The sequence below is a fragment of the Propioniciclava soli genome, from assembly GCF_014858005.1.
GTDB lineage: Bacteria > Actinomycetota > Actinomycetes > Propionibacteriales > Propionibacteriaceae > Propioniciclava > Propioniciclava soli.
On sequence record NZ_JACYOT010000001.1, the window covers coordinates 1 to 228,443 of the forward strand.

The following is a 228,443-nucleotide window of genomic DNA, read 5'->3' on the forward strand; positions in this document are numbered from 1 at the left end:
ATCACATGAGCGCACCGCCGGCGGCATGTCAGGGCTTGGCCAGCTACCGCGACGCCATCGCCTGTCGCGCACTGCGTCGGCTGGGCTGTCCGGGGATGTCGTCTTCTCCGGAAACCGGCGGGGCAGTCTCACGCTTCGCTGGGTCCTCCTCCACGTCTTGCGTGAGCTGGCCCAGCATTGCGGACACGCGGACATCTTGCGCGAGCAGCTGCTGGCCCGCCGCAACCAGTGAGGCGGGTCGCCGGGCCGGCGGGCCTCACTGGTCGAGCGCTATCAGGCGCCTGCCCGCGTCGCCGCACGCCAGACGGCGTCCGGGACGAGTTGGTCGAAGGTGTCGATGATGTGGTCGGGACGCTGCTCGGGCGGGGCGGCCTCCGCTTCTTCGGGCGTGCTGTCGCCGGTCAGCACCAGCACGGATGCCATGCCGGCGGCCCGGCCCATCGCCACGTCCGTGGCCAGGCGGTCTCCCACCATGAGGACGTCGGCGGGCTCGACTCCCAAGCCGGCCACCGCCTCTGCGACCATGATCGCCCCCGGCTTGCCCAGGTTCACTGAGCAGCGGACGCCGGTGCACGCCTCGATGGCGGCCGTGATCGCGGCGCAGTCCGGCTCGCCGCGTCCGCCGGGGAAGGGGCAGTAGCGGTCGGGGTTGGTCTGGACGAGGATCGCCCGCTTGTGGAACCACAGGGCGTCGAACGCGATCTGCAGCTTCCGGTAGTCGAACGTGCGGTCGTAGGACGCCACCACGATGTCGATCTCGGCCGGGTCCTCACTCAGGCGGACGCCCGCCTCCCGCAGGGCCCGGATGAGGGGCTCCTCCGCGATCGGGAACACCACGGCGTCCGGGTGGTGGGAACGCAACCATCGCACGGTGGTGACAACGGTGTTGGCGATGTCGTCCACTGGGGTGGGCAGGCCGAGGCGTGCGAGTTTGGCTGCGTACTGCTCGGGGTCCTTGGTGGGGTTGTTGGACAGGAACCGCAGGGGGATGCCGCGCTCCCGCAGGAACGCGAGGGTTTCCCGCACCCCCGGGAGGACCTCGTCGCCGAGGTAGATCGTGCCGTCCATGTCGAAGACGTAGGCGCCGTACAGGCGTTCGGGACGCATGGCTGTCGCTTCCTCGATCCGTGCCGCGCTCAGGTCCACAGCCCGCCGGGGGCGAAGACCTCGTCCACCAACTCGTCGAACCAGCCGATCTCGCGGGTCACGTCGAGGACGGTGTAGCGCGAGCGGTAGTACATCGCCTTGGGGAACGTGTCCTTGAGCTCGGCGAGGGTGAGGCCGATGTCCTCCGGGCGTGTCGGCGTGCCGGCCGCGGCGAGCATGCGCTGCAGGTCACGCGCCGGCATCAACTGGTCGACGAGGCGGGGACGCAGCGACGGCCAGCCGTCGACCAGGGTCTGCACGCGCGTCCGCAACCCGGCGGCGTCCACGTACTTTTCGCGCGTCTCCCGGACGCCCTTCTCGGCGAGCGGGCCGGTGAGCTTGCTGCGGATGTCGGCCTCGACGGCGTCCCAGGTCGGCCAGGCCGCCACCACGGCGTCCACGTCGATCGCCGCGAGGTCTCGGGCCATGAACCGCTCGTAGAACGCCGTCATGGCGAGTGTGCCGATGGCCACCTTGTAGCCGTGGGAGAGTGGCGGGTCGAGGTCTGCCCCCAGGTGGTCGAGCTCCCAGAGGTGGCTGAAGTAGTGCTCGGCCCCGGACGCCGGGCGGGTGCCCTTGTAGACCTGCATGGCCAGCCCCGAGAGGAGCAGCCCCTCGACGAGACCCTCGTAGGCGTCCGCGTCGCCGGCGGCGAGGGCGTCCGGCCGGGAGAGCGCCTCCGCAACCCCTCCCTGCACGAGGTCCCACGCGAGGGGGTCGATCGGGTCGAGGCCGATGGCGTCGGACAGGATCCAGTCGGCTCCGGCCGGGATCTTGGCCGCGAGGTCGCCGTAACCGGAGGCGACCATGGCCTTGGGAGCGGCGGCGGCGACGTCGAGGTCGAACAGGACGACGGCGGGGGCGGGACAGGGCATCGTGATCTTGACCCCGCCCTGGCTCATGGGTGCCCCGAACCCGGAGTACCCGTCCATGGATGCCGCCGTACCGACCACCGCGTAGGGCTGGTCCAGCTCGCCGGAGGCCAGCTTGACGAGGTCGTTCAGGGTGCCGGCACCCACGGCGACCCCGAGCGCGTTGGTCTCCCGCAGGCGCTCGCGGATCGTCTCGCAGTGCTCGTAGGCGGCGTACAGGGTCGGCGTCCCAGGGAAGACGAGGGGCTCGGTCTGGGTGAGGCCCGCCGCCTGAAGGGATGCGGCCACCGCCTCACCCGCGGCGACCCAGGTGCGCTCGTCAGCGACGATCAACAGCGGCCGGCCCGGCTGGGCGAGGGAGCGGGCGAGGATCTCGCCGGTTCGGGAGAGGATGGCGCGACCGACCTCGATCACGCGGGTGTCGCTCGCGTGCCGCAGTCCGTCGGCGATGGCTTGGTTGGTCATGGTGCTTCCTTCGGTGGGTGGCGGCGGGCCGGGTGATCGGTGGGCCGCGTGGTCAGGGGGAGGACTGGAGGATGTCGGCGGTGGCCTCGAGGGCCTCGGACTCGTCGAGTCCGTCTGCCCAGATCGAGACCCGGTCACCGTGGCGCAGGCCCAGGGCGAGCACGTCCACGACGTTGCGCAGGCTCGCGCTCCGGCCCCCGGTGCGGAGGAACAGGCTGCTGTCGAAGTGGGCGGCCTGTTCGGCGAGGTCGTGGGCCACGAGGGCGTGGACGCCCAGTTCGTGACCCACGACCACCTCGCGGTGGATCACGCCTCGATGGCGATCGTGCTGCCGACGTCGAGCTGGGGCATCTGCTCTCCGCGGACGTGGATCGCGCCGTGCATCTTGGCCTTGTCGGCACCGTCCACGTTCACCGTGACATGCCCGAGGGCGTCGAGGTTCTGGCGGGCCACGTCGCCGACGGCCGTGATGGGGTAGCTCGTGCCGTCGAGCACGAGTACCTGGCCCACCTCGATGTCCTGCGTCGTCCGCGCCGAGGCGTCGATGATGAAGCAGAACTCCTTCAAGGCGTCGGGGGCGTCCTCGCCGAAGGTGACGAACATGCCCTGGCCGATGAAGGCGGTGGCCTCCGGTCCGGCCGCGGTGACGGTGGTGCGGTACGTCTCGGTCATGAGGGTGATCCTTTCGTGGTCAGGAGGAGTAGAGGCCGATGCTGGCGAGCCATGCGACGGCGACGCGGGGGACGCCGGTCAGGAACCGGGAGTAGAGGACCGACGGGACGCCGACCTCGACCGTCTCGGTCTCCGCCTCGGCCAGGCCCAGTCCGACGGGGATGAAGTCGGCGGCGTTCTGGGTGTTGATGGCGAACAGCGCGGGCAGGGCGAGGCTCGGGTGGATGGTGCCCTTGCCGATCTCCACGCCGATGAGGGTGCCGATGATCTGGCCGATGACGGCGCCGGGGCCAAGCAGCGGCGACAGGAACGGCAGCGAGCAGATGAAGCCGAGCACGATCAGTCCGATACCCGAGCCCGCGAGCGGCGTCAACATGTTGGAGAACCAGGTGCCGAAGCCCGAGGCCTGGATGATGCCGATCAGCATGGCGACGAAGCCCATGAATGGGATGACGGTGCTGAGCATCGTCTGCACGGCGTCGCGGGCCGCCTGGTAGAAGATGGACACAACGCGGCCGGCGCCGAGGCCGATCTTCTCGAGGATCGACTTGTTCTTCTTCGCGGCGATCGTCTGGCTGATCTTCTTGTCGGTGGTCCACTCGCCTTGGACCGCGAACTTGGCTCCGCCGCCGGCAGCCTGCCCGGACGCCGAGGCGTCGGTGGCCGCCGCCGCCCCTGCGGCTGCTGCCGGAGCTGCCGCAGAGGCCTCAGAGGCCGCCACGGCCTCCGACTCGTCGGCCAGTCGCACCTGGACGTTGCCCACCGCGGACACGTAGATGTCCTCGTTGATGAACTGCGCCAGAGGGCCCGTCTTGCCGGTCGGCATGACGTTGATCGTCGGGATGCCCTTCTTGGGGTACAGGCCACAGCGGAGGGTGCCGCCGCAGTCGATCACCGCGGCGAAGACCTCGTCGTCGGGGATGCTGGTGCTGAAGCCGTTGACTGCCTCCGCCCCGGAGAGCTCGCAGATGCGGTCCACCACGTCGGGGCGCATGCCGCCGCCGACGATGTAGAGCACCTTGTTCTTCTGCTCGGTGGGCGTCAGGGTCAGCGGGCCACCGAAGCCGCCACTGCCCCGCTCGATCACGATGGTGCGGTACTGGGACATGTGCGTCACCCTTCCACGTGGGGTTCGGCGCTCAGCACGACACCCTGCTGCTTGCTGACATAGGCGGTGGTGAAGTCGGTCACCCAACCAGCCACGAAGTTCATGACGAGACCCACCAGGAGGTACCGGATGGCCAGGGGGCCCGTGCTCAGGCCGAGCGTGGTGACTCCCTGGGCGATGCCGAGCCAGATGAACAGCTCGGCAGGGTTGATGTGCGGGAATACGCCGTTGCTGGTGTGGCAGAACTGGGCGGCGCTCGCGAAGTAGCTGGGCTTGTAACGCTCAGGCAGGAAGCGGCCGAGCGAGTGGACCATCGGGTTGGCCAGCATGAAGGCGCCGACGAAGGGCAGCAGCATGTAGCGGCTGACCGGGTTGTGGGCGGCCTTGCCGGCGAACCGGTTGATCTTGTCCTCACCGATCAACTGGATCAGCGAGTTCATGGCGATCAGCAGCATGAGCACGAGGGGAACGATGCTGCCCATCCAGCTGATGAAGACGGTGGCACCGGCCTGGAAGAGGCCGACGAACCATTCAGCGGCGTGAACGAGGATGTCCATGATTCAACTCCTTTCGATAATGCGGGTGGTACGGGTGGGCGTTGGGGGGTCAGGCCGCGGTGGCGGGGCGGCGTCCGAAGAGGCGTCCGAGCCGGAGGCCGACCTGGGCGAAGGGTCCGGGTGGGTCCAGCGGCTTCCCGCCGGCCAGGACGGTGCGGTAGTTGTCGCGGGCGTTGGCGACGGCGCCACGGAGCGGCTTGCTGAAGCGGCGGTCGCCCTCGGGGGCGAGGTCGGCCAACTGCAGGCCGTTGTAGACGTCGAACGTCTTGAACCGCGAGAGCACGGTGACGCCGGAGAGCTTGCGGCCCTCGACGATGTGGCCGGCGTCGTCGAGCAGGAACAGCACCAGCGCGCCGGCCACGAGCAGGCCCTGCTTCTTGCCGAGAGCGACCTTGCCGCGGCGGCGCATCGCGGTGAACGTGTCGGCGAAGTTCTTCGACTGCCTCAGCCCCAGCACCGTTTGGGTGAGGTAGAGCACGGCGAAGCCGATCAGGAAGGTCCAGAACATGTTGCTCCTCAGGTGGTGGGACCGGTGGCGAGGTTCTCCATGAAGTAGAAGAACTGCTCGTAGCTGGTGAGTCTCGAGAGCTTGGCGAGGGCCGGCCGGTTGGCGCCCAGGCGGATCACTTCGTCGTAGACACGGATCAGCAGGGTGTCGTCGTAGGCGAGCTTCGCGGGAACGGCGAGGCACACGATGACCCGGACACCGGCCTCCCCGTCGGACCGTGGGACCACCCCGAGGGCACACACGGGCCTGGCGATCGTCGGGTCGGTGGCGTGGGGGAATCCGATCTGGTCATCGAGCCGCATGGTGGCGCGGTCCTCGCGGGCGGCGATCGCGGCGGCGAACTCCGCACCCACCAGGCCTCGCTCGGTCAGGCGCGCGACCAGGCGCTGGGTGCCCTCCCGGTAGTCGCAGCCCGCGGGCAACCGCACGAACCGGCCCTCATCCAGCAGGGCCGCCAGGAACGACCCGGCCGACGCCCCGTGGGACAGCGGTCCGTGCGTCGGCACGCGGAGCGCGTGCAGCCGGCGGAGGACGGCCTGACGGTCGAAGACCTCGCCCAGTTCCAGCGTCGGCCGCCGCGTCGCGGCGCGGGTCCCCGGGGTGGTGACGACGAGGTCGCTGGCGTCCAGGTCGCCGGGGGCGGCGTCCGGCACGATGCTGTAGCGGGTGCCCGCCGGCAGGACCGACTCCAGGTTGGCCCGCACCAGGCGGGCCGTCGCCGGGCCCCGCCCCGACACGATCGTGACGACCAGGTCGCGGCTGCCCTTGGACGCATGCTCGGCCAGGAACACCTGAAAGTAGGTGGTGAGCAGCGAGAGTTCGCCGGCCTCGACGGCCAGCCCGGTCTCGCGCTCGATCACGTCCCCGGCGATCGTCGCCATCCGCGATGCCGCGGGGTACTCGTCCCGGAGGCGTCCGCCCTGCGTGTCGGGTGCGAGGCGCAGCCCGAAACGCATCCGGTTGAGCAGGAAGGTGAGGTGCTGGCTGAACTCCTGGGTGAGTTCCGACGGCGCCAGGCGCACGTCCATCTCGTCGGTGATGCGCTCCAGGATGCGCCCCACGAGTTCGCCCGCGGCCGCCGCCGTCGGCCAGACACCGGTGGGTCCGTCGTCCACGACCATCCGCAGACCCGCGGCGGAAAGGGCCAGGAACAACACCTCCTCGTCGGGGAGCCGTTCGCCGAGCAGTGGTTCGAGGCGGGCGGCCAGGGCGCGGGCCAGGTCGTGGGCGGGCGTGTCGAGCAGGTCGTGGTAGGTGGCGGGCAGGGCGCCGAGGTCGTGGCCGGTGAGGTGCCGGTCGAGCACGACGGTGACCCAGCGCAGCACGAGCGCACGGCCCTCGCTGCCCAGCCGGTACGCCGCGAGGACCTCCTCGACCGCAGCCTGCAGGTCGTCGCCGAGCGGGTAGTCCCGGTAGGCCGCCTCGTAGGCGTGGTCGAGGACCGCCAGCCGGATGCCCGCCTCGGGCCCGGCCAGCTGCAGGCCGACGCGGGTGCGTCCTTCGATGGTCACCCCGAAGGGGGCGAGCAGCGTGCGGACGTCCGCGACGTCGGCCACCACGCTGGTGCGGCCGAGCCGCATCTCGAGGGCGAGGTCCTCCGTGCGGACCGGCACCTCGCTGCGCAGCAGGCGGGCGAGGATCCACGCCGCCCGCCACTGCGGATCGTTGAACGACTCGCGCACCGTCGCCAGGCGCTCACGTCCGCGTCCGTAGGCCCCGGCGTCCACGATGAGCAGGCGGTAACGTCCATCGGCCAGGCGGATGGAGGCGGCACCCTCGAGGGCCTTGTTGAGGTGGGCGATGTCGGACGCGATGGTGCGGACCCCGACGCCGCAGCGCCGCGCCAGCTCCTCCCGCGTGGTGGAGTCGGACGACTCCAACTGGCTCAGGATGGTGACCGCTCGATTCATCTCTCCTCCTTCCGGCTCGGTCCGCTGTGGGTGACATGAACGTAACCCGGTGGGGGCTTGGGGGGGAGCCTTGAATAGGCCGGGGATCGGGGCACCGTGCGCCGCAGGAGCGACCGAATTCCGGTTGCCCACCGGATCCGGGCAGGGACAGGGTGGGGGGCAGCAAGCAACCCAGGAGGAACACCGTGAAACGTCTTGAGACGGACGTCGTCGTGATCGGCGGCGGATCGACCGGGCTGGGCGTCGTGCGCGACGCCGCGCTGCGTGGCTACCGCGCGGTTCTCGTGGAGCGGGTGGACCTGGGACAGGGCACCACCGGCAGATTCCACGGACTGCTGCACTCCGGTGGCCGCTACGTGGTGAGCGATCCCCAGTCGGCGACCGAGTGCGCCGAGGAGAACGCGATCCTGCGTCGCATCCAGTCTGCGGCGGTCGAGGACACCGGTGGCTTCTTCGTGACGCTGCCCGGGGACGACCCGTCCTACGCCGACCAGTTCCTGGCCGGCGCTGCGAAGACCGGCGTCCCCGCGACAGAGATCAGCGTGGCCGAGGCGCTCCGCCGCGAGCCGCGGCTCCATCCGGGCATCCAGCGGGCCATCGAGGTGGCTGACGGTTCGGTCGACGGCTGGCAGCTGGTCTGGGGGGCGGCGCGTTCGGCCATGTCCCACGGGGCCAAGGTGCTCACCTACCACCGCGTCACCCACATCGAGCGCGAGGGCGGCCGGGTGTCGGCCGTGCTGTGCCGCGACGAGAAGGGCGGCGAGGACGTCCGCATCGAGTGCTCGTTCGTGCTGAACTGCGCCGGTCCGTGGGCGGGCCAGATCGCGGCGATGGCCGGCGCCCGTGAGGTGGAGGTGGTGGCGGGCCGCGGGATCATGATCGCGATGAACCACCGGATCGTGAACACGGTCATCAATCGCTGCGTCTACCCCACGGACGGAGACATCCTCGTACCGGTGCACACGGTGTCGATCATCGGCACCACCGACATCCACGAGTCCGACCCGGACCACCTGCCGATCCCACGCGACGAGGTCCAGCAGATGCTGGACGCCGGCGAGGCGATGATCCCCGGCTTCCGGACGGCGCGTGCGCTGCACGCCTGGTCGGGCTCGCGGCCCCTGATAAAGGACGACCGAGTCGCCGCCCACGACACCCGGAACATGAGCCGCGGCATGGCGGTCATCGACCATTCCGAGCGCGACGGGCTGTCGGGCATGCTCACCATCGGCGGCGGCAAGCTGACGACGTACCGGCTCATGGCGGAACACATCGTCGATGCCATGGGCGACCAGCTCGGCGAGAACCGCCCCTGCCGGACCGCCGACGAGGTGATCCCGGGTAGCGAGGACCGGCGACTGTACGCCGTGACCCACCGGCTCGAGGAGCGTGAGGCGGACCGGCTCGACGACCCGATCGTCTGCGAGTGCGAGCTGATGAGCCGCTCGATGCTCGTCGACGCCCTGCACGCGCAACCCAACGCGACCCTGGACGACCTGCGTCGCCAGCTCCGTCTCGGGATGGGCCCGTGCCAGGGCGGTTTCTGCGCCGCGCGGGCGGCCGGGATCGCCTGCTCCGAGCAGGTCGCGGACGCCGAACGCGCGACCGGGCTGCTGCGACTCTTCCTCAAACACCGGTGGATCGGGCTGTGGCCCATCCTCTACGGGCCACAGGTGCGGCAGACCGCGCTGGACCACTGGATCTTCGCAGGCACCCTCGACGTCGAGCACCTGCCCCACCCCGAACAGGAGGTCGTGCGATGAGCGACGTCGTCGTCATCGGCGCCGGGCTCGCCGGCCTGACCGCAGCCCTGCGGCTCGCCCGCAGCGGCCGGTCGGTCATGCTCGTCACCAAGGGCCCCGGCGGCCTGCAGCTGTCCCAGGGCACCCTCGACATCCTCGGCTACACGCCCGAGCGGGTCGAGCGACCCCTGGAAGCCGTCGCCGCCGTGGCGTCCGACCACCCGTACGCGTCGATCGGTGCGGACGCCGTCGGTGCGGCCGTCGCATGGCTGGCCGGGGCCCTCGGCCCCGAACTGCTCGTGGGTGACCCCGCCCGCAACCTCCACCTGCCCACGGCGGTCGGCGCCCTGCGGCCCACAGCCCTGGCGCAGCCGTCGATGGTGGCCGGGGATGCGATCGGGGGCCGCAGCTACGCGGTCGTCGGCGTCCGGCAGCTGAAGGACTTCCCCGCCGACCTGGTGGCCGGCAACCTGGCCCGCAGCACCGCCCCCGACGGCGGAGCGCTCGCGGCGAGTGCGGCGTGGGTCGACCTGCCCGCCCGCCCGGGGGAGGCCGACCCCAGCCCCCTCACCTACGCCCGCGCCCTCGACGAGGAGGCCTTCGCGGCCCGGTTCGCCCGCGCGGTCGCCGCCGCTGCCGGTCCCGGCGACGTCGTGGCCCTGCCCGCCGTGCTGGGCGTGCGCCGCAGCGGGGTGTGGCGCCAGGTCGCCGAGGTGGTCGGACGCGACGTGTGCGAGATTCCACTCCCGCCCCCCTCCGTGCCGGGACTGAGGCTGTACGAGGCGCTGCTCGCGCTGGTGCGCGCCGCCGGCGTCCGGATCGTCACCGGCAGCCGGATCGTCGGCCGCACCCTGGAGGCGGACGCCGTGGCGTCCGTCACCCTGGCCGCCGCCGGCGGCCCGCGCCAGCTGCGGGCCGACGCGTTCGTGTACGCCCCGGGCGGGTTCGAGAGCGGTGCACTGGAGGTGGATTCCTTCGGTGCGATCTCGGAACCGGTGTTCGGACTGCCCCTGACCGCCACCGACGCGGGGCCGCTGATCCCGGCCACCTACTGGGGGCCCCACCCCCTCTTCGCCGTCGGCGTCCGCACCGACGCCGCCGGCCGACCCGTGGACGCCGCCGGTGCGGCCGTCCACCCCAACCTATACGTGGCCGGCGGCCTCATCGCCGGCGCCGAGCGCTGGCGCGAGAAGTCGGGAGACGGGATCGCCGTCGCCACGGCCGTCCGGGCCGCCGACCACATCACCGGAGGAACACGATGAGCGAGAAGTCCAGGGCCGAGCGGGCCCAGCACCTGCGCGAGCGGCTCAACAACGAGCTCAACCGCATGAGCCTCGACCAGTGCGTCAAGTGCACGATCTGCGAGACCAGCTGCCCGGTGGCGGCGGTGACACCGCTGTTCTCGGGGCCGAAGTTCGTCGGCCCCCAGGCCGAACGGTTCCGCGACGGGGACTCCGTCGACCACTCCGTCGACTACTGCTCCAGCTGCGGCACCTGCAGCGTCGTCTGCCCCCAAGGCGTCAACGTGGCCGAGCTCAACTCGCTGGCCCGGGCCGTCATGAAGGCCGAACACGGCGTCCCGATCCGGGACCGGATCATCACCCAGACCGTCCTCATGGGCCAGGCGATGACGCCGGTCGCCCCCCTCGCCAACGCCGTGCTCGACAACAAGCTGGCCCGCTTCGCCATGGAGAAAGTCGTCGGCGTCCACCGCGGCGCCCCCATGCCCACCGCGCGCACCCAGTCGTTGCACACCTGGCTGAAGAAGCGGCCCGGCCCGGCCAAGGCACCCACCCGCGGAGCGTTGGTCTACTTCCACGGCTGCGCCGGCGGCTACTTCGAGGTGGACGCCGCGAAGAAGGCCATCGAGGTGCTCGAACACCTTGGCTACGAGGTGCTCGTGCCCCCCCAGGGTTGCTGCGGCCTCGCCGAGCAGAGCAACGGCCTGTTCGAACAGGCGACGAAGTCGGTGCGCGCACTGGTGAAGGCGCTGCGCTCCGCCGGAACCGACCTCACCATCGTCAGCACCGCCGGCAGCTGCACCGGCATGCTCAAGCACGAGGCCCACGAGATCCTCGGCCTACACGACACCGAACTGGCCGACGTCGGCACGCGGATCCGGGAGATCTCGGAGTTCCTCATGGAGCTGCACGAGGCGGGCGAGCTGCCCACCGACTTCGAGCCGATCAAGCAGCGGCTGCCCTACCACGCCCCCTGCCAGCTGAAGAGCCAGGGCATGGGGACGCCTGCGTTCGACCTGCTGCGGCTGATCCCCGGCCTCGAGGTGGTCGACAGCAACGCCACCTGCTGCGGCATCGCGGGTACCTACGGCCTCAAGAAGGAGAAGTACGACATCGCCCAAGCCGTCGGCAAGCCACTGTTCGACATGGTGAAACAGACCGAGCAGGGCCTCGCGGCCTGCGACACCGAGACCTGCCGCTGGCAGATCGAGAACTCCACCGGTGTGCGCACTGTGCATCCCATCGTGCTCGTACACCAGGCTTACGGGCTGGGCGCGGTGACGCCATGACCCGCCCCGCGCGAACCCCGCACGACATCGAGTGCTGGCTCACGGACATGGACGGAGTGCTGGTCCACGAGGACCGCGCCCTGCCCGGAGCCGTCGAGCTGATCGACAGCTGGATCGCGACGTCGCGGCGATTCCTGGTGCTCACCAACAACTCCACGTGGACGCCGCGAGACCTGGCGGCACGGCTCGAGCGCGCGGGATTGCACGTCCCGGAGGAAAACCTGTGGACCTCCGCGATGGCGACCGCTGCCTTCCTGGCCGGCCAACCCGGCAAGAAGACCGCCTACGTCATCGGGGAGGCCGGACTCACCACCGCCCTCCACGACGCCGGCTTCGTCCTCACCGACGTCGACCCCGACTACGTCGTACTCGGAGAGACACGCAACTACTCGTTCGAGGCGATCACCAGAGCCATCCGACTGGTGATGGCGGGAGCGCGCTACATCGTCACCAACCCCGACGCCACGGGGCCGTCGGCCGACGGCGTAGTCGCCGCAACCGGAGCCGTGGCAGCCATGATCACCGAGGCCACGAAACGCAAGCCCTACGTGGTCGGCAAGCCCAACCCCATGATGTTCCGGTCCGCAATGAACCGCATCGCCGCCCACTCTGAAACCACCGCGATGATCGGAGACCGCATGGACACCGACATCGTGGCCGGCATGGAGGCCGGGCTGCACACGGTGCTGGTGCTCAGCGGCCTGACGACCATGGCTGACGTGGAGACGTATCCCTTCCGCCCGGACCAGGTCGTCTCGTCAGTGGCCGAGTTGCTCGACCAGCTCTGAGTCACTCGAAGAGACGCCGAGGTGTCCATGGCTGTCCACCGGTTGCAGTCGCCACCCGTTATGGCGGTGACTGGCTTGTCTGGGCCCATGACGGGAGGCCGCGATGCAGTGCGAGAAACGCCGCTCGGGTGTTCTGCGGCCCGACCATCGACTGGGTGGCAGGCCTGCAATCAACCAAACTCGCGGCGGTGACGTCTGGATGCCGCTGAGGCACAGCCTTGGACGCGAGCCCCGCGCGGGTCTCGGGTGCTGAGCTATTCCCCACGCATTCCCCACGACAAAGGGGTGACGACATGGCGAAGGCCCGTCAAAAGACCTTGTCAGGGGGCCATTAATTTCCGCGGCCATCTTCCTCAGTTGATCTTCCCTGGTCCACCCCGGTGCCGGCCACCACGGCCCAGCAACCGGGGATGGATCAAGGCCGGGAACCGGTTTGGGTGATGCGGTTCAGTGTGCCGGGTGGTTCAGGGTCCGAGGAGTGCGAGGGGGACGACGGCGATGCCGTCGGGGCGGCGGTAGGCGTGTTTGCCGGTGTAGATGATCATGCGGTCGCCGAGGCGGTCGCCGAGTTGTTCGCCAAGCCAGTTCAGGTGCTCGACGTCGGCGGGTCTGATGGTGTCGGTGAGTTTGACCTCGATCCCAACGGTGGAGCGGTCGGCCGTTTCGACGATGAGGTCGATTTCGTGGTCGGTGTTCTTGGTGCGTAGGTGTCCGACGTGGGCGTCGGCTGCTTCGGCGTAGACGCGAACCGATTGGGCGGCCAATGACTCGAACAGTGCCCCGAGCCAGGTGCCGGTGGCTGCGTGGACGCGGTTTCCTTGTCCTCGGAGGAGTCCTGTCTTGCCGACGCCGACGAGGCGGGCGGCCAGGGCGGGGTCAACCAGGTGGTGCTTGGGGGAGTGGGTGAGTCGCTTCAGCGGGGCGAACGCCGGCGTCCACGCCTCGATCGGGTCGAGCAGGAAGATCCGTTGTAGGTGCTGGCGGTAGATGTCGGCGGTCTGCCGGGCCGGCTTGTCGCCCTCGCATTCTCTTCTTGCGCGCCATAGCCCTTCCCACGCTCCAATCTTCGCACTCGCCGAGAACGCGAGTCGCGCGAGGTTGACGCGCGGACGGCCCGTGGGTCCCCATCGACCAGGCCGGAGCGAGGATGGTGCGAGGCCCGGCGTCCGTGAGTCGCCAAGCCCCGATCTGGCGATGGGCCGGAACGTTCGATTGACCGCGAGGTGCCGCCTATCGGGACGGGGGGCGTCCACAATCGGTCTGTTCGCAATCCGCCGCCAACGCAGACGTCCGACTCTGGGCATGTCCGCGAGATTGCGCGCAGTAAGCTGGGCCGAACGATGAACCCTCGAACACCTTGGCGCCGCGAAGAGCTTGCGCTGCTGGAGTCGTGGTCCGGCACGGACGCCTCCTTCCAGGCCACCCTCCCGGGCAAGCCAGATCAGATGTCACCTACTGTTGCAGCAGTCCCGGCTGGAACATCAAGAGGATCGTCCGCGCACTGCGCCCCCTGCAACACGTCACCATCACTCTGGCCGGCCAACAACTCCAAGCCGAACCCATAATCCCCGACGACATCGCCGAAATGCTCGCCCGCGTGGGTCACTAAAGAGGTCCAACTCAGGTTAGAGCAAGCGCTGCAGCCATGTGGTGGAACGGGACACCGGGGACGTTGCCTGCGGCGATGTCCGGATGTCCGATCGAACTCCGATGAAGTCCCCTTGGTTGCAGGCCATTGTCCCCGATGGTGAAAAGCAGCTTTTCGCGACCTCTGCTTGTCCGCAACATCTGCATCGCGCTGGGGCATGGGGAGGTGAAACCCCTCGGTTTCCTGGGCGTCCAGCCTGACTTGGGGGACAAGGGGGGACATCGCAGGGACATCCTCTGACAAGGGGGAACAACTCTCCGCGTCAAGGGGGGCAGCCCGATTCTGTGGATAGAAATGCCGGTAGTGCCGGTTCTGGGGACAACTCGTGGTACATCGATTTGATCCTTTTTTGTTGTGTTCATCCGCAACGGAAAGGTCTGATCATGAGCGTCGAATCCGAATTGGGTCTCGCCAGCAACCTGGAATCAACGATCGTCGCAGCGTGGTCGTCGTGGTCAATCGCCCAGCCCATCCTCAACTTGGTGGACGATCCCCGCCGGCTGCGGGAGTGGCTGCAGGAAGCTGACCCCGCAGACGCCGACGACGTGGTGTATGGGATCGCGTGGTTGGCATCGACCGAGGGTGGTCACGACCGCGAGGCCGCGCAGACGTTGGCCTGGCTGCTGGTGCCCGGATCCGCTTTCCTTGCCAGCCGACTGCGGACCCTGTCGGTCGACATCGACCACGTGGTCGCCGCCGAACTGTGGCTGCTGGTGTGCACGTTCCCGCTTCAACGCCGCAAGGTCATCAGCAACCTGATGTGGGACCTGCGCGCCAACGTGCTGGCCGCTTGCGAAGCCCCCGCGACCCTGCAACGCAAGGACCCCACCTGGTACGCCACCGTCGCCTTCGCCGACAGCGACCTGATGGCCGCGATCCCCGACGAGCCCGACCCGTCCGCGTTCGACGAGTTGGTGGGCGTCCTGGACTGGGCGTGCGACCACCACGTCATCGCGGCCGCCGACCGGCAGCCGTGCTGATGCTGGTGGAGGTCTCCCAGCAACTGCGGCTGCGGCAGACCTCCAGTCATGGCCTGCTCGGCAATGACGCGACTACCACCGTCGCCGCCTTGCTCGGTGTGTGCGACCGCACCGTGCGTCGCCGCTTCCGGCGCACCATTCGCGCCCTGACCGAGGCGGCACCCGCCTTCTCCCGTGCCGCCTGAACTCCTCCGCCGGATTCCCTGCAACCAGGTGTCCGTGGACGGGGTCCCTTCTCACTTCTGGAGGGTGAGGTGAATGTGCACATGACCAAGGACCTGAGGGCGACAGCGCGGCTGTTCGACGTCGCCAACACCGACGACGAGGTGATCGACAGCCTGGAGCGGCTGCTCGACACGCTGAAGCGAGCGCGACAGGCGAAGGCCGAGCTGGCCGGGCTGCCGCCGGCCGAACTACGCGCGACGATGATGTTCCGCGCCAACCGGCGGGCGTCCCGATGACCGCCCAGACGAGCCGGCCGGTCGCGGTGGAGGAACTCCTTCGCGCTTGGCACGCCGTTCAGGACGGTGCCTTCCGCCACCCAGCCCGGCCACAGCCCGTCGCCTCGGTGACTCCGCCACTCGCCACGGTGGGGACGCCGAAGCCCGCTGAGCGGTGGACGCCGGCGTCCGGCGAGCTGGTCGTGCCGGTCGTGGGCGCGGCGGGATCGTGCGGCGCGACCACGGTGGCGCTTGCACTGGCGACAGTGGTCGAAGGGCGAGCGCGGGTGGTGGAGTGCGCGTCGGCGTCCATGAGTGGGCTCGCCGCCGCCAGCATGACTGAACTCGGTGCCGACGACCACGGCTGGGTGCACGGCACCCGCGACCAAGTCCGTCTCGACCGGGCGCCCGGCGTCCGCACACACCCGGACGCCGTCCCGACTCCCTCACCGATCGACACCCGGGAGGTCACGGTCATCGACGTCGGCTTCCGAGTCGAGCAGGTCTTGGATGGACACGCCTGGCTGTCCAGCCTGCTGACCAATGCAGGTTCGGTCGTGGTCGTGGCGCGGGCCACGATCCCGGGCTTGCGGCGCCTCGAGTCGACCCTGCACCTTCTGGACGCCGAGCGCACGATCGCGGCAGTCCTGGGCCAGCCGCGCCGCCGCTGGCCCCGCGCGGCGACCCACGGTGTCGGCGGTCTGACCGCGGCGTTGGTCGCCGACGGTCGCCTCGTCGAGATCCCTGAGGACCGAATCCTCGCCCTCCACGGCCTCACCCCGGCCCCGCTGCCCGCGAGGTTGCTCACCGCCGCCGGCGCGCTCCTCTCACTGATCGAAGGGACCCCCCACCATGCCCACTGACTTCACCTTGCTGCTGCCGCTCCAGGTGTGCCCGGTCGCCCCCGGCGACGCCCAGAAGTACATCGACCAGATCACCGGCTACGTCCTGTGGGGCGTCGGCGTCCTGTTCCTGCTCGCCATCGTCGTCGGGGTCGGCGCCATCGTGGCCGGCCGGTTGTTCTCAATGCCACACGCTTCCCGGGTCGGGGTCATCTCCGTGGTCGTGGTGTTCGTCGCTGCGATCGCCTACCTCATCCTGCCGGGCATGCTCACCGGCCTCCTTGGCGTGGGGTGCATCTGACATGGCGTACCACGAGACAGGCACGTGGCCCCGCTGGAAGCTTTACCTCTTCGTCGTCGCTGCCCTCATCACCGTGATGGCCTTGTTCTTCGGGCTCGGCCTCGCCCTGTGGGCGATGATCCTCCCCACCCGGGGCGCCTCCACACCGGTGACCCCGATGCCGGCCTCCGGCGAAGTCCGCGGCGATGCCTGGCGCGACGAACTCGCCGCCCAACCGATGCTGCAGGTCCCGGCCGCCGCGGCGTCCACCCCCGGCGTCTCGGCCGAGCTCCCGCCGGTCCTGCTGGTCCCGGCCGCGGACGCCGTCGGCCCGGCCGGCGTGCCCACTGGGTTCCCGCACACCCCCGAGGGCGCGGTCGCCCAACTCGCCGCGATCGAGGTGACGGTCCTCGAGGCGATGAGCATCCCCACCGCCCATGATGTTCACGCCGCCTGGTCCTTGCCCGGCGGGGTGAGCCCCGCGGAGTGGGCGATGACACGCAACGTGCAGTCGTTCCTCACCACCCTCGGCGATCAGGGCAACGCGAAGGACGACAGCGTCCTGGTCACCGCCACCCCGGCCGCCGGACAGGTCAAGGGCACCGACGGGCCCGACTGGGTACTCGCCTGCGTCCTGCTGGACGTCCGCGCCGCGGTCGCCGCCACCGCCCGGATCGGCTACGGCCACTGCGAACGCATGGCCTGGCACGACGGTCGTTGGCAGATCGCCCCCGGCACACCACCGGCCAAGGCTCCCTCTACCTGGCCCGGCTCCGACCTCGCACTCCAAGCCGGGTGGCGCACCTGGCAGACCTCCTAAGGCATAGCCGTGGATGACCTGTTGAACCCCTTCGCAGCACTTGCCTCCGCCGCCGGCAAGGTCGTCGCCGACGCGTGGACCGCCGCGATGCTCGGCCTGTGGAACGCCGGCCTGTGGCTGCTCCGACTCGCCCTCACCTTCCTGGACTTCCTGCTCACCCCGGACCTGAGCGAGGACGGGCCCGGCGCCTGGCTGTACCAAGTCATGTTCTGGATCGCCGCCGCCCTGCTCGTGATCATGCTGCTGGTCCAACTTGGGGTCGCCGTCGCCAAGCGCGACGGCCAAGGCCTCGCCCGGGTCGCGCTCGGCTTGGGCCAGTTCGTGGTCGTCTGGGCCGGCTGGATCGTCTACGGCGTCACCATCGTCACTGCCGCCGGCGGCCTCACCCGCGCCCTCATGCAAGGACTGCTCAACGTCACCAGCTGGACCGCCTGGCAACCTTGGGAACCCTTCACCCCCGCCGACATCACTGACGGCACCGTCGCCACCGTCCTCGGCCTCATGGGCCTGCTGCTCTGGCTGGCCGCCATCGGCCACTTCCTGATCATGCTGGTCCGCTCCGCCGCGCTGATGGTGTTGGTGGCCACCACCCCGATCGCCGCGGCCGGCCTGGTCTCCGAAGCAGGCAGGTCCTGGTTCTGGAAGAGCCTGCGCTGGTTCCACGCGGCCGCCCTCTCCCCGGTGTTGATGGTCCTGGTGCTCGGCGTCGGCGTCCAATACACCACCGGCGTCGCCAACGGCCTCACCGGCGTCCAGGGCGCCATCGGCACCGCCATCCCCGGCGTCCTGCTCATCTGCATCGCCACCATCTCACCGCTCGCCCTGTTCAAACTGCTCGCCTTCGTCGACCCCGCCACCACCTCGGGAGCCTCCCTGCGGACATCCATGACCGCGGTCGGCGGACTCCAAGGGCTCCTCACCGGCAGCGCCGGCAGCGGTGGTGGCGGGAGGGCGGCCGCCACTGACGAGCAAGGGCGCAGTGCCGGGGAAGACAGCGCGGGGGACGCCACCACCGGACGCTTCAACACCGCTGTCGCGGGTGGGCTCAGTCAACTGGGACCGATCGGCCAACTCGCGTCCACCGGCTTGGGCCTGATCGCTGGCCTGGGCGCCGCCGGTGCCTCCCTCGGAGCCGACCTCACCAACCAGATGGGTGTCGGCCACAACACCTACCCGCCCGACTTCAGCCGCGCCGGACGCCGCGCCACCCACGACCGCCAGCAGTCCAGCGACCCCGGCGGGGACCAAACCCCGAACAACAACGGAGACCCGAACGACTCGGGACGAACACCGGACGCCGACCCGCCCGTCGGCGGCGGTTCGGACGCCGCCCAGTTCGCGCCCCCGTCCATCAACGGCGGCACCGGCCAGCCCCCCGCCTCACCCGCGCCCGCGGCTCCCGCCGCTGGCACCGGAGCTGCACCAGCAGGCGCCGGTGTTGCGGCCGGTCAGGTCAGCGCCAGCGAAGCCGCCGTCCTCGTCGTCTGACCCCCTCCTCGAAGGAGCACCCCTGTGGCTGTCTACTCCGACTACGCCAAGGACCGCATCGGCTGGTTCTTCGGCCTCACCGGCTCGCAACTCGGCACCCTCGCCCTGACGAGCCTGCCTGTGTTCTGGGCGATCAACGCTCAACAATGGCCGCTGGTTGGCACCCTCGCGCTCGTCTGGGCGCTCCTCGCCGTCCTTGTGGTCGTTCCGGTTCGCGGCCGTTCCGCCACCGGCTGGCTGCTGGCCACCGGCAAGTACGCGGTCGGCACCCTGAGCGGCTGGACCCGGTTCCGCTCCCACGCCGCGGTCGGTCGCGCCGAGGACCTCGCCCAGGCTGACCTGCCCGGCGTCCTCGCCGGCATCACCATCCACGACGGCCCACCGCAGGGACCCACCCTCGCCCGCGCCGCCATCATCCAGGACAAGGCGGCCCGCACCTGGGCGGTCACCTGCTCGATCACCCACCCCGGCATCGGACTCGCCGACGCTGCCACCCGGGTCCGGCAGGGCGCCGGGCTCGCCGACCTCCTCGACGTGTGCGCCCGTACCGAACTCATCGATGAACTCCTGATCCTCGTTCGAACCGTCCCCGACGATGGCGCCGAACGCGACCTGTGGATCCGCCAGCACCGGCGTCCCACCAGCCCAGCGCTGGCCACCCAGGTGAACGACGACCTGGCCGCCACCCTGGCCCGCGCGTCGGTCCGCACCGAGTCTTTCGCCACGATCGTGGTCCCCGAAACTCGACTCGGTCGGGAGGCCCGGGAGGCCGGCGGTGGCCTCGAGGGCCGAGCCCGCGTTCTCTACCTGCTGATGGGCGAGGTTGAGGCCCAACTCCGAGGCGGGCTGAATGCGACCGACGTCACCTGGCTCACCAGCCCGCAGCTCGCGCTCGCGGTCCGTACCGGGTTCGCCCCCGGTGACCGCGCCGGCATCATCGAGGCCCTCAACGAACGCGAGACGAACCCGGCGGTGAACGCCGACGTCCCCTGGGCGCACGCCGGACCCTCCGGCGCCGATGTGGCCCCCCGTCACTACTCCCACGACGCGTGGAACTCGGTCTCAGCCACGGTGAAGCTGCCCGACAAAGGAGCAGCCCTCGGGGCCCTCGCCCCCGTCCTTGTGCCCAGCGAACCCGGCGAACGCCGCAGCCTCGTGGTCGCGTTCCCGCTGCTGCGCCAGACCACCGCCGACCGGCAGTCCGCCAACGCAGAGTGGGCCGCCGACATGGGCGCCAGCCTCCGCGCCAAAGCCGGCGTCAAGATGCGCGCACGGCAGCGGGCGGACGCCGCCAAGACCTACCACCTCGACGACAAGCTCGCCCGCGGCCACGCCCTCACCCGCCCCTACGCCGTCGCCACCGTCACCGTCGCCAAGACCACCCGTATCAGCGAGTACGGCCGCAAACTCGACGCCGCCATCCGCCGCGCCGGCTACGCCCCGCTCCGCCTGGACCTCGCCCAAGACGCCGCCTTCGCGGCCTCCACCCTCCCCCTCGGAGTCAGCCTCACCCGCCGGAGCGACGCATGAACGCCTCCCGCGGTCGTGACACCGCCCGCCTGCTCGCCGACTTCGGCCACCAACTCCCCACCCTCGACAAGCCCGCGCCGCCGGTGAGGGAGGCACGGTTCTTTCCGCCCACCCCGCGCCGTGGCGTCCGACAGCGTGGACGCGGCTGGGCGCCGGCGTCCGCGCCCGTGTCGGTGTGGCGGATGACCTCCGACCAGGCACCGGTGTTGTGGCCGCTGATCGCCGCCCCCGGCCTGCCACCCACCGGCGCCCAGATGGGCATCGACCACCTCTCCGGGGGCTCGTTCTACGCCGACCCCAACGGGTGGGTCCTCGACGACGCGATCCCCGTCACCAACCCGAACATCTTCGCGTTCGGGAAACCCGGACGCGGCAAGTCCGGCACGGTGAAGGCCTTCTGCCTGCGGATGATGGACTTCGGCTACCGCACCCTGATCCTCGGCGACCCCAAGGACGAGTACGAGAAGCTCTGCCGCGCGTTGGGCGTCCAGCCTTTCGCGATCGGCCACGGGCTCGGCGCCCGCATCAACCCCCTCGCCTTCGGACCGCTGGCCCAAGGCTGGGCCGACCTCCCGACCGCCGAAGCCCAACGCCGCGCGGCGATCGTGTTCGGACGCTGGCTCACCCTCGTCCGCGGCCTCGTCGGCTCCCAACGCCTCGGCGATGCCCACGTTCCCTTCGGCCCCACCGACGAAGTCGTCGTCAAGACCGCCCTCGCGCACCTCACCGGCTACACCGCCGGCAACACCCGGCTGACCGAGACCACCATCCCGCAGCTGTGGCGCCTCCTCGACCAACCCACCGCGGAACTCGTCACGGAATGCCGTTATGCCACCGAACGCCAGTTCCTCGACGAGACCCGTCTGCTGCGGGACGCCCTGGGCCAGCTCGTGTCCGGGGCGCTGGCCGGGCTGTTCGACGACCACACCACCATCGCCGTCGACTGGACCGCCCCGATCCAGTCGCTGTCGCTGTCCCGGCTTGAAGCCTTGGGGGACGAGGCCGTCGGGATCGCCCTCACGTGCCTCAACAGCTGGGGACGCGGCATGCGCGAGCTCGCCGCCCCCGGCGACCTGCGCATCGTGGTCCGAGACGAGTCGTGGAAGCAACTCAGGCTCGGTCCGGACGCCGTGAAGAGCTTCGACGCGGACCTGCGGCTCTCCCGGCGGGACGGCGACATCCAGTTCGCCGTCGCCCACAAACCCTCCGACCTGCTCTCGGCCGGGGACGCAGACTCCCAAGCCACCGCGATCGCGAAAGACCTGCTGCACCTGGCCGATATCAAGATCCTCCACGGCCAAGACCAAGCCGTCGGCGAAGAACTCGAACGGCTCCTCGGCCTGGGACCCATCGCCCAGGACCTCGTCACCGGCTGGGCCATGCACGGCAAAGGACGCGCCCTGTGGTGCGTCGGCGACCGCCAGTACAAGGTCGCAACCATCCTCCATCCGGCCGAGGCCGCCCTCGCCTACACCAACGATGCGCTGGACTCAGCACGATGAGGAACGAACATGAACCCGCTTGCCTGGCTGCTCGCCCCCGTCCTGGCCTTCCTGCTCGGCGTCCCCCTCGGCTCCGCCCTGATCATCGCCACCGTCGCCACCCCCGCCGCAGGCTCCCTCAACGCCAACCCATGCTCCACCGTCGGCGCAGACGGGACCCTCGACATTCTCGAGCCGCTACCAACCCCGGGCGACGAGCGCCGCGCCAGCCTCACCAACCCACCCGCCGACATCCCCGCGACGATCCTGACGCTCTACCAAGAGGCGGCCTCCGCCCACGGGCTGCCGTGGCCGCTCCTCGCGGGCGTCGGCATGGCGGAAACCAACCACGGACGCCTCACCGCCACCTCCTCGGCCGGAGCCAGAGGACTTATGCAGTTCCTGCCCGCCACCTTCGCGGCCTACGGTATCGACGGAAACGGCGACGGCCGCGCCGACATCCTCAACGACGCCGACAGCATCCACTCCGCCGCCAACTACCTCGCCGCCCTCGGCGCGGCGGACGGGGACGACGGTGTCCGACGGGCCCTGTTCGGCTACAACCGAGCGATCTGGTACGTCAACGACGTGCTGGCCTACGCGCAGCACTACGCCACCCAAGCCTGCACAACCGAAGCGGGTGAGCTGCCTGACGGCCCTGACGGCCTCTGTCCACCCTCCGGCAGCGCCGCCGAACGTGGCCTCCAACCGGCAGCCCTTCGAGGTCTGCGCTGCGTCAAAGCAGCCTTCCCGTGGATTCAGTCCATCGGCGGAGTCGGCTCGCGACCCAACCATTCCGACCACCCGGCCGGACGGGCCGTCGACTTCATGATCCCCGCCTGGAACACCCCCGAAGGGCGAGCCCACGGCTGGCAAGTCGCCCACTGGCTGCAGGCCCACGCTGCCGAACTCGACGTGACCTACCTCATCTACGACGACCACGTCTGGCGTGCTTACCGAGCCTCACATGGCTGGACGCCCTACACCCACCCCAACGGATCGACCAGCAACCCGACGCTGCGACACCTCGACCACGTCCACCTCAGCGTCAACGGCTGACCGTCGCCGAAGCTCCGCATCGGTCGGGTCGGGGAGTCTGTCAGGCCCAGCTGCCACTTCCCTCCGCCTCGGGCCGAGCTCACGTCGAAGTTTGTCGGCGGTCCGTGTCCCTGGAGGGCCCTTTTCGTCACTTCTGGAGGGTGAAGGACTACGAGAAGGAGCACCGACCATGGAAGAAACCCGGCACGACTTCGAGGACGTGCGGGGCCCGCTCACGGACGTGCCGCTGATCCTGGAGGACCTGCTCTGTCAGATCGAGGAACTCCGCGCCACCGACGGTGACGAGGACGTGATCGCTGACCTGCTTGCCCAGGTCGAGCTACTCCAGGGCCGGTGAGCCCGATGGCAACGCGTGGTCGAAGGACTTCCGGCTACGACCGGGAGGATGCGGACGCCGCCCGTCAGGCGACCCTGGAGACGATGCACACCCAACTGGCCGAGAAGGTCGCGGCGTTGGCGTCTGGTGAGGGCTGGGCGTCCTGGCTGCGGTTCGCGAACAGCTTCCACCGGTACAGCTTCAACAACACGCTCCTGATCTGGGCGCAGAAACCGCAGGCGACGATGGTCGCCGGCTACCGCGCGTGGCAGACCCGCGGTCGGCAGGTCCGCCGCGGCGAGCAGTCGATCAAGGTGTACGGACCCGTGACCCGCCGCGAGCCCAAGCTCGACCCGCAGGGACGGCCCATACGGGACGCCGACGGCAAGAGGGCCATGGAGGTCCGCGTGGTCGGGGTGAAGCCGGTGAGCGTGTTCGACGTGTCCCAGACCGACGGCGACCCGCTGCCCGAACCGCCCGAGGCGAAGCTGCTGACCGGGCAAGCACCACCGGGCTTGTGGGACGCCCTGCAAGCCTTCGTGGAGGCCCAGAGCTACAGCGTGTCCCGTGGTGACTGCGGCGAGGCGAACGGGGTCACGATCTTCGACACCCGGCAAGTCCGGGTCCGCGCCGATGTCGATGACGCCCAAGCGGTCAAGACCCTCGCCCACGAAGCCGGACACGTCCTGCTGCACGCGCCCGAACGGCGGGACAACTTCTCGTGCCGAGGTGTCGCGGAGGTCGAAGCCGAGAGCGTCGCGTTCCTGGTCACTCAGGCCCACGGCCTGGATGCCTCCCAATACACGTTCAACTACGTGGCCGGTTGGGCCCACCAGGCCTCCACCCCTGACGGGCCGACCGTCGAAGAGGTCGTGAAGGCCACGGGCCAGCGCGTGATCGGGGCCACCGACCGGATTCTTCAAGCCACCCAACCCGCCCCCACCCTCGTCGAGGAGGCCCTGGCCGACCTGTCCGTCCAGGTCGGCCGTCCCGTGGACGCCGTCGCTTCCACCCCGCAACTCGCCGTGGACGCCGACGCGAGCGCTGCGCGGCCGACGATGGCGTCCACCCCGGACATCCCCGGGTTGCGGGCGGCGTCCGTGCCCGTGCCCGTGTGGGAACGCGTCACGACTCCCGCCTTGGACGGTGCCGCGCGGGACCGGCAGGCCTTACCGCGGCAGTCCGTGGGCCCGGCGCCGGCGCTGCACCGCTGACGATCGACGAGAGGGAAGGAAGTCGATGGACTCGAACGAGACGCCCAGCCGGTACCCCTACCTGATCAGTGTGCGGGGCGGCCGCCCGGTCCCGGCACGCAAGGAGGGTCACTACTTCGTGTGTGCCTACCAGGTGTTCCTCGGCTTGTGGTGGTCGCCGCGGGAGGTGCGCGTCCTCGAGTACGACCCCCACCGCGACTTCTACCGTGAACAGCGTCAAGCGAAGGAAGCCGCCCAACGGGACGCCCCGCCCGGCGCCGGACCTTCGGCGCCCGAGGCCACCACCGCCAGAGGGGACGCCGCCACCGACGAAGCCCCGGTGTGGGAGCGCGTGGACAGCCCAGGCCCGCGGCGCCCGAGCCCACCCGCGGGTTCCACACGGTATGCGCCGCGGCGAGCGTGGGGGCGATGAGCATGGACGCCGACACCCCCGACACCGACCGGGGCCACCCGTGGTTCCTCAACGCGGAGGAGCTGGCTGCCACCCGCGCCAAGATCGCCAAGCTCCAGCAACGCGCCGAAAGGAAGGGGTTCACCGGGACGATCGACGTGGCTGCGGTCCCGGCGACGCGTTCCTCCACTTCGGCGGGTGGACTGCCGGTCACCGTGCACGGCTTCGACGTGACGATCACCGGCGACCCGCCCCGCTACCAAGGGTGGCGGTTCGTCGCCGCCGTGGACGCCGTCGAGGGCGGCACGATCCTGCGCTACCCGCCCGGCTCCACCGCCGAGGTGCCGAACGATCAGATTCGGCCGGGTGAGTGTGACCACTGCCACACCACTCGCGCCCGCCGCTCCACGGTGCTGGTCTCCCACGACGACACCGGCCAGCTGCTTCAGGTGGGCCGCTCCTGCCTGAGGGACTTCCTCGGCCACAACACCCTGCCGGTGTTCCTCACCCACGACGAGATCGCCAACACCCTCGGCGGCAGCCTGGCCGGCACGCCGTCCGCCTGGGACGTCCACAGCGTCCTCATCTACGCCGCCGCCGCGGTCGAGGCGTTCGGGTGGACGCCCGCGTCGGCGTCCGAGCATGGCCGCGTTCCGACCCGCGACCAAGTCCGCTTGGCGCTGGTGGGTGGACGAGGCGCCGACCAGCTCCGGGGGCAGCTCGCCCCCCATCTGGCCGACGCCATCGCCCGGGCCCCCCATCTCCGTGACGACTTGCTGAACGGGCTGAAGGGCAGCTCCGGGTACGAGGCCAACCTGGTGGCGGTGCTGAGCGGTGCCGCAGTCGACGCCCGGCACCTCGGGTTGGCGGTCAGCGCGATCCCCGCCCACCAACGCCTGCAGGAGGATCGGCGGCGCGAGGTGGCCCGGCAGGACGCCGCCAGGACGGTCGACTACGCCGGGACCGTCGGGGAGAAGGTCACCTTGTCCGGCGTCGTCCGCACCGCGCTGCGGGTCGACGGGTACACCTACCGCTCACCCGACCAGGTCATGCTCGTGGTGGACTGCGGCACCGCGGTGGCGAAGATGACCACCTCCGCCGCGTGGGCCTACCAGGTCAAGGTCGGCGACCCCCTGACGGTCACCGGCACCGTCAAGGCCCACACCGAGTGGAACGGGATCAAGCAGACCGTCCTCACCCGCCCCAAGCAGCTCGACACCATCGCCGAGGGTGCCCAGACGTCCCTCGCGGGCGCCGCCCCGCCGGCCCTTTGGGAGACGGTCGCCAGTGCGCGTCTCGACGGCGTGCAGGCCGCCCAACGCTGGACCACCACCCGGACGCCGTCCCGCGGCGTCGCCGTGTCCTACTGACCGCCAAGGAGCCCCGCCATGCAGCGCGCCCGCCGCCACAACCCCTACCCGCTCACCTGGGAGATCCCACTTGGGATCGCCTGCGCGGTTCTGCTCACCCTCGCCGTCGGCGTCCACCTCGGCGACGCCCTCGCCCACCTCGCCGCCGGCCAGCCGTGGGCTTGGCCTCAGCCCCGCGACGTGTTCGGCAGCATCCCCGCCGTCTTGGCCGCCGAACCGGCCTCGGCGGCGGTCGATCCGCGGGTGTGGATCGTCACCGTCGAACTCCTGCTGACCGGCAGCCTCGGCTGGGGCGCCTACAGCACTTGGCAACGCTGGGGACCGTCGCGGCTCAAGGGCATGGCCACCAGCGAACAGGCAGAACAGGTCCTCGGCGTCCGCCGGCTCCGCAAGGTCGCCGCCATCGTCCGCCCCGACCTCCACGCACGCTCCCCGAGGGAGGCCCGGCGATGAGGACCCGGTTCGATCCCACCCAGGTCGGTTGGCGGATCGGGAGGGCGTGGGAGCCCCGCGCGCGTGATCTGTGGTGCCCGTGGGACCGCACCGCCGGCGTCATCGGCCCCCAAGGCTCCGGCAAGACCCTCGACCTGCTCACCCCCGCCCTCCTCGCCGCCCCTGGCGCCGCCCTCGTCACCCTCACCAAGGTCGACGACCTGCTCCTCACCATCACCGACCGCAGCACCGAGGACCGGCCGTGCGTGGTGCTCGATCCGTTCGGCCTCGCCCCTGGCCTGCCCGAACTCGTGTGGGATCCCGTGCAGGGGTGCGTCGACCCCATGGTCGCCGAACGCCGAGCCAAAGCGTTCACCGCCGGCACCATCCGCGGCGCCATCCACACCGGCTCTGGTGACAGTGCCGCCCGCTTCTACGCCTCCGAAGCCGCCAAAGTCCTCCAGGGCTACCTTCACGCAGCGGCCCTCACCGGCCGCACCCTCGACGACGTCCTCGATTGGGTGTCCAGGCCCTTGTCGACCACCGAACCCGGCGAGATCCTCCGCGAGCACCCCCACGCCGCCCCCTACTGGCACGGCCTCCTCCACGGCGCCCTGCACGGCGACGACCGGACCTCCAGCAACACCGTCACCACCGTCCACCAAGCCCTCAACCTGTTCTTCCAAGCCGACATCCGCCGCCGCTGCGTCCCCAGCGCGGTCCGGGCCGCAACTGACATTGCGGACGTCATCCGCCGCCGGGGCACCATCTACCTGCTCGGCCGGGAGGACCCGTACGCGTCGGCGTCCCCGCTGATGACCGCCCTGGCCGAACACGTCCTCGACACCGCCCTGGCGTTGGCCAACACCTCGCCGTGGGGACGACTGTGCCCACCGATGCTCGCCTCCCTCGACGAACTCCCTTCCACCGCACCCCTGCCGACCCTGCGGACCCGGATGGCGAACGAGCGCGCCCTGGGGATCTCGTTCATCTACGCGGCGCAGACGTGGCGGCAGCTCGCGGCGATCTTCGGCGACCAGGAAGCCAAGGCGCTGTTCGGGCTCACCAACGTGCTCGTCATGTTCGGCGGCAGCAAGGACGTCGCGTTCAACCAAGAAGTCTCCGACCTCGTCGGCACCGTCCGCGTCCCGCGCACCACCTGGCAAACCGGACGCGGCGGCCGCTCCATCTCGGGGGAAGACATCCCCATCCTGCGTGGCGAGGAGATCCGTCAACTCCCCGAACGCCGAGCCCTCGTCATCGCCGAGAACAGCAAACCCATCATCGCCAAACTCACCCGCTGCCTCGACGGCAAACCAGGCCAAGCACTCCTCGCCGCCCAGAAGGCCGCCCGCCAACATCTCGCTAACGCCCGCCGGGGTCAGATACCGACGGACGCGCGCGCCACCGCCGCAGTCGTCGCCGCCCAACGCCAAGGCCTCACCAACGCAGGACCGCTCCGATGAGCGGCCCCGAGCCCGACGAGTTGGTGCGCGCCTTCCCGACCCCCGGGCCGCTGCTCGGCACCGCGTACCGCGACCTCTACCTCGCCACCGAAGGCAGCGACAACCAGAAGGCCGCGATCGGGGACCCCAGCCTCCTCCCGAAGCCCTGGGACCCGCCCACCTGCCGCAACCCGCAACTCCGGGCCGAACTCTGGGGCTGGCTCGACGCCGTCGCCATCTGGATCAACCACGAGTACGTGTGGGACCCCGACAGCACTATCCCGCCCTGCTGGCCCCAGCACCCTCACATCGTCCACGAACTCGCGGTGATGGCCGACCAGCGCCGGCGCGCGGGCATCACCCTGGACTCCAATGCGCTCGAGGAATGGCACCGCTACACGCTGCCCGGCTTCCTCGAACGCCTGCGCGGACGCCTCAAAGCCCACTGCGAGACCGACCACCAACCCTGGCCCGCACGCGGACGCGGTGCCCGCTACACAGACACCCGCAACACCGAACGCCGGCGAGACGCCTTCAACGGCGACCTCCGCCAACTTCAGCCAGCCGCACCGGTCGTCCCCGCCCGGCCGAGGCTCTCGATCCTCAACACCGAGACCGGCAAGATCACCAAACCGTGATCCGCCACGGCGTGAGCTTTGCGCGCGACGTCAGTCCCAGATGTCATCAGAGGCGCAACACTCGGACATGCCGACGGTCGTGACATGCACAGGACATGGTTGACTGGCGTCAGGTCTCCCGGATAGCCCGGGAATACTGCAACTGACGATAGATTGCGGAACCGCGCGCGTCTCTCGGGATGGGGGTGCTATGAGTCAGGGAAATGGCACGGACCTGATGGTTCGCCCAACTCCCAGCATCATGCAGCACGCCATCCGCATGCTCGTCATCCTTGACGGCTGCGGCGAACCCGTCGCGCAGGGCGACCCGGTCGGCTGTGTCGCGGTCATCCGTGCCGAGCTTCGCCTCCAAGCCTTGGACTTCTGGCTCCGGAATCCCGACTACCTGGCCGGCGAACTCCTCACGATGGTCGAAGATGGGTCTCTGCCACGTGGCGAGTTCCTGAAGGTCGTCGAGGAACTGCTTGAGAACCGCGAGCCTGATTTGCACTGGTACCCGATGCCTCGGTGGCACCACGGCGCGTACGAGGCCATAGACGACGCCTTCTCGGTGCTCTCCGCCTACGGGCTCGCACAGGTGCGACGCCTTGGCGGAATCCAGAAGACCGCAAGGAGTCAGTTCTTCCTCACCGACGCAGGTCGGGCCGCGGTTGCTGGGCTCCGAAGGGAGCCCGTCCTGTCCTGGTACACCGAACAGGTCAAGCTGGTTGCCCTGGTCGCCGGTTGCGACGTTGGCAGCAAACTGAAGAAGCGGCAGTATCAGCAGGCTGAGTACGCACGCACCAAGCTCGGGACCAACATCACACCAATTCACGCAGGAGTGCGTGACCGCTTGGAAGTGGTGAAGGAAGCGAGCGACGCGAGCGCCAGCGCAGAGGGAGAGTCATGACCATTCTGGGCGAAGCAGTCAGGGCAGAGCTCCAGCGCCGCGGTGTCGATATCGACCAGGCCGAGATCGAGAGGATCCTGCTCAATGCGGACATCGCCTCGACCGCGTCCCGCGGTGTACCTGCGCGGCTGCGTGTCCACCGGCTCCATGTAACCGGCACCAAGCGCTACTCGGAGAACCCCGGCACCGAGATCGATGCCACCGAGATGAAGACCGCACCCATCAACCTGGATTGGACGCCGAGGATCGGCGTGAATGGCGTCGGCAGCGAAGCGAACCTGCGCGGCAAGTCATCAGTGCTGCACCTGACGATGTGGGCGCTCACCGGCCGCAGCCACCTCCAAGCCGACGTGGTCTCGTGGGTAGACCACGTGAGCGCCGAGTTCCGCGTCGACGACGTGCCCTTCTACGTCGAGTTCGACGTCACTGACGGCGCTCCGAGCGGAACGGTCGCGCAGAAGATCGCCTCCGGCCGGGCCGTCCTCGGCACCTTCTCTGGCGCCGCCGAGTTCGAGTCCGTCATGGGCTCGGTCATGCTTGACCGGCTTCGGCTCGACGCCATCTCGGTCTATTCCAAAGGTGTCGAGACCGAGCACACATGGCCTTCCTACGCTGCGGCGCTGACCGTGCACGCGGACAGGCTCGACCCGATCATCGGCAATGAGAACACGCTGAAGACCCGCATACTGCAGATGTTCATCGGCACCAGCTGGGCAGCCATCGACGCCCAGGTCGCCACTGCACTGAACTCGCTGACTTTCGAGCGCGACGAGATCAAGGCTAAACGGCAAGCAGCGGCATCGGTCACCGCAACCGTCCTGGGGCAGGCCGAGGACCGAGTGGCGGCGGCGAAGAAGTTCCTGAAGGAATTCGACCCCGACGAGCCGGACGTCGACACGGTGTTCGCTCTCGCTTCCGCCGCTTCCGAGCGCGCCCGCAAAGCGCATCACCTATCGGTGCAGCTGATGGCCGCCGACACGGCGGCATCAGGAGCCCGCGCACAACTGCGCGCGGAGGAACTACGCCAGCGGGCCTCCGCAGAGACCGCCGTAGCACGACGCCTGTTTAACGGCATGACCCCCACCGTCTGCCCGCGCTGCTCCACCAAGGTTGACCCCGAGCGCTACGCTGCCGAGCCGACGACCCACGAGTGCTCGCTGTGCCTACATGACCTGGACCTCGAGGAGCTGGCCGTGCCCGCGGCCGGCCAGTCGATCAGCGCCGGCGGGGCCGAAGTTGCTGGCGAGCTCGACGAGAGCGTGGACCCCGTTGAAGCTCTTCGCGAGGCGGTAGCCGAAGCCGAAAGGGGTGTTGCGGACCTCCGTACCAAACACCGCCAGGCAGAAGCCGCGCGGCGTGAAGCCGAAGAAGCCGCGGTGAAGGGCCGCGAGAAGCTCGACTCTGCCCGCGGCCGACTGAAGGCCGAACTCGAGTTGGCCCGCGCCCAAAGTGCGCTCGACACATTGCGCGATGCCACGAGAGACCAGCCACCGAAACTGGCAGACCTAGAGATCAAAGTCCTCACGGCCGCGTCGGACCTGACGAAGAAATGGGTCAGGGACGAGCAAGGGCCCCTCTTGGAGTCTGTATCGGGTGCGATCGCGGTCCTCGCCCGCCGATTCGGGTCCACCAACATCACCTCGGTCAAGCTCAAGGGTAACGGCAATATGGACGTGCTCAAGGGCGGAGCCCCCACCACCTACAGCAACCTGACCAACGGAGAGAAACTTAGAATCAAGCTCGCCGCAGTCATCGCGCTCATCGAACTCGGCGACCGTGAGGGCGTTGGCCGCCACCCAGGCTTGCTGTTCGTCGACTCGCCAGCCGCTGAGGAGATCCCCGAGGCAGACCTCAGGGCCATGCTCCAAGCCATGACCGCCATCGCCGAGGAGACGGACCTGCAGATCGTGGTCGCCACAACCCACGGGCCGATGCTCAGCGATGTCCTCCCGAAGGGCAATCTGCTCGTTGCTGCCGGCACCGACTTCGTATGGTGACACCCCATCAGATGACTGCCCACCGCCTGTCGGCCCGCACACTTAGGTGATCACACAGTAGAACAGCCCAATAGCCTGCAGACGCAGCCGAACAGGAGGGGAATTGCCGGACCAGCAAGATGCCAACGAGATCGCCGCCAACCTCCGCGCTGCTCTGACCGGTGCAGAGCCTCCAGCGGACCTGCTGGACCAACTCGGCGGCGAGCAGGGGCTGGCAACTCTGGCTCCTACGCTGGTCGACGACCCGCTGCTCACCCCTGCGCTTTCTCTGCTCGCGCGCGAGGCGGGTCGCGCCACCGAGGCCGGCGGAGACCTGACGTCCATCCGGTCCGCTGCGGCTGCGCTTGCCGCCGCGGCGCTGGATTCGAAAGACCCCGCGCAGTTCGCCTCGAACATCGAGATCCTATGCGCGGACGCGGTGCTTCCCGCACTGGTCGGTGACCAAGTCGCGGCGAGTTGCCTCAAGCTAGCCACGCCTCCACGAGCCGCCGCCGGAGGTGAGGAAATGCCCGAGGCTCAAGTTCTGCGTCAGGCGATCGCGTTGGAGTCTGTGGGGCGGCTTGTCGTCCGCGGACACGGGTCGAAGTACAAGCTGCTGGCACTACTGGAGGATGTCAAGGAACCGCAACCTCGCCGATACGCCCAGGCAGTCGCCCGCATCGTCACCCTCGCCTTCGATCATTGGGAGACGGACGACGACGTGGCCGACGTCCTCGACATCCTCACCGGCGTCGTCGCGCCGGCCAACGACGCCGCGAAGGATCCCGGCCTACAGAAGCGCAACGACGAGTTGCGCAGAGACATCGCTCCAGATGCCCTCTGGGCCAAGTCGAACGTGGCCTTGGCCCAAGCTCTGCGCAGCACCACGAAGCAGGGTCTCTGCAACCGTCTTGACGACGCTCTTGAGCACCTCCAGGGCGTCACGCAGTTGGATGACCGCTCCGATGCCGAACTCCTCCGCGCCGCGCTCAAGCTACTGCGGGGGCTGCTCGGCTCGCTCGACGACTCAACAGGCTCGCAGGACGCAGCGACCTGGGAAGCGTCACTCACCGACGCCGCATCGATGGCAGCACGCGCCGACCAGTTCACCTTCGACACCCACGGCCTGAATCACTGGAGCGGCGACAGGAAACTCGCCGTCCTGCTAGGTTGGCGTCGGCTAGCCAACGACTTGGCCTTCCTTAAAGACCAACTCAGCCGAGACAGCATCTACGAAGCGGCCTTGGTCCTCGACGATATCTTGGCAATCTACGCCTCATCGCGTTCCTATGATGTCACCAGCAGGGCCCACGGCGCTGAGAACGTACTCGCAACAATTCGGCCGTCGATCGCAAGCGGCTTCGCCGCCCGCGCCGGACTGCTCCGAAACTTGATCGACCACACGGAAGTAATCCGTCACCGCATCGAGGCGGCACAAACGACCGACGATATTGAGGGGTTGCGTCGGCGTCTGACCACAGCGGAGACCGTCCTTCAAGCTGCCCGGGCCAGCCTTGCGGCCGGCGCGGAGCCGCCGGGAAAACAGCATGAGCGGGCGGCGGACCTCCCGCCCCTGCTAGCTGACCTCCTCGGACCCACGCCCACCGTCATCGAGTGCCTCCAGGGCGCCGATCCTGCTGAACTCGAGCAGTTGGCCGCCGCCGTGGCCGACCTGCAGGCCGCTACCGACCTCGACCCGGACATAATGGTCACCTCGACCCGCAAACGGATTCTCGCCGCGCTTTCATCCTCCGAGGACTTCCGTGACGACGTAGTCCCAGCGGTCACAGTCGTGCTCGACCAGCTCATCAAGTTCGTGCGTCAACGGGTAAATAATCAGTCCTCCTGGAAATCATACCAATTCGATCCCGAAGCGGATGAACATGCTCTTCATGTCGACCTGTACGAGTGGCTCTGCCAGGGACAGTTCGGCAGCTTCACCAACGTCGAAGTTCAGGAGGTCGGCGCGGGCCGCGTCGACATCCAAATCCAGTTCTCCGGATTCCACCTCTACCTAGAGTTAAAGGCCGACGATACAGCGGTGCCGGTGAGCGCGAAAGCCGCATACATCAAACAGACCGTTTCCTACCAAGCCTCCGATGTCCGAATCGGGTTCCTCGTCGTGCTGCGGATGACGCATCCGAAGAACAGATCACCCTCGGCACACCTGACCGAGTTCGTCTCACACACCACGGTTGCCATCGATGGCAGCGACACTGAGCGGCATGTCGTGATGCTCGAAATCCCTGGCAATCAGACGAAACCATCCGCGGTTCGCTGATGAGGGTGGTCAAGCGGTGGGTTGCTTGGCGTGTCTGTGCGGAGATAGGTCTCGCTGTACGGGTGCTGGCCATTGTTGACCACTGGCACCCCGATGGTTGCCAGTGAACGGAAGATCAAGCCGGGTTCCGCGCGTGTGTTGTTCGGCCACGCTGGCCGCGCTGAGATCGCCCCGCATCCTGCGTTGGGCCTAGATGCCGATGCGGGGTCGAAGGATTGGACGACGAGGGGCGAACTCCTCGGGCTTCCTTGCCTCCCTGCCAGTTGCGCGTAACGACGCGCCTTCGTTGGCCGACTGGTCGTGGCGCGCGAGGCGAGTCTTGACCCGGTTCAGGTCGTGGAGGGCGGCCTGGGCAGAGGAGCGGGGGTTGTCGTTCCACGTGGCGGCGAGGCCAGTCAAGGCGGAACGGACTACGGCCGCCGGCAGACGGAGCCGATCGGCCACCTCTTGAACGCCGGCCTCCCAATGTCGGGAGGGTTGGGCTGCGACGACGCTGAGAGCTTCGAGGGCGGCTTCTCCTGTGGGCAGGTGGGCGAAGCGCTCGTCGACGAGTTGGTTCGCGAGCGGCCTCGCTTGCTCGAGGGCGGTAGTCAAGACGATGGCGCGTCCGGTGGCAAGGAGTTCGGCGGGGTCGGTGCGGTCGGGCAGGGCGGCGTAGCGGGGGTCGTGGCCGTAGGGGGCGAGGATCCAGTAGTCGCGTTCAGCGGCGACACGGCCGGCCAGGTCTGCGTCAGTGGCGACGATGGGCGTCCGATGCCCAACCTGGCGCAGTTGTGCGGCTTGTTCGTAGGTGAGTGACGTTCCTAGGGGTGCGACGCCGATGTACCGGCCGTTCGTGGCGACGGTGACCGCGATGGCGTCCATCGGGCCTTCGACGATGACGGGGGTGACGTCGGGGTCGAGTGGTCCGGTGGTGAAGAGCTGGTCGCCCTTGTGGAACAGGGGCGTTTCGCTGGTGTTGAGGTACTTGGGTCCGCTCTTGTCGCTGTCGGTGCGGGCAGGGTGGCGGCGTCCGACGAACCCCAGAACGATGCCGTCGTGGCGAATCGGGAAGACCGCCCGGTCGCGGAACCGGTCGATGAGGCTTCCGGTCGAGGCTTGAGTGGCGACGCCGGCGGTGAGCATCTCGGCGTCGGTGACACCGAGGGCGTGGAGGTGGTGGACAAGCGTGGTCCACCCTGCGGGGGCGTAGCCCGGTTCCAGGTCGGGGTGGCCGGTGAGGTCGACGCCGAACCGTGACTCGAGGTAGGGCTGGGCCCACGAGCCGGGGAGGCGGTCGGCGTAGAAGTCCGCGGTGAGCCGGTTGATCTCGGCGACTCTTCCGGGGGTGGAGGGGCAGTCGCGCCAGGCGTCGGCGCGCTCGAACATCTTGCGGGTGTCCTGGTCGGTGGGCTCGGGCAGGCCGAGGCTGTCGCGGATCATCGCCTGAAGCCACAGGTTGGCACCGCCATCGTCCTCCTCTTCGGCGGCGACCGGAGCCTCGCCAGTGGGATCGACTGCCAGTGGTTCGTCGTGTTCAGCGGGGTCGCCGATGAGGATCGGATGGGCGAGTTCGAAGCCTTCCCACAGGTCGGCGGGCGGCTCGTCGTCGGGGTGCGGTGGTTCGGGCACGTCGTCGCGCGCGCGAGTGAGGTCGGTGAGGGTCGAGATCCGCCACACCAGGGCGAGACAGTCGTCCACCTGTCGGTCGCCGTTGGTGCTTGCTGACAGGAGGTCGGTGGCGGTCCAGCCTTGGCGGATGCCGTGGTCGACGGCGGTGACGAGGGCGGGCCACCAGCGGCTGGCTTGGAGTTCGGCGGCTTGATCGGCGCCCACGGTGTCGGCGAGGGATCCGGTCCACGCGGGGGTGAGGGGTTGGTCGGTGTCGAGGGCGCCGGTGACGGCGGGGGTGAGGTGGCGGGCGATCCGCCACCACAGGGCTGCGGCCGGGTGGTCGTCGGGCAGGTTCCCTTCGCTCGCCGCGGTGAGCAGCAGGCGGCGGGCGTCCAGGCCGGACGCCGAGAGTTGCGCGAGGCGTTGGGCGAGCATGGGGGTGAAAGCATCGCCGGTGGTGTGGGGGGCCAGCTGGTGGAGGAGGGGTCCCCATTCGGTCATGGCGGGCTGGTGGTCGCCGGTGAGCCGGTGGTCGAGGTGGCGTTGCCAGCGGGCGGCTGCGGTGGGGAATTGCCGTTCGCCGGTGGGTCGGAGGTCGGTGTCCGGCACGTTCATGGCGGCCCGCCACACGGTGAGGTCGGCGATCGTCTGCCCGGTCGGCTGCCCGAGGCAGGACGCCAGCCACGCTGGCATCCGGGTGGGGGCGAGTCCTTGCTGGTGGACGGTGTCGGCGAGGTCAGCGACCAGGCGGGCGCGCGCTCCGAGGTAGGTGCCCCATTCGGGGTGTTCGCGGAGCCGGCTGGGAACGCTGGGCAGCCACGGCAGGGGGCCTGGGGTGGTGTTTCGGAGTCCGGTGGGGTCGAGCCGCCAGCCGAGGACGGCCGCGGGATCGGCGGCGCCGGTGAGGTCAGTTCTGGCGGCGACGGTGCGGAGTTCGGTGAGGGGGTCGTGGCCGTCGGCGGCGATCAGCAGCAGGTGGGCGCGGAGTGCGGGCCAGGCGTCACACCACGGGACGCCGGGCAGGAGCTGGTCGACCTGACGCTCGAGGGCGCGGACGGCAAGGTCGCCGGCGAGGTCTTCGGCGGCCACCGTGAGGGCGTCGGTGTAGCGGGCGACGGCCTGTCCGAGCCGGAGCCGCGGGTCTTCAAGTTGCTGTTGTAGCGACGTCGCGGAGGTGGGTGCGGTGTCGCGGGCGAGGATCTGTTCGAGCATGTCGGTGGCGGTCGGCGGCCGGACGGTGTCGGGCTGGATGAGGGTGTGGGGGTCGCCGTCGCCGACGACTTGCAGGTAGACGTGGTTGGCGTGCCGGCCGCGGGTGAGCATCGTGTACAGCTGCTGGCGGCCTTCGGTACCGGTGGCCACGCCGTGCATCGTGTCGACGGAGACGCCTTGGGCGGTGTGCACGGTGGACGCGTAGCCCAGTTCCACCGACGCGGCCACATAGTCAGCGGGCAACACGACGCTGAGGTGGCTGCTGGTGTGGAGGGCGCGGACGCTGCCGTTGGGGGTGATGGCGGTGATGGTCCAACGGTCGCCGTTCTTCACCCAGTCGGTGGGGCTGACGCGGAGGCGGCGGTCGTTGGTGCGGGTGATGATCGTGTCGCCGACCGAGGCGGACAGCCCGTCGGCGAGCTCCACCTCCCGCGTGACGAGCTCGCCGGTGAGGCGGTGGGTGCGGGCGCGGGTGTTGAGTTCGGCGACCAGATCGCGGGTGGGGGCCAGCATGATCGTGTCCAACCCGGCGGTGCGGTCGGCCTGCCAGGCGTCGAACACCTGGTTGGTAATCGTTGCGAGGTCGCCGACATGGACCCGCTGGCGGTCGAGGTAGAAGCCCAGCGCTTCGGTCTGTCCCTCGCGCAGGGCGAGGCTGGCGCCGCCTTCGGCGGGGTCGGCGAAGCGGACGAGTTCGTTCAACCGGGCGGCACCATGTTGGGTGGCGATGTCACGCAGGACGCCGCCGGCCCCGATCGCGGCCAGCTGTTGGTCGTCGCCGACCAAGCGGACGCTGCCCCCACGAGCCAGGATGTGGCCGACCGCGGCATCCAGGGAGAGGGTGTCGGCCATGCCTGCCTCGTCGATCACCACCAGGGTTTGGGGGCCGATCTGGGCAGCCCAGTCGGGCAGGTCATGGTGGTCGATCGACCAGGTGAGTTTGGCGAGCGTGTCGGTGTGCGTGTCGATCTGCGCGCCGAGCGCGGCCGCCGCCGCGGCGGACGGCGCGAGGCCCAACACGGTGCCGCCGGCTTCGGTCCACGCCGTGGCGAGGGCGCGCATCGCGGTGGTCTTCCCCGACCCCGCCGGTGCGATCGCGACCTGAACCCGGGCACCGGAGCCGGCCATCGCCCGGACGAGGGCGACCTGCCCGGAGTTCAACTCGACCCCGTTCGCAGTGCTTTCCAGGAGGGCGACGGCGATGGTGGCCGCGTCGACGACCATCCCATCGCGACGGGCGGCGGCATCCACCAGGCGTTGCTCGGCGGCGAGGATCCGCGGCGACGTGAACAACTCCGCGCCGGCGACCGTGTACACCGACTGCCCATCCACCCGCCGCAGGGCTGCAGGCTCGCGGACGCCGTCGTCCGGCACCGCCAACCGCACTGAATGCTGGGCGAGTGACACGGCGACGAGACGATCCACGGTCGCCTCCAACAGGGTGGTGGGGACGTTCGCGGTCCGCGCGCGGCGTTGGGCTTCGGCGCGCACGTGCCAGGACTGCCACGTCGCCCGCGACCCCTCGACCGTCGCGACGATGGACGCCGCCGTGCTCGTGAACCACGCGTCGTCCAACGCCGCTCCGAGGGTGCGCTTGGGGTGGAGGGCGCTGTCGATCATCCGACGGACGCCCTCCGGCCCGCCGAGGACCTGCTCGGCCTGGGCCCGCCAGCTGGCGCGTTGCTCGGCGAGCGTGCGGGGCGGGTGCTTGTCCTGCCTGGTTTCGAGGTTGGCCTGCTGCGCCAGGGCGAGGGTCTCGATCGCGGTCGGCGGACGACCATGCGCCGCCTGGAAGTCGGTGGCCAACTCCGCTTGTCGCTGCTCGATGGAGCGGCGCCGTGCGGACCAACGCCGGTTCAGGGCCGGGTCGACACCATCGATCTCCCGGACGGGCCGGCGTCCAGCACTGGTGGTCCGGTTGACGAACTGGACGCCCAGCGCGTCCGCCAAATGCCGTTCCAGGGCGGTGTTGTAGGTCTCCGACGCGGTGACCTTCGCCTTGAACAACACCCGGCCATCGATCGACAACCAGCGTCCATCCAGGGTCTGCACCTTGTTCGCGACCGCGACATGGGTGTGCAGGTCGGGGTCCCCGGCGCGGGGATCACGGTGGGTGAACGCCGCGGCGACCAGCCCTCGGACGTTGACCTGGCGGACGCCTTTCGCGCCGGTCCGGGTGAACAGGCCGTGGTCCTCGATCAGCTTGAGGGCGTCGGCGATCGCGGCGTGGTGAGCGCGTTCGATGACCGCCGCCGTGTGCGGGTCGGCGAGCGCCCACAGGGTCGACACGCTCTTGACCGGCGAGAAGGTGAGGTCGAACCCAGCGATCGCGGTCGTCTGCGGGCGGGACAGCTTCGCGATCAACCCGGCCAGTTCGCGGGAGTCCGCGGGTTCGCGGCCGTACTCGGCGCGGAAGAACTCCCGGCCCACCTCGGTACGGATCCTGGCGCGCTGGTCGGCGGCGACCGCCGAGCGGGCGGGGACGCCGTCGAGCAGGTTCAGGGCGGCGAGGCGTTTGGCGACCTCAACGCGGAACGGCGACACGTCGTTCGCGTGGATCTTGAACGGCGACCCCAGCCGGGACACCACCAGGTAGTCGGCCTCGGTGAGGCCCGGCCCATGCAAGGCGTCCATCCGCTGCTGCGCCAACGGGTGCAAGCCAGCGCCGAACAGGTTCTGCATCTGCTCGGCGGTCACCACATCGCCGGCGTCCAAACCGTCGATACCGGCCATGCCGGCGCCCACCCACTGGCCGGGGGTTTCGCCGCGTTCGGTGTAGTAGGAGGCCAGTCCGAGGTGGCCCTTCTCGGTGGAGTCCTGCACGGCGACCTGCCGGGTCAGGTAGTCGTACCCCGATCCGGCGGTGATCTTGTGCAGACTCATCACACCCTCCAGAAGTGATTTCTGAGCCTCTCCGGGGACACTTTCGGCGAGATTGGTCCGACGAGTTTCGTGCTGGTTCCGACCTGGGTGCACTAGGTGTGTGCCACATGAAGACGTCGGGACAATCGGGAGGGACATTGGCCGCCGTTGGGTCGGTCGTGACTGAGGGCCGGGTCGGGGTCGCTGCCGCGCGGGAAGGCTGCGGTTCATTGCGTGGTTGCTGGGGCGTGACGACGATCGGTTTCATCGGTTCCGGACACATCGGCTCGCAACTGGCTCGGCTCGCGGTGGGCCAGGCCACGACGTGGTGATGAGCAACTCCCGGGGCCCGGAATCGCTCGCGGCGTTGGTCGCCGAGTTCGGCCCCCACGCATGGGCCGCGACCCCGGCTGAGGCAGCTGAGGTCGCCGAGCTCGACTCCGAGGCGGAGTGGACGCCCCCGCCTGTCAATGGCCCTCCCGGACTGCGCTACCGGGACGCACCCCACGACACCGAACGCGCAGTGTCGTAGCGAGGTCGGTCAGCGCCACAGGTGAAGGAACGTCAGACTGCGCGGATACCTTGAGCCATGTGTCGTCCAGGATCGGTTCGGAGTTCGGGACGCTCGGCAAACGCTTGGCGGCCATGAAGCCCAAGCCCCCCGAGCGCCCGGTGGATCCGGCCCGTCACGTGTGGGTGCAGACCCCGTCGGGACGCCAGGCCGGACTACTGGTCGCCTGGGTCACCGGCGTCGATGGCACGTGGTGGGGCAGGGTCGCCGTCTCAGACGCCCCCGGCGAGGCCAGCCTCCAACTCCTGGCCGGCCGGCTTCTGAGTCCCGTCCAGCAGGAAGCCGAGGGACCAGAGGTCAGGGCAGACCAGCCCGGGTGAACTCCTGCTGCAACCGCGGACGCCGGGGGTGGGCCTCCCGCAGGTCGGCGACCAGCGCGTCGACGCCGTCGGCCACCTCGGTGCCGCGGGTGAGCGCGCGCAGATGGACGAGCTTCCGCGCCGCGGCCCGGTAGTGCTGGGCATCGGCGTGCTCAAGATGATCGAGCACCTGCCGGGTGTGGATCGGCACGACGGCGAGCGGATCGACCTTCTCGTACCGGTCAGCCAAGGTTCCCCACAGGCCGGGCTCGTCCAGACCGAGCGAGTGGGCCAGCTCCCACGCCAACTCGACGTCGTCCAGGGAGTGCAAGGCGAACGACACGGCCTCGGCCGGCCGCCGGCGCAGCGCGTCCATCACGCGCTGTCGGTGGTCGGGCCACGCCTGGCCGGCGGCAGCCCGGACGCCGTCGGCGTGGGTCGCGGTCGGCCACCGGTCGAACACCGCCAGCCGGGCGGTGAGTTCCTCGGCCGGCCGGTGCTCGGCCAGCAGCCGGCACCAGAGGCGGGCGGCGTGGACCGATTGGTGGCCCCGGTCGAAGAAGGTCGCCTGGCGTGCCCAGTCGATCGCCAAGTCGGTCTCGCCGATCTCGGCGAACGCCTTGGCGGTGTCCTCCAGCCAGGCGGCGACCTTCCGGTCGCGTGCGTGGGTGGCGATGATCGCGTCGACGTCCCGGTCCCAGACCGCCAGCCGCTGGGCGTTCCACTCCAGCACGAACCGGGCATGCCGTAGCCCCGCCTGCTGCTCCCACCCGGTCGGGTCGGCCGTCCGCTGCAGCCACAACGCGTGTTCTTCCGCTTCGGTCGGGGCGGGACCCACCGACGCGGCGATTTCGGCGAGCTTGGTCTTGTACAGCGCCATTCCTCGGTCGCCGAGCGCGGGCCCGTAGGCGGCGGGGTCGAGGGTGAAGTAGTCGACGACGCCGTCGAACTGGAAGTCGATCATCCACGCGACCAGCCGGGCCGGTGGGGGAGGGGCGGCTTTGGTGAGGTCGGCGTGCAGGGCGAGGAGGTCCTTGATCGCGTCGCCGATGATGCCACTGGAGTCGTCGGCGCGGGCGATCGCCTTCAACGCGCTCGCCAGCGCACGCTGGGTCACCGGCAACACCTCGGCCGCCGGCTGCGTGTGTGCGGCAGCGCGCAGCAGGGCGACCGCCTGGTGGACGCCGTGGCCGTAGCTGTTGGCGGCACTCCAGCGGTGCAAGTCGGTCCGGGTGCGGACCAGGGGCAGCACGGCGTCGGCCAACGATCCCACGTGAACCCCTCCCGGTCGGATTGGATGACGGTCAGTCTGCCACGACCCGGTTCGCGAGAAGTCGGCGGAATTCGTGGCCGCCGGGTGTCCGCGGAGGGCCCTCCAGCTCACTTCTGGATGGTGAGAGGACTCACACCCAGGAGCGAAACCATGACCGAGACGAAGACCGGAGATCAGTCGATCCGGCGCGCAGCACGGCAGGCGGCGGTCGCCGCCCAGGCTCGCCGGCGCGCGAAGACCGCCGAGCGGGACAAGCGATTGGACGCCGCCGCCCTCACCCTGATCGTCACCCTCGCCGAACGCGACGCCCTGGAACGTCGAGCCGGCGCCGCCATCCGAGCGATGCTCACCGACGGGCTCACCCTCACCGACGTCGTCACTTGGATCGACGGCGAAGCCACCCTCAAGGAAGCCACCCGCCTCGCCGGACTGGCACCCACCGGGGAGCCCCAGCCATGACCACCACCATCCACGTCGAGGCCCTGCTCTACGGCGGCCGCACCCTGGTCGGCCACACCGAGGAAGGCGAACGCATCGCCGGCTGGCCCGAGGTCGCCTACGAGGCGATCCGCGCCATCAACCACCTCACCAGCCACGGACCGATCCCCGCGCCGACCGCCTACCGGATCCTCGGCGACCTCAAGGGCGTCGGTCACCTGCTCCCGCAGGCGCTCGAGCAACTGTGCCGCGGCCTGCAGGCGTCCCTGGAGGCGTTCGACGTGTACGACCAGCGCCGTGACCCCGGGGCGTCCGTGTCGGACGCCATCGCGCTGCTCGCCCGGGCCGGACGCAAGGCCGCCGACCTCGGCCAACTCCTCGAGGACGCCCAGGCCGCCATCAGCGAACAGGGGTACCACGCCGACCCCGAGGCCGACAGTTCACCGCGACTCCCCGGGACCCGGTGAACCGATCATGGACGCCGCGCCGACTGCTCGAACCTTGCCGGATCTTCGGCTCCGGCTCCTCAAGGCCGCCGTGGTGATCCCCGACCTGATCATCAGCAGCCTCATCACCTTCGTGCCCCTCGCCGCCCTGCCAACCGACGTCGCCGCCGGCTTCATCGCGGGCATGCTCGTAGCGTCGATCATCGTGGGCTCGGTCCGCGCCGAGGGGTTTGCCGTCCGGATCCTCCACGCCGCCCGGCGACCAGCCCCACCTGAGGAGCGGCAGATCGCTGGGCCACTGCGGCTGGTCATCGCCGGGAGCGGCCAGGAGGACCTCCGGGTGCTGGTCGGACGGGGCGACAAGACAGTGCTCGCTGCCGGACGCCGGCACGTCATCCTGCACCGTGGCGTCGTGGACGCTCACCGCGCTGGCCGGATCACCGACGCGGAGGTCGCCGCCCTCCTCGCACACGGGGTCGGACGCCTCCGCTGCGGCCAGCCTCGCCTCGACCTGCTCGTCGCCCTCTGGACGCTGCCGTGGGACTTCCTGCGCAGCCTCGCGCGGGGCATCGGTCGCCGCCTCACCTGGATCCCTTTGGTCCAGTTCGCATGGCGAACCCGATTCGTCGTTGGCACCATCGCGGTGGCCATCGAGACGCAGGAGGGACGGGTCATGTCCGCCATCATTATTGCGACATTCATCTTGTTGACGTACGTCATGCCTCTCGCTCAACGCGCCTGGGAGATTCGGCTGGCCGAGCAGACTGAGTGCGTCCCGGCGGCGCTTGGTGTGTCGGGGGGGGCGACACGGGTGACCGCTTTGTTCACTAGCCTGAGGTCATGCGCCGGCCCGGACCTCAGGAACGCGACACCTGTCGTGACTTCGTGGTGCCGGCCCTTGAGGCGTCCGGGTGGCAGCCCGAACAGGTGGCCGAGCAGTTCCCCGTCGCCGCGCAACGCGTGGCGACCCTTGGCGGCGTGACACGGGAACTCGGGTCCGGCTTTGTCGACTACGTTCTTGAGGGGTCCCCGGGTCTCATGACGGCTGCCGTCGAGGCCAAGCGTGAGTATCGGACCGCGGAGGATGGTCTCCAACAGGCACTGCGCTACGCCCAGCAGTTGGACGCCCCCCTCGCCTACGCAACCAACGGCGTCGACATCATCGAACACAACCTTCGCACCGGCCGCGAGCGCCGGGTCTCCGAGTTCGCTTCGCCGGTCGTGGCGTGGGACGAGTACCAGCAGCTGCACGGGCTGGAGCCCGCGAACTCCTCGCTGGTCCGGCAGCCCCTCAACCGTGGACGCCGCAACGCTGCGGGCGATGTGATCACGCCGCGCTACTACCAGGCCGTCGCCATCAACCGGGTCCTCGCGGCCATCGCGCGCGGCGAGCGTCGCGTCCTGCTGCTCATGGCTACTGGCACCGGCAAGACCTTCACGGCCATGCAGATCGTCGCCAAGCTGCGCGCGTACGAGGCCGCCGTTCGGCCCCAGCGGAACTACCGCGTGCTCTACCTCGCAGACCGGGACCAACTCCTGTCGCAACCCATGCGCAAGGACTTCACGCCGGCGTTCGGCGCAGACCTCCTCAACCGCGTCCGGGGCGGCGTCGACACCAGCCGCGAGATCTACTTCGCGACCTATCAGGCGCTCGCGGCCGGCGGCGATCGGGATTCGCTGTTCGAGGCTTTCCGCCCGGACTTCTTCGATCTGGTGATCATCGACGAGTGCCACCGCGGCAGCGCTGAGGAGAACTCGGCTTGGCGCGCCGTCCTCGACTACTTCACCGACGCGGTCCAACTCGGGCTCACGGCGACGCCCCGCAGTGGCCGCGTCAACAGCTACGAGTACTTCGGGAACCCCGTCTTCCGGTACACGCTGCGTCAGGGCATCGAGGACGGCTTCCTCGCGCCCTACCGGGTACGTCGGGTGATGCTCTCGCCGGACGCCGAGGGCTGGGAGCCAACCCCCGGCCTGCTCGACCGCCTGGGACGGGAAGTGCCCGAGGGGGTCTACTCCACGCGCGACTTCGAGCGCGTCGTCTCACTCCTAGCCCGGACGCAGTTGGCGGCGAGGCACCTCTCGGGGATTCTCCGGCGCGACCCGACCGCCCGCTGCATCGTGTTCTGCGTCGACACCGAACACGCGGACGAGATGCGCCGTGCGCTCGTCGACGAGAACCCCGATCTGATCGCCGCCGACCCCGAGTGGGTGGTACGCATCGTGGGGATCGAGGGCGAGAAGGAGCGATTGCTGGGCGACTTCACCGACCCGGACAGGGTGAGCCCCGTGGTGGCGACCACGTCCCGTCTGTTGTCGACGGGCGTGGACGTCGAGGACCTGAAGTTCGTCGTCCTCTTCCGTCCGGTCGGCTCGATGGTGGAGTTCAAGCAGATCATCGGTCGGGGCACGCGACTCTTCCCCGACAAGGGGAAGACAAGCTTCGAGATCATCGACTACGTCGGAGCCACGGCGCTGTTCGAAGACCCGGCCTTCGACGGCTACCCCACCGACATCATCCGCGAAGTCGTGGACGCCGACGGCGCGGTCGTCGGCGCCGAGCCGGTGGCCCCGAACGCCGAGACTCCGGACACCGGCGAGCAGGTCAACGACCCTTGGGTGGAAGAGCCCGTCCCTGGATTCGAGGTGCATGACCCGCCCGAGGCCGTGCCCGGACGTCCGGCCGGACGCAAGCTCTACGTGGACGACGGCGACTTCCGCGTTGTCGGTGAGGCGCGCCTGGTGCCGGACGTGGGCTCGGGTCGGCTGCTGCTGACCGAGTACGGCGCGTGGGTGCGCGAGCGGATTGCAGCTGAGGGCGATGAGGACACGCTGCGGGAACGGTGGTCGCAGGCGCCGTCCCGGCACGCCTTGGCGTCCTCCCTGGAGGTTCAGGGCATTGACGTGGCCGGCCTCGTCGAGTCCGCCGGGTTGACCGACAGCGACCCCTTGGACGCCCTCCTGCAGGTGGCGTGGAATCGGCCGGCCCGCACCCGCTCCGAGCGGGTCCGCGAGGTGCGCGAGCAACACGCGGCCGAACTCGCCGCTCAGACGGCCGGGGCACGGGCCGTGCTGGAAGGGCTGCTCGCCCGGTACGAGGAGTTCGGCGTCGCCGACCTGGAGACGACCGAGGTGTTCCGTCTCGCGCCGCTGGGCGACTTGGGATCACCCATCGACCTGGCCCGCGTCTTCGGTGGTGGCGACGGCCTCCGTGCGCAACTCGAACGGGTCCAATCGTGGCTCTACGCCGCTTAGAATACCTTTAGTTTCCCGAGGGTTATTCCAGCTAAACTAAAGATTCTATTGAGTTCGCATCCTGATAGGCTGATGCTATGCCAACACCCCGCCAGGATCTTCGCCGGGCGCTCCACGCTGTGGCGTTTCAGCAGGCGGGCTACTTCACGGCGGCACAGGCGCTCGAGATCGGCTACTCCTACCAAGCGCAGAAGTACCACGTCGACGCCGGCAACTGGCTTCGGGTCGACCGTGCGCTCTTCCGGCTGCCCGAATGGCCGGCCGACGCGGATGATCTCTACGTCCGATGGACCCTGTGGAGCGACGGGCGGGGCGTCGTGTCCTACGAGTCCGCCCTGTCGGTTCACGGCTTGTCGGACGTCGATCCCGTCAGACTGCACCTCACGGTTCCGCCGGGGTTCGGTGCTGTCGACGACATGGTTGTCACCCACGTGGCCGTGCTGTCGGACGAGGACCGCGAGGGGCGTCGCGGGTGGGCCGTCACTACCCCGGTGCGCACCCTCGTGGACGCTGCCGCGTCCGAGTTGTCACACGAGCACGTCGACCGAGCGGTGGCGGACGCCCTGCGGCTCGGCCTCACGACGCGCCGCCGGCTCGTGCGGGCGTCCGCGGATGCCCCCGACCGTGCAGCCCTCCGCCTCGAGCGTGCGCTCGCTCGGCTTGCTGCTGATGAGTGACCCGCGTTCGGTTCGGCGGGCGCCGTTCGCGGTCATGGCCGCCGAGATCGGCCTGAACGAGACCACGCTCGACGCCGCCGCCGCGCTCGTGCGCCGCTTCTACATGTCCGCCTTCGATGACGAGGAACCCCAGTGAGCCCTGCAAAGAACTCCGTCCAGACAACCCAGGCGCGCCTGCAGTCGGTGATCAACCAATCGCGGCAGATCATGCGCAAGGACGCCGGCCTCAACGGCGAGCTGGACCGTCTGCCGCAGTTGGCGTGGCTCCTATTTCTGAAAGCGTTCGACGACTTGGAGGAGGAGCGGGAGGCCATGGAGGCGGGCTATCGACCGGTACTCGCCGAGGAGTTCCGCTGGCGCACCTGGGCGTCCGGCAGCGACGTCACCGGCGATCCGCTGTTGGTCTTTGTCAACGGCAAGTTACTGCCCAGGCTGCGCGGCCTGCAAGGGTCGGGCCATCCGGGCGACCCCCGCGACACGCTCGCGCGCGTGTTCCAGGACACGACGAACAGGATGCTGTCGGGGCACCTCCTGCGCCAGCTTGTCGAACAGGTCAACAAGGTTGAGTTCTCCCACCGCGACGAGATGCACGCCATGGCGGTCTTCTACGAGACCATGCTCCGCGAGATGCGGGACGCAGCCGGCGACTCGGGTGAGTTCTACACGCCGCGTCCGTTGATCCGGTTCATCGTCGAGCAGGTCGACCCGCGTCCAGGCGAGACGGTCCTCGACCCGGCGGCCGGCACCGGCGGCTTCCTCATCGAGGCCTTCACTCACATGACCTCCGGGAACGTGTCGGCGTCCGAGGTCGAGCAGGTGAAGGCCGGGCTGCGCGGCATCGAGAAGAAGCCCATGCCCTTCCTGCTGGGCCAGATGAACCTGCTGCTGCACGGAATCGACCGGCCGAGCTTCACCGAGCAGAACTCCTTGAACGTGTCGCTGGCGGAGGTCAAGCGCGCGGGCGTGGATGTCGTGCTCACCAACCCGCCCTTCGGCGGCGAGGAGGAAAGGCTCGTCCAGGACAACTTCCCCGTGCAGTACCGGACGGCCGAGACCGCCTGGTTGTTCCTGCAGTCGGTGATGGCGCGGATCGAACGCAGCCCCGCCGGACGCTGCGGCATCGTCGTGCCCAACTCCGTCCTGTTCGACACCGGGGTGGGCGGCAAGATCAAGGCCGACCTGATGAGCCGGTTCAACCTGCACACCGTACTGAGGCTCCCCAACGGCGTCTTCGCGCCTTACACGATCATTCCCAGCAACGCGCTCTTCTTCGAGAAGGGCAAGCAGGGGCCGGTGTGGTTCTACGAGATCCCCGCCCCCGAGGGACGCAAGAACTACACCAAGACCAAGCCGATGCGCTCCGAGGAGTTCGCCGACTGCGCGTCCTGGTGGGGGGGGCGCGGCCGCGAGGGCCGCGCAGAGAACGAGCGCGCCTGGCGGGTGGACGCCGCCACAATCAGGGAGTCCGGGTACAACCTCGACCTGCACAACCCTCACCGCCGGGACGACCTCGAACACCGGTCGCCCAAAGAGCTGGTCGCCGAGTTGATCGAGACCGAACGCGAGCTGCTGCGCCTCTACGAGGACCTGCAGCGCGAGATCGACGGGTTCGTGCTGTGAAGGTCGAGTGGGTGCCGCTGGGCGAGGTTCTGGAGATCAGGCGGACCCCGATTGACCTTGCGGCCGGGGAGAGCTACAAGCGGATCGGCATATTTTCGTGGGGAAAGGGAATGCTTCGACGCGATCCAGCGGCCTTTGCCGAGATGGGCAGCATGAAGTACTTCCGCTTCCCGATACCCTCCCTGATCTTCAGCAACATTCAAGCGTGGGAGGGAGCCGTCGCTTTGGCGGGCGACGAGGACACGGACTTCGTGTGTTCCAGCCGCTTCTACCCGTACATCCCCCGGGAGGGTGCAGACGTCAATCTCGGGTACCTCCTCGAGTTTTTCCGCAGCGAGGAGGGTCTCGCGCTCATGCGACGAGCGAGCCCCGGCACGCAGGTTCGCAACAAGGTTCTGAGCCGAACGGCGCTCGAGGCAGCCCGAGTCCCCCTTCCCTCCTGCCTCGACCAAGAACACATCGCCGCCCATCTGACGGCTGTCGCGGATCGGGCCGCGCATTCGGGTGCGCGTGCGCACGGCTCCGTCGACAGGGTCGTCAGTTCTTGGCTCGACTCGCTTCCGCAGCGACTTCTTGGCGAACTGGTTGAAGTGGGCCCTCGTCCCTTTAGGCTGGCACCCGAGGTTCCCATCGACTTCGTTCCTATGGAGGCGGTCGACGCCGTCACTGGATCGATCACCGGGGCCATGCCGCGAACGCGGGGCGAATTGCCGTCCGGCTATCGGCAGTTCCTACCCGGCGACGTGATCTTCGCTCGGATCACCCCGAGCATGCAGAACGGGAAATGCGCGATCTACCACGGAGTGAGAGCCGATGTGGGGTATGGCTCGACTGAGTTCCATGTGCTCCGGCCACGTGACCCTCGCTACAGGCAGTGGATCTGGGCTCTCCTGCGTACGCAGTGGTTCATCCGCCGGGCCATGGCAGCGTTCACTGGCACGGCTGGGCAGCAGCGCGTCCCGGCGTCATTCCTTCAACAGGTGAGCGTTCCAACGCCCGCGCCGCCTCAGCTTGAGGGTGCAATCCGGCGGCTCCTGGAGGTAAGAGTGCGGGTGAACGTTGCCAATGAAGTCGCACGCTGGCGGGATGAACTGGCCAAGTCGCTGCTCCCCGCGGCCCGCAATGAGATCTTCAGCGCGATGCGGTGACGCTGCGCCACGCGGCGTCCGTAACCACCACGTGGTCGAGGAACCGCAGGCCCACGTGACCAGCGGCGTCCGCGACCTGTGCCGTCGCGGCGCGGTCGGCGTCCGACGGGGCCGGGTCACCGCCGGGGTGGTTGTGGGCCAGGGCGAACGCGACGCCGTCGTGGCGCAGCACCGCAGCGAGCACCTCCCGCACGGGAAGGCCGCAGCCACTCGCCCCGCCCTGAGCCACCTCCTCCAGGTGACGCAGCCGCAATCCCGATTCTGCCACCAGCACGAGCAGGCGTTCCACCCGGGCGCCGGCGAGGCGAGCGTGGGCGACGGCCGCGATCGTGCCGGACTCCGTCAGGCGGGGGTGCTCCTCGGGTGACCCGACGCGTCCGGCCAACGCCAGGGCGGCGACCAGCCGGGACGCCTTCGCGGGGCCCACGGCGTCCAGGCGTGCGAGCTCGGGGACGCCCCACCGCGCCAGCCCGGCGACCCCACCGCAGCGGGCGAGAACGTCCTGCGCGAGGGCCACGGCGTTGCGGCCACGTCCACCAGTGCCGAGCAAGATGGCCACCAGTTCGGCGTCGCTCAGCGCGTGTGATCCCTCGCGCAGGAGGCGCTCCCGCGGACGGTCGTGGGCGGGCAACGTCAGGAGGGGTGGGGAGGTCATGGTGGCAGTCTCGCGGACGGGCCCGACATCGGTCCTCGGCGAGTGAGCGCCTGTGGATAACCCGTTTCACCAACCGTCCTGCTCGCCGGCCCAAGCCACCGCGGCACCGATCGCTGACCGGACTCGGAGAGTGGGTCCGTGCGCCAGCCCTCTCCGCACGGCAGGATGAACGAAGATCCCGGAGGAGTGGCATGGTGAAGGCGAACGAGACCAACCTCGAGGGCATCCTCGAGGGCAAGCGGCAGTACCAGGTGCCGCTCTACCAGCGCGTCTACTCATGGGGTCCCAAGCAGATCGACCAGTTGTGGGATGACCTGATCGAGATCGCCGAGGTTCGCCGTGCGGGTGGCACGCCCACCCACTTCATCGGCTCGCTGGTGCTGGCGGCGAGTCCCGACAACGGGGCGGTCGGCGTCCAAAAGTTCCTCGTGGTGGACGGTCAGCAGCGGCTGACGACCCTGTCGATCCTGTTGGCCGCGATCCGCGACCACTTGGCCGACTCCAACGGTCAGGAGCACCGCGACCGGATCGATGCCCAGTACCTCGTCAACAAGTACGAGGCCGGCAAGCCTCCCAAGCTGGTGCCGACCCAGGCCGACCGGTCGGCGTACCTGGCGATCGTCCGTTCGAGCGCGGAGGCGGGCGGCGAGGACGCCGTGGGTGCGGCGTACCGGCGGTTCCGGGTGAAGCTGGCCGAGATCGATGATCCCGAGGATCCCCACGACATCGCGGCCATCGAGAACGCGGTCCTCCGTGGGCTCGCCCTGGTCGCGGTCACAGCCGAGGCGGGCGACAACGCGCACCGGATCTTCGAGTCGCTCAACAACACCGGCCTGCGGCTGACCCAGTCGGATCTGCTCAAGAACCACTTGTTCATGCGTCTGGGGGATCGTGCGGAGGAGGTGTACGAGGCGCTGTGGCGTCCGTTGGAGGACAAGCTCGGCGCGGAGAACCTGGAGTTGTTGTTCTGGCTGGACCTCGTGCAGAACGACGAGAAGGCCAAGCAGTCCGACACCTACCTGGGGCAGCAACGCCGCTTCGACACGCTGACCACCGCGGCCCAGGTTGAGGCGGAGATCCGTCGGATCGCCCAGCTCGGCGACGTGCTGGCGACCATCCTCAAACCCGAACGCGAGCAGAACCCGGCCCTACGCAAGCGGCTCGAACGGATCCGGGCCTGGGGCTCCACGACGGCGTACCCGATCGTGATGCAGGTGCTGGCGCAGCAAGCAGCAGGACGCGCTTCCGACGACAAGGCCATCGCAGCCCTCCTCTGCCTGGAGTCGTACTTCGTTCGCAGGATTGTGATCGGGAGGGCGACCGCAGGCTTGAACCGGACGCTCTTGCAGGCGGTCGGCGCCATCACCGAGGCGTCCGACGTCGAGGCGGCGTTGCGGGATTACCTGTCGGAGGGGCGCAAGCACTTCGCGACGGATGCCCAGGTGCGCGAGGCCGTCACGACCGTGCCGTTCTACTGGCAGGGGAGGGCGTCGCAGAAGAAGCTCATCCTGCTGTGGCTCGAGGAACCCCTGCGTCCGAAGGAGCCGGTGGACGCCAAGCAGCTCACCATCGAGCATGTGCTGCCCCAGACGTTGACGGATGCCGTACGCGCCGAGTTTGCTGCCAGTCTGCCGCCGGAGGCGGAGGTGGCGTTCGAGCACGAACGCCTCGTCCACACGTTGGGGAATCTCACGCTGTCCGGGTACAACAGCGAGCTGAGCAATCGGCCGTTCTCGCAGAAGCGCACAACGCTCGCCGAGAGCGGTGTGCGCATGAACCAAACGATCGCCGAGCACCCGACGTGGGGTGCCAGCGAGATCACCGACCGCGGGCAGGCACTGGCCGAGCGCATCATCGAACTGTGGCCCGGCCCCAACGAGAAACTCGTCGGGGTCCGTGACCGGGAATCCGAACTACGTCTGGACGTCGCCACCGTCCTCGCGGGGATCCCGTCCGGGCGATGGACCACCTACGGCGAGGTAGCAGTCGTGGTCGGGAGTCATCCCGTCCCGGTGGGTCAGGCGATCGCGAACCATGCGATGCCAAACCCGTGGCGCGTGCTGAACGCCGGCGGAACCGTGTCTGCCCAGTTCCGCTGGATCGACCAACACCGGACAGACGACCCACGTGAGCTGCTCCGTGCGGAGGGGGTCCACGTCGACGAGGCGGGTCGTGCCGACCCGGAGCGGTTCATGGACGCCGTCGAACTGGCGGCCGGGATGGGGCTGGACATCGAGGCGTCCACCTTGAGGAAGCGCCGGCGCCGGCAGGCACGGAAGACAACCACAGATCCTGGAGCCTTGGGTGTCCAGCAGGCGACGTTCTGGGAGTCGGTGCAGGAGTGGGGGCGGCAGCATGCCAGACATGCTTCGTTCCATCGCAGTCCTGGTCGCCGGCATTGGTTCTCGGTGGAGCCTGCGGGCTTCCCCCTGCTGGTGAACCTCAACGTGAACACCATGAAGCCACGGGTCTACGTGGAGATGTACCTCGAGGGGGGCAAGGAGCAGTTCCACGCGCTGCACAACCAGAGGCAGGAAATCGAGGGCGCCCTCGGCTATGCCTTGGAGTGGCGGGAGCAACCGGACAAGAAGGCGAGCCGCATCATCCGCGAGCGACCCGGCGACTTCAGGGACCCGGCCCAGTCCAAGGAACTCGTCACGTGGCTGGTCGAGACCGCCGACGACTTCGTTCGAGTCCTTCAGGCAACCCACTCGTGAAAGAGGGGCGAGCGACACGCTTGCCCCCGGGGGTGGTGTGACCACCGGCCTCTCCACCCTTCGCCGACCGGCGCCACTGCCGGTCCGCCTCGTTGCCTCGGCGGTGCACCAGCGAGTCAACGGGGCACTGCGCACCCTCCCTGGACTCGACGCAGGCTTGAGTCATGAATTGGAACGGCGGGCGGAAGAGGTAACGACCTGCGAAACGGGCGGTACGGATTTCGCGCGGAGTGTCCGTGGAGGGCCGTCTTGGTCACTTCTGGAGGGTGAAGGACGACACCGGCGTCCGTCGATCACTGAGGAGATGACATGACCGCCCTGACGATGACCCGTTCGAGGAAGACCACCCAGCAGCCGACATCCGATCGCACGTCGAAGTGGTTGTCCTACCCAGAGGCGGCCGAGCTCTCCACGCTGTCGGTGCGGTCGCTGAAGCGGCTGACTGCGGCGGGGAAGCTGCCGTGCTACGTGGTGGGGGGCAAGGTGCTGCGGCTCAAGGCGTCGGATGTGGAGGCCCTGTTCGTGCCCGCGGACGAGTGCCGAGGGCGGTGACCGTCCACGCATCTGGATCCCTGGAGTGCGCGCCCCCATGGGGGCGCGCACTTCGAGTTTATGCCGCGGGTCCGGCGCCGACAGGCGCGTCGGGTCTCAGGCGTCGTCGGGAGGATGGGCCAGGGCGGTCATGCGCTGGGCGAGGTCCTTCTTCCGGTCGTTGACGGCTTCTTGGTAGCGCATGGCGACGTGGATGTCGCTGTGGCCGGCGAACTGCATGAGTTCCTTGGTGGTGGCGCCGCTGATGGCGGCCATGGTGGCGGCGAAGTGGCGCAGGTCGTGGAAGCGGAAGTCGGGGCGTCCGATCTGGTGCCGAGCCTTGTAGAACCCGTTCCCGGGGTGGGTCTGCTTGCCGGTGCGCTTGTTGAACCGGGGTGCGTGGCCGTAGACCTGCCCCGGGGTGAGGGGGAGGCCCTCGTTTCCGGGGAAGACGAGTGCGTCGGCGTCCGACGCGGTGAAGGTGGCGAGGTGCAGGTGGACGTCTTCGATCAGGTGGGGCGGCAGGTAGACGGTCCGGCGTCCGGCGACGGACTTGGGGGTGGTGATGAGTCGCTGACCCGACACGGTCACGGCTGCTTGCCGGACGGTGATCGTGCCTTCGGCGAGGTCGAGGTCGCGGCGGCGGAGGGCTGTGAGTTCGCCGAACCGGAGACCGCACCACGCGGCCAGGAGCACCAGGAGCTGGTGGCGTGGGGGCATCGCTCGGGCGAGGTCCTGGACCTGGGCGACGGTGAGCAGCGTCACGTCCTTGGGGGTGGATCGTGCTGTGGCTCCCTCGACGGCGACGGGGGACTCTGTGACCAGTCGGCGGGCGACGGCTGTGCGGAAGATCGACTTGAGCAGGGAGTAGGCGTGTGAGCGCATGGTCGGGGCGTCGGGGAGGGTGCGGTACCAGGCGTTGATGTCCTGATGGGCGATGGACGCCAACGCCCGATCATGGAGCGGGGCGAACCATCGTTCGTGGATGTCCAGGTAGTGCTCGCGGGTTCGGTCCTTCAAAGGGCGTCCCTTGACCAAGCGGTTGTCGATCCAGTCGCGGGCGAACTCGTCGAAGGTGGTGGACGCAACCTCGACTTGCCGACGACGCTCGGCGGGAGGTGTCCACTCCCCGAACTCAATGAGCTTCAACTCGCTGGCGAGCCAGCCCTGTGCGCGCTCGCGGTTGGTGAAGGTCATGCCTGCCCGGTGGAGCTTGCGGTCCGGCCCGGTGTAGCGGACCTTGAACCGACCCCTTGTCTCTATGATGGTGCCGAAGCTTCGGTGCTCCGGTTTAGTTTCTCGCCGTCGAGTCGCCAACCGTCCAGAGAGTTCCCCGCGGGGAACTTGTGGGGAACTTTGACTGGTCAAAATGGCCCTTTCTGCTCGGCCCGTCATGCGATGTTGAAAGGGTATCTTGTGGGTGTCCCTCCTAGTCAATGGTCACTTAGCTCGCTCTGTCATGCGTTGGCCGACAGAGGCTGATTTGGTCCATTCACTAATTCAAGTCCAGTTAGGCCCACCCGTTCAAACCCCCTCCCACTAGGGCAGGGGGTTTTACCATTGCGCGGCCGGGGTGACTTATGGACAACTCAACGATCCGGCCCCCCTCGAGCGACACTGTTCTCGACTGCCCTGCGGCCCGCCTGTGTCGATCTGGTCGTACTGATCCCCAGAGAGTTGGCGATCTCGCGCTGGCTGGACCCGTCTGCGACCAGGGCGCGCAATGCCAGCGCCCGTCGCAGCCGGGCGACCTCCTCCTGATGTAGGGCGCTTCGGTACTTCACAACCAAGCTCATAAGGCCAACTTATGTACCGGATGAAGACGTTTCCTGATGGACTGTGCGAACGCACTGTTACATGTAACACTGGATGCATGGCGGTGAGAGAGCGGGTGAGCGAATACCGGCGGCGGATGCGGGAGCGCGGGTACCGACCGGTGCAGGTCTGGGTACCCGATGTGCGCACGCAACAGTTCGCCGCTGAGGCCCGTCGGCAGGCCACGCTGGTGGCCCAGGTCGATCGAACCGGTGACGACCAAGCGTTCATCGAGGCCGTGTCGGCGCCGTGGGAGGATGCGTGATCCGCGGTGAACTCTGGACGGTCGCCGGTGGTGTCTACGCTTCAAAGCCCCGCCCGGCGCTGATCGTCCAGGACGATCTGTTCACCGCAACCGACTCGGTGACCGTGGCGCCCCTGACCACCACCCTGACGGACGCGCCGCTCCTTCGCGTGCGTATCACACGCAGCGAACTGGCAGGCCTGGCCCATGACAGCGACGTGATGGTCGACAAGCTCACCACCGTCCGCCGCAGCAATGTTCAGACCAGAGTCGGCCGGCTCACCGCTGAGCAGCTGGCAGAGTTCGAGCGCTCCTTGATGACGTTTCTCGGCCTCGCCCGATAGGCACGTCCGACGTCTGCTGCGGGCAGCCTCACCCTGACACTCCCTCAACGCCACGCGGCTGGACGCGCCCGCGTCCGCGCTTGAGCCTCCTCCGGGCGTTTGGACCCGAGGAAATGGCGCCATGGCGCCACAATCTCGGGTCCACATGGGGAGCAGGGGGTCCCTTCACGCCTTGCCGGGGGAGCCTGGGGCAACTCGTCAGGGGAGACCGGCCCGGGTGAACTCTTGCTGCAGCCGCGGGCGCCGCCGGTGAGTTTCGCGCAGTTCGCGGATGAGCGCTTCAATGTTCTCGGCCTCGTTGGTGCCGCGGGTGAGGGTGCGCAGGTGGGCCAAGCCGCGTGCGGCGGCACGGTAGTGCTGCGCGTCTGCGTATTCCAGGTGCGCCAAGATCTGACGCGTCTGAACGGGGACGACGGCGACCGGATCGAGTTTCTCGTAGCGATGGGCCAAGGTGTGCCACACACCGGTCTCGCTGTAGTCGAGGTCGAGGTCGTGGGCGAGGTCCCAGGCCAGCTGGGCGTCGTCCAGAGTGTGCAGGGCGAACGCTACGGCTTCTCCCGGCCGCTGTCGCAGCGTATCCATGACGCAGTCGCGGTGGTCAGGCCACGCGTCTCGGGCGGCATGGCGGACGTCGTCGGCGTGGGTCGCGGTGGGCCAGCGTTCGACCACCGCCAGCCGGGCTGCGAGTTCCTCGCCCGGCCGGTGGTCGGCCAGAAGACGGCACCAGAGCTGGGCGGCCTTCACGGACTGGTGGCCGCGGTCGAAGAAGGTTGCCTGTCGGGCCCAGTCGATGGCCAGGTCGATCTCGCCGATCTCGTCGAATGCCGTGGCGGTGTCCTCGAACCAGGCGGCGACCCTCCGGTCACGGGCGTGGGTGGCGATGATCGCCTCGATGTCACGATCCCAAACGGCCAAGCGGCGGACGTTCCATTCCAGGACGAAGCCTGTGTGCCGATCCTGCACCTGCTGTTCCCAGCCCGAGGGGTCGGTCGCACGCTCCAGCATGGAGGCCTGCTCCTCCTCAGGTGTGGGTGGTGGACCGAGCGCTGTTGCGATCTCGGCGAGGTTGGCGCGGTACAAGGCCATTCCGCGATCCCCCAGCGCAGGCCCGTAGGCCGCAGGGTCGAGGGTGAAGAAGTCGACGACACCGTCGAACTGGAAGGCGATCATCCAGGCCACGAGACGGGCTGCCGGGGGAGGAGCAGTGGTGGCGAGAGCGGCGTGGAGGGCCAGGAGGTCGTAGATCGCGGCGCCAATGATGCCGCTGGAGTCGTCTGCGCGAGCGCTGGCTTTCAAGGCGCTTGCCAGGGCGCGCTGGGTGACGGCCAAGACCTCGGCAGCTGGCTGGGTCTGGGCTGCTTCGCTCAGGCGAGCGACCGCTTCATGGGCGCTGTAGCCGTAGCTGTTGGCTGCGCCCCAACGGTGCAATCCGGCCCTCGTCCGCACCAGGGGGAGGACCTCATCAGCCAACGACCCCATGCGTCGCCGCCTTTCGTCTGATCGTGCCCACGGCGAGTGTGCCATCACTGGCGCCTCTTGTAGACGGATACATCTACAAGTACCGTGCGGCCCTGGCCGAGTCGACAGCCATCCGCATCAGTCGAGACACACATGCGCGCGTGACCACCTTGTCGGCTGAGCGCAACGAGATGATCTACGGCGCCTACACGCGGAACGTCACGCCCCCGTCGTGCACCGTCGCGCTCATGCCGGGGTGACGCGAAGGTTCGGGGGGCACCGGTTCAGCGTAGGCTCCCCGGCGAGCGCCGACGCACCTGAGGAGTCTCGTGAGAATCGACCTGAAGAATGAGCGCAAGGACCTCTACGCTCCGCCTACCGCCGACTTCGTTGAGGTGGATGTGCCGAGTGTCACCTATCTGGCTATTGACGGTCACGGCGACCCGAACACCTCCTCCACGTACGCGGACGCCGTCGGCGCGCTCTACACCGCGGGGTACGGCGTCCGGGCCGCGTTCAAGGAGCGCACGGGGGACGACTTCGTCGTCGGTCCGCTGGAGGCGCTGTGGACGAGCTCGGACCCGGAAACGTTCGTCCGCCAGGAGAAGAGCGCCTGGGACTGGACCCTGCTGATTGCCCTGCCTGACGCGGTGAGCAGCGTGGACGCCAACGCCGGGATCACGCACGCAGCCCAGCGAAAGTCCGAGCTACCGGTGGGGGAGGTGGAGCCGCGGGTCATCGCCGAGGGACGCAGCCTGCAGATCATGCACGTGGGCAGCTACGACGACGAGGGGCCGACCCTGGCGCGGCTGCATCACGAGGTCATGCCGGCGCTGGGCGTCACCTGGAACGGGCCGCACCACGAGATCTACCTCTCCGACCCCCGCCGCGTCGCGCCCGAGAAGCTGCGCACCGTCCTGAGGCAACCAGTCATCGATGCGGTGGCGCCAGAGTGACGCAAGCGCTGTCGGTGCCGGGTGATCACGCCTCAGTTACGGGATGACACCGCGGGGTGGTGAGGGTCGGGGAGGGCGACGTAGACCTCCTCGGTGAACTCATCCAGACCGTGATCGCCTCCTTCGCGGCCGAGACCGGAGTGCTTCACACCGCCGAACGGCGCGGCGGCATTCGAGATGAGCCCCGTGTTGGCGCCAATCATGCCGACCTCGAGACTTTCGCTGAGCCGCAGGATCCGGTCGAGGTCGCGGGTGAACACGTAGCCGGCGAGGCCGATGGGGGTGTCGTTGGCCAGCTCGATGGCCTCCGCCTCGGTCGTGAACGTCGTGATCGGTGCGACGGGGCCGAAGATTTCCTCGCTCAAGATCTCGGCGTCGTGGGAGACCCCGGTGAGCACGGTGGGTGGGTAGAACCAGCCCGGCCCCTCCAGCGGTTCGCCGCCGGTGACCACCCGGGCGCCGTCCGCGACCGCGCGCGTCACGAGCGCGTGCACCCCGTCGCTAGCGGTTTCCGTGATCAGGGGCCCCACGTCCACGCCGGCGTCCAACCCGTCACCCAGGCGCTGGTTCGAGAATCGTTCGGCGAGGCCGGCGGCGAAGGCGTCCGCGACGTCCGCGTGCACGATGAACCGGTTGGCCGCGGTGCAGGCCTCACCCATGTTGCGGAGCTTGGCGGCCAGGGCTCCCTCGACGGCGACGTCCAGGTCCGCGTCCTCGAACACCAGCAGCGGTGCGTTACCGCCGAGCTCCATTGAGCACTTCAGCACGTTGTCAGCGGCCTGTCGGAGCAGTTGCTGGCCCACCGCAGTCGAGCCGGTGAACGACAGTTTGCGCAGCCGCGGGTCGGCGATGATCGCGTCGGTCACGTCGTGGCGGGAGCTGGTGATGACGTTGACCACGCCGTCCGGGACGCCGGCGTCGCTCAGGATCTTCACGAACAGCAGCGAGGTCAGCGGGGTGAGGGACGCCGGCCGCAGCACCACGGTGCACCCGGACGCCAGGGCCGGGGCCACCTTGCGCGTCGCCATGGCGAGCGGGAAGTTCCATGGGGTGATGAGCAGGCAGGGCCCCACCGGACGCCTGACCACCAGCTGGCGCAACGACCCCTCGGGCGAGGGCCGATAGGACCCGCTGATGTGCGCCGCCTGCTCGGAGAACCAGCGCAGGAATTCAGCGCCGTATGTGACCTCCCCTTTGGCTTGGGCGAGCGGTTTGCCCATCTCCAGCGTCATGACGGTGGCGAGGTCGTCGGCGCGGGCGGTCACCAGGTCGAACGCACGCCTCAGTATCTCGGCCCGCTCGCGCGGCGGCGTCCGGGCCCATGCGGATGCTGCCGCGGCGGCCGCCTCCAGGGCGGCGAGGCCGTCGTCGACGCCGCCATCCGCGACGTGGGCGATGGTCTCGCCCGTGGCCGGGTTGTCGACGGCGATGGTGCCGCGCGCGCCGTCGCGCCACGTGCCGCCGATGAAGAGGCCCGAGGGCAGGTCGGCGGGCAGCACGGGCGGACGCGGGCTCATGCGGCGCCGTCCCGATGGTCGAGGGCGATCTCGATCCACCCATGGAGGTCGGCGTCCCGGGCCACACCGTCGGCATCAATCCGCAGCCAGCCCGGCCCCATGGGCTGTTCGGACGCCCCCATCACCGCCGGGTGCGCACCGGGCCGGGTGAGGAGTTCCTCGTGCCGCTCGGGATCAATGCGGACGAGCAGGTCCCCGTCGCTCCCGACCGAGACGACCATGGCCTCGTCGACCATGAAGGCGCGGCCGCCGAACATGGACACCTCCCGGACGCTGCGCTCCGCCGGCAGCGCGGCGCGCACCCGGGCGCAGAGATCATCGCGTGGGCTCATGGCTCAACGCTAGGGCGTCACGGGCAGTGAGCGGGGGTAATCGGCGGCTGTGCCGAGAGCACAGGGGGAGGCGTCTGACCTCCATCAGTGCCCTGCGCCCACTAGGGTCAGCGGGCGGCGTCCGGCACCGAGAGGGGCACCTCGGCGTCCGGCTCGTGGGTGAACCGGTTGCGCAGGTCGCGGCGGCACAGCTCCATGATCCAGAGCCACACGACGTGGCCGAACAGCTCGGAGAAGTGCTCCTCAAAGGGCTGGTCCCAGGGCGCGGGCACCGTCCCGAAGGCAGGCATGATCACGATGTGGAAGGCGACGTAGACGACGAAACCGAACACGGCGCCCTGCCACAGCTTGATCTGCGGCCACTTCTCGGCGACGACCGCGTAGAACACCATCACGCCGATCGAGAAGGCGAAGTGCACGATGAAGCTGATGATCGGCAGCTCGTTGCCGGAGTAGGTGTAGGTGAGGTGCGTGATGTCGAAGGGGACGCCGAGCTGCTCGAGCAACTGCTGGGGAGGATTGGTGGCGTTGCGCTCGGGGGTGCGCGGCGGGAACGGGACTTCCCAGCCGAACTTCACGATCGCGCCGATCGCACCGGCGATGACGCCGACGAGGGCTGCGGTCGCGTAGCGGCGGCGGGCGGGATCGGTGACCTGCAGAGCCATGGGAACCTCTTCCGAAGCTGGGTGGGGTGCGAGGGCAGTCCATCTGTAGCGAGCCCCTGGAGCGCACGTCAATGGCCCTGGACGTCCGTGCTTGTGGCGCGATGGTTGAGTGTCGAGGGTTGGGACGCGGTGCCCTGAGGCCACGGTACGGGATCGCGACCAGCTCGCGACCTGCTCGCGAGCCGCGAAAAACCAGCGCTGAGTGACCACGCCGCCATCTAGGCGCGCTTGTCGCCCACGGCTCTCAGCAGGGCTTCCACGTCTTGCCGCCGGGTGCGTAACAGCGAGGCCCGGTGTAACCCAGGTACGGGTTCGAGCTCTCCTTCTTCGACGTGGCTGTTGTCTTGTTCGAGGACGCCTTGGTGGTCGTGCGCTTGGTGGAGGGCTTTGCTGCGGCCGCACGCTGCTGACGGGCCACCTCGGCCTGACGGGCTTCCTCGGCGAGGCGTGCTTCCTCCGCGAGGCGGGCTTCCTCGGCGAGGCGGGCTTCCTCCGCGAGGCGTGCTTCCTCGGCCAGACGTGCCTCCTCGGCGAGGCGCACCTCCTCGGCCTTGCGCAGCTCGCTCTCCTTGAGGCGGGTGAAGTCTTGCTCGCGCCTCTCCTTGCGCTTCTCGGCATCGGTCAGGGCGCTGGCCAGCTTCTCCCGGTGCGCGGCGGTCTCACTCGCATAGATCGCGTGCAGCAGTGCATGCTTGCCCGTCTCGACGCCGATCAGCCGCTGCTCCAGCGCTTCACCCGCGAGGATGCCGCTGGTGAGCGCGGAGATGTTCGCCGTGGCGGCAGCGGAATCGGTGGGGGTCTGCGTGCCCAGCTGGGCCAACGTCTCGACCGCCTGCTGCACCTGGGCCGGAAGCGTGCACGTGACCCCGTCGTCATAGAGACCGAAATTGTCGCGTTGGGCGGCGCGCTGGGCTTCCGCGACCTCGTCGTAGTACCGCGCGTTGGGCTCGTAGAGCACCGCGGCCCCGAGGCCGCGTCGCGCGATCTCTGCGTTGACCAGGCTTTCCGATTCGAAGACTGCTGCCAGGGTTCGCCCGTAGCGATCGGTGCGCTCCTCGTCGTACTTCAGGCGAACGCGGGTGCCCGGTGGGAGCCTGTCGGTCAGGAACGCGGACGCCTCCGGCCCCAGGCATTCAACGGGTCGCTGGGGATCCTTGGTCTCGGGGGCGTCGACGTTCAGCAGCCGGATCGTCTGGTCGTGGCCGGCGACCGTGGCCACGAGGGTGTCTCCGTCGATGACCCGGACGACTGTCGCAAACGACTCTGCCTGGGCCAGGAGCAGGCTGGGAAGGGCGACGGTGGTCACCACCAGCCCCCCCACCACGGCCATTGTGGTCTTGCTCACAGGTCTCCTTCGTCTCAACCGGGTTGTCGCGGTCAGCGCAGTATTCGAGATGAGCAGATGAGTGCGTCACCCTGCACGCCGGGCCCGGACAACACCATGCCGACGCCGCTGATCAGCGGCTCGGTGATGATATCTATCACAGACCGTGGTGGGTTCGCTGAGCACGGCGGTCCCCCCGAGTCTTCGTAACGCGATGAATTGCAGACTGCAAGACGGCGATCACACCAGGAGGGGCTTGCCTCGCGCTGGGGCCGATCATCCCCGCTCCGTGAGGATCAGGTGTGCATGGATGGGCGTCCCGCTCCAGGGAGATCTCAGGACGTCACGCGCTCGATGATCGCGGACGCGACGGCGTCCGGCTCGTTCTGGGGCAGCCAGTGGGTGGCGTCCAACTCGACGAACCGGTAGTCAGCGGCGACGAAGTCGCGGGTCTTCTCTGCGGCGACACGGTCCAGGTAGGGGTCTCCGTTGCCCCACACGTACGTGGTGGGGACGCGGACGATCAGGTCGGTGGCGGGCTGCGACAGGGGGATCGCCCGGTACCAGTTCATCGGTCCGGTCAGGCGCCCGGGGTCGGCGTAGCGCTCGGCGTACCGGCGGGCGTCCTCGGCGTTGAGCCCGGACGCGGTCAGCGTCCGCTCCAGGGCGGGCGCACCCGCGCGCTCCGGCAGCCAGGGGAGCTGGAAGAACCCCATGTACCAACTCCGCAGCGCCTGCTTCGAGTGAGGAATCGCCCACATCGCGGCCGAGGGGTGCGGCGTGGCCAGCACCACCAGCGACGCGACGCGCTGCGGGTGGCGGGTGGCGAGATCCCAGGCGACGCCGCCGCCCCAGTCGTGCCCGACGACGTGGGCGCGCTCGATGCCGGCGGCGTCCAGCAGGGCCAGCACATCGCCGGAGAGCTTGTCGAGGGTGTAGTCGCCGCGACGTTTCGGCATGGCCCCGGGGGAGTAACCGCGCTGCTCGGGCGCGAGCGTGCGCAGCCCGGCATCGTGGAGCAACGGCGCGACGCGCTGCCAGCTCTGGGCGTCCTCGGGGAAGCCGTGCAGCAGCACGACCGGGTCGCCGGCGCCGGCGTCCGTGTAGTCGAAGGTGAGTCCGTCATGGGTGTAGGTCGGCACGACCCCACGCTAACCGACGCGGCGAGGCGCGGATACTCCATGGAATATCGGCGGCAGCGTGGGTGCTGAGGGCGCATGAAGAACATCGGCTTCCTGTCGTTCGGGCACTGGTCGCCCTCGCCGCACTCGGCGGTGCGATCGGCGTCCGACGTGCTGCTCCAGTCGATCGACCTGGCCGTCGCCGCTGAGGAGATCGGAGCGGACGGAGCGTACTTCCGCGTGCACCACTTCGCGCGGCAGCTGGCCTCGCCGTTCCCGCTGCTGGCGGCGATCGGCGCGAAGACGAGCCGCATCGAGATCGGCACCGGCGTGATCGACATGCGTTACGAGAACCCGCTCTACATGGCCGAGGACGCCGGCGCGGCCGACCTGATCGCCGGCGGACGCCTCCAGCTCGGCGTGAGCCGTGGTTCGCCCGAGCAGGTCGTCGACGGGTACTCGTACTTTGGGCACACGCCCGAGGACGGCGACCACGCCCGCATGGCCCGCGAGCACACCCAGGTGCTGCTCGACGTGCTCAAGGGTGAGGGGTTCGCCGAGCCGAACCCGCGTCCGATGTTCCCCAACCCGCCCGGGTTGCTGCGCATCGAGCCGCACTCGCCGGGCCTGCGCGACCGCATCTGGTGGGGTGCCGGCTCGCGCGCCACCGCCGAGTGGGCGGCCGAGCAGGGCATGAACCTGATGAGTTCGACCCTGCTCACCGAGGACACCGGCGTGCCCTTCCACGAACTGCAGGCCGAGCAGATTCAGCGGTTCCGCGACGCGTGGGCCGCGGCGGGTCACACCAGGACGCCGCGTGTCTCGGTGAGCCGGAGCATCTTCCCGATCGTCAACGAGACCGATCGGGCGTACTTCGGCCTGGAATCGCGCAGCCAGGACCAGGTGGGACGCCTCGAGGGCGGCCTTGCCCGCTTCGGCAAGACGTACGCGGACGAGCCTGATCGCCTCGCGGCCGCGCTGGCGCAGGACACCGCGATCGCCGCCGCAGACACCCTGCTGTTGACCGTGCCCAACCAGTTGGGCGTCGACTACTGCGCGCACGTGATCGAGTCGCTGCTCACCCATGTCGCTCCCGAGCTGGGGTGGCGCTGAGCTAGGTTCGTGTGCTCATCCTGAAGCCAGCCACGACGCGGTGCCGCGCAGGCTTGCGTACCTGAGCGACCGGGGGGTAGGGGTCAGCAGCGCGTAAGTGACACGTAAGCCAGCAAACATCGCGGATACGAGATGTTAAGGTCCACCATGGTCAAGCGCCCCACTCCGTTCGCCACCAAGCGCGCCGGCGACAGCGTCGGTGCCAACCTCGCTGTTTGGCGCCGCCTGCTGGGCCTGCCAGCGTCGGTGGTCGCCGAGCGCGCGGGGCATCTCCGTCTCCACCCTCAGTCGCCTGGAGAACGGGGACACCGGCGTCGGTCTCGCGACGTTCCTCAACGTCGCCGGCGCGCTGGGAATCCGTGATGCCGTCGTCCAAGCCACCGACCCCTTCGAGACCGATTTCGGCCGTGCCCGCGCCGAGCTGGCCCTACCCAAGCTCGTCCGCCGATGAGTGAACGCATCGAGGTCGCGGTCGATGTCGGTGGCCGAACCATCGCGGCAGGGACGCTCCATGTCACCGTGGGGCGGACGCTCACGAGCAGCTTCCAGTACGGGTCCGAGTATCTGCGCGACACGGACGCCTACGCGCTCGCCCCGCAGATGTCCTTGCTGGACAGACTTGTGGCAGCAGGTGAAGACGGGGCAGGTCGAGTGAAACATCCGCGTGATCACCACCAAGAGCGCCAAAACCAGGACCGAAGAGCCGTTCACGCTCACCGAACAGGTCCTGAGCGCCCTCCAGTCAGCCATCGACACTAGGCTCGCGGCCAAGTAGAGGAGACCTCATGGTCGAGTTTCGCACGGTGCCCATCGACGCCGGAGTCCGCGCTGTGCGTGCGTGGGCCGAGATGGACTGGCCTGTCACCAGCGAGCAGGCCGCAGCGATGAGGAATCGGCTCGGGTGGTCGGAGTCGTCAGAGGACGCCCGCGCGTTCACCACCGATTTCGGACTCGATTCCCATGACGGGAGCCTGGGCGTTGACCATGGGCTGCTGGCCGAGGTGGCCTTCCGGCTGTCGACATTGGCGCCGAGGGGAACCGAAGGGGAGGTGGCGGAGCGGTCGTGGGCGGCGTTCGCGGCCTATGAGGCGGCGTTCACGGCACTGTGGGGCCGACCGAAGCAACACTCCCATCGCGGGGTGAAGAGCGATGACTGGGTACTGCCGAACGGGGCTCAGGTGATGTTGGCGGGGTTGGACCGAATGATCAAGGTCGAGGTCGAGTCGCCAGCGTTGCGCGAGATGCTGGAGGCGACCGACGACGAGTGACGTGCTGCGGTGGTGGCACGGGGAGAGCGTGTCCTTGGCCTTCTGAGGGGTCTCTACTCGTGATCGGCCACACCTCGATCAAGCACTCCCCAGGTAGTGCCCAAGCGCACGTGCTGAAGACACGTCGGAGAACGCCGGACTGACGAACGGCTGGGCGGACGGGACCTTCCGGCCCTACGCCCACACCCACCGCGACGCCACGGCCGCGTTCTTCCAACGCTTCACCCAGGACAACGGCTTCTCCCACAACAGCGAGGCCAACCGCTGAGGCGCGGGCCTCAGCCGAGGTCCACCACCTCGTAGCTCCACAGCTCGGCGCTGAGACCGACGGGGCGTGGGGTGGGGGACGCGGTCGGGTGCTCGCCGAACGCCGTGGGGGTCGATTCCGCGGCCGGGGAGACCCCACCGTGCTGGCGGGACAGCTCGGTGTCGCGTCCGCCGTGGGCGCCGCGGAAGTTCGAGGAGTTCATCCAGCCCTGGAACGACTCCTCGTCGCGCCAGCGCGTGAGGACGAGCCAGACGTGACGATCGGCGTCCAGCGGCTTGAGGAGCTCGAACCCCTCGAACCCGTCCTGGCCGTCGACCGCTCCGGCGCGCTGGGCGAACCTGTGGGCGAGTTCGTCTCCGCTGTCGGCCGGGACGGTGATGGCGTTGATCTTTGCGATGGTCATGGTTGCCAGCGTGGCTCGATACTCTGCTCCGTTCAACCGCCCCCCACGGATTCTGGCTCTCAGACCAGCTTCGAGGCGGAAGTTGATTAGTTCAATTCGGTGACTCTCAGGAAGGGTGTCGGTGACCCGTTAGCGGTTGGCTTCGCTGTTGTGGCTGTAGCCGTTGTCCTGGGTGAAGCGTTGGAAGAACGCGGCCGTGGCGTCGCGGTGGGTGTGGGCGTAGGGCCGGAAGGTGCCGTCGGGCCAGCCGGTGGTGATGTCGTGCTCAGCCGCCCAAGAGATCTCGGCGTAGAACGGATCGGTGGGCGCCAGATCGCGGAACGGTGACACCGTCGGTGGGGCGTACTCGGGCGAGCCGGAGTAGCGGTAGAGGAACGCCATCATCGCGTTGCGGTCGATGGGCGCGGTGGGTCGGAACGTCCCGTCGGGCCAGCCGGTGGTGACGCCCTCGTTGGCGGCCCACACGATCGCGGCGTAGTGCTCGGTCGCGGGGGTCACATCAGCAAAGGGTTCGGTCAGCCCGGCCACGGACGGCGACCCGGCCGCCCGGTACAGGAACGCGGCCATGGCGTCGCGGTTCACCGCGGTGGCGGGCCGGAACGTGCCATCGGGCCAGCCGGTCGTGAGGCCGGCGTTCTTCATCCACACGATCGCGTCGAAGTGCTCCGTCCCGACCGGCACATCGCCGAACGGCGGCACTGCGTCCGCGCAGGGCAGCGCGCCCGCCCGCAGCGCGCCCGGCTGCTCGCCATCGGCGAACCACCACGCGGGGCGGACGCCGTCGGTGCAGAGGTCGGCCGTGGCGGTCGCGAAGCCCTCGTTGTTGAGGTTCGGCATGGACGCCGGCCGCTCGACGTGGACCAAGCCGGGGGCGTCCGTGCCGTTGAACGTGATCTGCGTCGCCAGACCGTTGCAGCCGTTGTCGCACACGGCCCACAGCACGCCGAGGTCGGTGTCCCAGTCGAGCGCCATGACGCCCCCCAGGGAGGGGATCGTCTCGCTCACCCGGGCGAACGTGCCGTCGGCGTTCAGCGCGTAGCCGTACACGTGGCCGTTGGTCTCGAGCGCCACGAAGAACAGGCCGTCACCGTGGCCGGGGTGATCGGCCGGGTCGTACGGCTTGCCGAGCGCGTCGTCCCACAGGACGCCGGCGAGGTCGGCGTCCGCCACCCACTCGACGGCCTCGAGGCCGGTGTTGGCGGACACGTCCGGCAGGTCGGCGGTGAGATCCCACTCCTGGGACGCCACGATCGTCGCGCCCGCGGCGTCCGGGTCGATCTGCAGCACCTTGTTCAGGTTCACGCCCTTGGCGTTGTTGACGCGCTCGACGGCCACGTACAGGGACCCGTCGCCCGACACCGTGATGCCCTCGGCGTCCGGACCCGCGGGGCCGGTGCCGGCCTGGAAGCGAATGTTCTTGCCGTTCTCCCAGCCCTGGGCCAGCGCGAAGGAACCGTCGGCGGCCACGTGGGACTTGAAGATCGTGCCGGCGTCGTTGTCGACGCCCCACAACACCGAGCCGTCGTCGGTGTGCTCGACGTCGAGGCCGGAGGAGTCGGCCAGGAAGGTGGCGGTGGTGTCGAGGACGGTCACGTCCGGCGAGCCGGGCCAGGTGATCGTGTTGATGGGCGTCTCGGGCTCCGGATCTTCCGGGATGACGCCGTCGCACGCGTTCGGAAGGCCCTTGGTGGAAGCGATCTGGTCGACCATCGGGCCGGTGGTGTCGGGGCAGCGGCCGATCGAGACGGCGGCGTGGGCCGCCCAGGCGGACTCGGCCACGACCGTCCCGTTGGCGTCCCGGACGCTCGCCACGTCATTGGCGCCGAGGCCGAACGAGAAGTGGGTGCCCTGGTCGAAGACGAAGTACGCACCTGCCCCGAGCACGGTGCCGGACGGCAGCGGTGCGGTCTGCCCGGCGTGGCCGAAGGGGTCGTCATCCATGACCGTCCAGCCAGAGAGGTCGATCGGCGCGTCGGAGGCGTTCACCACCTCGACCCAGTCGGTGGCATCGCCGTCGGACTCGATCTCGTTGATGACGATGCCGCCGGGGCAGTCGTTGAAGCCACCGGAGGTGGTGTACGTGACGACCCACTCCTCACCAGTGACGTTCGGGCAGCGGGAGAAACCGGCGACGGCTTCGTCGCCACCGATGGCGGGGTGCGCCGTCCAGCTGAACGACTGGAGCGCGCTGGCCGGGTCGAAGGCCGTCTCGCCGGGGCCGAAGAGGTGCACGGAATCTGCGCCGCCGAGACCGAAGGTGAACGTCCCGCCGTCCACGACGAGGTAGCCGCGCGCCGGGACGGTGGTGCCGGCCGGGAACGCGTAGCGGTGCGTCTCGTCGTTGGGGGCATTGTCGGTGAGCACGTAGCCGCCGATGTCGAGGGGCTGGGTGCCGGTGTTGAAGAACTCCACCCAGTCGAGCGGGCCGGAGTCGACCTCGTTGAGCACGAGGTTGCTGGGGCCGACCTGTTCGACGTCGCAGTCGTTCGGCGCGCCGAGGGTGACGCTGTTGGCCTGGAGGAAGTCGCCGGTGCCGTCCGGACAGCGCGACCAGCTGGGCAGGGAGTGGGAGGCGAACGTGTGGGCGTCCACCACGGTGGTGCCGTCGGGGAGGTAGAGCCGAGCGGCATCGCCGTTGCCCAGGCCGAAGGTGAACCCCGGCGTGCCGTTCTGTGTCAAGACGAGATAATCCCCGGCACCGATCACGGTGCCCTCGGGCAGGGCGTCGATGCGGGTGTCGTCGTCGTCCTTGATGAGCCACCCGGAGACGTCCACGGGATCCGTGCCGGTGTTCGTCAGCTCGATCGCGTCGGCCAGGACGGGATCGTTGGTGACGATCTCGTTGATGCGGATGCTCGTCTCCGCCGCGTGGGCGTCCGGCTGGCCGGTGGGTGACAGCAGGGTTCCGGCGGCCAGGAGTGCCGCCGCCCCGGCCAGGGCAGTGAACCTGCGGGACGTGGACGGCTTCCGCTCAGACAGCATGGCTGTCATCAAAGCTTGGGCGGGTGAGGGGCCGGTGTCGCGCGGGTGAACAGCCGGCCAACCGGAGTGATGGCTCGATGGGGTGGGAGCTCCGGACGCCTCTGGACGCGGCGACGCGCCCGGCTCAGGTGAGCGGGCGCGTCGGGTCGGTCGGGGGCGGGGATGGCCCCGGTGGTCAGCGGTGGTCGACGGGGGCGTCGACGGTGCGCGCCGCACCGGGCTTGCGGAACGCCAGGGTGGCGAGCGCAATGATGCCGATGAGGTAGATCACCCCGAAGATCTGGTGCACGAGCGTGAGGTGCAGGTGCCCGAGCACGATCTGGAGGACGCCGAACAAGGTCATCCCGAGCGCGTGCCACAACAGGCCCCGGTTGCCACTCTGCCGCGACCAGATGAACGCGGCGATGGCTCCGATGGCGGCGAACGTGGTGGTCGCCTCACCCATGCGGGGGTGCAGCGGCCACGGGCCGGCCCAGCCGAAGCCGGTGAACAGCTGGTAGAGGGCGATGAGGGCGGCCAGGACGGCCGCGATGCGGAGCAGGACGAGAGACCAGTGTGACTTCATAGGTTTCAGTGTGGTTGATGCGAAGGGTGGGCCCAAGTCGGTGGCAATCGGGCGGTCGATCCGCCGGGTGGCGACGAAAAGACCGCAGTGAGTGCGCGCTCACTCGGGGTCGCCCGCTCAGCGCGAAGCTGGATGAGAATCGAGTGTCGGCTTTTCGTCGCTGCGGCCCGGTCACTGCCGGTGCTGCCGGGGCTGCCTGCGCTGCCGGGACGAGCGGCCACAGGCCGCCAGAGACCAGGCACCCACGGCACGCGAGCCACGACCCGGAGGGTACCGACTCGAATGCCTGCTCTCGGGTGGGAGACGCGGGCCGCCCGGATGACTACGGTGGGAAGGGCACCGGGGCGCCTTTTGCGCACCGGTTCGGCGAACGAAGGAGTCGACATGAGTGAGCAGAAGTCCGAGGTCCAGAACCTGACGGCGCCCGCGGAGGGCACCGAGACCCTCGATGCCGCACCCCCCGCGGTGGACGCCGGGCAGGTCGCTGACGGCGAGCCGAAGGACTACGGCCGCGACACCACGGGCGTCGACCAGGCGGTGGGCGCCGAGACCCAGGCCGGCGAGGAGCGCAACGACTCCCGCGGCGAGGTCATTCCCTGACGGTCAGCCGAACGCGCTGATACGCGCGCTCAGCCCAGGCGTTCCAGCGTCAGGGTGAATCCCTGGGCGCGCAGACGGCCGACCAGCGCCTCGCCCATCGCGGACGCGGGGGTCAGGACGCCGGCGCGCTCGGGGAGGTCGTCACGCGCCAGGCTGAGCGCACTCTCCCCGAGCATGATGGCGGTGCCGTCGTAGCCCGGGTCGTGGTCGGCGGCGACGACGGCGCGGTAGCGGGCGCCGGTGGTGGTCGTGGTCGTGATGTCGAGGCGGAAGCGTCCGGTGGCGCGGCTTTCGGCGTCCGGCCCCTCACCCGGGGCGGGCAGCAGGCGGTCCAGCAGCGTGCGGGTCGGCTTCCACGCCAACCCGGCGAACAGCACCCCCATCCCCACCGACAGGCCCCCGGCGCGCAGCACGCCGCGCGGCCCCGTGCCAAGCTCGATGAGCTCCCGATAGCGCAGCCCCCGGCCGTAGGACCAGTCGGTCAGCGTGTTCGAGAGCCGCACCACGCGGGCGTTGTGCGCGGCCATGACGAACGGCCCGAGCCACCGGCCGGTCCCCGGCTCGCGCTCGGCGGGCAGCAGCGAGCCCTTCTCCTGGGCGCCCTCCGGCTCCTCGTCGCGCCGCGGGCTGAGCAGGTGGGGGTCGGCGAGCAGCCGGCGGGCGGCCGGATCCTTGCGCCACGTGATGGCCATCTGGCGCGCCGAGTCGAGTGTGCCGCCCGAGATGCCGCCCCGCAGCGAACGGACGACGAGGGTGGTGTCGGTGAGCGTGCCCTCGCCGTCGGCGTCCGCCCGGTCGGCCAACAGCAGCACGCCGAGATCGGACGGCACGGAGTCGAACCCGCACGAGTGCACGATCTTGGCCCCGGTCTGGCGGGCGCGGGCGGTCGCCGTGTCCACCGACCAGTGCACGAACAACGGCTCGCCGGTGAGATCGGCGTAGTGGGTGCCCTCCTCGGCGCAGGCGCGGACGACGAGTCGGCCGTCGCGCGCGTAGGGCCCGACGGTGGTGACCACGACCCGCGTGCGGGACGCCATCGCCCGCAGCCCCGCGGCGTCCGAGGCGTCCACCTCGATCAGCGGCCAGTCGGAGGCAGCCTCGCCCAGGTCGTCGCGCAGCCGGGCCAGCCGGGACGCCGACCGGCCCGCCAGCCCGATCCGGACGCCCTCGCCGGCGTGTTCGGCCAGATGGCCTGCGGTCAGGGATCCGACGAAACCGGTGGCACCGAGCAGGACGATGTCGAGTTCACGATCAGTCATCGCTCCACTCTGCCATGGCCGCCACGGGTGACGGCGCAGCCCGAGGTCGACGCCGCCCGGGGATCGCTCCGCTACCGTGGACGCGTGGCGCCACGACCCCGGATCCGCCTCCTCGCGGCCGACGACGACCCCCAGGTGCGGGCCGCCTACCGCGACCTGTTCGCCCACCACCCCGAGGTGGAGCTGGTCGGCGAGGCGAGCGACGGGGCCGAGGCCGTCGAGGCGTACGCCCGGCTGCGGCCCGACGTGGTGCTCATGGATCTCCAGATGCCCCGGGTCTCCGGCATCGACGCCATCGGCCAGATCCACCAGCGGTGGCCGGACGCCATCGTCGTCGCGATGACGACGTTCGGCACCCAGGAGTACGTCGTGGCCGCGATCCGGGCCGGGGCGGCGGGGTATCTCATCAAGGGGGTCGGCGGCAGCGGCCTCACCACCGCGCTGCGCCAGGCCGTGGCCGGCGACATGCCGCTCAGCTCCACGGTGCGGCGCGAGCTGGCGGCCGTCCTCAAGGGGGACGCCGCGAGCCCGCCCCCGCAGCACGACCTCACCCCCCGCGAGACCGAGCTCCTGCGCTGGCTGGGGCACGGCTTCACCAATGCGCAGATCGGGGCCCGGATGCACCTGTCGGAGGGGTCGGTGAAGCAGTACGTGGCGCGCATCGGCGACAAGCTGGGCGTCACCTCGCGCACGCAGATCCTGGTCCGGGCGATCCAGCTGAGGGTGGTCGACCCCAGCGACCTGCCCCCCATCCACGATTGACGGCAGGGTCGGCGAGGACGCCCCGCGTCAGCCGCAGCGCTCGACGGCGGCGGTGAGCTCGTCATCCTTGAGCACCGTCGAGAACCCGGCGGGCACCGCCGCGCACACCGCGGCCGCGTCGCCGGCGTACTCGATGTGGAACACCGCCTTGCCGTCCGCCAGCATCGGGGCGTACGCGTCACACTCGGCGTACGCGACGCACTCCTCGTTCACCGCGAAGTCGACGACGCCGCCGAGTTCGGGCAGCACCTCCACGGCGTTCTTCAGCCCGAGCGAAAGGCCCCGGGCATGAGCGGCCTCGGCGAGGGCCCGCACATAGGCCACCGTGTCGCCCCGCGTCAGGTCGAACCCCGTCTCGGCGCCGTACCCGTCGACGTTGTCGGGGTCGACCGCGTCGAATCCCTTGGCTGCGCAGGCGTCCAGGCGCGCGGTCATGATCGGGAGCAGCACGTCGAGCTGGCGGGTGTCGAGCCAGCGCTCGCCCTCCCAGTCGTCGAGGGGTTCGCCCAGCACGGGGGCGGGAAAGGCGTCGGCGTCGGAGCGCCAGTCCTCCCAGCCGCCGGCGTTCACGTAACAGATCGTCCGTGCCCCGGACGCCTCCGCCGCGGCCACCCAGTCGGCCGGGGCGTCCTCACCGTCGACGTCGTAGACGCCGACCCCCGGCTCCAGCGCGGGCATCTCGGCGTAAGCGATCTGCCAGGGGGCGCCCTGCTCGGGAGCCCAGACCTCCGGCGTCGCCCCGGCCGTCTCCGCTGCGGGCGAGGCCGACGGCCCGCCCGAGGCTGCGACCGGTGCTGCGGTGTCGGCCGGGGTGGGCGCGGCAGGGGATGTCGGGTGGGCACGGCGGGCGTCCGGGGACGCCGGTCCGGCGCTCGCGGCCGCGCAGCCCGTCACCCCGCAGCCCGCGATCGCGAACCCCGCGATCGCGACGAGCGCGACGACGAGCCGGGTGGGGGTGGAGCCGGCGCGCCGGGGGTGGGTCACGGCCACGCCTCCGGCAGCCGTGCATAGGGGTTGGGGAGGGTCGCATCGGTGACCCACACGAACGCCGCCCCGCGGCGCGCCGCGACGTCGCGTGCCGCCGTGATGTCGGCGAGGGGCACGCCGTGCACGAGGTGCCACGTGGGCCCGGCGGCAGGGCGGTCCGGCCAGGCCAGACCGGCGTAGGTGCTCCACGCGCACTCCGACACGCAGGTGACGTCGGCTGCCGCCACGACCTCCGGCGCGCACGGTGCCCCGGGATTCAGCGCCACCTTCGTCGCCCCGTCGGCGCGCAGGGCGCCGATGAGCTCCAGCGTGGTGCTGGGCGCGTCGGTGCTCACGCAGTCCAACATCACGCCGCTCACCCCGTACCGCTCGCGCCACGTGGCGGCGTCGCGACGGACGGCGTCGGCGTCCCGCTGCCCGTACCCGGTGTTCACGTACCCGAGCAGCGGCGTCCGGATGCCGGGGCGCAGGGCCTCCGTGTAGTAGGGGTCGCCCTCCGGGCCCGGCCCGCTGGCCACGTTGACCACGGCGAATGCGAGGCCGAGCGGACCCTGCCGGAGGAACTCCCAGGCCGTGGGGTGCTCGGCCGGGTGCAGGTAGAACGGCGCCGCCAGCTGGGGCCCGTCCGGTGTCAGGGTCACCATGCGCTCGGGGAGGCGTGGCGCGACGCGCCGACCGCGGTGGTGAGAACGAGACTGGCCGCCATCCAGGCACCGTAGCGCACGGCGTCGGTCGAGCCGTCGGCCAGCCAGACCGCGGCCGCGAGGGTGGCCATGCCGGCCAGGCACATGAGGGCGGAGGTGGGCGCGTGCCCCGAGCGCAGCAGGATGGACGCCGCCGCCGTCAGTGCCGAGACGGCGATGGCCGCGGTGGCCAGGGGCACCGTCCACGGCAGGCCGAGCACGGCGGCCGTGGCCCAGCCCGTGAGCTCGCCGACCCCCGTGACCGCCCAGACCGCGAGCACCCCCACGGTGCCGCTGGCCCACAGGGCGATGCGCCAGGTCGTCGACACCGAGGCCACGCTGCGCGCCGAGCGGGCGCAGAACTCGTGCAGGGGGTCGGCGGCGGCCGACGCCAGCAGGCCGGCGGTGGCGATCACGATGAACGCGGGCCCGAGCCGGCCGAACAGCAGGGCCAGGATGCCGAGCAGGGCCGCGACCTGCAGGGTCGTCCAGCCGACCGAACGGGTCAGGGCGGGCGTCCAGGCGGGAGCGGCACCCCCGGCCCGGCGGGCGAGCACGAGCAGTGCCCAGCCGGTGGCGCCGGCGATGACGGCGTAGGCCACCGCACCGTCGAACCGGGTGCCCGGCAGGGCGAGCCCGGTCAGCGACAGTGCGGCCCCCGCGGCGACGATGCCGGTGAACCGCCAGCCGGCGAGCAGGCAGGTGCCCACCGCCCCGACGACCCCCCACGCCGCCCAGGCGACGATCGCCGGCTGGGCCCAGGCGAGAGCGACCACCGCGCAGCACACGACCACCGCGATCGCGAGCCGCAGGGCGGTGGCGGACGCCGCGGCGAGCCGCCCCTGCCCCAGCCCCCACCACAGGACCGCGCCGAGGATCTGCCCGCCCAGCCAGGACGCCGCCCCGGCGGCGAAGACGGCGGGCGGATGGTCGCCGTTGGCGAGGGTCATGACGCAGAGCACCACGCCACCCAGCAACGCCAGCGCGCGGGCGATGGCGGGCGCGAGGCCCGCCGCGGGTCGGGGCGTCACCACGGCGCCGTGCCCCTGGTCGGCCAGCAGATGCGCCGCGTGGTCGAACGCGTCGTGGTAGCCGGCGCGGATGGCGTGGGCGTCCCCGAACCCCTGGGACTCGAGCCGCGCCGTGGCGTCGAACACGTCGACCGACCCCGCCACGGTGGCCGGAATGCTCGCCCACGCCTCCCCCGGCGTGCCGGTGTAGCCGCTGGCGCTCATGCCGGCTCCAAAACGGTGGCGGCGGCCCGGACGCCCCCCGCCCGGTCGGGCACGAGGGTTGCCACGCGCGCCGAGACGGCCCGGGCCGCAGCATCGTCGTACACCGCGCGGTAGGTGTCGGCGAACACCTGCAGCGAGAAGACCTCGAGGGCCCGCTCCCGCGCTGCCAGCCCCATGGCATGGCGGGCGTCGGCGTCGGTCAAGAGGGTGACGAGGGCGTCCGCCATCGCTGCGGGCTCGCGCGGCGGCACGATGAGCCCGGCGGCGCCGTCGCGGCCCGTGCACTCGGCGACGCCACCGACGTCGGTGCTCACGGTCGGGCGGCCCTGCATCATCGCCTCCAGCACGGTGAAGGGCAGCCCCTCCGAGATGGACGACAACGCCACGACCTGCCCGGCCTCGATGGCCGGACGCGCCGAGGGCGCCGGCCCCTCGAAGGTCACCACCTCGCCCAGCCCCAGCAGCGCCACCTGCTCCACGAGCGTGGCGTGGTAGGCCTCGTTGCCCGCCGGTACGGGGCCGAAGAGGCGCAGCCGGGCGTCCGGCACCCGCGCCATGACGAGGGCGAACGCGTCAATCAGGGTTGCCAGGTCCTTCAGCGGGTCGATGCGGCCGACGAAGCTGACGACCGGATCGGCGGGCTCGCTCTCCAACATCGGGAACAGGGAGGGGTCGACGCCGTTGTACACCGGTTGGATGCGCTCGGGGTCGGCGCCGAGGCGGGTCTCCCAGCGGCCGTTGAAGAAGTTCACGGGCGCGATGATCTCGGCGTCGGTGTAGGCCAGCGTGCACACCGAGCGGAGGAAGGCCAACAGCACGTACCGGACGTTCCACGGCCACCCGGCCGCGTGCAGGGCCAGGTAGCGCTCGCGCAGGAACACGCCGTGCTCGGTGAGCAGCAGCGGCGTCCCGGTGCGCCAGTGGCGGGCCAGCGCCATGAGCGCGGCCGGGCCGTTCGAGGTGGCGTGGATGACGTCCACCTCGGGCCAGTCGGCGTCCATGAGGGCGAGAGCCCGGTCGGCGTGCACGGCCGCGGCGGCGGCGTCCGACGCCGTGAGCGCCGGTGTGCCGGGCACGTGGACGCGGTGGGCCTGCCAGGCCTCCAGGATCGGACGGGTGGAGCCGGTCTGGGTGAGCAGCCAGTCCAGCGCCTGGTAGCTCGGCACGGCCAGCCGGCCCAGCGCGTCGCGGAGCCGGTCGATGTTCTCCGGGTCGGCGGGGTTGCTGGGCAGGACGGCCGCCCACAGGTCCCGCAGTGCCTCGCGGGTGCGGCGGAGCTCGCGGCCGGTCGTCCGGGGTCGCCAGGGGCGGGTGCCGACGTGTGCGTCCCACATCGGCACGCACGTCGTCGAGGCCACGTTGGCCGGGGCGTCCCACACCGGGGTGCGCTCCAGCCCGACGATCGTCACCACGTCGAAGGTGTGTTCGGGCAGGTGGGTGAGCAGCTGGTCACACCAGGTGCTCACCCCTCCCTTCGCCACGGGGTAGGTGCCCTCGTTCAGCAGTGCGATGCGCATGGTCAGCGCCCCGCTGCGACCTTCGGCGCGGTTGCCGGTTCGTGTGCCGACTCCCCCGCCATCGGCTCCTCGGGGGCCAGCGGCGCCTCGGTGAGGACGGGGAGCTCGACGGTCGGCTCCTGCGCCTCGACCGCCGGGTTCGGCGTGGCGACGGGCACGTCGGGCACGACCGGCCAGACGACCGACGTGGCGTACCCGCTCGCCGCGGGCAGCGTCAGCGTGAGCGTCTGGCCCGCGGGGACGCTGCGGGCGCCGGACGCCTGCCCGCCGTAGCTGGGCATCGTCCAGGCCGTGCGTCCCACCGCCGCCTTCGTGCCCGCGGGGGCGGTGGCGGGCACCGTCACGGCGCTACCGGCACGGTTCGTCACCGTCACCTGCTGACCGGAGAGCGTCGCCGAGATGCTCGCCTGCTGGGTGGGCCAGGTGCTCTGGCGCAGCAGCTCCGTCCCGGCCTCGACCATCGTGGGGTTCACCACCGGTGCGTTCGTCGCGAACAGCGCCTGGTACCGGGTGAGGATCTGGTCCACCACCGGGTAGAGGATGCGCTCCCCGGCCAAGTTGGACTGGTGCGCATAGTGCGGCCGGGGGTCGTTGGCGAGCACGTGGCCGAGGTCGATGCGCGCCTCGAGCGGCGCGATGTAGCTGTCGTACCCGGTGGCGAGGTCGAGCGGGGCGATGCACGTCGTCGTCTCCGGGTGCGCCTCGCAGTAGCCCGAACCGCCGTCGGCCGCCGCCGTGTACATCCAGTTGTACTCGTCGGCCATCTGCTGCTTCGTGGCGGCGTTGTAGAACACGGCCATCGGGTAGCGCGGCACCGTGGTGGCCGGCCCGATCGTCCGCACCGTCGATTCGCGGGAGTTGTCCGTGGCGATCCAGGCGATCTTCTGCTGGGCCAGCGCCGTCGCGAGGTTGGGGTTGTCGTTCGGCATCTGCGGCAACGCGCGGATGCCCGAGTGCTCGCCGGTGACGAGCGCCTTGGCGTCGTAGTTGGGCAGCAGGTTCCACTGCGCGTAGCTCTTGTTCTTGCCGATCTCGGAGTTCAGGGTCGCCAGCGACGTCCACGCCACGGCGCCGGTGGCGTCCGTGCCGCACTGCCACGTGCCGAGGGCGGTGTAGTTCTGCGTGCAGCCCAACCACGGGTGCGACCAGGTGTGGTTGATCCAGCGGAGCTGGTACTTGTTGAGCAGCAGTGCCATCTCGAGCGGGTCGATCAACGTCTTGTGGTCGTTCTTGTACTCGGTGGCCCCGAACCCGTTGTAGACCATGTCGAGCTTCACGCCGGTCCGCTTCTGCCAGGCCAGTAGCGCCGTCACGTCGGCCTTCGTCATGCGGACGGTCGCGCCCGGCCCCTCGGGCGGATACACGGCCGGGTCGCAGTCGTCACCGATGGTGCAGTTGCCCTCGACGCTCCACAGGCTGTCGGGCAGCAGGACGTCGTCGATGTGAACGCTGAGGTAGTTGCGCGACGTGCCCAGGGTGACACCGCGGGTGAGCCACGCCACGATGCCGTGCGCGAGCACCTGGAAGTGCGCCTGGTGGCGGTTGGACGCGAACGTCGTGACCAACTGCTCGCGGCCGTCGTGGGTGAAGACGCCGAGCAGCGAGCCGGCCTCGGCCGAGCCCGGGATCGGCGCGGTCACGAGCGGCGTGAATGAGGTGGTGGCCGTCGGGGCCAGCGGTGTGGCCAGATAGCCCCAGGACTCGTCCACGCGCGGGTCGAGGTCGTCGAGGGTGAACGTGCCCTTCAGGTAGCGGAAGTCGGCGGCGAGCGCGGCCGGCGTCACGGTGGCGGTCAGCCCGTCGACGGCCCCGACGTAGCCGGGGTTGGCGGCGTAGTTCAGGCCCACCTCGGGGTGCGCCCACGTGTAGGCCGCCACCTCGCGGACGCCGAACGTGCGCTCGTACTGGGCCAACACCTGCCGCTCGGCCTCGCTGAGCTGGCTGGGCGCCTCGTTCGGCGCGACGACGCCCGAGAACTGGCCGTGCGCACCGGCGGCGTCCGTCGTCGCGAGGAAGTCGGCGGTGAGCGTCGGCCGGTCGGCCGCGTTCAGGTCGACCACCGTGGTCGGCTGCCCCTCGGACGCCAGCCGCGCCGCCAGGGCGGCGACCATGGGCTGGCCGTCGTCGAGCACGAGCACGTTGAGCCGAATGTCGGCGCGGACGGCCGTCGCGGCCGTGGCCGGCGCAGCCGCACCGGCGAGAAGAATGATGATCGAACCGACCAGTCCGCCCCAGACGCGGACGCATGACATTGGAACCACAGTGCTCCCCCCAGCACCCGTGGGGGAAACACCACAATCGGTGCCGGGAGGCCCCCCAACCGCACCGGCCCTCTCATGGTGAAACTCCCGTTCGGCCGCCGTCAAGACCCCCTCAGGGGGGCCGGATGCCCGGCGGCGGCGCCCTTGGACGGCCTTCACAGGAGAGTCACAGGGGCCGCCGCGGCATCCCCAGTAGTGGCAGGGGGTGCCGCGCCCGGTTGGTCGCGTCCGGCCGGGCGAGCCGGCACGGCCGCTCGGCCGATGATCGCCCCCGAAAGTCCCCCACGGGGGTGACATGCCCACCCCGCTACCGTGGACCCGTGAACCAGCCAGCCGTCGTCGTGTGCGCCCACGGCACCGACGACCCCGACGGCCGCGCGACGGTGCTCGGCATCGCCGCCGCGGTGGCGGCGCGACTGCCCGGCGTCGTGGTGCGGGACGCCTACGTCGACGTCCAGAGCCCCACCCTGGGCGAGGTGGTGGACGAGCTCGTTGCGGCAGGCCTGTCCGTCGTCGTGGTGCCCGTGCTGCTCACCCTCGGGTTCCACACCGAGGTCGACGTGGCGAGGGCGGTGGGCCGCCACCCCGGGCGCGTCGTCTCGACCGGCCCGCTCGGCCCGCACGAGGCCCTCGTGGACGCCCTGCTCGGCCGGCTCGCGGAGGCGTCCGTTGCGCCCGGCACGCCGCTGGTGGTCGCGGTCGCCGGCTCGTCGCGTCCCGCGGCCATCGCCGTCGGCCACGGGGTGGGGGACGCGGTGGCCGCTCGGTGGGACGGCCCGGTCACGGTCGGCTTCCTCTCGGCGGCCTCCCCGACCGTGCCGGACGCCGTCGCGGCGGCCCGGGCGCAGACCGACGGGCCGGTGGCGGCGGCGTCCTATCTGGTGGGTCGGGGGTTCTTCCAGCGCAAGCTCGAGCGCGCGGGTGCGGACGCGGTCAGCGCACCGCTCGGCGTCCACCCGCGGCTGATCGACGTGGTGGTGGAGCGCTACCGGGCCGGAGCGTCCGAGCTGGTTCCGGACGGCCTCACGCCGCGGCCGGACGCCTGACCCCCGAGTCCTCGGGCGGGCGCGGGCTCGGATCCACGTGCAAGCGCGTCGGTAGCATGGCGCGCACCTGCCAGCTCTGACCCACCGGTCCCGCGGTGAGGGTGCCGCCGGTGAGCCGAACCCGCTCGTCCAGGCCCAGGAGGCCGAACCCGGTGGAGTGGTCGGAGCGCAAGGGCGTCGCGGGCAGGGCGTTGGTGATCGTGAGTTCCAGGTGGGCGTCGTCGCGGGTCGCGCGGAGCGAGCAGGACGCCCCGGCGGCGGAGTAGCGCAGGATGTTGGTCGCGGCCTCACGGATGATGCGGGTGAGGGTCTTCTGGGTGCTCGGATCGGTCAGATCGACCGCCGGATCGACGTCCACGCTCACCTGGCGGCCGGCGTCGCGCAGCGTGGCGGCCGCGGCGTGCGCGGCCCGGGTGGGGGTGAGCCACGCCGCATCGGCATCCGCGGGCGCGGCGTCCGCCGAGGCCGGTTCGGCGCGCATGACGTGCAGCAGCAGGGCCAGGTCGGCCTGGGCGGAGCGGTTGATGGTGGCGACACGCTCGAGGGTGTTCCGCACGGCGGACGGATCGCTTTCGCGGGCGTGGGCGCCGACCTGCATGGTGATCAGCGAGAGCTGGTGCGCGACGATGTCGTGCAATTCCCCGGCCAGCTCCTTGCGGACGCTGTCTCGAGCCTCGTCGTGGCGCAGGGTCTCGTCGCGCAGCTGGCCCAACTGGTGCGTGCGGAGGCGGAGGAAGTACTGCATGACGAGGCCGATGATCACACCCAGCCCGGGATCGACCAGGGAGAGGGTCATGAGGCGCGGGTCGACCCCGCCGAACCAGGCCGCGGTGTAGAGCAGCCAGCCGCCCGCCATCACCCACCCCCACCGGGTGTCGCGGATCACGGCCAGCGCGGTCAACACCACCAGGGATGCCTGCGCCGGTTGGCCGGCCAGCACGTCCGCGCGCGCCCAGAGGAGCGAGAGCACGAGGACGGCGACCTGCACGCCGATGCCGAGCCACCAGCGCCACACCGACGCGGTGGTGCCGAGCAGCACGAGCGCCCACAGGGCGGTGGTGTGCCACGGAGCGTGCTGCTGGTGAAGCGTGATGGCCTCGGCGGCCACCAGGACCGTCGCCGCGGTGAGGGGCAGTAGGGCGCCCCACTGGAGCACCTCGTCGAGCTTCCGGCGCCGCAACAGGTGGCGCAGTGAGTCACGGGGGGCGGCGGACGCTGCCACGGGCCGGGTCGGCAGGGTCACGCGGAGGCGCCAGAGGCCCCCGTCGGTGGTCAGGTCCATGGCGCCACCCGTCGCCTCCACGCGCTGCTGGACCGAGCGCAGCGGGGTGGTGAGCGGGGCCGGTTCGTCGAGGCTCGGGTGGGAGATCTCGAGGACGGCGGCGTCCGGGGTGTGGGCAAGGCGCAGGGTGCACTCCACGCCGGCCGGTGCGTGGGACGCCACGAGCGGGACGGCGGCGCGGAGGGCGTTGGCGAGGAGGTCGCTGCTGAAGTCGCCGGCGCCCTCGGGCGGACGCGCGATCTCCAGGGCGACCGGGTGACCATGCCCGACCAGGAGGTCCTCGGCCTCCTCGGCCACCATCACCAGATCGGTCGGTTCACCTCCGCCGTCCGCCGGGTCGTCGGAGGGACGCCCCCGCAGGGTGGACACGAGCCCCCGGAGTTGCGCCAGCGCCTCGCGGGAGGAGGCCTCGATGCCGGCGAGGGCGCCGTGCATCCCGGCGGCGTCCGGCGCGGCGAGGCTGCGGCCCAGCACGCGCTGTTGGTCGGCGAGCCCGTCGGTCAGGAGCGTCGAGAGTTCGTCGGCCAGCGCTGCCCGTTCGTCGCGGGCGATCCGCTCGGTCTCGCGCTGCAGCCGCGCGATGTCGTCCTGGACGCGGTGGCTCCGGGCAATCAGGGCGCGGGTGACGAGGCCCACGGCCACGACCCCGAGCACGAGGGCGATGCTGAGCCCGAAGGTCGAGGGCTGGGTGCGCAGGCCGACCGCCACCGTGTGGGCGAGGTACGCCGTGAGCGTCAGGAGCACCGCCCGGCGGGAACCGACCGCGGTCATGACGAGGATGCCGACCAGCAGCGGGAGAACGCCCTGGCCGAGGATGACCACGAACGTGGAGGCCAGGGGGATGGCGGACAGGAGCACGCCGAGCTTGGGTCGGAACACCGTGGTCACCACGGCAAGGGTTGAGGAGAGCGCGATGGGGACGGCCACCGGGGCGCCGACGCCCGAGGCCGCATGCGTCGAGAGGGTGGAGGTCAGATCGACGAGGGCCACCGCGATCAGCACCCAGCGCATCGCCCGCAGCGGTCGCGGCAGGGCGGCACGCCCGCGGCGGGCCGCGGCGTCCTTCCGGTCGATCCCCGCATCGCTCCGATCGCGAGGGTGCAGGTCAGGTTGACGGGCGGGCGAATTCCACATCTGTGTGCATCCTGTGGGTGGCGATTCCGTCCTCAGCGTAGACGACCCCTGACGCGGGGTCAGGGGCGTCCCACGGCGGACCCGCGTGGGGGTGAACGCGGTCATTCGTGGGGAATGGTCGCCGCGACGATCCACTCCTCGCCGACGGGCCCGGCGCTGAAGGTTCCGCCCGTGAGGCTGATCCGCTCGCGGAGGCCGCGCAGGCCCCAGCCCCACGCCGGGTCGGCGGGGGCGTCCGAAGCCCGTGGGTTGCGGCCGTGGAACGAGACCTGGTGGTCACTGACCTGCACCTCGATCGTGCACCGCGACCCGGGCAGGGCGTGGTGCTGTTGGTTGCGGACCGTCTCGTTGATCAGCCGGGCCAGCGTCCGCTGGACGGTCATGTCGAGCCCGTCTGCCGCGGCCGGCACGCGCACGGCCGGCTCGAACCCCGCCTGGATGAGCAGCAGCTGACCGTCGGCACCCGCCTGGGTGGGCGACTCGCGTTCGGCCAGCTCGCGGATCTCGGTGCCGGACGCGCCCGTGGCCGGGTCGTCGCGGAGCACCCGGACAAGGAGGCGGAGCTCACTCAGCGCGGCCGCGTTGGACCGCTCCACCGCGGTCAGGGCCCGGCGCAGCACTGCTGGTTCGCCGCTGCCGTGGGCCGCCATCAGGTGCAGGGAGGCGGTGGAGAGGTGGTGGACGACCACGTCGTGCAGGTCCGCCGAGAGGGCGCGACGTTCATCGGCTCGGATGCGGGCGTTCTCGGTGGCCATCCGGAAGGCTGAGCGTTCCGTCCGCTCGCCGCGTTCGCGGACGACGTGTCCCACCCATCCGGCCACCAGCCCAACCGCCAGGCTGAGACCGAGCACGAGCAGGGTGAAGAGGCGCGGCTCCGCGCCGGGAACCACGGCGACACGCAGGGCCACGTAGCCGGCGAGGCCGGCGCTCACCAGCAGCGCCGGTCGCCGCGCGAGCTGGAGGACGGCCAGCGCGGTCACCACGGTGAGAAGCACCGCGTCCATGCTGGTCGAGGGCCAGAACAGCGCGGTGGCCAGGGGGGCGGCCGCCAGCGCCAGCCCCAACCGGGGCCGCCACAGAGCGCAGATGATCGCGACGTAGGCCGTCACGTCCATGGTGGTGACGAGCGCTCGGGTCTCGAACTCGGTGGGTGAGGTGACGCTGAGCCGGACCAGGTCGATGAGCAGGAACAGGATGACCGCCGCCAGCAGGACGCGGACGAGGTCGGTGGTCGCGAGACTGCGCAGGCGCCGAACCAGCGCGAAGGCCGTCGCCTCGGAGGTGTTCATCGAGAGGGCGCTCATGGGGGTGTGTCACCGGGGGCAGGCCGGAAACCACGGGAACCAGAGGCAGGAGTCGGGCCGATCCCCGCCGACGGACGGCGCGACGGGCCCCAGGGCCACCAGCGGCCAGATCATGAGCGTGGAGAGGAACTTCTTCATCGGGGTGCCTTTCACGAGGGTGTGGTCACGGTGGGTGACCTCCGCCAGCCTCCGCTTCGACGGCGGGCGGGCACCATTCACCAATGGACACAGTGGTCGTCACGACTCGTCCGGCGCGGTCATCTCAGGGGACACGCCGAGACGTTGGCCGGAAGTGAACTGTCAGGCGGCCAGCACGCTGCCGTTGGATGGGGGCCATGAGTACCGCACCCAGCACCCGAGCGGTCCGGGTCCTCGTCGCCGACGACGACGCCCTGGTCCGCGAAGCGTACCGGTCGTTCTTCAGGACGACCCCGACCTACACCCTCGTCGGTGAGGCTCGCAACGGCAACGAGGCCCACGACACCTACGCCACCCTGCTCCCCGACGTCGTCCTCATGGACCTGCAGATGCCGACCTGTTCCGGCATTGAGGCCACCTCGCGCATCTGTGCCCGCTGGAGCAACGCCTGCGTGGTGGCCCTCACCACGTTCGGCACCCGCGAGTACATCGTCGCGGCGCTGCGGGCGGGGGCGTCCGGCTACCTCTTGAAGGACACCGGCGCGCACAACCTCGTGGCCGGCATCGAACAGGCGATGCGTGGGGACATGCCGATGTCGGCGTCCGTGCGACGGCAGCTCGTGGACTCCGTCACCTCGGACAACCCGGTGGGCCGCCAGCCCGTCGACATCGGCCTCACCCCGCGGGAGACCGAGTTGCTGGGATGGCTGACCCAGGGGCTGACCAATGTCCAGATCGGCCGGCAGATGTACGTCTCGGAGGGGTCGGTGAAGCAGTACCTGGCCCACGTCGGCGACAAGATGGGCGTCAAGTCCCGCACCCAGATCCTCGTCCGGGCCATCCAGCTCAACATCGTCGATCCTCATTCCCTGCCCGCCGTCAGCGAGCACATGGCTGCCCGCTGAGAAGTTCGCCGGTCGCGTGCGGCCCCACCCTCTCGGCCCCGGAGTTGCCCGCTCCGGGGCCGTCTGTCATAGCAGTGCCGACGTTGGGGCGGACCGATCGGGCAGGCCCCCTAACCAACGGGCAGCCTTCACTGCAATTGATTGACCCCTCCCGACCGGGGCAGTTGACTGGCGGCAGAAACACACACACATGCCGCGTGTGAAGGTCACACCGGACAGCACAAGGAGGTGAGTTCCATGGCCGAGATCATCGACATGCAGAACAACGATCCCGACGTCCCCGACGAGGAGAAGGACTCCTACGTCTCCTACTTCGCCTGCCGCAATTCCCACCAGAGCCAAGCCCTGTGCTGGCGCTACTGAATCCGTCACCCCGAGGAGGCACACCGTGAGCGACGTGCTCAGGCTTCAGAATCGCTCCGACGACACCCCGGCGGTTCCGTCGGAGGAAAAGGTGTCGATGGTCAGCGTCTTCCAGTGCTACAACAGCGCCGTCAGCGTCGTGATGTGCCAGGCGTTCGGGCGGCTTTGACCCATCGCGCCACGGACGCATCAGGGAGCCCGTGCCGGTCGGCGCCTATCCGACCGGAGCGAACTCCCTGAACCCCCACCATCGTGCCACCCCGGTGGCCGAAAGTACATCCCCTTTTCACCCCCGCCGGGGGTGAGCCCACCACAGAAAGGTGATCGCTGATGCCTTCGCACGTCTCCAGCGCCGAGCGCATCGGCGACCTCCTGACCGACCCGCCGACCCACCCGCTGCGGCGGCTCCTGCTCATTCTGCGCTCCGACCCCCGCGCCATGGTGGTCGCGTTCCTGGGCACGGTGGTCGCCTCGCTCGCGTCCCTCGTCCAGCCCGCCCTCACCGGCTCCCTCGTCGGGGCGCTGCAGTCCCTGGACATGCCGCAGCTGATCACCATGGGGAGTCTGCTGGTCGGGGCCGCGCTGTTCGCGTCCCTCGTGACCGCCGGCGTCAACCTCGTGGTCGCCTATGCGGGCAACCGGCTGGTGCGCACCTTCCGCGACCAGTCGGCGGCCATCGCGTTGCGCGTCCCGGCCGAAAAACTCGTCGAGCATCCCACGGCCGATCTCGTGGCCCGGTGCTCGATCGATTCGGACAAGATGGGCGAGGTCTTCACCCGCGGGCCGATCCAGGCGCTCGGCAGCATGGTGCTCGTCGTCGGCTCGCTCGTGCAGATGGTGGTGCTCGACCCGATTCTCACCGTCTCCGCGGTCGGGCTGTGCGTGCTGGCCCTGGTCGTCATCATCGTCTCCTCCAGCCGCCTGACCGGCGTGGCGTTCGAGCGCCAGGAGGCGCAGGGCGCCTACGTCGCCGAGATGACGCGGGCCCTGGACTCGGTGCTGACCATCCGGGCGTTCGTCGCGAACGCGTTCGCCATCGGACGCCTCTCCGGCACCTCGCAGCGGCTGCAGGACGCGTCCAACAAGTCGGCCCGGGCCCAGGCATTCATGGAGCCGATGGTGTCCGCCCTCGTGCAGGGCACCATGCTCGTCATCATCCTCATCGCGTTCGCGCGGGTGCAGACCGGCGCCCTGGCGGTGGATTCCCTGGTCGCGTTCTTCATGTACACGATGATGTTGATCGGCCCCATCGCCGGGTCGACGGACACGGTCATGCTGATGGCCGAGACCCTCGGGGCCCTCAAGCGGCTCGTCGAGTTGAAGGCCGTCACGGAACGACTGCCGCGCGACACGCAGCTCATCCGCGCCGAGCTCGACGCGATGTCGCTCGAGGAGTACGGAAACCGGCCCCGCGCGAACCCCGACGTCATCGAGGGCGACATCAGCTTCCGCAACGTCTCGGTGCGGTACGCCACGGGCGGCTCCACCGACCGCGAACACGCGATCGCGGACGTCTCCTTCGACGTGCGGGCCGGCTCGTGGGTGGTGCTCACCGGCACGTCCGGCTCGGGCAAGTCGACGATCCTCTCGCTCATGGAGCGGTTCCTGGTGCCGAGCCAGGGGTTGATCCTGGTGGACGGCGTCCCCATCGAGGATCGCGACGAGGACGTCTACCGCAGCCAGATCGGTTACATCGAACAGGCCTGCCCGTTGTTCGCCGGCACCGTGCGCGACAACCTCCTGCTGGGGCGCACCGACATCTCCGATGAGGCCTGCTGGGAGATGGTCGACCACGTCGGGCTGCTGGGCACGATCCGGGACCGCGACGAGGGTCTGGACGCCCCCGTCGGCGAGTCGGCCTACGCCTTCTCGGGGGGCGAGCGGCAGCGCCTCGCCATCGCGCGCACGCTGCTCCGCTCGCCGCGGATGCTTCTGCTGGACGAGATCACCTCCGGTCTCGACGTGCTCAACCGGATGCAGATCATGGAGCTGATCCGCACCACGATGGGCGACATCACGGTGCTCGCCGCCGGCCACGGCCGGTTCGGCACCGACTGGGCCGACCAGGTGCTCGTCATGGACCGGGGCCGGCTCGTCGAGAACGGCCATCCCACCGAGGTGGCGGCGCGATCGTCGCTGTTCCGTTCCCTCATCGCCCAGTGACCCCGTCGCCCCGTAGAGGAGATCCCGTGCTCGACCTGCCCGACCTGTCCTGGGTCGACGACCTCGACGCCGAGCAGCTGCTCGCCGCGTTGGCCACCCACGGTTGCGAGGTCGACGGGGATCCCAGCCATGCGACCCCGGGCGGTGCCGAGTCCGATGGGCCCAGCTACCAGCTCATCCCCCTGGGCGACGCCTGGCTGCGCCTCGAACCCGACAGCGGTGGTCGGCTGTGGGGGGCCATGATTCCGGACGCCCGCCACCCCGATGTCACCAACGGTGAGCCGCCGATGCGCTTCGACGACGACGCGGAGGATCTGTTGGGCTGGATGATGGCCCGCGCCGACATCGACGGGTCGGGGCAGCGGTGGGTGACCGTCATGCGGCGTCCGGAACGGGAGGCCTACGTCGCGCTGTTGTACGACGCGGGTACGATCCGTCCCGTGCGCCAGCTGCTGGTGAGGGGGGTCTACCCCGACATCAGCCTCATCGACGACGGCCATCACCTGGCGTTCGTGGAGCCCGACCGGGAGGTCACCGGCGGGCAGCGGGCGATCGTGGCTCGGGCCGACCCCGACCTCTTCGAGGAGTCGCGGCAGGTGATCGCCTACTCGGCCACCGGGGGCATCGGCATCAAGCCCTGCTCGGTGCGACGCTTCTTCAAGATGAGTCACGGCATCCGCTCGGAGCGGGTGTGGGACGTGGTGGACGTGCGCCAGGACCCCCCGCAACCCATCGCCGTCCCGGGCGCACCGAAGGACCCGAGCCTGTTCGACATGGCGTTGCTGGACGGCCTCCCCGTCCTCGTCCAGCTCTACAACGGTGACGGTTCCTGGACCCTGATGGCCAGCCTGCTCGACGACGGCCAGGTCATGCGGTCCTGGGCGTGCGCGTCCGGCGTGGGTGCGGCCCGCGAGATCACCTCGGGGGTGGGGTACGCCGTCGTCCGGGTGAGCCGCGACGGCGAGGAGTCCCTGCACCGCGTCGACATCGACGGCTTCTCCACGGGCCGCTCCCCCCTGCTGGTCGCACCCGGGCTGCTCGACCTGCGCTACAACCAGGTGACACCGTCCATCGGCTTCGCGGCGACCGAGATGAGCGGCGGCATCCCGCCCTTCGTCTGGTACTTCAACCGCGCCGGGGAGTGCCGCAACGACCCGGCCGACATCGCCCAGCGGGCCGCCGGGCTCGCCCGCGCCCGCCGGGAGCGCGTCACGTCCGACGACGGGTACGCCTTCGATCTCGACCTCCGGTGGCCGGCCTCGGCGGGGGACCGCTTCGTGGGCCCGGTGGTCGTCATGCTGTACGGCGCCTACGGGCTCGATCTCGACCTGGATTCCGACCCCGACCTCAAGCAGTGGCTTGACCGGGGCTTCGCCGTGGCCACCCCCCACGTGCGGGGCGGGGGTCCGGAGCTGCGCCACCTCGCCGGCACGCGGGCGAAGCGCGGCCGCTCCCTGATGGACGCCGCCGCCGCGATCCGCCACCTGCGCGCCGGCGTGGGCGTCGTCGAGGCCACGGACATCGTGACGCTCGGGGCGTCCGCCGGGGGGTTCCTCTCCGCGACGATGGTGAACGTGTGCCCCGGTGAGGTGGACGTGTGCGTGGTCGTGAACGGGTTCGTCGACCCGCTGACCAGCCTGGTGCGACGCGACACCTTGACCTCGGCCAGCGACGAGGACGAATGGGGTGACCCGACCAACCCGAACGACGTGGCGGTGCTGCACGCGATCTCCCCGGTGGAGAACCTGACGCCGTCGGCGGCCGAAGCGCTCGTGGTGGTGGCCGGCTGCGACGTGCGGGTCAACCCCCGCCAGGGCCTGAAGTGGGCGCTCGGCTACCGGGCCCTGGGGGGCTCGGTCGAGCTCTGGTACGACCCGAACGGCGCCCACGACTGCTGGGGCGCCGGCATGCCGCGCACGGCGTTGGTCGACTGGGTCAGCGCCGCGGTCGCGCGCCGACGGGCCAAGGTGGCAGCCTGAGCCGCGCGTCGGCCCGGCCCACCGGTCCGCCCCCACGTCACGTGGCGCACTGCCGCCTCACGTGGCGAGGCTTGAACCCACCTGGCGCACCCCAGCTCACGTGGCGGCCCGTGCGCGGCCCGCCACGTGGGCCCCACTGCGCCACGTGGGGTTGGGGCCCGCCACGTGAGGCGGAAGTGCGCCACGTGGGGTCATCCCGGGGGTGGCTCGGGGCGGGAGTGCTCACCGGCCGAACGGCTGGTGGGCGTCGTCGCAGGTCGTGCCGGGGGCCGGCAGGACGCCGTCGAGGAGGTAGGCGTCCACGTGCGCGGTGGCGCAGGGAGAGATGCCGTAGGCGGTGTGGCCCCAGTTGGTGCTCGTCAACAGCCGGCTGCGGGGGAGCAGCCGGGCGGTCGAACGGGCCGCCTCGTAGCTGGTGGCCGGGTCGTACAGGTTGCCGACGACCAGCAGCGGGTGGGCCGTCACGGTGTTGAACGGGCCGGCGTAGGCGTCCTCGTCGTGGGCACCCCACAGCTGACCGGCGCAGTAGACGGAGTTCCAGAGCCAGTACCGGCCGACGTGGGGGGCACGGGTGTCCTCAGTGTTGGCCAGGGCGTCCCAGGCCGCGGGACTGCGCGGGTTGCGGCTGTCGGTGCACATGATCGCCGGAACCTGCTCGAGGGTGTTCTCGTAGCCGGCCGCCCGGCGGAGCGAGGCCGCGGCCGTCCGGGAGTAGCGCCGGGAGAGGTCGACGCGGGCGTCCCGGGTGAGGTCGCTGGACTGCAGCTCGTCGAGCATCGCTGCCAGGGCGGGCACGGATTCGGCGCCGACGTCGGAGTACAACGAGAAGATCACCGTGGTGATGAACATCTGGTAGGTCACGTCGTAGGCGCCCTCAGGGTCGGCCACGGTCACGGGCCCCGCCAGCAGCCGTTGCGCCACGCGGTCGAAGGTGGCTTGCGGATCGGGGACGCCGCAGGCTTCGGACGCCGCCGCGCAGCGCCGCAGCACTTCGGTGAGGGCCTTGCTCGTGGCTGTTGCCGAGTCCATCCGGACGCTCATCGGCGTCTGCGCGGTGGCGTCGGTGCCGACCCAGGCGGTCGGGTCGACGACGCCGTCGAGGGCGATGGCCCGCACCCGGTCGGGGAACAGGTTGGCGTACACCTGCCCGAGGTACGTGCCATAGGAGAAGCCGAGGTAGGTGAGCTGCTCGTCACCGACGGCGCGCCGCAGCACGTCCATGTCGCGGGCCACCTGGGCCGTCGAGATGGCCGAGGCCACTTCCCTGCCGAAGCCGGCGCAGCTCTTCGCGAGCCTGCGGGCGGCATGGACGAAGCTCTTCTCCTCGGCCTCGGTGACGGGGAACGACATGCCGACCAGCGTGCCGGTCACCCGGTCGAGCCTCGCCACCGTGGGGAAGCACTGGGTGTTCGTGCTGCCGTTGGTGCCGCGGGGATCCATGCCGATGAGGTCGAACCGGTCGAGCACCTCCTCACCCAGCCACTCCGTGGCCCGCAGCGGAAACGCAGCACCCGACGCCCCCGGCCCGCCGGGGTTGAGGAACAGGCTGCCGAGGCGGCGGCTCTGGTCGCGGGCGGGGATCCGCGTCACGGCGATGTCGACGCTCGCGCCCCCGGGCTCGTCGTAGTCGAGCGGCAGCCGGACCGTGGCGCACTCGCCGAGCTCGCACGGCTCCCACGCCAGGGTGGGGGTGGGGACGGTGTCGACGCGGGCGCGTTCGCGCGCGGAGGTGGTGGGGGCGGCGTCCGCCGCCAGGGGTGGCACGGTCACCGTCGCCAGGCAGGTGAGCGCCAGCAGGGCGGACGCGAGCGTGCGGCGTCCGCGGGGGGTGCGAGGGCTGCGGGGGCGGGCGCGTCGGGCGCGAGGGAGCGGGGTCATGGCGGGTCCTCCGGGTCGTGGGGCGGTCACCTCCACTCCACGCCCCGCGCCGACGCCCACGCCATGGGCTTTCGGGCAGAGTCGTCGCCCGCTCACGGGGGGGTGGCCGCGTGGTGTGAAGCGGCGGTGACACAGGCGTTACCGGCGGCGTCATTGCCTGCAATGCGCGCTGTCTACCGTCAGGGCAGGAGCAGCGTCGCTCACGGCCCCCGACCCGAAGGAGCGACCATGACCAGCACCGCGTCGCGCTCGACCGCCACCACGACCCTCGATCACGGCCTGCGCCGCAACCCCGGCCGTTGGATCGATGGCTGGGATCCGGAGAACCGCGACCAGTGGGAGGGCGTGGGCCGCCCCATGGCGCGCCGCAACCTGTACTGGTCGATCTTCGCCGAATTCCTCGGCTTCGCCGTCTGGGCGCTGTGGAGCATCGTCGTGCCCCGCCTCAACACGGTCGGCTTCGACCTGAGCGTGGACCAGATGTTCTGGCTCGTCAGCACGCCGGCCCTGGTGGGAGCCACCCTCCGCATTCCCTACACCTTCGCGGTGCCGACGTTCGGTGGCCGCACGTGGACGATGGTCTCCGCGCTGCTCCTGCTGATCCCGACCGGGGCGCTCGCCTGGGCCGTCCACCACCCCGAGCTGCCGTTCGGCGCCCTCGTCGCGATCGCGGCGCTCGCCGGGTTCGGCGGCGGCAACTTCGCCTCCTCGATGGCGAACATCTCCTTCTTCTTTCCGGCCCGGGAGAAGGGCGCCGCGCTCGGCCTCAACGCCGCGGGCGGGAACATCGGCACCGCGGCCGTCCAGTTCGCGGTGCCGATCGTCGTCGTGATCGGCGGCGGCATGGCGCTCGACCGGGCGGGCCTCATGTTCATCCCGCTCGCGTTGCTCGCCGCCTTCGGCGCCTGGAAGTACATGGACAACCTGTCCCACGCCAAGGCCGACCCCCGCGCCTACGCGGCCGCGCTGAAGCACCCCCACACGTGGATCATCGCGTTCATCTACATCGGCACCTTCGGCAGCTTCATCGGGTACTCCGGCTCCTTCCCGACGCTGCTCGTCAACCTGTTCCCGCAGGTGACGCTCTCACTCGCCTTCCTGGGTGCGCTGGTCGGCTCGGTCACCCGGCCGCTGGGCGGCTCGCTCTCGGACCGGTGGGGCGGCGGCATCGTCACCGTCATCTCCTTCGGCGCCATGGCCCTGGGCGCGGTGGGCGCGATCTTCGGTTTGCAGCAGCAGTCGTTCGTGCTGTTCTTCTGCTCCTTCCTGTGGCTGTTCGTGTTCACCGGCATCGGCAACGGCTCGATCTACCGGATGATCCCGGCCGTCTTCGCGGGCACGGCCGGCACGCAGACCGACGCCCTGCTGCACGCCAGCCGGTCCGCGGCGGGTTGCATCGGCATCGCGGGGGCCATCGGGGCGTTCGGCGGCTTCCTCATCCCCCGCGGGTTCGCGATGTCGACGACCGCCACCGGCGGCATCCAGGCCGCGCTGTGGGTGCTGATCGGCGCGTACGTGCTGATGGGCGTCCTCACCTGGGCGGTCTACCTGCGCCCGGGTTCGAAGCTCGCCGCCCTCAAGGTCTGACACCGGACGCCGCCCCATGGTCGCCACCCACTGCCCCTACTGCGCGCTGCAGTGCGCGATGGACGTCGCGCCCACCCCGGACGGGCCGACCGTCACGCCGCTGGAGTTCCCCACCAACCGCGGCCGGTTGTGCCAGAAGGGCTGGACGGCGGCCGACGTCCTCACCGCGTCCGGCCGGCTCACCGCGCCGATGGTGCGGGGGGCGGACGGCACCCTCGCCCCGGTGTCGTGGGAGGAGGCGCTCGACCGGGTCGCGGGTGAATTGCGGCGCCTGCGTGCCGCGCACGGCCCGGAGTCGGTGGCCGTGTTCGGCGGCGGCGGGCTCACCAACGAGGAGGCCTACCAGCTCGGCAAGTTCGCCCGCGTGGCGCTGGCCACGCCCAACATCGACTACAACGGCCGCTTCTGCATGGCCTCGGCCGCGGCGGGCGGACGCCGCGCGTTCGGCCTCGACCGGGGCCTGCCCTTCCCCCTCACCGACCTCGACGGGGCCGAGGCGATCCTGCTCGTCGGCTCCAACCCCGCCGAGACGATGCCACCCTTCGTCACCCACCTGGCCGGCGCCCGCGAGGCCGGTGGGCTGGTCATCATCGATCCCCGGCGGACGCCGACGGCCGACCTGACCCAGGACGGCGGCGGCCTGCACCTCGCCCCGCTGCCCGGCACGGACCTCGTCCTACTGCTCGGCATCACGCAGATCCTGTGGGCCGAGGGGCTTGTGGACCGCGGCTACCTCGCCGAGCGGGCCAGCGGGGTGGACGCCCTGCGCGCCAGCCTGGCCGCCTGGTGGCCCGAGCGGGTGGAGCGCGTCACCGGCGTCCCCGTGGTGCAGCAGCGGGCGGCCGCGCGGTTGCTCGCGGCGGCCAGCCCGGCCCGGGGTGGGCGCGGCGGGTACGTGCTCACCGGGCGCGGGGCCGAGCAGCACGCGCACGGCACGGACACGGTGACCGCGGCGGTCAACCTCGCGCTGTGCCTCGGCCTGCCCGGCCGGGAGGGCTCGGGGTACGGCTGCCTCACCGGGCAGGGCAACGGGCAGGGTGGGCGCGAGCACGGCCTCAAGGCCGACCAGCTGCCCGGTTACCGGACGATCACCGACCCGGACGCCCGCGCCCACGTCGCCGGCGTGTGGGGCGTGGACGCGGATTCACTGCCCGGGGCGGGGCCGCCCGCGGTGGCGCTGCTCGCGTCGCTGGCGACACCGGGCGGGCCGCGGGCGCTGCTCGTCCACGGCGCGAACCCCGTCGTCAGCGCGCCGGACGTGGGGCCGCTGACCGAGCGGTTACGTGCCCTGGAGCTCCTGGTGGTGTGCGACTTCGTGCTGTCGGAGACCGCGGCGCTGGCCGACGTCGTGCTACCCGTCACCCAGTGGGCCGAGGAGACCGGCACGATGACCAATCTGGAGGGCCGTCTACTGCTGCGCGACGAGGCGGTGCCGCCGCCCGAGGGCGTCCGGACCGAACTGTGGGTCTGGCGCGAGCTGGCCCGGCGGCTGGACGCGCCGATCGACTTCTCCGAGGACGCCGCCGAGGTCTTCGCCGAGCTGGCCCGGGCGAGCTCGGGCGGCGTGGCCGACTACACCGGCTTCTCCCACAAACGCCTGCGCGCCGGGGAAGCCCTGTACTGGCCCTGCCCCGAGCCCGGCCACCCGGGGACGCCGCGGACGTTCCTCGACCGCTTCGCCACCCCCGACGGCCGCGCCGTGCTGCATCCGGTCGACGAGACCCCGCCCGACGACCTGCTGGACGCCGAGTACCCCCTGTATCTCGTGACCGGCCGCGTCCTGCAGCACTACCAATCCGGGGCGCAGACGCGGCGGGTGGCCGCCCTGAACTCCGTCGAACCCGAGAGCTACGTCGAGCTGCACCCGTTGCTGGCCCAGCGGCTCGGCGTCGAGGCGGGCGAGCGCGTGGGCGTTCACTCGCGGCGCGGGTCGTGCGAGGCGGTGGCCCGGCTCAGCGAGGGCATGCGGCTCGACACGGTGTTCATGCCGTTCCACTACCCCGGACGCGGCGCGGTCAACCGGGTGACGAACCCGGCCGTCGATCCGGTCTCCGGCATGCCGGAGCTGAAGGTCGCGACCGTCCGGCTGGAACGGCTCGTGGACGCGCCGCATTCGTTCGCACCCGCGCCGGGAGACGCCGCATGAGCCACCGCATCGTCGTCGTCGGCCACGGGATGGTCGCGCACCGCTTCGTCGCGGAGCTCCTCGCCCACGGGCTGCCGGACGTGACGCTCACCGTTCTGGGTGATGAACCCGAGGCGGCCTACAACCGCATCCTGCTGCCCGACGTGCTCCCCGGGCACCTCGACCTGGCCGGCCTCACCCTGCCCGCCCACCCCGGCGTGGACGCGCGCGCCGGCGTCCGGGCCACCGCCATCGACCGGGGACGCCGGGTCGTCACGGACGATGCCGGGGGCGAGCACCCCTTCGACACGCTCGTGCTCGCGACGGGGGCGGCCCCGGTGTTCCCGACGATCGAGGGGCTGCGGGATTCGGCGGGGCAACCGATGCCGGACGTCACGGCGCTGCGGAGCTGGGCGGACGCCCAGCACATCCGCGCGGCGGCGGCCGAGGGTGCGCGGGTGGTCGTGCTCGGGGGCGGGCTGCTGGGCATTGAGGCGGCGGTGGCGCTGCGGCGGGCGGGCTGCGCGGTGACGGTGATCCACCGGGGCGGGGCGCCGCTGGATCGGCAGTTCGACGCGCTCAGCGGCCGGGTGGTGGCCGCGAGCCTGGCCGACCACGGCGTCGCGGTGCTCACCGACTGCCGCATCGCCGGCATCGAGCGCCGCTGGAACCACGCGCTGAAGAGCATCCGGCTCACCGACGACCGGCGTATCGAGGCCGATCTCATCGTCGTCGCGATCGGCGTGGAGCCCCGCATCGAGCTGGCGGCGCGCGCCGAGCTGGCCGTGCGCCGCGGCGTCCTCGTGGACGACCTGTGCCGCACCGACGACCCCGACATCCACGCCATCGGCGATTGCGCCCAGACCGGTCGCGGCTGCCAGGGCCTCGTCGGCCCGGGCTGGGAGCAGGCGCGGGTCGTGGCGCACCACCTGGCCGAGAAGATCGGCGGGCGGGCGCGGCCCCGGCCGACGCTGGGGTTCGACGCCGGCGTGGTGCGGCTCAAGGCCGACGGGGTGGACGCCGTGACCATGGGCGCGTTCCCCGCCGATGAATTCGGCCTGGGGGCGCCCCGGGTGCTCGGCTTCGTCGATGCGGCCGGACGCCGCCGCGTCCGCATCGCCGTCGCCGACGGCGTACTGGTGGGGGCGACCTGCGTCGGCGACCCGCAGATCGCCGCCGACCTGACCGTGGCCTTCGACAGCCGGATGCCGGTGCCGGCCGATCCGGCCGCGCTGCTGGCCCGGCCGCTCGCCGGGGCCGCGCCGGCGGCGTCCGTGCTGGACCTGCCGGACGAAGCGGTCATCTGCCGCTGCAACGCGGTGCCCAAGCAGGCGATCGCCGCGGCGGTGGGCGGCGGGGCGGCGTCCGTGCCGGAGGTGGCCGAGGTCACGCGGGCCACCACCGGGTGCGGGAGCTGCACGAACGACGTGTGCCGGCTGGTGGAGGCGCTGGGGGCGGCACCGTCGGCCCTTGTGACCGAGAAGGAGGGCGCGTTCGCGGTGGCCTGACCGGGCGGGTCGGGCTGGGAGGTGTGAGCGGCCCGTCACACGGCCGAAACACGGGCGTCGCCGGGCTGTCGCGCCGACGCCGTAGATTTCGGGACGCCCCCGTGCCCGCCCCCACCCAGGAGGTCCGATGGAACAGCCGACGACGCCCCCGGTGCCGCCCGGTGTGCCCGACCCTGCAGCGGTGGGTCCGGACCAGGCGTTGGCCGGGTGCCGGGTGCTGCTCACCGCGAAGCGGCGCGCCACGGAACTGGGGACGGCGCTGCAGCGGCGGGGGGCCGAGATCGTCCACGCGCCGGTGCTGTCGATCGTGCCGCACGCCGACGACGAGCAGCTGCTCGCCCAGACGCGGGCGCTCATCGCCGATCCACCCGATGTGGTGGTGGCGACGACCGGCGTCGGGTTCCGGGGCTGGCTGGAGGCGGCGGACGCGGCCGGCGTCCACGCGGAGTTGCTGGCGGTGTTGCGGGGGGCGCGCCTCATCGCGCGGGGCCCCAAGGCGCAGGGGGCCATCCACGGCGCCGGGTTGGTGGCCGACTGGGTGGCCCAGTCGGAGACCGCCGCCGAGATCAAGGAGCTCTTCGAGGCCGAGGGGGTGGCGGGCCTGCACGTCGGCGTCCAGCACCACGGGTCGGGAGCCGACGGCATCGACGAATTGCTCCTGGCGCTCGGCGCGCGGGTGACGCCGCTGGTGGTGTACCGCTGGGGGCCACCGCCTGATCCGGAGGCCGTGCGGCGCGGCGTGCGGCTGGTGGCGGACGCCGCCGTGGACGCGGTGGTGTTCACGGCCGCCCCGGGGGCGGTGGAATTCCTGGCTGCAGCCGAACGCGCGGGGTTGCGGGACGCGGTGATCGCCGCCCTGGCCGGGCCGGTGTTGCCGGCGACGGTGGGCCCGGTGACGGCCGCTCCCCTGGTGGAGGCGGGGTTGACCCCGCTGATCCCAGACCGGTTCCGGATGGGCGCGCTCGTGCGGGAGCTGACGGCGGCGTTGACCGGGCGCGGGGTGGTGGAGGTGGGGACGCCGGGGGGCGTCCTGCGGTTGAAGCGGAGCTGGGCCAGCCTCGACGGCCGGGTGTTGCCGCTGAGCCGGGTGCAGTTCGACGTGCTGGCCGCCCTGGTGGGGGCGGCAGGTCGGGTGGTCACGCGCGAGGACATCTTGGCGCTGTTGCCGGGAACCTCCGCCGATCCCCACGCCGCCGAGGTCGCCATCGCGCGCCTGCGGGACAGCCTGGGGAACCGGGCCGTGGTGACCACGGTCCCGCGGCGCGGGTACCGGCTGGATCTGGCGTCCTGACTCCGCGCGCCGCGTCCGGGGAGCGCGTCAGGCGGCGGGGGAGGCCCGGATCGTGCGGCCGGGCCTCAGAGGCTGGTGAGGGCGAAGGCGATGCCGCCCAGCAGGGCCCCGGCGAGGGCGACCATGACGGCGAGCGCCGGGACGTTCTTGTCCCGCTCGGCGACGGTGAGGGCCGCCAGCGCGAGCAGGAAGCTGCCAGGCAGCAGGTACCACCCGGCGGTTGCGGTCGCCGGAACGAGCGCGAGCAGGGAGCCGACGAGAGCCAGCGTCAGGGCGACGATGCCCGGAAGGTTGCGCGGGTGGCGGGGTGCGACCCACGGGTCCGCGATCGGCGCGGTGGCGGCCGGAATGATCGAGATGGTGCTCATCGGATTTCCCCCCAGACAGTTAAGTGAACATTCAACCAACGCCCACAGGTGAAGATTCAACCATCCGGAGGTGTCTTGTCAAATTTCCTCACTGGGTGGTTGTTGAAGGGGCAGGAGGACGGGGCTGCGACGCCCGAACCGCCGCGGGCTCCGCGGCCCGCGAGGGTGACCCCAACGTCGGACACCTCAGGGTCGAGACGGTGGGTTAAGGTGCCCCCAGCACGCGACCGCGGCGGACGGCACACCGGTCAGTCGTCGCGCGACGCGTGTTCTGGACGCACAGCCCGAACCGACGAGGAGCGCCCGTGGAGTGGCTCGCCATGCTCGCAGCCCTGGTCGACGTCACGATCTGGACGGTGCTCTTCTTCGGCCTCACGTGGCTGGTGGCCCAGACCGTCCGGCGCGTCCTGGGTGTGCGCGTCGGCTGGCCCCGCACCATCGCGGTGTGCGGCATCGCCATCCTCGTGCTGGTCGGAGTGATGGGTGACGTCATCACCAGTCAGCCGCGGGAGGGGGCGGTCGGCGCCGGCACGCTGGCCCACCTCGGCGTCCTCGTGCTGTGGGCGTTCGCAGCGTCGGCCGCCGTGCTCCTGATGGCGGAGATCGTCGTGCCGACCGGGGCGATCCCACCCGTGCGCGCCTGGCTGCTGGGGTGGCGGCGCCGGACGGCGCGGGCCCGCCGGTACCACCAGATCACGATGATCGCGGCGCGCCACGGCCTGGGCGCGCCCTTGCGCGGGCTGCGGCCCGCGCGGCGCGACGACGAACTCGCGGCCTCGCTCCGCCGCGCTCTGCAGGAGGGTGGGGTGACGTTCGTGAAACTCGGCCAGATGCTCTCCACGCGCTCCGACCTGCTGCCCGAGCCCTTCGTCCGGGAGCTCAGCCATCTCACCAATCGCGCCGAGCCGGAGCCGTGGGACGTCCGCGCCGTCGTGGCCGATGAGCTCGGCCGACCGATCCAAGAAGTCTTCAGCAGCGTCGAAACCGAGCCGCTCGCGTCGGCGTCCGTGGCCCAGGTGCACGCCGCGACGCTGGCCGACGGCCGCCCCGTCGTCGTCAAGGTGCAGCGGCCCGGCGCGATCGCCCAGGTTGCGGCCGACCTGGATCTGCTCGACCAGGTGACGCGCTCCCTCGACCGGAACGCCGGCTGGGCGCGCGCCATCGGACTGAACGACCTGGCGCGCGGGTTCGCCGCCTCGCTCACCGAGGAGCTCGACTACCGCGTCGAGGTCGACAACATGGCGGCGGTGCGCGCGTCGCTCGCCGCGCGGGGCGTCCGGGTGCCGTGGGTGGCAGACGCCTTCTGCTCCTCCCGTTTGATCGTCATGGAGCGTTTCGACGGTACGCCGGTCGCGCAGGCGTCCAACCTGATCGCGGGGCTGGACGCCGGCGTCCGCACCGCCGCCGCCCAACGGTTGCTGGACGCCGTGCTCGGCCAGATCGTCGGGGACGGGGTGTTCCACGCCGACCTGCATGCCGGCAACGTCGTGATCTGGCCGGACGGCAGCGTGGGCCTGTTGGACTTCGGGTCCGTCGGACGCCTCGACGCCGTCTCGCGCCGGACGCTGGGCATGCTGCTGTGGGCCATCGACGCCGACGACCCGGTGAGCGCCACCGATGCCCTGCTGGAGCTGCTCGACCGCCCCGACGGGCTCGACGAGCGGGCCCTCCAGCGGGAGATCGGCACCCTGATGACGCGAGTGCGCGGCGGCCTGGGCTCCGGCGGATCGCTCAAGGTGTTCGGCGACCTGCTGTCTCTCGTGGTGCGCCACGGCTTTCGCGTGCCGCCCGCGATCGCCGCCGCGCTGCGCTCCCTGGGCGCGCTCGAGGGCACGCTGCGCCTGATCGACCCCCACCTCGACCTCGTCGCCGCCGCCCGCGAGGCCGGCCGCGACGTGCTGGGGGATCTGTCGGCCGAGCGCGTCCGCGCCGAGCTCACCCAACGCGCCCTGCACCTGCTGCCGCTGCTCGACCACCTGCCCCGCCGGGTCGCCAAGATCACCGAGGACCTCGAGCGGGGCCGGCTCACCACCCACGTCCGCGTGCTGAGCGACCCCGACGACCGCGGCTTCCTGCTCGGACTGGCACAGCAGGTCGTGGCCGCGGTGCTGGCGGCGGCGGCCGTGCTGGGTGGCATCCTGCTCGCGACCGCTCCGGGCGGGGTCCAACTCGGCTCCGGCGTTGGCCTGTACCCCGTGCTGGGCTCCCTCCTCGCCTTCGCCGGCTTCGTCCTGGCGCTGCGCTGCGTCGCGCTGGTGTTCGGCCCGCGTCACTGACGAAGTCCCTCGGGCGAGCGGGTGCGGGTTTAGCATCGGGCCCATGGGCGATCCCTGCGTAGTGCTCCCGCTGGCTGACGTCGGACGCGAGGACATCCGCCTCGCCGGTGGCAAGGGCGCGAATCTGGGGGAGCTGCTGCGGGCGGGGTTCCCCGTGCCCGACGGGTTCGTGGTCACGACGGCTGCGTTCGATGACTCTTCAGCTGGGTCGGGGTCAGGTGGGTCGGGGTCAGGTGGGTCGGGATCAGTGCGGCCGGTGTCGGACGCCCTCGCCGGCGTGGTGGCCGCCGCCTACGCGTCGCTGGGGGGCGGCCCGGTGGCCGTCCGCTCCTCGGCCACCGCGGAGGACCTGCCCACGGCGAGCTTCGCGGGGCAGCAGGACACCTATCTGGGCGTCGTCGGCACGGACGCGGTGGTGGACGCCGTCGCCCGCTGCTGGGCGTCGCTGTTCACCGAGCGGGCCGTGGCCTATCGCGCTGCGGCCGAGCGCGCCGGACGAGATGCCCCCGGGCACCTCAGCATGGCGGTGGTCGTGCAGCTTCTCGTGGAGGCCGAGGTGGCGGGCGTCCTGTTCACCGCGCACCCGGTCACCGGGCGCCGCGACGAGAGCGTCATCACCGCCGCGTGGGGCCTGGGTGAGAGCGTGGTGGGCGGCACGGTCGAACCCGACGAGTTCGTGGTGGGGGCGGACAGGATCCGCGTCACGATGGGGAGCAAGCAGTCCATGACGGTCGCCACCGATGGCGGGGTGACGCAGCGGCCCACACCGGACGACCGGCGTCGCGCCCGGACGCTGACCGACGACCAGGCGCGCGCGCTGGCGTCACTGGGCGCGCGCATCGCTGCTCACTTCGGGTCGCCCCAGGACATCGAGTGGGTGTTGGCCGGCGGGGAGTTCCAGATCGTGCAGGCGCGTCCGATCACCGCGTTGCCGGAGCCCTCCGGCCCGGTGCCGACCACGTGGCCCGTGCCCCGCCCGGGCAGCCTGTACTTCCGGGCCAGCATCGTTGAGCACCTCCCCGACCCGCTCAGCCCCCTGTTCGCCGACATGGCGGCCACCGCGGTGCCGGCGGGGCTGCAGGGCCTCGTCGCGGAGCTGAGCCCGCGCACCGCCACGCTCGATGTGGAGTTTCCGACCATCAATGGGTACGCGTTCTACGACTACAGCCGCCGCGCGTGGAACCAGATGTGGTCGTTCACGCCCGCGGGCCTGGCGCACCTGTCGCGGAGCGGGTTCGTCCACGACCGGTGGTGCGACCGAGAGCTGCCCCGCTTCCGGCGGACGGTCGCTGCCTGGGACGCGAAGGAGGCGGCCGCGCTGGCGTCCGTGGAGCTGCTGACCGGTGCGCAGGAACTGGTCGACGCGACCTGCCTGTACTACACGACGGTGCAGTCGATCATCCCGGTCGCCGCGATGGCGGAGATCGCCTGGACGACGCTGCACTCCCGCGTGCTGGCCAGGCCCCACGGGCCGGACGCCGCAGCGTTCCTGGTGGGCTTCGACTCCGAGCCGATCCGGGCGGAGAAGTCGCTGTTCGACCTCGCCGCCTGGTGCCGGGAGCATTCCGAGCTGGCCTCGTCGCTGACGACTCCGGCCCTCCAGATCGGCGACGCCGCGCCCGAGGGGGTGGCCGCGGAGGTGTGGGCCGAATTCCGCCGGCAGTGGGATGCCCACCTCGCCGCCCACGGCCACCTGCTGTTCAACCTCGACCTGATGAATCCGGTGCCGGCCGACGACCCCGAGCCCGTGCTCGTCGGCCTGCGGTACGCGCTGGAAGGTCAGTCGGGCGACCCGCATGCGCGGCAGCGCGCCCAGGCCGTGCTGCGGGAGAGGATCACCGCCGAGCTGATGGGCTGCCTCGACCCCGTGCTGCGCCGCCTCGCGCGGCGCTCGCTCGCGTTGGCGCAGCGGTGGGCGCCGATCCGCGAGGACGCTTTGGCCGCGCTCGGCCTGGCCTGGCCCACGGCCCGGCGCCTACTGCGCGAGCTGGGTGGCCGGTTGGTCGGCGCCGGCGCGCTGGCGTCCGCCGAGGACGTGTACTGGCTCACGCGCGCGGAGGCCGAGGGGTTGGCGTCCGACCTCGACCGGGGCGCGCCGGTCGCGCCGCACTCCGAGATCGTCGAGGCACGGCAGGTCGCGTGGCGGGGGCAGCGCCGGGCGACGCCGCCGCAGTACCTGCCCCAGGGCGGTGGCCTGCGGTGGCTGGAGTCGATGATGCCGGCGCGGGAGTCCGGCGACGGCCCGGTGCTGAGCGGCACGACGGGCAGCGGCGGCACCGTCACGGGCCGGGCGCGGGTGGTGGCCGGGCCGGAGGACTTCGCTGCCTTCGCACCCGGTGAGATCCTCGTCGCCGCGATCACGACCCCGGCCTACACGCCCCTGTTCGCGCGGGCCGCGGGCGTGGTGACCGACATCGGCGGCGTCCTGAGCCACGGGTCGATCGTGGCGCGCGAGTACGGCATTCCGGCGGTGCTGGGCACGGGTGCGGCCACCCGCCGGATCGCGACGGGCGACGAGATCACCGTGGACGGCGTCGGGGCACGGGTGGTGCTGGATGAGGCCGAGGCTACGCCGGCCACAGCGGACGCCGCTGGGCGGGTCGCTGCGGCCCTGGCGACGGCCGTCGCCCTGGGCGCCGTCGGTGCTCTGTCGGCATCAGTCTGGAGACGACGTCACTGACGCCGGCGCGACCCGGGGGAGGTTGGCGGACAGTGGCCGGGCGTGAAGTTGTACAATCTTGTCCATGTCAGTACCGATCAGTGTGGCTCGCGCCCAGTTGGCCCACCTCGTGGAACAGGTGGAGGCCGGTGACGAGGTGGTGCTGACGCGGCACGGCCGGCCGGTCGCGGTGATGGTCCATCCGTCCGCCATCGCGGTCCGGCGAGCGGACGCCGCGCTGGCGGAGGCTCGCTCCCTGAGGGACACCCTCGCCAGCGCCCGGGCGGCCGGGGTGCTCCAACCGCGGCTGTCGGAGGCGGACGCCCAGGCCTTGGTGGTCGATGTCCGACGCGGCCGCGACGGGTGACATGGACGCCTTTGACGCCGACGTCCTGATCTACGCGGCAGTGCCCGACCATGTGCTGGGCCGCCGAGTTCTGCCCCTGCTGCGAAGCGACGCGCCACGCGTCGGCTCGACCGTGCTCCTGCCCGAACTCCTGAGCAAACCGCTGCGCGAGGGAGCTCATGACCAGGCCGGCGTTCTCGCGGAGGTGCTCGGCCGCCTCACCTTGCTTCCCTGCACCGAGGTCGTCGGGGAGCTCGCATCGGTTCTGGGGGCGAAGTACAAGCTGAAGGCCGCGGACGCGATCCACCTCGCGACGGCGGTCAACGCCGGTGCCGAGCGCTTCATCACCAACAATGCCCGTGACTTCGGCACGTCGATCGCGGAGATTGACATCGTGCGCCCGGCAGCGCTGCCTGATGCGGACGCGCCCCCCGGCCCGGGTGGGATCTGACGCGACGCGTTCGACCAGGCGCACTTCAGCCGCGACTTCCGCCGGGTCACCGGCCTCACCCCGGCGGCCTACGCGAGCCGGCACGGGGCGGCGTCCGCCACCGGCTGACGGGCCCCCTCAGAGGTCGATGCTGACCACGGCTCGGCGCTTCGAGGGCCGGTGCACCACGGTGAACCCGGCGTCGAGGTAGACCTGCAGCGGGCCGGGATGCTCCTCGCCCCACGTCGCCTGGGCCACGGTGATGGGGTAGGCCTCGAGCCGCCGGGCGCCGCGCTCGCGGGCGAAGCCGACCGACGCGGCGGCGAGCGCCCGGGCCACGCCCCGGCCGCGCATCCCCACCCGGGTCAGCAGGCACGTCACGGCCCACACCGATGCGTCGTCCCGGTCCTCGCTCCGGCCGCGCCACGCGGTCTGGTTGGCGTTGCGCACGAGCCCGCCGTACGCCGGCCGCGGGGCGACCGCACACCAGCCACACGGTTCGTCGTCCAGGTAGGCGACCAGCCCGCTGGTGGTGGACGCCGAGGCGTCCCCGCACGCCGTCTGCTCGCGCAGCCGCTGGGCGCGTTCCTCGACCGGGGTGTTCCCGAAGGCCTCGCCGCGCGCCAGCCGGTACCGCTGGCACTGGCACTCCGCAGCCGCACCGCGCGTCCCGAACACCGCCGCTATGTCCTCACATGCCGCTTCATTGGCGGGGACGATCAGCATGGCGCCGCTACCCTCCGTCCCTCTCCCGGTGGCTGCAACCGGGCCAGCAACACGGACGCCGCTGCCCCTCCTCCAGCTCCTCCCGGGTGCGGCGGACGCGCCGCGCGCGCGTCTGTTCCTTCTTGGCGTCCTCGACCCAGCAGATGAATTCGTTGCGGGCCAGCGGGGTGATGTCGTGCCACGCTGCCAGCGCCTCGTCGTGCGCGGACAGCTCGGTGCGCAGGTCGGCGGGCAACGCATGGACCGTCCCGCCGGGGAGCTTCGTCGTCACGCGCTCAGGTTAGTCAGCCGAGGTGCGACGAGGAAGGGGGCCGCAACGGGAGGCCATCGGCCTGGCCCCCTCCGGGCCCAGGCCGATGGCCGACCCCGCCCGTTCATCCAATGCTCATCTCAGGTGAGTCCCGCGGAGCGCCCGGGTGGCCCTAGCGTCCGACCATGCGCATCCTCCACCGTGCCGCCGCCGGGTTCCTCTCCGCGGCCGTGTGCCTCTCGCTGGCCGCGACCTCGGCCCCGTCCGCCGCCGCCGCCCCGGCGAAGCAGAAGAACGTCCGCGTCGTCGTTCCCACCCTCGCCGCCCGGGCGACGCTCTCGGCCGACCACCTCGAGGAGGGGCCGCCATCGGGGGCGCTCGCGTCCCCGGGCAACGGCCGCCAGGGCCCGTGGCCGGGCCAGGTGATCCCGGGTTTCTCGGCGATGATCGAGAACGCCGACGGCACGTTCTGGGGGATGCCCGACAACGGGTTCGGCACCCGCGCCAACTCCGCCGACTTCCTGCTGCGGCTGTACCTGGTGCAGCCGCACTGGCAGGTCGCCTCGGGCGGCAGCGGCGAGATCGAGGTGCTCTCCCACATCTCGTTGCGCGACCCGCAGCGCCGCGCCGGCTTCCCGCTCGTGAACGACGCCACGCCCGAGCGGCTGCTCACGGGAGCGGACTTCGACATCGAGTCGGTCGTGCGCGCCGACGACGGCACGTTCTGGATCGGTGAGGAGTTCGGCCCGTTCCTGCTGCACTTCTCCGCCGACGGCGTCCTGCTCGCGGCGCCGGTGGCGCTGCCGGGCGGGCTGAAGTCCCCGTCCAGCCCCTTCCTGGCGCCTGGCGAGACCCCGACCGTCCGCGGGTCCAAGGGGTTCGAGGCACTGGTGGCCCAGGGCCGCTACCTCTACCCGATCCTCGAGGGCTACCTGCCGAACGACACCGACAAGCGCCGCCGGATGATCTACCAGTTCGACACCCGCACGGGCACCTACACGCAAAAGACATGGGAGTACCGCGCCGACACCGACGACGCGCTCGTCGGTGACGCCTTCGCGTTGCGCGGCAACCAGCTGCTCGTGCTCGAGCGCGACGACTTCTGGGGGCCCGAGGCCGTGACCAAGCGCGTCTACCGCGTCAACCTGGCGAAGACCGAGGCGGGCGGCCACCTGGCCAAGGAACTCGTGGTCGATCTGCTGAAGATCGACAACCCCGATCGCATCGGGATGGAGAACAACGCGGACGCCTACGGCGTCGGGGAGACGTTCGCGTTCCCGCAGCAGTCGGTGGAGACCGTCGTCCAGTTGCGGGACGGGCGCCTGCTCATCGCCAACGACAACAACTACCCCGGCAACGACGCCCGCTACCCGGGCGTCCCGGACGACACGGAGATGATCATCGTCGACCTGCCCACCGTGAAGCGGAAGGCGGACCACACGGTGCCGGTCGTCGCACACCGGGGGGCGTCCGGCTATCGCCCGGAGCACACGCTGGCCGCCTACCAGCTCGCCATCGAGCAGTGCGCGGACGCGATCGAGCCCGACCTGGTGATGACGGCCGACGGCGTGCTCGTCGACCGGCACGAGAACGAGATCGGCGGCACCACCGACGTGGCGACGCGGGCCGAGTTCGCCGGACGGCGGACGACGAAGACCATCGACGGCACCGCGGTGACTGGGTGGTTCACCGAGGACTTCACGCTGGCCGAGCTGCGGACGCTGCGGGCGAAGGAGCGGCTGCCGCAGCTGCGCCCGGGCAGTGCGGAGTTCGACGGGCTGTACGTGGTGCCGACGTTCTCCGAGGTGGTCGACCTGGCCCGTCACTCCCGCACGTGCGACGGCCAGCAGGTGGCCGTGGTGCCGGAGATCAAGCACCCCTCCTACTTCGGGTCCATCGGCTTGGCGATGGAGGACGCCGTCGTCGACACCCTGCGCGCGGCGGGCCTCAACCGGCGCTCGGCACCCGTGGCGATTCAGAGCTTCGAGGTGAACAACCTCGTGTACCTGAGCCAGCGCTCGCCGGTCACCCTGGTGCAGCTCGTCAACTGCTCCGGCGGCCCGGCCGACCGGCCCGAGCTGACGTACGCCCAGATGGTGACGCGGCAGGGGATGCGGAACGTCGCGAGCTACGCCGACAAGATCGGCTTCTGCAAGGACGTGATGATCCCGCGCCTGGCCGACGGCACCCTCGGACGCCCCACCGCGGCGATCCGCAACGCCCACCGGGCCGGGCTGTCGGTGGTGGGGTGGACGTTCCGCGCCGAGAACCAGTTCCTGCCGGTGGAGTACCGCTCGAGCGCCAACCCGGCCGACCACGGCGACCTGGCCGCGGAGATCCAAGACTTCTTGGCGGCGGGCATGGACGAGTTCTTCACCGATCAGCCCGACCTGGGGGTCGCGGCGGTGCGGTGAGGCCCAGGTGGCCCAGACCGCGCATACCTGGCGCGGGCGGAGTCCACGTGGCGCGGTCTGGCATCACGTGGCGCGCTCGGACTTCACGTGGCGCAGTGGAACCCACCTGGCGGCCTGTCCAAGGCCCGCCGGGTGAGCTCCGCTGCGCCACGTGGGGTTGAGGCGCGCCACGTAGCCGCCGCGGGCGTCAGGCACCGCGACCGCACCGCCCCGGGCCCTCGAGCTCTCCCTCGTTTTCCACGCGGGCGCACCGTGGGGACGGCCCCCCACTCAGGATTGTCAGAGCCGCGGGCTAGGCTCGCGGGTGCCATGACGACCTATCCGGACTGGGTGCGCACCCTCGACGAGAACACCCTGCAGCGCCGCTTCGGGCACGACACGCTGGAGCGCGGCCGGCGGTATGCCGACGAAGGCCGCCTGCAGCGCATCCGGCGGGCGGACAATCTGGTGATGGCCGCGGTGCGCGGCTCGCAGTTCCAGACCTACCAGACCTCGGTGGTCTGCCAGGCGGGGCCGGCGTCGCTGGTCGCGACCTGCACGTGCCCGGTGCGCCGTGACTGCAAGCACGCGGCGGCGCTCATCGTCCACATGCGCGAGGCCCAACCGCGGCGTGAGGTGTCCGGCTGGCAGCAGGTGCTCGATCCGCTGCTGACGCGGGCGGCGTCCGCCCGGGGTGGCACCCCGTTGGCGTTGCAGGTCGACGACGACGTCCAGGGCATCAGCCTGCGCCCGCTGCGCCTCGGGGCGCGGAACACGTGGGTGAAGTCAGGCGCGACGTGGGCCGACCTGCGCGGGCCGGAGGCTGCCTCGTTCGACCAGGCGCAGCTCGCGGCGCTGGTGGGGCTGCTGGAATCGCGCCGCCGCAACGACTTCTACTACGGCCACCGCGTGGACGCCCTGCCCCTGGCCGAGCTACGGCCCGACGCGTGGGGCGTCCTGGAGCGGGCCGTCACCGCCGGCGTCCGGCTGCTGGGTGGGGAGGACCGGATGCGCCGCCGCATGCCCGACCCACTGCTGGCGAGTGAGCCGTTCGTGCCCGCGATGCGGGTCGACAGGGCCGACGAGGGCCTGCGGGTCACGCCCGCGTTGGCAGGCAATGAGGAGATCGGCCCGCTCGACGGGGTGTCGTTCATCGGACGCCCCCCGCACGGTGTCAGTGCCAAGACGCCTGAGGGACGCCTCGTGCTCAGCCGGTTGAGTCGCCCGCTCGACCAGGCCGAGGCGCGGTTGTTCGAGGGGGGAGCGATGGCGATCCCCGCCGCGGACATCCCCCTGTTCGCCGCCGGTTTCCTGCCCCAGTTGCAGGATCGGCTGGCCGTCCGGGTCGACCCGGAGCTGGACCTGCCCACCGCGCAGCCGCCGCGGTTGCTCTGTCGGGTCACGTTCTCCGATCGGCGCGCCCAGGTGGCGTGGGGGTTCGCCTACCGGGTCGGCACCGAGGTCCACGAGCTGGGGGTGCGACCGGCGGCGTCCGACCCGCCGTTGCGCGACGCCGGAGCCGAGGCCGCGCTCGCGGCGTCCGTGCCGCAGGGGCCGTGGCGCACCGGGGGTGCGCTGCCGGAGCTGCACGAGACCACGGTGATCGGCCGCGGGCTCATCGCGTTCACCACCGATGTGCTGCCGGGGTTGCTGGAGCGCGACGACGTCGACGTCACGCTCACCGGCGAGCCGCCGACCTTCACCGAAGCCGAGGAGGCGCCGCGCGTCGAGCTCACCGTGACCGACTCCGAGGTGGGGGACTGGTTCGACCTCGGCGTCGAGGTGTGGGTCGGGGACGAGCGGGTGCCGTTCGGGATGCTGTTCGCCGCGCTGTCGGTGGGTCAGGACCACCTGATTCTGGAATCGGGCACCTGGTTCGACCTGGCGATCCCGGAGCTGGAGGAGCTGCGGGCGCTCATCGATGAGGCCCGCGAGCTCGTCGACCACGACGGCGACACCTTCCACCTACGGCCCGAGCACGCCGGGTTGTGGGAGGAGCTGGTCGGGCTGGGCGTCGTGGGGGAGCAGTCCGCGGCGTGGCAGGAGGCCGTGACCGCGCTGCTCGACGTCGAATCGCTGCCGGAGGTGGCACCGCCGGTGGGGTTGCGTGCTGAGTTGCGCCCTTACCAGTTGACGGGATTCCGCTGGCTGTCGCTGCTGTGGCGCTCCCGGTTGGGCGGCATCTTGGCCGACGAGATGGGGCTCGGCAAGACCCTGCAGGCCTTGGCGATGGCGCAGTCGGCGTTCGAGGCCGGTGAGCTGGAGCGGCCGATGCTGGTGGTGGCACCCACCTCGGTGATCGGCACGTGGGCGTCCGAGGCCGCCCGGTTCACGCCCGACCTGCGGGTGGTGGCGGTCGACGGCACGGTCAAGCGGCGCGGGCACACGCTGGCCGAGGCGATCGAGGGGGCGCACGTCGTCGTGACGTCCTACACACTGTTGCGGCTGGAGGCGGACGCCTACGCCGAGCAGCCCTGGTCGGCGGTGATGCTGGACGAGGCGCAGTTCGTGAAGAACCACAGCTCGCAGGCGTACAAGGCGGTCCGGCGGCTGCGGGCGCGCATGAAGGTGGCGCTGACCGGCACCCCGCTGGAGAACAACCTGATGGACCTGTGGTCGCTGCTGTCGATCACCGCGCCGGGGCTGTTTGTCGACCCGAAGACGTTCACCGACACCTATCGCAAGCCGATCGAGAACGGTGACGCTGAGGTGTTGGCCCGGTTGCACCGTCGGATTCGGCCGCTGATCCTGCGGCGCACGAAGGCGGCCGTGGCGAAGGAGTTGCCCGACAAGCAGGAGCAGGTGCTGCCCATCGAGCTGAGCCCGGCGCACCGCAAGCTCTACGACAAGCACCTGGCGCGCGAGCGGCAGAAGGTGCTGGGCCTGGTGGGGGATCTGGCGCGCAACCGGATCACGATCCTGCGGTCGCTGACGCTGCTGCGGCAGCTGGCGCTGGCACCCGTGTTGGTGGACGAGAGCTATCCGGAGGCCTCGGCCAAGGTCGACGCCCTGGTCGAGCGGCTGGGCGAGGTCATCTCGGAGGGTCACCGGGCGCTGGTGTTCAGCCAGTTCACCGGGTTCCTGGGGTTGGTGCGGCGGCGGCTGGAGGCGGAGGGCATCGCGTTGGAGTACCTGGACGGCCGGACGCGTGACCGCGCGGCGCGGATCGCATCATTCCGGGAGGGCGAGGCGCCGGTGTTCCTGATCTCGCTGAAGGCCGGGGGGTTCGGGCTCACGTTGACCGAGGCCGACTACGTGTTCATCCTCGACCCGTGGTGGAACCCGGCCGCGGAGTCGCAGGCCGTCGACCGTACCCACCGCATCGGGCAGGACAAGCCGGTCAACGTCTACCGCCTCGTCGCGGCCGACACCATCGAGGAGAAGGTCGTCGCCCTGCAGGAGACCAAGCGCCACCTGTTCGACCAGGTGGTCGGGCAGGCGTCCGACATTGCGGCTCCGTTGAGCGCCGCCGACATCCGGGGGTTGCTGGACGCCTGAGGCGGTCCCCCTCAGCCCGGGAGGATCAGCGCGGGACGCTCACGCCCCGCGCGGTCGTGCGTTCCAGATGCCCACCTGCGAAGTCCCAGCGCTGCGGGATGTGTCGCGGACGCGGCCAGATCGGCCTGCTCCAGCGGAGCGGTCTCGGCGACGGGGATGGTGGCTTGGCGGCGAGGTCGCACGGTGATGGCCAGCTTGCTCCACCAGTGCTCGACAGCTGTGCCGGCCCACGTGGCGCACCTCAGGCCCACGTGTCGCACCTCAGCCCCACGTGGCGCAGTGCAACTGACGTGGCGGCCCGTGCAAGGCCCTCCACGTGAGCGGCGCTGTGCCACGTGAAGCGTGGGTGCGCCAGGTGACGCGGAGAGGCGCCACGTGGAGGGGTCATGGCCGCCGCGGGCGTCCCACCCCCGGGGCTTGCCCAATTGGACCCGAGCACATGGCGCCATGGCACCGTTTCCTCGGGGCCAAATGCCCCGTGGGGCAGGAGACCAGCCCGGTCAGAGCATGGCGCCGATCATGCCGGTGAAGTACGGGATCAGCCAGATGGCCCACACGATCACCGACAACCGGTGGAAGGTGCGCAGCTCGGCGTCCCGGTTGCGGACGAGCACGACCACGGCCCACAGGAAGTGCACGGCCATCAGCACGAGTGCGATGAGCCCGGTCACGGCCATGACGTTCATCAGGACGCCGCCGGTCGCGGTCGCGCTGTCGTGCGTGCCGGCCTGCGCGATGAGGGACATGAGCCACGTGCCGGAGGCGTCGAAGGCCAGCCCGGCTCCAAACAGCACGACGTGGAAGGGGCGCAGGCGTCCGGCGATGCGCTCGGCCCACACGCCGGCGGTGTAGGCGACCAACGCCAGGGAGATGAGAATGATGGCAGCAACAAGCATGCCTCCACCCTCGCCTGAGCAGGGGTTTCACCGACACCGCCGGGCATCCATCCTTCGATGGACCCCCGGATGCCGGGGTCAGGAGACGGTGATCTCGAAGTCCCGCAGCGCGTACCCGGCGACGATCTCGTCCCATTCCAGGCGCGGTTCACGCACGAGCGCCACCTTGTGGGAGAACAGCCGGGTGAGAAACAGATCGGTCTCGCGCAGGGCGAGCGCGTTGCCCGGGCACTTGTGGGCGCCGTCGCCGAAGCTGATCATCTCCTCGCTGTACCCGCGCGGCAGCTCCCGGCCGGGGCACAGCGCGTCCGGCTGCTCGCCGACGATCCGTTCGTCGGCGTTGGTCCGGCGCAGGGAGAGATCGATCAGGGCGCCCTCGTGGATGACGTGGGTGACGTCGCCGTCGGTCACCTCGATGGCGCGCTGCGCGCGGCGGTACAGGTGGCCCACCACCGGTTCGAGGCGCAGCACCTCGCCGAGCATGGCGAGGCGCTCGGCCTCCCCGGCCACCACGAAGCGCTCGCGAAGGGCGTCGTTGCGCAGGAAGTGCAGCGTGGCCATGGAGATGAACTCGCGCGTCGTCACCATGCCGGCCGCGCCGTAGGTGATGCACTCCATCACGATGCCCATGTCGGAGTAGCCCTCGTCGATCAGGTGGCTGATGACGTCCTCGCGGCGCTCGGCCTTGCGGGCGCGGATCGCCGGGCGCACGTCGCGCAAGTAGAACACGAGCACCGGCAGGTTGCCGGTCAGCACCGCGCGCAGCGACTCGAAGCGGGAGCGGCCAAGACCCGGCTCGGCGAGGTCGAAGGGGGGCTGGTCGAAGAACTTCTCCAGCCGGTTCGCCATCGCATCGGTGTCGGAGTTCGTCAAGCCGATCACCTGGGCGGCCACGTCGACCGAGAGGCGCAGGGTCACATGGTCGAGTTGCACGGTGTCGGCCGCGACCATGGCGTCCACGAGGGCGTCCACCCGCTGGGTGATCAGCTCGGAGTAGCGCGTCGAGACGACCTTCGGGGCGAAGTAGCGGGCCACCTTGGCCCGCTGCTGGCGGTGCGCCTCGCCGTCCATGAACAGAATCGGGGTGTCCGTCATCCGCCCCTTCATCGACTCCGCGGTGAAGCCGGCCTGCGTGGTGGCGTCGCGCTCGCGCAGAACCTGGCGCGCCACCTCTGCGGAGCGGACGTGCCAGACGTCGCCCACCTTCTCCACGCGCGGCGTGGTGCGCTCGCCCTCGCGCTGGGAGACGCGGTCACAGGGACCAGTCATGCACCCATTCAACCCTGTATCCGGCCGCGTGCGCAGCCCCGCCGCCCCGGGGGCGGGGGTTTTGCCCGTTCGGGTGGGCTCAGCCGGCGGCTGCGGCGTCCAGTGCCTCGCTGTCGGCCCACTCCCAGAGCGTGCCCGGACGCCCCCGCCCCAGCACGACGCGCTTGTGCGCCACGCGCAGCTCCGGGATGGACGCCAGTCGACGGTTCAGGTTGCCGCGGTCGGGCTCGACGCCGTGGAGCGATCGAGTGACCGCGACCGCGGCCGAGACCGGGAACTGCGGGCCGGTCAGCGCGCGGGTGAAGGCGAGGTTGCGCCACAGCCGGTCGATGAGCAGCGGACGGCCCACCGTGACCATCTGGTCGTGGTCGAACGCCAGGTGGGGCACGGCGTCGAGGCGGTGCCACGTGACGTCGGGGTGCGGTTCGGCGTCGTCCGCCACGGCCCACATGACCACCGACAGCGTGAAGCCGCGCGGGTCACGGTGCGGTTCGTCGAACACGGTGAGCTGCCCCAGGTCGCGGACGCCGACGCCCAGCTTGGTCGCCACGGCGCGCCGCGAGGCGTCCACCAGACGCTCGCCCTCCAGCAGGGTCACCCCCGGCAGGGCCAGCTGCCCGATGTAGGGCTCGGTGGCCCGCGGGTAGACGGCGATCTCGACCTCGCGGCCGGCCTCGTCGTAGCGCAGGGTCAGCACGTCGACCGAGACGTTCGACGTGGGGCGGGGATCCATCGTGTCGTCCTCGTGCAGTTCCGGCGGGTGGGCGGGGCCCATGCTAGTCGCCGAGCCCGGCGGGGGGCGGCGCGGTCGTCAGCCGGTCAGATCGTCCGTGGGCAGGCCATCCGTGGGCAGGGGCGCCCAGCCGCGCTGGACGACGACACCGCCGGCGTCCAGTTGCGCGAGCACCGCCCGCTGCAGGGAGGTGGCGCGGGGCAGGGAGGCGAGGTCGACGTGCTGCCCCGAGCGGGTCTCGCGGTGGAAACCGAAGTACAGGGCGTCGCGCCGCCCGTCGCGCGGGGTGCCGTACCGGGTGAAACGGCCAGCGAAGCGGGCCATGTTGGACGCCGGGTCGAGCCGGGCGACCATGCTCGGGTCGAGTAACCACGATTCGCAGGTGATGCGGCTGATGGGGAAATCGGCGAACGCGGTGTCCGCCAGGTGGCGGGCCTGGCGGAAGGAATCGTCGACGGCGGCGGGCGTCAAGGAGCCCGTCTCGGGGATGTGGCAGCCGAGCACCCAGCCGAACACCTCGTCGCGCTCCAACGTGTACTGCAAACGCCCCAACCAGACGAGGCCGCCGGCGAAATTGGGCGCATTCCACCCGGTGGTGCCGAAGCCGAAGCGGCCGTGGACGCGGCGATGGACGGCGACCTGCTGGCCGAGGTCGGCCACCGAGCGCCAGGCGACGTCGGGGGTGACACCGCGGCGCACCAGCTCGTGCTGCACCTGCGGAGCGGCCGCGACGAGGGCGGCCAGGCCGAGCAACTCGGGGGCAAGCGGATGGTCGATCGGCTCGCCGTGGAGGGGGTTCGGCCGGTCCTCCAGGAGGCCGACACGGGCGGCGAGCAGGCCGTGGAGGCGCTCCACGGTGGCCCAGTCGGCGTCGGTGAACGCACGCAGGCAGTCGGTGAACGCCGCGGCGTCCTCGGGGCGGAACGCGAGGCGTCCGAGGAGTTCGGGCAGCGCGGTGCCGTCGGGATTCAGGGTCGTGCGTGCTGACACGGTGCTCCTCGCGCTCGGTCGGGAGGCCGGCTCCGGACGGTGGTGACCCAACGTACCCATGCGGACGCGGTGCCGGGCCAGCGGCCGGCGGATCGGCTCCGCGGAGCGGTGAAAAGAAACGTGCCAAGTTATCCACACCACATCCCGGACAGGTGGATTTCCCCCCGCGTGTCCGCTTACCGTGGCCCTCACGTTGTTGTTTCGACCACGCGGAGATCAATGTCCACCGTCGCACCGGATGCCCGTCGTCCTCGTCTGCGCCTGCGGCGCAACCCCTTGTGGCTGCTCGCCGGCATCTTGGCCGTCGCCCTCGGGGGGCTCGCCTCGGCCTACCTCTACACGAGCGTGGCCTCGACCGAAGAGGTGTTGCGTGCGACACGGACGATCCATCGTGGCGAGCCCATCGTTGCCGGGGACCTGACGGTGGTGTCGGTGGGCACCGGGTCGGGCGTGGACACCGTGCCGGCCGACGACCTGGCCAGCGTCGTCGGGCAGCGGGCGACCCTCGACATCGCGAACGGCTCGTTGCTCGTCGGCGGCACCTACGGCGACGGTGCGCTGCCGGACGGGATGGCGCGTGTGGGCGTCCGGCTCGAGGCGGGCCGCTTCCCGACAGGCCTGACGGCGGGCACGAACGTGCTGGTCGTGGCGCTGCCCGACGCCAACGCGCAGAGTGCCTCGACCGAGCAGGCGGCGCTGCCGGCGAGCGTGCCAGCGACCCTCACGAGTGCGCCGGCGACGCAGAACGACGGAGCGGTGGTCATCGACCTGACGCTCTCGGCGACCCAGGCCGAGTCGGTGACCCGGCTGGCCTCGGCCAACCGGGTGTCCCTGGTGGAGCAGGACGCGGGCGCATGAGCACCGTGGTGCTGGCGAGCGCGTCGGGTGCGCCGGGCGTGACCACGACGGCGCTCGGGCTCACGTTGGCGTGGCCCAGGGACGTGCTGCTCCTGGACGCCGACCGCAGCGCGGCGCACACGGTGCTCGCCGGGTACCTGCGGGGCCAGGCGCCGCACGCGCTGGGCGTCCAAGGATTGCTGCAGGCCTATCGGGAGCGCCTGCCGATGGGCGAGGCGCTGCTGGCCAACGCGGTGGCGCTGCCGGACGCCCCGGCCTCCCGGGCCGCCGAGGACCCATCGGTGCCGGATCGCCGCTTCGTCCCGGGTTTCACGCACCTGGGTTCGGTCGGTCTGTTCGACGGGGTCTGGGGGTCGTTGCTGGAGGCCGGCAGGGGGAGCGAGCGTGATCTCGTGGTGGACGCCGGTCGCCTCGGCCCCGCAGGACTGGCTGGCGAGCTCGCCGGCGGTGCCGACGTGATCGGTCTGGTCTGCCGCACCACGCTGGTCTCGCTGGCGGCCCTGCGGTTGCACCTGCCGCCGCTGGTGGACTCCGGCCCGCCCGGCCGCGTGGGTCTGGTGCTGGTGGGCCCCGGGCGTCCCTACGGGGCGCGGGAGGTGGCCGACCAGTTCGGCGTCCGCGTGTTGGCCGAAATTCCGTGGGAGCCCAAGGCTGCCGCCGACCTCATCGAGGCCGGGTCGCTGCCGCGCAACTGGTCGCGTCAGGGGTTGGCGCGGTCGTATGCGCGGACGGCCGAGCAGCTGCGCGCCGCCATGATCGAGGGGCTCACCCTGCCCCAAGCCGCGGCAGCGACGACCGTTGGGGCGGGGGGTGCGGCATGAACCCGGCTGCGCGGCCGCTGGCGGAGGTTCCGCTGCTCCAAGGGGCGGACTATGCGCTGTCGGCTCCCGAGATTCGGCGGGCCGAGGCCGTGGTGCCCCACGACACGGCCATCGACTGGGGGCTCGTCGTCATCCTGCGGCGGAAGGCGAGCGAGGAGATCACCCGCGAGACCGAACTCCAGGCCCAGGCGTCCGGGGGCGTGGTGGCGGAGGCCGACCGCCGGCTGCTGGGGCGATCGGTCTGCCGACGGATCGTGCGTCAGCATGCCGAGGGCCAGAGCCACCTCGGGGAGCTGTGGCCGCTGGAGCGCGAGCGCGCCTACGCGGTGGCGCTGGAGGACGCGATCTTCGGCTACGGCCGGCTGCAGCCCCTGTTCGCGCTGCCCGACGCCGAGAACATCGAGATTCACGGCTGCGACTCGGTGATGGTGCAGTACGGCGACGGTCACCGCGTCGCCCACCCGCCGGTGGCCGACTCCGACGAGGAGCTCGTCGAGGCGATCCGATTCTTGGGTGAGTCGGTCACCCCGCCGCGTCCATTCGACGACGCTCACCCCACGATGACCCTGGCGCTCGGCAACCGGCACCGCCTGCACGCCATCGGTTTCGGCCTGAGCTACCGGCCCAGTGTGACGATCAGGCAGCACATCCTCACCGCGATCGACCTGCCCGAGTTGGTCGACCGCGGCATGTTGCCCGACGACGTGGGCCGCCTGCTGCACGCGGCGATCCTGGCGCGCATGTCCATCGTGATCGCCGGTGACCAGGGCGCGGGCAAGACGACGTTGTTGCGCGCGCTGATCGCGTCCATCCCGCCCAACGAGCGCTTCGGCACCCTGGAGACGGACTATGAGCTCCTCACCCACCTCCAGCCCGGACGCCGCAACATGCTGGCGCTGCAGGCACGGGTGGGGCTCGGTGAGATCTCCGACGGCCGCTCGGTGGGCGAGTTCTCGGTGGCGGACCTGATTCCCGAGGCGCTGCGTCAGAACCTGTCCCGATTGGTCGTGGGCGAGGTGCGTGGTGTCGAGGCCGGTGCGATGTTCGAGGCGATGCAGGCCGGCGCGGGCACGTTGAGCACGACGCACTCCCACTCCGCCGCCTCCACGATGGACCGATTGGCCGCGCGCGTGGCGCAGGGTGGCGTCCTCACCATGGACGAGGCCTACCGGCAGATCGCACTCCACATCGGCCTGATCGTGCACGTGCAGCTCGACGACGACACGTGGCGCGGGGGCGTCCGCAACCGGTATGTCTCCGAGGTGCGCGCGCTGACCGGAGCGGTGGAGGGCAACCGGCCGGTGACGCACCTCGTGTACACCGCGGGCGGCCCGGCAACGGCGTCGGCGTACCACCCCGAGGCCGCGCTGCTGGAGCAGCTCGAGCCGTTCTGGGGCACTTGGAGGCAGTCATGACGACGGCCGCGGTGGTGCTCGCCAGCATGCTGACGATCAGCGGGATCGTGCTGATCCTGGCCTGGTCGTTCGGGGTGATCGGTGCGCCGTCGGCCACGGCGTCCTCCACAGGGCTGTGGACGAAGGCTGTGGACAAGTACCAGCGCATCCCGCGCCGGACCCTCGTGCTGACGGGGGTGTCCACCGTCGCGGCGGTGCTCGTGACCGTGTGGACGGGCTGGCCCCTGATGCTCGTCGTCGTGCCCCTGGCCGTGCTGGGCCTGCCCCACCTGCTCTCGGCGCCGCGCAACGTCGAGATCGAGTTGCTCGGTGCCCTCGACCGCTGGGTGCGCGGCATGACGGCCACCATGGCGACCGGCAAGTCCATCACGGACGCCCTGCGCCTCAGCGCCCGCCAGGCCCCGCCGGAACTCAGCGATGCGATGGTGCTGCTCGTGCGGCGGCTCGACGACCGCTGGACGCCCTCGGACGCACTGCGGGCGCTGGCCGACGAGCTGGACAGCGCGGACGCCGACACGGTCATCGCCAGCCTGATTCTGGCCGTGCAGCGCGGCGGGAGCGGTGCCATCGTGACCCTCGCGGCGCTCGCCGACTCGGTGCAGGAGCGGCTGCGCGCGCTGCGCGAGGTCGAGGCCGAGCGCGCCAAGCCGCGGGCGGTCGTCCGCCAGGTGACGCTCATCACGCTCGTGGTACTGACGGGCGCCTTCCTGTTCGGGCGCGGCTTCTTCGCTCCCTACGGCACCCCGCTCGGCCAAGTGCTGCTGGCCGTGTTGCTGACCCTGTACGTCGGCTCGCTGGTGATGCTGCGGCGGATGACGCTGCCCCGCCGCCGCGAGCGCATCCTGCGGGCACGCGCATGAACGCCCTGCTGGTCGTCGGCCCCGGGCTGTTGCTCGCGCTGGGGCTCGTGCTCATCGTCGGGGCGTTCCTGCCCCAGCACGTGCGGCTGGCGGACGCCCTCGGTGTGCTCGGCGACACGGCCCCGCCCGAGCCTGAGACGGACCTGGAACAGACCCGGCTCGAGTCGGTGGGCAGCTGGTGGCTCGACCGGCGTCCAACCGTGGTTCCCGCCGAGCTGACACGGCAGTTGCAGCTCCGCGGGCGGAGCCTCGCGCGGCATGTCGGCATCAAGCTCGTCTGCGCGCTGGCCGGCTTCCTGCTGCCCGTCGTCGGCGCGGTGACCTACTGGGTCGTGACGGGTCAGCTGGCGCTCGTGCCGGTGCTGGCGAGCCTGCTCGGTGGGCTGATCGGGTTCATCGCGCCCGACCTGCTGCTGCGCGCCGCGGACCAGACCACGAGCTCGGACGCCACGGAGGCGCTGCTCGTGTACTTCGACCTGGTCACCCTCGAGCGGTTGGCCAACCAGTCCGCCACCCAGGCCCTGCACGCGGCGGCGTCCCTGTCCGACATCGCGATCTTCGCCACCATCCGCTCCGCCCTGGACCGGGCGCGCCTGCAGCAGCGCATGCCGTACGCGGAGCTGCGGGAGGTCGGCGCCCAGCTTGAGTTGCCGGCGCTCGTGGACCTGGCCGACGTGATGCGGCTCGACGAGTCGGGGGCGTCGCTGTCGGGCACCCTGCGGGCCCGCGTCAAGGAGCTCCGCGACGCGCACCTCACCACCGTCAAGATGGCCGCCGCCGAGACCTCCGAACGGATGACGCTCTTCATGGTCATCCCGAGCCTCGTCTTCGGTTTGTTCTTTCTCGTGCCCCCGCTCCTGACCCTGCTGAGCAGTTGAAACACCACCAATGAAAGGAAACACCATGGAAACCGTCCACCGACTCATCGGTTCCGCCCTCGTGCTGAAGAACAGCATGACGGAGGCCGCACGCGATCAGCGGGGCCTCTCCCAGTCGACCGAGCAGGCGATCCTGCTGGCCGGCGTCGTCGCGATCGCGATCGGCATCGTGACCCTCATCACGGGCTTCGTGAACGGCAAGCTCGCGGGGATCGGCTGACCGACGTGACCCGCCACGACGAGCGGGGCATGACGGATTCGGTCCAGTGGGCCATCCTGACGCCCCTGCTCCTGCTCACCGTGCTCGGCATCATCCAGGCCGGGCTGTGGCTCCACGGGCGCACCATCGCGTCCAGTGCCGCCATCGCGGGCGCCGAGGAGGCCGCCGTCCTGGGCGCCACCGACAGCGCCGCGGTCGCCATGGCCGAGCGCCTGGCCGATGGGGGTGGGCTCGCGGACGTCACCGTGTCCGTCGAGCGGAGCACCGAGCGGGTTCGCGTCGTCGTCAGCGGGCAGATGCCCACGTTCGTCGACCTGGGGCAGACCCGGGTCAGCGAGCAGGCGACCCGGCCCGTGGAGCGGGTGACCCGGCCATGACGCACCCGCAGCGGGAGACGCGCCGGGGGGAGCGCGGCGCGGCCTCGGTCGAGTTCGTCGTGATCGTCCCGGCGTTGCTCCTGATCATCAGCCTGGTGCTGGCGGGCGGACGGCTGGCCCTCGCCCGATCGGCCGTGCAGCAGATGGCCGACTCCGCAGCCCGGTCCGCCTCGCTGGCTCGGGACGCCTCCACGGCGCGGCAGCACGCGCTCGAGGTCATCGGGGCGGACGCCGCTGCGGCCGGGCTGCGGTGTTCCGGCGGTCTGGATCATGTGATCGGCACCTCGGGGTTCTTTGTGTCGGTGGGCCAGGAGGCGCGGGTCGAGGTGCAGGTGCGCTGCGCCGTGACGCTGGGTGACCTCCTCGTTGCAGGCCTGCCAGGCACGTGGGTGATCGAAGGGCAGGCCAGTTCCGCCATTGACCGCTACCGGGGGAGACGATGATCAGACGTTCGGCGGCGTTCGCCGCACTGGTCGGCCTCGTGGTCGCACCGCCGTTGGTGTTGCTCGCCATCGGTTTCCGCGACTGGGCCACGCTCAGCCTCACCGGCGTCACCGACATCCGGCTCCTGCTCGCCCTCCTGACCGTCGTCGGCTGGGTGGCGTGGGTGGGGTGGGTGGTGGCTGTCATCTGGGAGCTCGTCACGCTCCTGGCCCAGGGGGGTGCCGTCCCGCGCCGCGCCGCCACCGAGCGGGGGGGGTGGGCGGTCATCACCGGGCCCCGGGCCCTGGCGGCAGCCCTGTTGGCCGCCGCATTCGTCGCCCAGGTGACGCCCGTGGCGTCCGGTACGCCCGGGGACGCCGCTGGTGCCGCCACAGCGGGTGGAGGTCGGCTGCACCTGACCTGCGCCGGTGCGGACGCCGGGCCGGTTGCCGGGGAGCATGGCGGCGGTGACCGTGGACGCCAGACCGCGGGGGAGCCGGACGGATCGATCGAGACCGTGGGGGGTGCCGGATCAGACGCGACCCGTGCCGGGGCGCTGGCCGCCCGAGGGCAGTCCGGTGCCACGGCGTTACGAGCCACCGTCCACACGGTGCGTCCAGGTGATGACCTGTGGAGCCTGAGCGCGCGCTACTACGGCGATGGTGCGCAGTGGCGCCAGATCGTCGCCGCGAACCCGAGCCTGGGGGCCGACCCTCTGGCAGATCTCGCGCCCGGCGCCCAACTCACGATCGCCGAGCCCGTCATGCTCGTCACCGTGCGGGCCGGGGACACGCTGAGCAAGCTCGCCCTGCGTCACCTCGGTGAGGCGGATCGTTGGCCCGAGATCCACGCCCTCAACCGCGACCGTGTCACGGATCCCGACATGATCGACATCGGCTGGGTCCTGCGCGTGCCGCTCCTGCTCGCGGCCGACACCGCTCCTGAGGCACCGGCGCCCGTGCCCGCCGAGCAATCGACCGACGCCCAGGCCGACGGGTCGGCGGACGCGCCTGGTGACGGTGTCCAGGAGGCCGCGTCCAGTGCGTCCGACGATGGCGCTCCGACGGATGCCGCTCCGGAGGGGGACGCGACGGACGCGACCTCGGCGGGCCAGGAGCCGGGCGGTCCGGCGTCCACCGACGGGGCGGGGTCCACCAACGGGGTGGGGACTCCCCCCGCGAGCGCCCCCTCCGCCCCCGCGGCGCCGCCGACGGCTCCGGTGCAGCCTCCAGCCCCGGTGCAGCCCACAGCCCCGATGCAGAGCACCGTGCCCACGGCGGACAGCCTCGCGCCCGAGCACGACCAGCGGGCCGTCGCTCGCCTCGTGGGTGGGCTGACGACGCTCACGGCGTCAGCGGTGCTGGGGGGTCTGGCGCTGCGGCGTCGCTGGCAGGAGGCATCGCGGCCACTGGGCCGGCGGATCGCCCCGCCGGAGGCGGAACTGACGCGTTTCGAGTCGGCGCTGGGGCTGGTGCCGAACCACCATGAGCCGGATCGCGAGGATCTCATCGAGCGGGCCATGCGCCACCTGGCGCGGCACTGGTGGCAGCAGGGTTTGCTGGCGCCGGTGCTGGCCGAGGTGGTCGTGGGGCCGGACGACGGTGAGTTCCGCTTCGTGGCCGACCCGGGTTCCGCGCCGCCCGGATTCCAGAAGGTCGGTGACCGGCTGGCCGTCACGTGGGCGGCGCTGCGCGAACTCGACGACCCCCCGCACCCCGTCGCCTACCCGGCGTTGGTCACCCTCGGTGAGGACGTCGGTGAGAACCTCGTCATGGTCGATCTGGTGGCCTCCGGAACACTCGGCGTCCGCAGCGAGGGGGCCACGCTGGCGTCCGAGGCGCTCTCGGCGATGCTGGTGGAACTCGCGTGTGCCCCGTGGTCGGCCGAGTTGCAGCTGCTGGTGGTCACCGACGACGAGGCGTTCACCCACGTCGCCGGCACCCATCGCGTCCGCACCACCACGGACGCCGAGGCCGCAGTCGCGGAGGTGGAGCGGATGGCGCACGCCCGCCAGGGCCTGCTGGGCCAGGAGGCCTGGGATCGCGTGCGCCTCGATCCCGACCGCGCGGATGCCTGGGCCCCGTGGGTCGTGCTGTTCGAAGTGCGGCCGTCGCCGGCACACGTCGCCCGCATCCAGGCGGCCACGGAGGGCACGGCGGTGGGTCTCGCCGCCGCACTTCCGGTGGGCGCCGAGGCCGGGCAGGCCACCTGGGAGCTCACCGAGAACGAGGAAGGTCGCGGTGTGCTGGCCGGCGAGCGCTCCCTCGTGCCCCAAACCCTCCCGTCGGCGACGCGCGCCGCGATCAGCAACCTGTACGCGCTCGCCGATTCCACCCTCACCCACCCAGCCCCCTGGTGGTCGTCCGACGACCCGGAGGAACCCGTGAACATCGTCCAACTCCACCCCCGCCCCGCCGACACGCACGCCCCCCGCGTGCTCCTGCTCGGCCCGCTCGACCTGGTGGGTGCCACCGGGGAGGCGCCCGCCCGCTCGACCCGGGCCTGCGTCGAGTACTGCGCGTGGCTCGTCGAGCACCCCGGCGCCACCCCGTCCCACATGTCGACGGACCTCTTCGTCACCGATGGGACGCGGCGCTCCAACCTCAGCCGGCTGCGGGCCTGGCTGGGCTCCGATCCCGACGGGCGGCCCTACCTTCCCGAGGCCTACTCCGGCCACATGCGGCTGCACCCCGAGGTGACCTCGGACTGGCGTGACATGCTGACCCTGACGCGGGGCGGCGTGAACACGATGTCGCTGGAGCGGCTCAAAGCCGCGCTGACCCTGGTGCGCGGAGCGCCCCTGGCCGATGCCGCCCCGGGGCAGTGGGGTTGGGCGGAGCACCTGCGTTCCGAGATGGCGGCGCTGATTCGCGACCTGGGGGTCGTCACGGCGCGCCTGGCGCGGGAGAAGGGCGATCTGGACGCCGCCCGCTGGGCCGCGAATCGCGCCCTCATGGCGGCGCCGGACGACGAGTTGTTGCTCGGCGAACGGATTCGCGCCGAACAGGCCGCCGGCCGTTACGACGAGGTGGAACGGCTCGTCGGACGCCTCCACCGGCAGTCGCGGCTGCTCGGGGTGGACCTGTTGGACGAGACGGTCGACCTCATCCAGGAGACGGTCGAGGGGCGGCTGCGGGCGCGCGAGGCCTGAGCCGGGGCGTCCGGCGTCCGGAGGGGTCAGTCGGTGAGCAGGTGGGCGGGTACGAACTCGACGCCGGCCACGCCGGCCAGCAGCCGCGGGTCGACCTTCTCGCCGCGCCGGATGACCGTGACGCCGCCCCGGGGCTCCAGCACCACGACACCGGCGTCCTCGAGATGGCGGACGCCGGCCGAGCGGAGCCGGGCCATGAGGTCGGCCTCGGAGACCAGCAGCTCCCGCGCCGGACGCGACACGAACCGGCCGTTGACCATGACCACGCGGGGCTGGTGGCGGCGGGAGACGGCGGCGATGCGCCGCAGCCTGCCGAGCAGCGCTTCGAGAACGAGCAGGGTGGTCGATGCGACGAGCGCCCCGGCCAGGGTGGGGGTCGGCCCCAACATCCCGCGGGCGATGAGGCTGCCCAGAACGGTCAGCAGGGCGAGGCTGAGGGTCGATGAGCTGGAGAACAGCCGGGGGCCCGACCACGCGAGCACCAGCGAATAGGCCAGGTAGAGCACCGTGGCGGCGATCACGACTCCCAGCGCGTCCCACGGTGTCATGCCGATGTGCGTCCAGAGCTCACCCATGGCTCCATTGAACCGCAGCCTCGGGGGGCCGGGAGGTGGCTCGGTGCGGAGCGCAGCGTGCCTGGGCCGGGGGCGGGTGCGGAGCCACCTCACCCACGCCGTAGCCTTGTCGCATGGGGGAAGCCGCATTCTGTTACGTCGTCATGGCCCACAACCCGGACGGGGTGGACCGGCTGGTGCGCCGTATCCGGAGCCTCAGCCCCAGCGCGAACGTGCTGGTGCGGTTCGAGCCCCACCAGGGGTTCGACGCCGAGGCGCTCCGTGTGGCGGGCGCACACCCGCTGGCGTCGGCGATCCACGTCCGCTGGGGGTCCTGGGAACTGACCGCGGCGATGATCGAGGCGCTGGCGACCGCCGAGGCGGAGTTCCACGCCGAGCACTACGTGCTGGTCTCGGGCACGGACTATCCCATTCGCTCCCTGGCGGCCTGGGAGCGGGAATGGGTCGACCAGGGTGCCGATGCGCTCGTCGAACAGACGCCCGACCAGCCCGACAACTGGCGCTTCCGGTGGTTTCTGCCCGAGGTGCGCTTCCCGAGCCAGCCGTCGCTGTACCGCGCGGTCCGTCACGTCGGCTGGCGCATCGGCACGCTGACCCGACCGGTCCTGCAGGTGTTGCCCCGGTTCGTCGAGGGCGACCGCCGCTGGTTTGTGGGCGTGCGGCGTCCGGGCGTGAGGCCGCCGGTACCGATCGTGAAGGCGAGCCAGTGGATGACGCTGTCGGCGCGCGCGCTGCGCCGCGTCCTGGATCGGGACGCGCGCGAGTCGCAGCTGCGCCGCTGGTTCCGCACCGTGCGGATCACCGACGAGATCTACCTCCAGTCGCTGGTGCACGACGACCCGGAACTCCGCGTCGTCCAGGGGCCCACCACGCTGAAGGAGTTCGGTGAGGATCCCTCCAGCCCGCTGTGGTTGGACGCCGACCGCCTCCGCCGCCTGACCGACGGCGCGCGGGCCCCCTTCGCCAGGAAGTTCGCCCCGGACGCCCCCGCGGAGCTTTTCGCCGCCGCCGACGCCTTGGCCGACGCAGAACGATCCTGAGAGGCACCGTGGCTGACATCGTCCGGCACTGGAACTCCCCGGCTTGGTTCGCCGAGGCCTCGACGTGGATCCTGGCCACCTGCGCCCGACTCGGGCTGCGGGTGGTGGCACCGGTGGCACACCATCGGGTGCGGTTCTGGTCGGTGCTGCTCACGGTGGAGACGGCCGAGGGCCGGGTGTGGTTCAAGGAGAACAATCCGGGGCAGCGGTTCGAGGCCGCCCTCACCATGGAGTTGGTCGGCATCGCCCCCGGTCAGATCCTGCCGCCGCTCGCGGTCGATCGGGACCACGGCTGGATCCTCACCGCCGACGCCGGCCCAGTGCTCCGCGAGCGCGGGCCGCTGACCGAACCGGTGCTGCTCGACTTGGTGCACACCTGCGCCAACGTCCAGCGCCGCGCAGCCGAGCACGGGACCCGGTTGCGTGCCGCAGGGTTGCCGGCGCGACCCAGCGGCGACGCCGTCGGATACGTGCGCAGGCAGGTCGAGTGGCTGGCGCGGTTGGATGCGACCCACCCACTGCACCTGGATGCCGCCGCGGCGTCCGAGCTGCTGGCAGGGCTGCCCCGGTTGGACGACGCGGTCGCGCAGGTGGCAGCGCTGGGGCTGCCGGACAGCGTGGAGCACAACGATCTCCACACCGGCAACGTGTTCGTGGCTCCTGACGGGCGGCTCCTGCTGTTCGACTGGGGTGACGCCGTGTGGGCCAACCCTGTGGGTTCCCTCCTGGCACCGCACCGGATTCTCACCGTGCACGGTGATCTCGGGGGCGATCCACCCTTGGCGCGCACGGTGGACGCCTACCTCGAACACTGGAGCGATCTCGCGCCGATGGGTGAGCTGCGCGCGGCGGTTCCGGCGGCCCTGCGCGTGGCGGGAGCGCAGCGTTTCGAGACCTTTCGTCGCCTCATGGACGCGATGGACCCGGAGCATCTCGTCGGCTGGCGCGACCCGATCCTGTCGTGGCTGCGGTCCACGGTCGCGTAACGGCGTGATCCTGCCAAGGCATCTCAGACCCGGTCGCCACCCCCGCCAGCTCAGGACACACCCATCACCAGACCCCACCACTCCCAGGGACTCACCTCCTCTCTCGCACCCGGTTGACTCACGTCCGAGTGGGGGTGAGGTAGCGGGTGTGCTGGCGCGGCCGACCCGTCGGGTCGATCCGACGCGGTGGGATGACCTGCGCTGGCCCGTGGGCCGGGAGGTAGATACGCCAGCGGTCGGCGAGGGGGTCGTGGCTGGGCTCAACCACACCGTGGTGATGCGGGCAGAGGAGAACCAGGTTCGCCAGGGCGGTGCGTCCCCCGGCCCACCAGGGGGTGATGTGGTGGGCGTGACAGTTCTCGGGTGGTTGTTCGCACCCGGGGAACACGCAACCCCGGTCACGCACGGCCAGCGCCGTGCGTTGGGCGTCCGTGACGAGGCGGCGCTGCCGGCCCTGGTCGAGCACCTCCGAGTGCCCGCCCAGCACGATGGGGAGCACCTCGCAGTCGCAGAGCCATTGGCGCAGCGTGCCGGCGTCGATGGGCCTGTCGCTGCCGACCACCCGGCCGTGGAGCCGTGGTGGCGCGTCGCAGGCTGCTTGGTTCAGCTGGTCGAGCGTCATCGTGATGACGACGCGAGGCCGGTCGCCGCCGTGTCGCGGGGACAGGGTGGTGCGCGACAGCGCGTCGACGAGCGCGACGAGGCCGTCCGCTCGGCGCATCGCCGGCGTCAGGAGCGGCGCGGCGGGGTCGAGGGCGTCCAGCGCGCGCCGCTGCCCCTCGGCCCAGGCGTTCACGGTCTTCACCACGAGCTCGGCCTGGGCCACCGGCAGCGACCCCTTGATCAGGATCGAGCCGCAGTGGTCGGGAGTGAACGTCAGGTGTCGGGCCCGGGTGGCCTGGGCGCGTTCCCGCTCCAGGCGGGCAGCCTCGTGGGCCTCGGCGACCTCCGGAGCGAGCAATTCGACCAGCCGATGGGTGAGCCGGCGAAGCTCGGTGGAGGTGTGTGTGGCGGCAAACCCGACCATCATGTGCTGGGCCTCCTCGACGACCGCCTCCTGCAGGTCGGCGGGCAGCTGGTCGAGCACTGCGGTGATGGCGTCGCTCTGGGCGGGCATCACGTCGCCGGCGCGCGCGGCATCGCGGACGACGGCGAACCGATCGAGGCGCTGCCCGTGGCCGATCAGCCGGTGGGCCTCGGTGCGCGTGTGGCGGGTCGCGTCGGTCAACCAGGTCGAAGCCGAGGTGCCGTGAGCCCGCCACGCCACGTCGTCGTGGTCGATCGCCGCAGCCAGCCCCGCCTGCCACGCGTGCAGCCGTCCGGTGACCCGCACCGCCTCGGCGAGCAGCGCCAACCGGTCGGCGTCGGAAGGCAGGCGGAGTCGGTCGTCGGTCAACGCATCGAGAGCGCGACCGATCAACGCCACCAGGGCGGCGTCATCGAGGTGCTCCAAGCCTTCCGTCATGACCACCACGCTACGATCCGCCTCTGACATTTTTGGCCCGGACAGCCCATCGGGAAGCGATGTCAAGTAACGAATAGATCACAGATTCTATTGAAGGGCTCGGCGGGGAGGGGTGAGCCTATCCTCGGGTGATGGACACCACACTCGCCCGGACGCTGCTCCGTGACGTCTTCGACCGGTTCGCCGACGCCCTGACCGATTCACTCACCGATCTCGACGCCGACGCCCTGCGCTGGCGTCCGGCGCCCGATGCCAACCCGATCGGCTGGATTGCCTGGCACGTCCTGCGCGTGCAGGACGACCACCTGGCCGAGCTGGGCGGCGTCGACCAGGCCTGGTTCGCGCAGGGCTGGCAGGAGCGGTTTGCGCTGCCCTACGCCAAGGACGCCCACGGCTACGGCCAGTCCGCGGACGAGGTGGCGGCCTGGCGCGGCACGGCCGGCGACCTCACGGGCTATGCGGCTGACGTCCATGCGCTGACGCGGCGCGTCCTGGCGGAGTTGGGCGACTACGAGCGGGTCGTCGACGAGAGCTACGACCCGCCGGTGACGGCAGCGTCGCGCCTCGTGAGCGTCGTCAACGAGGTCAACCAGCACCTGGGCCAGATCGCCTACCTCCGCGGGCTCTTGCCGGACGCGCCGGCGTGACGGCGCGCGGGGGGTCCTGACCCGAGAGCAGTGCGGTCGGACGCCCCCACGCGCGTGGGTGCCAGCCGGGAGACGCCGGTGCAAACTCACTGCCCCAGGGACGGTGACCCCGCGCCGCCCCGCAGCTCCGCCGCCTCCCCGAGCGCGGTGAGGACGGCGTCCCGGGTGGCCTCGGCGTGGCTGCGGCCGTCGTCGGTGCGGGAGTCGGCGTCGAAGTAGCCGCCGTCGCCGTGGTGGCCGAACGGCCCGAGATCGACGACCGTGACGCGCCCCTGGCGCCGGGCGCTGTGGAACGTCGAGAACGTGTTGATCGGCCAGCGCCCCGGGCACCACAGCGGCCCCATGAGCCGGATGCGGTCGCGGGAGCCGCGGATGTCCCAGAAGTGCTCGACATGGGCGAAGCCACGGTCGTCGGAGTAGACCCCGCCGAGCGAGATCACCGAGCACCGCACGTGGTGCAGGGTCAACAGCCACGAGACGCCCAGCGCCATCTGTGCGCCGCCCGAGTAGCCAAGGAACGTCACGGGCACCCCACAGCCGCGGCGATAGCCCTGCTCGGTGAGCTGCGCCCACACCTGGCGGGCGAGGTCGGCGTAGTAGGTCGGGCCGTACCGGGGGTCGGCCGCGATGAGGGCCTGGACGACGTTGCGCACCTGCAGCAGCAGCGCGGTGACGACGCGTCCGACCCCCTCGCCGGCCTGCTCGGCGAGCTCGGCCGAGCCGCCGGTCGCCCGCCCCAGAGCGCGGTGGTTCGTCACCGCGTAGGGAAACACCTCCCGGATCACGGTCGTGTCGGGCCGGGCCCGCTCGATCTCCCCGAGGATCCACTCCTCGTCCTCGTGCGGCTCGGCCTCCGGATCGATGTCGCCCACCCCCGACAGGTAGACCACGAACCGTTCGGGCAGCCCGTCGACCGGGCACGCCGGCTCGGGCCCCACCAAGAGCTCGCGGGTGCGGGCGTGCCCCTCGCGGGGCCACCAGCGGGCGGTCTGCAGCGGTGACAGGCACGCCAGCACGAGCACGGCCGCCACGGCGACGCCCACGATCCACCCCATGGTTCAGGCCACCTCCGTCCGGGCGTCCACGGGGACGATCGGCGTCCCGCTGAGGAAGTCCTGCGCGGTGAGGAGGGTGGGATGGCCGTACGCACGCGACCACCAGCGGCTTCCCCCGTTGCGGATCGGCTCGGCCAGCAGCCGCGAGGCGACCTGCACCACCAGCCAGGCGACTCCCGCGACCGCGAGCGAGACCCAGCGCGACACGTCGTACAGCTCGCCCACCAGCGTCACCATGACGAGCAGGCTCCAGGCCTCCAGCAGCCGCCCGAGGAACAGCCCCACGTGCGGGAGCGCGATGATGACGGCGAGCACCTGCGGCGCCAGCGAGAGCACCATCAACATGACGATGGTCAGCACGGGAACGACCTGCCCCGTGACCAGGGTGGCCAGCCCCCAGACCAGCAACGCCTCCAGCGCGCGCAGCACCATGAGCGCCACCGCGCCGGCACCCAACGCCACCGGCCAGCGGGAGGCGGGCACCTTGTTCGCCAGCAGCACGGTCGCATGCCCGAGCGTGACCGAAAGCAGCGCGATCACCGCGATGGCCACGATCTCGGGCACGGGGGGCCGGCTCGGCAAGGCATGCGCGAGGGCCGGGTCGAGGAGCAGGTCGTCCTGCAACACGCCGTAGACGCGCACGATGTTCTGCCACACCTCGGTCACGGGGGTTGCCTCCTTCCGGTGTCCCCACCCTAGTGACTGGGCAGTGTCGTCCGGCACCGCGTCCTGGCAGGAGCCCCCGACGGATCGCCGGTCAGCGGCCGGCCGCGGGCCGGCGGCGCTGGACCCTCCGGACGCCCCACCCGACCGCCAGGCCGAGGGCGGCGAACACCGCGTAGAGCAACCCGTAGACCAGCGCGGAGTCGTTGTACACCAGGTACGCGGCCGGCACGAACAGCACCGGCACGGCGAGCAGCAGCGGCCAGGCGAACCCGTGGCGGTACCCCGCCAGGCCGGCGACGACGAAGCTGGCCGCCGGGTTGAGGCCGAGCAGGCTGAAGAAGACTGCGGCCTTCCAGGCGCCGGGGTCCGGCGCGGCGTTCGCCACCGCCGTCAGGGCCGCCGGAATGACGAGGTAGACCACCAGCAGCGCGAGCGCATGGGGCCAGAGGTTGAGCAGTCGCGTGAGCACGAGCATCTCCGATCGGTGAAGGTGGGGCAGGGCGGACGCCCGGGGGCGGGGACGTGCCGGGCCGTCAGCCCGGACCCGCCATCACGGCAAAGGCCAGGAAGAGTGCCCCCCAGATCAGGACGAGAACCGCCACGCCGCCGAGCACCAGGCCCACCACCACGCCCGGACGCCAACGCGGCCGGTGGGCCTCGCCGATGGAGCCCGCGAGATCGGAGGCGTCCCCCATGGCGCGCAGGGCATCGGCCTCGGCTGCGGCCCCGGGCACGCCGCTCTCCCGGGCCGCGGCGTACCGATCCAAGAGGTGGGCGGTGAGTTCCTCCTCGGCGGCGAGGCGGTCACGGCGGTCGTCGATGTCGGCCGTCGCGCGGCGGGCATAGCGGCGGAAGCTGTCAGGCACGTCCACGGGGTTCTCCGTCCACGATGGCCTCCACCGCACGGGTGAAGGCATGCCACTGGTCCAGGCGGTCGGCCAGGTCGGCGCGTCCGGCCGGGCTGATGCGGTAGTACTTGCGGCGCCGTCCGCCGCCGGAGGCGTCCCATCGGCTGGTCACCAGGCCGTCGCGCTCCAGGGAGTGCAGCACCGGGTAGAGCGTGCCCTCCGAGAAGGTGAACGCGGCCGCCGAGCGCTCCTCGAGGGCGCGGATCAGCTCGTAGCCGTAGGTGTCGGCCTCCGAGACCAGCTGCAGGACGAGCAGGGGCAGCGTGCCCTTCACGAGCTCCCGATCGGGGGCTGCCCTCGGTGGCGGATGCATTGGCATGCAATGCATCGTAATCCGAGGCATGCCGGTGCGCGTCCACCCGTGGGTGGACCCGGGGTCACCGGTGCCGAGCCTCGCGGAGCTCGCGCAGGAGCCAGGGCAGTTCGGTCTGCACCGCGTCCACGCCGAGGTCGAGCAGGTGCGACCACGCGGCGGTGGGGCTCTCCAACACCGCCTTCTCGTCGTCGAAACCACCGAACAACGGGACGCCGGTGGTGAGGGTCTCCGAGTTGATCCAGACGAGCAGGTCGTCGCGGTGGATCGAGTCGAGGACGTCCGGGTCGAACCACGGGTGGTCGGCGTCGTGGGCGATGAGCTCCACCCCGACCAGGTTGACCGCCTCGTCACCCAGGGGCAGGGCGGCCAATTCCTCGGGGGTCGAGCAGATGGCCAGCACCGGGTACCGGGTGCGGTGCTGGCGCAGGGCGCCGAGCGCGGAGGTCTCCCAGCCGGGCACCTTGAGCAGCAGCTGATCGGCCATCTGCAGCCCGTCGAGCACCCGCAGCAGGGTGGGCCAGCGCCACCACGAGCGGTCGAGGGCGAAGATCACCGGCTTGCCGCGGAACTCGCCGAGCAACGAGGCCAGGCGCTCGACCTGGGCTCGGTGCCCGGGCCGGTTCTTCCAGCGGTAGCTCAACTGGGCGATCTCGGCCGCGGTCAGCGACTGGATGTTGCGTTCCTCGCCCAGCAGCTCGTCCTCGAATCCGTCGTGGAAGGCGTAGAAGATGTGATCGACGGACGCCGACACATCGATCTTCACCCCGTCCGCCCCGGACTGCAGCGCGCATCGCACCGCCGCCGTCGTGTTGGACGGGAATGGCCCCACGGCCACCCCGGCGTGCGACACCACCAGCGGTCGTCCGGCGCCGGCGAGGCTGTTTACCAGCCCGTTCACCTGCGCGTGTGTGGCATGTCCGAACACGTGACCTCCTTGTCAGCGCGGCATGGTCGGGTGGGGGAGCCCTGCCGGACCAGCATAGTCGGCGCCCTTCCGGCTCCCGGGAGCGGGGCGGTGCCCTGCGTTTCAGGGGCACCCGTCAGGCAGCGCACAGGTCGGTCACAGCCACCGGGTCGACCCTCGGAAGCATGACTTCGACCCTGCCAACCGGCACCGAAGCCGGGCCGGCCGGCGCGTCCGCCCCTGCGCCGATGCCCGCATTCCCGGCGCCCGCCCTCCCGGCGCCCGCCCTCCCGGCACCCGCGCAGCCGACAACCGCGCCCTCGGGGGCCCGGGAGCAGCTCGCTGCCCGCTACGCCGCCCAGCATCGCCGTCGGACGTGGGCCGCCGACACCCTGCAGGTGCTCGCCTGGATGGTGGTGGTGCTGCCCATCGGCCTGTGGCTCCACGACGGCGGCTGGAGCGCCCTGACCGCCTCGGCCGCCGGCCTGATGCGCGGCGTCGGCATCCTCACCGGCCTGGTGGCGACCTCCGCGATGGTCCTCATGCTGTGGCTCGCGGCGCGGGTGCCGTTCATCGACCGCACCCTCGGCCACGACCGCGCCCTGGCCCTCCACAAGGCGCTCGGCCAGTGGACCTTCGGCGGTCTGGTGCTGCACGGCGTCTACCTCGTCACCGGGTACGCGATGGCCGACCAGCTGAGCTGGTCCGCCGAGTTCGCCACCCTGTGGGGGGTGGGCGACTTCGTCCTCGCCGTGGTCGCAACGGGCCTCCTCGCCGTGGTGGCGGTCACGTCCGTCGCCGCCGCCCGCCGCCGGCTGGGCCACGAGGTGTGGCAGGGGATCCACCTGGTCACCTACGCCGCCATCCTCCTCGCATTGCCCCATCAGTTCTCGATGGGTGGGCTCTTCGCCGAGGGGCCGGCGCTCTGGTTCTGGCTGGCGCTGTGGGGGGCGACCTTCTTCGTGCTACTGACCCACCGCGTCCTCGTACCGCTCTTCGCGTCCGCCGAGCACCGCCTGCGCGTGTCGGCCGTGACGTGGGAGACCCCCGACACCGTGGCCATCGAGATGACCGGACGCCGCATCGCCCAGCTGGGCATCCGGCCGGGGCACTTCGCTCACTTCCGCTTCCTGCAGGGCGGGCTGTGGTGGCACCAGCACCCCTTCTCGCTGTCGGCCGCGCCGCACAAGGACACCATCCGCATCACCGTTCGCATGCTCGGTGAGGGCACCCGTCGTCTCGCCAGCACCCTGCGCCCGGGCACGCCCGTGCTCATCGAGGGGCCGTACGGCGTGTTCACCGACGCCGCCCGCACGGCCCCCGACGTGGTGCTCGTGGGGTTCGGGATCGGCGTCGCCCCGATCCGCGCCCTGCTGGAGGGCACCGACGTCGTGCCGGGCCACGCCACGGTCATCGTCCGGGCCTCCAGCGAGGTCGAGGTGGCCCACCGGGCCGAGCTGGAGGCGTGGTGCCGGGCCCGCGGCGTCCGCCTGCACGTGCTGACCGGCCACCGCGGCGTCCTGGCCGACGGCTCGACATCCTGGCTGCCCGCCTCCCATCTGCACTGGCGCCTGACCGACCTCACCGGCCCGCTGGACGAGGCCGACGTGTACGTCTGCGGGCCGGCGGGCGCGACCGAGCTGGTGGCCGCCGAGGCGCTCGCCGCGGGCCTGCCCCCCGAGCGGCTGCATCGGGAGGAGTTCGCCTGGTGAGCCAGGGCTGGACGCCGTGACCGAACGCGCGCGAGGGCTCACAGCGCGAGCACCGCGACGATCGTGAGCGTGGCACTGGCGGCCAGCGCTGCGTCGCGCCACCCCCAGCGCACGGGACGCCACACGGTGCGCGGGGAGCGCCCCAAGCCGCGGGCCTCCAGCGCCTCCGCCAACTGCTGCCCACGCCGCAGCGCCACGACCAGCAGGCTGAAGGCGGCCCGCCGGAACGCGTCGAGGGTGAGCCTGTCCCGGCCGGCGCCCCGCGCCCGGACGCGGTGCGCGGCCCGCAGCGTCCACCACTCCTCGGGCAGCATCTCCATCAGCCGGTAGCCCGCCATCAGCGCGTACGCGTGGCGCGCAGGCACGCGCGCCTGCTGATGGGCGGCGTTGAGGAAGGCGATGGCGTCGGTGGTCAGGGCGAACAGCGCGGCCAGGGCGCCGATCGCCAGGGAGCGTGCGCCCAGCGCGAGCCCCCACGTCAGGCCGTCGTCGGTGATCGTCAGGGGCCCCCACCGTGCCACCGGGACGCCGCCGCTGCGGCTGAGCATGTTGACCAGGAACGCCGACAGCGCGAACCACGCCACGGGCACCTGGAACAGCAGCAGCCGGCGCAGGGGGACCCGGCCGAGCGTCAGCGCCGCCGCGGCGGCCAGCGCCCAGAGACCCAGCACGGGCGTGACGTCGAGGGTGAACAGCAGCGTGATGCTGACGGCGAACACGAGCGCGAAGGTGGTGACCGGAGAGCAGCGGGCCAGGAAGGAGTCCGGCACGCCCGACCGCGCCGGCCGCGAGCGTCCGGCAGGCTGGGCGCTGAGCTGCACCTCGGCGTCCGCGAGCCGCTCCACCAGGCCCCTGTCGTGGGTCGCGACGAGCAGGGCCACCCCGTCGGCGCGCAGGCCGGCGAGGACGCCCTCGACCGCGGTGACCCCGGCGTCGTCGAGCCCGAACGTCGGCTCGTCGAGCAGCAGCACGGGTGGGCTCTGGGCCGCGGCGGCCACCAGCGAGAGCCGGCGTTGCTGGCCCAGGGAGAGCTGGTGGGGGCTCAGTTCCTCCAGCCCGGCGAGCCCCACCCGCTCGAGCAACACCGCGGCGCGGCGGGCATCGGCGTTCCAACTGATCTCCTCGCGCACGGTGTGGGTGACGAACTGGTTCTCGGGGCGCTGGAACACCAGGCCCACGCGGGGGGCACCCGACGCGGCGCGGTGCGCGGGCAGCAGGCCGGCGATCGCCAGGAGCAGCGTCGACTTGCCCGAGCCGTTGGGCCCGGTGAGCGCCGTGAGGGTGCCCGGCCGCAGCGCGATGTCGACGCCGGGCAGCACGACCGGCCCGTCCGGCGCGCGGCGCACATCGGTGAGGTGCCAGCGGAATGGCGCGGCCGCCGTGGGAGCGGGGCGCAGCGCCGGGCCGGGTGCCCCCACGGGCCGTGCCGGCGCGGCGCAGCCTCGCCCGAGCGCGACCGTGTGGCTGGCACGGACGCCGGCGCGCGCCAGTTCCGCCCGGCGGTGCTCGACGATGACCGCCGCGGGGGCCCTGCCGCTCCGCGAGGCACCCTCCGCGACGCCCAGCTCCGTGCCCCGCGCCGTGCCCAGCTCCGTGCGCAGCAGCGCGGCGACGTCGGCGGCGGCGTCCGGGTCGAGCATCGAGAGGGGCTCGTCGAGCAGCACGACCTCGGGCCCGCCCACCAGGGTCGCCGCCAGCGCGACGCGCTGGGCCTCCCCGCCGGAGAGTTGCCCGGTCTGGCGTCCGAGCAGGTGGGTGATGCCGCAGCGCTCGGCGATGGCGGCCACACGCGGGCCGATCTCGGCGCGGGGCACGCCGGCGTTCTCCAGGGGTAGGGCCAGCTCGTCGCGGACGTTGGCCAGGCACAGCGACGAGGCCGGGTCCTGCGCCAGGAACCCCAGCCAGGCCGCCCGCTGCCAGGGCGGCTGATCGGTGACGTCCGCGCCGTGGTGCAGCACCCGGCCGTCGAGGTCGCCGGCCCGCGTGTGGGGGATCAACCCGGCCAGCACCGCCAGCACGGTCGACTTGCCCGACCCCGACGGACCGGTCAGCGCCACCACGTCCCCCGCGGCGAGCGCCAGGTCGAGGCCCCGGACGACCGGCTCGTCGGTGTGGGTGACGGTGATGCCCTCGGCCCGCAGCGGCTCGGCTGCGTCCCCCGTCATTCCTGGCCGGCCGGCGCCAGGGCCCCGCGAGCGCGCTCCGCCCGCTCCGCGCGGCCGGCCGGCAGGTCCCGCAGCACGCCGCTGCGCAGCAGGGCTCGGGCCACCGCCCAAGCCAAGAGCCCGCACAGCACCACGCCCGAGGTCAGGTGCAGGCCCAGGCGCAGCGCGAACAGGTCTTGGCCCCACCAGCCGAAGCGAATCGTCGCGTAGACGAAGCTGAGGGCCGCGCCGGTCAGTCCCGAGGCCAGGAAAACACCGAGCCCATAGCGGCGGTACCCGGTGAGCAGGAACGCCACCTCGGCGCCCAGCCCCTGGATGAACGCGCTCAGCAACAGGATGGGCCCGACGGGGCTGCCGAGGAACACCACCTCGACGACGGACGCCGCCACCTCCGCCAGGATGCCGGTGCCCGGGCGCCGCGTGATGAAGACGGCCAGGGGAGCCACGACGATCCAGCCCCCGATGAGCACGTTCTGGGCGAGATCGCCGAAGGGGCCCATCAGCACCCCGAGGGCGCGCCAGCCCAGCACCAGCGCGTAGTAGAGAAAGCCGAACACGACGCCGAGCACGACGACCGAGACGATCTCGGCCAGCGTCAGGGGGTGGGTGCCGGGGGTGCGTGGCGATGTGGTCACGATCAGACCCCCTGGGTCGGTGAATTGATGGACAGCGACAGGTGGGTGACCACGTGCTGGACGCCGGCCCCCGTGCGCAGCCACGCGGTTGCCACCAGCGCCAGGATGGCGCCGACGTCGCCGGCCAGGCGGGTCACGAAGTGATCCGACGAGTGGAACAACCCGGACGCCCTGGCCGTGGCGATGGCGTCCATGATCGGGGTCATGTGGGCCCCGCCCCCCTGCCCGTCGAGCAGGGGGTAGAGCGACCATTCGGCCCAGGCGCGGACGCCGGCGTCCGGCACCGCGACCGCCTCGCCGTCGGCCCAGGGCCCGTGCCGCAGCGTGCAGGTCACCTCGCCCGGGCAGCCCCGGGAGAGGAGGACCTGCGCCGCCAGGTGGGCGCCGTCGGCGCGGTGGGCCGCAGCGGCCACCAGGTCGGCGCAATACCTGACCACAGCGGCATCGGGGCCGCCGATGAACGTGCTGACGGGCGAGGTGGTGAGCTCGAGCTCCGGCGGCCGCGGGGTGGCGGCGAGAGCTGTGGTGATGATGTCGACGTACCGGTCGGTCATGGGGTGGAGGGCGATCCGGGCCCCGATGCCGTAGGTGGACGCCGAGGGTGCGGACGGTGTGGGTGCTGCCATGCCTGCCTTTCCGCCCCTGAGGGTGGTGGCCGGCAACGACGGGTGCGGCGCGACGCCCCACCCAGCCCGACTCCCTCCGCTGGTATGAACCAGTTCAGGTTCCACGGGTCAGTCAGGATGACTTTCTCAGCGCGTCGCGCTCCCCGGGGGCTTGCTGGCATCAGGCTAACCCATGGGCCCCCCTCCTGCGGCCGGCGTGGGGATTCCGGTGGTCCGGGTGGCCCGGCGAGTGTCCTCCCTGGGGGGACTGGTGAATTGATAGTGAAGGTGTCTAGCGTGGGAACTGTCTACGAACGGCCACTCCGGTCCCCCGAACAACAGGAGATGCCATGCCCCGCAGTCGCGCCAACCGTTCCCGCAGTGCCGTCTTCACCGTCGTGGGGCCCTGCCGGGTCCAGGGGCTGCAGGTGCCGTCCTGGTTGGCGTGGGTGACCCGACTGTCCTTGCTCACCCTCGCCGCGATCCCGGTGCATCAGCTCTTCTACGCGATCCTCGGGCCCCACTACGTCACGCCCTTCGGTGTCATGGGCATCAGCGAGGCGACGTTCGCCGCGTGGTGCGTGGCGATGGTCATCCTGCCCGGCTACCTGTGGATCACCTTCGCCGGCTGGCTGCAGCAGCGCAGCTAGTGGCGCGCCTTCCTCACCCAGGCCCGCACCCTGGGCGCCGACGTCATCCGGGTCGAGTGCGTCGAGGACGTCTCGGGCACCGCATCCACGGTCAACGCCCGCTCGGTGACTGCCCAGGGTGACACCGCGGACGCCCACCGCGTCGTGGTGTGGGACTCCGCCCGTGACGTCCGACCCGACACCTGGGTGGCGCTCAGCGAGAGCCGCCGCGTCCTGGCCACGGCCACCTCCGCCGAGCGTGACGCCGATCTGAAGCTGAAGCGCTGGGGTTTCCGCGACCTCGCCCCCGCGCCGGTGCCCGCCGTCGCCCTGCGCTGAGCGGACGCACGCTCGGGTTCGCACCCGTCCGACAGGCCGCCCACAGGACCGCCACAGGTGCGGCGCCGAGGCTGATGCCTGTCCGACGAAAGGAATCAGGATGAGCAGCAGGGCCAGGGCCGCCGCGGCGTTGGCGTCCCTCGGAATCCTCGGGCTTGGCTGGGGCACGGCGACCGCCCAGGGGCAGGTCGCCCTGGCACTCAACCCGCCCACGACCGACACCACGACGCCCTCCGACACCGCGTCTTCCGACACAACGGCCTCCGACACCGCGTCTTCCGACACCGCGTCTTCCGGCTCTGCGGCGACGAGTGGTTCCGGGGCGTCCTCGTCCAGCGGCGGCACGACCTCCTCCAGCAGCACGGGCTCGTGGGCCGACGGCACCTACACCGGCTCGACGGCGCGGCACCGCTACGGGTCGGTCACGGTGACCGTGATTGTGGCGAACGGCACGATCACCGGGGTGTCGGAGTCCGTCGTGAGCGATGGCGACCGCAAGTCCAACCAAATCAACGCCCGGGCCGTTCCGGCCATGCGCAGCGCGGTGCTGAAGGCCCAGGGCGACGACGTGGCGACCATCTCCGGAGCGACCTACACGACGGAGGCCTACCTCACCTCGCTGCAGTCCGCGCTCGACCAGGCGGCCGCGTGATGGGCGCCCCGTTCGTCTTCGCCGCCATGGGCACCGTGATCAGTCTGCACAGCGCCCGGCCCGTCCCCCGCGCCACCCAGGACGCCGTGCTCACCGCCTTCGCCACCCTGGAGGATCGCTTCAGCCTGTGGCGTCCCGACACCGAGGCCGCCCGGTTCGCCCGCGGCGAGCTGGCCCTGCCCGAGACCACCGAGGCGTTCCGGCAGGTGTACGACGAGGCGGTCACCTGGCGGCTGGCCACCGGCGGCGCGTTCACCCCGCACCGGCCCGACGGTGTCGTCGACCTCTCCGGCATCGTCAAGGCCATCGCCCTCCGCGACGCCGGCGCGGTGCTGCGGGCCGAGGGCCTCACCGACTGGTGCCTCAACGCCGGGGGTGACGTGGTGGCGTCCGGGCACCGGGCCTCCGGGGAGCCGTGGGTGGTCGGCATCGTCGACCCGCTCGACCGGTCCCAGCTGTTCACCGAGTTCCAGATGGGCCCCGAGCGGTGGGCCGTCGCGACGTCGGGCACCGCGGAGCGTGGCGAGCACGTGTGGCGGCTGGGCGCCGACGACACTTTCGTGCAGGTGACCGTGTGCGCCCGTGACATCGTGACGGCCGACGTGCTGGCCACCGCGATCCTCGCCGGCGGGCCCGAGGCGCTGGCCCGGGCCCAGGAGCTCGACGACATCGACGTGCTCGCCTGCAGCGCGGGGGAGCGCGTCTGGGCCAGCGCGGTGTTCCTCGCGGCCTGACGCTGCGGGGTCGTCCCAAGGAACGACTCCTTTGGTGCGACCCGGTGGCAGGGTGCGTCCTCCCAAGGAATGAATTTCACCACGGATCGGGTGTTGGGGGTGCGCGACGGGTCTGAGGATTCTTAGGGTGTTCTCATGCGTGACCCCAGTGCGCTCGACGCGGTGCTGCGTCGACTGGTCCTCACCGTCGCCGGTGCGGCCCTCTTGGTGCTGTTCCCCTCCGGGGCCTTCGGCGGTGCGGGGTGGCTGCCGGTCACCCCGGTCGCCGACCTCACGGTCGCCCAACTCGCCGGGCTGCTCGTCATCGCGCTGGCCTGGGCCAGCCAGATCGCCCAACTGGGTGCGCTGCCCGCCGCCCGGCTCGCGGAGCCGGGCACACTCGCGCTGGCGGCGGCAGCGGCAGGATCACTGGCGGCGGTGGTGCTCGCCGTCATCCATGCCGAGGCGCTGGCCGTCGTGGCCGCGCTGGTGCTGCTCGTCGGCGCGCAGCTGGGCCTGGCCCTGCGCATCGACCGGGTGCGGCGCCGGACGCCCGCGGCGTCCGGCCCCGTGGCGCCGGTGGCTCAGAGGTAGTCCTCGAGGGCGCGAATCAGCGACGCCTTCGTCTTGCCGCCGGTCATCGAGGTGACGACCGTGCCGTCCACGAACAACTGGAGCGTCGGCAGGCCCATGATGCCCTGTTGGGCGGGAACCTGTGGGTTGCTGTTGGTGTCGAGCTTCACGAACGTGACCTTCTCGCCGTACTCGGCGGCGAGCTCGTCGATGATGGGGGCAATCTGCTTGCAGGGCGAGCACCAGTCGGCCCAGTAGTCCACCAGGACCGGCTTGGACGACTGCAACACGACCTCATCGAACGTGGAATCGGTGACCTCGGCGACGGAACCCATGCTTGCTTCTCCTTCGTGTGGGTACCCGTCCAACACTATCGGGTGGCGCGGCATTCCTCGTCCCGGCCGGGTCCGGGGGCTCAGGCGCTACGGTGGCGCGATGGAGGAGTGGCTGCGCATCGGTGAGGTGGCCCGCCGCACCGGGCTCACGGTGCGGACCCTGCGCCACTACGACGACCTGGGCCTGCTCGTGCCCAGCGGCCGCTCCGGGGGTGACTACCGGCTCTACTCCGCCGACGACCTGCGCCGGCTCCTGGCGATCCAGCACCTGAAGAGTCTCGGACTGGCGCTGCCCGAGATCGCCGCGGCCCTCGACGACCCGGCCTTCGACGCCGCGGACGCCCTCGCCCGCCACATCGCCGTCGTGGAGGAGCGCCTGGCGGCCGAGCGGGCGCTGCTCGCCCGGCTGCGCGGCCTCGTGGGCGTGGCCGACGCGGGCTGGGGCGACGTGGTCGACGCCATCGCCCTCACCGAGCGGCTGCGCCACCCCGAGGCGCACGTGCGGTTCCGGGCGGCGCTCGACGCGCCGGCGTCCGCCCCGCTCGCCACGCTGCTGGCGCAGCTGCGCACCGAGCCCGAGCCGGGCGTCCGCGAGAACCTCACGTGGGCGATCGTGCGGCACCCGGACGCGCTCGCTGCCGTGGTGCCGCAGCTGGCGGACCGGGACGCCGGCGTCCGGCTGCGCATGACGCACGTGCTGTCCAAACTCGCCGACCCGGCGGCCGTCCCGGCCCTCGTGCCCCGGCTGGCGGACGCCGACGCCGCGGTCCGCGCCAAGGCGGCCTTCGCACTCGGGCAGGTGGGCGGCCCGGACGCCTTGCTCGCCCTCGTCGGGGCGCTCGGCTCCGACGACCCGCTGTTGGCCGACGCGGTGGTCTCCGCGCTCGACCGGTTCGGGTCGCGGGCCGTCCCGCTGTTGGAGGCGGCCCTCGCGAGCGGCGGCCCGGCGGTGCGCGAGCAGGCCGCCGAGGCGCTCGGCTTCGTGGCCGACCCGGCCGCCACGGACGCCCTCGCCGCCGCCCTGGACGACCCCGAGGGCAGCGTCCGATTCGCTGCGCTCACGGCGCTCGGCGCCCTCGGCACGCCCGAGGCCCGTGCGGCAGCCGGGCAGCGGGCCGACGACGCCGACCCGCACACCCGGCTGCTCGCCCGGCGGATCGCGGTCAGCTGACCAGCGCCGCTTTCAGGCCCGCGCCGCCAGTCGCTCCCGACGCGCGGCGAGCGCACCGGCCACGCTGGCGAGCACGCCGTCGTCACCGGCGGCCAGCGCGGCCAGGGCCTCGTCGGCCACCGGGCCGAGCTGACCGAGCGCCGTGGCGGCCATGACGCGCACCTCCGCGTCGGCGTCCGCCGTGGCACCGGTGAGGGCATCCACGGCCGCGTCGGCGTCCGGGCCGAGGTGGCCCAGCGTCTCGGCGGCGTGACGCCGCACCGCCACACGCTCGGAGGTCAGCGCCTCGACTAGGGCGGGCACGCCCGCCTCGCCGAGAGTCACGAAGGCGTTGGTGAGCGCATCGGTCTGGTGCGCGTCGCCGTCGCCGAGACGAGCGGCGAGCAGCGGCACGACCGAGGCGTCGCCGGTGTTGGCGGCCGCGCGGTAGGCCTTGATGGCCACCTGGGCGTCGGCGTCCGCGACGAGCGGGGCGAGGTGCGCGGCGAACTCCGGGCGCGCGGCCTTGCTCAGCACGTGGGCTGCCTGCATGCGGGCCTCGGCGTCCGGGGAGTCCAGCAGGGCCAGGACGGCGGGCAGCGCGGCGTCGATCACCTGGACGGTGGCCCAGGTGACGCGCTCGCGCACCTGGCAATCGGTCTCGGCGCCGAGGCGCGCGGCGAGGGCGTCCGCGGCGTCGGTCACGCGGTCGATCCCGATGAGGGACGCCGCGTCAAAGCGCGTCGCGCTGTCGTCGCTGTGGAGCTGCGTCACGAGCAGCTCGGTGGTGTACGTGGGGTTGTTGGTCATGGTTCCCACCTCCTGGTCGTGAACCTAGAGCCTCACGCAGCGTGAGGGTCAAGCGGTGGTCGCCTGGGGCCGATAGCCTGCGCCCATGACCCCGCGGATCCGGTCCACCAACCTCGCCCGGCCCAAGCCCGACCCGGGCACGCCCCGCCTGACGGGGATCGACAAGCGGTCGGCGCCGGCGATCGAGGTGTTCGCCCCAGGGTCGGCCGACGGCGACGGGCCTCATTACGGGGACGGCCCCGGCGTGGCGGGGGATCTGGTGGGCGACAGCCAGCACCACGGGGGTGCCCACAAGGCGGTCTACGCGTTCAGCCGCGAGGAGCTCGACTGGTGGGGCAGCGAGCTCGGCCGCGACCTGCCCGACGGCTGGTTCGGGGAGAACCTCACCACCGAGGGCCTCGACCTCGACCGGTTGCTCGTCAACCAGCGGGTGCGGGTCGGGGACGCCGTCGAGCTCGAGGTGTCGATCTCGCGGCAACCGTGCGCCACGTTCGCCCGCCACATGGGCGAGCGGGGCTGGGTGAAGCGGTTCGCCGCGCACGGCCGGTGCGGGGCGTACTTCAGGGTGGTCGGGCCCGGCACGGTCCGCCCCGGTGACGCCGTGACCCCGCTCGAGGCCCCCGAGCACGACATCGATCTGGTCACCCTGTTCGCCGCCGAGATGGGCGACGACGACGCCGCCCGCCGGGTGGTGGCGGCCGGCGTCGTGCCGCCCCATTGGCACGACCGGCTGGCCCGGCGCGTCAGGCGCGGGCGATCGCCTTCTCGGTGAGCACCGCGTCGGCCAGCGCCTGCAGGTAGCGTTCGGCGTCCAGCGCCGCCTGGCAGCCGGTGCCGGCGGCGGTGATCGCCTGGCGGTAGGTGTGGTCGACCAGGTCGCCCGCGGCGAACACGCCGGCCAGGTTCGTCTCGGTCGACTGGGGCTTGGTGAGCACGTAGCCCTCGGCGTCGAGGTCGACCTGGCCCTTGACCAACTCCGAACGCGGGTCGTGGCCGATGGCGATGAAGACGCCCTGCACGGGCAGGTCGCGGGTCGCGCCGGTCTCGGTGTCGCGCAGGGTGATGGATTCCACCGAGCCCTCGCCGTTGATCGACTCCACGACGGAGTTCCATTCGAACGCGACCTTCGGGTCGGCCTCGGCGCGGGCCGCCATGATCTTGGACGCCCGCAGCTCGCCCCGGCGGTGCACGAGCGCGACGGAGGAGCCGAACCGGGAGAGGAAGGTGGCCTCCTCGACCGCGGAGTCGCCGCCGCCGATGACGGCGATCGGCTTGTCGCGGAAGAAGAAGCCGTCGCAGGTGGCGCACCACGAGACGCCGCGGCCCGACAGTTCATCCTCACCGGGCACGCCCAGCCGGCGGTAGCCGGAACCCATGGCGAGGATCACGGCCTTGGCGCTGTGGGTGGTGCCGGCGGCGTCCGTCACCGTCTTGACCGGGCCGGTCAGGTCGACTGCCACCACGTCGTCGGCCACCAGCTCGGCCCCGAAGCGCTCCGCCTGGGCCTGCATGTTCATCATCAGATCCGGACCCATGATGCCCTCGGGGAAGCCCGGGAAATTCTCCACCTCGGTGGTGTTCATCAGGGCGCCGCCCGCGTCCACCGCACCGGTGAACACCAGCGGCGCGAGGTTGGCGCGCGCCGCGTACAGCGCTGCGGTGTAGCCGGACGGACCCGACCCGATGACGATGACTTCGCGGACGTCGCTCATGAGTTCCCTTGCTCGGTGCGTGTGCGTTGCGTGTGCGTTGCGTGGACCAATCTAGTGCCGCAACGCGACACCCCCCGCCGCTATTCCGGCCCCGGGTGGGCTCACGGGCCGACGCTGACCTCGAAGATCGAGCCCTGGTGGTTCGGCTCCACGCGCGGCAGCTCGGTGAGGTAGACCAGCACGAAGCGCGTGGCCTCGGCCGCATCCAGCGGCAGCTGGACCTCACCGCCGGCGCCGTCGAACCGCGCCACGGTGCGCCAGTCCCGCTCCGAGCCGAGCGGCGGCACCACCGCCGTCGGATCGTTGGGCACCCGGATCTCCCCGCTGGTGGGGCCACTGCCCAGCAGCACCGACACCCGACCGACCTCCCTGACCTCCCCGAGGTCGACGATGACACCGGCCCCCGGCTTGCGGTCATTGAATGTCGCCGTGCGCCCGTAGCGCTCGGTGGTCCAGGCCGTGGTCGGGTCCCCGTCGACGGCGAGCGAGGCCTGGTCGGGATTCTCGGTGTCGTCACCCCCGTCGCCGGCCGGGTCGAAGTCGCGGGCGGACGCCACCGCGTACGTCGCCGGCTCCTGGGGCGTCCGTGCCGTCTGCGACAGCCCGTTGCCCACCATCACGAGGCTGACGACCAGCGTGACCGCGAACAGGCCGAGCAGGGCCCCGTACCACCGGCGGGGCGGATCGGGCGGCAGCGAGCGGGCGTCCGGGCCCCCCGGCCGCGCCGCCTCGAATGCCCGCGCGGACGACGCCGAGCGTTCTGACGACGCCGAGCGTGCCGACGACGCCGATGTCGCCGTGCCGCCACCCGTCCGTCCCCCGCGGGGCGGCGGGACGGGCGTGATCCGGTCGGTGTTTTCCGGCTCGTCATCGTGCTCGGCGGCGGGCCGACGGTCACGCGTCGGGCGTCGGGCGTCGCCGTCCTCCGCGTCGAACCAGTAGGACTGCGTGGAGTCCCCGTCCCCGGCGCCGGGGGCCCACCGCTGCGTGCCGTCCTCGTCGTCGTCCTCGCCTCCGGCGTTCGGAACCACCCGCGGCGGCGGAAGAGCAGGGCGTTCGCTCGGGCCCCGCACGCCGAGCGGCGTCGCACCCGGGGTGCCCGGCACCTCCGGCGGGAGCGGCACGGCGGGCACGTCGAGGGGGGCGGGGGTGTCGAGGGGGGCAGGGGCGTCCAGGCGTGCGAGGGGGTCGCCGAGGGCGAGCGGGGTGGCGAGCAGGTTGGTCGGCGGCGGCTTGGGCACGGTGAGCTGCACGGTCGAGACGGGGAAGCGCAACCGCCGGTCGAGCACGTGCGACTGGTCCTGCCCACGCAGGAGGTGGGTGAGCGCGTGGTCGATGTCTTGGGCGCTGGTCAGGCGCGAGGCGCGCCCGCGCGGCGTCCGGGACACGATGCGGTCGACCACGTCGGACAGTTCCGGAGAGACGCGGGCCGTCACCTGGCGCGGCAGGAGCAGCCGCCCGCCCGCGTCCGTCGGCGCCGCCGCCAGCCCGTAACGGGCGCCACCCGGCCAGCGGCCCACCGTGGCGGCGTACAGCAGGTGGCCGAGGGCGAGGACGTCGGCGCGCTCGCCGTCCGCGTCGTCGGACGTCTCCGGGTGCAGGGCGTTCTCGACGAGGAAGCCTACGATCTTCACGTTGCCGCTGGCGGTGATGATGATCGTGTCCGGGTTGAGCTGCCGGTGGTAGAGCCCCTGAGCATGCATCGCGACCAGGCCGGAGGCGACCTCGCGCACCACCCAGGCGGCCTCGAGGTCGCTGAAGTGGCCCTGCCGGAGCGCCAGCTCCAGCGACTGCCCGGGGGCGTACTCGCACACGATGTAGCTGCCGTGCGCCTCCTCCTCGACGAGCACCGCGTCCCACACCCGCAGGAAGCGCGAGTCCACCGCCGGGGCGGCGCGCCGGGCCTGGTCGAGGATCTCCAGGGCGCGCGGGTCACCGGGTGCCATGACGTGAACGAGCACGGGCCGGGAGAGCTTCACGTCGAACCCGCGCCACGTCGAGGTGCCGCCGCGGCGGTGCAGCGGCTCGTCCAACCGGTAGCGGGCGTTCAGGATCTGGCCGGGTACCACGTGGCCCACCGGGACGTCGGAGGCCGGGAAGGAGGTGGCCGGCGTCCGGTGGGGGTCGTGCGGATCGGGGTAGGAGAGCAGGGGGGCCTCCCCGGTGGGGACCTCCGGGGCCTCGGCGCGCCCGCCCGCGCCCGGCCCTGCCACCGACCCTGCACCCGGGTCGCCGACCGGCGACGGGCCGCCGGTGACCGGGTCTGCCTCACGGCCGCCCCCGGCCGGGGCGGGGCCGTCGGCGTGCTCGGCGCCATCGCGTCGGCGGCGCAGCACGGCGAGCAGCTCGCCGGGCTCGGCGATCCGGAGGTGCCGGGCCGTGACGAAGAACGCCACGAGCACGACGGCGACCGCCCCCAGGAAGCCGGCCACCACGACCGGGAGGGACCCGTCACGCAGCACCCACCAACCGATGACGAGGGCTGCGATGCCCCCCGGGGCGGCGGCCAGCAGCAGCCGGGCGAGGTGTTGGACGAGGGTGCCCCCCGAGAGCCCGGGGAGGCGGCGACGCAACGCGGCGTGGGTCACGAGGGCGCCGACCGCGTAGGCGACGCCGTACGCCAAGGCCAGCCGGGGGGCGACGGTGGCCGGCGAGCCGCCCAGCCCCACCAGGAGCAGGCCGACCCCGAGGTTGACCACGGCGATCGCGATCTGGAGCAGGAACGGGGTCCGGGTGTCCTCGAGCGCGTAGTAGGCGCGCAGGTACACGTACTGCACGGTGAACGGCACGAGCGCCGGGGCGAACGCCACGAGCGTCCAGCCGATGGCGTCCCAGCCCGTGGCGCCGGCGCCGTGGCCGAAGGCGATCCGCGCGAACGGCAACCCCAGCGCCAGGAAGCCGACGGAGGCGGGCACCAGGAACGCACAGGCGAGCCGCATCGTGCGGGTCGTCTCGGCGGCGACGCCCTGCAGGTCGCCCGATGCCGCGAGCCGGGACGCCGACGGCAGCATCGCCGTGGCCAGCGAGACGGTCAGCAGCGAGTGCGGCAGGATCCACACCAGGTAGGCGGTGCTGTAGGCCGCCAGTCCGGCACCCTGACCGTCCGGCGAGCCCGTCGCGGAGGAGGCCAGCCGGCTCACGACCGCCTGCACAACGGTGGTGAGCAGCACGTAGCCGAGCATCCAGGACGCCAACCGGAACGTCTCGCCGAGCCCCTGGCCCGCCAGGTCCCACCGCAGGCGGTACCGCAGCCCGATCGACCGCAGGGCCGGCAGCAACGCGAGCGTCTGCACGATGATCCCGAGCGTCGAGCCGAGGCCCAGCAGGTACACCTGCTCGTCGGTGAACGGCACCGAGCCCGCCTGGTTGGTGCCCCACAGCGCGACGTAGAGGCCGAGCACGCCGATGCCGACCACGTTGTTGAGGATCGGTGCCCACATCATCGGCCCGAACCGGTCGCGGGCGTTGAGCACCTGGCCGACGAGGAAGAAGGCGCCGAAGAAGAACAGCTGCGGCATGGTGAGCAGCGCCAGCAGCACCAGCTGGTGCCAGTGGCCGGCCATGGCAGGGGCGCGCCAGCTCGCGTCCGTCCACAGGCTCATGAGTGGGCCGGCCAGCGCGGTGGCGAGCACGGCGAGCACCGCCAGCACCACGCCGAAGGCCGTCATGATGCGTTGCACGAACGCCTCGCCGCCGTCGGCGTCGCTGCGCACGTGGCGCACGATCTGCGGTACGAGCACCGTGTTGAGGGCGCCGCCGGCGAAGATCATGTAGAGGCTGTTCGGCACCAGCGTGGCCACCGCATAGGAGTCGGCGAGGGGGTTGTTGGCGCCGAGCACGATCACGAGCAGCGTCGCCTTCACGAAGCCCAGCACGCGGCTGATCGCGGTGCCGGACGCCATCACGGCGGTCGCGTTGACCAGGCGCCGGGACGCCGCGCCGGCCTCCGGTGCCGCCTCAGCCATGCTCGCCCGCCTTCTGTGCTCGTGTGGCCGCCCGGACGCGGTGGATGCGCAGCGCGGTCGTCGTGACCAGCACGACGGCCGAACCAATCACCAGCACCCACCCGATGAGACCGAAGTTGGTGGTCTCCACCACGATCGCCTCGTCGGCGGTCAGCCTACGGCCCGCGAGCGACTCGACGTGGATCCGAGCCTCCACCACGCCGCCGCCCGACGCCTCCGCCCGCAGCAACAGCGCGGTGCTGCTGCCCGGTTCCACCCGCGTCGCCTCCGCCGGGACGAACCGAATCCGCTGCGGGTTGTCGGTGGTGGCCACCACCCGCACCACCACCGGGTCGACGAGGTGGTTCGTCACGGTGACGGGGTAGTCGCCCGAGGAGCCGGCGAGCGAGAAGCGGGCGGACGCCGACAGCTCCAGCCCCGCATCGAGCGCCCAGAAGCCCGCCCGGGTGTCGACGGCGTCGAGGTAGGCGTCGCGCCCGGCGGGGTCGTCGGCAAACCAGCGGGACGCCGCCCGCGCGAGCACGTCCTCGGGCAGACCCGCCAGGTCTGCCTCCGGGGCCGCCTCGGCATAGGCCTGGATGCCCGCCATGAGGTCCTCGACGCGCAGCAGGGTCGCCTCGTCGAGCCCCGTGGTGGGGTCGGCCGCACCCAGCGTCTGGTCGGGCGGGGTGGTGGCGAGCAGCGTCGCGAGGTCGGTGCGCCTCACCCAGTCGGGGGTTGCCGCGTCGATCGCCACGTCCTCGGCGCTGCGCAGCACCCGCACCTGCCGGCCGTCGGCGCGGGCCAGCGCCGTCAACACGGCGGTGCGCGCCAGGGGTTCGTCGGCGAGCGAGGCCGGCAGGGTCAGGTCGGTGGGGGCGAGCGCCGGCACCACCGTGGTGCCGCCCACGTCGACGGGGGCGGCGTCCGCGTCGAGCCCGGTGGCGAGCACCGGCCGGCCCTGGTCGCTGAGCGCGGCCAGGGTGGTGGCGGCCGGGGCGTCCAGCACGGCGGCGACAGGCAGGTCGACGTCGGGGACGGCCTCCCCGGCCGCCGTCGCGGCGGCGACGACCTCGGCGCGGGCGGCGTCCGGTGTGGCGAACAGGCCCGCGTGACCGCGGTCGGGGTCCAGCTGGTCGTAGTCGCCCAGCCAGGCCTGGGCCAGGTCGGCGTGGGTTCCCTCCTCGGAGACGCCTGGTGCGGTGCGGACGCGGTAGCCGTCGGCCATGTCGCGCACCTCGGCCAGCAGGGCCGGGTCGACCACCCAGTCGCGGCTGCGCGCCGCGTCGAGGAGGACGCGCAGGCGGCCCTCGAGATCGTCGGCGAGACCGTCATCGACGAACAGATCGCCCTTCACCTGCCGGGGCGGCGCCGAGAGGTCGACGACGGAGGTCAGCGACACCTCCGCCCCGGCGTCCGGCACCGTGACGAGGGTGCGGGCGATGGCCACCTCGCCGCTGGGGGCGTCCGGTGCGGCGCGGGCGGTGACGCGGACGCCGACCCAGTAGGAGGCCCCCGTGCGGGTCAGGCCCAGGCCGCCCAGCGTGCCACTGACCGACCCGGAGACCTCGGTGCCGAACGGCAGGGACGCGTCGGGAGCGGTCAGCGCGGCGGTGTTGCTGGGCTCGACCGCCTGGCTGGTGCCGCTGGGCGGCTCCTCGGCCGCGAGGGTGCGGGTGAGCGCCGCGGCCGACCGCAGCACGGCGGTGGAGCGCCACAGCTGGAGTTGGACGTCGTGCAGCGGATCGCCGGTGGTGTTGGCGACGGTGGCGGTGAGCACCAGCACGGCGTCCGGCCCGGACCCGATGAGGCTGGCGGCGGTGAGCGCGACGGCGGGCCCCTCGGCGGCGGCCGCGCGGGGCGGTGCCAGCGGCCACAGCAGCGCCAGGACGATCGCGACCAGCGCCCCGAGCGCGGGCGCGCGGCGTGGCTGCGGTCGACTCACCGCTCCATCGTAGGCTCGCCCCCGGTGGGCGCCGACACGCACACTCCGGTCTCGAACTCCGGTTCCGGAGCCGGAGTTTGAGCACCAAACCGGAGTGTGAGCGTCCCTCGCGCAGAGCCGGACGCCGCACGCCCGGCCGTCGTGCCGGCCGCGTAAGCTGACTGACCGTGCCCAGCCTGACTCCTGAACAGCGCCGCGCCCTTGAGGGCGTCGTGCTGGCCGAGCCCGTCATCGGCCGGGTCGCCGCCGCCTTCGCGGACGCCGGTCACGACCTCCACCTGGTTGGCGGCCCCGTGCGCGATGCGCTGATGGGCCGCGCCGTCCACGACCTGGATTTCACCACCGGCGCCCGGCCCGCGGAGATCGAGACGATCCTGCGGTCTCTCACGCGCAGCACCTGGGACATCGGCCGCGCCTTCGGCACCATCGGGGCCTCGTTCGCCGCGCAGGGCGGCGAGCTCGTCGTCGAGGTCACCACCCACCGCGCCGACTCCTACGACCCGTCCTCCCGCAAGCCCACCGTTGAATTCGGCGACACCCTTTCTGGCGATCTCGCCCGGCGAGACTTCACGGTCAACGCGATGGCCCTCTCGGTCGTGACCGGCGCGTTCACGGACCCCCACGGTGGCCTGGGCGACCTGGCCGCCGGGGTGTTGCGGACGCCGTCAGCGCCGGAGGTCTCGTTCAGCGACGACCCGCTCCGGATGATGCGCGCCGCACGCTTCACCGCGCAGCTCGGCTTCATGGCCGCTCCCGACGTGGTCGAAGCCATGACCGCCATGGCTGAGCGCATCGACATCATCTCCGCCGAGCGCGTCCGCGACGAGCTGAGCCGCCTCCTGCTCACCGACGCCCCCCGCCCCGGCCTCGACCTGCTCGTGCGCACCGGTCTGGCCGCCCGCGTCGTCCCCGAACTCGCCGCGCTCGAGGCCGAGGTCGACGAACACGGCCGCCACAAGGACATCTACGCCCACACCCTGACCGTGCTGGAGCAGTCGATCGACCTCGAACGCGCCCGCGGCCACGCCCCCGACCTCGTCGGACGCCTCGCCGCGGTGTTCCACGACGTCGGCAAGCCGCCCACCAAGCGCTTCGAGGGCGGCGGCAAGGTGTCGTTCCACCACCACGACGTGGTCGGGGCCAAGATGACCGCCAAGCGCCTCACCGCCCTGCGGTTCAGCACCGACGACGTCAAGGCCGTCGCCCGGCTCGTCGAGCTGCACCTGAGGTTCCACGGCTACGCCGACGCCGACTGGACCGACGCCGCCGTCCGGCGTTACGTCCGCGACGCCGGCGACCAGCTCGAGCGTCTCCACATCCTCACCCGCGCCGACTGCACCACCCGCAACGCCCGCAAGGCCAACCGGTTGCGCACGGCGTACGAGCAGCTTGAGTGGCGCATCGACGAACTCGCGGCCGCTGAGGAATTGGACGCCCTGCGCCCCGATCTCGACGGCACGCAGATCATGGCCATCTTGGGCATCAAGCCCGGCCGCGAGGTCGGCGAGGCCTACCGCTTCCTGCTGGAGCGTCGCATCGACGCCGGCCCCCTCGGCGAGGAGCGGGCCCGCGAGGAGCTGCTCGCCTGGTGGGCCGAGCGGTGACGTGGACGCGCCCCTGACCGACCCGGGCCACCCGGTGACGGGAGGACGCGCCCGGTTCGCGGCCTCACCGGTCGTCCTTGTGCTGATCGCGATCGCCACCGTCCAGATCGGGTCGTCCGCCGCGAAGGACCTCTTCGCCGTCACCGGACCGCTGGCCGTCACGTGGCTGCGCCTGCTGGCCGGGGCCGTCGTGCTCGGGCTCGTGGCGCGCCCGCGGCTGGCCGGGCGGCCGGCGTCCGACTGGGCGTGGGTCGTGGGGTACGGGCTGGTGATGGCCGCGATGAACCTCTCGTTCTACGCCGCGATCGCCCGCATCCCCATCGGCATGGCAGTCACCCTCGAGTTCATCGGACCGCTCGGTGTGGCGGTGGCCACCTCGCGTCGGCTGCGCGACCTCGGGTGGGTGGGCCTGGCCGGTCTCGGAATCGTGCTGCTCGGCTTCACCCCGGGAGAGCTCGATCCGGTCGGCGTCCTGCTGGCCCTGGTCGCCGGCGCCTGCTGGGCCGGCTACATCCTGCTCGCGCGGCCGGTCGGCCGGAGCTGGGAGGGCGTCACGGGCGTGACGATCGCGCTGTGGACGGGGCTGGCCGCCATCTCGGTGCCGGTGATCGCGCTCGGCGCCTGGCCCCCCGCGGCCGCGACCCCCTGGCTGCAGGGCCTGCTCGTGGGGATCCTGGCGTCGGTCATCCCCTACGGGCTCGAAATGATCGCCCTCCGTCGGATCGAACCGCGGGTGTTCGGCGTCCTCATGAGCCTCGAACCCGCGGCGGCCGCCCTGGCCGCCCTCGTGCTGCTCGGGGAGGAGTTGCGGCCGGTGGAGGTCGCCGCCCTGGCCTGCGTGGTCGCCGCGTCCATCGGCGTGGTCCACGCGCCCGGACGCCCCCGGCGCGACGCCGCCTAACGTTCGGCCAGTTCCCGCCCCCGCCCGTTGCCCGGCCGTGGGGCGTGTGTTTGGCTCGGGAGCGAACAGGCCGAAGGGGCGTCCCCCGTCCCTCCGGGCTCGGGATCACCCACCCACCCCACCCCGGGGTGCCCACACCAGAGCCGGGTCGGCCGGCCGCACAAGGAGCAACGAGATGACCAACCAGATCGAAGCCGCGGCGCCCACCGCGACCCGAGGGGCACCGGCCCCTCTCATCGCCGCCCACGACGTCCGCAAGTCCTACCAGGTCGGACGCGACTCCGTCGAGATCCTGCACGGGGTCAGCCTGGGCGTCCACGAACAGGAGATGGTCGCGGTCATGGGCCCCTCGGGTTCGGGCAAGTCGACCCTGCTGTACTGCCTCGCCGGGCTCGAGGCGCCCACCTCCGGCGGCATCATCCTGGCCGGCAAGCCCCTCGATGCCCTGTCCCGCGCCGACCTGGCAAGGATGCGTCGCTCGCAGGTGGGCTTCGTGTTCCAGTCCTACAACCTCATCCCCACCCTGACCGCCACCGAGAACGTGGCGCTGCCCTACCTGCTCGACAAGGCCAAGCCGCCGCAGGATCTCATCGCCTCGACGTTGGCCACGGTGGGTCTCGCCGAGCGCGCGGACGCGCGTCCGCCGTCGATGTCGGGCGGCGAGCAGCAGCGCGTGGCGCTGGCGCGGGTGCTGGCCCAGCAGCCCCAGGTGATCTTCGCCGACGAGCCCACCGGCGCGCTCGACACCCGGACCGGTGAGCTGGTGCTGGCCGAGCTGGTGCGCATCGCGCACACGCCCGGCCGCTGCGTCCTGGTCGTCACGCACGATCCGAAGGTGGCGGCGTCATGTGACCGGATCCTGTTCATGCGCGACGGCCTCCTGGTGCGTGAGCTCCACGACGCGTCGGTCGACACGGTCGCCGCGACGCTCGCCGGTCTCGGCTCGCGGGAGGTGTGAGCGATGCGCAAGGTCTACGCGGCGGAGCTGCGTGACTCGTGGCCCGCCTGGCTGGGTGTCTCGCTCGCCTTCGTCATCACCAACCTCTCGTTCGTCAATTCCGCGCTCGTGCTGCGCTCGGGTTGGGCCGCCGTGGCCGCCGGAAAGATCGACATGATGGACAGCGCCGACTTCACGCTCACCCCGGTGTCCAACTTCGTCTTCTCCGGCATCGTGGGCCTGACGGTCATCGCGACCAGCACGTCCATGGTGGTCGACTCGCGGCGCGGCAGCTTGGCGCGCCTGGGCGTGGCCGGCGCCGCGCCGGGCCAGATCGTCAGCTCGATCATGACGCAGCTGGTGGCGGTCTCCGTCCTGAGCGCCCTGATCGCCAACATCATCGCGGCCGCAACCCTGGACCCGTTCCTCCACTTCCTGACGGTCGGCGTCGAGTCCGGCCTTGTCCTCGAGCAGCCCGCCCCCGTCTACGACGTCGGGGTCATGGTGCTCGCCAATGCGGTGTGCATCGGGGTGGCCCTGCTCGGTGGCTACGGCCAGGCGCGGCGGGCAGCGACCATCCCGCCGGTGGAGGCGCTCCGTCAGGCCGTCGCCGCCCCCGGGGAGCGGATGACCGTGCTGCGCTGGATCGGTGCGACGCTGTGCGTGCTGGTGCTCGTGGCGCTCTTCGCCGGCATCTTCGTGATGATGCAGTTCCGCACCAGCGAGACGGTCAGCACGCTGATGCAGATGGCCCTGGCGGCGCTGCTGGTCTTCACGGTGCTCGTGGCCATGGTGGCGCCCCTGCTCATCGGGCCGTTAGCCCGCGGCTGGACGGCGCTCGTGCCTTTCCGCGGCCCGACGTGGCAGATCGCGAGGAAGAACGTCTACGTCCGCGGTTCACGATTCTCCCGCTCGGTCGTCCCCATCGTGTTCACCATCGCCCTGATGCTGGGCTTGTTGAGCCTGGGGCCAACCATTTTCGCGACCTCGGCGGCGAGCGGTTTCGAGGGTGGGCCCATCACCCTCGACAAAGCGGGAATGGGTGCATTCTTGAGTCTGCTCGGGCCTGCGCTGGCCATCGCTCTCGCGGGTGGGGTGGGAAACCTCTTCATGATGAGCAAGCAGCGCGACGCCGAGCTGGCCCTGTTCGGCATCACGGGGGCGACCCCGACCCAGCGCAGGGTGTTGCCCATCCTGGAGGCGATCATCCTCACCGTGACGGCGACCATTCCCGCCGTCCTCGCCCTGGCGCTGATGCTGACGTACCTGTACATCTCGTTCACCGGCGCGGGCCTGGTGGCGGTGTTGTCCGTACCCCTGTCCGCCTGGGTGGTCGGCGTCGGAGCCACCGGCCTGATCATGGTGGCCGCCACGTTCCTGCCCACGCTCTCGGCGCTCCGGTTGCCCGAGCCCCGGGTGGTGGCCCGGCTCGCCGCGGAGTGAGCCCCGACCCACCACGCCATTTCCCCAGCAAGGGCCTCGGTCATCGTGACCGGGGCCCTTGTTGGCGTCCGCCTTGATCGTTTTGGCCACATGGTCAGCCCCAGGCTGTCGAACGGCCACCGGTGCCGGTATTTCATTGACGAGGTGGGGCGCGCGGAGTTGAATGGGGTCATCGGCAGGAAAAAAGAAATGTTCTCACTTGAAATTCCTGCCGGCGAAAGCACCCCCATCCATTCCCACCAGGAGGCCACCATGGGCGTTCGTCCCGAGTACTTCATGGCAGCGCAGCACGGATCGCCGTACTACGGCCGTCCGCGGCGCGTCGACGAGCTGATCGGGCCCGGCGAGAGCCTCCAGGGCGAGGAACTGCCCGCCGGTTGGCTGCGGCAGACCTGGGGCGTCTGGGAGGGCTGGACGCCCCGCGACTGGACGCCGCGCCTCCAGGGCTGGAAGATCCACGTGTCGGCCTCCCTGGGCTGCGCGCGGGAGACGCTGGCCCGCACCACGCGGGTGTGCGCCGCCCGCGGCGTCGCCTTCAAGTTCCTCCCCGTCGAGGGCATGCTGGCCGACAGCAACGGCAAGCAGAACGACCGCGGTGCATCGGGCAAGTTCATCACCATCTACCCCGACGACGACGCCCAGCTGGGCGAGCTGCTCGACGAGCTCGACGAGACCCTGACGGGTCAGGAGGGCCCCTACATCCTCAGCGACCTCCGCTTCCGCGACGCCCCCGTGTACGTCCGCTACGGCGCCATCATGGCCCTCAACTTCCCCGACCCCACGGACCGGCCCGTTGCCGCCATCGTCACCGGAGACGCGCTGACCCTCACCGAGGACCACCGCCAGCCGCGGTTCAGCCTCCCCGACGGCGTCCAGCTGCCGGCCTGCCTGGAGGAGTCGTATGCCCGGTCGCGCCAGAGCAGCCCGAGCCGGTTGCGCGAGTTCAAGGCCATCTCGGCCCTCCACTTCAGCAACGCCGGTGGCGTCTACAAGGCGACCCTGCCCGACGGCGCGCGCCACGTCCTGCGCGAGGCGCGGCCCCACACCGGGCTCGACGGACGCGGCCGGGACGCCATCGCGCGGCAGCGTGACGAGGAGATCACCCTCACCGAGCTGGCTGACGTGCCCGGCGTCCAGCGGCTGCTGGGCAGCTTCAGCGCCTGGGAGCACCGCTACCTCGAGCTCGAGTACGTCGACGGCCGCACCCTCACCGCGTGGATGGTGCAGAACAGTGCCTGCGACGTGCGCGACGGCGGCGAGAAGAAGCGCGCCTACGTGCAGCGTGCCCACCACGTTGTGCGGCAGCTCATCGACACGGTTCAGCGGATCCACGAGCGCGGCTGGTGCATCGGGGACCTCCACCCCGGCAACATCATGGTCACCGAGTCCGACGAGGTGGTGATTCTCGACTTCGAGGACGCCACGCGACGAGGCGAGGACCGGGCCGTCGGCTTCCGCGTCTTCGAGTTCTGCGCCCCCGAGGAGTTCAGCGCCGAGCAGGCCGACTGGTACGCGGTGTCGCGCTCGATCATGCTGCTCTACTTCGCCGACTGGGAGCTGGAGGTGATCGCCCCCGCGTTCTGGGACCGCGCGCGGAGCCGGCTCGCCTCCGAGTTCGGGGCCGAGTCCGCAGCCCAGCTGGACGAGGTGATGGCGCTCTTCCCGGCGACCGAACGTCACCTGCTCTCACCGCGCGAGCCGGTGGGCCTGTGGGACGAGCGGCCCCACCCGGACGCCGCGATCGTCGCCCTCGACGAGGGCATCACCTGGTCGCGCCAGTTTTCCCCCCGGAACTCCTACCCCGGGGACTGCTCCCAGCCGGGAGACGTCAGCGAGACCTGGGGCTACGGGCGGGCCGGTGTGGCCTGGGCCCGGGCCCGGATCGGACGGCCCGTGCCGGACGACGACATCGCGGCGCTGGAGCGCGCCGCCGAGGGCTGGACGGCGGAGGACGCCCCCGGCCTGGTCGACGGACTCGCGGGCATCGCCCTGGCCCTCGGCGAGGTGGGGCGACCCGAGCAGGCCGTCGCCGCCGCGCGAACCGCCCTCGCGGGTGCGGAGGCGCGCCGCCGACTGGACCTCCAGGCCGGGTTGACCGGCGTCCTGCTCGCCGGCTTCGAGCTGGCCGGCGCGACCCGGGACGACGACCTCCTCGAGCGGTGCCGCACCAGCTACGAACGGCTCCACCGGGCCGTGGCGGCGGGGGGCAGCAGCCTGGCTGCACTCACGCACCGCCGTGGGCTCCACTTCGGCCTCAGCGGGCTCGCGCTGGTGGACCTCTCCGCCCACCGCGCCACCGGCGAGGCCCCGCTGCTCGATCGCGCCATCGACCGGATCACCGACGAGGTGGCAGCGTGCTTCGTCACGGCGGACGGCGACATGATGGTCCGCGACGTCGACAACAACCGCGCCCTGCCCTACCTCGAGTGGGGGAGCGCCGGCGTCTGGGTGGTCGTGATGATCGCGGAGCGGCTGGCCAAGCAGCAGCTCCTGACCGACGAACAGCGCGCCGCTTTCGCCCGGGCCTGCTCCTCGGACTTCTACGTCTACCCGAGCCTGCTCCACGGTCGGGCCGGGACGCTCGCGGCCCTCGCGGCGGACGGGACGGACCACGCGGAGATCCAGCGGCAACAGGACTTCGTGCTCGACACCCTGTTGCATCGCGAGGGCATGGCCTTCACCGCCGGCGACGGGTTCCTCAGGCTGAGTTCCGATCTGGCCACCGGCGCCGCCGGGGTCGCGCTCGGGCTGCACAGCGTCCGGCGTGGGCGCCCCTTCGACTGGCTGCCGCTCGCCAAGGGCACGGCGGACGCCCTCGCCGGGCTCCCCACCCCGCAGCCGGTGCCCGGATTTGTCCCGGCCAGCCTGGCCGGCGCGATGGTCGGCCACGGCTGACCCGTGGCTCGGGGCAGCACGCCCCGACCGCACCCCCTGACCCCCTGACCCTTCGACACCCGAGAGGAGGTGTATCGCACATGGCCGAGATCATCGATCTCCAGGACGACAGCCCCGAGGTTCCCGACGAGCAGAAGGCGTCCAACCGCAGCTGGGGCTTCTGCCACAACAGCTACCAGTCCTACGTGTTCTGCCTCGTCAAGTGACGCGAGCAGGCACGTGAACCTATCGAGCACCATGTGAGGAGGTGAATTCAATGGCCGATGTCATCGATCTCCAGGAAGCCTGGGACAACACTCCCCAGGAGGAGAAGGCGTCCAACTACTCCCTCGCGCTCTGCCACAAGAGCTACAAGTCGTGGGTCGCGTGCTGGGTGAAGTGAAGCGCCGACCACGTCGATCCCCATCCACCACCCGAAGGAGGTGACACCCATGGCCGAGATCCTCGATCTCCAGGATGGTGCGGAGGACGCACCGCAGGAGGAGAAGGCGTCGCGCCTGAGCCTGCGGTTCTGCCGCAACTCCTACATCTCGCTCGCGCTCTGCTTCGTCAAGTGAGCAGCGCGCACCACCCGATTCACACACCGAGGAGGTGACAACACCATGGCCGACATCATCGATCTGCAGGATTCCGACGAGGTTCCCGCCGAGGAGAAGGGCTCGTTCGTCTCGTACGCGTTCTGCCGCAACTCCTACCGCAGCGAGAAGTTCTGCTGGAAGTGGTGACAACCGAGCCGGATCACCCGGGGTCCACGCGGGCAGCGCCTATCTGCCCGACCTCGACCCCGCGGTCCGAGTGACAAACGCCGCCGCCACCCGTGAGACACGGGTGGCGGCGGTGGTCGTTCGCCGCTCGCGCGGCGGTCGGGCTCAGATGACGGGCTGGGTGTGCCAGATCCGCTTGAGGTAGTCGCGCATCGAGCGGTCGGAGCTGAAGAAGCCGCTGCGGGCGACGTTCAGCACGGCCGAGCGCGTCCAGGAGTCGACGTCGGCGTACTTCTCCTCGACCTTCGCCTGGGTGGCGAGGTAGGAGTCGAAGTCGGCCAGCACCATGAAACGATCGTTGTGCACCAGGTTGGTCACGACCGAGTCGAACAGGTAACGGTCGCCGTCGGAGAAGTGACCCGACCAGATCAGGTCCAGCGCCGCCTTCAGGCGGGGGTTGCTCTCGTAGTACGTCCCCGGGTGGTAGCCCTGCGCGCCCAGCTGCGCGACCTCCGGCTCGCTCATGCCGAACAGGAAGAAGTGCTTGTCACCCACCAGTTCGCGGATCTCGACGTTCGCGCCGTCGTCGGTGCCGATCGTCAGGGCGCCGTTGAGCGCGAACTTCATGTTGCCCGTGCCGGACGCCTCCATGCCGGCCAACGAGATCTGCTCGCTCAGGTCGGCGGCGGGGATCAGCTTCTCGGCCAGCGTCACGTTGTAGTTGGCGGGGAAGGCGACCTTGAGGCGTCCCTCGAGAACGGGATCGTCGTTGACGATCGCGGCCACCTTGTTGATGAGGTGGATCGTGTCCTTCGCCATCTTGTAACCGGGCGCCGCCTTGGCGCCGAACACGACGGTGCGCGGCGTCAGGTCGGACGCGGCGATCGCGCCGGAGTGCACCTGCTCGTACAGCGACACGATGTGCAGCAGCTTGAGCGACTGGCGCTTGTACTCGTGCAGGCGCTTGACCATCACGTCCAGCAGGTGCCCGTCGGGCAGCTCGATGCCGTCGCGCTGGGCCAGCAGGTCGGTGAGCCGCGTCTTGTTCCAGGCCTTGGCCGCGCGGAACCGCTCGCGGAAGTCCGGGTCGTCGGCGTAGGGCTCCAGCTCACGCAGCCGCTCGAGGTCGGTGACCCAGCCCGAGCCGATGGTGTCGGTGATGAGCTCGGAGAGCTTCGGGTTCGCCATGCGCACGAAGCGCCGTGGCGTGACGCCGTTGGTCACGTTGGTGAACTTGTCGGGGTAGAGCTCGGAGAAGTCCGGCAGCACCTTGTCGCGCAGCAGCTGGCTGTGCAGTTCCGCCACACCGTTCACCTTCGTGCCCGCCACGGTGGCCAGGTAGGCCATCCGGACGCCGCGCGAGGGGTACTCCGCGATGATCGACATGCGACGCGCGCGCAGCTCGTCACCGGGGAAGGCCTCCCGCACGCGGGCGAGGAACTCGTCGTTGATCTGGTAGATGATCTCGAGGTGGCGCGGCAGCAGCCGGCCGAGCAGCTCGGTCGACCAGATCTCCAGCGCCTCGGGCAGCAGCGTGTGGCAGGTGTACGCGAAGCACTGCTGGGTGACCTCCCACGCCTCGTCCCAGTCGAAGCCGTGGTCGTCGACCAGGATGCGCATGAGCTCCGGCACCGCGATCACCGGGTGGGTGTCGTTGAGCTGGAAGTGGATCCGCTCGGGCAGCCGGTGGAGGTCGAAGCCCTCCTCGAGCTCGTTGTCGATGAAGTCGCGCAGCGAGCAGGCCACGAAGAAGTACTGCTGCTGCAGGCGCAGCTCCTTGCCCTGCGGCGTGGAGTCCTCGGGGTAGAGCACCTTCGAGATGTTCTCGGCGAACGTCTGTGCCCGCACGGCGTCCGCGTAGTCGCCGGAGTTGAAGATCTGGAGGTCGAACGCCTGCGTGGCCTGGGCGCTCCACAGCCGCAGCGTGTTGACGCGGCCGTTCAGGTAGCCCGGCACCATGTAGTTGTAGGGGACGCCGAGCACGTTCCACTCCGGCACCCACCGGGTGCGCGCGGTGCCCGCGGCGTCGGTGTACTTCTCGGTGTGACCGCCGAAGTGCACCGTCACGGACGCCTCCGGGTGCGGGAACTCCCACGGCGAGCCGAGCGCCAGCCACGTGTCCGGCTGCTCGACCTGGCGTCCGTCGACGAAGGTCTGGCGGAAGATGCCGTACTCGTAGCGGATGCCGTACCCGATGCACGGCACGTTCATCGTGGCGAGGGAGTCGATGAAGCACGCAGCGAGCCGGCCGAGGCCGCCGTTGCCGAGGCCGGGCTCGACCTCCTGGGCGCGGAGCGTCGCGAGATCGAGGCCGCAGAGCTCGAGGCCGCGCTGGGCGATGTCGCCGAGGTCGGTGGCCAGCAGCGCGTTGCCGAGCTGGCGGCCGAGCAGGTACTCCGCCGAGAGGTAGCCGACCGTCTTGGCCTGCGACTCGCGGGTCTTGCGCCCGGTCTCGAGCCAGCGGGCCATCAGGTAGTTCTTCACCGTGCTGGCGAGCGCGAGGTACTGGTCGTTGATCGAGCTGCGGGACAGCGCCACACCCTGGTTGGTGTTGAGCTCGTGCAGGAACTCCTTGACGAACCCGTCCACCGAGAAGGGCGGCGGGGAGACGGGCGCCGTCGCCAGCGGGTGGCTCGGCGTGCTGCTGGGGCCGTACACGCGGTGATCGGTCGACGGGGACTCGTCCGCAGTGGGAGCCGGCCCGGACGTCTGGATGTAATCAGGCATGTCCTCAAGCCTAGGGGTGTTGTGTGACGGCGAAGTCACGCGAACGCCCCCCGACTGCCGACGTCGGTGTGGGTTTCCATCTGTTTCCTCCGGAGAGCGGTTGCCACCGGGGGTGAGGACGCCGCGCGCGCCGGCCCGGCGTCCCCCAGGCCCGCGACTCAGCCCTGCGCCGGTGCCCCCAGGACGTCCGGCAGCGTTGGCGTCCGGCCGTGGACGTGCTCGCCGACGAACCCCAGCACCACCTCGTACCAGACCTTTGCGTGCTGGGGCTGCAGGATCCAGTGGTTCTCGTCGGGGAAGTACAGGAAGCGGTGCGGGCTCTGGCCGTGGGCGTCGGCCGGCAGGCCGGACGCCGACAGCAGCTCCCACCACAGCCGCAGCCCCTCGCCGATGGGCACCCGGTAGTCCTTGTCGCCGTGGATCACCAGCATCGGCGTGGTGATCTGCCCGACGAAGCGGTGCGGCGAGTGCGCCTCGGCGAGGCCGCCCATCTCGCGCGACCAGTAGAAGGGGGCATCGGTGGTGGGGCCGAACTGGTCCAACGCCCACAGGCTGGCGTGGGTCACGATGGCCGCGAACCGGTCGGTGTGCCCGGCGATCCAGTTGGCCATGTAGCCGCCGAACGAGCCGCCCATCGCCACCGTCCTCGACCCGTCGATGTCGTCGCGCGCCTCGGTGGCGTCCGTGATCGCCAGCAGGTCGGTGTACGGCGCGTCACCCCACGCGCCCCAGCCGCGCTGGAGGAAGTCGTACCCGTACCCCGTGCTCAGCGCCGGGTCGGGCAGCAGCACGGCGTAGCCCTGGGCAACGGCGTTCCACGGCGTCCACCGCCAGCTCCAGGCGTTCCACGAGCCCACCGGGCCGCCGTGGATCCACAGCAGCAACGGGGCGGGGGCGTCCGCCGAGGCCCCCTCGGGCAGGCAAAGCCAGGCCCGCACCCGGACGCCGTCCGCGGCGGTCGTCTCCACCTCGGTCAGCGTGCCGGGCAGGTCGGGCCGCTCGACGGGGTTGGGCAGCCGCGTCGCGCCGGCGGCGTCCAGCCGCACGACCTCGCTGGGGTAGGCATAGCTCGACCGGACGCCGACGACCGTCCCGTCGGGCCCAATCGCGGCCGCCGAGTAGGCCGCCTCGTCGGTGAGCCGGGTGACCTCACCGGAGCCGGCGTCGACGCGGAACAGCGGGCCCCGGCCGTCCTCGTCGGCCTGCACCAGCACCGCGGAACCGTCGGGGTACCAGGCCAGCGGGTGGGGCCACTGGTCCCAGGTCTCGGCGAGCGGCGTCACGGCGCCCGAGGCCACGTCCAGCAGGGCGAGGTGCACCGTGGTGGCCGTGTCGCGGGTGCCGCGGCGTCCGGTGGTGATGACGGCGCGGGCGCCGCCTCGGCCAATGGGCCCCGGTGCGTGGTGGACGTCGTCGTCGCCGGCCACGATCTCCCGCGTCGTGCCCGCCGCGACGTCGATCAGCACGATGCCGTCGTTGCGCGCGCCCTGCGCGACGGCGGTCGTGACACCGGCCAGCGCGAACGACCCGTCGGGCGCGACGTGCAGCCCGCCGCCGCGCAACCGCGCCCCCAGGCCCCGGGTCAGCAGGCGCAGCCGCTTGCGCGGCCCCGCGTCGACCGTGCCCGGCAGGTCGGGGTCGGTCGGGGGATCGTCCGCGTCGGTGTCGTCTGCGGCCGGCTGGGGCTCGTCGGCGGGGGCGTCCTCCACCGCGAACACGTGCGGGGCGTCCGGGCCGAGGTCGGCGTCCCAGTACCGCACCTGCGCGTCGGTGTGCAGGATGGCCGCGACCTTCTTCTCCTTGCGCAGCGCGCGCGCCTGCGCGTCCGTCTTCTCCGGGTCGTCCGACGCCTCGGCGACCGGCAGCAGGCCGGCGACCACCAGGACGCCACCCTCGCGCCCGGTGTGCACGGACTGGACGCCGCCCGGCCGCGACACCACCAGGCGGGCCTCGCCGCCCGCGGCGGGAATCATCCACAGGGCGGGCACCGGGTCGTCACCGTCGGCGTCCGGGTCGGGCCGCGCGCTGATGAAGTACAGGTTGCCGTCGGCGTCGTACGCGGCGCCGGACTCGCCCTTGGCCGAGCGCGTCACCCGGCGCGCGGGCTGCTCCCCGGTGGGGTCCAGCTCCCAGATGGCGTTGGCGTACCGGGTCTTCTTCGCGTCCAGCGTCGAGACGATGGTGGCGATGCGACGCCCGTCGGGGCTGAGGGCCAGCCCGTTCACCCGCGGGTGGGCGATGAAGTGGTCGAGGTCGTGGAACGGCGTCTGCGGCCGGCGGTGGCTCATGGGCACCATCTTGGCCGCCGCGGCCCCACAGGCAAGTCGCGAGGCGGGCGAACCGGTCCGCTCGGTCAGGGACGGTGGGTCGGTCAGGCCGGCGGGGCGGGGGGGCGCAACGCCGGTGCGCGGACGCCGGCGCGCCGCAGCGCCTCGGTCGAGCGCTCCAGCAGGTCGCGCTGCACGCCCCACTGCTGGTTCGGTGCCGTCTTGGCGAAGATGCGGAGGGTGGCGGCCCCGTCGGCGACGGCGTCCACCCCTGCGACCGTGGGCTTCTCCAGCAGGACGCCCTGCCAGCGCGGGTCGGCGTAGACGGCGTCCACCACCTCCTGCAGGACGTCGATGGCCCGCGCCGCATCCTCGTCCCAGGCGATGGGGACGCCGACGCTGCCGGTCGACCAGCCCTGGGACTGGTTGCCGATGCGCACGATTTCGCCGTTGCGGACGTACCAGACCTGGCCGGTGGAGTCGCGCAGCCGCGTGACGCGCAGGCCGACCTCCTCGACCGTGCCGGTCACCTCCCCGGTGTCGATCAGATCGCCGACGCCGAACTGGTCCTCCAAGATCATCAGGATGCCGGTGATGTAGTCCTTCACCAGCGACTGGGCGCCGAACGCGATGGCCACGCCACCGATGCCGGCCGACGCGAGCAGCGGGCCGAGCGGGATGCCCAGGATGCTCAGGATCGTCAGCACGATGAGCACGAACACCACCACGTCGAGGGCGTTGCGCAGCACCGAGCCGATCGTTTTCACCCGGGCGACGTGGCGCGCGTCGTTCGCGCCGCTGACCTCGCGCAGGATCTGCTCGGCCCGCCCCGTGACGCCCTCGCGGCGCCGGTCGGCCGTGTGCAGGGACGCCGCGACCCCCAGTTTGATCGCTCGGGCCACGACCAGCCGGCCGATCCCGGCGACGACGAGCACGGTGAGGATCTCGAGGGCGGTTTCCGGCCAGGTGAACGTGATGAGCGGCGTCATGCCCCCATTGTCGGGCCGGCCAGGCACCCTGCCTGCCGGCGACCGACGCCAAATCGTGATCCGGACGAAACCTCGAGTGTCGGACGCCGCGGCTAGGGTGCCACGCATCCGATTCCCCGATCCTGAGGTGAACCCCATGAGCACCCTGCACCGCCGGACCCTGTTCGGCATCTCCGCCGTCGCCGCCGCCGGCACCCTCGCCGGGTGCGCCCAGAGCCAGCGCACCCCGGACTCCGCCAGCACCAGCGCCGGCCAGCCGGGCAGCACCGGCACCACGGCCGAGACGTTCATCTTCGCCGGGTCCTCCGACCCGGTCATGCTCGACCCGGCGATGGCGTCGGACGGCGAGACGTTCCGCATCGCCCGCCAGATCTTCGAGGGCCTGGTGACCGTCGAGCCCGGCTCCACCGAGCTGGCGCCCCTGCTCGCGACGGAGTGGACGAGCTCCGACGACGGCCTGGCGCACACGTTCACCCTCAAGGAGGGCGTGACGTTCCACGACGGCACCCCGTTCAACGCGGACGCCGTGGTCGCCAACTTCGAGCGCTGGGCCAACTGGAGCGGCATCAACCAGAACGAGAACATCACCTACTACTACGGCAAGCTCTTCCGTGGTTACCGCAACCCCGAGGACGGCGCCGAGCCCGGCATCTACGACCGCTGCGAGACCAACGGCGACAACGAGGTGACGGTGCACCTCACCGCGCCGTTCGCGTCCTTCGTGGACGCGATGACGCTGCCCGCGTTCTCCATGCAGTCCCCGTCGGCGATGGAGCAGTACAACGCCGACAACACCCAGGGCACCGTCGACGACCCGCGCTTCTCCGAGTACGCGACGGCCCACCCGACCGGCACCGGCCCCTTCACGTTCGAGAGCTGGGACCGCGGCCAGCAGGTGACGCTCGTGCGCAACGACGACTACCACGGCGAGGCCGCGCAGGTCAGCCGCGTCGTCGTCCGCATCATCTCCGACGCCCGCGCCCGCACCCAGGAGCTCCAGGCCGGCAACATCGACGGGTACGACCTCGTGGCCCCCGCCGACATCCAGGTGTTGAAGGACGCCGGCTTCCAGGTGCTCAACCGGCCCGCCTTCAACATCTTGTACCTCGGCATCAACCAGAACGTGAACCCGGCGATGCAGGACATCCGCGTCCGCCAGGCGATCAACCACGCGATCGACAAGGACGCGGTGATCAGCCAGTCGCTGCCCGAGGGGTCCATCGCGGCCATCGAGTACATGCCGGACTCGGTGAACGGCTACAACCCCGACGTCACGCAGTACGCCTACGACCCCGACCGGGCGCGCGAACTCCTCGCCGAGGCCGGTCAGGCCGACCTCACGCTGCGGTTCGCCTACCCGACCGGCGTCTCGCGGCCCTACATGCCCACGCCGGAGGACACGTTCGTCGCGATCCGCGCCCAGCTCGAGGCCGTGGGCATCACGGTGGAGCCGGTGACGGCCCGCTGGAGCCCCGACTACCTGGACATGGTGCAGTCGGATGCCGGCATCGACCAGCGCGACGTGCACTTCCTCGGCTGGACGGGTGACTACAACGACCCGGACAACTTCATCGGCGTGTTCTTCGGCCAGCACAGCAACGAGTGGGGCTTCGACAACACCGAGCTGTTCACCGCGCTCGCCGAGGCCCGCCAGCTCGCGACCGCCGACGAGCAGGAGGCCCGCTACGCCGAAATCAACCAGATGATCGCCGACTTCGTGCCGGGCGTGCCGATCGCGCACCCGGCCCCGTCGCTGGCGTTGGGCCCCGGTGTCGAGGGCTACGAGCCGAGCCCGGTGCAGGACGAGGTCTGGAACACGATCACCATCACGCGTTGACGCATGCTGCGCTTCGTCGTCCGGCGGCTGCTGCTGCTGGTTCCGGTGCTCTTCGGGCTGAGCCTGCTGCTGTTCGCCTGGCTGCGCGCGCTGCCGGGTGACCCGGCGCGCGCGCTGCTGGGGGACCGGGCCACGCCCCAGGGCATCGAGCGCCTCAACGCGCAGTACGGGTTCGACCAGCCGCTGCCCGTGCAGTACGTGCGTTACATGGGCCAGCTGCTGCAGGGGAACTTCGGCAACAGCCCGCGCACCGGCCAACCGGTGCTGGCCACGTTCGTGGAGCGCTTCCCCGCCACGGTGGAGCTCTCGGTGGCGGCGCTGCTGTTCGCGGTGGTGGTCGGCATCCCGCTCGGGTATTTCGCGGCCAAGCGAGCGGGCGGCGTCCTCGACCTGGTGGCCGTCGGCAGCTCGCTCGCGGGCGTCGTCATCCCGGTGTTCGTGCTCGCCTACCTGCTGAAGGTGGTGTTCGCGATCGGGCTGCCGGGCCTGGACTGGCTGGCGGTGCTGCCGCCGTCGGGGCGTCAGGACGTGCGGATCAACGCCACCCACATCACCAACTTCTACGTGCTCGACGGGTTGATGACACGGGAGTGGGACGCGGCGTGGGACGCCGTCCGCCACCTCATCCTGCCCGCGCTGGCGCTGGGGTCGATCCCCCTGGCGGCCATCACCCGCATGACGCGGGCGTCGGTGCTCGAGGTGCTGGGCGAGGACTACGTCCGCACCGCCCGCGCCAAGGGCCTGGCCCGGGGTCTCATCACCCGCCGCCACGTCCTCAAGAACGCCATGCTGCCGGTCATCACGATGATCGGCCTGCTCACCGGGCAGTTGCTCTCCGGGGCAGTGCTCACCGAGAGCGTGTTCGCGTTCAACGGCATCGGCAGCTACCTGTTCGACGCCATCGCGACGCTCGACTACGCCGTGCTGCAGGGCTTCATCCTGTTCATCGCGCTGATCTACGCGCTGGTGAACCTGGTGGTCGACATCGTGTACGGCCTCTTCGACCCGAGGATGCGTGTGCGATGACCTCCGTGACCCCCGCCTCGTTCACGCCCGACGAGGGCCTGCCCCGGCCGCAGTCGCTGGTGGACGCCATGGGTCCGGCCCTGGACGCCCAGGAGACCGGCACCAGCCTGTGGGCCGGCGCGTTCCGGCGGCTGCGCCGCGACCCCTCGGCCATCGTGGGGGCCGTGATCGTGACGATCTTCGTGCTCGTCGCGGTGTTCGCACCCGTGCTCGCGCCCTACGAGCCGGCCCGCACCCAGTGGGCCAACCAGATCACCCCGACCACGCTGCCGCCGTTCTCGGCCGAGCACCCGCTGGGGCTCGACTCGTTCGGCTCGGACTTCCTCACCCAGCTCATCCACGGCGCCCGGCAGTCGCTCATCATCGGCATCGTCTCGACGCTGCTCGGCCTCGCCGGTGGCGCGCTGCTGGGTGGCCTCGCCGGCGCTTTCGGCGGGTGGGTGGACACGCTGGTGATGCGGATCGTCGACATCCTGTTGTCCATCCCCGCCCTGCTGCTGGCCGTCAGCGTGGCGGCCATCGTGGGGCGGCGTCCCGAGGCGCTGATGATCGCGATCGCAGCCGCCCAGGTGCCGATCTTCGCGCGGCTGCTGCGCGGCTCGATGCTGCGCCAGCGGGGGCAGGACTACGTGCTGGCCTCCACGTCGCTCGGGCTGCGGCGGCGCACGATCGTGATGGCGCACGTGCTGCCGAACTCGCTGGGGCCGGTGATCGTGCAGGCCACGCTGGTGCTGGCCACCGCGATCATCGAGGTGGCCGCGCTGAGCTACCTGGGCATGGGCTCGCCCGACCCGACGGTCGCCGAGTGGGGTCGCATGCTGGTGCGCGGCCAGGAGCGGCTGCAGTCCTACCCGCACCTGACCCTGTTGCCGGGCCTGTGCATCGCCGTGACCGCGCTGGGGTTCACCCTGCTCGGGGAGGCCCTGCGCGAGGCCCTCGACCCGAAGTCGCGGAGGTGAGGCCGTGAGCACCGTGGTGGGTGGGGCGGCGGCGTCCGGTTCGGTCGGTGGCGGGCCCCTGTTGAGCGTGCGTGACCTGAGCGTGGTGTTCGGACGCCGCGGCCAGCCGGGGTTCACGGCGGTCCACCACGTGTCGTTCGACGTGGCGGGCGGCGAGGTCGTGGGCATCGTGGGGGAGTCGGGCTCGGGCAAGTCGGTGACGTCGATGGCCGTGATGGGGCTGCTCCCGGCGCGCGGCGTCCGGATCAGCGGCGAGGCGCGTTACCGCGGCCGCGACCTGCTGACGATGCCCGACCGCGAGCGCGCCCGGTACCGCGGCGCCGAGCTCGCCATGGTGTTCCAGGACCCGATGACCTCGCTCAACCCCGTCGTCACCGTGGGGACCCAGGTGACCGAGGTGCTGCACGCCCACGAGCGGCTCTCGCGGGCGGACGCCCGCGACCAGGCCGTCGACCTGCTGCGGCGGTGCGGCATCCCCGACCCGGCGCGCCGGCTGGGGGAGTACCCGCACCAGCTGTCGGGCGGCATGCGCCAGCGGGCGCTGATCGCGACGGCGCTGGCGTGCAAGCCGAAGCTCCTGATCTGCGACGAGCCGACCACCGCGCTCGACGTGACGATCCAGGCCCAGGTGCTTGAACTGCTGGTCGAGCTGGTCAGGGATCTGGGGACGGCGATGGTCATGATCACGCACGACCTGGGGGTCGTCGCCGGGCTGTGCGACCAGGTGAACGTCATGTACGCCGGCCGCATCGTCGAGCGGGCGGGCTGTCACGAGCTGTTCGCGCGCCCCCGGCACCGCTACACGGAGGGGCTGCTGGCCTCGATCCCACGGCTGGACGGCGACCGGTCGCTGCCGCTCACGCCGATCCCGGGGACGCCGCGCGACGTGGTGGCGTGGGATCGGGCCTGCGCGTTTGCGCCCCGCTGCCGGTTCGTGACGGACGCCTGCGTGCGCGGCGACCTGGCCCTCGCCCCCCTGGGGCCGGGCCACGACGTCCGCTGCGTCCACCCCGCGGGCGGCGCCGCGCCCGGTGCCGTCACCGCCACGATCCAGGAGGCCCCGTGACCGATCACCTCGTCGAGGCCCAGGATCTCAAGGTGCACTACCCGATCCGCCGGGGGCTGGTGTTCGACCGCACAGTCGGCCACGTGCGCGCGGTGGACGGCGTCAGCCTGGCCGTGCCGCGCGGCAGCACCTACGGGCTCGTCGGCGAATCGGGCTGCGGCAAGTCGACGCTCGGCCGGGCGCTGCTGCGCCTGGAGGAGACCGCGGGCGGGCAGATCGTCTTCGACGGCGACGACATCACCCAGCTCCGCGGCGAGCCGCTGCGGGTGCTGCGCCGACGGATGCAGATGGTGTTCCAGGATCCGATGGCGAGCCTCGACCCCCGCCAGTCGATCCAGTCGCTGCTCACCGAGCCGTTGCGCGTCCACGGCTTGGCGGAGGCCGATCGGGAGGAGTTCGGGGCCGACTCGTCGGCGTCCCACCTCGCCAAGGCGGTGCGCATGCTCGAGCTGGTGGGCCTGCCCCGCGCGACGCTCGAGAAGTACCCCCACGAGTTCTCCGGCGGGCAGCGGCAGCGGATCGGCATCGCGCGCGCGGTGATCCTGAACCCCGAGCTGGTGATCGCCGACGAGCCCGTCTCGGCGCTCGACGTCTCGGTGCAGGCCCAGGTCATCAACCTGCTCGAGGATCTGCAGGACGCCCTCGGCCTCACCTACGTCGTGGTCGCCCACGACCTGGCGGTCGTCCGGCACATCAGCGACCGCATCGGGGTGATGTATCTCGGCGTCATCGTCGAGGAGGCACCGGCCGACGACCTCTACGCCGAGCCGCTGCACCCCTACACGATCACGCTGCTCTCGGCGATCCCGGTGCCGGATCCGGTCGCCGAGGCGTCCCGCGAGCGCATCCTGCTCTCCGGCGACCTGCCCAGCCCGGCGAACCCGCCGACCGGATGCCGCTTCCACACCCGGTGCCCCTGGGTGCGCGACGAGCTGTGCCGCACCGAGGTGCCCGCGCTGCGCGAGATCGCGCCGGGGCGGCGCGTGGCGTGCCACTGGGCGGAGTCCATCGCGGCGGGCCGGCTGGCCCCGGACGCCGACGCCGTGGTTCCGCCCCGCGGCGACTGACCCCGGCGATTCACGGGAACACCCGGCGTCGGCCAACAGACGGTCCACGTGGCGCACCCGGCATTCACGTGGCGCACCCGAGAATGACGTGGCGCAGTGCCGCTCACGTGGCGGCCCGTCCAAGGCCCTCCAGGTGAGCGGCGCTGCGCCACGTGGAACTGAGGTCTGCCCAGTGGTGTTGAGCTGCGCCGGGTGGAGCTGCGGTGCGCCGGGTGGGCTCAGGCCGAGGCCACGGCTTCGGTGAACCAGCCCGTGAGGGTCGTCGGGTGGGTGATGGCGGTGCCGACCACGACGGCCCATGCGCCGTGCCGGATCGCGCGTGCAGCCTGAGCCGGCGTGTGGATCCGGCCCTCGACGAACACCGGCACGGACGCCAGCGCCACGACCTCGTCGATGCACTCCCAATCGGGGCCGTCCGTCTTGGGTCGCTCACCGGTGTAGCCGGCCAGGGTGGTCCCGAGGATGTCCGCGCCGGCGTCCTGCGCGGCGGCCGCGTCGTCGGCCGACCCGCAGTCGGCCATCACCAGCACGTCAGGGAAACGGTTCTTCAGCTCGGTGACGGTGCGGGCGAACGACAGCCCGTCCGGACGCGGCCGCCGCGTCCCGTCCAGGGCCACCACCTCGACGCCGGTGTCGGCGACGGCGAGGCAGTCGTCGAGGGTCGGGGTGATGTAGACCCCGGAGTCCCCCACCTTCACCAGCCCGATCAGCGGCACGGACAGCACGGGGCGCATGGCCCGCAGGTCGTCCAGTCCCTTGCCGCGGATGCCCACCGCTCCACCGGCCACCGCCGCCTGGGCGACCTGCGCCATCGTCCGCGGGTCGAGCATCGGCTCGCCGGGGTAGGCCTGGCACGACACGACCACGCCACCGCGCAGGGCCTCGAGATCCACCGTCATGACGCCACCCCCCGCGGCGACGCCACGAGGCCCACCTCGGCAAGGAGGACGTCGATGCGGGCGAGCGCCGCGTCCGGCAGCGGCGTGAGCGGTGCGGGCATGGCTCCGGACGCGATCACACCCAGCCGCGCCAGAGCCGCCTTGAACGCCCCGATGCCCGCGGCGTCACCACCGAGACCCACCGGGGTGAACGCGATCTCGAACAGGTGGGCCAGGCGATCCTGCTCGGCCCGGGCAGCACCCCAGTCGCCCAGGAGGGCGGCGTCCCAGAGGCGCCGGTACCCGGCCGGATCGACGTTCGCCAGGCCGGGGACCACGCCGTCGGCCCCCAGCAGCGCCATGCCGTCGACCATCACCTCGTGACCGGTCGAGATCGACAGGGGGGAGCCGGCGTCCGCGTTGGCCCGCACCAGGCGGCGGAAGGAGACGTCATCGCCGGAGGAGTCCTTGACCCCGGCCAACACCCCCTCGCGCCCCAGCTCCACCACGAGGTCGACGCCCAACTTCGCGTTCACCCGCACCGGCACGTCGTACGCGATCACCGGGACGTCGACGGCGCGCGCGATCATCCGGAAGTGCTGGGCGACCTCCGCCGCCGACGCGAGCGCGTAGAAGGGCGCGGTCGCCACGACGGCGTCCGCACCCCAGTCGACAACGCGGCGCGCCAGCTCCGCGACCCGGCGGGCCGTCAGGTCGGGCGTCCCGACGAACACGGGCACTCGGCCCGCAGCACGATCCACCACCCGGCGGACCACCGCCTCGCGCTCCGCGTCGGTCAGGTAGGCCACCTGGCCGGATGAGCCGAGCACGAACAAGCCGTCCATGCCGCCGGCCACCAAGTGGTCGACCAGACGGTCCAGGCTCGGCAGGTCAAGCTCGCCGTCGACCGTGAAGGGCGTCAGGACGGGGGGGATGATGCCGGACAACAACGACATGGGTCACCTCTCCAGGAGGGTCGGGGCGGCACCGAGCAGGGTGCGCGTGTACGGGTGCTGCGGGTGGGTGAAGAGCGCGTCGGACGGCCCGGTCTCGACGATCTGCCCGGCGTTCATCACGGCCATCCGGTCGGAGACGTAGCGGACCGTCGCGATGTCGTGGCTGATGAACACCATGCCCAGGCCGAGGCCGTCCTTGAGGTCGGTGAGGAGGTTGAGCACCTGGGCGCGCACCGACACGTCGAGGGCAGAGGTGGGTTCGTCGGCGACGATGACGTCCGGCTCGAGCGACAGCGCCCGGGCGATCGCGACCCGCTGCCGCTGCCCGCCGGAGATCTGGCGGGGCAGCACGTCCAGCGCCGAGGCGGGCAGGCCGACCAGTTCGAGCAGCCGGCGCACCCGCGCCTCCCGCTCGTCCTCCGTCCCGATGCGGTGGACGACGGGCGGGTCGAGCAGCTGGTCGCGCACGGGCATCCGCGGGTTGAGGGCGGTCGCAGGATCCTGGAACACCACGGAGACCGCGCGACCCAGCTCGCGCCGGAACCCCGCGCCGTAGCGCAACGGACGGCCCCGGAACAGCACCTCGCCCTGCGTCGGGCGTTGCAGACCCACGAGCACCCGGGCGAGCGTGGACTTCCCGCAGCCCGACTCGCCCACGATGCCCACCGTCTCGCCGCGGCGCACGGTGAAGTCGACGTCGTTCACGGCATGGACGGTGCCGGGGCGGAAGAGCCCGCCGGTCCGCGTCCGGTGGATCACGTGGACGCCGCGCAGCTCCAGTGCCGGAGAGTCGTCGGCAGGGCCGGCAGGGCCGGCGGTGGTGGCAGCGTGGCTCATCGGAGGGCCTCCAGTTCGGGGTGGGCCGCATACACGTGGTCGGTGCCCGGCACGGTGACCATCGGCGGCCGGACGTCGCGCCCGATCTCCGGGTGGGAGGAGCGGGGCGCGAAGCGGTCACCGGTGACGAACTCCCGCGGGCTGGGCACCACGCCCGGCACCTGGTGCAGCCGGCCCGCCCCGGACACGATGGAGAGCACCGATCCGAGCAACCCCCGGGTGTACTCGTGGCGCGGGTCGCGCAGCAGGTCGGCCGTCGCGCCCGACTCGACGACCTGCCCGGCGTACATCACGGTGACGCGGTGGGCGACGGACGCGACGAGCGCCAGATCGTGGCTGACGAAGACCATGGCGAAGCCGAGCTTCTCCCGCAGGTCGTTGAGCAGGTCGATGACCTGCTTCTGCACCGTCACGTCGAGCGCCGTGGTCGGCTCGTCGGCGATGACCAGGCGCGGGTTGCGCGTCAGCGCCATCGCGATGAGGACCCGCTGCCGCTGCCCACCCGAGAGTTCGTGCGGGTAGGACGCCAGCGTGCGGGCCGGGTCGAGGCCCACCAGGTCGAGCAAGTCCTCGGCCGACCGCTGCCCCCCGCGCGACGTGAGCTGCTTCAGCTGGGTGCGCACCAACATCGACGGGTTCAGGGAGCTGAGGGCGTCCTGGTAGATCATGGCGATCTCGTGGCCGCGCAGGGCGTTGTGCCGGGCCGGGCTGAGCGTGAGCAGGTCGGTGCCGTCGAAGCGGATCGATCCCGACAGCCGCGCCGAGGGCGGCAACAGCCCCATGATCGCCATCGACGTGATCGACTTGCCGCAGCCGGACTCGCCGACCAGGCCCATCGTCTCGCCGGGGCGCACGGCGAAGCTCACGTGGTCGACCACCGCGACGTCCCCATGCTGCTCGGGGAAGCGGATCGACAGGTTGTCGACCTCCAGCAGGGGCGTGGCGTCCTCGGTGTAGACGAGCCGGTCGTTCCGCTCGGCCTCCACCACGGCGAGCGCGGCCAGGCGCTCCTCCAGCGGCACGGCGGGCTCCCCGGCGGCGGCGAGCTCGGCCGCCACGGCGTCCGCCCCCGCCTCGTCGGCGGCGTCGCGGATCCTGACCGGACGCCGCGCCTTCGGCGCGACCATCGCGTCGGTCATCCCCTCGGAGAGGATGTTGAGGCACAACGTGGTGACGAGGATGGCGAGGCCGGGGAAGAACGTGGCCCACCAGCCGCCGATGAGGAGCAACTGCTTGCCGTCGGCCAGCACGTTGCCCCAGGACGGGTTCGGCGGGCGGACCCCAGCGTTGATGAACGACAGGGACGCCTCGAACACGATGGCGTCCGCGACCAGCACGGTGGCGAACACCAGGATGGGCGCGATGCAGTTGCGGGCGACGTGCTTGGCGAGGATCCACCACGTCGCGGCGCCCATGACGCGGGACGCGGCCACGTAGTCCTCCCCGAACTGGGCGAGCACATTGGCGCGCACCACCCGGGTGAGCTGCGGGGTGTAGAGGAACGCGATGGCGAACACGAGCACCGGCAGGGACGCCCCCCACACGGCGACGAACACCGCGGCGAGCGCGATGCCGGGGAAGCTCATGATGATGTCGAGGATGCGCATGAGCACCTCGGAGACCCACTTGTGGCTCGTGGCGGCGACCGAGCCGAGGACGGCCGCGGCCACCAGGGCCACCGCGGTCGCAGCCAGGCCGATCACGAGCGAGCTGCGCGCACCGTGCACGACCCGGCTGAAGATGTCGCGTCCGATCTGGTCGGTGCCGAAGAAGTGCTCGGCGCTCGGCGGCTGGGCGGGGGTGCCGGTGGCCAGCGGGCTCTGCGTGGCGACGAGCGGCGCGAAGATCGCCATGAGGGCGACCACGGCGAGCAGCACGAGCGCGATGCGGGACCCCCACGGCAGGGCGCGCAGGCGCAGGCCGGGCTCGGAGAGGCGTTCGGTGAGGCGGCGGCGCATGGCAGACCGTCCTGATCCTGGGGTTCACGAGGACGTAGAGCACGTCCACGATGATGTTGATGACGATGAACGCGATCGCCACCGTCAAGGTGACGCCCTGGACGAGATAGACATCGTTCCGTGTCACCCCGTCGAGGATGAGCTGGCCCATGGCGCGGATGTTGAAGATGATCTCGATGATGACGGCACCGCCCATCAGGTAGCCGACGCGCAGGCCGAGCACGGTGATGGGGGTGATCAGCGCGTTGCGCAGCACGTTGCGGGCGATCACGACCGGCCGGGGGATGCCGGCGCCGATCGCGGTGCGGACGTAGTCGCGGTCGAGCTCCTCCACCATCGAGGTGCGCACCACGCGCGTCAGGGAGCCGGCCACGGGCACCGCGAGCGCGATGGCGGGCAGCGAGATGTTGTTCACCCAGATGCCCGGATCCTGGGTGAACGGCACCCAGCGGGCGATGACGGCCGGGTAGAGCCCGGCGCCCCCGGGCACCGTCGAGAGCCACTGGATCAGCAGGATCGCCAGCCAGAAGGACGGCGTCGCCAGCGCCGCGATCGACAGGACGCGAATGATCTGGTCGGGCCAGCGGTCGCGGTACAGCGCGGCGGTGATGCCCAGCACGAGCGACAAGACGACGGCCAGCACCAGACCCACCAAGGTGAGCTGCAGCGTGATGGGGAATGCCGCGGCGACGTACTCCGTCACCGGCACGTTGCCGGCGCTCATCCCCAGGTCACCGCGTAGCAGACCGCCGAGGAAAGAGACGTAGCGCACGAGCAGGGGGTCGTTGAGGCCGTGGGTCTCCCGGTAGGCCTCGATGGCCTCCTGGGACGCCGCCTCACCGAGGGCGAGACGGGCCGGGTCGGCCGGGGAGAAGGACATCACCAGGAACACCAGCAGCGTCACGCCCAGCACCATGACGGGGAACGCGACGAGGCGGCGTCCGATGAGTTGGAGCAAGGTGGTCACAGGTGACTCCAAGGAGATGACGAAAACGGGACCGGCCCCCAGCGGGGTGGGTCGGGGGACGGGTGGCCGGCCCGGAGGGAGGGGCCGGCCACCCGCGTCAGGGGGTCAGGCCTGCGTGGTGCCGACGTCGATGAACGACAGACCCGTCAGGGCGATGGGCTGGAAGTCGACCAGCGTGTCGGCGTCGTAGCCCGTCGTCGTCTTGCGGTGGAACAGCGGGTACAGCGGCACCTCGTCGCTGAGGAGGTTGAAGATCTCGCTCCACGTCGCCTCCTGCTCGGCACCGGTCTGCCGGGCGCCCTCGTCGAGCAGCGTCTGCACCTGCGTGTACGACTCCGTGCCCTTCCAGTGCATCCGGGCCTCGGTCCAGGTGTCCCCGGCGTACCACCAGCGCATGAGCAGGTCGGCGTCCGAGCCGAACACCGACGGGTCGCCGGGGGCGACGAGCACGTCATAGGCGTTCACGTTCTCGGGCCCGGTGATGGCGTTGTAGGCCTCCGAGCTCTGCCGCTCGTCGAACTCCACGGTCAGGCCGACCGCCTCCAGCGACTCCCTGATGATGGGGGTGGCGAGCTGCACCCAGCCGTGGTTGGTGCACATCATGCGGAACGAGGTCAGACCGGTCTCGGCGAGCAGTGCGCGGGCGCGGTCGGCGTCCAGCGCGTACACCGTCGACGCCCGCTCGTACGAGGGGTGCGTCTCCTGGAGGAACGAGGTGGCCGGGGTGGCGTTGCCCTGGTAGGCGGTCTGGACGACCTTCTCCATGTCGATCGCGTAGAGGAACGCCTGCCGGTTGCGCACGTCGTCGAACGGCGCCTTGCCCTGGTTGAACATGGCGAACAGCAGACCGAAGCCCTGCTCGGACGCCACCGTGGCGTTCTGCTCCAGGGTGGCGATCGAGAGCTCCGGGACGAGGTCCATGGGCCCGTGGCGCATGACCGACAACTCGGCCACGTCGCGCGAGATCGTCTTCGAGCGGTTCGACGACTACACCGGTTCGCGGCCAGCGTGAGGGCAGCGGTCGTGGTCAGCGGGTCGTAGCCGTTGGTGCCGAGCTCGTAGCTGATGCCGGCGGTGATGGTGCCGTCCTCGGCGGCCGTGCCTGCGCCGGGGGTGGTGCCGGCGTCGGTGCCGGTCGTTTCGCGCTGGGCGGGGGTGGTGCCGCAGGCCGAGAGGGTGCCGGTGAGAGCCGCAGCGGCGCCCATGGCCCCGGCCAGCCCCAGGAAGCGCCGGCGCGTGGTGCCGGGGAAGAGTTCGTTGCTCGTGGACGCTCCTAATGTCGGACGTCCGATGTCTGACGTTTGTGCCAGTATAGAGGGACGCAGGGCGAAGGAGCAATCACGAATGGATCACGATCCGCTGCCGGGGGGGCGCTGGCACACCACCACGGCGATCAAGGAGCTGATGCTCGCGCGAGGCCTCAAGCCCGGCGACCCGATGCCGACGGAGTCCGAGCTCGTGGAGACGACGGGCGTGTCGCGCTCCAAGCTGCGCGAGGCCGTCCGGACGCTGACCGCCCTCGACATCCTGCAAGTGCGCCACGGCACCGGCACGTTCGTCGGGCAGCTGTCGATGCGCCCCCTGGTGGAGGGCATGGTCTTCCGGGGGGTGTTGGCACCCGGGGACGACACGACGATGCTCACCCAGGTGGTCGAGGTGCGCACGGGGCTCGACCTGGGGCTCGCCCCGCGCATCGTGGAGCGGCTCGCGGGGCGCGACGACCCCGAACTGAGGGCCTGCGTTCGGGCCATGGCGGACGCCGCGGGCCGCGGCGAGAGCTTCAGCTCCGAGGACCGGACGTTCCACCTCACCCTCGCCGAGCGGCTCGGCAACGATCTCTACGGGGAGATTGTCGCCGCGTTCTGGGACATTCACATGACGGTCGCCCCCCGGCTCGGTCTGGCTGGGCCGCGTGACCTGACCGACACCGCGTTGGCGCACGAGCGGATGCTCGATGCCGCGATCGCCGGCGACATCGACGCCTACCGGGCGGCGGTGGTCGACCACTACACACCCATCCTCCGGATGCTGGGCCAGCACGGGCCCAGCCCCCGGGATCCCTGAACAGGAGTTGTCATGGAAGTCATCATCTGTCCGGACGCCGAGGCGGTCGCCCAGCTGGCTGCCGCCAAGGTCGAGCGCGTCGCGCGCGACCGGGGGCCGCAGCCAGTCATCGGCGTGGCCACCGGGTCGTCGCCCGTCGCGCTCTACGACGCGCTGGCCGCGCGGGTGGCGTCCGGAGAATTGGACCTCTCCGACGCCCACGCCTTCGCCCTCGATGAGTACGTCGGCCTGCCGCCGGGGCACCCCGAGTCCTACGAAGAGGTGATCCGCCGCACCGTGACCGAGCCGCTGGGCCTCGATCCGGCTCGCGTCCACGTGCCCGACGGCCGTGCGCAGGATCTCGAGGCCGCCGCGGCGGCGTACGAGGACGCCATCGCGGCCGCTGGCGGCGTCGACGTCCAGATCCTGGGCATCGGCTCGAACGGCCACGTCGGGTTCAACGAGCCCACCAGCTCGCTGGCGTCCCGCACGCGCATCAAGACGCTCACGGCTCGCACCCGCTTCGACAACGCGCGCTTCTTCGCGTCCGCCGACGAGGTGCCCACGCACTGCCTCACCCAGGGGCTCGGCACGATCATGGCCGCGCACGAGGTGGTGCTGGTCGCGCAGGGCGACGGCAAGGCGGACGCCGTCGCCGGGCTGGTCGAGGGGCCGATCACGGCCATGGTGCCCGGGTCGGTGCTGCAGTTGCACCGGCGTGCGACCGTGGTGGTGGACGAGGCGGCCGCCGCCAAGCTGCAGCTGGCCGAGTACTACCGTGAAACCTATGAGCGCAAGCCCGACTGGCAGCGGTTCCGCACCGGCCTGTGACACCCGCCTCCGGGCGGGGCGGGTCTTCACGGGCCACGAGGTGGTGGCGCCCGGCGTCCTGGACATCGCGGCGGGGCGGGTCGTCGGGGTCTCAGGTGAGCCGCACGGTGCCGCGGCGCAGGAGGTCGATCTCGGCGACGTGACGCTGGCGCCAGGGTTGGTGGACGTCCACACCCACGGCGGTGCGGGCGCGGAATTCGCCAACGATCCGGTCACGGCCGCCGCCCACCACCTGCGGCACGGCACCACGAGCGCGGTCGCCTCCTTCGTCACCATGCCGGTGGCCTCCCTGGCCGAACGCGTCGCTGCTTTGGTGCCGCACGTCGCGGCGAGGACGATCGCGGGCGTCCATCTCGAGGGGCCCTGGATCGCCGAGGAATTCCACGGCGCGCACCCCGTCGACCTGCTGTGCGACCCCGACCCGGCCGACGTCGCCCACATCGTCGAGGCGGGCGAGGGGATCGTTCGCATGGTCACCATCGCGGTGGAACGCCCGGGGGCGATGGACGCCGTCCGCTTTCTTGCCGACCGGGGGGTGGTCGCCGCCATCGGGCACACGGCGGCCACGTTCGACCAGACGCGGGACGCCCTGGTGGCGGGGGTGAGTGGGGTCACGCACCTGTTCAACGCCATGCCGGGCCTCCACCACCGCCGGCCCGGGCCCATCCTGGCGCTGCTGCAGGACGCCGACGCGTGGCTGGAGGTCATCGCCGACGGCGTCCACCTAAACCCCGAGCTGGTGCGCTGGGTATTCGGCCAGGCGCCCGGACGCGTCGTGCTGATCACGGACGCGCTCGCCGCCGCCGGCATGCCGGACGGGCACTTCACCTCGGGTTCGCTCGACGTGGACGTCCGGGACGGCAAGGCGCTGGTCGCCGGCACCGAGACGATCGCCGGCAGCACGCTCGTGCTCGGCGACGCGGTGCGCAACGTCATCGGCTGGGGGGTGCCGTGGGCCGACGCCGTGCGCGCTGCCACCCTGCACCCCGCGCGCTACCTCGGCCTGGACGGCGTCGGCGAGCTCGTTCCCGGGGCCCGTGCGGACGTGGTGGCGCTGGCGTCCGACTGGAGCGTGCGCGGGGTGTGGAAGGACGGGGCCGCCGTGGCCTGACCCGGCTCAGGCCACCAGGGCGGGAAGCGCCTCCTCGATGCGGTGCCGGACGACGGCGTCCGCCTGCGGATCGTACGGTGTGGGCTCGGCGTTGACGATGACGAGCAGGGCGCCGCGACCGACCGCGTGGGGCACCAGCCCGGCCACGGGGTGCACCTGCAGGGAGGTGCCGACGGCGAGCACAAGATCGCACCGCTCGGCGAGCGCCACCGCGGCGTCCAGCACCGCCGGGTCGAGCATCTCGCCGAACAGCACCACGGTCGCCCGGGTGATCCCCCCACAGCGGGGGCAGCGGGGGTCGGGGTCACCCGCCTCGACCAGGGCGAGCATCTCGGCGAGCGGGCCGGTGGCGTCGCACCCCTCGCAGCGCCACGAGCGGGCGTTGCCGTGGATCTCGTGGACGAGTTCGGGCGACGAACCCGCCGCCAGGTGCAGGCCGTCGGTGTTCTGCGTGACGATGCCGGCCAGGCGGTGCTGACGCTCGAGGGTGACGAGGGCGTGGTGGCCCGGGTTGGGCTGCGCCGTGCGAGCCGGGGACGTGGCGCGGATCTGCCAGGCGCGGCGGCGGATCTCGACGTCGCGGCGGTACCAGCTCAGCGTGGAGATGCGCTCGGCGTCCGGGTCGAGGGTCCAGCGGCCGCGGGGGCCACGAAAGTCCGGGATGCCCGAGGCCGTCGACAGCCCCGCCCCAGTGAGGGCGAGCACGGCGGACGCCCCCGCGACGAGTGCGCGGGCCTGCTCGAACTGCTGATCGGTCATGCCACCCCCTGGCGGTCCGGCGGCGTCGCCGGTGGGGAACACCGTACCCAGTCCGCTCCGTCTCTGGCCTGTCGGACGCCCTCGCCGGGCAGACTGCGCCGCGCGGGGCGGGCTGGGGGGCGGCGGCTCGCGTAGGGCGGCTCCAGGCACGCCGCTTGCCTGCGGCGGGGGCTCGAGGCACGTCGCTCCCCGCCCATCGCCGTGCTCACGTTGCAGCGAGAGCGGCGCTACGGCCAGGGAGGGGAGTGGCCCGGAAGGGGCCCGCAAGGAGAGCACTCCGGCGCCGGGGGAGCAGCGCTGCGTCCGGGGAGCGAGGTTGGCCGCGGGGGCCTGTGGACCCCGGTGGCCGTGGGCCCCGGTGATGGTGAGCCCCCGGTGATGGTGAGCCCCCGGTGATGGTGCGGCCCGAGCCTGCCCCGGTGCCCCCCGACGGGCTAGGCTCCCCACCATGACCGACCCCTCGCAGGAGCGGCGCGCCGACGCGCAGCGCATGGCCGAGCTGGCGGTGTCCGCGCGCGCCGGGGAGTCGCGGGCAGCGCAACGGATCGTCGATCGGTTCGTGGAGCAGGCGACCGCGCGGGGCATCGCGCCGGTTCCGCTGGAGGCGACCCAGTTGGACGGCCGCCGCGTGCGCACCGACCGAATCGGGTGGTACGTCAACAAGAAGCAGACCCTCGCCATCGGCACCGGGGGAGAGTGGTTCGTCCTCCAGGTGCCGACCTCGTGGATGAGCCGTTTCACCGGCGTGAAGCTGCAGCCGTCGCCGCCGGAGCTGGTGGTGGCCCGCGGTGGACGCGACGGCGAAAGTGGTGACCTGCAGGAGTTTCTCGACCGTGTTCTCGCCGGCCGGTGAGCGTCACAGCCCTGACGTGAGGCACCGAGAGGCTGCGGCACCCCAACCAGCAGCCCCCCGGGCAGTAAAAGGGTAAGCCAGCCCCGGGTTCAGAGCAATCATCGCCGCCCCTGCTCTCGCTGCTCGGCCCGGTGGGGGCGCCTGCACCACGCCAACGATGAATCCCCCCACCCCAGGGTGATCCGGCGGACAACACCGGGGGTGGTTCGGGCAACACTCCTGCCAACACCCGGACGCGAATCTTGCGGCCATGACAGCAGAGCACTGGCAGGCGACGGCGCGGGCGTGGGATGCGGAGTGGGAGCGCCTCGCGCCCCCGGGGCGGACCGTCCCGACGGCGTGGCTGCTCGCGTGCCCGGTGTTGACGCCGGCCACGTGGGTGTGTGAGGTTGCGGACGTCGTCCGCACCGATCCGGACGCCGTGCTGCTCGCCCTGCTGCGGCTCCACCGCACCGGGGACACCTTGGCCGGGCAGGCCGTCCTGCGGGCGATGACACCGAAGGCGGTGCGGATGGCCGCTCGCGACGCCGAGGCGGGCCTGGCCGACTACCTGGCCGCGTTGTGGGAGCGGATCGCCACCTATCCGGTGGAGCGCCGCCCCACCCGGGTGGCGGCCAACCTCGCACTGGATGCACTGAAAACGGTGAAATCTGCCCGGGCGTGTCGCCCGACCCACGCGTGGGCGCCCGTGGCCGAGCAGCACGACCCGTTGGTGGGCGACGCCGTGCTGGACGCAGGCCTGCGGCTCGGTGTCATCGACGCCCAGACGCGCCGCACCCTGGCCTGCGTGTACGTCGAGGGACACAGCAGCGCGGACGCCGCGCGCGAACTCGGCACCAGCAGCGACGCGGTGCGGTGGCGGTGCAGCAAGGGGGTGCGCGCCCTACGCGCCCACGCCGGCGACCTCGTCGCCGAGCTCGTGGGGTGAGGGCGGCCGCCGGCGGGTCAGCGCCCGGCGAGCCCGTTCTCGTAGGCGAAGAGAACCAGGCCCACCCGGTCGCGGGCCTGCAGCTTGGTCAGCAGACGGCCGATGTGGGTCTTGACGGTGCCCTCGGCCATGAAGAGCCGCGCGGCGATCTCGGCGTTGGTGGCGCCGGCCGCGACCTCCCCCAGCACCTCCCGTTCGCGGTCGGTGAGCAGGGCCAATCGGGGATCCTGCGCGTGGGGACTGGTGTCGAGGGTGGGCACGACGTGGTCCAGCAGGCGGCGGGTCGTGGAGGGGGCCATGACGGCGTCGCCGGCGGCCACGTTGCGGATGGCGTTCAGCAGGTCGGCCGGGCGGGCGTCCTTGAGGAGGAAGCCGCTAGCTCCGGCCTTGAGGGCGGCGAACGCGTACTCGTCGAGGTCGAAGGTGGTGAGCACCAGCACGCGCGAGGGCAGGCCCGCCTCGGTGATGCGCCGGGTCGCCTCCACGCCGTCGAGCACGGGCATGCGGACGTCCATGAGCACGACGTCGGCGGGGTGAGCGGTGAGGGCCCGCAGCGCCTCGGCGCCGTCGGACGCCTCCCCGACCACCTTGAGGTCCTCGGAGGAGTCGATCAGCATGCGGAAGCCGCTGCGCACCAGGGACTGGTCGTCGGCCAGGAAGACGCGAATGGGGGGCACGGGTCAGCTCCTTCGGTGGGTGGGATGGGGGCTCGGTGGTGGCGCGGGCAGCGTGGCCAGCACGCGGAACCCGGGGGAGGAGGTGCGGGGGCCGGCCCGCAACGACCCGCCCATGGACGCCACGCGTTCGTACATGCCGCGCAGGCCGTTGCCGCCACCGTCGGTCGGATCCTCGACGCCCTCGCCGTCGTCCTGCACATCGATCGTGATGTGCTGCGGGCCGTACGACAGCGAGACCGTCGCGTGGGCGGACGCCCCGGCGTGCTTGAGGAAGTTGGTGAGGGCCTCCTGCACCACGCGGTAGATGGTGAGGGCCAGGGCCGGAGGCACGTTGCCGGGCTCGCCGTGCACGACGAGGCGCGCCCGGTCGCTCGTCCGCGCCACCAGTTCGGGGATGTCCTCGAGGGTGGGCGTCGGTGCGTACGTGGGCCGCTCCCCGGCCTCGGGGCCCGCCCGCAGGACGCCGACGATGCGGCGCATCTCGTGGAGCGCCTCGCGGCCCGTCTCGGCGATCGTGTCGAGCGCCTCGGCGGCCACGTCGGGGTTCCGCGCGGCCGCGGCCCGCCCGCCCTCGGCCTGCACGATCATGACCGACAGCGAGTGCGCGACGATGTCGTGCAACTCGCGCGCGATCACGGCACGGGCGGACGCCTCCGCCAGCCTGCCCTGCTGTTCCCGCTCCGCGAGCAGCAGGCGATACCGCTCCTCGGCGATGCGGACCTCGGCGCCCCGAGACTCGGCGACCTCGCGCGCGCGGCGTCCGATGGCATAGGGGGTCAGCACCGCGCCGAGACAGGCGCCCCAGGAGAGCACGTCGACACTCGGGTTGCCGGACGTCGTGTTCTCGAACCAGCGCATGGGACCCAACAGGGAGGCAAAGGTGCCGATGACCAGCACGGAGCGCGACGCGTGGCCGGGCACCCAGCGCGCCACGCTGTACGCGACGATCGGGACGGCGATCAGCGACGGCGACGGCACATCGAGGAGCACCAGGTGCAGCGCCCCGGCGACGCTGACGAGCGCGAGCATGAGAAGAGGGGCATGCCGGCGCAGGGTCAGGGGCAGCAACATGGCGAGCGACACGCCCACGACGCGGGGGTCGGGCTCTTGGGTGCCGCCGAGCCAGACGAACGGCACCGCGATCACGACCAGGGACAGGGACACGGCGAGGATCCCGTCGGCCATCCAGTCACGTCGGGTGGCGCCGGGCGGGAACACCAGTTCGCTCGCACTCATCGGGCCCCAGCGTACGAGGCGGGACGAATCCGCAGTCGCTCGCGCGTGGGACAGCCTGGGGGACCCTTCCTTCCTAAGATGGGGCTGTGAAGAAGTTGGGTCTGCTCGCCGTGGTGACCGCCGCCGTCTGCGCGGCGTGGGCGCTCCGCACGCGACGCGTCCGCCGGGACGCCGCGGTGTGGGCGAACGTCACCGACACGGTGTGAGCGACCCGGCGTCCGTGCCGGAGACGGCACCCGTGAAAACCGGCACGGTGACTCCCGGTGAGGCTCCCACCACCTCCCCCGACATGAATGGTGAAGTATTCGCTACGGTGACCACCTGGGGCGCCGGCGACCCGCGTCCCGCCTCACCGGGGCGCCCGGGCACGGAAGGGGGTGAAGGGGTCATGGAGCTGTCGCGCTCTCGTGGCCGCAGCATCCTCATTTCCCCATGGCTGGGGGTGATCGTCCTCTTCGGGGCCCTCTCGTCGGTCGTCTTCATTGTGGCGGCCGTCCAGGCCGAGGATGTGCTGGCGAGGATCGTCGCGGCGGCGGCGATCGTGACGCTGTTCGGCGTCTTCTGCAATCTGACCGGCGACGCCATCCTGCTGCTCGACCGGCGGGGATTCCGCACCCTGTTCCAACGGCGCACGCCGTGGGAGGCCGTCACCGCCATCCGCGTGGCCGAGGTGCCCGAGTGGGGCATCGAGACCACCGCCGTGGTGCTCGACGTGGTGCGGGGGGACCATCTGCAGCAGCGGGTGCTCAAGGGTTTCGGGCGCCTCGGGCACCTGGTCGACCTCGAGGGCCTGCGTGACCGGCTCGAGGCCGCCCGCGCGGAGGCCCTGGGCGGGGCGTCCGGCACCGCGACGCACTGACCCGCCCCGGCGCCACCGACCTCAGCCCACCAGGGGCCTGCGCGTCCGCATCCGCGCCACGAGCGTTGCGACCACCACGACGACCGCGGCGACCGCCGCCGCCACCCCGACCGGCGTGGAGAGCGGGTCGCCGGCGAGCCGGGCCACCGCGATCCAGGCCAACCCCCAGGCGAGGGCGGCCGTGATGGCGAAGCGCCCGCCCAGGCGAAACGCGAGGAAGACGCCCACCGCCGCGACCACCACCAGCAGCGCCACCCCGGCCCAGTCGGCCGCCGCGCCGAGGTCGACGCCGGCGTCGACGAACGCGGCGGTGACGTTCGCGCACACCGCCACCGCCACCCAGCCGAGGTAGAGGCCGAACGTCACGTCGACGGCGAGCAGTTCGAACCAACCGCGCGGCTGCTCGCGGTGGATCACCACCATGAGACGGGCCAGGACGGCCAGCAGCGCCACGATGACCAGCACGCTCACCCAGATCCACCCCACCTGCGTCACACCCAGCCAGGCGCCGTTGAGCAGCATGGACGCCGCCGCGAGCCCCCCGGTCGCGCGGGCGCGGGAGTCGCTCGCCACGGACGGGAGCCACTGCCAGATCGTGTAGAGCAGCAGGCCGACGTAGATCACCGACCAGATCGAGAAGGCGGGGCCATCGGGGGCGATGAGCGTCGCGGTGTCCGACAGGGCGCCACCGGCCGACTCCGCGACCCGGTCGCCGACCAGGCCGGTGCCGAAGGCGGTGCCGATGTAGCAGACGATGAGGGAGACGGTGACGAGGATGCGGCGCGTGAGGTCAGACACGTGTCGGCCTTTCGGTCCAGATGGGATGCTGGCCTCCAACCTAGGTGACCGCCGAAGGGCCGGCCGCGGGCCGCCGGCAGCGGCGTCCGTGTGTGTCGTTTCAACAGTAGGATGGGCGACTCACAGCGAGAAGGGGGCGTGATGGAGCGCAGTCGTGAGCCGCGCCTGGGTGACGTCGCCGCACGCGCCGGGGTCTCGGTCGCCACCGTCTCCCGGGTGCTCAACAACCGCGGCTACCTCAGTCAGGCGACGCGCGAGCGGGTGTCCCAGGCGATCGAGGAACTGGACTACCGCCCCAACCAGGTGGCCCGATCGCTGCTGAGCCGGCGCACCGGCACCGTCGGCCTCATCCTCCCCACGGTCGCCCTCCCGTTCTTCGGCGAGGTGGCCGTCGCGGTGGAGAACGAGCTGGCCGAGCGCGGCCTGCGCCTGCTGTTGTGCAACAGCTTCGGACGCGCCGATCGCGAGCGCGAGCACCTCGACCTGCTCGTCCGCAACCGCGTGGACGGCATCATCTCCGGAGCCCACAACGATCCGTTGGCCGAGTACGACACGATCCGTCAGCCCGCGGTCACGATCGACCGCGAGCTGGCCCCGCACATCCCCAATGTGCGCGCCGACAACGAGGCCGGCGGTCGCCTCGCGACGCAGCACCTGCTGGAGCGCGGTGCGCGGCGTCCGGTGTTCCTCACCTCGCGTTCGCACGAACGCAACCTGCGCGAGCGCGGGTACTGCGCGGTGCTGGCCGCCGCCGGCATCGAGCCGATCGTCGTGACTGCGGAGTTCCACACCCCTGAGCCGGAGCGCAGCCAGCGCGTCCATGGCGCGCTGGATGCGCTCGCCGAGGTGGTGGACGCCGTCTTCGCCACCGACGACCTGCTCGCCGCGACCGCCCTGGAGTGGGCCGCCCTGCGCGGCCGGCGCGTCCCCGACGAGCTGCGGGTCATCGGCTTCGACGGCACGGCCACCATGCGGAGCGCCCTGCCCGGGTTGACCACCATTCAGCAGCCGATCGCCGAGATCTGCCGCACCGCGGTGGCCGTGCTCGCCGAGCGGATCGGCACCCCGGACGCCGCGGCGGCCAGCTCGGACGCCGTCGCCGCGGTCGAGCTGCCGGTCACCCTCGTGGCCGGCCGCACCACCTGACCCAGCACCACCTCATTCAACGCCACTCCACCGCGGCGGCCTCGGCCTCCCGCTCGGCCTGCTCGATCGACTCCCCGACGGCGGCGCTGGCCAGCGAAACCTTGCCGCGGGTCGAGCCGTAGACCATCGCGGAGGTGAACGCCAGCACGACGGTGATGCCCTGGACGACCAGGAACAGGGGGATGTCCTGGGGCCGGATCGACAGGAAGCCGACCAGCCCGGCGGCGCCGAGCGCAATGCCGTTGATCTGGAACAGGGCCACCAGCGCGCCGCCGATCGCGGCGCAGCCGAGGCCGATGAAGAACGGCCACCGCAAGCGCAGGTTCACACCGAAGATGGCGGGCTCGGTGATGCCGAACAGGGCGGACGCCGCCGAGGCACCCGAGATGCCCTTGAGCTTCGCGTCCCGCGCCAGGATGAAGACGGCCAGACACACGGCACCCTGGGCGACGTTGGCCATGGCGGCGATGGGGAAGATGAACGAACCGCCCTGCGCGATGAGCGGCAACTCGACGGCGGGGAACGACTGGTGCAGGCCGGTCACCACGATCGGGGAGTACACCAGGCCGAACAGCAGGCCACCGAAGACGCCCGTGTTCGCGTACGTCCAGGCCAGGCCGTCGGTGATGCCGGTGGACAGGATGCGGGTCAGGGGGCCGACGACCACGAAGGCCAGGAAACCCGTGAGCAGCAGGGTGAACAAGGGGGTGAGCAGGAAGTCGGCGGTGCCCCGGAAGATCGTGTGGAAACGCTTCTCGATCCACGCCAGCATGAACGAGACGAACAGCACGGGGATGACCTGGGCCTGGTAGCCGACCTGCTCCACCGACAGGCCGAACAGCTGCCATGTCGGGATCGTCTCGCCGGCTTCCAGCATCGCGCCGTAGTCGTAAGCGTTGACGAGGCCGCTGCTCACCATCGCGGCGCCCATGGCCGCACCGAGGTACACGTTGCCGCCGAAGCGTTTCACGGCGGAGAAGCCGATGAGGACGGGAAGGAAGGCGAACGCGGCGGCGGAGATGAGGTTGATCAGCGCCGCGTAGTCGGCGATCGCGGGGAACATCTCGACGACGGACTGGTCGCCGAACAGGCCCTGGGCCGTCAGCACGTTGTTGAGCGCCATCATCAGGCCGCCGGCGATGAGGGCGGGCAGGATCGGCACGAAGATGTCGGCGATCGTCTTGATCAGGCGCATCACGGGAGGGTCCTTCGCGGCCGCGACCTGTTTGGCCTCGTCCTTGCTGACCTCGCGGAGGCGCCCGGTGCCCACCAGGAAGTCGTGGACGATGTCGACGTCGCCGGGGCCGATGATGATCTGGTACATGCCGCCGGCCAGGAAGGTGCCCTTGACATCGGGGTCGTTGTCGAGGGACGCCTGGTCGACCTTGTCCTCGTCGGCCAGCACGAGGCGCAGGCGGGTGGCGCAGTGGGCGGCGGCGTTGATGTTGCCCGGGCCGCCGACGGCGGCCAGGACCCGGCGTGCGACGTCGGAATGATCCATGCGAAAACCGGTCTCCTCTGATCCGGGTGCGTGCGCCCCCGCCGCCAGGCGGAGGCGCCGGTCCATCAACCGAGGAGCACACTAGGGGGCCGAGGCGCCGGTGTGAAGCTGCTCACCCGGGGCTTGCGCCGGTGTCGTCCGTGCGCTCACCCCGGGTGCCGTCGATCACCGGCTGACCACCCGCCGCAGCACGACCTTCTCGATCTCCACGGCCACCATGACGGCCAGTCCGATCGCGCCGCACAACGCCCAGGCCTCCCAGCCCAGCGGCGTCGAGCCGAACCAGGCGTGCATGAAGGGGGCGTAGACGAACACCAGCTGGAGCGGGACGAGCAACGCGATGCAGATCCACACCACCCGGTTGTTGAACAGCACCGAGGGCTTGAGGCTGGAGCCGGTGAGCGACTTCACGTTGATGAGGTAGAACACCTGGGCCAGCACGATGACGTTGACGGTCAGGGTGCGGGCTTCCTCGAGCGGCACGCCGGCGTCCATCTGTGTGAGGAACACCGTCAGCGCCGCGCCGCCGATCAGGGCGGAGACGAAGATCACCCGCCACAGGAAGACGCCGTCGAGGATGGGGCGTCCGGGTTCGCGGGGGGCGCGGGCCATGATGCCCTCCTCCGCGGGCTCGTAGGCCAGCGCGAACGCCAGCGTCACCGAGATGACCATGTTGACCCACAGGATCTGCAGCGGCGACATGGGCAGCGCGAAGCCCGCCAGGATCGCGGCGACGATGACGAGCGCCTCGCCGCCGTTGGTGGGCAGCATGAACAGGATCGACTTGCGGAGGTTGTCGTAGATCGTGCGGCCCTGCTCGACGGCCCGCTCGATGGAGGAGAAGTTGTCGTCGGCCAGGACGACGTCGGCCGCCTCCTTGGTGACCTCGGTGCCCTTGATGCCCATGGCGACGCCGACGTCGGCGCAGGGCGGGGGCGTCGTTCACGCCGTCGCCGGTCATGGCGACCACCTGGTCGCGGCTCTGCAGGGCCTTCACCAGGCGGAGCTTGTGCTCCGGCGAGACCCGGGCGAACACGTTGTGCTTCTCGGCGACGTCGGGCAGTTCCTCATCCGACAGCTCCTCCAGCTCGGCGCCGGTGATCGTGGAGATCTCGTCGGCCAGGGCCAGCTCGCGGCCGATGGCCTCGGCGGTGCCCGCGTGGTCGCCGGTGATCATCTTGACGTCGATGCCGGCGCTGCGGCACAGCTTGATGGCCTCGATGGCTTCGGGACGCGGCGGGTCGACGATGCCGACGATGCCCTGGAAGGTGAAGCCCTCGCCCGGATCGTCGCCGAGATTGCCGTCCGCGGCGCGGCGGGCGGCGGCCAGGACGCGCAGGCCGTCGGCGGAGAGCTCGTCGATGACGCCCTCCCAGTGGGCGCGGTCGAGGTCGGCGGTGGCGTCCGGGTTGTCGGCGTCCGCCTGGTCGGCGCACAGGTCGAGGATCCGGTCGGGCGCGCCCTTGAGGAACACGATGTCGTCACCGTCCGGCGTCGTGGCCTGGACGGCCATGTATTTGTTGTCGGAGTTGAACGGGATGTCGTCGGTGCGCCGGTGGCCGTCGGCGTCGAAGTCGACCTTGGCGGCCAGCGTCACCAGGGCGCCCTCGGTGGGCTCGCCGCTGATGGTCCAGCGCTGGTCCTCACGCCTCAGCTCGGTGTCGTTGGCCACGGCCATGGTGGTCACGAAGGCGCGGAGATCGGCGTGGTCGTCGAGGCGGATCTCGGCGCCGTCGAGCGTGACCTTGCCGTCGGGGGCATAGCCCTCGCCCGCCACCTCGTAGCGGTGGGTGGGCGTGACGACCGTGCGGGCGGTCATCTCGTTGGCGGTGAGCGTGCCCGTCTTGTCGGAGCAGATCGTGGTCACCGAACCAAGGGTCTCGATCGAGGTCATGGTGCGCGTGATGGCGTTGCGGTTCGCCATCGCCGAGACGCCGCGGGCCAGCGTGATCGTCAGGATCGCGGGCAGACCTTCGGGGATCGCGCCGACCGCGAAGCCGATGGAGGCCTGGAACAGCTCCTCCAGATCGGAACCGTGGAGCAGCCAGCCGAGCCCGAACAGGGCGGCGGCGGCCAACACGATGATGAGGCTCAGCACCTTGCCGAACGAATTCATCTGCTTGGTCAGCGGCGTCTCGAGGGTCTCGACCTCGCTCAGCATGTCGCTGATCCGGCCGATCTCGGTGTCCTGGCCGGTTGCGACGACGACGCAGCGGCCCGAGCCGCCGGCGACCATCGAGGAGGAGAACGCCATCGAGCGCCGGTCGCCGACGCCGGCGCCCGCGTCCACCGCATCGGTGGACTTCTCGGCGGCCTCGGACTCGCCGGTGAGCGCCGACTCCTCGATGCGCAAGCTGCTGGACTGCACGAGGCGCAGGTCGGCCGGCACCCGATCGCCGCTGCGGAGCCGGACGATGTCACCCGGCACGATCTCCTCGGCCTCGACCTCCGTCCACGACCCGTCGCGGCGCACCGTGGCGCTGGGGGAGAGCATGTCGCGGATGCCCTCGAGCGCCTTCTCCGCGCGGCCCCCCTGCACAAAGCCGATGACCGCATTGATCACCGCGACCGCCGCGATGACGATGGTGTCCACCCAGTGACCCATGAACGCCGTGATCACCGCCGCGACGAGGAGCACGTAGATGAGCACGTCGTTGAAGTGGTGCAGGAAGCGCAGCACCGGGTTCTGCTTCGGCGGCTCCGGCAGCGCGTTGCGCCCGTGCTCGTCGAGCCGCCGGGACGCCTCGTCTGCGGTCAGCCCGGCGTCCGCGTCGGTCTGCAGGGCGGCGAGGACGGCGTCCGGGGCTTCACTGTGGGCGCGTTCGAGTTCAGTGGAGGGCATGGGATGCCTTTCACGACGATGGGGTTTCGCCCCCCATTCTAATGGCTGCGACAAGCCCTGTTGCTGCTCGGAGGGGTTTGCTGACCGTGCCGAGCTGCGTGATCGAGGCCCGCGGCGGGAGCGGTGCCCGGGGCCGCGTCGGCAGGGTTGTGCGAGTGAGGACGCGGCGGCGCGCTGCGGGTGGGTGGGGACCATCACGTGGCGCCCCGGGGCGCACGTGGCGCGTCTGATGGTCACGTGGCGCAGCGGGGCTCACGTGGCGGGCCTTGCACGGGCCTCCAGGTGAGCTGCGGTGCGCCAGGTGACGTGGGCTGCGCCACGTGGGGTGGGGATGCGCCACGTGGGGATGGAGGGTGCGCCACGTGGGGATGGAGGGTGCGCCGCGGTGGGGATGGGGGTGCGCCAGGTGACGTTGGGCTGCGCCGGGTGGGCTCTCCGGACGCCCCGCGCGGCGCGGGCGACGCCCTGACGCCTCGGATGTGCAGGGGTGGGAAGACAACGACCAAGCGGGGCCTCGACGTTGACACCGGCGGGCCCTTTGCTCACACCGGCAGGGCTCATCCCGACGCAGACGGGGCCGTCTTCTCGGAGAATCGCCCGTCTGCTGCCGCCGACGCGATCACTCCCCTGCTGAACCGACCGCCTCCCTGGCCGAGTGTTCGCCTCCCTGCCGGAGTGCCCACCACCCCACCCCTTTCGCACCTCCCTGCTGGTGCAACAGCAGGGGGGTGGACTGGGGATGGGGTGGCGACGGCAACGCTAGGGAGGCGGGCCTTCGGGCAGGGTGGCGCGGTGAACGGCAGGGTGGCGCGGTGAACGGCAGGGTGGCGGTGGTGTTTGAGGGCAGGGTGGTGTCGGCAACGCCAGGGAGGCGGGCTCACCGGCAGGCTGTCGGCGTCGACGGCAGGGTCGCTGCGTTGATTGGGCCGGGTGGCGGCGTCAACGGCACGGATGAGGAGCTGGCGTCCGGCCCCGCGGCCGAAGCGCTGCCCGGTGCCGAGGACGTCACACTCACCACCTCCGACGGGCTCGAACTCAGTGCGTGATGGGTGCCGCCGACGGCAGCGGACCGGGAGGTCGCCGTGCTCGTCGCGCCCGGGAACGGCGGCAATCGCGGCGGTCGGGCCCCGCTGGCCCGGGTGTTGGCCGAGCGAGGGTTCAGCGTCCTGCTCATGGATGACCGCGGCTACGGCGGCAACCCCGGCCGCCCTCGGAGACCGGCATCACGCGGGACGCCCGCGCTGCGGCCGCGCTCGTCACCAGCCGCGGGTTCACCCCCGAGCGGACTCTCCATCTCGGCGAGTCACTCGGCACCGGCGTGGTCGCCCAGCTCGCGGCGTCCGGCCCGCCCGCGGGCGTCGTCCTGCGCTCGCCGTACACGTCGTTCGCCGATGTGGCGAAGGTGCCGTCGTCGCCTGAGACCGTGCGCGGGCCGCAGGGAGGTAATGACGGACCCTCCCGCGGCGGCGGCGTCCGGCCTACCGTGGAGACATGACTGATGAACTGGTGCTGAACAATGGTGTGACGATGCCGTCGGTGGGGCTGGGGGTGTTCCAGAGCCCGCCGGAGGAGACGACCGCGGCCGTCGCCGAGGCGCTCAAGGTGGGCTAAGGGCACATCGACACCGCGGCGGCCTACGGCAACGAGCGCGAGGTGGGTGAGGGCATCCGCACGTCGGGGGTGGATCGCGACGAGGTGTTCATCGAGACGAAGGTCTGGGTGAGCGACTACGGCTTCGAGTCAACGCTGCACGCGTTCGAGAAGGCGAGCGCGAAGCTGGGGGTGCCGACGCTGGACCTGCTGATCCTGCACCAGCCCGGCACGGGCCGGTTCGCCGAGACGATCGAGGCGTACCGGGGCCTGGAGAAGCTGCTGGCCGACGGCAAGGTGCGCGCCATCGGTGTGAGCAACTTCATGCGCAGCCAGCTCGAGGAGCTGCTCGCGGCCACTGAGGTGGTGCCGGCGGTGAACCAGATCGAGCTGCACCCGTACTTCACCCAGCCCGATGTGCAGGCCGCCAACGCCGAGCACGGCATCCTCACGCAGGCGTGGTCGCCGATTGGCGGCATCACGTTCTACCCGGGCTTCGGGGACGACGATGGCGAGCGTCGCTCGGTCATGGACGACCCGTCGATCAAGGCGATCGCGGACGCCCACGGCAAGTCGGCGGCCCAGGTGATGATCCGGTGGCACATTCAAGAGGGCCGTTCGGCGATCCCGAAGTCGACGAACCCGAAGCGCATCGCGCAGAACTTCGACGTGTTCGACTTCCAGCTCACCGACGACGAGCTGGCGAAGCTGGACGGGCTCGACACGGGCGTCCGCGGCGGGCCCGACCCGCTGGAGTCGCAGGCGGCGTACTTCGAGCGGGAGATCCCGGAGGCCTGAGGTCCGGCGACGGCGTCCCGCGGTTCAGTTCTCGGACAGCGGGATGCCGTCGCGGCCGGAGTAGGTGACGACGATCTCGGCCGGGAGATCGCCGGTGTAACCGCGATGCACGGTGCCGACCGGTTCGCCGAACGCCTCGCCGCCACGCACGTGCAGCGTGCGCCCGCTGTCGCGCTCCTCAAGGGTGAACTCGCCCTCGATGACGTAGGCGGCGTTCGGGATCGGGTGCGTGTGCCACGGCAGGGAGCTGTGCGGGGGCACGCTGAACCGCATCACGGTGAGCTGCGGCACACCTTCGGGATAGCCGCTGTACGCGACGCCGTTCCAGGATTCGGTGGTCTGCAGCACCTGATCGGTGCGGACGCCCCCGCCGTCGGTGGAGGTGGTGGACGCCCCTTGGCTGAGGAAGGCCAGCAGGTGGCGGTTGAACGCCTGGGGCTCGTTCCAGTGTGGGGTGTGCCCGCTGTGGGCGTAGACGGTGAGGTGCGCGTCCGGGAGGTTGTCTACCAGCCACTGCATGGTCTGCGGGGGGTAGGCGAACGAGGACGCCCCCGTCGCCACCCAGGTCGGTACCGCCACCTGCGGCACCAGGTCGCGCCAGTCGGCCACGAAGTGATCGGCGACCAGGGCCGCGTGCGGACCGGCCATGAGGTCGGTGAGCGGGTACTGGTCGAGTAGCTCGCGGACGTGACTCGGCTTGGCCGGCTCCCGGCTGGCGTCTCCCAACGAGTGGCCTCCCGCGACATGATCTTCAACGCGATCCCACGTCATGCCCCAGAGCCCGAGCTGCCAGTTCGCGTCGTTGACGATGCGCGGCGACTGGTCGATCAGCACGATGCGCGCGATCGAGGCGGTGCCGCGCAGTGAGAGCAGCGCGAAGACGACCGAGACGCCCATCGAGTGACCGACCAGCACCACGTCATCAAGCCGCTCGTGCTGCAACAGCTCGTGCAGGTCGGCGCCGAGGCGGCTGATGCGGTGCCCGGTCGGGGTCGCTGAGGACGCGCCATGGAAGCGCAGGTCGACGGCGATCACGCGGTAACCGGCCTCCAGCAGGGCCGGGCGTTGTAACGACCAGTGGTCCCCGCGGGAACCGAGCCCGTGCACCAGCACCACGGGTTGGCCGGACCCTTGGTCGTCATAGCTGATCGATGCCCCGTCGGCAGTGGTGAACGTTTTCGTGGCCATGGGCGTCCTCTCGGGGTGAAAGCTGACGAACCGGTGCGGGGGTGCCGGCGACGAGGTGGTCCGCCGTCGATGGTCCCGCTCCTTGCTGCGCCAACGCTAGCGCGAATCTACGCGGACGATGGGAGCGCGGGTGCGATCAGAATCGCGGGGGACAAGTCCGTGGTGGGGGAGGTGATGCAGGCCCTCGCCCGGACGCAGCAGGCCCGGTCAGATCCATGCCAAAGATGGGTGAGGGGATGCTGCGGCGGGTCGAGGTGCGCGCTGTTGACCTCCACGGTGCTCTGCATGAGGTGGTGTAGGGGATGCATGAGGTGGTGAAGGGTCTGCATGGGGTGGTGAAGTGCGACCTGAACGTCTGCATCGGGTGGACCTGCGTAGAGAGTTTGAGAACCCCTGCCCAACCCTGAAAACCCCTATCTTTGCGCAGGTCACGCGGCTTCTACAAGCAGGACCGCCGTTCGTCGGGGGCCGACAGTGGCGGACTCGCGCGGTCGGATGGTGCGGTCAGTTGAGATGGCTCAAACCCTTCTGCTCCCCGAACAGGTCGACGATCTGGTGTCGGAGTATCGGTCGGGAGCGACGCTTGTGGAGCTGGCGGCGCAGTTCCGCGTGAACCGCCGAACTGTGGCCGCCCACTTGGTTCGTCGGGAGGTTCCGATCCGACGCGGGAGCTTCGACCCTTCCCGCATCCATGAAGCAGCCGACCTCTACCTCAGCGGACTGACGCTGGCAGAGGTCGGCGTAAAGGGGCTCTTCGGACATTCGGTGGGGATCACTGGGTGAGTCCGCCGGCGGCCAGGAGCATCCGGAGTCGGTAGTTCTCGAAGTTGCGGTAGCCGCGGGCCAGGCGGCGGTGGAGCTCGATGATGCCGTTGACGGCCTCGGTGCCACCGTTGGATGCCCGGGCGGTGGTGAAGTAGGCCAGGAACGCGTCCTTCCACTTGCGTAGCGTGCGGCCCAGGCGCGCGACCTCGGGGATCGGGCAGGTGTGGAAGACCTCGACGATCTTGGTCGCCGCTGCCAGCGCCTTCTTCGGGTTGGGCTGCTTGTAGGCGGCGCGCAGGTCCTGGGCGCAGCGCCAGGCGATGTAGACCTCCTCGTGGCGTTCGTCGGCGTTGATCGCCTCTTGCAGGCGTTGCAGCTGACGGTCGGTGAGGTTCTCCGCGCCGGCCCGCAGCATCGTCTGGATACCGAACAGTGGGTCGCCCTTGCGGCCCCGGTGACCGGTGGTGTCCTGCTGGACGCGGCGGCGTACCTCATCGACCACCGCGGTGCCGAGCTTGACGACATGGAAGCCGTCCAGGACTGCGACTGCGTCGGCGAACTGGTCATCGATCGCGGACTTGTAGCCGCCGAAGGGGTCCAGGGCCGCGACCCGATGCCCTCACGGAAGGCTGGCCCGCGTTCGGCGAGCCAGTCGGCGTAGGCCTTCTTCGAGCGTCCCGGCACCAGGTCCAGCAGCCTGGCGCGCACCACCCAGCGGCCACTCTTGTTGCGGTGGCGGGTCAGGTCGACCATCCCGGTCAGCTCCTTCGGGCCACGCTTCCTGGGGTCGACGTGGTGCCACAGGTGCTCATCGACGCCCAGGCTGAGCACGCCCTCGAAGCGTGTCTGGTCGGCGGCCAGGCCCTGCAGTCGGGGCTTGGTCGGGCGCCACAGCGTCTTCCAGGACGTCCCTAGCTGGCGGGCCAGACCGGCGAGGGTAGCGTGCTCACCACGGAGCTGCCCAATCGCCCAGGACACCGCCCGGACGGTGATCGAGCCGCGGGCGGCGACCAGGTCCGGGGCCTGCTCGGTGAACGTGGCGACACCGCAGTCGGGATCGGGGCAGCGCCAGCGGCGTTGCCGCCACCGCAGCCGCACCAGGGTCTGCCCATGCGGGACATCGCGCAGCACCCGAACCCTGCGGCCCCGGCTGAGCGCGACCACCCCACACCCCGGGCATCCCATCAGCTGCCGTGGCGTCGAGACCGTCACAACGAGCAGATCAGCAGATCGCTCGACCGCCTCCACGTGCACGACGCCCAGGCCTAGCATCACGTCGCAGCGCGGGCACGGGTCAGAAGTAGTGGGTGCGGCAGCGCACCCCGTAACGTCAGGCACGTTGAGGTCCTCGAGACTGGATCAGTGGTTGGCGCTTCTGATCCTCGGGGACCTCGACCCCTACCCGCGCGCTACCGCGCCGTCAGCCCCGCTCCCCACCGGATGTCCCTAGAGCCGGATATCCGAGTTGATCGAGGGCGCTCTCAATGACCAGGTCGTACTTCGTGGTGAAGACTTGCGGCCTTGGCAGATTGACGCGACGACTACGGATGATTCGGGAGAGGAACGTGCGGTGCGCAAGCAGTGGGTCGGAATCGAAGGGTGCGTCCAACGGCTTGCCGGGTTTCGGCAGGCGGCATGCTTCAGCGAGCGCCCGGTTGATCTGTTGTCGCAAGGCATCGACTTGCTTCTTCGGGTAGGACTTGGCATCCGCCCCCGAACCGAGCGTCACTGAGTCCTGGCCGGCTTGCGTCGCAAGCGATGCGGCAAGCTGGAGTCCGTTCAGGAGCTTTTCTAGATCACCGCTGTCGGTGGGATTGATCGTGGCAAGGAGCGATTGGTGTTCCTCCGTTGGCTCACCGCCAGCCTCCCTGATGAGCCCAAGTACCTGCTCATTGGTCAGGTCTCGCGTCTTTGGAGAGCCCAAGTGGAACGACGCGCCAGAGCCAAGAAGGACGACGAGGTTCTTCACTTGCAACAGCGAACCCAGATGCTCCCGGACCAATTTCGGCTCGGATGTCGTGATGATCTCTTTCACCGTGCCACCGATAACGAGGAGGCCCTTGGCGTCATCCTCCGACTCCGTTTCGGCGTTCGTTGTTGTCATCGGGCCCCCTCTTGCTCGTTGATGTAGGTGATGCCGAACGCGAAGACCTGACGGAACTCCTGGCGGCGGGAGCCGAGGTCGAACTGGCTACCGGAACCCTTCTGGAAGATGTCGAGACCACGCCCGAGGAGGAGCTTCCAGCCGTGGTCGGTGCGGATCGACCGGTCGTGGATGGTTTCATCCCAGTTGACGGTGAACTGGATACCGACCGTAGCGGCGCTGTCCTGGATGTCCTTGAGCATGAGGAGGTGCTGCTGGGCATACTCGCCGCGGTCTTCCTTGGTCACCAGTGTCACCGCGATCTCGTCGGCGGGGTCCTTGGCCGCCGCTAGCAGGGCCAGCAGATCGACGAGGTTGCGTCCCTGGTGCGGGAGCCGGATGTAGGGATCGACGATGGTGATGTCCGTGGCGCCGTGCAAATAGGGCATGAGCAGCGTCTCGTACGAGACTCCACGCTGGTTCTCCTGGAACTCCCGGTGCCCTTCGAACAGGGGCGCCGCCACCTCGGGAGCAACTGGAGCCGCAACTGCGACCTCTGCTTGCGCGGACCCACGCTCCTCCGCCGACGCCTCTACTTCGCCCTCGGCCTCGGGGCGGCGAGCCTGGTAGTAGTCGGGGTACTCGTCCTCCTCAAGCGTGGTGACGCCACGCCAGGTGCCCGACTTGTCGGAGTAGCCGAAGTTGACGGCGGCCATTGTGGTGTCGATCCGAAGAATCTGGTCCTTGACGCGCTTGCGTCCTTCGACGGCGAAGCGCAGCAGTTCCTCGATCTCCTCTTGCGTGGCCTCGCCGCCCGGGTAGATGAGCTTCATCAGGCCAGAGAAGGTCTTGTGGATGCCGTCGCGGTCCCGAGTGGAGATGTCGGAGCCGAGCGTGAAGTGCTGCTGGTAGCGGTCGGAGTAGTCGATGTTGCGCAGTGGCCTACATCGCTGCCTTCGACGCGTCTCGGATGCATCCTGACGGTACCGGGCTATCGGGGTGTGGCGACGTGTTCGAGTGCATCAATGTCGAGGATGGAGACGTCTCGGCGTCCGTGGAGTTCGATGATGCCGGAGGTGGAGAGCGCGGCGAGGCGTCGGCTCAGGGTTTCGGGCGTGGTTCCGAGGTAGGCGGCGATGTCTTGTTTCGCCATCGGCAGCCTCACCGTGGGTACGCCTGCTCGCATGCTGCCGGGCAGATCTAGCAGGTAGGCCGCCACGCGGGCGTTGACGTCGCTGGAGGTGACGGCGCCCAGCAGTCGCTCGACTGAGGAGAGCCGGTCGGAGAGTGTCCGCAGCATCCGCTGACTGATGTCGGGGTAGTCGCGGAGCAGGGCCGAGAGGTCGGCGTGGTCGAAGACGCACATCCGACTGTCTTCTAGCGCGACGACGAGGTCGACCGGGCGGTGGCCCGTCAGGAAGGCCCGTTCTCCCACGACATCACCGTCTGTCACCGTTCGCAGAATCTGTTCCTGACCATTGGCCGCCGTGTGGCTGACCTTGAGCTGTCCGCTGTGCATCACCAGCAGACGCGACACCGACTGTCCGGGGGAACAAACAATATCCCCCTTGTGGACGCACACCGGGCGAACGAAGTCGGCGACGTGCAGCTGCTCCTGGCGCGTCAGTCCTTGGAAGATCGGTACGCGAGCTACGCACAGGTCATCCTCAGACATGCCTCAAGCCTACCGGAATCGGCGCGGGCGCCACCGTCCCAGATGCCCCAGGGGGCGCCTCGTACGGTGCCGTCCGGACTTGACCTGGGTCAAGGAGTTCGCAGTGGCGCGAACCTATCGTGAAGGTGTCAATACGGAACACCACCAAGAAAAGGATTCTCACAATGACTACCTCCACCGCCACCCACACCCTTTTGAGGGCCGAGGGATTCTCCTGCCCGTCCTGCGTGGCGAAGATCGAAAAGCAGGTCGGCCGCCTCAAGGGTGTCGAGAACGTGAAGGTCCATTTCGCCTCATCCCGCATCGAGATCGACCACGACGCCGAGCGCGTCTCCGTGGATGACCTCGTGACTGCCGTGGCGAAGGCCGGCTATAAGGCCACTCCTTCAGCCTTCTGAGGCACGCGGGCCCCTGTGGGGTCGCACATTTTTCGCTCATACCCGATCTGCCGGTCCGCTGGCACTCATCGCAGAAAGGTCGTACCCGAAAGTGAACAGGCTCCAGAAATGGGTCTATGGGAACTGGTCGGTCCCCGTCGTGTCCGGCGTACTCATCATCATCTCCTTCGCCGTTCAACGGCTGGCCGAGGGTGCGGCCAACCTCACCATCAGCCCCCAGTGGTGGCTCGATGCCGGCGCCCACGCCACCCATGCCACCGCGGTCTTCACCCTCGCGGATGCCTTCATGGTCGCCGCCGCCGTGGTCGCCGGCTACGGGATCGTGATCAAGGCGGTTCGCGCGCTGATCGCCAAGGTCATCGGCATCGACCTGCTGGTGTCGGTGGCGGCCATCGGCGCGGTCATCATCGGCAACTTCTGGGAGGCCGCGGCGGTCACGTTCCTATTCGCCATCGGACACGCTCTGGAAGCGGCGACCCTGAACAGGACCCGCTCGGCCCTGGCCGAGCTGGTCGCCGTCGCCCCGGATTCCGCCGTCGTTGTGCGCGATGGTGAACAACAGGAGATCCCTGCCGGACAGGTGAGAATGGGCGAGATCGTCCTGGTCAAGAACGGCTCGAAGGTCCCCGTGGACGGCCAGGTCGTCTCCGGCTCCGGCGCCATCAATGAGGCCTCCATCACCGGCGAATCGATCCCGGTGGAGAAATCCAAAGGTGACCAGGTGTTCGCCGGCACTGTCTCCCGCGGCGGCTTCCTGCAAGTGCTGGCTACCGGCATCGGCGCGGATACCACCCTGGCCCGCATCATCCACCGGGTGGAGGAGGCCCAGGACGCCAAGGCCCGCACCCAGGCCTTCATGGACCGCTTCTCCCGCTGGTACACCCCCGCCGTCATGGTGCTGGCACTGGCGGCCGGACTGATCGCTGGTGATGTGGTCCTGGCGTTGACCCTGCTGGTCATCGGCTGCCCCGGCGCCCTGGTGATCTCCATTCCGGTCGCGATCGTGGCAGGCATCGGCCAGGCTGCCCGTAATGGCATCCTGATCAAGGGCGGCGAGTTCCTGGAGACCTCGGCCAAGATCTCGGCGGTCGCCGTGGACAAGACCGGCACCCTCACCGAGGGCCAACCTGTCCTCACCGATGTCGTGGTCCTGGATTCGGCACGGGACCGTGCCGACGTGCTGCGCTGGGCCGCGGCCGCCGAGGCTGGTTCGGAGCACCCGCTGGCCCGTCCCATCCTTCAGACGGCGCGCGATGAGGGGGTGGCCCCCGAGGGGGTCCCCGGCACCGTCACCCCGGTCCCCGGTAAGGGCATCGTGTCCGACGTTGCCGGCCAACGGGTGCTCATCGGCAACCCGCCGCTGCTGGACCAGTACGGCGTTCCCGACGACGGCAGCGCCGCTCGGGCGGCGGAAACGCTGGCCTCCGATGGAAAGACGCCGATGATCGTGGCCGTCGACGACCAGGTGATCGGCGTCGTCGCCGTGGCCGATCAGATCCGGCAGGACGCCGCCGAGATGGTCGCCCGGCTCCACCGAGCCGGGGTCGAGGAGGTGGTCATGCTCACCGGTGACACCCGACTGGTGGCCGAAGCCGTCGGGAAGGCCACCGGGATCGACGAGATCCACGCCTCCCTGCTCCCCGAAGACAAGCTGGACGTGGTCGCACAGTTGCAACGCCAGGGCCACACGATTGCCATGGTCGGGGACGGTGTCAACGACGCCCCCGCTTTGGCCACCGCGAACATCGGCGTGGCAATGGGCGCGGCCGGTTCAGCCGTGGCCGTGGAGACCGCGGACATCGCCCTGATGGGCGACAACCTGCTCAAACTGCCCGAAGCCATCGGTCTGGCCAAGCGGACCGTGTCCGTGATGCGGCAGAACATCGCGATCGCCCTGATCACCGTGGTGCTGCTGCTGGCCGGTGTTTTCGCCGGCGGGGTGACCATGTCCGTCGGCATGCTCGTCCACGAAGCCTCCGTACTGGTCGTCATCATCAACGCAATGCGACTGCTACGGAAGAGCCGCGGTTCGACCACGACGCCACCGGCCGAGAGGACCACGGAGAAGGGGGCACAGCAGGTAACCGCCTGACATCCAAATCCGCACCGGGGCCCTGGGGCCCGCACGCCTCCGGATCATCCCGAGGACGGATAAGCACGAAAACTCAGACAGCGACATAGAGACAGCCATACAGGAAGCAGAGGAGATCAGCCATGACCGAGAAGAACTTCACCCTTGGAGACAACGTCGAGCACTTTACTATTGCGGACGTCGCCCGGGACAATCCGGACTTCCGGAAGGTGCTGTGGACCGGCGAACACGCCCAGATCGTCGTCATGACGATTCCGCCCGGTGGTGAGATCGGGGACGAGGTCCACGAACACACCGACCAGATCCTGACCTTTGTCTCCGGTATCGGCGAGGCGGACCTCAACGGTCACACCCACCCCATCGAGGCAGGCGACCAGTGCGCGGTTCCTGCCGGCGCCCAGCATAACTTCCGCAACACCGGCGAGGAGTCGCTGGTGCTCTACACCGTCTACAGCCCGCCGGAACACGCCGCCGGTGTCGCCTTCGCCACAAAGGGCGAAGCCGACGCTGCCGAGGCCGCCGGCCGAGACGAACCGCCGCGGCACTGAACAACGCCGTTCTGGCGAACCCACTGGGACGCCGAATCGAAACCACTGAGAAGGAGATCCCATGTCCAAGGTCTATGTGTTCAACGACTACGGCGGGCCCGAGACCCAGCAGCTGATCGACCGGCCTGTTCCCGTGCCCGGGCCCGCAGAGCTGGCCATCGAGGTACGGGCCGCCGGAGTGAACCCAGCCGACTGGAAGATCCGCGAGGGCCAGCTGGGCCATCACTGGAGCCTGCCGGCACCGATGGGACGCGAGGCCGCCGGCGTGATCACCCAGCTCGGCGACGGGATCGAGGAATTCACCGTGGGCGACGAAGTGCTCGGTCTGGTGGCACCCGGACACGGTGGGCTGGCCGAACACACACTGTTGCGCGCCGCCACGACCGTGGCCAAGCCCGAGGAGATCTCCTTCACCGACGCCGCCACCATCCCGGTGGCCGCGGCCACGGCCTATGACGCCACACACCAGATCGAACTCGAACCGGGCCAGACAATGCTGCTGCTGGGCGCGGGCGGTGGGGTGGGACTGATGGCCGCACAGATCGGCCGGGTGCACGAGTTCAGGGTCATCGGTGTGGCCAGCTCAGCTAAGCGGAGCCTGGTCGAGTCCACCGGTGCCATCTTCGTCGAATCCGGTCCGAACCTGCCCGAACGGGTGCGTCAGATCGCCCCCGACGGGGCAGATCTGATTGTCGACCTCGTCGGTGGGGATGCGCTGCGCGCCGTCGCGGACCTGGTGCCCGACCGGACCCGGATCATCTCAGCGGCTGATCCGGACACCGCCGCCGAGCTGGGCGGCCTGGCCCTGGCACGCACGAGTGAGGCCATGGGGAAGATCACCGAGGTGATCCAATACGGGCTGGTCGATCCGCACGTGGACGCCCAGTTCGGCCTGGATGAAGCAGGTCAGGCGATTGCCGCAGTCGAGACCAGACATGCGGCCGGAAAGATCGTCGTGGTGCCCTGAGGCGAGCCCACCGAGGCCGGACGGGGCGCGGTGAGCATGCGTTTTTCATTCGGGGCGGGCACGCTCCACTGCATTGCTCCTGAACAGGGGCTCAGCTCGACGTGCCCGGATGAGCCGAGAGGGTGGGGAGGGTCCCGATGTCGATCGTACCGCGATATGTGCTGGAGACGCGCGCTCCGCAGCCGCGTGCGGGTGCATGTGTCGGCATCAGTGCGGTCACCGCTGGCGGCGTTGCTTCCATCACCTTCGGCACGGTCGTACTCGCTGCTGTACTGCTCTGTGGATGCAGCCAGCAAGGCGCACGTCTGCTGGACGTGCATGGACCGGGCGACGCCTCGGCTCCGGGTCATCCACAGACCGTCGCAACGACGGGCGACGGCGACCCGGACGGTGCGGGCGCGTGACGGCATGCCCGTCGGACGTTTCTCCCCGGTGCTTGCCCGCACACGCTCCATCCATGCTCCGATTTCCCCCATCGCCTACGACTGCGTCAAGTTGATCTTTGTGCGTTCGGGCTCCGCGGTCCTGCTCAGCGAGTTCGGTGAGAAGCCGGTCGCCGTCGGCGATGTCGTGGCGTTGGGGGCAAACACTCTGTGCGGGAGCGAGCCCGAGGGCTGGGTCACGGTCACCACGCTGTACCTGGATCGTGACTACGTCATTGATCAGGTGTTCTGGCAGCACGCAGCGTTGCTGGCCGATCGGTGGGATGCCCAGGGCTTCGCCGACGAGCTGTACTCCGAGCCTGCACAAATATTGCTCCTGGGTGAGGACCGCGTGGGGATGCTGATGCCCTGGCTGGACGAGATGGTCGCGCTCAGTATCGACGGACCCGCAGCGGAGAGTTTCTACCGGCTCCAGGCGCTGCTGTTCGCGGTGCTGGATGTGATCGCCCCTTTCGTCAAGACGACTCCGGTACGACGGACACACTCCCAACGGTTGGCAACGTGGCCCGGCTTGCCCCACCACCGCCGGTTCGCGCCCTTGCGCGCCGAAGCCCGCGAGGCCGCTGGACTCCTTCGCACCGCGACAGCACGTCGATGGACACTGCCCGAGCTTGCCAAGGCAGTGCATCTCTCGCCGTCCCAGCTGGGCCGGGTCTTCGTCGACGCCTACGGGAAAACACCGATGACGTACCTGGCGACATTGCGCGCCCAGGAGTTGGCGCGTCTGCTGCGTGAGACCAATCTGCCGATCGAGGTCGCGATGCGTGAGGTCGGGTGGCACAGCCGCGGTCACGCCGCGCGACTATTCCGCCAGTGTGTCGGAGCAAGCCCGACGCGCTACCGCCAGCTCGTCCGGCAGAAGGCCGCCAGCTGACGACTCGGTGCACATAGGAGCATCTGCGATACGGGAATCCGCATCATCACCCGATCCGGCGCGTTCTTCGCCTGACGGGCTGGTAGTCCGGTAGATCTCGTCGGTTCCACCGCCGCTCCCGACCGGTCGCATCCTCGTCCGTTTCGTGGCATTGGTGCTCCCGGCGCACCTGATGGTCACCGAGCTCGATCGGCCCGGTGCTCAGGGTATCGGGAGGAGACAGCGACGATGGCCACGACACGAGAGGAAGTCCTCCTCCTCACGGACTCCCTCGTTAATGAGGCTTCGTATCTTCGCGCGGCCCGCCCGGCTGAATGGCTGGCAGGGTGGCCCTCCCGCGACAAGATCAATCCCAAGCGGCTGGAGCCTCTCGATGAGAGCCGCCACTTGGTCTTGGTCGGACATGTCCACATCGAGGGCAAGCCCGCGGAACCGTCGCGGTGGTGCCGCCGTTCTGGCACCACCACCCGGAGATGGTCTGGGAGCTGTCGGCGCTGCACCTGCATTGGCTGGGGGCCTACGACCCCGAGCAGAACGCATCCGCGCCGCTCGGCTGGCACCGCGACTTCGCCGACGCACGAGAGCGCCTTCGCTACTGGGTCACCGCCTGCGGCACGCGTGGCGATCGTGACCGCCCGACCCGGCAAGCTTCTTGGCCCGGTGAGGACCCGGCACCCGCGATCCAGGACTTCACCTTCACCGACCGGGACACCGAGTTCGCCGAGTTCGTCATCGCCCAAGTCCGCAAGCGCCAGGAGGCCGAAGACGAGTTCTACGCCAGCCTGGCTGACGACGAAGCGCAGTAGACCGATGAGCCGCTACGCCAAGAAGACCGACCGTCGCCCGTACGAGGAGCGGTCGTTCTCCGTCCGGGCCGTCCACCGCGAACGTGCCGACCTGCACAAGCTCGCCGAGGTTCTCATCCGGCTGACATTGCAGGAGACCGGCGAGAACCGCGCGGCCCGCGCGGCCACTCTGGTACCCGACACCTACCGGGCGGCGACGGTTGACCTGGCCGCCTCTGAAGCCGCCCGGTAGAATGAACCGTGCAAGCCTCGCGATGCGGGGTGTTGTGGCCTAAACCTCGCCGCTCGGCGGGCAACACGCACCGAGACCATCGGGTCTCGCCCTACAGCCTTTACTGGCTGCTCTCACGATCAACACCCCTCCCACGAACAGTTGGAGCGCGAGGGTGGAACCGCATGAGAGTGAGACCCCGATGACCACCATTGCCGATGATCCGGCTGCCAGCATCATCGACCCGCCCAAGACAATGGCTGCCGCCGTGTCGTACCTGCGAGTCTCGACCCGCGAGCAGGCAGAGAAGGGCGGCACGGACGAGGGCTTCTCGATCCCGGCCCAGCGCGAGGCGACCCGGCGCAAGGCCGAACAGCTCGGCGCCAGTATCGTCGAGGAGTTCGTCGACGCGGGAGCCTCGGCCAAGTCGTCCGACCGGCCCGAGCTGATGCGGATGATCCAGTACGTCAAGGCCAACAAGGTCGCATACTGCATCGTCCACAAGGTCGACCGGCTCGCCAGAAACCGCGCCGACGACGTGAGCATCCACCTCGCACTCCAACAGTGCGGGGTCATGCTCGTATCCGCGTCGGAGAACATCGACGAGACGCCCTCCGGGATGCTGTTGCACGGCATCATGTCCACGATCGCCGAGTTCTACTCCCGCAACCTCGCCACCGAGGTCGCCAAGGGCATGACCCAGAAGGCCATCGGCGGTGGCACGAACGGGCGCGCGCCCATCGGGTACTTGAACGTACGCAAGCGCGACGAGCTCGGCCGCGAAGTCCGCACCATCGAGCTCGATCCCGAGCGAGCACCGATGATCGAGTGGGCGTTCAAGGCCTACGCCTCGGGCAACTGGAGCGTCAGCCAACTGCACGATGAACTCACCTCGCGCGGGCTGCGCAGTCTGCCCACACCGAAGCGGCCGGCGAAATCGCTGGCGGTATCCACCATCCATCGGCTCCTGACAAACCCGTACTACAAGGGCGATGTCATCTACCGAGGCACCCGCTACAAGGGCAACCACCCAGCGCTCGTGCCTGCCGAGGTCTGGTATCAGGTCCAGTCCGTGCTCACCGCGCACCAGTGCGCCGTCGAGGCAACCCAAGTCCACGGCCACTACCTCAAAGGCACAATCCACTGCGGCCAGTGCGGCTCCCGGCTCATCGTGTCCAACGCGAAGAACCGCCACGGGAACGTGTACTGCTACTTCGTGTGCTCCGGTCGGCACTCCAAGCGCACCGACTGCACGCGCCAGGCGATGCTCATCGAGGACGTCGAGAAGCTCGTCGAGGACTACTACACCCGTGTCCAGATCACGCCCGCCCAACAGGACGCACTAGCAGGGATGCTGCACCACGAGTTCGACCGGCTGATGGCCGCCGAAACCGAGGAACTGGAACGTCTCACCACCAACCGCGATCGGCTCGAAGGCGAGCAGGACCGGCTCATGCAGGCGCATTACGCCGACGCGATCCCGCTCTCAGTGCTCAAGCGCGAGCAGGACCGCATCGTCGCCGAGCTCGACCAAGTGACCCGCCGCATACACGCCCACTTCGGTGACTACGCCGACGCCCGCGCCCACCTCGACGACGCCTTGGGCCTGCTCGCGAACTGCGCCGACATCTACGCCCGCTGCGACGACACCAACCGGCGGCTGTGCAACCAGGCGTTCTTCACCAAGGTCTTCATCGACGAGGACAACGAGCTACGAGTCGAACACAACCGGCCCTTCGAGATGCTCCTCGATCCGCAGGTCAACGCCAACGCTCTGACCTGGGCCGCAGACGCGAACAAGGCCCGAACCTCGACCAACGTTTCCGTTGGCAAGGGTTCGAGCCTTGTGCGTTGGGTGGACCCAAGGGGACTCGAACCCCTAACCCCCTGCTTGCAAAGCAGGTGCGCTACCAATTGCGCCATGGGCCCCGGCAACGGCCCAGTCTAGCGGCCCCGACGGGCTGCTCGCGCCACGCCTCACCCCGGTTAGGTGACCCTTCAACCAAAACCACGGCAACCCGCTTCGGTGCCACAGGAGCCACCCGTACCATGGATCCCGATGTGGTCCAAGCGCCAGGAGGTCGACTACGCCCTGCAGCGCCGGAGTGTGCTCCGCGCCGTGCAGGGACGCCAGCGCGCGCTCGCGAGGTTGGACGCGTGTGACGCGGACCCGCTGCTCGTGCGCACCGCCCGCCACCACGGCGAACCCCATCCCGAGGCCTGCCCGGTCTGCTCCAGTGATGAGATGGTCCTGCTGCACTACGTGTTCGGCGACCAGCTTGGCCAGTACGCCGGACGCGTGAAGTCGCGCGCCGAGCTGGACGCGATGCAGAGCGAGTTCGGAGAATTCATGGTGCGCGTGGTGGAGGTCTGCCCCGCGTGCCGCTGGAACCACATGATCGCGGCGTACCTGCTCGGAGACGGCGTCACCCGCAAACCGCCCCGCCGGCAGAAGACTGTTGAGGACATCTATGGCTGACGAGCCCACCCGCGCCCCCGGCGCCGACGACGACCTTCCGGGCGGTCACACCCAGCCGGACGCCGACGCGCCCCCCGCCGCCGACGCGTCTCCCTACGCGGCCGCTGACGCGGATTTCGCCGCCCAGCAGGACGCCGACACCCCCGACGACATCTTCCGCGAGCCCGCCCCGGAGCCCGCGGCCCCCACTACTGAGGAGACCTCCGTGCCCCCTGCTTCGGGCGCCCCCGGCCGCGCCGCCGCCTCGGGCCGCGGCGGCTCCACCGCAGCCACCGGACGCGCCCTGCGGCGCAACGGCAAGCCGAAGCGACCGCTCGGCGTCCGCATTCTGGCGTGGGTCGTGGGCATCGTCGCCGCCCTCGCCGTGGCCGGTGCCATCGCGTTCGGCATCTTCTACGCGATGACGCCGATCCCCAACCCGAACGCCGACTTCCAGACCAACAACAGCCACGTCTACTACGCCGACGGCACGACCGAGTTGGGCACCTTCGCGATCCAGAACCGCGAGACGGTCGCCTTTGACCAGATCTCCCAGCACGCCAAGGACGCCGTGGTGGCGTCGGAGAACGCGACGTTCTGGGAGGACTCCGGCATCTCGATCCCCGGCATGCTGCGCGCGGTGCAGACGGCGTTGACGCCCGGTGAGGCCACGGTCGGCGGGTCGACGATCACCCAGCAGTACGTCAAGGTGCTCTACCTAACGCAGGACCGGACGATCGCCCGCAAGCTCAACGAGATCGTGATCGCGCTCAAGGTGAGCCAGGAGGTCAGCAAGGAGGACATCCTGGCCGGCTACCTCAACACCGTGTACTTCGGACGCGGCGCCTACGGCATCGAGGCCGCCTCCCAGTCCTACTTCGGCGTCTCGGCGGCGGACCTCTCGCTGCCCCAGGCCATCGCGCTCACCGCCATCATCAATTCGCCGAACAACCTCGACCCCCACCGCGGCGAGCAGGCGGCGTCCGACCTGCTCGAGCGCTACCAGTACACGATCAACCAGATGGTGGTCGAGGGTCACATGACCGAGGCCGAGCGCGACGAGATCTACACGACGCTGCCCGAGTTCCCCGATCTGCCCTCGGACTCCCGTTTCGGCGGCCCGAACGGCTTCCTGCTCAAGATGGTGCAGGACGAGCTCACCGCCGCCGGCCTGGAGGACTCCCAGATCAGCGGCGGCGGCCTGCGCATCGTCACCACGGTGAACCCGGCCGCCCAGGCCGCGGCGATCGAGGCCGCGCAGAACCAGGCGCGACGCATCGCGTCCGCCCAGGGGCAGCAGCAGGACTACTACCACCCGGCCATCGCCTCCCTCGACACCGCCACCGGCGGCATCGTGGCGCTCTACGCCGGCCCGGACTACACGTCCACCACCGACAGCCGCAACTGGGCCACCACCGCCCGCCCCACGGGCTCGACCTTCAAGCCTTGGGCCCTCGTCGCCGGCCTGCGGGACGGGGCGACGCTCCAGACCCGCCTCAACGGCAACGAGTTCACCCTCCCCGGTGAGAAGCAGCCCATCTCGAACGCCGGTGGGCGCAACTACGGCCCCGTGACACTGCAGCAGGCGACGACGTCGTCGATCAACTCCGCCTACATCGACCTCGTCGTGCAGATGGAGGACGGCCCCCAGAAGGTCATCCAGGCGGCCGAGGACGTCGGCATCCGCAACCCCGGCTGGCAGCCCTACCCCTCGATCGCGCTGGGCGTCGGCGAGGTGTCCCCCGTGGACGCCGCCCGCGGGCTGGCCACCCTCGTCAACGAGGGCCAGCGGACGACCCCACACATCGTCGCCGAGGTGACCGACCCGACCGGAGACGTCATCCACCGCGCCACGATCGCGCCGGAGCAGACCGTCGAGACCGAGGTGGCCCGCAACGCCGTCGCCGCGCTGACCGGGGTGGTCAACGACGGCACGGCACGTTCGGTCCGCGCCCTGGGCTACGAGGTCGCCGGCAAGACGGGCACGTACTACATCTCGGCGCTGCAGGAGACGCGTGCCACGTGGTTCATCGGTTCCACCAAGCAGATCTCCACCGCCTTCGTGCTCACCGCCGGGCCGGAGGGGCAGTCGAACCTGGGCCGCAACACCTACGGCTCGACGTACGCCGCCCAGGGCTGGCTGGAGTACATGCGCACCGCGATGGAGGGCCAGGAGCGTCTGACGTTCCCCGACGCCACCCGCACGCGCGCGAGCGGGAACTTCTCGGCGATCCCGGTGCCGCAGCCGACCCGGACGACGTCCGCGCCCGCCCCGGCTCCGACCACCGCCACTGCCACCGCCGAGCCGACACCGGAGGCCACCGATCCCACGACGGCCCCCACCGACGCGCCGCCTGCCGACGCCCCGCCCACCGCGGCGCCGACGACGCCGCCCACCGAGGCGCCCGACGCCGGCACGGACGAGGGCACCGACGACGACACCGGCGGGAACGGCTGAACCGCGCACCGGGGCGGCGCCCCGGCCCGGCGCCCGCGTAGGCTGACGCCATGCGTGGACCCGGGCTGACCGCCGTGCTCGGCGGCCCGTTGGGGCGTCATGCGGAGCCCGCCGGCTGGACGCCCCGGGCCGGGTGGGTCCTGGCCCTGGCCACGCTCACCTGGGCGGTGCTGGTCGCGCGGCACACCCCCTGCGTCGAGGACGGCTCGGCGCAGTACCGGGCGCTGTGCTACTCCGACATCGCGGCCCTCTGGGGCCCGCGCGGCATTGACCGGGGCCTGCTGCCCTACCTGCAGACCGATCTGGAGTACCCCGTCCTCACCGGCGGCCTCATCGCAGCGACGCGGGCCCTGGCCGGGTGGCTGCCCTCCACTGGCCTGGCCACGAACTTCTTCGGCCTCACGGCGTTGGCGCTGTTCGCCTGCTTCCTCGGCCTCGTCGCGGTGCACCTGCGGCTGGACGCCCGCGGCGCGGCCCTGCTGGCCGGCAGCCCGCTGGTGCTGGCCGCCGGGCTGATCAACTGGGATCTCCTCGCCGTCCTCCTCACGTCGGCCGCCCTGCTCGCCTGGACGCGGAACCGGCCGGGGCTCGCCGGCGTCCTCCTGGGCCTGGGGCTCTCGGCCAAGTTTTACCCCGCTTTGCTGCTCGTGCCGCTGGCCGCGCTGTGCCTGCGCGACCGCTCCTGGCCGGCCCTGGCCCGTCTCGGGGCGGGCGCGGCCGGGGCGTTCGTGACCGTGAACCTCCCGGTGTACCTGCTGGCGCCCGAGGGCTGGCTGCACCAGTGGACGTTTCATGCCGGCCGCGGCGCCGACCTCGGTTCGCTGTGGTACGTGCTGGAGCTGGCGGGGTGGACGCTGCCGGCCGCGGCCCTCTCCCGGACGCTGCTGCTGCTCGGCCTCGCGGGGGTGGCGGCGATCGCGCTCGCCGCGCCCCGGCGCCCCCCGGCCGCTGGCCTCGCCTTCCTCGTCGTGGTGCTGTTCTGCGGAGTGAACGTGGTGTACAGCCCCCAGTACGTGCTGTGGTTGCTGCCCCTGCTGCTGCTCACGCGGCCGGGGTGGCTGCGATTGGCGGCCTTCACGGGCGCCGAGCTGCTCTACTGGTGGGCCGTGTGGGCCTACCTCGATGGGCAGCTCTATGCCGGGGACGGCTCGGCCCGCCCCTACGCGGCAGCCGTCCTGCTCCGCCTGGGCGTCCAGGCCTGGCTCGCGGCGTCCGTGGTGGTGGACGCCCTGCGCCCGGCCCCCGCGACACCGCCGGCGCGCCCATGACCCGGGCCCGGTCGTCCACGCGGGCCCAGCGCGGGGACGCCCTGCTCGTTATGCAGGTGTGGCTCGCGACGCGGCTGATCTTCGCGCTGCTCGCGGTGTGGCTGGCCGTGCAGGGGCGGCGCTCGATCGAGTCGGTGGTGGTGCAGTGGGACGTCGCGCACTTCCTCCTCATCGCCAACGAGGGGTACGCCAACCCCCAGGAGATGGCGTTCTTCCCCGGGTTGCCGCTGTTGCTGCGCGGGGCCACCGCGCTCGGGCTCTCCCCGGTGCTGGTCGGGTGCACGCTGGCGTTGGTCTGCTCCCTGGCGGCCGCCTTCGCGTTGCGACGCCTGTACGGCCCATGGGCCGCGATCGCCTGGCTGTTGGCCCCCACCGCCGTCTTCACCGCCGTGCCGTACACGGAGGCGCCGTTCTGCGCGGCGGCCTTCTGGGCCTGGGAGCGCGCCACCCAGCGCCGGTGGGGTGCCGCGGCCGCGCTGGCCGCGCTGGCCTGCACGTTGCGCGTCTCGGGGTTGTTCCTCATCGGCGCGTTGGTGATTCTCGCGCTTGCCCAGGCCTGGGACGCCCGGCGCGCCACCTCGGCGCGCGCGCGCCGCGAGGGCGGGCTCGGCGTCCGCCTGGCGTGGCTCGTGCTGCCGGCGGCCGTCATCGCCGCCTACATCACCTACCTCTACGGCCTGACCGGGTCGTGGACGGCGTGGTTCTCCGCGCAGGAGGCCGGCTGGCAGCGCGGGTTCCACTGGCCGTGGGAGGCGTTGGCCAACCACTGGGAGGTGCTGTGGCGCCCGACGCCCGACCACCCCGAGTGGGTGTGGGTGTTCCGCGCCGAGATGGTCGCGTGGCTGGTCGGCCTCGCCGTGACGGTGGTCTGCCTCGCGCGCCGGCGGGTCGCCGAGGCCGCCTGGGTGGGCGTCCAGGTGCTCGCCTTCGCGCTGTCGTACTGGCTGATGAGCGTCACCCGGGCGCTGCTGCTGTGGTTCCCGCTGTGGGGGCTGCTGGGCGACGCCCTCAGCCAGCGGCGTCCCGGCCGTGTCGGCGTCGCCGCCGCGTGGATCGCCGGGCTGGTCGCCTGGGCCGCGCAGATCGTCTGGGCGTGGCTCTACCTCACCGGCCGGTGGAGCAGCTGACGCGGCTCACCGGACGCACCAACGAGCGCACGACCTGGGTCAGCCGTTCGGTGCGCTGGGCGTTGTCGAGATGGTCGCCGTCGATCAGGGCCGTCACCTCGCCGTGGGTGAACACCGCGAACAGGATTCCCATGGCCTGGGTGGGGGAGGTGCTCAGCTCGTGTGCGAGCCCGGCGAGCGCGTCGGTCAGCACCCGGGCCACCGTGTCCAGCCCCCGGCGGTGCATCGCGGAGTACGCCGGCGCGAACTCCGGCTCGCGGGCGGCGTAGAGCTGCAGCTCCTGGCTGACCAACACCGAGGTGCGATCGGACGGCTGGGTGGCGAGGAAGGTGCGCACCGCCCCGTCGACCAGCTCGTCGGTGGTCGTCGCCCCGGCGGCCAGGGCCACCGTGCCGGCCAGCGCCGCGAGGTTGCGCTGCAGCTGGCGCTCCATGATCGCCACGCACAATTCATCGCGGGAGGAAAAGTTGGAGTAGAACGCACCCCGGGTGAAGCCGGCGGCGTCGCAGATCGCCTCCACGCTGGCGCCCAGCACCCCCTTCTCGGCGATCACCTCCATCGCGGCGACGCACAGCTTCTCGCGCGTGACGGCGCGACGGGGGCTCACCGCCTCGGTACTCATGGCCCTCCTGGGGGAAAGTCTTCATCTGTGGCCCGCGGCCGCATCATGCCCCACCACCCTAGCCGTCCGGACCCCCACCCGCGCGGGGGATCCGCCGACGGCAACCGGCGAGCGGTTGGCCTGTGGGGTTGGGTGTGCCTGACGCTTCGAATACACTCGTGCATCGAATACACATCTGTAGCGGAGGCGCGGTGTCCACGTTCATCCATCGGTTGGCCCTGGCGTCTTGGGCCGCGCGCAAGCGCGTCATCGGGGCCTGGCTGGCCGTGCTGGTCGTCCTCGGCGGCCTGGTGGCCTTGAGTGGCGCGCGGTTCGACAACGAGTTCCGCATCCCGGGGGCCGCGTCGCAGGAGGCCCTCGACCAGCTCCGCATGACGTTCCCCGAGGCGGCGATGAGCTCGGCCACGGTGGTGGTGCTCGCGCCGGAGGGCCAGCGAATCACCGACCCCGACGTCCGTGCCGAGCTCGAGGCGGCGGCGTCCGACATCGAGCAGGTCGCCTGGGTGGACACGGTGCAGCTGCCTTACAGCGAGTACGTCGAGGGCCTATTGAGCGAGGACGGGACGGCCGGCCTCATCACCGTCCGGGCCACCCCCGGGATCACGGGCTCCACCATCACCGACGCCGACCGGGAGGAGCTCGTGGCCGCCGCGGACGCGCTGGCGGCGGCGGTGCCGGGCAGCGAGGTCCACGTCGGCGGCGACTTGTTCTCCGCGTCCCTGCCGCACCTGTCGGTCGTCGAGGTCATCGGCGTGGCCGTCGCGATCCTCGTGCTGTTCCTCACCCTGGGGTCGTTCGTGGCGGCGCTCATGCCGCTGGCCAGCGCGCTCGTGGGCGCCGGGCTGTCGACCCTGCTGATCATGGCGGCCTCGCACGTGTTCACCATCAACTCGACCACGCTGATGCTCGCCCTCATGCTCGCGCTGGCCGTGGGCATCGACTACAGCCTGCTCATCGTCTCGCGCCATCGCGACCAGCTGGCCACGGGCATGGACGCCCGGGAGTCGGCCGCCCGGGCCACGGCCACCGCGGGCTCGGCGGTGCTGTTCGCGGGCGTCACCGTGATCATCGCGTTGATCGGGCTCGGCATCGCCGGCATCCCCTTCCTGACCACGATGGGCATCTTCGCCGCCCTGGCCGTGGCCCTCGAGGTCGCGCTCGCCGTCACGCTGCTGCCGGCCATGCTCGGTTTCGCGGGCGAGCGCCTGCGTCCGGCCGCACCCCGCGCGCGTCGGGGCTGGCTCGCCCGCCTGCCGCGGTTCAACGCCTCGGCGTGGTGGGTGGGGGTGGTCACCAAGGTGCCCGCCCTCACGATCGCCGTCGTCGTGCTCGGGCTCGGGGCGCTGACCCTGCCGGCGCAGCACCTGCACCTGGCGCTGCCGAACTCCGGGCGTAACGACCCGGCGGCGGCCGACCGCGTCACGTTCGACGTCATCGCCGAGCGGTTCGGCGTGGGATTCAACGGGCCGCTCGTCGTCACCGGCTCGATCGTGGAGTCCGACGACCCGATGGGCGTCATCGGCACGATCCGCGACGACATCGAGGCGCTGCCCGGTGTCGAACTCGTCGCCGCCGCCGTGCCCAACCCGAACGTCGACACGATGATGATCCAGGTCATCCCCACCACCGGGCCGGACGACCCGGCCACCACCGAACTCGTCCAGCAACTTCGCGCGCTGGCGCCGCAGTGGGAGGCCGATCTCGGCGTCGCCACGGCGGTGACCGGTTACACCGCCGTCGCCATCGACGTGTCCGATCAGTTGGGGGCCGCGCTGCTGCCGTTCGGCGTCTTCGTCATGGGGCTCTCGCTGATCCTGCTGACGCTCGTCTTCCGCTCGGTGTGGGTGCCGGTGAAGGCGGCGCTGGGCTATCTGCTCAGCGTGGGCGCGGCGTTCGGCATCACGACGCTGGTGTTCAACGACGGCGTCGGACGCCAACTCATCAACCTGGCCGAGCCGCAGCCGATCATCTCGTTCCTCCCCATCATCCTCATGGGCATCCTGTTCGGCCTGGCGATGGACTACGAGGTGTTCCTCACCATGCGCATGCGCGAGGAGTACGTGCACGGCAACCACACCGACGCCGTCGAGCAGGGCTTCGTGCACTCGGCCAAGGTCGTCGTGGCGGCCGCGCTCATCATGGTGAGCGTCTTCGCGTTCTTCATTCCCGAGGGCGACGTCACGCTCAAGCCCATCGCGTTCGGCCTGGCCCTCGGCGTCGCGATCGACGCGTTCGTCGTCCGTATGACGCTCGGCCCCGCCGTGATGAAGCTGCTGGGCAACCACGCCTGGTGGCTGCCGCGCTGGCTCGACCGGCGGCTGCCCGTGCTGGACGCCGAGGGTGAGGGCATCACCCACGCCCTGGCCCTGGCCGACTGGCCGGAAGGGTCGACCGCGGTGATCCACGGGGAGGGCCTGGGTGCGGCCACGCCGCGCGCGACCCTGTTCGACGGGGTCGACCTCGACGTGCAGCCCGGCCACAGCCTCGTCCTGACCGGCGAGCCCCGCGCCCGACGGGCCCTGCTGCTCGCCCTGGCCGGACGCCTCACCCTCACCAGCGGCGATCTCAAGGTGCTCGGCCACGTGCTGCCCCAGCAGGCCGGGGCCCTGCGTCGCGACGCCACGTTCGTGGACGGCGCGGACGACGACGCCGCCCGCGCGCTCACCGATCCGGTCGGCGAGCTCGTCGTGATCGACGACGCCGACCGGCTCTCCTCGCCCGCTCGCGAGGCCCTCGCCGCGCTGCTGGCGCGTCCCGGCGACGCCGGCGATCCCGCCCCCACCCTCGTCCTCGGGGCGGCGGACGCCGACGGCGTCCGCGCCCTGCTCCCCACCCGCGTCCGCAGCACCGCGGACGCCGTCACCCTCGGAGGTGCCGCATGACCATCCGTTCCTTCCTCAGCGCCGGACGCTGGCGCACCGTGCTCGTGCTGCTGCTCGTGCCCGCCCTCGTCGCCGGCGGCGTCCTGTGGGGCACCTGGCACTCCGATGCCCGCCTCCGGCAGGTGCAGGCCGCCGTCGTCAACAACGACGAGATGGTCGAGATCGACGGCCAGCCCACGCCGCTCGGCCGCCAGCTCGCGGCCGAGATCGTCGATTCCGACCGCGCCCAGAACGTCACCTGGGTGCTCGCCGACACCGAGCACGCCCGCGCGGGCCTGGCCACCGGGGAATACGCCGCGGTGGTCACGATTCCGGAGGAGTTCTCGGCGGCGGCGACGTCGTTCGCCAAGCCGGTCGACGAGGCCGTCCAGGCGACGATCACGGTCGACACCTCGCCCGTGGCGACGCTGAGCGAAACCGCCGTCGGTCAGGCCGTCGCCTACGCCGCGGTGAACGCGCTCAACAACGTCCTCACCCGCGAGTACCTGACCAACGTGTACCTCGGCTTCGGCGAGCAGCGCACCCAGATGCTCGAGCTGGCCGACGGCACCCGGCAGCTCGCCGACGGCGCCGCCCAGCTCGCCGACGGCACGGACGCCTCCGCCGACGGCGCGCGCCAGTTGGCCGATGGGATGTCGTTGTCGGCCGACGGCGCGGCCCAGTTGGCCGCGGGGCTGGAGCAGGCGTCCGCCGCCTCCGGCGCGTTGCGCGATGGGGCCGGGCAGTCGGCCGCGGGTGCGGCGCAGCTGGCCACCGGCGCGGGCACGCTCGCCGACGGCACGCAGACCTGGGCCGCCGGCGCGCGGGCCTACGCCGACGGCGTCGGGCAGTACACCGGGGGCGTGGCGTCCTTGTCGGACGGGCTGGCGACGTACGCGGACGGCGTGGACACCTACGCCGACGGGGTCGCCGCCTATGCCGGGGGGATCAACCAGGTGCTCTCTCCCGCCCGATCGGCGCTGCAGGCCCTGCCCGAGTGGGGCGGCTGGCTCACCGCCGCGGACGCCTGGGTCGCCCGGGCGCCGCAGGAGGCCGCGGCGCTCACCGGCCCGCTCACCGACCTCATCAGCCAGACGCGGGCCTTCGTCCAGCGGGTGGCCGGGCTCGCGGAGCAGGGTGACGGCGTGGCGGACGCCCTCACCGCCGCCCGGGGCGCAGCCGATGGGCTCGCGAACGGCGGGGTGACCTGCCCGACCGAGCTGGACGCCGACGCCTGCGCCGCCTACACCGCGGGCGCGATCGCCGCCGCGGAGCAGGTGCGCGACGGGTTGGCCGAGGTCGACGACGCCGACCTGGCCGAGGGGCTCGACGGGCTCGCCGCGCTCGCCCCGCAGATCCTGGCGGCGCTGGACGAGGCGCAGACGGCCGTCGACGGCCTGACCGGCTGGGCCGGTGAGCTGCAGGCCTCCTACGCGGAGGTCAAGGCCGCCCTTCCGGCCGGCACGCCACTGACGAAGGACGACACCCTGGCCGTGCTCGACCAGCTGGTGAGCGCCGGAGACCAGCTCACCTGGGGTGGGCAGCAGCTCGCCGGCGGGGCCGGTCAGCTCGCCGACGGCGCGGATGCGCTGGCGGGCAGCGGCGCCGCCCTGGCCGGCGGGGCAGGCGACCTGGCGGGCGGGGCGACCCAGCTCGCCGACGGCGCGGGGAGTCTCGCCGGCGGTACGCGGCAGGTCGCCTCCGGGCTCGGCCAGCTCGCCGGCGGTGTCAACGCCTACACCGGCGGGGTGGACGCCGCGGCGTCCGGCGCGGGTGAACTCTCGTCCGGGTTGGGGCGGCTCGACGAGGGCAGCCAGCAGCTCGCCGGGGGCCTCGACGCCCTCGCCGAGGGCGGGCAGCAGCTCGCCGACGGCACCGACGAGCTCGCCACCGGCGTCGCCGCGGGCATCGACCAGATCCCGAGTTACACCGACGACGAGGCGGCCACCATGGCGTCCGTGGTGGCCGCCCCGGTGGACGCCGATCCGCTGGCGGGGCTGGCCCGCCCGGGCCTGGCGTACGCGAGCCTGCTGCTCATGCTGGCCCTGTGGCTGGGCGCGATGGCGACCTTCGCGGCGCTGCCGGCCCTGACGCCGCGGGCCCTCACGTCCCGGGCCAGCGACCTGCGGCTGCTGGCCGGTTCCTTGGTGCCCGGCGCGGCCGTCGTCGCGGTGCAGGCGTTGTTGCTGGGGGCCGTCGGAGCCGTGGTGCTCCGCCTGCCGCTGGGGGCGTCCGCCGCGCTCGTCGGGGTGTTGCTGGTGGCCGGGGCGGCGTTCGCGCTGGTCAACCACGCGCTGGCGTCCCTGCTCGGCAACGTCGGCCGGTTGATCGGCCTCGCCCTGGCGCTGGTGACGCTCGTCGTCGCCTCCACCGCGGCACCCGGGGTGCTGGACGCCGCCGCCGTGCTCTCCCCGCTGACCCCGGCGCTGGACGCCGTCCGCTCCGTCGGGGTGGGCACCAGCCCCGTCATCGCGGCGATGACACTGCTCGGCTGGGCGGCCGTCGCCTTCGTCGGATCCTTGGCCGCCGTCCACCGGACGCGCACCGTGCCGCTGGCGGCGCTGGCCGCCTGAGGGGCGGGCCGGCGGGGGGCCGGCTCAGGCCGGCGGGGCGTCCGTGCCGCCGGCCGGCTCGCCGGGGTGCGGATCCTGCAACGGCAGGGGCGGCTGCGGAGGCAGCGGCGGCAGCTCGACGTTGCGTGCCGCGGCCGCGCGCAGGGCGAGCTGGCGCTGGAAGTCGGCCTGGGTCGGCATGCCGTAGGCGCGGGCCGTGGTGTCGTGCAGCTCCACGACCTTGTTGTAGAGCCGCTCGGTGTAGCGCGGGGCGGACTCACCGGGCAGCGCCCGCTGCGGGTTGCCGAACACAATGTGGACGGGTGGGCGTCCGGGCACCGGCAGGTTCTGGCCATAGGGCATCGCGGCGTACGCCCCGACGAGGGCGATGGGGAGAACCGGCACGTCGTGTTGGATGCTCAGCGCCGCGACGCCGTTCTTGAACTTCGCCATGGCGCCCGTCCGGCTGCGGGTGCCCTCGGGGTAGATGAGCAGCGGCACGCCCTCGTCCAGCAGCTTGCCGCTCATGCCCTGGTGCGCGCGCATGCCGCCGCGGTCGATCGGGTAGGCGTTGAAGAACAACCGGGTGGGCAGCGACTTGATCTTCTGCTTGAAGAAGTAGTCGGCCGCGGCACCGGCGGCCAGGTTGCGCGAGAGGCGGCGCGGCAGCGAGCCGAAGATCACCGTGGTGTCGACGTGGCTGGAGTGGTTGGCCACGATGATGAACGGCGCCTGCAGGTCGTCCAGGTGACGCTCGCCGTGCACGTTCACGCTCAGCGCCGACCACACGTACGGCTTCATCACGAACTGCTGCGCGACCCGGCGGGCCAGGGCCTGGGGGGTGGCCGAGTACTTGCCGAGGTCGTCGGCGTCCTCAGGCATCGATCCCTCCCCTCGTCACCGGCCCCATTGTGCACCACCGGGCCGGGTGCGCGGGCACCGCGTCACGGGGTGCGCCGGCGACGGTCGCGACCGATCGCGCCCGAGAGGGCGCGCACCAGCGGACGCGGTGCGAGCTGCAGCGCGATCGCCATGGCCTTCCACCGCTTCGTCGGCAGCGAGACGACGCGGCCGGCGTCCGCGTGGGCCAGCGCCTCGCGGACGCAACGGTCGGCGTCCACCCAGACTGCGGTGGGGATGGCCGAGGTCTGAATGCTCGCGCGCTCGTGGAACTCGGTGGTGACCCAGCCCGGGCACAGCGCCGTGGCGGTCACGCCCGTGCCGCGCAGCTCGCCGGCGAGCGCCTCGTTGTAGAGCTTCACGAAGCTCTTGATGGCGGAGTACTCGCCCTGGGTCACCCAGGCCGACAGGGAGGCCACGTTCAGCACGCGGCCGTGCCCGCGGGTCACCATGGCGCGCGCGGCCGCGTTCGACAGCACGACCACCGCCTCGCCCATCACGGCCCAGGCGCGGTCGTGCTCGCCGAGATCATCCAGGAGCGACGCGGTGGGGCCGAACCCGGCATTGTTCACCAGCAGGTCGACGCGCTTCTCGGCGCTGGCGACGCGCTCGGCGACCCGGTGGAGGTCATCGGCGTCGCTGAGATCGGCTTGCAGGGTCTCGACGGCGACGCCGTGGGTGGCCTGCAGCTCGGTGGCGATCGTGGCCAGGCGGTCCGCGTCCCGGGCGACGAGGACGAGGTCGTCGCCGCGCGCGGCGAGCTGGCGGGCGAACGCGGCACCGATCCCGGCGGTCGCGCCGGTGACGAGGGCAGTGGACATGCCGCCCAACCTACCCGGCGGGCCCGGCCGGGGCGTGCCATAGGGTGCGGCCATGGGCGCGGAGAGGTCGGTGACGTGGGACGACGTGGCGGCCCAGGCGGAGCGGCGGTACGCCGCGTCCGGGGGCGTGCTCGGCTGGGCCGGAGACCTGCGGACCACCCTGACCCGGCTGGCGCGGGCGTGGGAGCTGCGGCCGCTGGAGCTCTACGACTCCGGGATCGGCCACCCCGTGGTGCGGGTCGCGTGGCCGGCGGGGGAGGCCGTCCTCAAGGTGGCGCCGCCGGACGATCTGCGGGCCCAGACGCTGGTGCTTGTGGCCGACGGTGGCCGGGCCTACGCGCGGGTGCTGGCGGTGGACGAGGCGGCGGTGCTGCTGGAACGCTTGGGTGCTCCGCTGCACGCGGCGGTGCCCGACCCGCTGGAACAGCTGCGCATCCAGGCGCGGCTGCTCCGGCGGGCCTGGGAGGTGCCGCTGGCGGTGGGGGAGCGCGTCGGCTCGAAGGCTGCTGGGCTGCTGGGCATTCTGGATGCCCACGCGGGGCTCGGTGCGGAGGTGCCGCACGTGCTGGAGCGCGCTCGGGGGCTGGCCGAGGACCTGGCGGTGGGCGAGTGCGCCGAGGTGGTGTGCCACGGCGACGCCCATTCCGGCAACGTGCTGGCGCGGGGTGGCGGCTCGTTTGCGCTCGTGGACCCGGACGGCTTCGTCGGCGAGCGCGCCTACGACCTGGGCGTGACGATGCGCAGCTTCCTGCCCGAGGTGCACGTGGGTGGTGCCCGGTTCGTGGCCGACTGCGCCGCCGTGTTGGCCGAGGAGAGTGGTGTCGAGGCCGACCGCATCGAGGCCTGGGCGTTCGTCGAGCGGGTCACGACCGGGCTGTTCCTGCGCCTGCTCGGCCACGGGGACGAGGGCGCTGCCCAGCTGGCGTCCGCGGCGTTGCTGTGTGGGGCGCGGTGACGCGTGGGGAGCCTGCGTCCCGATGAGCCGGGACGCGCCTCGGCCAGCGGGCGCCGTCCCTAGGCTGGGGTCATGTACCGGCACGTGTTCTGGGATCTCGGCGGCACCTTGGTCGACACCTATCCAGCGCTCGACGCGGCCCTCGCGGGGGTGGTGGCCGCGCGCGGCGGTCACGTCGGGGTCGCGGAGGTGGCGCGGTTGACGCGGCGCTCGACGGGCGAGGCGATCGAGGCGTTGGCCGCCCGCTTCGGCATCGACGCGGCGGCGTTTGAGCGGGCGAATGCGGAGCTCAAGGAGTCGTGGGAGCGGACGCCGCCGCCCGCCATGGCCGGGGCCGCCGACCTGCTCGCCGAGATCCGCGCTGCCGGCGGGCTGAACCTCGTGGTCACCCACCGCGACCGCGCCTCCGCCACCGCGCTGCTGAAGGGCCTGGGGCTCGAGGTCGACGACCTGGTCTCGACCTCCGACGGGCACCCCCGCAAGCCCGATCCGACGATGTACCGGCTGCTGGTGGAGCGCCACGGGCTCGACACGGGGGAGTGCCTGGCCGTGGGCGACCGGCCGCTCGACGCCACCGCCGCCCAGGCCGCCGGGATCGATGCGGTGATGCTGGAATCCCCCGAGGCGCCCGTCGACGACGACGCCCGCTATTCGGTCACCACTCTGGCCGGGGTCCGGCCGCTGCTGTTTCTGGCCGCCTCCCCCGCCTGATCCGACGACGTCCTGCATCGGACCGGCCGCACCCGTGCCGGGCACGGGGATCCGCGACGGTTTCGTGACACTCGATTTCGGAGCGCTGCAAGAAACCCCAGTGGGACTGGAGAAGTGAAGGGTCAATCAAAATCGAGTGTCATGAAACCGTCGCGATGTCTCGGAGAGGGCGGCCGAGGGCGGTCGGTGCACCTTGGTGCCGCGCTCCTCACGTGGCACTTCACCTCACGTGGCACCTCACCTCACGTGGCGCACTGGGCCTCCAAGTGGCACCTCACCTCACGTGGCGCACTGAGCCCTCACGTGGCGCACTGAGCCTTCACGTGGCGCACCTTCCCCTCACGTGGCGCAGCGCGGCTCACGTGGAGGGCCTTGGACGGGCCGCCACGTGAGCTCAGCTGCGCCAAGAGACAGCGCAGTGCGCCACGTGGAACCACGGTGCGCCAAGTGGTGCGTCAAGAGATCTGGTGCGCTGAGGGAGAGCGCCCTCTGACAAGGGCGGAACGCCAGGTGACCCCAGGCCGCTGGAACACCCATCCCAGCGCCCGGAGGAGGCGTCACAAACACGCCCCTGTCACCGGCTCACCGGGACAGCCCCGAAAACCTCAGCCCGCGATGACTGCGGAGACCTCCCGGGCCATCTGGAGCTCCTCGTTGGTCGGCACGACGAGCACGGTCACCGGCGAGTCGTCGGTGGAGATCACCCGTGGCTGCGAGCTGCGCTCGGCGTTGCGCTCCGGGTCGAGTTTCACGCCCAGCCCAGCGAGGCGTTCGCAGACGCGGGCCCGGATCACCGGGTCGTTCTCCCCGACGCCGGCGGTGAACGTGATCGTGTCGACGCCGCCCAGGATGGCCATGTAGGCGCCGATGTAGTGCAGCAGCCGGTGGATGTAGACGTCCAACGCGATCTTCGCCCGCTCGTCGCCGGCCTCGATCTTCGCCGAGATGTCGCGGAAGTCCGAGGCCCCGGCGAGCCCGATCATGCCCGACTTCTTGTTCAGCAGGTTGTCGATCGCATCGACGCTGAAGCCGGCCTCGCGGTGCAGGTAGAAGATCAGCCCGGGATCGACGTCGCCGGAGCGCGTCCCCATCACCAGGCCCTGCAGCGGGGTGAGGCCCATCGAGGTGTCGACGGCCACGCCGTGGTCGATCGCCGAGATCGACGCCCCGTTGCCCAGGTGGCAGACGATCTGCTTCAACGACTCATAGTCGACGCCCAGCGTCTCGGCCACCGTGTGCGACACGTAGTTGTGCGACGTGCCGTGGAAGCCGTACCGCCGCACGGAGTACTGCTCGGCGATGCCGGTCGGCACCGCGTAGGTGTAGGCCTCCGGCGGCAGCGAGCTGAAGAAGGCGGTGTCGAAGACGGCCACGTGGGGCACGTTGGGCAGCGCCCGACGCGCGCCGCGGATGCCGGCGATGCCGGGCGGGTTGTGCAGCGGGGCGAGCGGCGACAACTCCTCCAGCGTCTCGATCACGTGGTCGTCGATGACCGTGCTGTGGGTGAGCTTGTCCCCGCCGTGCACGGTGCGGTGGCCGACGGCCTTCACCTGGTCGAGCGCGGGGCCGTGCTCCTCGAACATCGTCACCATGGCGGCGAGCGCTACGGTGTGGTTCGGGTACGACTCCTCCTCGGTGAACGTCTCGTCACCGACGGTGTGCTTGATGCGGCTCAGCTCCTGGCCTATCCGCTCGATCAGGCCGGTGGCCAGGACGCGCTCGTCGTCGGCGTCGATCACCTGGTACTTGATGGAGCTAGAGCCGGCGTTCAGCAGCAGGATGGGCGTGGACACGAGTTCTCCTCAGGTCGGCAGGTCGGGGGTCAGCTGTGTTGGGCCTGGATGGCCGTGATGGCGATGGTGTTGACGATGTCGTCGACCAGGGCACCGCGCGACAGGTCGTTGACCGGCTTGTTCAGCCCCTGCAGCACGGGCCCGACCGCCAGCGCTCCCGCGGAGCGCTGGACCGCTTTGTACGTGTTGTTGCCCGTGTTGAGGTCGGGGAAGATGAACACCGTCGCCTGCCCCGCCACCTCCGAGCCCGGCATCTTCTTCGAGCCCACGGTCGGGTCGACGGCGGCGTCGAACTGGATCGGCCCCTCGACCTTCAGCTCCGGCGCCCGCTGCTTCACCAGCTCCGTGGCCGCGCGCACCTTGTCGACGTCGGCGCCCGAGCCGGACTCACCGGTGGAGTACGACAGCATCGCCACGCGCGGCGTGATGCCGAACGCGACGGCCGTCTCGGCCGAGGAGATCGCGATGTCGGCGAGCTGCTCCGCGCTCGGGTCGGGGTTGACGGCGCAGTCGCCGTAGACGTCCACCCGGTCGGCCATGCACATGAGGAACGACGAACTCACCACCGACACCCCGGGGCGCGTCTTGATGAACTCCAGCGACGGCCGGATCGTGTTGGCCGTGGTGTTCACCGCGCCCGACACCATGCCGTCGGCCATTCCCAGGTGCACCATCATCGTGCCGAAGTAGCTCGGGTCGGTCATCTTCTCCCGCGCCTGCTCCACCGTGACGCCCTTCTTGGCGCGCAGCGTCGCGTACTCCTGCGAGAACCGTTCCACGAGCTCCGGGGAGCCCAGCGACACGATCTCGGCGCCCTCCAGGGAGAACCCGAGCCCGCTCGCGCGGTTCTTGATCTCGGTGGCGTCGCCGAGCAGCACGATGTCGGCCGTGCCGCGGCGCAGCACGAGGGACGCCGCCTCCAGAATCCGGTCGTCGCCCGACTCGGGCAGCACGATTTTCCGCTTGTCCTTGCGGGCCATCTCGGTGAGCTGGTACTCGAACATCAGTGGCGTCCGGATGTTCGACGGCGCGACGTCCATCGCGGCCAGGAGCGCGGCGGCGTCCACGTTCTCGTCGAACAGCCGACGCCCGAGCTCGAGCTTGCGGGGCGAACTCGTCATCGTGCCCTCGAGGTTGAACAGCCGCTCGGCGGTCGTGTAGGTGCCGAGGTCGGTGAGCGCGATCGGCAGCTCGTGGTGCACCGTGTCGATGAGCGCGCTGACCGTGGCGGGGATCTCGTAGCCGCCCACCAGGATCATGCCCGTCAGCTGCGGGAACGCCCCCGAGGTGTGCGCCAGCAGCACGCCCGGGATCAGCTCGGAGCGGTCGCTGGGCACGACCACCGTCGAATCCGGCTGGAGCCGCGCCAGCACGTTGGGCAGCGTCATGCCGCACACGAGGACGCTCTGGCTCTCCAGCTCGATCTTCTCCGGACGCCCGTGCAGCACGCGACCGTCGACCGCGGCCACCTGGTCGTCGAACGACGGGGCCGTCAGCAGCGGGTGGCCCTGCAGCGCGCCGACCACCAGGCCCGGCAGCGCCTCGCCGAGGGCCGCGGCGTAGGCGTCCTCCTCGCCCACCGGCACGCGGGTGGCGAACACGCCGATGACGCCGGCGTGCTGGTGGCGGAACTCGGCCACCGAGGTCTGCGCGAGCTGGACGACCTGCTCCGGCGTCCGCTCCTGCCCCGAGACGGCGAGGGCGACCGGTGCGTTGAGGTTGGCCGCGATGCGGGCGTTGAAGGTGAGCTCGGTGGAGCCGATGACGTCGGTGTAGTCCGACCCGACGATGACGACGGTGTCGCGGCGTTCCGACAGCTCGCCGTACTTGTGGACGATCGTCGCCAGCGCGTCGTCGGCGTCGGCGCGGACGTCGGCGTAGGTCACCCCGACGGCTTCGGAGTAGGAGAGCTCGACGGCGGGCTGGGCGAGCAGCGCCTCGGCGACGCCGTCGCGTCCCTCCGACGTCACGAGCGGGCGGAACACGGCCACCGAGCCGAGGTTCCGGGTGAGGGCGTCGATGACGCCCAGGGCGACGATGGACTTACCGGTCTGGCCTTCGGGGGCCACCACGTAGATGCTCCGAGTCACCGTTTCAGGCTATCGCGTCCGCCCCCGCCCCGGTGCGGGCCGGCTCAGAGGCGCTCGCGCACCCAGGCGATCTGCGCGGGGTGGGGGACGGCGTCGGAGGTCTCGAGGATCACCGGGGCGCCGGCGTCCCGCGCGATGGCGGCCAGCGCGTCCGGGTCGATCTGGCCGCGGCCGAGGATCTCGTGGCGGTCGGCGCCCGAATCGGCCGGGTCGCGGGAGTCGTTGAGGTGCACCAGGTCGATGCGGCCGGTGATGGCGCGGACGTCCGCGACGACCGTCGCCAGGTCGAGCCCGCCGGCGTGCGCGTGGCACGTGTCGAGGCAGAACCCGACGTTCTCCGCACCGTCGGCCGCCTGGACGGCCTCCCACAGCCGCGCGATGCGCTCCAGGTGGCGGGCCATGGCGTTGGTGCCGCCCGCGGTGTTCTCGATGAGAATCGGCACGGTCAGCTCGAGCCCCTCGACGGCCTTGCGCCAGTTGTCGAAGCCGACCTCCGGGTCGTCCTTCGCGCCGAGGTGGCCGCCGTGCACGATGACGCCGCGCGCGCCGATCTCCGTGGCCATCCGCACCTGCTTGGCGAGGATCTGCCGGCTCGGGATGCGCACGCGGTTGTTCGTGGTGGCCACGTTGACGATGTATGGCGCGTGCACGAACACCCCGACGCCCGCGGCCTCCGCCTCCGCGCGGAACCCGGCCGCGCCGTCGGCGTGCGGCACGGCGTGCCCCTTGAACGCCTGCGGGTCACCCAGGAACGTCTGCACGATGTCGAGCCCCTGGGCGGACGCCCTCGCGATCGCGTCCGCGCCCAGGTGTGCGCCGAACTCCAGATTCACGACAGCGCCGTTCAACCCAACCCCCGTCATTCCAGACCGCCCAGCACATCGACGGCCGCCGCGACGTCCTCGACCGGCACGAGCAGGTGGTCGTGGTAGTAGCCGGCGATCACGTTGCACGAGATGCCGACGCGGGCGAGCGCGTTCGTCACCGCGGCGGTCAGCCCCACGGACTCCAGCGAGGAGTGCACCTGCAGCGTGATCCAGCCGAACTCGGCGTCGTAGGCGAGGCCCAGCTCGTCGGCCGCGTCCCGGTCCACCACCAATGTCGTGCCCTCGTCCTCGGTGATGCGCGCGTGGGCGATCACGTCGGGCGGGGTGGGGGTGGTCGTGAACACGTAGCTCCCCGGGCGGACGCGCGGTCGCAGCGCGCCGAGGATCTCGTGGAGGTTGGTCAGGCCGGCCATGGGGTGAGTCTACGAGCCGCGACCGGCCGCGGTGCGAGGCCGTCAGGACGCGAACGCCTTGGCCAGCGCGATCATGCGGGCCCGGAACGCGTCGGACGCCGGCGCGTGGGCGGCGGCGTCCACGGCGTTGAGGACGAGGCGGACGTGGGTCCAGGCGCGCACGCGGTCCTCGTCGAGGCCGGCCACGTCGGTGACGATGTCGGCGCGCAACCGCAGGTGGGCGCGCAGGCTGTGGGCGCGGGCGGCCTCGTCCGCGCGGTTCCACACGATCGGCGCGACCGCGAAGGCCCACTCGGTGGCCAGGGGCTTGGGATCGATGGCCACCCAGGCACCGCGGCCGGCGTCCAGCGGGGCCAGCACGTCGGCGTCGTGCAGGTCGGTGTGGACGAGCCGGTTCGTTGGGGGGTCAACGAGCAACGAGGCCAGCTCGGACGCCGCCTGCTGCGTCATCCGGCGGGGCACCAGGGGAGTCCCGGCCAGCAGGTCACGCCGCCAACGCTCGGTGTGGCTGGCCGCGGTGGTGAATTGCGGCGCCGCCGGTCGATCCAGCCGGGTGAACAGCGTGCCGATCTCCTCGCAGGCCTCCAGCACGCTGACGCCGCGCAGGTCGCGGTCGCCGTCGAGCCGCTCCAGCAGCAGGGCCCAGGAGGCGGGGTCGGCGGCGAGCAGCCGCACCGCACCGTCGCCGTCCCAGTGCCGTAGCGCCAGGTGCTCCAGCGCCGCCTCGGCGTG

202 protein-coding genes, 1 tRNA gene, 6 pseudogenes and 1 riboswitch (1 of these 210 running past the window's edge) are annotated in these 228,443 nt (G+C 71.2%); of the genes and pseudogenes, 121 read left to right on the forward strand and 88 right to left on the reverse strand.

Translation table 11 applies throughout. The annotated features are described in order from the left end of the window. Positions 1–232: mycothiol transferase (locus tag IFY26_RS00005; RefSeq protein WP_232546965.1), on the forward strand; the 232-nt coding region annotated here is incomplete at its 5' end. Between the two features lie 41 nt (positions 233–273). Here the strand turns inward: IFY26_RS00005 and IFY26_RS00010 are convergent. From IFY26_RS00010 to IFY26_RS00045, 8 genes are read right to left on the reverse strand one after another with little or no spacing between them, the layout of a single operon-like run. Continuing rightward, the gene (locus IFY26_RS00010) at positions 274–1,107 is read right to left on the reverse strand and encodes an HAD-IIA family hydrolase (RefSeq protein ID WP_131167939.1); all 834 of its coding nucleotides are present in this window, start codon (positions 1,105–1,107) and stop codon (positions 274–276) included. A gap of 29 nt (positions 1,108–1,136) precedes the next feature. Further along, complete coding sequence (locus IFY26_RS00015; RefSeq protein ID WP_182818475.1) at positions 1,137–2,483, reverse strand: sn-glycerol-1-phosphate dehydrogenase; 1,347 nt, start codon at positions 2,481–2,483, stop codon at positions 1,137–1,139. Between the two features lie 52 nt (positions 2,484–2,535). Next, a complete protein-coding gene (locus IFY26_RS00020) occupies positions 2,536–2,793 on the reverse strand; it encodes an HPr family phosphocarrier protein (protein WP_131167941.1) in 258 nt (85 codons plus the stop codon). Beyond that, positions 2,790–3,155: a PTS glucitol/sorbitol transporter subunit IIA gene (locus IFY26_RS00025; protein WP_131167942.1), complete on the reverse strand. Its 366-nt coding sequence runs from the start codon at positions 3,153–3,155 to the stop codon at positions 2,790–2,792. The genes IFY26_RS00020 and IFY26_RS00025 overlap by 4 nt, the downstream gene beginning before the upstream one ends. 19 nt (positions 3,156–3,174) lie before the next feature. After that, entirely contained in the window at positions 3,175–4,263 is a 1,089-nt protein-coding gene (gene srlE, locus IFY26_RS00030) for a PTS glucitol/sorbitol transporter subunit IIB (RefSeq protein ID WP_232546966.1), read from the reverse strand. A gap of 5 nt (positions 4,264–4,268) precedes the next feature. Continuing rightward, the gene (gene srlA / locus IFY26_RS00035; protein ID WP_131167944.1) at positions 4,269–4,820 is read right to left on the reverse strand and encodes a PTS glucitol/sorbitol transporter subunit IIC; all 552 of its coding nucleotides are present in this window, start codon (positions 4,818–4,820) and stop codon (positions 4,269–4,271) included. A gap of 49 nt (positions 4,821–4,869) precedes the next feature. Next, the gene (locus tag IFY26_RS00040; RefSeq protein WP_131167945.1) at positions 4,870–5,328 is read right to left on the reverse strand and encodes a transcriptional regulator GutM; all 459 of its coding nucleotides are present in this window, start codon (positions 5,326–5,328) and stop codon (positions 4,870–4,872) included. An 8-nt stretch (positions 5,329–5,336) separates the two neighbouring features. Beyond that, a complete protein-coding gene (locus IFY26_RS00045) occupies positions 5,337–7,238 on the reverse strand; it encodes a PRD domain-containing protein (RefSeq protein WP_232546967.1) in 1,902 nt (633 codons plus the stop codon). A gap of 185 nt (positions 7,239–7,423) precedes the next feature. Here IFY26_RS00045 and glpA point away from each other — a divergent pair, with 185 nt between their 5' ends. The 4 genes from glpA to IFY26_RS00065 are packed head-to-tail and all read left to right on the forward strand — an operon-like array spanning position 7,424 to position 12,298. Further along, complete coding sequence (gene glpA, locus IFY26_RS00050) at positions 7,424–9,001, forward strand: anaerobic glycerol-3-phosphate dehydrogenase subunit GlpA (RefSeq protein ID WP_232546968.1); 1,578 nt, start codon at positions 7,424–7,426, stop codon at positions 8,999–9,001. Next, complete coding sequence (glpB, locus tag IFY26_RS00055) at positions 8,998–10,242, forward strand: glycerol-3-phosphate dehydrogenase subunit GlpB (protein WP_232546969.1); 1,245 nt, start codon at positions 8,998–9,000, stop codon at positions 10,240–10,242. The genes glpA and glpB overlap by 4 nt, the downstream gene beginning before the upstream one ends. Continuing rightward, on the forward strand, positions 10,239–11,510 hold the full coding sequence (locus IFY26_RS00060) for an anaerobic glycerol-3-phosphate dehydrogenase subunit C (RefSeq protein ID WP_232546970.1): 1,272 nt from the start codon (positions 10,239–10,241) through the stop codon (positions 11,508–11,510). The genes glpB and IFY26_RS00060 overlap by 4 nt, the downstream gene beginning before the upstream one ends. Beyond that, complete coding sequence (locus tag IFY26_RS00065; RefSeq protein WP_182818471.1) at positions 11,507–12,298, forward strand: HAD-IIA family hydrolase; 792 nt, start codon at positions 11,507–11,509, stop codon at positions 12,296–12,298. Before IFY26_RS00060 ends, IFY26_RS00065 begins: the two co-directional genes overlap by 4 nt. A 464-nt stretch (positions 12,299–12,762) precedes the next feature. Here IFY26_RS00065 and IFY26_RS00070 read toward each other — a convergent pair whose 3' ends face one another. Next, complete coding sequence (locus IFY26_RS00070) at positions 12,763–13,551, reverse strand: DUF4143 domain-containing protein (protein ID WP_232546971.1); 789 nt, start codon at positions 13,549–13,551, stop codon at positions 12,763–12,765. 778 nt (positions 13,552–14,329) lie between these two features. Between IFY26_RS00070 and IFY26_RS00075 the strand changes: the two genes are divergently transcribed. The 19 genes from IFY26_RS00075 (at position 14,330) to IFY26_RS00165 (ending at position 33,818) form a co-directional block, all read left to right on the forward strand. Next, positions 14,330–14,926: a hypothetical protein gene (locus IFY26_RS00075; RefSeq protein ID WP_232546972.1), complete on the forward strand. Its 597-nt coding sequence runs from the start codon at positions 14,330–14,332 to the stop codon at positions 14,924–14,926. Beyond that, positions 14,920–15,111, forward strand: a complete 192-nt coding sequence (locus IFY26_RS00080; RefSeq protein WP_232546973.1) for a hypothetical protein — start codon at positions 14,920–14,922, stop codon at positions 15,109–15,111. The genes IFY26_RS00075 and IFY26_RS00080 overlap by 7 nt, the downstream gene beginning before the upstream one ends. An 81-nt stretch (positions 15,112–15,192) precedes the next feature. Continuing rightward, the gene (locus IFY26_RS00085; protein ID WP_232546974.1) at positions 15,193–15,387 is read left to right on the forward strand and encodes a hypothetical protein; all 195 of its coding nucleotides are present in this window, start codon (positions 15,193–15,195) and stop codon (positions 15,385–15,387) included. Between the two features lie 107 nt (positions 15,388–15,494). After that, a complete protein-coding gene (locus tag IFY26_RS00090; protein ID WP_232546975.1) occupies positions 15,495–16,229 on the forward strand; it encodes a hypothetical protein in 735 nt (244 codons plus the stop codon). Continuing rightward, complete coding sequence (locus tag IFY26_RS00095; RefSeq protein ID WP_182818158.1) at positions 16,219–16,509, forward strand: hypothetical protein; 291 nt, start codon at positions 16,219–16,221, stop codon at positions 16,507–16,509. Before IFY26_RS00090 ends, IFY26_RS00095 begins: the two co-directional genes overlap by 11 nt. 1 nt (position 16,510) lies before the next feature. Continuing rightward, a complete protein-coding gene (locus IFY26_RS00100; RefSeq protein ID WP_232546976.1) occupies positions 16,511–17,308 on the forward strand; it encodes a hypothetical protein in 798 nt (265 codons plus the stop codon). A 9-nt stretch (positions 17,309–17,317) separates the two neighbouring features. Continuing rightward, positions 17,318–18,796, forward strand: coding sequence for a hypothetical protein (locus IFY26_RS00105; protein WP_232546977.1), 1,479 nt, complete (start codon positions 17,318–17,320; stop codon positions 18,794–18,796). 24 nt (positions 18,797–18,820) lie between these two features. After that, a complete protein-coding gene (locus IFY26_RS00110; protein WP_232546978.1) occupies positions 18,821–20,326 on the forward strand; it encodes an SCO6880 family protein in 1,506 nt (501 codons plus the stop codon). Beyond that, the gene (locus tag IFY26_RS00115) at positions 20,323–21,828 is read left to right on the forward strand and encodes an ATP-binding protein (RefSeq protein WP_182818162.1); all 1,506 of its coding nucleotides are present in this window, start codon (positions 20,323–20,325) and stop codon (positions 21,826–21,828) included. The genes IFY26_RS00110 and IFY26_RS00115 overlap by 4 nt, the downstream gene beginning before the upstream one ends. Before the next feature lie 9 nt (positions 21,829–21,837). Beyond that, complete coding sequence (locus tag IFY26_RS00120) at positions 21,838–22,866, forward strand: lytic transglycosylase domain-containing protein (RefSeq protein WP_232546979.1); 1,029 nt, start codon at positions 21,838–21,840, stop codon at positions 22,864–22,866. Between the two features lie 169 nt (positions 22,867–23,035). Next, the gene (locus tag IFY26_RS00125; RefSeq protein ID WP_182818164.1) at positions 23,036–23,203 is read left to right on the forward strand and encodes a hypothetical protein; all 168 of its coding nucleotides are present in this window, start codon (positions 23,036–23,038) and stop codon (positions 23,201–23,203) included. A 5-nt stretch (positions 23,204–23,208) separates the two neighbouring features. Next, complete coding sequence (locus tag IFY26_RS00130) at positions 23,209–24,396, forward strand: ArdC-like ssDNA-binding domain-containing protein (RefSeq protein ID WP_232547457.1); 1,188 nt, start codon at positions 23,209–23,211, stop codon at positions 24,394–24,396. Positions 24,397–24,804: 408 nt separating this feature from the next. After that, entirely contained in the window at positions 24,805–26,157 is a 1,353-nt protein-coding gene (locus IFY26_RS00135; RefSeq protein WP_232546980.1) for a hypothetical protein, read from the forward strand. Positions 26,158–26,175: 18 nt separating this feature from the next. Next, positions 26,176–26,610, forward strand: coding sequence for a hypothetical protein (locus tag IFY26_RS00140; RefSeq protein ID WP_232546981.1), 435 nt, complete (start codon positions 26,176–26,178; stop codon positions 26,608–26,610). After that, a complete protein-coding gene (locus IFY26_RS00145; RefSeq protein ID WP_182818168.1) occupies positions 26,607–28,055 on the forward strand; it encodes a type IV secretory system conjugative DNA transfer family protein in 1,449 nt (482 codons plus the stop codon). Before IFY26_RS00140 ends, IFY26_RS00145 begins: the two co-directional genes overlap by 4 nt. After that, the gene (locus IFY26_RS00150; RefSeq protein ID WP_232546982.1) at positions 28,052–28,672 is read left to right on the forward strand and encodes a hypothetical protein; all 621 of its coding nucleotides are present in this window, start codon (positions 28,052–28,054) and stop codon (positions 28,670–28,672) included. The genes IFY26_RS00145 and IFY26_RS00150 overlap by 4 nt, the downstream gene beginning before the upstream one ends. A gap of 241 nt (positions 28,673–28,913) precedes the next feature. Continuing rightward, positions 28,914–29,561 (forward strand): hypothetical protein, encoded by a 648-nt coding sequence (locus IFY26_RS00155; RefSeq protein ID WP_232546983.1) that lies wholly within the window; start codon positions 28,914–28,916, stop codon positions 29,559–29,561. Beyond that, positions 29,558–31,558 (forward strand): hypothetical protein, encoded by a 2,001-nt coding sequence (locus IFY26_RS00160; RefSeq protein ID WP_232546984.1) that lies wholly within the window; start codon positions 29,558–29,560, stop codon positions 31,556–31,558. Before IFY26_RS00155 ends, IFY26_RS00160 begins: the two co-directional genes overlap by 4 nt. A gap of 103 nt (positions 31,559–31,661) precedes the next feature. Further along, complete coding sequence (locus IFY26_RS00165; RefSeq protein ID WP_232546985.1) at positions 31,662–33,818, forward strand: hypothetical protein; 2,157 nt, start codon at positions 31,662–31,664, stop codon at positions 33,816–33,818. 189 nt (positions 33,819–34,007) lie between these two features. Here the strand turns inward: IFY26_RS00165 and mobF are convergent, their stop codons facing one another. Next, a complete protein-coding gene (gene mobF / locus IFY26_RS00170) occupies positions 34,008–39,506 on the reverse strand; it encodes a MobF family relaxase (protein WP_232546986.1) in 5,499 nt (1,832 codons plus the stop codon). Between the two features lie 310 nt (positions 39,507–39,816). Between mobF and IFY26_RS00175 the strand changes: the two genes are divergently transcribed. Together IFY26_RS00175 and IFY26_RS00180 are read left to right on the forward strand one after the other, a co-directional pair. After that, complete coding sequence (locus IFY26_RS00175) at positions 39,817–40,017, forward strand: hypothetical protein (RefSeq protein WP_232546987.1); 201 nt, start codon at positions 39,817–39,819, stop codon at positions 40,015–40,017. A 113-nt stretch (positions 40,018–40,130) separates the two neighbouring features. Further along, positions 40,131–40,376: a hypothetical protein gene (locus IFY26_RS00180; RefSeq protein ID WP_232546988.1), complete on the forward strand. Its 246-nt coding sequence runs from the start codon at positions 40,131–40,133 to the stop codon at positions 40,374–40,376. Here the strand turns inward: IFY26_RS00180 and IFY26_RS00185 are convergent. After that, positions 40,354–41,628, reverse strand: coding sequence for a DUF6880 family protein (locus IFY26_RS00185; RefSeq protein ID WP_232546989.1), 1,275 nt, complete (start codon positions 41,626–41,628; stop codon positions 40,354–40,356). The genes IFY26_RS00180 and IFY26_RS00185 overlap by 23 nt on opposite strands. 150 nt (positions 41,629–41,778) lie before the next feature. Between IFY26_RS00185 and IFY26_RS00190 the strand changes: the two genes are divergently transcribed. From IFY26_RS00190 to IFY26_RS00225, 8 genes are all read left to right on the forward strand, one after another. Further along, the gene (locus IFY26_RS00190) at positions 41,779–42,087 is read left to right on the forward strand and encodes a hypothetical protein (RefSeq protein ID WP_232546990.1); all 309 of its coding nucleotides are present in this window, start codon (positions 41,779–41,781) and stop codon (positions 42,085–42,087) included. Next, entirely contained in the window at positions 42,084–42,533 is a 450-nt protein-coding gene (locus tag IFY26_RS00195) for a hypothetical protein (protein WP_232546991.1), read from the forward strand. Before IFY26_RS00190 ends, IFY26_RS00195 begins: the two co-directional genes overlap by 4 nt. A gap of 73 nt (positions 42,534–42,606) precedes the next feature. Beyond that, positions 42,607–43,494 (forward strand): hypothetical protein, encoded by an 888-nt coding sequence (locus tag IFY26_RS00200; protein ID WP_232546992.1) that lies wholly within the window; start codon positions 42,607–42,609, stop codon positions 43,492–43,494. Beyond that, on the forward strand, positions 43,398–45,767 hold the full coding sequence (gene hsdR, locus IFY26_RS00205) for an EcoAI/FtnUII family type I restriction enzme subunit R (RefSeq protein ID WP_232546993.1): 2,370 nt from the start codon (positions 43,398–43,400) through the stop codon (positions 45,765–45,767). The genes IFY26_RS00200 and hsdR overlap by 97 nt, the downstream gene beginning before the upstream one ends. Before the next feature lie 77 nt (positions 45,768–45,844). Beyond that, positions 45,845–46,444, forward strand: coding sequence for a type IV toxin-antitoxin system AbiEi family antitoxin domain-containing protein (locus tag IFY26_RS00210; protein WP_232546994.1), 600 nt, complete (start codon positions 45,845–45,847; stop codon positions 46,442–46,444). Next, positions 46,437–46,580, forward strand: coding sequence for a hypothetical protein (locus IFY26_RS00215; RefSeq protein ID WP_232546995.1), 144 nt, complete (start codon positions 46,437–46,439; stop codon positions 46,578–46,580). Before IFY26_RS00210 ends, IFY26_RS00215 begins: the two co-directional genes overlap by 8 nt. After that, complete coding sequence (locus IFY26_RS00220; RefSeq protein ID WP_232546996.1) at positions 46,577–48,064, forward strand: class I SAM-dependent DNA methyltransferase; 1,488 nt, start codon at positions 46,577–46,579, stop codon at positions 48,062–48,064. The genes IFY26_RS00215 and IFY26_RS00220 overlap by 4 nt, the downstream gene beginning before the upstream one ends. Next, positions 48,061–49,212, forward strand: a complete 1,152-nt coding sequence (locus tag IFY26_RS00225) for a restriction endonuclease subunit S (RefSeq protein ID WP_232546997.1) — start codon at positions 48,061–48,063, stop codon at positions 49,210–49,212. Before IFY26_RS00220 ends, IFY26_RS00225 begins: the two co-directional genes overlap by 4 nt. Here the strand turns inward: IFY26_RS00225 and IFY26_RS00230 are convergent. Continuing rightward, positions 49,196–49,867, reverse strand: coding sequence for a JAB domain-containing protein (locus tag IFY26_RS00230; RefSeq protein WP_232546998.1), 672 nt, complete (start codon positions 49,865–49,867; stop codon positions 49,196–49,198). The two genes, IFY26_RS00225 and IFY26_RS00230, sit on opposite strands and share 17 nt — an antisense overlap. A 191-nt stretch (positions 49,868–50,058) precedes the next feature. On the opposite strand from IFY26_RS00230, the gene IFY26_RS00235 reads away from it, so the two are divergent. Together IFY26_RS00235 and IFY26_RS00240 are read left to right on the forward strand one after the other, a co-directional pair. Then, positions 50,059–52,584, forward strand: coding sequence for a DUF4268 domain-containing protein (locus IFY26_RS00235; protein ID WP_232546999.1), 2,526 nt, complete (start codon positions 50,059–50,061; stop codon positions 52,582–52,584). 309 nt (positions 52,585–52,893) lie between these two features. Further along, positions 52,894–53,136 (forward strand): helix-turn-helix domain-containing protein, encoded by a 243-nt coding sequence (locus tag IFY26_RS00240; RefSeq protein ID WP_232547000.1) that lies wholly within the window; start codon positions 52,894–52,896, stop codon positions 53,134–53,136. Between the two features lie 96 nt (positions 53,137–53,232). On the opposite strand, the gene IFY26_RS00245 is transcribed toward IFY26_RS00240, so the two are convergent. Further along, positions 53,233–54,312 (reverse strand): tyrosine-type recombinase/integrase, encoded by a 1,080-nt coding sequence (locus IFY26_RS00245; RefSeq protein ID WP_232547001.1) that lies wholly within the window; start codon positions 54,310–54,312, stop codon positions 53,233–53,235. Positions 54,313–54,988: 676 nt separating this feature from the next. Here IFY26_RS00245 and IFY26_RS00250 point away from each other — a divergent pair. Beyond that, positions 54,989–55,195, forward strand: a complete 207-nt coding sequence (locus IFY26_RS00250; protein ID WP_232547002.1) for an antitoxin MazE-like protein — start codon at positions 54,989–54,991, stop codon at positions 55,193–55,195. Continuing rightward, complete coding sequence (locus IFY26_RS00255; RefSeq protein ID WP_232547003.1) at positions 55,192–55,518, forward strand: type II toxin-antitoxin system PemK/MazF family toxin; 327 nt, start codon at positions 55,192–55,194, stop codon at positions 55,516–55,518. The genes IFY26_RS00250 and IFY26_RS00255 overlap by 4 nt, the downstream gene beginning before the upstream one ends. A gap of 198 nt (positions 55,519–55,716) precedes the next feature. Here IFY26_RS00255 and IFY26_RS00260 read toward each other — a convergent pair whose 3' ends face one another. Then, on the reverse strand, positions 55,717–56,997 hold the full coding sequence (locus IFY26_RS00260; protein ID WP_232547004.1) for a hypothetical protein: 1,281 nt from the start codon (positions 56,995–56,997) through the stop codon (positions 55,717–55,719). A gap of 308 nt (positions 56,998–57,305) precedes the next feature. On the opposite strand from IFY26_RS00260, the gene IFY26_RS00265 reads away from it, so the two are divergent. After that, entirely contained in the window at positions 57,306–57,932 is a 627-nt protein-coding gene (locus IFY26_RS00265) for a GyrI-like domain-containing protein (RefSeq protein ID WP_232547005.1), read from the forward strand. 32 nt (positions 57,933–57,964) lie between these two features. Here IFY26_RS00265 and IFY26_RS00270 read toward each other — a convergent pair whose 3' ends face one another. The 5 genes from IFY26_RS00270 to IFY26_RS00290 all read right to left on the reverse strand — a co-directional run bounded on the left by IFY26_RS00270 (position 57,965) and on the right by IFY26_RS00290 (position 62,912). Next, positions 57,965–59,449, reverse strand: a complete 1,485-nt coding sequence (locus IFY26_RS00270; RefSeq protein ID WP_232547006.1) for an NAD-dependent succinate-semialdehyde dehydrogenase — start codon at positions 59,447–59,449, stop codon at positions 57,965–57,967. After that, entirely contained in the window at positions 59,446–59,781 is a 336-nt protein-coding gene (locus tag IFY26_RS00275) for a TfoX/Sxy family protein (RefSeq protein WP_232547007.1), read from the reverse strand. Before IFY26_RS00275 ends, IFY26_RS00270 begins: the two co-directional genes overlap by 4 nt. A gap of 107 nt (positions 59,782–59,888) precedes the next feature. Then, complete coding sequence (locus tag IFY26_RS00280) at positions 59,889–60,446, reverse strand: YagU family protein (RefSeq protein ID WP_232547008.1); 558 nt, start codon at positions 60,444–60,446, stop codon at positions 59,889–59,891. Between the two features lie 244 nt (positions 60,447–60,690). Further along, positions 60,691–61,791, reverse strand: coding sequence for a thermonuclease family protein (locus IFY26_RS00285; RefSeq protein WP_232547009.1), 1,101 nt, complete (start codon positions 61,789–61,791; stop codon positions 60,691–60,693). A 314-nt stretch (positions 61,792–62,105) separates the two neighbouring features. Then, positions 62,106–62,912, reverse strand: coding sequence for an alpha/beta fold hydrolase (locus tag IFY26_RS00290; protein WP_232547010.1), 807 nt, complete (start codon positions 62,910–62,912; stop codon positions 62,106–62,108). A 75-nt stretch (positions 62,913–62,987) separates the two neighbouring features. Here IFY26_RS00290 and IFY26_RS00295 point away from each other — a divergent pair, with 75 nt between their 5' ends. From IFY26_RS00295 to IFY26_RS00305, 3 genes are all read left to right on the forward strand, one after another. Further along, the gene (locus tag IFY26_RS00295) at positions 62,988–64,004 is read left to right on the forward strand and encodes an LLM class flavin-dependent oxidoreductase (RefSeq protein WP_232547011.1); all 1,017 of its coding nucleotides are present in this window, start codon (positions 62,988–62,990) and stop codon (positions 64,002–64,004) included. Positions 64,005–64,203: 199 nt separating this feature from the next. Then, positions 64,204–64,455 (forward strand): helix-turn-helix domain-containing protein, encoded by a 252-nt coding sequence (locus tag IFY26_RS00300; protein WP_232547012.1) that lies wholly within the window; start codon positions 64,204–64,206, stop codon positions 64,453–64,455. 352 nt (positions 64,456–64,807) lie between these two features. Further along, positions 64,808–65,272, forward strand: coding sequence for a DUF6301 family protein (locus IFY26_RS00305; RefSeq protein WP_232547013.1), 465 nt, complete (start codon positions 64,808–64,810; stop codon positions 65,270–65,272). A gap of 278 nt (positions 65,273–65,550) precedes the next feature. Here the strand turns inward: IFY26_RS00305 and IFY26_RS00310 are convergent, their stop codons facing one another. From IFY26_RS00310 to IFY26_RS00320, 3 genes are all read right to left on the reverse strand, one after another. Further along, positions 65,551–65,943 (reverse strand): antibiotic biosynthesis monooxygenase family protein, encoded by a 393-nt coding sequence (locus IFY26_RS00310; protein ID WP_232547014.1) that lies wholly within the window; start codon positions 65,941–65,943, stop codon positions 65,551–65,553. 129 nt (positions 65,944–66,072) lie between these two features. After that, complete coding sequence (locus IFY26_RS00315) at positions 66,073–68,925, reverse strand: lamin tail domain-containing protein (RefSeq protein WP_232547015.1); 2,853 nt, start codon at positions 68,923–68,925, stop codon at positions 66,073–66,075. Positions 68,926–69,100: 175 nt separating this feature from the next. Continuing rightward, positions 69,101–69,490: a hypothetical protein gene (locus tag IFY26_RS00320; RefSeq protein ID WP_232547016.1), complete on the reverse strand. Its 390-nt coding sequence runs from the start codon at positions 69,488–69,490 to the stop codon at positions 69,101–69,103. A 384-nt stretch (positions 69,491–69,874) separates the two neighbouring features. Between IFY26_RS00320 and IFY26_RS00325 the strand changes: the two genes are divergently transcribed. Continuing rightward, complete coding sequence (locus IFY26_RS00325) at positions 69,875–70,090, forward strand: hypothetical protein (RefSeq protein ID WP_232547017.1); 216 nt, start codon at positions 69,875–69,877, stop codon at positions 70,088–70,090. A gap of 29 nt (positions 70,091–70,119) precedes the next feature. Here IFY26_RS00325 and IFY26_RS00330 read toward each other — a convergent pair whose 3' ends face one another. Continuing rightward, positions 70,120–71,349, reverse strand: a complete 1,230-nt coding sequence (locus IFY26_RS00330; RefSeq protein ID WP_232547018.1) for a saccharopine dehydrogenase family protein — start codon at positions 71,347–71,349, stop codon at positions 70,120–70,122. 84 nt (positions 71,350–71,433) lie between these two features. Between IFY26_RS00330 and IFY26_RS00335 the strand changes: the two genes are divergently transcribed. Continuing rightward, complete coding sequence (locus tag IFY26_RS00335; protein WP_232547019.1) at positions 71,434–72,111, forward strand: response regulator; 678 nt, start codon at positions 71,434–71,436, stop codon at positions 72,109–72,111. Between the two features lie 27 nt (positions 72,112–72,138). Here IFY26_RS00335 and IFY26_RS00340 read toward each other — a convergent pair whose 3' ends face one another. The 5 genes from IFY26_RS00340 to IFY26_RS00360 are packed head-to-tail and all read right to left on the reverse strand — an operon-like array spanning position 72,139 to position 78,785. Further along, positions 72,139–73,095, reverse strand: a complete 957-nt coding sequence (locus IFY26_RS00340) for an endo alpha-1,4 polygalactosaminidase (RefSeq protein ID WP_232547020.1) — start codon at positions 73,093–73,095, stop codon at positions 72,139–72,141. Next, a complete protein-coding gene (locus IFY26_RS00345; protein ID WP_232547021.1) occupies positions 73,092–73,742 on the reverse strand; it encodes a spherulation-specific family 4 protein in 651 nt (216 codons plus the stop codon). Before IFY26_RS00345 ends, IFY26_RS00340 begins: the two co-directional genes overlap by 4 nt. Further along, positions 73,736–75,016 (reverse strand): hypothetical protein, encoded by a 1,281-nt coding sequence (locus IFY26_RS00350; protein WP_232547022.1) that lies wholly within the window; start codon positions 75,014–75,016, stop codon positions 73,736–73,738. The genes IFY26_RS00345 and IFY26_RS00350 overlap by 7 nt, the downstream gene beginning before the upstream one ends. Then, the gene (gene pelF, locus IFY26_RS00355; protein WP_232547023.1) at positions 75,013–76,533 is read right to left on the reverse strand and encodes a GT4 family glycosyltransferase PelF; all 1,521 of its coding nucleotides are present in this window, start codon (positions 76,531–76,533) and stop codon (positions 75,013–75,015) included. Before pelF ends, IFY26_RS00350 begins: the two co-directional genes overlap by 4 nt. Before the next feature lie 2 nt (positions 76,534–76,535). Next, positions 76,536–78,785: a hypothetical protein gene (locus IFY26_RS00360; RefSeq protein ID WP_232547024.1), complete on the reverse strand. Its 2,250-nt coding sequence runs from the start codon at positions 78,783–78,785 to the stop codon at positions 76,536–76,538. Positions 78,786–79,114: 329 nt separating this feature from the next. On the opposite strand from IFY26_RS00360, the gene IFY26_RS00365 reads away from it, so the two are divergent. Next, complete coding sequence (locus IFY26_RS00365; protein WP_232547025.1) at positions 79,115–79,840, forward strand: sirohydrochlorin chelatase; 726 nt, start codon at positions 79,115–79,117, stop codon at positions 79,838–79,840. Here the strand turns inward: IFY26_RS00365 and IFY26_RS00370 are convergent. From IFY26_RS00370 to IFY26_RS17605, 3 genes are all read right to left on the reverse strand, one after another. Then, complete coding sequence (locus IFY26_RS00370) at positions 79,818–82,256, reverse strand: sensor histidine kinase (protein WP_232547026.1); 2,439 nt, start codon at positions 82,254–82,256, stop codon at positions 79,818–79,820. The genes IFY26_RS00365 and IFY26_RS00370 overlap by 23 nt on opposite strands. Before the next feature lie 101 nt (positions 82,257–82,357). Beyond that, positions 82,358–83,560 carry a sensor histidine kinase gene (locus IFY26_RS00375; RefSeq protein WP_232547027.1) on the reverse strand — a complete coding sequence of 401 codons (1,203 nt, stop codon included), beginning with the start codon at positions 83,558–83,560 and terminating at the stop codon, positions 82,358–82,360. A gap of 9 nt (positions 83,561–83,569) precedes the next feature. Continuing rightward, positions 83,570–83,698 carry a hypothetical protein gene (locus IFY26_RS17605; RefSeq protein WP_269778942.1) on the reverse strand — a complete coding sequence of 43 codons (129 nt, stop codon included), beginning with the start codon at positions 83,696–83,698 and terminating at the stop codon, positions 83,570–83,572. Between the two features lie 197 nt (positions 83,699–83,895). On the opposite strand from IFY26_RS17605, the gene IFY26_RS00380 reads away from it, so the two are divergent. From IFY26_RS00380 to IFY26_RS00395, 5 genes are all read left to right on the forward strand, one after another. After that, a complete protein-coding gene (locus tag IFY26_RS00380; RefSeq protein ID WP_232547028.1) occupies positions 83,896–84,603 on the forward strand; it encodes a response regulator in 708 nt (235 codons plus the stop codon). Positions 84,604–84,840: 237 nt separating this feature from the next. Then, the gene (locus IFY26_RS17610) at positions 84,841–84,966 is read left to right on the forward strand and encodes a hypothetical protein (RefSeq protein ID WP_269778943.1); all 126 of its coding nucleotides are present in this window, start codon (positions 84,841–84,843) and stop codon (positions 84,964–84,966) included. A 25-nt stretch (positions 84,967–84,991) separates the two neighbouring features. Further along, positions 84,992–85,135, forward strand: coding sequence for a hypothetical protein (locus IFY26_RS00385; protein WP_232547029.1), 144 nt, complete (start codon positions 84,992–84,994; stop codon positions 85,133–85,135). Between the two features lie 161 nt (positions 85,136–85,296). Next, positions 85,297–87,129, forward strand: a complete 1,833-nt coding sequence (locus tag IFY26_RS00390; protein ID WP_232547030.1) for an ABC transporter ATP-binding protein — start codon at positions 85,297–85,299, stop codon at positions 87,127–87,129. Positions 87,130–87,155: 26 nt separating this feature from the next. Continuing rightward, positions 87,156–89,108, forward strand: a complete 1,953-nt coding sequence (locus tag IFY26_RS00395) for a S9 family peptidase (RefSeq protein WP_232547031.1) — start codon at positions 87,156–87,158, stop codon at positions 89,106–89,108. 222 nt (positions 89,109–89,330) lie between these two features. On the opposite strand, the gene IFY26_RS00400 is transcribed toward IFY26_RS00395, so the two are convergent. Next, complete coding sequence (locus IFY26_RS00400) at positions 89,331–90,986, reverse strand: alpha/beta hydrolase (protein ID WP_232547032.1); 1,656 nt, start codon at positions 90,984–90,986, stop codon at positions 89,331–89,333. 228 nt (positions 90,987–91,214) lie between these two features. Here IFY26_RS00400 and IFY26_RS00405 point away from each other — a divergent pair, with 228 nt between their 5' ends. The 4 genes from IFY26_RS00405 (at position 91,215) to IFY26_RS00420 (ending at position 97,497) form a co-directional block, all read left to right on the forward strand. After that, positions 91,215–92,573, forward strand: coding sequence for an MFS transporter (locus IFY26_RS00405; protein ID WP_232547033.1), 1,359 nt, complete (start codon positions 91,215–91,217; stop codon positions 92,571–92,573). 16 nt (positions 92,574–92,589) lie between these two features. Then, positions 92,590–94,719 (forward strand): molybdopterin oxidoreductase family protein, encoded by a 2,130-nt coding sequence (locus IFY26_RS00410; protein ID WP_232547034.1) that lies wholly within the window; start codon positions 92,590–92,592, stop codon positions 94,717–94,719. Next, positions 94,716–96,206, forward strand: a complete 1,491-nt coding sequence (locus tag IFY26_RS00415) for an FAD-dependent oxidoreductase (protein WP_232547035.1) — start codon at positions 94,716–94,718, stop codon at positions 96,204–96,206. Before IFY26_RS00410 ends, IFY26_RS00415 begins: the two co-directional genes overlap by 4 nt. Positions 96,207–96,333: 127 nt before the next feature. Continuing rightward, entirely contained in the window at positions 96,334–97,497 is a 1,164-nt protein-coding gene (locus tag IFY26_RS00420; protein ID WP_232547036.1) for a uroporphyrinogen-III synthase, read from the forward strand. A gap of 65 nt (positions 97,498–97,562) precedes the next feature. Here the strand turns inward: IFY26_RS00420 and IFY26_RS00425 are convergent, their stop codons facing one another. Next, positions 97,563–97,865, reverse strand: a complete 303-nt coding sequence (locus IFY26_RS00425) for a hypothetical protein (RefSeq protein ID WP_232547037.1) — start codon at positions 97,863–97,865, stop codon at positions 97,563–97,565. A 305-nt stretch (positions 97,866–98,170) separates the two neighbouring features. Between IFY26_RS00425 and IFY26_RS00430 the strand changes: the two genes are divergently transcribed. The 5 genes and pseudogenes from IFY26_RS00430 to IFY26_RS18325 form a co-directional block, all read left to right on the forward strand. Further along, positions 98,171–100,141, forward strand: a complete 1,971-nt coding sequence (locus tag IFY26_RS00430) for an ABC1 kinase family protein (RefSeq protein WP_232547038.1) — start codon at positions 98,171–98,173, stop codon at positions 100,139–100,141. A gap of 43 nt (positions 100,142–100,184) precedes the next feature. After that, complete coding sequence (locus IFY26_RS00435) at positions 100,185–102,821, forward strand: PEP/pyruvate-binding domain-containing protein (RefSeq protein ID WP_232547039.1); 2,637 nt, start codon at positions 100,185–100,187, stop codon at positions 102,819–102,821. A gap of 64 nt (positions 102,822–102,885) precedes the next feature. Beyond that, complete coding sequence (locus IFY26_RS00440; protein ID WP_232547040.1) at positions 102,886–103,167, forward strand: type II toxin-antitoxin system Phd/YefM family antitoxin; 282 nt, start codon at positions 102,886–102,888, stop codon at positions 103,165–103,167. Beyond that, the gene (locus tag IFY26_RS00445; protein ID WP_232547041.1) at positions 103,142–103,597 is read left to right on the forward strand and encodes a type II toxin-antitoxin system VapC family toxin; all 456 of its coding nucleotides are present in this window, start codon (positions 103,142–103,144) and stop codon (positions 103,595–103,597) included. Before IFY26_RS00440 ends, IFY26_RS00445 begins: the two co-directional genes overlap by 26 nt. 12 nt (positions 103,598–103,609) lie before the next feature. Beyond that, positions 103,610–103,705: pseudogene (locus tag IFY26_RS18325) on the forward strand (hypothetical protein); the annotation flags it as partial. A gap of 9 nt (positions 103,706–103,714) precedes the next feature. Here IFY26_RS18325 and IFY26_RS00450 read toward each other — a convergent pair. Together IFY26_RS00450 and IFY26_RS00455 are read right to left on the reverse strand one after the other, a co-directional pair. Beyond that, entirely contained in the window at positions 103,715–104,302 is a 588-nt protein-coding gene (locus IFY26_RS00450; RefSeq protein WP_232547042.1) for a GNAT family N-acetyltransferase, read from the reverse strand. A 7-nt stretch (positions 104,303–104,309) separates the two neighbouring features. Beyond that, entirely contained in the window at positions 104,310–104,573 is a 264-nt protein-coding gene (locus IFY26_RS00455) for a YdeI/OmpD-associated family protein (RefSeq protein ID WP_232547043.1), read from the reverse strand. Between the two features lie 164 nt (positions 104,574–104,737). On the opposite strand from IFY26_RS00455, the gene IFY26_RS00460 reads away from it, so the two are divergent. Further along, positions 104,738–106,966, forward strand: coding sequence for an esterase-like activity of phytase family protein (locus IFY26_RS00460; RefSeq protein WP_232547044.1), 2,229 nt, complete (start codon positions 104,738–104,740; stop codon positions 106,964–106,966). Positions 106,967–107,275: 309 nt separating this feature from the next. Continuing rightward, on the forward strand, positions 107,276–110,443 hold the full coding sequence (locus tag IFY26_RS00465) for a DEAD/DEAH box helicase (protein ID WP_232547045.1): 3,168 nt from the start codon (positions 107,276–107,278) through the stop codon (positions 110,441–110,443). A gap of 500 nt (positions 110,444–110,943) precedes the next feature. Here IFY26_RS00465 and IFY26_RS00470 read toward each other — a convergent pair whose 3' ends face one another. The 4 genes from IFY26_RS00470 to IFY26_RS00485 all read right to left on the reverse strand — a co-directional run bounded on the left by IFY26_RS00470 (position 110,944) and on the right by IFY26_RS00485 (position 114,331). Further along, positions 110,944–111,339: an HsmA family protein gene (locus tag IFY26_RS00470; protein ID WP_232547046.1), complete on the reverse strand. Its 396-nt coding sequence runs from the start codon at positions 111,337–111,339 to the stop codon at positions 110,944–110,946. Positions 111,340–111,417: 78 nt separating this feature from the next. Then, positions 111,418–112,608 (reverse strand): cytochrome P450, encoded by a 1,191-nt coding sequence (locus IFY26_RS00475; RefSeq protein ID WP_232547047.1) that lies wholly within the window; start codon positions 112,606–112,608, stop codon positions 111,418–111,420. 79 nt (positions 112,609–112,687) lie between these two features. Beyond that, entirely contained in the window at positions 112,688–113,341 is a 654-nt protein-coding gene (locus IFY26_RS00480; protein ID WP_232547048.1) for an NUDIX hydrolase, read from the reverse strand. Between the two features lie 78 nt (positions 113,342–113,419). Then, positions 113,420–114,331, reverse strand: coding sequence for an acyltransferase domain-containing protein (locus IFY26_RS00485; RefSeq protein ID WP_232547049.1), 912 nt, complete (start codon positions 114,329–114,331; stop codon positions 113,420–113,422). A 219-nt stretch (positions 114,332–114,550) separates the two neighbouring features. Here IFY26_RS00485 and IFY26_RS00490 point away from each other — a divergent pair, with 219 nt between their 5' ends. From IFY26_RS00490 to IFY26_RS00530, 9 genes are read left to right on the forward strand one after another with little or no spacing between them, the layout of a single operon-like run. Next, entirely contained in the window at positions 114,551–115,189 is a 639-nt protein-coding gene (locus IFY26_RS00490) for an SAF domain-containing protein (protein ID WP_232547050.1), read from the forward strand. Continuing rightward, complete coding sequence (locus IFY26_RS00495; RefSeq protein ID WP_232547051.1) at positions 115,186–116,010, forward strand: P-loop NTPase family protein; 825 nt, start codon at positions 115,186–115,188, stop codon at positions 116,008–116,010. The genes IFY26_RS00490 and IFY26_RS00495 overlap by 4 nt, the downstream gene beginning before the upstream one ends. Continuing rightward, positions 116,007–117,425, forward strand: coding sequence for a CpaF family protein (locus IFY26_RS00500; protein ID WP_232547052.1), 1,419 nt, complete (start codon positions 116,007–116,009; stop codon positions 117,423–117,425). The genes IFY26_RS00495 and IFY26_RS00500 overlap by 4 nt, the downstream gene beginning before the upstream one ends. Beyond that, positions 117,422–118,285, forward strand: a complete 864-nt coding sequence (locus IFY26_RS00505) for a type II secretion system F family protein (RefSeq protein ID WP_232547053.1) — start codon at positions 117,422–117,424, stop codon at positions 118,283–118,285. Before IFY26_RS00500 ends, IFY26_RS00505 begins: the two co-directional genes overlap by 4 nt. Then, positions 118,282–119,163 (forward strand): hypothetical protein, encoded by an 882-nt coding sequence (locus IFY26_RS00510; protein WP_232547054.1) that lies wholly within the window; start codon positions 118,282–118,284, stop codon positions 119,161–119,163. Before IFY26_RS00505 ends, IFY26_RS00510 begins: the two co-directional genes overlap by 4 nt. 25 nt (positions 119,164–119,188) lie before the next feature. Further along, positions 119,189–119,383: a hypothetical protein gene (locus tag IFY26_RS00515; RefSeq protein WP_232547478.1), complete on the forward strand. Its 195-nt coding sequence runs from the start codon at positions 119,189–119,191 to the stop codon at positions 119,381–119,383. Between the two features lie 29 nt (positions 119,384–119,412). Beyond that, positions 119,413–119,760: a TadE/TadG family type IV pilus assembly protein gene (locus IFY26_RS00520; RefSeq protein ID WP_232547055.1), complete on the forward strand. Its 348-nt coding sequence runs from the start codon at positions 119,413–119,415 to the stop codon at positions 119,758–119,760. Then, the gene (locus tag IFY26_RS00525; protein ID WP_232547056.1) at positions 119,757–120,203 is read left to right on the forward strand and encodes a TadE/TadG family type IV pilus assembly protein; all 447 of its coding nucleotides are present in this window, start codon (positions 119,757–119,759) and stop codon (positions 120,201–120,203) included. Before IFY26_RS00520 ends, IFY26_RS00525 begins: the two co-directional genes overlap by 4 nt. Next, positions 120,200–123,334, forward strand: a complete 3,135-nt coding sequence (locus IFY26_RS00530; RefSeq protein ID WP_232547057.1) for a LysM peptidoglycan-binding domain-containing protein — start codon at positions 120,200–120,202, stop codon at positions 123,332–123,334. Before IFY26_RS00525 ends, IFY26_RS00530 begins: the two co-directional genes overlap by 4 nt. A gap of 26 nt (positions 123,335–123,360) precedes the next feature. Here IFY26_RS00530 and IFY26_RS00535 read toward each other — a convergent pair whose 3' ends face one another. Beyond that, positions 123,361–123,909 carry a YetF domain-containing protein gene (locus tag IFY26_RS00535; protein WP_232547058.1) on the reverse strand — a complete coding sequence of 183 codons (549 nt, stop codon included), beginning with the start codon at positions 123,907–123,909 and terminating at the stop codon, positions 123,361–123,363. 113 nt (positions 123,910–124,022) lie between these two features. Between IFY26_RS00535 and IFY26_RS00540 the strand changes: the two genes are divergently transcribed. Further along, positions 124,023–124,949: a beta-1,6-N-acetylglucosaminyltransferase gene (locus tag IFY26_RS00540; RefSeq protein ID WP_232547059.1), complete on the forward strand. Its 927-nt coding sequence runs from the start codon at positions 124,023–124,025 to the stop codon at positions 124,947–124,949. 8 nt (positions 124,950–124,957) lie between these two features. Next, a complete protein-coding gene (locus IFY26_RS00545; RefSeq protein WP_232547060.1) occupies positions 124,958–125,935 on the forward strand; it encodes a phosphotransferase in 978 nt (325 codons plus the stop codon). Positions 125,936–126,053: 118 nt separating this feature from the next. Here IFY26_RS00545 and IFY26_RS00550 read toward each other — a convergent pair whose 3' ends face one another. Next, complete coding sequence (locus IFY26_RS00550; RefSeq protein ID WP_232547061.1) at positions 126,054–127,400, reverse strand: HNH endonuclease signature motif containing protein; 1,347 nt, start codon at positions 127,398–127,400, stop codon at positions 126,054–126,056. A gap of 131 nt (positions 127,401–127,531) precedes the next feature. On the opposite strand from IFY26_RS00550, the gene IFY26_RS00555 reads away from it, so the two are divergent. Further along, positions 127,532–128,047 carry a mycothiol transferase gene (locus IFY26_RS00555; RefSeq protein ID WP_232547062.1) on the forward strand — a complete coding sequence of 172 codons (516 nt, stop codon included), beginning with the start codon at positions 127,532–127,534 and terminating at the stop codon, positions 128,045–128,047. An 86-nt stretch (positions 128,048–128,133) separates the two neighbouring features. Here IFY26_RS00555 and IFY26_RS00560 read toward each other — a convergent pair whose 3' ends face one another. The 6 genes from IFY26_RS00560 to IFY26_RS00585 all read right to left on the reverse strand — a co-directional run bounded on the left by IFY26_RS00560 (position 128,134) and on the right by IFY26_RS00585 (position 131,917). Beyond that, positions 128,134–129,102, reverse strand: coding sequence for a hypothetical protein (locus IFY26_RS00560; RefSeq protein ID WP_232547063.1), 969 nt, complete (start codon positions 129,100–129,102; stop codon positions 128,134–128,136). A gap of 3 nt (positions 129,103–129,105) precedes the next feature. Continuing rightward, the gene (locus IFY26_RS00565) at positions 129,106–129,768 is read right to left on the reverse strand and encodes a hypothetical protein (protein ID WP_232547064.1); all 663 of its coding nucleotides are present in this window, start codon (positions 129,766–129,768) and stop codon (positions 129,106–129,108) included. A 91-nt stretch (positions 129,769–129,859) separates the two neighbouring features. After that, positions 129,860–130,243, reverse strand: coding sequence for a hypothetical protein (locus IFY26_RS00570; protein ID WP_232547065.1), 384 nt, complete (start codon positions 130,241–130,243; stop codon positions 129,860–129,862). A gap of 58 nt (positions 130,244–130,301) precedes the next feature. Next, positions 130,302–130,640 carry a hypothetical protein gene (locus tag IFY26_RS00575; RefSeq protein WP_232547066.1) on the reverse strand — a complete coding sequence of 113 codons (339 nt, stop codon included), beginning with the start codon at positions 130,638–130,640 and terminating at the stop codon, positions 130,302–130,304. Beyond that, positions 130,627–130,995, reverse strand: coding sequence for a PadR family transcriptional regulator (locus tag IFY26_RS00580; RefSeq protein WP_232547067.1), 369 nt, complete (start codon positions 130,993–130,995; stop codon positions 130,627–130,629). Before IFY26_RS00580 ends, IFY26_RS00575 begins: the two co-directional genes overlap by 14 nt. A gap of 58 nt (positions 130,996–131,053) precedes the next feature. Further along, positions 131,054–131,917 carry a glycerophosphodiester phosphodiesterase family protein gene (locus tag IFY26_RS00585; protein ID WP_232547068.1) on the reverse strand — a complete coding sequence of 288 codons (864 nt, stop codon included), beginning with the start codon at positions 131,915–131,917 and terminating at the stop codon, positions 131,054–131,056. Between the two features lie 164 nt (positions 131,918–132,081). Here IFY26_RS00585 and IFY26_RS00590 point away from each other — a divergent pair, with 164 nt between their 5' ends. Continuing rightward, positions 132,082–133,608: a ferredoxin reductase family protein gene (locus IFY26_RS00590; protein WP_269778946.1), complete on the forward strand. Its 1,527-nt coding sequence runs from the start codon at positions 132,082–132,084 to the stop codon at positions 133,606–133,608. A gap of 38 nt (positions 133,609–133,646) precedes the next feature. On the opposite strand, the gene IFY26_RS00595 is transcribed toward IFY26_RS00590, so the two are convergent. From IFY26_RS00595 to IFY26_RS00605, 3 genes are read right to left on the reverse strand one after another with little or no spacing between them, the layout of a single operon-like run. Continuing rightward, positions 133,647–135,773, reverse strand: a complete 2,127-nt coding sequence (locus tag IFY26_RS00595; RefSeq protein ID WP_232547069.1) for an ATP-binding cassette domain-containing protein — start codon at positions 135,771–135,773, stop codon at positions 133,647–133,649. After that, positions 135,770–136,408 (reverse strand): ECF transporter S component, encoded by a 639-nt coding sequence (locus IFY26_RS00600; protein WP_232547070.1) that lies wholly within the window; start codon positions 136,406–136,408, stop codon positions 135,770–135,772. Before IFY26_RS00600 ends, IFY26_RS00595 begins: the two co-directional genes overlap by 4 nt. Before the next feature lie 2 nt (positions 136,409–136,410). Next, positions 136,411–137,034: a Ykof family thiamine-binding protein gene (locus IFY26_RS00605; RefSeq protein ID WP_232547071.1), complete on the reverse strand. Its 624-nt coding sequence runs from the start codon at positions 137,032–137,034 to the stop codon at positions 136,411–136,413. 52 nt (positions 137,035–137,086) lie between these two features. Beyond that, a riboswitch (TPP riboswitch) is annotated at positions 137,087–137,190 on the reverse strand. Positions 137,191–137,363: 173 nt separating this feature from the next. On the opposite strand from IFY26_RS00605, the gene IFY26_RS00610 reads away from it, so the two are divergent. From IFY26_RS00610 to IFY26_RS00630, 5 genes are all read left to right on the forward strand, one after another. Continuing rightward, a complete protein-coding gene (locus IFY26_RS00610; RefSeq protein WP_232547072.1) occupies positions 137,364–137,663 on the forward strand; it encodes a hypothetical protein in 300 nt (99 codons plus the stop codon). 105 nt (positions 137,664–137,768) lie between these two features. Continuing rightward, positions 137,769–137,981: a hypothetical protein gene (locus IFY26_RS00615; RefSeq protein ID WP_232547073.1), complete on the forward strand. Its 213-nt coding sequence runs from the start codon at positions 137,769–137,771 to the stop codon at positions 137,979–137,981. A gap of 100 nt (positions 137,982–138,081) precedes the next feature. Next, positions 138,082–138,633, forward strand: a complete 552-nt coding sequence (locus IFY26_RS00620) for an FMN-binding protein (protein ID WP_232547074.1) — start codon at positions 138,082–138,084, stop codon at positions 138,631–138,633. Beyond that, the gene (locus tag IFY26_RS00625) at positions 138,633–139,367 is read left to right on the forward strand and encodes an FAD:protein FMN transferase (RefSeq protein ID WP_232547075.1); all 735 of its coding nucleotides are present in this window, start codon (positions 138,633–138,635) and stop codon (positions 139,365–139,367) included. Before IFY26_RS00620 ends, IFY26_RS00625 begins: the two co-directional genes overlap by 1 nt. Positions 139,368–139,502: 135 nt before the next feature. Then, positions 139,503–139,940, forward strand: a complete 438-nt coding sequence (locus IFY26_RS00630; RefSeq protein WP_232547076.1) for a hypothetical protein — start codon at positions 139,503–139,505, stop codon at positions 139,938–139,940. Here IFY26_RS00630 and trxA read toward each other — a convergent pair. Beyond that, positions 139,931–140,254, reverse strand: a complete 324-nt coding sequence (gene trxA / locus IFY26_RS00635; RefSeq protein ID WP_232547077.1) for a thioredoxin — start codon at positions 140,252–140,254, stop codon at positions 139,931–139,933. The genes IFY26_RS00630 and trxA overlap by 10 nt on opposite strands. Positions 140,255–140,354: 100 nt before the next feature. Here trxA and IFY26_RS00640 point away from each other — a divergent pair, with 100 nt between their 5' ends. Beyond that, positions 140,355–141,425 carry a HEAT repeat domain-containing protein gene (locus tag IFY26_RS00640; RefSeq protein ID WP_232547078.1) on the forward strand — a complete coding sequence of 357 codons (1,071 nt, stop codon included), beginning with the start codon at positions 140,355–140,357 and terminating at the stop codon, positions 141,423–141,425. 12 nt (positions 141,426–141,437) lie between these two features. On the opposite strand, the gene IFY26_RS00645 is transcribed toward IFY26_RS00640, so the two are convergent. Continuing rightward, positions 141,438–142,214: a HEAT repeat domain-containing protein gene (locus IFY26_RS00645; RefSeq protein ID WP_232547079.1), complete on the reverse strand. Its 777-nt coding sequence runs from the start codon at positions 142,212–142,214 to the stop codon at positions 141,438–141,440. Positions 142,215–142,299: 85 nt separating this feature from the next. On the opposite strand from IFY26_RS00645, the gene IFY26_RS00650 reads away from it, so the two are divergent. Next, positions 142,300–142,986, forward strand: coding sequence for an MOSC domain-containing protein (locus IFY26_RS00650; RefSeq protein ID WP_232547080.1), 687 nt, complete (start codon positions 142,300–142,302; stop codon positions 142,984–142,986). Here IFY26_RS00650 and trxB read toward each other — a convergent pair. The 3 genes from trxB to IFY26_RS00665 all read right to left on the reverse strand — a co-directional run bounded on the left by trxB (position 142,958) and on the right by IFY26_RS00665 (position 149,815). Beyond that, the gene (trxB, locus tag IFY26_RS00655; RefSeq protein ID WP_232547081.1) at positions 142,958–143,926 is read right to left on the reverse strand and encodes a thioredoxin-disulfide reductase; all 969 of its coding nucleotides are present in this window, start codon (positions 143,924–143,926) and stop codon (positions 142,958–142,960) included. The genes IFY26_RS00650 and trxB overlap by 29 nt on opposite strands. A 101-nt stretch (positions 143,927–144,027) precedes the next feature. Next, a complete protein-coding gene (gene murJ, locus IFY26_RS00660; RefSeq protein ID WP_232547082.1) occupies positions 144,028–147,891 on the reverse strand; it encodes a murein biosynthesis integral membrane protein MurJ in 3,864 nt (1,287 codons plus the stop codon). Continuing rightward, positions 147,884–149,815, reverse strand: a complete 1,932-nt coding sequence (locus IFY26_RS00665; protein WP_232547083.1) for a hypothetical protein — start codon at positions 149,813–149,815, stop codon at positions 147,884–147,886. The genes murJ and IFY26_RS00665 overlap by 8 nt, the downstream gene beginning before the upstream one ends. Before the next feature lie 161 nt (positions 149,816–149,976). Here IFY26_RS00665 and IFY26_RS00670 point away from each other — a divergent pair, with 161 nt between their 5' ends. From IFY26_RS00670 to IFY26_RS17630, 9 genes are all read left to right on the forward strand, one after another. Continuing rightward, entirely contained in the window at positions 149,977–151,419 is a 1,443-nt protein-coding gene (locus IFY26_RS00670) for a CCA tRNA nucleotidyltransferase (RefSeq protein ID WP_416046541.1), read from the forward strand. A gap of 1 nt (position 151,420) precedes the next feature. Then, on the forward strand, positions 151,421–152,320 hold the full coding sequence (locus IFY26_RS00675) for an EamA family transporter (protein WP_232547085.1): 900 nt from the start codon (positions 151,421–151,423) through the stop codon (positions 152,318–152,320). 175 nt (positions 152,321–152,495) lie between these two features. After that, positions 152,496–153,278 carry an ABC transporter ATP-binding protein gene (locus tag IFY26_RS00680; protein WP_232547086.1) on the forward strand — a complete coding sequence of 261 codons (783 nt, stop codon included), beginning with the start codon at positions 152,496–152,498 and terminating at the stop codon, positions 153,276–153,278. Positions 153,279–153,281: 3 nt separating this feature from the next. Next, positions 153,282–154,700 carry an FtsX-like permease family protein gene (locus IFY26_RS00685; protein WP_232547087.1) on the forward strand — a complete coding sequence of 473 codons (1,419 nt, stop codon included), beginning with the start codon at positions 153,282–153,284 and terminating at the stop codon, positions 154,698–154,700. Positions 154,701–154,952: 252 nt separating this feature from the next. Further along, positions 154,953–157,595: a class III lanthionine synthetase LanKC gene (gene lanKC / locus IFY26_RS00690; RefSeq protein WP_232547088.1), complete on the forward strand. Its 2,643-nt coding sequence runs from the start codon at positions 154,953–154,955 to the stop codon at positions 157,593–157,595. Between the two features lie 80 nt (positions 157,596–157,675). Beyond that, positions 157,676–157,801 (forward strand): hypothetical protein, encoded by a 126-nt coding sequence (locus tag IFY26_RS17615; RefSeq protein WP_269778947.1) that lies wholly within the window; start codon positions 157,676–157,678, stop codon positions 157,799–157,801. Between the two features lie 50 nt (positions 157,802–157,851). Further along, on the forward strand, positions 157,852–157,977 hold the full coding sequence (locus tag IFY26_RS17620; RefSeq protein WP_269778948.1) for a hypothetical protein: 126 nt from the start codon (positions 157,852–157,854) through the stop codon (positions 157,975–157,977). A gap of 49 nt (positions 157,978–158,026) precedes the next feature. Continuing rightward, the gene (locus IFY26_RS17625; protein WP_269778949.1) at positions 158,027–158,152 is read left to right on the forward strand and encodes a SapB/AmfS family lanthipeptide; all 126 of its coding nucleotides are present in this window, start codon (positions 158,027–158,029) and stop codon (positions 158,150–158,152) included. 45 nt (positions 158,153–158,197) lie between these two features. Beyond that, a complete protein-coding gene (locus IFY26_RS17630) occupies positions 158,198–158,320 on the forward strand; it encodes a hypothetical protein (RefSeq protein WP_269778950.1) in 123 nt (40 codons plus the stop codon). A 144-nt stretch (positions 158,321–158,464) separates the two neighbouring features. On the opposite strand, the gene IFY26_RS00695 is transcribed toward IFY26_RS17630, so the two are convergent. The 3 genes from IFY26_RS00695 to IFY26_RS00705 form a co-directional block, all read right to left on the reverse strand. Beyond that, entirely contained in the window at positions 158,465–161,026 is a 2,562-nt protein-coding gene (locus IFY26_RS00695) for a glycogen/starch/alpha-glucan phosphorylase (protein ID WP_232547089.1), read from the reverse strand. 158 nt (positions 161,027–161,184) lie between these two features. Next, on the reverse strand, positions 161,185–163,314 hold the full coding sequence (locus IFY26_RS00700; RefSeq protein WP_232547090.1) for a S9 family peptidase: 2,130 nt from the start codon (positions 163,312–163,314) through the stop codon (positions 161,185–161,187). 83 nt (positions 163,315–163,397) lie between these two features. Next, positions 163,398–164,282 (reverse strand): mechanosensitive ion channel family protein, encoded by an 885-nt coding sequence (locus IFY26_RS00705; RefSeq protein WP_232547091.1) that lies wholly within the window; start codon positions 164,280–164,282, stop codon positions 163,398–163,400. 136 nt (positions 164,283–164,418) lie between these two features. Between IFY26_RS00705 and IFY26_RS00710 the strand changes: the two genes are divergently transcribed. From IFY26_RS00710 to IFY26_RS00730, 5 genes are read left to right on the forward strand one after another with little or no spacing between them, the layout of a single operon-like run. After that, positions 164,419–166,119, forward strand: coding sequence for an ABC transporter substrate-binding protein (locus IFY26_RS00710; protein ID WP_232547092.1), 1,701 nt, complete (start codon positions 164,419–164,421; stop codon positions 166,117–166,119). A gap of 3 nt (positions 166,120–166,122) precedes the next feature. Next, positions 166,123–167,145: an ABC transporter permease gene (locus tag IFY26_RS00715; RefSeq protein ID WP_232547093.1), complete on the forward strand. Its 1,023-nt coding sequence runs from the start codon at positions 166,123–166,125 to the stop codon at positions 167,143–167,145. Beyond that, positions 167,142–168,104, forward strand: coding sequence for an ABC transporter permease (locus IFY26_RS00720; protein WP_232547094.1), 963 nt, complete (start codon positions 167,142–167,144; stop codon positions 168,102–168,104). The genes IFY26_RS00715 and IFY26_RS00720 overlap by 4 nt, the downstream gene beginning before the upstream one ends. 4 nt (positions 168,105–168,108) lie before the next feature. Next, positions 168,109–169,170: an ABC transporter ATP-binding protein gene (locus IFY26_RS00725; protein WP_232547095.1), complete on the forward strand. Its 1,062-nt coding sequence runs from the start codon at positions 168,109–168,111 to the stop codon at positions 169,168–169,170. After that, positions 169,167–170,237 (forward strand): ABC transporter ATP-binding protein, encoded by a 1,071-nt coding sequence (locus IFY26_RS00730; protein WP_232547096.1) that lies wholly within the window; start codon positions 169,167–169,169, stop codon positions 170,235–170,237. Before IFY26_RS00725 ends, IFY26_RS00730 begins: the two co-directional genes overlap by 4 nt. A gap of 218 nt (positions 170,238–170,455) precedes the next feature. Here IFY26_RS00730 and IFY26_RS00735 read toward each other — a convergent pair whose 3' ends face one another. The 7 genes and pseudogenes from IFY26_RS00735 to IFY26_RS18330 form a co-directional block, all read right to left on the reverse strand. Beyond that, positions 170,456–171,136 carry an N-acetylmannosamine-6-phosphate 2-epimerase gene (locus IFY26_RS00735; RefSeq protein WP_232547097.1) on the reverse strand — a complete coding sequence of 227 codons (681 nt, stop codon included), beginning with the start codon at positions 171,134–171,136 and terminating at the stop codon, positions 170,456–170,458. After that, on the reverse strand, positions 171,133–172,071 hold the full coding sequence (locus IFY26_RS00740) for a dihydrodipicolinate synthase family protein (protein ID WP_232547098.1): 939 nt from the start codon (positions 172,069–172,071) through the stop codon (positions 171,133–171,135). Before IFY26_RS00740 ends, IFY26_RS00735 begins: the two co-directional genes overlap by 4 nt. Positions 172,072–172,074: 3 nt before the next feature. Continuing rightward, a complete protein-coding gene (locus tag IFY26_RS00745; protein WP_232547099.1) occupies positions 172,075–172,908 on the reverse strand; it encodes an ABC transporter ATP-binding protein in 834 nt (277 codons plus the stop codon). Further along, positions 172,905–174,866: a dipeptide/oligopeptide/nickel ABC transporter permease/ATP-binding protein gene (locus IFY26_RS00750; RefSeq protein ID WP_232547100.1), complete on the reverse strand. Its 1,962-nt coding sequence runs from the start codon at positions 174,864–174,866 to the stop codon at positions 172,905–172,907. Before IFY26_RS00750 ends, IFY26_RS00745 begins: the two co-directional genes overlap by 4 nt. Before the next feature lie 70 nt (positions 174,867–174,936). Then, positions 174,937–175,782 (reverse strand): annotated as a pseudogene (locus tag IFY26_RS00755) (ABC transporter permease); the annotation flags it as partial. A 156-nt stretch (positions 175,783–175,938) separates the two neighbouring features. Beyond that, a complete protein-coding gene (locus IFY26_RS00760; RefSeq protein ID WP_232547101.1) occupies positions 175,939–176,754 on the reverse strand; it encodes an ABC transporter substrate-binding protein in 816 nt (271 codons plus the stop codon). Positions 176,755–177,038: 284 nt separating this feature from the next. Continuing rightward, a pseudogene (locus IFY26_RS18330) lies at positions 177,039–177,179 on the reverse strand (hypothetical protein); the annotation flags it as partial. On the opposite strand from IFY26_RS18330, the gene IFY26_RS00765 reads away from it, so the two are divergent. The 3 genes from IFY26_RS00765 to nagA are packed head-to-tail and all read left to right on the forward strand — an operon-like array spanning position 177,178 to position 179,818. Continuing rightward, positions 177,178–177,897, forward strand: coding sequence for a FadR/GntR family transcriptional regulator (locus IFY26_RS00765; RefSeq protein WP_232547102.1), 720 nt, complete (start codon positions 177,178–177,180; stop codon positions 177,895–177,897). The pseudogene IFY26_RS18330 and the gene IFY26_RS00765 overlap by 2 nt on opposite strands. Positions 177,898–177,909: 12 nt before the next feature. After that, on the forward strand, positions 177,910–178,707 hold the full coding sequence (nagB, locus tag IFY26_RS00770) for a glucosamine-6-phosphate deaminase (RefSeq protein ID WP_232547103.1): 798 nt from the start codon (positions 177,910–177,912) through the stop codon (positions 178,705–178,707). Beyond that, on the forward strand, positions 178,664–179,818 hold the full coding sequence (gene nagA, locus IFY26_RS00775; RefSeq protein WP_232547104.1) for an N-acetylglucosamine-6-phosphate deacetylase: 1,155 nt from the start codon (positions 178,664–178,666) through the stop codon (positions 179,816–179,818). Before nagB ends, nagA begins: the two co-directional genes overlap by 44 nt. Positions 179,819–179,824: 6 nt before the next feature. On the opposite strand, the gene IFY26_RS00780 is transcribed toward nagA, so the two are convergent. Beyond that, entirely contained in the window at positions 179,825–180,577 is a 753-nt protein-coding gene (locus IFY26_RS00780; protein ID WP_232547105.1) for an SIR2 family NAD-dependent protein deacylase, read from the reverse strand. A gap of 448 nt (positions 180,578–181,025) precedes the next feature. Here IFY26_RS00780 and IFY26_RS00785 point away from each other — a divergent pair, with 448 nt between their 5' ends. Both IFY26_RS00785 and IFY26_RS00790 read left to right on the forward strand, forming a co-directional pair. Then, on the forward strand, positions 181,026–181,430 hold the full coding sequence (locus IFY26_RS00785; RefSeq protein WP_232547106.1) for a hypothetical protein: 405 nt from the start codon (positions 181,026–181,028) through the stop codon (positions 181,428–181,430). Between the two features lie 250 nt (positions 181,431–181,680). Continuing rightward, the gene (locus IFY26_RS00790; RefSeq protein ID WP_232547107.1) at positions 181,681–182,358 is read left to right on the forward strand and encodes an RNA polymerase sigma factor; all 678 of its coding nucleotides are present in this window, start codon (positions 181,681–181,683) and stop codon (positions 182,356–182,358) included. Between the two features lie 17 nt (positions 182,359–182,375). On the opposite strand, the gene IFY26_RS00795 is transcribed toward IFY26_RS00790, so the two are convergent. Together IFY26_RS00795 and IFY26_RS00800 are read right to left on the reverse strand one after the other, a co-directional pair. Beyond that, positions 182,376–183,035 (reverse strand): response regulator, encoded by a 660-nt coding sequence (locus IFY26_RS00795; RefSeq protein WP_232547108.1) that lies wholly within the window; start codon positions 183,033–183,035, stop codon positions 182,376–182,378. 3 nt (positions 183,036–183,038) lie between these two features. After that, entirely contained in the window at positions 183,039–184,271 is a 1,233-nt protein-coding gene (locus tag IFY26_RS00800; protein ID WP_232547109.1) for a sensor histidine kinase, read from the reverse strand. Between the two features lie 388 nt (positions 184,272–184,659). On the opposite strand from IFY26_RS00800, the gene IFY26_RS00805 reads away from it, so the two are divergent. Continuing rightward, positions 184,660–185,130, forward strand: a complete 471-nt coding sequence (locus IFY26_RS00805) for a hypothetical protein (RefSeq protein WP_232547110.1) — start codon at positions 184,660–184,662, stop codon at positions 185,128–185,130. Between the two features lie 21 nt (positions 185,131–185,151). Here IFY26_RS00805 and IFY26_RS00810 read toward each other — a convergent pair whose 3' ends face one another. Next, entirely contained in the window at positions 185,152–185,928 is a 777-nt protein-coding gene (locus tag IFY26_RS00810; protein ID WP_232547111.1) for a hypothetical protein, read from the reverse strand. A gap of 141 nt (positions 185,929–186,069) precedes the next feature. On the opposite strand from IFY26_RS00810, the gene IFY26_RS00815 reads away from it, so the two are divergent. Continuing rightward, complete coding sequence (locus IFY26_RS00815; RefSeq protein WP_232547112.1) at positions 186,070–187,074, forward strand: LacI family DNA-binding transcriptional regulator; 1,005 nt, start codon at positions 186,070–186,072, stop codon at positions 187,072–187,074. Positions 187,075–187,090: 16 nt separating this feature from the next. On the opposite strand, the gene IFY26_RS00820 is transcribed toward IFY26_RS00815, so the two are convergent. The 3 genes and pseudogenes from IFY26_RS00820 to IFY26_RS18335 all read right to left on the reverse strand — a co-directional run. Beyond that, a complete protein-coding gene (locus tag IFY26_RS00820) occupies positions 187,091–188,575 on the reverse strand; it encodes a sucrose-specific PTS transporter subunit IIBC (RefSeq protein WP_232547113.1) in 1,485 nt (494 codons plus the stop codon). Between the two features lie 165 nt (positions 188,576–188,740). After that, positions 188,741–189,481 (reverse strand): cation transporting ATPase C-terminal domain-containing protein, encoded by a 741-nt coding sequence (locus IFY26_RS00825; protein WP_232547114.1) that lies wholly within the window; start codon positions 189,479–189,481, stop codon positions 188,741–188,743. Between the two features lie 76 nt (positions 189,482–189,557). Continuing rightward, positions 189,558–191,612: pseudogene (locus tag IFY26_RS18335) on the reverse strand (cation-translocating P-type ATPase); the annotation flags it as partial. Between the two features lie 617 nt (positions 191,613–192,229). Between IFY26_RS18335 and IFY26_RS00835 the strand changes: the two are divergent. Both IFY26_RS00835 and IFY26_RS00840 read left to right on the forward strand, forming a co-directional pair. Then, on the forward strand, positions 192,230–192,463 hold the full coding sequence (locus tag IFY26_RS00835; protein WP_232547116.1) for a hypothetical protein: 234 nt from the start codon (positions 192,230–192,232) through the stop codon (positions 192,461–192,463). A 571-nt stretch (positions 192,464–193,034) separates the two neighbouring features. After that, positions 193,035–193,805: an aldo/keto reductase gene (locus tag IFY26_RS00840; RefSeq protein ID WP_332836130.1), complete on the forward strand. Its 771-nt coding sequence runs from the start codon at positions 193,035–193,037 to the stop codon at positions 193,803–193,805. 24 nt (positions 193,806–193,829) lie between these two features. Here the strand turns inward: IFY26_RS00840 and IFY26_RS00845 are convergent, their stop codons facing one another. Then, positions 193,830–194,993 (reverse strand): alpha/beta fold hydrolase, encoded by a 1,164-nt coding sequence (locus IFY26_RS00845; RefSeq protein WP_232547118.1) that lies wholly within the window; start codon positions 194,991–194,993, stop codon positions 193,830–193,832. Positions 194,994–195,506: 513 nt separating this feature from the next. Here IFY26_RS00845 and IFY26_RS00850 point away from each other — a divergent pair. After that, positions 195,507–195,776, forward strand: a complete 270-nt coding sequence (locus IFY26_RS00850) for a hypothetical protein (protein ID WP_232547119.1) — start codon at positions 195,507–195,509, stop codon at positions 195,774–195,776. Here IFY26_RS00850 and IFY26_RS00855 read toward each other — a convergent pair. The 5 genes and pseudogenes from IFY26_RS00855 to IFY26_RS00870 form a co-directional block, all read right to left on the reverse strand. Next, complete coding sequence (locus IFY26_RS00855; RefSeq protein WP_269778988.1) at positions 195,766–196,359, reverse strand: transposase; 594 nt, start codon at positions 196,357–196,359, stop codon at positions 195,766–195,768. The two genes, IFY26_RS00850 and IFY26_RS00855, sit on opposite strands and share 11 nt — an antisense overlap. Positions 196,360–196,826: 467 nt before the next feature. Next, a pseudogene (locus tag IFY26_RS18340) lies at positions 196,827–197,030 on the reverse strand (transposase family protein); the annotation flags it as partial. Between the two features lie 148 nt (positions 197,031–197,178). Then, positions 197,179–197,862, reverse strand: a complete 684-nt coding sequence (locus IFY26_RS00860) for a hypothetical protein (protein ID WP_232547120.1) — start codon at positions 197,860–197,862, stop codon at positions 197,179–197,181. Continuing rightward, entirely contained in the window at positions 197,859–198,836 is a 978-nt protein-coding gene (locus IFY26_RS00865) for an MIT C-terminal domain-containing protein (protein ID WP_332836131.1), read from the reverse strand. The genes IFY26_RS00860 and IFY26_RS00865 overlap by 4 nt, the downstream gene beginning before the upstream one ends. After that, positions 198,833–199,516 (reverse strand): Crp/Fnr family transcriptional regulator, encoded by a 684-nt coding sequence (locus IFY26_RS00870; protein ID WP_075891835.1) that lies wholly within the window; start codon positions 199,514–199,516, stop codon positions 198,833–198,835. Before IFY26_RS00870 ends, IFY26_RS00865 begins: the two co-directional genes overlap by 4 nt. A 164-nt stretch (positions 199,517–199,680) precedes the next feature. Here IFY26_RS00870 and IFY26_RS00875 point away from each other — a divergent pair, with 164 nt between their 5' ends. From IFY26_RS00875 to IFY26_RS00910, 8 genes and pseudogenes are all read left to right on the forward strand, one after another. Beyond that, a complete protein-coding gene (locus tag IFY26_RS00875; protein ID WP_005053944.1) occupies positions 199,681–199,914 on the forward strand; it encodes a heavy-metal-associated domain-containing protein in 234 nt (77 codons plus the stop codon). 286 nt (positions 199,915–200,200) lie between these two features. Continuing rightward, a complete protein-coding gene (locus tag IFY26_RS00880; RefSeq protein ID WP_232547121.1) occupies positions 200,201–202,006 on the forward strand; it encodes a heavy metal translocating P-type ATPase in 1,806 nt (601 codons plus the stop codon). Between the two features lie 122 nt (positions 202,007–202,128). Continuing rightward, positions 202,129–202,554, forward strand: coding sequence for a cupin domain-containing protein (locus tag IFY26_RS00885; RefSeq protein WP_060761251.1), 426 nt, complete (start codon positions 202,129–202,131; stop codon positions 202,552–202,554). A 76-nt stretch (positions 202,555–202,630) separates the two neighbouring features. Next, positions 202,631–203,521, forward strand: a complete 891-nt coding sequence (locus tag IFY26_RS00890) for an NADP-dependent oxidoreductase (RefSeq protein ID WP_232547122.1) — start codon at positions 202,631–202,633, stop codon at positions 203,519–203,521. Positions 203,522–203,839: 318 nt separating this feature from the next. Further along, positions 203,840–204,838, forward strand: a complete 999-nt coding sequence (locus IFY26_RS00895) for a helix-turn-helix transcriptional regulator (protein WP_232547123.1) — start codon at positions 203,840–203,842, stop codon at positions 204,836–204,838. Between the two features lie 443 nt (positions 204,839–205,281). Beyond that, complete coding sequence (locus tag IFY26_RS00900; protein WP_232547124.1) at positions 205,282–205,644, forward strand: hypothetical protein; 363 nt, start codon at positions 205,282–205,284, stop codon at positions 205,642–205,644. Between the two features lie 4 nt (positions 205,645–205,648). Beyond that, on the forward strand, positions 205,649–205,876 hold the full coding sequence (locus tag IFY26_RS00905) for a hypothetical protein (RefSeq protein ID WP_232547125.1): 228 nt from the start codon (positions 205,649–205,651) through the stop codon (positions 205,874–205,876). A 235-nt stretch (positions 205,877–206,111) separates the two neighbouring features. Next, positions 206,112–207,146, forward strand: a pseudogene (locus IFY26_RS00910) (recombinase family protein); the annotation flags it as partial. A gap of 51 nt (positions 207,147–207,197) precedes the next feature. Here the strand turns inward: IFY26_RS00910 and IFY26_RS17635 are convergent. Continuing rightward, entirely contained in the window at positions 207,198–207,320 is a 123-nt protein-coding gene (locus IFY26_RS17635) for a hypothetical protein (RefSeq protein WP_269778952.1), read from the reverse strand. Between the two features lie 391 nt (positions 207,321–207,711). Then, positions 207,712–207,784 (reverse strand) — tRNA-Ala (locus IFY26_RS00915). A 130-nt stretch (positions 207,785–207,914) separates the two neighbouring features. On the opposite strand from IFY26_RS00915, the gene IFY26_RS00920 reads away from it, so the two are divergent. From IFY26_RS00920 to IFY26_RS00935, 4 genes are read left to right on the forward strand one after another with little or no spacing between them, the layout of a single operon-like run. Further along, on the forward strand, positions 207,915–208,334 hold the full coding sequence (locus IFY26_RS00920; protein WP_232547126.1) for a DUF5318 family protein: 420 nt from the start codon (positions 207,915–207,917) through the stop codon (positions 208,332–208,334). After that, complete coding sequence (locus tag IFY26_RS00925) at positions 208,327–210,771, forward strand: transglycosylase domain-containing protein (protein ID WP_269778953.1); 2,445 nt, start codon at positions 208,327–208,329, stop codon at positions 210,769–210,771. Before IFY26_RS00920 ends, IFY26_RS00925 begins: the two co-directional genes overlap by 8 nt. A gap of 50 nt (positions 210,772–210,821) precedes the next feature. Next, entirely contained in the window at positions 210,822–212,039 is a 1,218-nt protein-coding gene (locus IFY26_RS00930; protein ID WP_232547128.1) for a glycosyltransferase 87 family protein, read from the forward strand. After that, the gene (locus IFY26_RS00935; RefSeq protein WP_232547129.1) at positions 212,036–213,166 is read left to right on the forward strand and encodes a mannosyltransferase family protein; all 1,131 of its coding nucleotides are present in this window, start codon (positions 212,036–212,038) and stop codon (positions 213,164–213,166) included. The genes IFY26_RS00930 and IFY26_RS00935 overlap by 4 nt, the downstream gene beginning before the upstream one ends. Here the strand turns inward: IFY26_RS00935 and IFY26_RS00940 are convergent. Next, positions 213,144–213,788 (reverse strand): TetR/AcrR family transcriptional regulator, encoded by a 645-nt coding sequence (locus tag IFY26_RS00940; protein ID WP_232547130.1) that lies wholly within the window; start codon positions 213,786–213,788, stop codon positions 213,144–213,146. The genes IFY26_RS00935 and IFY26_RS00940 overlap by 23 nt on opposite strands. Before the next feature lie 191 nt (positions 213,789–213,979). Between IFY26_RS00940 and IFY26_RS00945 the strand changes: the two genes are divergently transcribed. Both IFY26_RS00945 and IFY26_RS00950 read left to right on the forward strand, forming a co-directional pair. Next, positions 213,980–216,670: an MMPL family transporter gene (locus IFY26_RS00945; protein WP_232547131.1), complete on the forward strand. Its 2,691-nt coding sequence runs from the start codon at positions 213,980–213,982 to the stop codon at positions 216,668–216,670. Beyond that, on the forward strand, positions 216,667–219,222 hold the full coding sequence (locus IFY26_RS00950) for a YhgE/Pip domain-containing protein (RefSeq protein ID WP_232547132.1): 2,556 nt from the start codon (positions 216,667–216,669) through the stop codon (positions 219,220–219,222). Before IFY26_RS00945 ends, IFY26_RS00950 begins: the two co-directional genes overlap by 4 nt. A gap of 24 nt (positions 219,223–219,246) precedes the next feature. Here the strand turns inward: IFY26_RS00950 and IFY26_RS00955 are convergent, their stop codons facing one another. Together IFY26_RS00955 and IFY26_RS00960 are read right to left on the reverse strand one after the other, a co-directional pair. Next, entirely contained in the window at positions 219,247–220,083 is an 837-nt protein-coding gene (locus IFY26_RS00955) for a lysophospholipid acyltransferase family protein (RefSeq protein ID WP_232547133.1), read from the reverse strand. A gap of 62 nt (positions 220,084–220,145) precedes the next feature. After that, positions 220,146–220,922 carry an SDR family NAD(P)-dependent oxidoreductase gene (locus IFY26_RS00960; RefSeq protein ID WP_232547134.1) on the reverse strand — a complete coding sequence of 259 codons (777 nt, stop codon included), beginning with the start codon at positions 220,920–220,922 and terminating at the stop codon, positions 220,146–220,148. A 52-nt stretch (positions 220,923–220,974) separates the two neighbouring features. Between IFY26_RS00960 and IFY26_RS00965 the strand changes: the two genes are divergently transcribed. Then, positions 220,975–221,877, forward strand: a complete 903-nt coding sequence (locus IFY26_RS00965; RefSeq protein WP_232547135.1) for an aminoglycoside phosphotransferase family protein — start codon at positions 220,975–220,977, stop codon at positions 221,875–221,877. 72 nt (positions 221,878–221,949) lie between these two features. After that, complete coding sequence (locus IFY26_RS00970; protein WP_232547136.1) at positions 221,950–222,588, forward strand: HAD-IA family hydrolase; 639 nt, start codon at positions 221,950–221,952, stop codon at positions 222,586–222,588. A 605-nt stretch (positions 222,589–223,193) separates the two neighbouring features. On the opposite strand, the gene IFY26_RS00975 is transcribed toward IFY26_RS00970, so the two are convergent. The 5 genes in view from IFY26_RS00975 to IFY26_RS00995 are tightly spaced (at most 44 nt apart) and all read right to left on the reverse strand, a layout consistent with a single transcriptional unit that may run on beyond the window. Next, positions 223,194–224,381, reverse strand: a complete 1,188-nt coding sequence (locus IFY26_RS00975) for an acetate/propionate family kinase (protein ID WP_232547137.1) — start codon at positions 224,379–224,381, stop codon at positions 223,194–223,196. A gap of 29 nt (positions 224,382–224,410) precedes the next feature. Then, positions 224,411–226,471 (reverse strand): phosphate acetyltransferase, encoded by a 2,061-nt coding sequence (gene pta / locus IFY26_RS00980; protein WP_232547138.1) that lies wholly within the window; start codon positions 226,469–226,471, stop codon positions 224,411–224,413. Between the two features lie 44 nt (positions 226,472–226,515). Beyond that, positions 226,516–227,334: a deoxyribonuclease IV gene (locus IFY26_RS00985; RefSeq protein ID WP_342372381.1), complete on the reverse strand. Its 819-nt coding sequence runs from the start codon at positions 227,332–227,334 to the stop codon at positions 226,516–226,518. Next, positions 227,331–227,711 (reverse strand): ACT domain-containing protein, encoded by a 381-nt coding sequence (locus tag IFY26_RS00990; protein ID WP_232547140.1) that lies wholly within the window; start codon positions 227,709–227,711, stop codon positions 227,331–227,333. The genes IFY26_RS00985 and IFY26_RS00990 overlap by 4 nt, the downstream gene beginning before the upstream one ends. 42 nt (positions 227,712–227,753) lie before the next feature. Further along, a protein-coding gene (locus tag IFY26_RS00995) for an aminoglycoside phosphotransferase family protein (RefSeq protein ID WP_232547141.1) crosses the window boundary here: on the reverse strand, positions 227,754–228,443 show its 3' portion. It continues 249 nt past the right edge of the window; 690 of the gene's 939 nt are visible here — the last part of the coding sequence; the start codon falls outside the window, past its right edge — the gene reads right to left on this strand; its stop codon occupies positions 227,754–227,756.

Bases quoted from the DNA above. Each gene is read 5' to 3' on its own strand.
- IFY26_RS00010 (WP_131167939.1), bottom strand. From the start codon at position 1,107: ATGCGTCCCGAACGCCTGTACGGCGCCTACGTCTTCGACATGGACGGC.
- IFY26_RS00015 (WP_182818475.1), bottom strand. From the start codon at position 2,483: ATGACCAACCAAGCCATCGCCGACGGACTGCGGCACGCGAGCGACACC.
- IFY26_RS00025 (WP_131167942.1), bottom strand. From the start codon at position 3,155: ATGACCGAGACGTACCGCACCACCGTCACCGCGGCCGGACCGGAGGCC.
- srlE (WP_232546966.1), bottom strand. From the start codon at position 4,263: ATGTCCCAGTACCGCACCATCGTGATCGAGCGGGGCAGTGGCGGCTTC.
- srlA (WP_131167944.1), bottom strand. From the start codon at position 4,820: ATGGACATCCTCGTTCACGCCGCTGAATGGTTCGTCGGCCTCTTCCAG.
- IFY26_RS00040 (WP_131167945.1), bottom strand. From the start codon at position 5,328: ATGTTCTGGACCTTCCTGATCGGCTTCGCCGTGCTCTACCTCACCCAA.
- IFY26_RS00045 (WP_232546967.1), bottom strand. From the start codon at position 7,238: ATGAATCGAGCGGTCACCATCCTGAGCCAGTTGGAGTCGTCCGACTCC.
- glpB (WP_232546969.1), top strand. From the start codon at position 8,998: ATGAGCGACGTCGTCGTCATCGGCGCCGGGCTCGCCGGCCTGACCGCA.
- IFY26_RS00060 (WP_232546970.1), top strand. From the start codon at position 10,239: ATGAGCGAGAAGTCCAGGGCCGAGCGGGCCCAGCACCTGCGCGAGCGG.
- IFY26_RS00065 (WP_182818471.1), top strand. From the start codon at position 11,507: ATGACCCGCCCCGCGCGAACCCCGCACGACATCGAGTGCTGGCTCACG.
- IFY26_RS00075 (WP_232546972.1), top strand. From the start codon at position 14,330: ATGAGCGTCGAATCCGAATTGGGTCTCGCCAGCAACCTGGAATCAACG.
- IFY26_RS00085 (WP_232546974.1), top strand. From the start codon at position 15,193: ATGACCAAGGACCTGAGGGCGACAGCGCGGCTGTTCGACGTCGCCAAC.
- IFY26_RS00095 (WP_182818158.1), top strand. From the start codon at position 16,219: ATGCCCACTGACTTCACCTTGCTGCTGCCGCTCCAGGTGTGCCCGGTC.
- IFY26_RS00100 (WP_232546976.1), top strand. From the start codon at position 16,511: ATGGCGTACCACGAGACAGGCACGTGGCCCCGCTGGAAGCTTTACCTC.
- IFY26_RS00115 (WP_182818162.1), top strand. From the start codon at position 20,323: ATGAACGCCTCCCGCGGTCGTGACACCGCCCGCCTGCTCGCCGACTTC.
- IFY26_RS00120 (WP_232546979.1), top strand. From the start codon at position 21,838: ATGAACCCGCTTGCCTGGCTGCTCGCCCCCGTCCTGGCCTTCCTGCTC.
- IFY26_RS00125 (WP_182818164.1), top strand. From the start codon at position 23,036: ATGGAAGAAACCCGGCACGACTTCGAGGACGTGCGGGGCCCGCTCACG.
- IFY26_RS00130 (WP_232547457.1), top strand. From the start codon at position 23,209: ATGGCAACGCGTGGTCGAAGGACTTCCGGCTACGACCGGGAGGATGCG.
- IFY26_RS00135 (WP_232546980.1), top strand. From the start codon at position 24,805: ATGAGCATGGACGCCGACACCCCCGACACCGACCGGGGCCACCCGTGG.
- IFY26_RS00140 (WP_232546981.1), top strand. From the start codon at position 26,176: ATGCAGCGCGCCCGCCGCCACAACCCCTACCCGCTCACCTGGGAGATC.
- IFY26_RS00145 (WP_182818168.1), top strand. From the start codon at position 26,607: ATGAGGACCCGGTTCGATCCCACCCAGGTCGGTTGGCGGATCGGGAGG.
- IFY26_RS00150 (WP_232546982.1), top strand. From the start codon at position 28,052: ATGAGCGGCCCCGAGCCCGACGAGTTGGTGCGCGCCTTCCCGACCCCC.
- IFY26_RS00155 (WP_232546983.1), top strand. From the start codon at position 28,914: ATGCAGCACGCCATCCGCATGCTCGTCATCCTTGACGGCTGCGGCGAA.
- IFY26_RS00160 (WP_232546984.1), top strand. From the start codon at position 29,558: ATGACCATTCTGGGCGAAGCAGTCAGGGCAGAGCTCCAGCGCCGCGGT.
- mobF (WP_232546986.1), bottom strand. From the start codon at position 39,506: ATGAGTCTGCACAAGATCACCGCCGGATCGGGGTACGACTACCTGACC.
- IFY26_RS00175 (WP_232546987.1), top strand. From the start codon at position 39,817: ATGAGCAACTCCCGGGGCCCGGAATCGCTCGCGGCGTTGGTCGCCGAG.
- IFY26_RS00180 (WP_232546988.1), top strand. From the start codon at position 40,131: ATGAAGCCCAAGCCCCCCGAGCGCCCGGTGGATCCGGCCCGTCACGTG.
- IFY26_RS00190 (WP_232546990.1), top strand. From the start codon at position 41,779: ATGACCGAGACGAAGACCGGAGATCAGTCGATCCGGCGCGCAGCACGG.
- IFY26_RS00195 (WP_232546991.1), top strand. From the start codon at position 42,084: ATGACCACCACCATCCACGTCGAGGCCCTGCTCTACGGCGGCCGCACC.
- IFY26_RS00210 (WP_232546994.1), top strand. From the start codon at position 45,845: ATGCCAACACCCCGCCAGGATCTTCGCCGGGCGCTCCACGCTGTGGCG.
- IFY26_RS00215 (WP_232546995.1), top strand. From the start codon at position 46,437: ATGAGTGACCCGCGTTCGGTTCGGCGGGCGCCGTTCGCGGTCATGGCC.
- IFY26_RS00230 (WP_232546998.1), bottom strand. From the start codon at position 49,867: ATGACCTCCCCACCCCTCCTGACGTTGCCCGCCCACGACCGTCCGCGG.
- IFY26_RS00235 (WP_232546999.1), top strand. From the start codon at position 50,059: ATGGTGAAGGCGAACGAGACCAACCTCGAGGGCATCCTCGAGGGCAAG.
- IFY26_RS00240 (WP_232547000.1), top strand. From the start codon at position 52,894: ATGACCGCCCTGACGATGACCCGTTCGAGGAAGACCACCCAGCAGCCG.
- IFY26_RS00245 (WP_232547001.1), bottom strand. From the start codon at position 54,312: ATGACCTTCACCAACCGCGAGCGCGCACAGGGCTGGCTCGCCAGCGAG.
- IFY26_RS00250 (WP_232547002.1), top strand. From the start codon at position 54,989: ATGGCGGTGAGAGAGCGGGTGAGCGAATACCGGCGGCGGATGCGGGAG.
- IFY26_RS00260 (WP_232547004.1), bottom strand. From the start codon at position 56,997: ATGGGGTCGTTGGCTGATGAGGTCCTCCCCCTGGTGCGGACGAGGGCC.
- IFY26_RS00270 (WP_232547006.1), bottom strand. From the start codon at position 59,449: ATGAGCCCGCGTCCGCCCGTGCTGCCCGCCGACCTGCCCTCGGGCCTC.
- IFY26_RS00275 (WP_232547007.1), bottom strand. From the start codon at position 59,781: ATGAGCCCACGCGATGATCTCTGCGCCCGGGTGCGCGCCGCGCTGCCG.
- IFY26_RS00280 (WP_232547008.1), bottom strand. From the start codon at position 60,446: ATGGCTCTGCAGGTCACCGATCCCGCCCGCCGCCGCTACGCGACCGCA.
- IFY26_RS00295 (WP_232547011.1), top strand. From the start codon at position 62,988: ATGAAGAACATCGGCTTCCTGTCGTTCGGGCACTGGTCGCCCTCGCCG.
- IFY26_RS00310 (WP_232547014.1), bottom strand. From the start codon at position 65,943: ATGACCATCGCAAAGATCAACGCCATCACCGTCCCGGCCGACAGCGGA.
- IFY26_RS00315 (WP_232547015.1), bottom strand. From the start codon at position 68,925: ATGCTGTCTGAGCGGAAGCCGTCCACGTCCCGCAGGTTCACTGCCCTG.
- IFY26_RS00320 (WP_232547016.1), bottom strand. From the start codon at position 69,490: ATGAAGTCACACTGGTCTCTCGTCCTGCTCCGCATCGCGGCCGTCCTG.
- IFY26_RS00325 (WP_232547017.1), top strand. From the start codon at position 69,875: ATGAGTGAGCAGAAGTCCGAGGTCCAGAACCTGACGGCGCCCGCGGAG.
- IFY26_RS00330 (WP_232547018.1), bottom strand. From the start codon at position 71,349: ATGACTGATCGTGAACTCGACATCGTCCTGCTCGGTGCCACCGGTTTC.
- IFY26_RS00345 (WP_232547021.1), bottom strand. From the start codon at position 73,742: ATGGTGACCCTGACACCGGACGGGCCCCAGCTGGCGGCGCCGTTCTAC.
- IFY26_RS00350 (WP_232547022.1), bottom strand. From the start codon at position 75,016: ATGAGCGCCAGCGGCTACACCGGCACGCCGGGGGAGGCGTGGGCGAGC.
- pelF (WP_232547023.1), bottom strand. From the start codon at position 76,533: ATGCGCATCGCACTGCTGAACGAGGGCACCTACCCCGTGGCGAAGGGA.
- IFY26_RS00360 (WP_232547024.1), bottom strand. From the start codon at position 78,785: ATGTCATGCGTCCGCGTCTGGGGCGGACTGGTCGGTTCGATCATCATT.
- IFY26_RS00370 (WP_232547026.1), bottom strand. From the start codon at position 82,256: ATGTGGAATTCGCCCGCCCGTCAACCTGACCTGCACCCTCGCGATCGG.
- IFY26_RS00375 (WP_232547027.1), bottom strand. From the start codon at position 83,560: ATGAGCGCCCTCTCGATGAACACCTCCGAGGCGACGGCCTTCGCGCTG.
- IFY26_RS17605 (WP_269778942.1), bottom strand. From the start codon at position 83,698: ATGAAGAAGTTCCTCTCCACGCTCATGATCTGGCCGCTGGTGGCCCTG.
- IFY26_RS00380 (WP_232547028.1), top strand. From the start codon at position 83,896: ATGAGTACCGCACCCAGCACCCGAGCGGTCCGGGTCCTCGTCGCCGAC.
- IFY26_RS17610 (WP_269778943.1), top strand. From the start codon at position 84,841: ATGGCCGAGATCATCGACATGCAGAACAACGATCCCGACGTCCCCGAC.
- IFY26_RS00390 (WP_232547030.1), top strand. From the start codon at position 85,297: ATGCCTTCGCACGTCTCCAGCGCCGAGCGCATCGGCGACCTCCTGACC.
- IFY26_RS00400 (WP_232547032.1), bottom strand. From the start codon at position 90,986: ATGACCCCGCTCCCTCGCGCCCGACGCGCCCGCCCCCGCAGCCCTCGC.
- IFY26_RS00405 (WP_232547033.1), top strand. From the start codon at position 91,215: ATGACCAGCACCGCGTCGCGCTCGACCGCCACCACGACCCTCGATCAC.
- IFY26_RS00410 (WP_232547034.1), top strand. From the start codon at position 92,590: ATGGTCGCCACCCACTGCCCCTACTGCGCGCTGCAGTGCGCGATGGAC.
- IFY26_RS00415 (WP_232547035.1), top strand. From the start codon at position 94,716: ATGAGCCACCGCATCGTCGTCGTCGGCCACGGGATGGTCGCGCACCGC.
- IFY26_RS00420 (WP_232547036.1), top strand. From the start codon at position 96,334: ATGGAACAGCCGACGACGCCCCCGGTGCCGCCCGGTGTGCCCGACCCT.
- IFY26_RS00425 (WP_232547037.1), bottom strand. From the start codon at position 97,865: ATGAGCACCATCTCGATCATTCCGGCCGCCACCGCGCCGATCGCGGAC.
- IFY26_RS00435 (WP_232547039.1), top strand. From the start codon at position 100,185: ATGGGCGATCCCTGCGTAGTGCTCCCGCTGGCTGACGTCGGACGCGAG.
- IFY26_RS00440 (WP_232547040.1), top strand. From the start codon at position 102,886: ATGTCAGTACCGATCAGTGTGGCTCGCGCCCAGTTGGCCCACCTCGTG.
- IFY26_RS00445 (WP_232547041.1), top strand. From the start codon at position 103,142: ATGTCCGACGCGGCCGCGACGGGTGACATGGACGCCTTTGACGCCGAC.
- IFY26_RS00450 (WP_232547042.1), bottom strand. From the start codon at position 104,302: ATGCTGATCGTCCCCGCCAATGAAGCGGCATGTGAGGACATAGCGGCG.
- IFY26_RS00460 (WP_232547044.1), top strand. From the start codon at position 104,738: ATGCGCATCCTCCACCGTGCCGCCGCCGGGTTCCTCTCCGCGGCCGTG.
- IFY26_RS00465 (WP_232547045.1), top strand. From the start codon at position 107,276: ATGACGACCTATCCGGACTGGGTGCGCACCCTCGACGAGAACACCCTG.
- IFY26_RS00470 (WP_232547046.1), bottom strand. From the start codon at position 111,339: ATGCTTGTTGCTGCCATCATTCTCATCTCCCTGGCGTTGGTCGCCTAC.
- IFY26_RS00475 (WP_232547047.1), bottom strand. From the start codon at position 112,608: ATGACTGGTCCCTGTGACCGCGTCTCCCAGCGCGAGGGCGAGCGCACC.
- IFY26_RS00480 (WP_232547048.1), bottom strand. From the start codon at position 113,341: ATGGATCCCCGCCCCACGTCGAACGTCTCGGTCGACGTGCTGACCCTG.
- IFY26_RS00490 (WP_232547050.1), top strand. From the start codon at position 114,551: ATGTCCACCGTCGCACCGGATGCCCGTCGTCCTCGTCTGCGCCTGCGG.
- IFY26_RS00495 (WP_232547051.1), top strand. From the start codon at position 115,186: ATGAGCACCGTGGTGCTGGCGAGCGCGTCGGGTGCGCCGGGCGTGACC.
- IFY26_RS00500 (WP_232547052.1), top strand. From the start codon at position 116,007: ATGAACCCGGCTGCGCGGCCGCTGGCGGAGGTTCCGCTGCTCCAAGGG.
- IFY26_RS00505 (WP_232547053.1), top strand. From the start codon at position 117,422: ATGACGACGGCCGCGGTGGTGCTCGCCAGCATGCTGACGATCAGCGGG.
- IFY26_RS00510 (WP_232547054.1), top strand. From the start codon at position 118,282: ATGAACGCCCTGCTGGTCGTCGGCCCCGGGCTGTTGCTCGCGCTGGGG.
- IFY26_RS00515 (WP_232547478.1), top strand. From the start codon at position 119,189: ATGGAAACCGTCCACCGACTCATCGGTTCCGCCCTCGTGCTGAAGAAC.
- IFY26_RS00520 (WP_232547055.1), top strand. From the start codon at position 119,413: ATGACGGATTCGGTCCAGTGGGCCATCCTGACGCCCCTGCTCCTGCTC.
- IFY26_RS00525 (WP_232547056.1), top strand. From the start codon at position 119,757: ATGACGCACCCGCAGCGGGAGACGCGCCGGGGGGAGCGCGGCGCGGCC.
- IFY26_RS00530 (WP_232547057.1), top strand. From the start codon at position 120,200: ATGATCAGACGTTCGGCGGCGTTCGCCGCACTGGTCGGCCTCGTGGTC.
- IFY26_RS00535 (WP_232547058.1), bottom strand. From the start codon at position 123,909: ATGGGTGAGCTCTGGACGCACATCGGCATGACACCGTGGGACGCGCTG.
- IFY26_RS00540 (WP_232547059.1), top strand. From the start codon at position 124,023: ATGGGGGAAGCCGCATTCTGTTACGTCGTCATGGCCCACAACCCGGAC.
- IFY26_RS00550 (WP_232547061.1), bottom strand. From the start codon at position 127,400: ATGACGGAAGGCTTGGAGCACCTCGATGACGCCGCCCTGGTGGCGTTG.
- IFY26_RS00555 (WP_232547062.1), top strand. From the start codon at position 127,532: ATGGACACCACACTCGCCCGGACGCTGCTCCGTGACGTCTTCGACCGG.
- IFY26_RS00560 (WP_232547063.1), bottom strand. From the start codon at position 129,102: ATGGGGTGGATCGTGGGCGTCGCCGTGGCGGCCGTGCTCGTGCTGGCG.
- IFY26_RS00570 (WP_232547065.1), bottom strand. From the start codon at position 130,243: ATGCTCGTGCTCACGCGACTGCTCAACCTCTGGCCCCATGCGCTCGCG.
- IFY26_RS00580 (WP_232547067.1), bottom strand. From the start codon at position 130,995: ATGCCAATGCATCCGCCACCGAGGGCAGCCCCCGATCGGGAGCTCGTG.
- IFY26_RS00590 (WP_269778946.1), top strand. From the start codon at position 132,082: ATGACTTCGACCCTGCCAACCGGCACCGAAGCCGGGCCGGCCGGCGCG.
- IFY26_RS00595 (WP_232547069.1), bottom strand. From the start codon at position 135,773: ATGACGGGGGACGCAGCCGAGCCGCTGCGGGCCGAGGGCATCACCGTC.
- IFY26_RS00605 (WP_232547071.1), bottom strand. From the start codon at position 137,034: ATGGCAGCACCCACACCGTCCGCACCCTCGGCGTCCACCTACGGCATC.
- IFY26_RS00610 (WP_232547072.1), top strand. From the start codon at position 137,364: ATGCCCCGCAGTCGCGCCAACCGTTCCCGCAGTGCCGTCTTCACCGTC.
- IFY26_RS00620 (WP_232547074.1), top strand. From the start codon at position 138,082: ATGAGCAGCAGGGCCAGGGCCGCCGCGGCGTTGGCGTCCCTCGGAATC.
- IFY26_RS00625 (WP_232547075.1), top strand. From the start codon at position 138,633: ATGGGCGCCCCGTTCGTCTTCGCCGCCATGGGCACCGTGATCAGTCTG.
- IFY26_RS00630 (WP_232547076.1), top strand. From the start codon at position 139,503: ATGCGTGACCCCAGTGCGCTCGACGCGGTGCTGCGTCGACTGGTCCTC.
- trxA (WP_232547077.1), bottom strand. From the start codon at position 140,254: ATGGGTTCCGTCGCCGAGGTCACCGATTCCACGTTCGATGAGGTCGTG.
- IFY26_RS00640 (WP_232547078.1), top strand. From the start codon at position 140,355: ATGGAGGAGTGGCTGCGCATCGGTGAGGTGGCCCGCCGCACCGGGCTC.
- IFY26_RS00645 (WP_232547079.1), bottom strand. From the start codon at position 142,214: ATGACCAACAACCCCACGTACACCACCGAGCTGCTCGTGACGCAGCTC.
- IFY26_RS00650 (WP_232547080.1), top strand. From the start codon at position 142,300: ATGACCCCGCGGATCCGGTCCACCAACCTCGCCCGGCCCAAGCCCGAC.
- trxB (WP_232547081.1), bottom strand. From the start codon at position 143,926: ATGAGCGACGTCCGCGAAGTCATCGTCATCGGGTCGGGTCCGTCCGGC.
- murJ (WP_232547082.1), bottom strand. From the start codon at position 147,891: ATGGCTGAGGCGGCACCGGAGGCCGGCGCGGCGTCCCGGCGCCTGGTC.
- IFY26_RS00680 (WP_232547086.1), top strand. From the start codon at position 152,496: ATGACCAACCAGATCGAAGCCGCGGCGCCCACCGCGACCCGAGGGGCA.
- IFY26_RS00685 (WP_232547087.1), top strand. From the start codon at position 153,282: ATGCGCAAGGTCTACGCGGCGGAGCTGCGTGACTCGTGGCCCGCCTGG.
- lanKC (WP_232547088.1), top strand. From the start codon at position 154,953: ATGGGCGTTCGTCCCGAGTACTTCATGGCAGCGCAGCACGGATCGCCG.
- IFY26_RS17615 (WP_269778947.1), top strand. From the start codon at position 157,676: ATGGCCGAGATCATCGATCTCCAGGACGACAGCCCCGAGGTTCCCGAC.
- IFY26_RS17620 (WP_269778948.1), top strand. From the start codon at position 157,852: ATGGCCGATGTCATCGATCTCCAGGAAGCCTGGGACAACACTCCCCAG.
- IFY26_RS17625 (WP_269778949.1), top strand. From the start codon at position 158,027: ATGGCCGAGATCCTCGATCTCCAGGATGGTGCGGAGGACGCACCGCAG.
- IFY26_RS17630 (WP_269778950.1), top strand. From the start codon at position 158,198: ATGGCCGACATCATCGATCTGCAGGATTCCGACGAGGTTCCCGCCGAG.
- IFY26_RS00695 (WP_232547089.1), bottom strand. From the start codon at position 161,026: ATGCCTGATTACATCCAGACGTCCGGGCCGGCTCCCACTGCGGACGAG.
- IFY26_RS00700 (WP_232547090.1), bottom strand. From the start codon at position 163,314: ATGAGCCACCGCCGGCCGCAGACGCCGTTCCACGACCTCGACCACTTC.
- IFY26_RS00705 (WP_232547091.1), bottom strand. From the start codon at position 164,282: ATGACGCCGCTCATCACGTTCACCTGGCCGGAAACCGCCCTCGAGATC.
- IFY26_RS00710 (WP_232547092.1), top strand. From the start codon at position 164,419: ATGAGCACCCTGCACCGCCGGACCCTGTTCGGCATCTCCGCCGTCGCC.
- IFY26_RS00715 (WP_232547093.1), top strand. From the start codon at position 166,123: ATGCTGCGCTTCGTCGTCCGGCGGCTGCTGCTGCTGGTTCCGGTGCTC.
- IFY26_RS00720 (WP_232547094.1), top strand. From the start codon at position 167,142: ATGACCTCCGTGACCCCCGCCTCGTTCACGCCCGACGAGGGCCTGCCC.
- IFY26_RS00735 (WP_232547097.1), bottom strand. From the start codon at position 171,136: ATGACGGTGGATCTCGAGGCCCTGCGCGGTGGCGTGGTCGTGTCGTGC.
- IFY26_RS00740 (WP_232547098.1), bottom strand. From the start codon at position 172,071: ATGTCGTTGTTGTCCGGCATCATCCCCCCCGTCCTGACGCCCTTCACG.
- IFY26_RS00745 (WP_232547099.1), bottom strand. From the start codon at position 172,908: ATGAGCCACGCTGCCACCACCGCCGGCCCTGCCGGCCCTGCCGACGAC.
- IFY26_RS00750 (WP_232547100.1), bottom strand. From the start codon at position 174,866: ATGCGCCGCCGCCTCACCGAACGCCTCTCCGAGCCCGGCCTGCGCCTG.
- IFY26_RS00760 (WP_232547101.1), bottom strand. From the start codon at position 176,754: ATGGACCTCGTCCCGGAGCTCTCGATCGCCACCCTGGAGCAGAACGCC.
- IFY26_RS00765 (WP_232547102.1), top strand. From the start codon at position 177,178: ATGGATCACGATCCGCTGCCGGGGGGGCGCTGGCACACCACCACGGCG.
- nagB (WP_232547103.1), top strand. From the start codon at position 177,910: ATGGAAGTCATCATCTGTCCGGACGCCGAGGCGGTCGCCCAGCTGGCT.
- nagA (WP_232547104.1), top strand. From the start codon at position 178,664: ATGAGCGCAAGCCCGACTGGCAGCGGTTCCGCACCGGCCTGTGACACC.
- IFY26_RS00780 (WP_232547105.1), bottom strand. From the start codon at position 180,577: ATGACCGATCAGCAGTTCGAGCAGGCCCGCGCACTCGTCGCGGGGGCG.
- IFY26_RS00785 (WP_232547106.1), top strand. From the start codon at position 181,026: ATGACCGACCCCTCGCAGGAGCGGCGCGCCGACGCGCAGCGCATGGCC.
- IFY26_RS00790 (WP_232547107.1), top strand. From the start codon at position 181,681: ATGACAGCAGAGCACTGGCAGGCGACGGCGCGGGCGTGGGATGCGGAG.
- IFY26_RS00800 (WP_232547109.1), bottom strand. From the start codon at position 184,271: ATGAGTGCGAGCGAACTGGTGTTCCCGCCCGGCGCCACCCGACGTGAC.
- IFY26_RS00805 (WP_232547110.1), top strand. From the start codon at position 184,660: ATGGAGCTGTCGCGCTCTCGTGGCCGCAGCATCCTCATTTCCCCATGG.
- IFY26_RS00815 (WP_232547112.1), top strand. From the start codon at position 186,070: ATGGAGCGCAGTCGTGAGCCGCGCCTGGGTGACGTCGCCGCACGCGCC.
- IFY26_RS00820 (WP_232547113.1), bottom strand. From the start codon at position 188,575: ATGGATCATTCCGACGTCGCACGCCGGGTCCTGGCCGCCGTCGGCGGC.
- IFY26_RS00825 (WP_232547114.1), bottom strand. From the start codon at position 189,481: ATGGGCATCAAGGGCACCGAGGTCACCAAGGAGGCGGCCGACGTCGTC.
- IFY26_RS00845 (WP_232547118.1), bottom strand. From the start codon at position 194,993: ATGGCCACGAAAACGTTCACCACTGCCGACGGGGCATCGATCAGCTAT.
- IFY26_RS00850 (WP_232547119.1), top strand. From the start codon at position 195,507: ATGGCTCAAACCCTTCTGCTCCCCGAACAGGTCGACGATCTGGTGTCG.
- IFY26_RS00860 (WP_232547120.1), bottom strand. From the start codon at position 197,862: ATGACAACAACGAACGCCGAAACGGAGTCGGAGGATGACGCCAAGGGC.
- IFY26_RS00870 (WP_075891835.1), bottom strand. From the start codon at position 199,516: ATGTCTGAGGATGACCTGTGCGTAGCTCGCGTACCGATCTTCCAAGGA.
- IFY26_RS00875 (WP_005053944.1), top strand. From the start codon at position 199,681: ATGACTACCTCCACCGCCACCCACACCCTTTTGAGGGCCGAGGGATTC.
- IFY26_RS00880 (WP_232547121.1), top strand. From the start codon at position 200,201: ATGGTCGCCGCCGCCGTGGTCGCCGGCTACGGGATCGTGATCAAGGCG.
- IFY26_RS00885 (WP_060761251.1), top strand. From the start codon at position 202,129: ATGACCGAGAAGAACTTCACCCTTGGAGACAACGTCGAGCACTTTACT.
- IFY26_RS00895 (WP_232547123.1), top strand. From the start codon at position 203,840: ATGGACCGGGCGACGCCTCGGCTCCGGGTCATCCACAGACCGTCGCAA.
- IFY26_RS00905 (WP_232547125.1), top strand. From the start codon at position 205,649: ATGAGCCGCTACGCCAAGAAGACCGACCGTCGCCCGTACGAGGAGCGG.
- IFY26_RS17635 (WP_269778952.1), bottom strand. From the start codon at position 207,320: ATGCGCCTGCATGAGCCGGTCCTGCTCGCCTTCGAGCCGATCGCGGTT.
- IFY26_RS00920 (WP_232547126.1), top strand. From the start codon at position 207,915: ATGTGGTCCAAGCGCCAGGAGGTCGACTACGCCCTGCAGCGCCGGAGT.
- IFY26_RS00925 (WP_269778953.1), top strand. From the start codon at position 208,327: ATGGCTGACGAGCCCACCCGCGCCCCCGGCGCCGACGACGACCTTCCG.
- IFY26_RS00930 (WP_232547128.1), top strand. From the start codon at position 210,822: ATGCGTGGACCCGGGCTGACCGCCGTGCTCGGCGGCCCGTTGGGGCGT.
- IFY26_RS00935 (WP_232547129.1), top strand. From the start codon at position 212,036: ATGACCCGGGCCCGGTCGTCCACGCGGGCCCAGCGCGGGGACGCCCTG.
- IFY26_RS00940 (WP_232547130.1), bottom strand. From the start codon at position 213,788: ATGAGTACCGAGGCGGTGAGCCCCCGTCGCGCCGTCACGCGCGAGAAG.
- IFY26_RS00950 (WP_232547132.1), top strand. From the start codon at position 216,667: ATGACCATCCGTTCCTTCCTCAGCGCCGGACGCTGGCGCACCGTGCTC.
- IFY26_RS00955 (WP_232547133.1), bottom strand. From the start codon at position 220,083: ATGCCTGAGGACGCCGACGACCTCGGCAAGTACTCGGCCACCCCCCAG.
- IFY26_RS00960 (WP_232547134.1), bottom strand. From the start codon at position 220,922: ATGTCCACTGCCCTCGTCACCGGCGCGACCGCCGGGATCGGTGCCGCG.
- IFY26_RS00965 (WP_232547135.1), top strand. From the start codon at position 220,975: ATGGGCGCGGAGAGGTCGGTGACGTGGGACGACGTGGCGGCCCAGGCG.
- IFY26_RS00970 (WP_232547136.1), top strand. From the start codon at position 221,950: ATGTACCGGCACGTGTTCTGGGATCTCGGCGGCACCTTGGTCGACACC.
- IFY26_RS00985 (WP_342372381.1), bottom strand. From the start codon at position 227,334: ATGACGGGGGTTGGGTTGAACGGCGCTGTCGTGAATCTGGAGTTCGGC.
- IFY26_RS00990 (WP_232547140.1), bottom strand. From the start codon at position 227,711: ATGGCCGGCCTGACCAACCTCCACGAGATCCTCGGCGCGCTGCGACCG.